Origin of the sequence: Pontibacter burrus (genome assembly GCF_010686685.1) — a bacterium.
Classification (GTDB): Bacteria; Bacteroidota; Bacteroidia; order Cytophagales; family Hymenobacteraceae; genus Pontibacter; species Pontibacter burrus.
Genome location: NZ_JAAGWD010000003.1, coordinates 57,672 through 288,357, shown reverse-complemented (window position 1 = coordinate 288,357; position 230,686 = coordinate 57,672). Strand labels below are relative to the sequence as shown.

Below are 230,686 nucleotides of genomic sequence, written 5' to 3'. Positions count from 1 at the left end.
CAGAGCATGGGCACATAACAGGTGCTGCATTAACTGTAACACGAACTATAGCTGAAGTTGTAATTGCACCTTTATCATCTGTGGCCTTAGCAGTAATATCATGTATCCCGGCCGCTACTTTAGTCCATGCAAACTCATATGGGCTAGTCAAATCCTCCCCTAGCTTGTTGGTTCCATTATAAAACTCGACTTTGCTTACCGAACCATCAGTATCTGAAGCATTAGTTTTGATTGTAATGGAAGCATCTGCGTCAAATGTAGAATTGTTGGCTGGTGAAGTTATAGTTATAACAGGTGCTTGATTTGGTGGAGCTGAAGTATTGTAAGTAGCCACATAGTTACCAGTTCTACATGGGAAGAATGCATATTCAATTCCCTTTATTACTTCAATCCTATATGTAGCAGCTGCTCCATTAACAGACAGACCTACTAATTTTCCGGTAGTTTCCGTCATAGGCAACATCCCTTCCAGATTACGTGCCCCATTCGCTACATTCACTGTAAAACTTAGCTCATTACCGTTCCAACTCATTTCGCTAAACGATGAACCGTTTCTTCCATCCAACCAGGAGAGTAATTGCTTAGATGATATTACAGGCACATTTCTGGCTTTGGCAGAAGCAATGATAGCGTCAGACCCAGAAGAAGTAGCAGCATCTGTATGCATGTTTGCACAGAAAACTCCATAGTACCCTTCTGTTCCTAAAGCTTTGTTTAAAAGCTGATCAATAGTGAATGGAAATACTTGGTCTGACTCATCAGTCATCTGTGTTGTGAGCTGGTAAACGTCAATTAAACCACCTTGAAGATCCGTAAATCGCATCGGTATACCTGAACCTGTAAACATACCAGGCCTGTTCTGAACCCAAGGGCTGGGCCAGTAATAATAGTTCGCGTCTAATCTAATCCCTTTAGGTCTCTCTACCTGAGGTTGTGTGCTCCAATCACTCCAGGCAATACAGTGTGTTCTGTTTGTGGAAGGGGCTGCAACGCTCGGAAAACGTGTTTTAAATTCGGCTAATTGTGTAGTAAAATCCTGCTCCAGGGAAGTAGGAGTATAGTTACTACAGTTAGTGTTTAAATGTAGTGCAACTTCGAAGCCTTGCTGCTCAAAAGATTTTGCCTCACTATCTGTAATTGGTGTTAGTGGATATATGTAAGACGTACCGCGAATAGCTCTCCAATCGGCAACTGCCTGTTCGCTATTGTCTTCGCTTAATTGAAGGTACTGGTTAAAACGTGCTTTTGTTCCCCCATTGCCATGATCATCACCCGTCATAACAACGGCAGCTTTAAGCCCCCTAGGTAAATACCAAAAACGTGGTACTGGTTTGCGTAAATATAAGGTAATGATATTTGCTAAGAGCCGTTGTTGCTCGTCAGCCTGTGGAATCATTACTTTGTTGAGATCTATCCAATCTGGATAAAACTGGTCATCAGACCGGATAGGGCCAGGCTGCCCATCCCTTTTTTGGCCAGCCCATTGCGGATTTCCCTGACGGGTATATACTACTGAGCGTGCAAGATCATACGTAAAGGAAACTGCTACTCCCCCATTGTTACCTACAGCACGCGCCGTTACAGCCGGATAATTGGTGGAATTACTTGCTGTCGAGTAAAGCGTAGCCAGCTTATTTGTACCATTATTCACATTATACAGGTCTGCTACCCCCTGAAACTGAATAGTTTGATTAACAATCCCCTTTCCAGGTCCTGTAGAAGTATTTACTAGAAGGTAACTGTTAGCAAGAGTGCCGCCATCAGGTGATATACCAAGTAGCGTTCCCAGCTTTGCATCAGGTTTTGAAGCAATTAAAATGCCGCCAGCGTTCACCCATGTACTAAGAACAGAAACTTGTGCATCTGTAAGAGGAATATTACCTACAATTACTATATCGTAGGTGCTTAGCACATCTAGTGTTACAGAAGAAATATCAGTTGAACTATAGCTATTTAAACCTTCAGCCAAAAGTATCTCTGTAAAGTACTGGCTGAATTTGTTAGAAGCCCCACTAACAACCAATATTGATTTACCATTGCTCACTATTGGATTATAAGCTAAGGCTTTGCTAAACTTCGTACCTGAATTATCAACTACTGATGTAAGAAGCTTGTTTTTGTTACTTCCACTACCATTTTTATAGTCACTTGATAGTAGGCTCACTACTAAGGTACTATTATGTAAAGTACCTAACTGAACTTTACTAGCTAAAAGTGGTGCTGCAAAGCCAATAAGTAGAAAGATTAATACAACCCAAAGTAAGTAGTACCTATTTATCCTCAAGAGTATAAAATTCACGCCCATAGTATATCAGAAACAATTATCACTAAAAAATCTCAACCAGCTGACTATCAATCAGGAAGCTATCAGAATAGCTTAAATTAAATGTTGTTAATAAGATAAAATCAGAGGGGTGTTTCCTCATTGTTAATAAGTGGTTAACAGTTTTATCTTATTTTAATTATTTTATATTTTATTGTACGATATCAACTAACTAATAATAGATTGAAGCTAATTATTTTGATTAAAGAGTGAAGTTTGATAGTTAATGAGTTAAAATGGTGTGTAAACATGTCGGCTAGACTCAAGCGAAGTCTAAATCATAGGTAAGTCTATAAATTATAAACTTACCTATGATTTAATATAAAATAATTAACATTTTCAATTATTACACATGTATTAATACAATTAATAATTACAACATCACAATTTATTTTTTTCCGTATGCTATTACAATATGTGTAAACTATCCATAGGCAAGAAGGCAAGAAGGATTCATTAACTGTATGCAGAGTTTGGATTTAAAACATTTGAATGTATAATAAATCAATGCACATATGTTCTATTTTATTTACCTGAGGGTAAACCTGGCATTTGAGTTCATTAACTCCTACATATAACCATACATTCTCTTCTCCAAAATTGAGAATTTCACAAGTCTCTAAGCCGCATAAAAGACTTGAGAGGTCTTTTATGCGGCTTCTCATCATATTAGGAGCAGCCAGTGCTGTTATTTTTCTGACATGGTACATCAATCCCGAAATAGTTGGCTTCACTCCGCTTTTTATTCTTCTCAGCATTTCAATAGGCTATAAGTTTTTACGTGTGTTTTTTGAGTGGTACCATTTCTGGTCGATATGTAGCACCAAAGCCCCAGCAACTTCTCTTACTTGGACTGTGGACGTCCTTACAACAGCAGTTCCGGGCGAACCATTTGAGATGATCCGAAATACATTAGTTGCTATAAAAAACATAAGGTATCCGCATAACTCTTTTTTGTGTGATGAAGGAAACGACCCTGGGTTACGGAGGTTATGTTTTGACTTAGGTATACATTACATTACCAGAAAAGATAATAAAGATGCGAAAGCAGGAAATATTAATAATGCATTATTTACTGCAGCAACTGGTGATATTTGTGTAATTCTAGATCCAGATCACCAACCATTACCCAATTTTCTGGATACTGTGTTGCCTTTCTTTGAAAATGAAAAAGTGGGGTTTGTGCAAATAGTACAGGCTTATGCAAACTCAGATGCCAGCTTTATTGCTAAAGGGGCAGCTCAACAAACGTATGGGTTCTATGGCCCCTTAATGATGGGAATGAATTGCTATGGTACGGTTCAGGCATTAGGAGCAAACTGCACCTTTAGGAGAGAAGCACTAGATTCAATTGGTGGCCATGCTCCCGGACTGGCAGAAGATATGCATACTGCCATGAGATTGCATGCTGAAGGTTGGGAATCGGTATATGTGCCCCAGATATTAACCCACGGACTTGTACCTGCTACACTACCTGCCTATTATAAACAGCAGCTTAAATGGTCAAGGGGTACTTTCGAGCTGCTGATGACTGTGTTCCCTATTCTATTCTCAAGTTTTTCCTGGAGACAAAAATTACATTATTTTTTATTACCGCTTCATTTCGCGTCGGGTATAATTACATTAATAGACCTTTCAATCCCTGTTATTGCATTACTTACAGGGTTTACCCCTATTCATATTGATTTCAGTACCTTTCTGCTTTCAGTAACTCCTTTTGCAGCATCAGTAATTCTCATCAGACAGTATTCTCAAAAATGGCATATTGAGAAACATGAAAATGGGCTCCACATAAGGGGAGGTATAACTCTTTTAGGTACTTGGTGGATTCATATCCTTGGTTTCGTTTATACCTTATTCCGTATAGAAGTCCCCTATATCGCAACCCCAAAAGACGATAAACCAACTAATAACTTGTTATTAAGTCTTCCTAATATTATAGCCTGCATAATATGTATAGGAGCTGTTTATTATGGTTTGTCCTACGATTGGACCCCCTATAGTTTATATATGGCTTTCTTTGCTGCTTCTAATGCAACTTTGTTGCTCATTTTTATATTAGCTGGGCAACATCAACTGTTTTATAGTTTAAAACGCACCTTAACTAGATTCAATTATTTAAGTGTTATCAGAACACCGATACTAAATTTTACCAATAAAATATATCCCAGCACTTATAACATTCTACAACAAGGAGCGCCTATTTTTATTCCTCTTATATTTATTTGCTGCTGTAGCGCCAATCTAGCCAGTAATCTGCCCCTCTTTAAGAATATAGAAGCAAATGAACAAAATATAAAAAACGTAGGGGGCTATTACGTCGGTCTTTATTCTCCGGATATCCAAGATTACAATTCCCTTATTCACCTTCAAACTATAGAGCAGAGCATACAATCTAAATTCAATATTGTATCAATATACGAGTTTTGGGGGCCTGAGAGTCTAGAGAACTTTCCAGACGAAATATTAACGAAAATAGCTAAAAAAGGGGCTATACCAATGATTACATGGGAACCTTATGTAAGTTCATTCCCAGAACGTGCAGACCGGCCTGAATTAAGGTATGAACAAAAAGGATTGGCAGCAATTTCTGAAGGGAAATTTGATGATTATCTGCAACAATTTGCTTTGAAGATTCGGGCTTATGACAAGCCAGTATTTATAAGATTCGCACACGAACCTGATAACCCGGCCTACCCTTGGTCTAAAACTGGCAAGAATACGCCTGAAGAATATAAAGCCGCCTGGAGAAAAGTAGTTTCAACTTTTGCAGCCCTTGGAGTGCATAATGTAACCTGGATCTGGAACCCATGGGATCCAGGTACTTTTAATGAATATTACCCAGGGGATCAATATGTAGACTGGATAGGAATTACGAGCTTAAACTATGGCAAAGCTTCTGATAATGGTAAATGGCGTTCCTTTTCTGAAATTTATGACCCTTTCAGGTCAGATATTCTTAGAATGAAAAAGCCAGTCATGCTTGCTGAGTTCGGCTCTACAGATTATGGCGGTAATAAAACAGAGTGGATAAATACCTCTTTGCAAACTATAGCGAATAAATACAAAGAAGTCAGGTCTATCGTTTTCTTCAACAGTAACAAAGATAAAAATTGGATTACCAACTGGCGTCCCGATGATTCGACTCAATTTATAGACTGGACCATCACAGATCCTAAAGCAATAGCTGCATCTGTGTCTCAGATTTCTGCAAATAATTTAGTATTCACGCTACAAAGTCTTTCAAAACAAACCTCTGCTCATAATGTGGCAATTAACCAATCTGTTATTGGAGGGCCTGGGAATTTTCAACTTGTTGTAAAGGGTAAGCCCTTCTATATAAAAGGTATAGCTTATAACCCCATGCATAGTTGGCGGGATGGCCATTATCCCCTAACCAGAAAGCAGGTTGACAGCGATTTTAAGATGATTAAAGAAATGGGTGGAAATACTATCAGACGTTATCACCCAAGCATTTATGACAAGAACATTCTTACCTCAGCTGAACAACATGACCTGAAAGTAGTATATGGATTTTGGTTTGATCCGGATGTAGACTATTACAGAGATACTTTAAAAGTACAGGAATACATAGAGCTAGTAGAGGAGAAAGTCATTAAATTCAGAGATTCTCCGGCTGTACTGGCTTGGACTTTGGGTAACGAAACAAGCGGATTGCTTAAGAAGAAGTTTAACCAACCATACTTAGGAATTGTAAGGCGGGCGTACATCAGCATGATCGAGAAACTAGCGCAACGCATACATGCACTTGACCCTAACAGACCAGTGATCACAGCCTTAGAGCATTCATGGCAATTACCAGGCGAACTGGTTTCTTATCATCAATTGGCTCCTTCTATAGATATCATAGGTATAAACTCATACTATGACGAGCAGATTAGTAAAGTAAAATCGCTAGTAACTGAATTTGACAAATCTCGCCCTTATATTATATCAGAGTTTGGCCCTAGCGGATACTGGAACCCGGAATATACTACAATAGATAAAAACAAAGAACTGGTTGAAGAAGACGATATACAGAAAGCTGAATTATATACAAAAGAATGGCATAACTATGTTCTTAACTACAAAGGGTATAACCTGGGAGGTTTTGCATTTAGCTGGAAAGACAGATATGAGGGTACGGCAACCTGGTTTGGTTTAACCGATTTCAGGGGAAGAAAAAAACCTGCCTTACTAGCGATGAAGAATGCATGGTTAAACCAGACAAAAGCTTTCCCACTTCCTAAAGTTACCATTGTGGGCCCTAACTTTAGAGTACTACCCGGTAAAGAATACAAATTTATAGCCCACTTTAAATCAAGCAGAAAGCTTAGGGTGGAATGGAAACTATACAAAGATGATTATGTACAGGAGCTAGCACATATTAAAGAAATAAAAGATTCAAGCTCAGTATATCTAACTATACCTAAAGGGGTGAATCGCTGCCGCTTATATGCATATGTATATGATGAAAACGGAAATGTAACTACAGCCAGCAAGACCATTAACATCTTCAGATATTAGCAGTTTTGGGTCTCAAAATAGAAGTAGTATGAAAATACATCCACTATTATTACTCTTTATTTTTCTGTTTCTTTTAATAAGTTATAGTTGCAAACCTAAAACTGAACCATCGGGCACATTAAATAAAAAAATTGAAGTAAAACACATTAATAACAGTTTCAAGCTCTACAGAAACAATGAACCTTATTTTATAAAAGGAGCCGGAGGATATCAGCATTATGACGCTCTAAAAGCAGCTGGAGGCAACTCTATCAGAATCTGGAGCACAGAGAATGCAAAGCAAATCTTAGATGAAGCTCATAAATTAGGATTAACAGTGATTGTCGGTTTAAAGGTAGCATATGCCAAAACCGAACTAGACTATAACGATCCACAAGCAGTTGAGCGTCAACTTAAAGAATTAAAAAAAGAGGTTTTAACTTATAAAGATCATCCTGCATTACTCATGTGGGGTATTGGGAATGAACCAACGCTACATTTAAGTCCTTACGACTTTTTGCAGCACAACAATACCTGGTCGGCTATTGATGATATTGCAAAAATGATCCATGAGCTAGATCCCCACCACCCTACTACGACCATGCTTCAGGACATCTCCCCTATAACGGTCTTTTACATCAGTAGCTTTTGTAAAAACATCGATATTCTATCAGTCAATATTTTCAGGGATGTTAAAAAAGGTTCTATTTCTAAAGAATTAAGATCCCTTGGATGGACAGGACCTTATATACTGTCAGAATATGGTGCTTTAGGTTATTGGGCTGAAGAAAAACAAACTGATTGGTATTCTCTATTTGAATTAACAAGTACCAACAAAGCAGATTTTATCCAAAGGTATTACGAACAGTATATTGAGGCTGACAGCATGAATTGCCTTGGGTCTTATATATTTTATTGGGGTCAGAAAAATGAATATACTCCGACCTGGCTTAGTCTCTTTACTGATAAAGGTGAGCGTACTGATATTATAGATAGGATGCAGTTTATATGGACTAAACAATGGCCATTAAACAGAGCCCCTTCTATTCATAAACTTACAATAAATAAGCTTGAACAACCCAGCAGTATATACCTGAATCCAAATGAGAGTCTTAAGGTAGACATTGTAACACATGATGTAGAAGCAGACTCTATAAGTATATTCTGGGAAATTATAGCTGATGATTCTGAAAGGCATTTTGATGCTACCTATAACCAAGAAAGTAATAAGGTGATCAAAAAAGGGGTATTCCATGCAGCATCACTATTTTTAACCAAAGATAATTTGAGACAAAATATAAGTCTACAAACTGTAGCACCATCAGAAACAGGGCCCTACAGGCTTTATATTTATGTTAAAGATAAAACAGAAGGGGTAGCTACAGCCAACATTCCTTTCTACGTTGTAGAAGATTGATTATAACATTAATAAAGTTGGTCACTCATCAATAATTCATTTTAAAGCTGACCACCCGAGCACCAACATAATTGCACTTTAGCGCACCATCACAAGTCTATACTTTCAATAGATTATAAATAAATCATTACATCAAAACTTAAGCCTCACCTTAAAACAATACTTTTTTATATTATAAATGAAAGTATTAACATATATAGATTAAAACAAAAACATATTACATGTCTTATCACCATATACATTTAATCCAATCCACATATAACACCCAAACACAAAACACTCACACAACTATCTTAAAACAAGCCAATTTAGCCATATAGCAAATAAAAATCGACTATACCAAAACCTACACCAATATTTAAATACAAATTCAACCAATCATCAACTTCAAAAAACCAACCCATTACGGTAACTATTCAAATAAGTTTATAGATTTTTTGACGAATTTTAAAAAAACCTATTGCGGGCAAATAAAATTGCATAGTTTTGCATTCACAACACTCCACAAACTTTGACATTTTAGATATTTCAAAGTTGCTGACACTACATCCGCACTCTCAAAGTGCCCGACCTTTTGCATCATTTGTGTTATTATCAATTCAAGTTACTTATTGGATAAACTCTACATAAAACCAAACTAATTTTTTCACTTTTAGCCAAATTTTATGAAGTTCAAAACACATTATTGGTTAGCACCAGTTTTACTAGGCTTTCTTTCAACATCTTGTGATAAGAAAGATTTAGAAGAGGTAGTACCAACAGCCTCCGCAGTACACACATCCAATGCCACATCGGCTAATGTTTTCTTCGAGCGTTTGTTTGAGACAAGCGATGGCCTTTCCGGGCTTAATCTGGAAAAAGCCTACAGCTATTCCATGCAGATCTCCAATGCCACAGCTTATGAAGGCAGCCAGTCGCTGCGCATTGAATTGCGCGAGAGCGATGCTGAAGTAGCCGGAGGCACCCGCTCTGAGTTAAACCTGGGCCATGCCCAAAACAAGGAGCAATGGTATTCCTTTGCTGTCTACTTCCCAGCTCAGTACAACACCCCGGACCGGGCAGCCGAGCAGATCATGCAGTGGCACGCCGTGCCTGATGCAGGCGAAGAATGGCGTACACCGGCCAAGTCACTACAGATTCAGAACGGGCGCTTTATCATGAAAATTGGCTACAACTCACAGCCAATCTCAAGTGCTTCAGTTCCGTTTGAAGGCGAGAAGCAGTACGACCTGGGACCGGTAACAACAGATGCCTGGCAGCAATTTGCCTTCCACGTAATTCACTCCTATGGCAGCGATGGCCTGGTGGAAGTATGGAAGAACGGCACTAAAATTCTCGAGCACCGCGGTGGCAACAGCTACAACGATACCAGGCTGCCGTACTGGAAGGTAGGTTTGTACAAGTGGCCATGGAACGGTACAGGCAAAACAGATGTAAGTACCCGTGTGCTCTACTTTGACAACATCCGCCAGGGAACTTCGGCTGCGACACTGGAAGAAATGACCGGAAAAAAAATAACTCAACCCGCTCCAACTCCTACTCCAGAGCCAGAAGTAACTCCTACTCCAGAGCCAGAAGTAACTCCTACTCCAGAGCCAGAAGTAACTCCTACTCCAGAGCCAGAAGTAACTCCTACTCCAGAGCCTACGCCAACAAAAAAATGGAACAATGGTAAAGGTCCTAACAAGGAGCATCCCAAAAAAAAAAATTAAAAAATAAGTTAAAACGCTAAGAGCTTTAAATAAGGAAAAGGTAGCTAGTTATACTAGCTACCTTTTTTTATGTCTTAAATGTAGATTTGCTACAATCAAATGAATCTAAAAATGCTTTTGTTTATTATTACTAGAATCTGCACCGCACCCGCTAGAAAATTTTAATAAAAATGTAATCTCAAAGAAAAATGTCTGTTTCTATCCGTATACGCTTATTAACCAGCTTTTACACTTTTTGATAATTAGTGTACCAGCTATTGCGACAGCTGGTATCAAACTATAGTTGAAGAATCTCAACTTTAAAGCATTTTATGAAAGCATCAATTAGCTGTGCTTTTTTATCATTTCTGTTGCAATTTAGCTCTTGTGATAGGGTTAAGCCAAAAGAAACGCACGCTTCCAATTCCGCAGTACACACATCCAATGCCACATCGGCTAATGTTTTCTTCGAGCGTTTGTTTGAGACAAGCGATGGCCTTTCCGGGCTTAATCTGGAAAAAGCCTACAGCTATTCCATGCAGATCTCCAATGCCACAGCTTATGAAGGCAGCCAGTCGCTGCGCATTGAATTGCGCGAGAGCGATGCTGAAGTAGCCGGAGGCACCCGCTCTGAGTTAAACCTGGGCCATGCCCAAAACAAGGAGCAATGGTATTCCTTTGCTGTCTACTTCCCAGCTCAGTACAACACCCCGGACCGGGCAGCCGAGCAGATCATGCAGTGGCACGCCGTGCCTGATGCAGGCGAAGAATGGCGTACACCGGCCAAGTCACTACAGATTCAGAACGGGCGCTTTATCATGAAAATTGGCTACAACTCACAGCCAATCTCAAGTGCTTCAGTTCCGTTTGAAGGCGAGAAGCAGTACGACCTGGGACCGGTAACAACAGATGCCTGGCAGCAATTTGCCTTCCACGTAATTCACTCCTATGGCAGCGATGGCCTGGTGGAAGTATGGAAGAACGGCACTAAAATTCTCGAGCACCGCGGTGGCAACAGCTACAACGATACCAGGCTGCCGTACTGGAAGGTAGGTTTGTACAAGTGGCCATGGAACGGTACAGGCAAAACAGATGTAAGTACCCGTGTGCTCTACTTTGACAACATCCGCCAGGGAACTTCGGCTGCGACACTGGAAGAAATGACCGGAAAAAAAATAACTCAACCCGCTCCAGTTTCTGGGTAAACATCTCTATAAAACCTCCTTTAATAGGTTTTTAATAGTTTGGCCTGCACTACTCCAGTTTAGTCTTTGCGTATATTCGTTGAATGATGACAGCGCTAATTCCTGATATCTGCGATTGTCTGTAAAAACCTGAAGTATGTATTCAGCATAGGCATTATCAGAAGCTTCCAAGGGAAAAAGTTTACCATTTACCTCATCTTTGATTACAGTTGGAATACCACCAACTGCTGTGGCAATAGCTGGAACGCCAAACGAATTGGCTTCACAATAAACCAACCCGTAGGCTTCCGCCCGTGATGGCACAATTAAAAAATGACTCTTAAGTAAGAGTTGATTTAAAAAAGTTCTGCCTTCGCAAGTAGCCTTACTTATAAAGCCATAATTTTTAACAAAAGTAGGTAGTTTACGCACTGGTATATTTTGTATACCCGCCACATGCAACGTAGTTTTTAAACCTAACTGATTAAGCCGCTCAGCAACGTTTATTGCTAAAGCCCCTCCTTTTCTCTCCCAATCTACGCCTATAAATAGCAGATGGCATTCAGCTTTAGACCTTTTGGTTATCGCTAGATTTATTTCGCTCAAACTATAGTTATGTTCAATGTTCGCTCCAAATGGCACCACTTTTATCTTTCCAGGGTCAACCAAGTAATGATCAGTCGCTGATTTGGCGGCCCAGTCAGATGCAAAAATTGCCAGTCTAGAAGTAGATAGAGCTTCTTGTTCAAGAAGATTACCCTGAACTATAGTTTCAGTACATAGATTTTTGAAGTCATCATAATAATTCAGCATTCCTGCAAAGGTTGCATCTGTGTAAAACACCTTTGGCTTATTAGTTTTCAGCAGAGCTAAAGGAAGTGTTCCTGGAGAAAAAAGTATATCAGAATTGGATTTTAAAGATGCTTGTACCTGACTGGCGTAGTTAGAAGCAACATACATGCTTCTTTCTGGTTGAAACCTTTTATTAATTAGTTTATATATATGCTTCTTTAATTCTAATGACGGAGACAGGCCGTATCGTAAGTTTCCTACAAAGTCCAGCTCTATGTTCTGTGCTCTAAGCGCATTTGCAATATTGTAACCAGAACCTGACCAATTTAGAACATCCATTGAGTCATATGAAGTGACGTATGTGACTCTCATCCTTAAGATACATTAAGAGAAGTATAACTATAATCTCTGTTATAGGTCAGGTAAAAGTTTTTATACCATAGCTCCAGAGACAAAAGAATAAAAAGATGTTTATGGTAGTCTTTTTTATTATTTCGGTGCTGCTCCACCATTTTTGAAATAAAACCCCTATTAAAATATGTCCTGCTAAAAGAATTTTCACTATTAATAATATCTAATAATGTGGCAGATAGTTCTGATCTCAGCCATTCATGAACTGGTGTCTCAAAACCTCTTTTTTTTCTATTTATAATTTGAGTGGGTAAAAAGTCTTGAGCTGCTTTGCGATGAATGTATTTCCCTGTGTGGCCGTTAAGTTTAAATTTTTCGGGCAATGACTCTATAAAGTTTACAAGGTCTATATCCAAATAGGGCACCCTGTTCTCGATGGAATTAGCCATTGTTAATTTATCATTAAACAACAACAGATTATCAGGTAACATACTCCGTGTATCTATAAAAAGAAGTTTTGATAAAGAAGATCCGGTAGGATCTGCATGGGCATAGTGATTGGCAAAAAACAACTTCTGATCCTGTCCAATCATATCAAGCAAATCATCCTGATATAGTTTTTTCTTTAGATCGGGAGTAAATAAAGTATAAATAGCGACAAACCTGTCTATTTCATTTTTAAAGCCAGAGGAGTAAATCCCCCTATCAATTGTGCTGCTATTGGGTAAAATTTTACTCAGATATGTTAAAGGAATTAATGATAGTAACTTATGATATTGGGAAATGAGTTTTTCGCCTTTATACCGTTTATAACCTGCCATGGGCTCATCCGCACCTTGCCCACTCAAAACTACCTTAACATGCCGTGAAGCTAACTGTGAAACGAGTAATAATGCCGGAATGGTAGGTTCAGCAATTGGCTCTTCAGTATGGTAAAACGAACTATAAAAATAGTTTAGATATTGCTCTTTATTCATCACAACTTCATAATGTTCGGATTGAATAATAGAAGCTGTTGAACGTGCATCGTCTAATTCATTATAGTTCCCTTTCCCTTCAAATCCTACTGTAAAGGATTTTACCTTATAAGTAGAGTGCTTGCTCATAAAATGACCCAGAACTGCGGAGTCTAAACCACCACTTAGCAATAACCCCAGTGGTACATCACTCATCAACTGGCGATTAACTGCTTGTTCTAACAGGTATTTATATTCAGCAATCGCATCCCGTTCGTTTATGTTATAGTTAATAACTTGCTTTTTAGGCCAATAATTATGAATATTTATTTCTCCCGAACAGTCGTACTCAAGATAAGTAGCTGCTTCGAGCTTATTAATCCCGTCAAAGAGTGTTTGCGGCGCAGGATTATACCTAAAGGTGAGAAAAGTATTAAGAGCTGGCAGGCTAATCAATTTTGAATAGCATTCATTACTAACTATAACTTTTATTTCAGAACTAAAAATAAGCTGATGAGTCGTAGCATAATAGTATAATGGTTTTACTCCGAAATAATCTCTGACTAGATAAAGCTTGTCAAGTACTGTGTCTAGGTAAGCAAAAGAGAAAATACCATTAAAGTCGCTAACTCCAGTAATGCCATACTTAATCAGGAAATAAAGTAAAGTTTCAGTATCTGAATTTCCTTTAAAAGTTACACCTCCTAATTTTTTCCTTAACTCAAGATGGTTATAAATTTCTCCGTTAAAAATCAGGTAATACCTACCACATTCTGAAACCATTGGCTGATTACCAGCTTCGGAAAGCTCTACAATAGCAAGGCGCGTATGCCCTAAAACAACAGTATTATTGCACCAATAAATTTTTGATATACCCTTAGCGTCAGGGCCCCTATGATTAATCATTTCTAAATCTGCACTGTCTAACGCACAGTTTATACTTCCAGCAATGCCGCACATAAGCTAAAATTTTAAGGATTAAGCATTTTTGAGGAAGAACAAGGGTCAGTTTCTTCGTTTGGTTGAGTTATGATAGCAGCATAATTCTGAATGCAAACCTGCTTCTTCAAATAAGTGAGTGGATGTAATGACGTACTGAGTTAATTAATTCATCTGATGCATAATTCTTTAGCTGGTGCATACTTCTTAAATTACCTTTAATCATGTGCTCTAGCTGTAGATTCAAATCTTTTACTTCGTATGCCACGCGTACATATTTTAATCTGTCAAATGCTTTTGCAGTTGCCAGCTGATGATCATTTCTGTGTTCTCCGTATCTAGATAACCGGGGCATAATCAACAAAGGTTTTTCGTTCATTAGTGCTGATATGATAGTACCCATTCCAGCATGGCCCACTATCAGTTCTGCATCCTGAAATAACCGGTTAAAATCTTCCGGTTCTAAAAAATTATATGTTTCCATATGCCGCACTTTATAAGCGGAATTGGCTACCTGTGCCACTATGTTCTTTCCTTTTAACATAGGACATAAATCATCCATCGCTTTTACCAGCCGATCAAAAGGCTCTTGTGTACCTGTTGTTAAAAATATCATCCTATCACACTTCCTTTATACTTTATTTTTGAAGTCGCTAAGTCAGGCCATTGTGTATACGTTCTATTAGCGAATAATAAAGCAATGCGGCCACTAAGCGAAAGCTTCTCAACATTCGCAATACTATCTATCCAAATTGTCTTAGCACCAAGTAGTCTACCTGCTATTACTGCCATAAGTCCGGGAGCAGCGCCAGTTGTAATTATAACATCAGGTTTAATGATATAAAGTAGCCCCAACACACAAAAGCACACCTTTAATAACTTCAGTTTATTCCATCGGTTTGCATCAGGAATCACATAGAAAGGACAGTTCTTTACAGTCTGTGAAAAACTTTTATGTGTTGAAACAAAAACTATTTCGTTTTCTTCGAAGGCTGGCAACAACCGTAGCAGTTGTACCCAATGCCCTCCAGCAGATGCTATAGCTAATACTCTCATACTATAACATGTTTACATAATTCTCCTCTTCAGTAGGCTCTTCTTCAATAATCAAATTAGAATGCCTTTCTCTATTACCAGCGATCTTGTAATATAAGCTATGTAGTTGCTCGGCTATTACAGAAAGGTCAAATTGCTCCTTAATCTTGATCTTATTATTAATCGAAATCTGATCAATAAGCTGCGGCTCCATGCGCAGATGGTTTATACACTTACATAGGCCTACTATATCACCTGGTTCAATTAAAAAGCCGTTTGCTTCGCCAACCAGATCAGTAATTCCACCAACATTACTGCTTATGATAACTTTTCCAACTGCCATCGCTTCAATTAAAGCTATTGGCAATCCTTCAGAATATGATGGCAGCAAAACTGTGCTTACTTTGCTGAAAACCTTTAATTTCTGATCCTCATTAAGCCAGCCCAACAAACTAACATTGTCCTCGAGATGATATCTTTGGATTATATTCTGAACTTCTTTTAAATCTCCGTCTCCCGCGAGATAAAACATCAGTTCGCGCTGATTTTGTTGGTTCACCAGAATATCAATAGCTTCGAGGAGGTCATATATACCCTTTCGTTTACACAGTCTGCCTAAGAACAGAAAACTATCATGGTTATATATGTTTAACTCGGCTGAGAGCAACTTACTGGTATCTACACCATTGAACAGCACCTGAACATCGATATCAGGGAACTGATGCTTAAAGAAGGTTCTCCAATAGTTTGAAAGAACCAATACTTTTGTACACTTAGAGAGTGTATATTTAATATAGCTCTTTACCTGATGATTAGCATTTTTGTAATAACTATCGAAATCAGCTCCATGAATGTGTATAACAATCGGTTTTTTTAGTAAGCGACTAATAAATACAAATACACTTTTCCTAAAAATACTAGTATCTGAGGCGACATGAATATGAACTAAATCTACCTTTTCTGCGAAAAGTAGTTTTAATACAGCACTGAGAAATATTATTACTTTGGTAATCCCTCCCCCCTCTACATGAGATACTATATGTTTGTAATGGATGGGTTTACATAAAATTCTATGATTTATTTGGCTATGTATAACTGTAGCCATACCACCCTTAGACTTAGTTATACTTGGGCCAATTACTATGACATTTAAAGGTAGCATACAGTAAATAGTAAAGGTAAAGGTCAATGCAAATTACCCCCAGGTTTATATAGAAGAATATAGTTTGAGGCTGTTCAATAAAGCTTTTGTATTTGAGCTCTTATGATGATTATATGTACTAGGCCCAGCTCAAAAAGTTTAACAATATCATGAATAATTTAGCTTAATCGCTGCCAAATTTAAACTCAGCATGGTAATTCAAAGCCATTTTATAAACATGAATTGCCAAATCTTTGAGTACTATAAGACAGTTCTAAGAAGCGTATTGCTGTATTTGTGTCTCCGGCTGTGATTTTTGGTTTATATGGGATTTCAAACTATAATAAAACCCTAAAATGAAAGCAAGTAATGTTATCGTGTGGACAGATACTATATCTATCCCAAAGAAGGAAATAAAGAGAAGATTTGTGATATACAGGACGCCTAGCATAAAGAGTGCCTGATCTTTGTTTGAATAACAAATGCGAAGGCAGGACCAATAGAAATACAAAAAAGCTGCAATACCTACTAATCCAAAATGTACAAGTAATAAAGACCAGGTAATATCTGATGTGTCTACTTGAATGATATCACCATATTCAGTAAGCAAACCTATATTAAATGACAACTGTTTTGTTAACGCTGAATCTTCAGTTAAGAAGCCGATACCAAAAAGCGATTTAAGTACATCTGCCTGAACATAGTAAAGCCTTTCCATAAAATGTAGTCGCCTGAATTCGGTAGTTGAAATGTCTGATAAGTTAGCATACTGAATAATCGTGGGAGTCACTTCATTAAAAGACTCTGATAACTTTACAATCCCTTTAAAAAACCTCCCTTCAAAAAAATAATTTATGCAAAAAAATGCCACAACAATGGCAACGCTTGAGGCAGTAACTTTAATGAGGTTCAGTTTATTCTGTATGATCAGGAAAGTGAAATAGCAAATGGGTATTGAGAGAATCAAATTCCGATGCTGCGATAGAACTATAGCAACTAAGTTAATTGTTAAAACAAGGTAGTGATATCTTAAATTTAAACTAGATTTTCCGACCAAAAGAGCTAGCGTAACAGGCACTAGAAAATACGGAAGGTTATAAAACCTAATTAGCCCCCCTCCTTCATCTGGTAGTAACTCGGGAGCACCGGCAAGTATGCCATGCCCTAATAAAGGCTGCAGGCAAAATAGAAACGAGGCTAAAGTGGTAAAATAAGTTAGTAAGCGGAATACCTTTATAAAATCAGGTGTTGGGAGATTTACAAAAGGGAACAGTAACAGAAAAAATATATAGTTCCGAAACACCCTTATGGCCACCTGGACCTCTACACCTACAAATAGCAGATTGTAAAGTAATAAAAACAATAAGACACCACTGTATAACGCAATGCCATTTCGGTCTTTCCAGATTGTTAAATTTAAAATGATCCGTGGCTCAACAACAAGTAGTAATATCAGGTAAACGAGCGCCCAATCATATGTCTTTGTTATCCCTATGGTTGACAGAACCATTAGGTCGGTGGGTACTAGTTGAAACCCACCAGTTACAATAAAAAAAACAAGAAAAACTGACAGGTATCTTTTGGAAGACTCCCAGTACAGGTAAACAGCAAGAAGCATAATACCAAATCCGATCATCTTTGTATTGCATAATTAAACCATACTTACTTTCAAAGCTGCTTAAAAAAAACCTGTTTTGATTTTTGTACAACTTCAAAAAAAGAATGCTTGTTGGCCTTAGCAAACAACATTGTCAAGGTAATCTTCTCTTTATTTAGAAAGTAAGTAAAGAGAAGTGCTATTAGAATTTCTGTCAGCAGGTAGGTAATTGAAATTCCTATGGCTCCCCAAACATAGCCTCCCAGAATGTTCATAAATAAACCGCATAATGCTCCGTATAAAATTACTTTCTGAAACAGATTGTCCAACTGTAAATTTATCATCACTTGTAATCCTAAAAACTGACTATAGATAACAACTAAAGGTATAAAGGATAGAATACGCAGCATAGCTACAGAACCTGTGAATTCTTTTCCAAACAACAAGTTAATTAACAGTGGGGCTAGCAGGCTACATAGCACACAGCAAACTGCCCCAACCAGCAGCACAACTGGAAATGTGTATTGCACCCACTTTAAACCCTCTTGTTTTGAGTATTTGAATCTTTGGCCGATAAATGGGAAAAGTGCCTGTGAAAAAGGAACACTTATACAGGCCTGAAGCAATGCCATTATTTTAAGAGCGGCAGCTAATAATCCTACACTTTTATCATTCTCAAAGAAACCGATTATGATAATATTTGCTGTAGTATAGAGATTGATAATGAATAATGAAACGAAAACCTTCTGACTGCTTCTAAGTCTGATCAGCAAGTTGTGAAATGTGGTCTTAACTAATTTTATCTGGTAAGTATAATGCGTTCTGATTAGAGCAATAATACCTATTAAAATTTGTGAGCCGCTAAGAAGAAGGGCATAAAGGATATAATCTTTTTCAGTTGTGATCAGGGTAAGCACAGCAATTGTAAAAACAACTTTGGCACCCAAACTATAAAATGCTAAAATATAGTTGTCCTGAAAGCCTTGAAACAGCCAAACAGGAGTGATGACATAGGCCAGACAAATAAGAAAGGAATAGAGGCTAAGCGTGAGTTCTGAATTGAGTTGCGGTATAAAACAGACTAGTGCCCCAAAAATGAGAAGAGTTACACAAAACAAAATTGATTTGCTATAAAACACCTCTGAACAGAGCCTATGTAGTGCTTTCTGATCATCTTTAACCAAGATTACGTCCCTTGTTGCCGTAGTATCAAATCCATAGTTTATGAGTATGACACAATACGTTACAAAAGCTCCTACAAAGTTTATCACGCCAAATCGCTCGGGGCCTACTATTCTGGTAAAATAAGGGATGCTTAGCAATGGCAGCGCATAATTAGCTACTTGAATGAGTAGTAAAGAAACCAGATTACCCGTAAGCTTTCGTACAGAACTATTTGATGTAACACTGTTAATAGATGCCACAGGCCTTCCTCCCTTTGCAATAATGTTGTATTAACGCTATCTAAGCTTACTGAACCAGAGTAAATTGTGTTCTTATACAACTTATCCTTTATCATAATCTCTTTTATGTGGCATTTGCTTTAAAATATTTGTCCTTGTAAATATCTATATTGCCGTACCCGTAGCCAAAACCATAACCTTTTACAAAGCCTCTAACACCTACTCCATTAAATACTATTGCCATGTTCTTTAATATCTTCTTATTACTTTGATTAAAGCTCTGAAGTACATTTTTTGGCGTGTGTGCATGTCGAAGAACAAGTAATGTAATATCGGAAAACTCAGAGAGCAGAAAGGCATCTGACACTAAATCTGCCGGAGAGCTATCCATCAGAATGTAATCAAATGTATTTTCAAGGCTACTAAATAACTTTTCAATGCGCCCATTAAGAAGTAGCTCAGTATTATCTCCTAAGCTTCTCCCAGCTGGCAAAACATATAGATTTCTGAAACTGGTTGGATGTATTAACTCATCCAGGCCTATTTCGTCTTTCAGGTATTCAATTACACCTGGCAATCTATAATAATTGAACTGCACTGAAGTATTTGGATTTCTTAAGTCTAAATCAATTAGCGCTACTTTTTTACCAGAAGAAGCCAGACTATAAGCCAAATTAGTGCTGACAAAACTTTTACCCTCTCCTGGTATACTGGATGTGATCAATATTTTCTTCTTGCTGAATTTGCGCCCGTAAAGACCCATTGTTGTCCTGAGTTGACGGAACTGTTCTATTACGATTACATCAGATGGCGCTACAAAAATCTTGTCTTTCCTGAGTTTAACTTTTGACAACTCACCAACTATAGGCGCTTTAGAGTAAGCTTCAATTTCGGATCTGAACATTATTTTATTATTGAACAACTCTTTGCCGGTAACAAAAGCAAATCCAAGTGCAACAGCCAGAGCCAGAGCCACAACATAGACTTTTAATGGACTGGGGCTAACAGGCCATATAGAAGACTCCGCCATATCGACCACCTTACTGTCCGCTTCAGTTGGGGCATATGATAAAGCTGCTTCTTCTCTTTTTTGAAGCAGGAAACTATAAACGCTGTTTTTAATTGCCTGCTGCCGGCTAATCTCAAGAAGTTCCTGTTCCTGTTTAGGTATCGTCTGGAGTGCAGAACTATACTTCCCCTTTGCTGAGCTTAGCCTGAGGTTCATTGCCTTTAGATTCTCACGCTGGCTTCTGATGTTCTCTAAAATGCTTGGTCTAATTTTCTCAATCTCTCCGGAAACAGATGTTAGTAGTGGATTATTCTCAGCTGTAGTTTTACTAAGTCTCTGATATTCAATTTCAGTATCATATAACTTCTTCAGGAGTTGTGTTAATACGGGGTCTTCAACGCCTAAAGTTGCTGGCACAATGCCTGTATTGGATTCTTTATTTAGAATATATCTTTCTACCTTATCCAATACTGCTAACTGTACATTAATATCTGCTATCTTCTGGTCATTATCGCTTACACTCTGCAAAAAGACCTTACCCTGTTCACTTAAGTCAACAATTCCTTCAGCAGACTTATACTTCTGTACCTGATTCTCCAACGCACCAAGCTCTTTTTCTACAAACTTTATTCTGTCTTCAATAAACGTCAGTGTGTTTGCAGCCAAAAGATTACGGTCTGTAATGGCAATTTGATGATAAGAATGGATTAACTGATTTAATATGTCCTCGCCCCGTTCACGTACATGATCTTTGATGTGTAAATTGATAACCGTTGAAACTTTACTAACAGGCGTAACATATAATTCCTTAAGCAACACATCAGTTATAATCTGAGGATGTATGAAATAGAAGTATAGAGGCCCCCGAGAACTTTTTAAATAATTTGAGTTTGGCAGGAACATTACTTCACCAAATGGTGCTCTTACCCATTCATTAAGAGGGTACTTCTTCTGGTTGACTGTAACTTCTTTTCTTAAGGAGTCATACGTAAAAAAATAAGCTGGTATATTATCGAGGTCTTGTGTAAGCTTATCGGGGTACTTTAGTTTAACTTCGATAGGTGAAGAAATGTAAGCTGAAACCGACTTAAACTTTTTCTGCTCCATTACAGGGGCATACAAGTTTAGTTCTGTTACAACTTTAGACATTAGAGCTCTGGAATGGATGACTTCTATTTCATTTTCTACAATTTTTTTAGAAGCAAACATGTTTATCGACTCCGTCATCCGAGGGTCATCTACACCTTTATTTTCGTCATTAATTATCAGAGATGCGGTAGCTTCATATAATGGTTCTGTGTACTTAAGATAAGCCCAGCCTGCTGCTAATGAAAGAGAAAGAAGAATGACAAATACAGGCCAATAAGGAAAGAACTTATACCTGATTATATGAAATAAATTCTCTTCTTTATTTAAACTATCTAAATCCATACACTCTGCGCCTATCTTGTTAAACGATCTAAAACGATGGCACCAAAGGAAAGACCACTAAAAATGATAGGAAGCCACTGATTAACTCTACCTGTGCTTTCTATCTTCGATTTATTAGGTTCAACATAAATAATGTCGTTTGACCTAAGGTAGTAGTAAGGTGATGTAAAAAGTACATCCGATGTTAGGTCAATTCTTCTAATTACTTTTTTACCATCTTCTTCTCTGATGAGCATCACATTATCTCTTTTAGCATAAATGGTCATATCACCAGCTAAACCTAATGCTTCTAGTAGAGTCACTTTTTCGTTTGGTATGGTCAGGACTGAAGGGTGAGCTACCTCGCCGAGAACGGAGACTTTATAATTGAGGTAACGAACATTAACTATAGGATCTAATAGAAGCTTTCTACGGACTAGTTCTGTGGTAATGTAATTTTTAAATTCTTTTTTAGTTAAGCCTGCGGCTTTTACATTACCTAAAAAAGGAAATTGTATGTTGCCATCCTGGTCTACTAAATACCCAGACGCTTGTGTAACGTTACCTGCTACTGTAGGAGCCTGCGTGGCCGTAAGATTGGGCATATTAAACACAAGAGAAGCTTCAGGATTTAAACTACTGATAGAGATGCTTAGCAAGTCGTTTTTCTGAATAACTGGGTCCAAGCTATTTGCAGTGCCTATGTACTCTTTATCACTCACATTATTAAAGTAAATAGCATGTCTTGAACTTCCGCATGAGCATAAAAACAGCAGAATGACAAATAGTGGAAAGCTGTGTTTGTAGAAATAAGTCATATAGATTGAACAAAAAAGCCCTATTCTTTAAATTCTTTAGAACACCCCACTTTAACTATAGCTGGCAAAGCTTAAGACTGAGTTACAATTCAAAGCAAACCAACATATTACTGTTTTTACTTTATATCTTACAAAAAGTTTAATTATTTATAAGCAATATTATATTCAATGCTGGATATGTTGAATTAGCAAATTTGTATATGGTAGGAAGTTTAAGAACTAGACTGTAGACCTTATTATATAACTTGAAGGGATAATCAATTGAAATTAAGTTGTAAGCAATTCAGTATATTCCTGAATATGACGCTCAGCGCATCTCTTGATGATATACTCTGTTTCAACAATTTGTTTCCCCTTTAGCATAAACTCATTCATTTGCCCTTCTTTATACATAGCATACATCAACTTTAATTGCTTAGCACAGTTATCCGGCTGGCCATTTTCAAAACTAAAGCCACTATAATTCCTTCTTAATATCTCATCCGGACCACCCCCACTTGATACGAGTACTGGTAAGCCCGCTGCAACTCCTTCAAGCACAGTTAAGCCAAAGCCCTCTATTCTGGATGGCTGTACAAGGACGTTAAAATCAGATAGATGTTGATATAGCCATTGTTTCTCTCTATTGCCTTGAAAGTGAACTTCCTGCTCTAGATTTAACCGTTTTGTTAGTTCCTTTAAATACTTACAAGAGGGTCCATCTCCTACAAAATCAAGCCTGACAGGTACCAATAAATCAGCTTTGAGTAAAGCTAACGCCTCTAATAATATATCCTGCCCCTTTATTTCATGGTCGAGTCGGCCAACTTGGACCAAGCTGAAAGGGTTGCCTTCACCTAATCTATAATCAGACCTGCGCTTGAAAGAGTTTATGTGAATGCCATTGTAAATGGTTTTTGAATTTCGAACCACCCGTGTTGCAATATCACTCTTCACAGCATCTGAAATAGCTATCAGTAAATCGTAACGATGTAAGTTATTAGCAGGAATTCCAATGGTATGAAAAGTAAATACAAGTTTAGCGTTAGGTAGCCTAATCAAATTGCCCATCTGCGCATCATGACAATGAATGATGTCAGGATCTATTTTATTAAGTAAGAAATTAAGGCGTAGTATAGGAAAAGGATTTCGACTACCTTCTTTCCTGTTTATGAAGTAAATTTTAGCTCGCTTGTTTATCTGCAACATTAAGCTTTCACTCCATTTGCTATTAACGATTACCAGCGACACGTCGTGTTCATCACACAGTTCATTAATAAGATCAACTATAAGCATCTCAGCACCTCCTGTATTGAAGCTGAACACACAATGCACTATTTTCATAACTATAGCTTAATGGATAACACCGATTTACACCGTTAACAAATGTGCAAAACTTGGAATTACAATAGGTACCCTACTCTACTAAAGCCCCTTTACTATTTTGATTCTTCAAATATGCTCTAACTATAGGTTTTAAGTACTTTCGGGCAAGGTGCCTTGGAAGCTTTAGTAGGGAAAAAAAGATGAGTGGAAAGTTTGCCCAATAATTCTGAGTCTGATAATTATAGATATCCGCCATAGAAGTATAATTTCCAAACCACTTATAGCTTCTGATCTTATAATTTAGGATAGCACTGAAAAAATGCGTTAGGTATATCAGATCAAAATTACCGTATCTGAGTTGCAGCACAGTATTTTCTAAATCTTGTAACTGGTAATTACTACTTAAGTTATCTGCTGTGCCCTCTAAATAAGTTCCTAACTCTTTATTAACTTTTACTAAGGGGCTAACCCTAGAAGCTCTAATTTGGAAATCTAAATCAGAAACTAATTTAAACTGTTCATCAAAATACCCGATTACTTTGTGTAAGTCTTTACGCCACAAAGGAAACGGACCTATATAGTGTTGGCGTAAAAAGTCATCAGGTTTATCGTGAAAGTCGGGTACTACCACATCTACACCTGTTGTGTTGCCATAGTAGTTTACAATCTTATAGTTTCCGTACACGATAGCGGCATCAGTTTCTTTCTCTAAAACAGCCAATTGCTGCTGTATAGAATCCGGACGCCTGATGTCATCGATGTTCCATATAGTTATGTATTCTCCTCTTGCTGCAGCTACTGCCCTATTCCAGGAACTGTACAAAGGCTCTCTACCGACTTTTAAATGCACAGTTTCGATCATTGATACTGACTCTTTAAAGTTTTCAAGAAGTATAAGTTCAGTTTCTGTTGGGTCATTATGGACAAGAATCCACTCACATTCCCATGGGTTGCTCAATTTAGACAAGTGATACAGGAAGGATTCAAGATATTTTTCGCCTCTGTATAGAGAAGTAATTATCGAAACTTTTATTGCATCCATAATACTACAGTGAGATTAAGAGACGAGAGAATCTTTTTAAATTAACAAAGTGTGAAGTCGTTGTTATGCATCAACTACTACCGGACGTTGCTTTACTTTTAATATCTCTAGCATAGAATTTAATACATAGTTGACTTCTTTCTCTGGCATAGGCACATACAATGGCAAGATGACAGAACGGTCCTGCAAGTCTTCTGAAACAGGTAGATTAATGTTCAGGTTTTTATAAGCGGTCTCACGGTGTGTTGTCATAATCCCTCTCCTGGTTGCGATACCTTTATCTAAGAGCAGTTGCATAAACTCATTCCTAGATACAGGGCTATTTTGCCCGAGATAGATACTAAAGGATTGGTAGTTACTCGTGTAGCCTTCTTGCTCAGTAGGCAAACGGATGAAGTCTATTTCTTTTAGAGCTTCGTGATACATAGCGGCTATTTTACGTCTTTCATTCACGATCCAATCTAACTTTTCAAGCTGCTTAATTCCCACGGCAGCCTGTATATCAGTCATGCGGTAGTTGTAACCTACTTCTACATGGTCTTCAAAAATGATCGTATTAGACTCATGGCGTGTGCGGTCATTCACACTCATGCCATGTTGCCTGAGCAACTTCAATCGCTCATAGTAATCTTTCCTATTGGTTGTAATCATTCCACCATCCCCCGTTGAAATCACTTTTCGTGGATGAAAGGAAAAACAAACTAATTCTGAATGGGATCCTATCTTTTTGCCTTTATAAGAAGAACCCGCAGCACAGGCTGCATCTTCAATCAGTTTTAAATTGTATCTTTTACATAGTGCTGAAAAGGCATCAATATCTGCTGGCATCCCTATCTGGTGCACTAGCAGAATGGCTTTTGTTTTATTTGTGATTTTCTTCTCTACATCAACCAGATCTAAATTGTAAGATGATGGATTAACCTCAGCAAAAACGGGTAGAGCACCAACGTAGGTAATTGAGTTTGCGGTAGCAATGTAACTCATCGATGGGCATATAACTTCATCCCCGAGGCCTATTCCAGCAACTATCATAGCCAAGTGCAGGGCTGTAGTACAATTCGACACAGCTACTGCATAATTTGCACCAGTATAGTTTGCAAATTTCTCTTCAAACTCCTGCACTCTAGGCCCTTGCGTAATCCACCCTGTCAGGATTGTATCATAAGCAGCCTGTGCTTCATCTTCTGTTAAATAAGGCTTTGCTATGGGTATCATATACTAACTGCTGTTAATTTCTTTTTCTCAAAATACCACTCACTTAATTCTTTCAGCCCTTTCTCTAAAGCTATACTAGGTTCAAACTTTAAAAGCTGTACTGCTTTCCTGTTATCAGCTAACCGTCGGCTAACAGGGTTTACTGTATTCTCATCTCTGAATTCAGGGACAAGGTCTGAATCGTTTACTGACAGCAGAATTTCCAGAAGCTCCTTTAAGCTGGTTTCCCGACCATTGCCTATATTAAAAGTCTCATCTGTTACGTCAGCTACCAAGGCGGCGATGTTTGCCTTCGCTACGTCTCTCACATACACAAAGTCCATTGTGGTGCTACCATCTCCATATATAAGTGGTGCAGTGCCATCCTTTATACAGTCTAGCCACCGGATCATTACTTCTGTATATTTGCCATCCGTATCCATACGCGGGCCATATACATTAAAGTAGCGGAGGGCTACGTAATCTAAACCATACATAAAATTATAGCTCCTGAAAAGCTGTTCTCCCCATAGTTTAGCGCTTCCATAAAATGTTTGATTATTGTATGGGTTATCTGTTTCGGGTGTAGGGAAATGCTGTGCCAATCCATAAACAGAAGCACTGGAACTATAGACCACCTTTTTAACCTTATATTTCACACATAATTCAGCTAGATTAAAGGTGGATTTCAGCATCACCTCAAAGCCTGCTGCAGGATCAGCGGCACAGGCATTAATGCGAAGAGCAGCCGTATGAAATACGTAGTCCACACCAGCCACACATTTTTCAAGTAGAGCAGCATCCCGAATATCACCTTCAACAAAATCTATAGTTGGGTTATCTTTAAAACTGCTGATGTTGTCAAGGCTTCCTCGTATTAGGTTATCAAGAATGATAATCCGAGCAGGGCTGTGTTGTAGCAATTCTTCTATTAGAAAAGAACCTATAAAGCCTGCCCCTCCAGTTACTAAAATGCTGCTATTCGTGATCTTACTATACATGCTGCGTCTGGTTATTAAAGCTAAGAACAATAATTCCGGTTATTATGAGAATGAAACCTACAAAGGATAACAGGGACAGCTTATCCTGAAACAGGTAGTAACCTACAGCAATTGTCAGAATAAAATTTATGCCTGTGGCTATGGGTATAATTAAAGAAAAACTGTTTGTAGAAAGAGCTTTAAAAAATGCCAGAGCAGACAGAACAATCAGTAAGAAAGCCAAAATAAAAGGAATGTTCAGCATTAGCTTCAGCCACTGGTCTAGGCTATCAAGACTTTTACCTTTCAATTGCCACTTTATAAGTGCTGCACCTGAAACATTAAAGGCTGCATAGATCAAAATGTAGAGTATCGTTTTAATCATAGCTTAGCATCCAACAACACCCTATTATTACTATCAACAGGCGTTAGCGCACCTTCTATGAATTCGTCTATCACGAACACAGGTCTCTTCCGGCTGGCATCCAGTGTTCGCCAGAGGTATTCTGCAATTATTCCAAGCGATATGTTAGTCACGCCAAACCCCACCATCAAAATAGATAGTAGAGCTGGCCAGCCACTTGCCAGGTCATCAAAAACAATTTTTCTAAAAATAATATAGCCAGACCACAGGACACCCAGAACGAAAAATGAAATACCTACAAATGAAACCAGCCGGATAGGTGCGAATGAAAAAGCTACAAAAGAGTCTATCAGCAACTTTACTTTTTTAGCCAAAGTCCATTTCGATTTGCCAACAAGCCTTATACGTTTATCATAAGTAATTCCTGTCTGCTTAAAGCCCAGACTTAATATCTGTATAAAAACAGAGGAGTTTGCTTCTATATTCTTATCAAGACAGCGCTTTACTTTACGGGAAAACATTACTATATCAAACCCTTTTTTAGGGAAATTAGATACTGCATACTTCCGCATTAAGGTAGCATAGGCTGCTGAAAATAATCTTTCTGAGGTGCCTGCAGTTGTTGTTTTTCTGAATGCCCAGGCTATATCTATTTCTTTTGATATAATCTCATCAAACAGTCGGCTTACTAGCGATAGTGGATCCTGCAGATCGGCATACATAAAGGTGATATAGTCTCCCTTTGCATTCAATATGCCTGCTCTCAACGCAGCATGTGATCCAAAATTTCTAGAAAAACTGATTACCTTGTAAGTATAATAAATGTGCTCAGCATGCTTTAGTTTTGATAATGTATCATCAGTTGAGCCATCATTTACGAAAATGATTTCAGTCGTGAACCTTGTCTCGTCCCGGAAGTAAGTATTCAATTCGTATACCAGGTTCTCAATCCCTTCTCCTTCGTTATAAACCGGAATAATAACAGATACTGTTGCCATACTTGAAATCGTTAAACCACCTTTTCACTAATAAGCATGTTTAAATTCCGGGCCGGGTTGCCAACCATTCTTGCATTGTCAGGTACATTTTTCAGGATATTACTACCCAGTCCTACAAGTACAGAGCGACCTATAGTTAACCCATTCGAGATATTTGCACCACTACCTATGTAGCAATTAGTATCTATAGTAGTTCCCCCTGCCACTACTACATTGCTTCCCACCAAAGTATAATCTTTTAACACCGAGTCGTGGTGTACCACAGTATTAGGTAGAATTATCACGTGATTACCTATACAAGCATTGCTAGTTAATACTACCCCTGCCATAACCAAGCAGTTGTTGCCGATCTTTACATTTCTTCCAATCTTTGCTTCCGGGTGAACTATAGTTACAAATCTGTTATAGTCTACCGCTAAAGAGTCTATGATATTAATCCGCTGAAGGTATGTAGTTGGACTACCGGGAACTGCCAGAACTTTAAGATCTTTATACTTTTCTAAAATTGACCTGTTATATAAGTCATATGCCTCAGACTTTTTAGAAGAGTCATCATCTATAAAACCTACTACTTCATACTCGTCATAGTTGATGCAATCCAGTGCTTCCACACCGTTGCCATTAAATGGGAATATGACCAGTTTTTTCTTAAGCATGCCCGTACCTGTTTAGCACCTCTATTACATAGGTTACTTGCTCGTCAGTTAATTCTGCATACATGGGTAAAGAAAGGCAATGTGCCGCCAGATATTCTGCATTCGGGCAGTCTCCTTCTTTATATCCCAAATGAGTATATGCTTTCTGAAGATGACACGGAACCGGATAATGCAGACCAGGAAAAATATTATGCTCATTCAGATGCTGCATTAGCTTACTTCTATCATCTGTTGTTATCACAAATAAATGATAGATAGACTCTGTCCAGGCAGGCTGCGTCTGCATTCTAATCTGTGGATTAATTAATTCCTGCTGGTATCGATCTGCAATTTCTCTTCTGCGCTTATTCCAGTCTGACAGGTATTTCAGTTTAATAGTTAATGATGCAGCTTCAAGCCCCCCCATTCGCATATTAAACCCAATTTCATCATGGTAGTACCTTACGACAGAACCATGATTTCTTAGACTTTGCAAGTGCTTATAATATACCAAGTCACTCGTTGTAATGCCACCGGCTTCGCCGCAGGCGCCAAGGTTTTTACCTGGGTAAAAACTGAAGCAGCCCATTTGACCAAAACCACCAACATGTTTTCCTTTATAAGTTGCGCCTTGTGCCTGAGCGGCATCTTCAATAAGAAATAGATTATATTTCTGGCAAAGTATGCTCAGCGCATCTACATCAAATGCCTGCCCATACAAGTGTACTCCGATAATCGCTTTCGTATTATTCGTAATTTTTTCTTCAATCTTTGAAGCATCTATTTGCCAGGTATCAGATGTACAATCTACAAACACAGGTGTGGCACCTGTATAGCTTACACCCCATGCAGTTGCAATAAAGGTGTTTGCCGGAACTATAACTTCATCTCCAGCCCCAATTCCCAAGGCGAGCATAGCTAAATGTAATGCAGATGTGCCGTTGTTTACCCCTACTGCAAACTCAGTATTGCAAAATGTTGCAAAACTTCTCTCAAACTCTTCAACAAAGCTTCCGCCTGAAAAAGCGGTTGTATCATACACCTTCTCAAAAGCTTCGAAAATCTCTCTTCTAAGCTGCTGGTGCTGGCCAGAAAGATCCAGACAAGGAATCTTTTCCTGAACTGCTAACACTTCCATATCAAACAAGTATTTGGTTAGTGTTCTTGATCACTTTGGCAGGGTTACCCGCTACAATAGTATCATCTGGCACATCTCTGGTTACTACCGAACCGGCTCCAACTATAGCTCTTTTACCAATGCGCACACCGCAAAGTATTGTAGCACTCGACCCTATGGAGGCACCTTCATCTACAAACGTTTCTACACACTTCCAGTCATCTTCTGTTTGCAGCGATCCATCGTTATTGGTTGCTCTCGGGAATTTATCGTTAATAAAAGTGACGTTGTGGCCTATAAATACATTATCAGCGATATGTACACCTTCGCAGATAAAAGTATGACTCGAAATCTTACAGCTTTTACCAATTGTGGCACCTTTTTGTATTTCCACAAATGTGCCTACTTTAGAGCCATCGTCTATAGAGCAGCCATAAGCATTCACAAAATCAAATATCTTTACATCCTTACCTAGCCGTACATTTTGTAAGCTCTGCTTTTGATTGTTGATTGTAACAGTATCCATAGTTTTCAAATTAGTGCCTCATAACCTTTCTTGATAACAGGAACAGAAGGTGTTTCAAGAATTATTTCTGTACCACTGTGTTTAATTGATTTGCTTGATGCTTCTAATATCCTGACAACATCTAACCCTAGATGACAAGAAGAAACAGGCTGTTTTTTTTCCTGTATACAGGTAATGAAGTCATTAGCCATGCTAAGTAGTGCTTCAGTTGTTGCGAGTTTGGGTACATGTATATCCCCAGTCCTATAATCCACTAGTACCTGCTTTTTCTCTTCGTCATTGGCGTAAGTGTATCCTGTGTCGTAAACCTTTACTTTCTCAGTTGGCTCAAGGTCATTGTAAAGAATCATTTTCTGGTCCCCACCAATCAGCATCATTCTCACTTTAACCGGACTTGTCCAAGAGCAGTTGAAGTGCGCAATAAAGCCAGAGCTATAGTTTACTGTTAGGTAGGCAATATTCTCTATGCTGTTTTTTGTGTGGGTAATACCAGTAGCATTTACACTATAAGGCCGCTCATCTACTATATAATTAAGTATAGAAATGTCGTGTGGTGCTAAATCCCAAAGTACGTTTATATCTGATTGGAAAAGACCTAGATTTATCCTGGTAGAGTCTAAGTATTTAATATTGCCCAACTCCCGTTCCTCTACAAGCTGTTTCATTTTCTGAACAGCGCCTGTATACAGGAAGGTATGATCTACCATAAGCAGCACTCCTTTCTGCTCTGCCAGATTTATTAATATCTCTGCTTCCTCCACCGATGCTGTCATTGGCTTTTCAAGCAGTACATGTTTTCTAGCTGACAAGGCCTTATGCGCCAACGTAAAATGAGTACAGACAGGGGTCGCAATAACTACTGCATCAATAGTAGGATCATTAATAATATCTACAGCGTCAGTAACTCCTAAAATTGTAGGAAACATTTTGCTTAACTGAGCTAACCGGTCGTATCTGGCATCAGCTACCGCCTTCACACAACAATCCTGCGCTAGAAAGAAATTTCTGACAAGATTTGGTCCCCAATACCCATAACCTATGATGCCGATATTTACCATAGCTTTATAATGTTTAAGTAGAAGTTATAATATCATGTAATTGCCTTATATATTTCGGTTTATAGTTTGGCGCACATATGTTCGATAGGGTCCATAAGGTTGCCGATAGATTGAGAATACTGTACGAAGTCTCCAGAGATTACCCCAATACTTTAAATCTGCTTCTGTTTTCCCATATTCCTTTTTCAAAACAGGGTCTTTATAAACATGATACCAACCCTTATCTCTGAAGCCTTGGTCATCCAGAAGCTTTACAACTTCTTCAGTAATTTCTTGATTAATTAGAATTACATAATCTACATTAGGCAGTAGCTTTTTAAGTATATCTGCAGACAATTTCTCACCAACAGCTATGTATGGTCTGTACATACTCCAGCCAAGCTCATTTCCTGCATAGTACAGCTCAAATGGAGTTAATACAGCATAATTGCCTTTGCCAACTATTTCATTTGCTGTCTTATGAAGCAGCACTCTCTCAGTTTCAGTGTACTGAGAAAACGCAAGTGCTGGTCTTGCAAGTACAGATAGAGTGAAGGCCCAGATCAATAAGACACCTAAGCAATAAGTGATTGCTTTATGGGCTCGGAATAATTTTTCAGAAGAATTCTTTTTACCGTAATAAAGTGCTGAAACTGCAGCAATGAAGTATGGGACTAAATAAAGTACACGGTGAATGTACACAACTGTAAGCACCATCAATGTAATAACTACTCCAACTGCGATTGCTAATTTTAAATCTCTTTTGATCAGTATACCTATCAATGCAAATAATGTAAGTAGCGGGGTAAACTTTAGAGAGCGTAGAAGGATAATGAATGGATTTTCAGCTTGCTCGTAACTGGTTCCGGGCCGGGTGTTCACGAGCAATCCTTTGATTATAGTATTCAGGTTCTCATATAGCTCATTCATTATAGGGAGTATTATGATAGCTGCTGTTACCAAACACCCTATACTAAAAAACCTTAGAACAGGCACAGTGCTATTAAATCTTTCTGAGCTGATTTTCCCTGTAACAAACAATAACTCTAAGAAAATTAGAGGATAAAGAAATAAAGCAGAAGGCCATACAAAAACAGCCGCAGCAGATAAGGCGCCAGCAAGTATTGTCTTTAACTTAAAACTATACTCCGAACCTATGTTACGTAAAACGCAACAGGCTGCAATACAAAAACACATTGCCCATCCATCAACCCTCCCCATTGTAAAGGCTTGTACAAACAATGGGTCAAGAAAAAAAACAAGAGCTAATATGGTGGCAACTATTGCACCTACCCCTCTGCTAATAAGCCAGTTGAGCATTAAGGTAGCAGCTGCTCCTGCCCCTATGAAAGCAGAAATTCTTGGACCTAACTCGCCTATTAGCTGATAAGATACTTCCTGTAATACCGGCCCAAGGTAAAATATAGTTATGACTGGTTTGTTTTGAGAAAGTAGCCAGGCAACTGACCAATTCGTTTCTGTATTAAGTATATTCCTTCCTAATTCAACAATCAATATTTCATCCATATGGAGAAAAGGCGCAATATCAATTGTAGCCCAAAAAACAACATTCAGAATAAACAGGATTACTATCCAACTAATCCATAGCCTGTATTTATTTGCAGAGTAACCCCTTGAGCTTAAGGTAGCTTTTTGATCGTGCACAGAAACTATATGGACAGTACTCCAACCCATAGCCTGAACTATAATTATAATAATTTTAAAAGTAAGAGAAGGGCAAAGCTATATTAAGCACTTCAACTTAAAATACTTAAAAGCAAAACAATAGACTCTTCTAATTTTATTTATAACTATACGGGCTTAAAAAAATCAAGGTGGAAATTTGATGAATAATATTTAGCTGATTTTTTAATTAAACCAATTAATAATATAACACTACTAATCTAAATACCTATATTAGAGTTCAGCGAATCTAATAAAATAGTGCATACTCCTATTCAATGTTGAATAAGATAGTTAAGCGAACTAAAATTGCTAAATTAAAAATTATTATTGGTATAATCAAAAGCCCCTCCCTACCCTTAACTTTTTCACTCTTACTAAAAAGTTGTATTATAATTATCCTGTAGTCTGCATTAGTCTGTATAACCACATAGTCTGGTAATAGTAAATGCTTAGGTACTATAAGTATAAGTACTATAGTATTACTTCATGCTACAAGTCAATACACTTGCTGCTCTATCACCCTTGATTACATTAATTTTCATATTAAACCATATGCCCTATGGTGCACAAATACGCTACATTATTTAGATGGCTTAATATTATAGTGGATTATATGCTACTAAATGGAATGTTTTACATTTCATTTTTAATAGCTGAATATCCATTAGTATGGGTTGATGTGTATGATTATAAGTTAACGCTCCTACTATTAAACTTTTGCTGGTTCTATAGTTCAAGTGTCTTCAACATTTATAGCCATATCTTAAAGCGGGATTCGGTGCCAATTATAAACAGCAACATTGCAGCTTTAACAATCTTCATAATTATAGCAGCCATTATCAAATTGGTTCTACCGGACCTTTATGTTCCACCTACTCCTTTCATATATTATTTCGCACTTTTCCCGACTCTGGTTCTTGCATGGCGCTTCATGTTCCTTCTTCTTAGAAAATACAGACGAAAGGTTTGGTTACGCTCCAGTTATATTGTAATAGTAGGAGCAGGCAGTGCAGGCACAGAATTATATAATTATGTATGCTCTAACCCACAGCTAGAATGTTATGTAGCAGGTATGTTTGACGATAACCCAAATCGGGTACCGCCCAATATTAATTACTTAGGTAGAGTTGATCAATGTATAAGCTATGCCGTAGAAAATAATGTAAATGAAATATATTGCACCTTGCCCAATAATGATTGTGAAAGAATTGAAAAGCTTTTGCTCGAGACAGATAGAAATATGATCAGGTTCAGACTTGTTCCAGATCTAAAGGGCTCCATTCACCACAATTTTATGGTCGATATGTTTGGATATGTACCTGTCTTGAAACCAAGACAAGAACCGTTAGAAAACAAGGCCAATGAAATTGTAAAGCGCATCTTTGACATCTTATTCTCCCTTATAGTAATCGTATTCGTTTTGAGTTGGCTAACTCCAATTCTCGCTGCCTTAATCAAGATTGAATCAAAAGGACCTGTTTTTTTTAAACAATTGAGATCCGGCAAAAACAACAAACCCTTTTTCTGTTTAAAATTCAGGAGTATGAAAGTAAATCCTGATCTGGAGAATGAGCAAGCAACCAAGAATGACTACCGTGTGACACGGGTAGGTAGATTTATAAGAATGACAAGCATTGATGAGCTGCCACAATTTATCAATGTTCTGTTAGGCCATATGTCAGTGGTTGGCCCAAGACCTCACATGCTTAAACAAACCCTAGATTACTCTGAGTTAATAAATAACTATATGGTTCGGCACTTCTTAACACCGGGGATAACAGGTTGGGCTCAAGTTAATGGGTATAGAGGTGAAACAAAAGAAACTTCATCTATGATAAACCGTGTGAAAGCAGATTTGTGGTACCTGGAGAACTGGTCCATCTTGTTAGATATCAAAATAATTTTCCTGACTATATGGAAGTTACTTAAATATGATAAAAATGCTTATTGAATATCTTTATAATATTCAATAACAAAACAACATATTTTACATCAATACTATATCCTACTTTAGTTAAACCTCATCTTTTCACCCATATCCATATGCAGTGTGCCTTCGGATGGTGTGAGGCCGCGTGAATTTAACCTAGAAAACATAGTTAATTTTCTGCTGGTCGTCAATCAGCATCCAGATACCGTGGTTACTTTCCGGATAGATAAGGCAACAGGGAGATTGACGCCTACAGGTTTTCAGGTTCAGGTACCGAAACCAGTCTTTGTAAAGGTATTCCACCAACTATAGAACTGCTGCCGTGACAGCTAAATCCTGGATTCCCTTCAAATACTCTGTAAACTATAGAAATATAAAGTCATTCGCTTCTGATGACTTCATCAGCTACAGTCACATCAACTATAAGTAGCGGTACCAAATCAATATTATAGGGCTTTCACAATCAACTTTATAAGCAATACGGCTACAAAAATCTCACAATCCACAGGCAAATCATATAGCCCTTGATGGTCAGTCAATATCATCTGTTCTAACTAAATTGAGCTTGTATAAATTTTCCTGCAAAAGAATGTAACGGTTCAAATTAATGCTCATCTAAGCTTAAACCTCCACAAGTAAATCTGTAAAAATTGTATTTCAATTAGAAAACGTGATGTGGCTATAATATAAGTAAAATGCGATGGGGAGAAAAAAGTGAACTGATACAGAATTAAGCGCAAGAAAAGACAACTATAGTTACAGGCCCTGGAGGCCTGTCGGCAAGCAAACAATGCATCCCCACTTCACAAGATCACAAACACTTAACTCTACATCTATGAAATACAAAAAAAGAGCGCTGATGCTGGCCTCGGTCATATTCACTGCTGTTGTAACATTTGTACAGTGCTCTAAAGACCTGGACGAAGAGGATCCTGCTTCGGCTAAGATCCTGGAGCAAAACAAGGGCAATGGGAAACACAAATCTCTGGTTGAAGAAGGAAAACATATCTTCCGGTATGACTCTTTTGGAAGTGAGGAATTCTGGAGTGGCCTTTTACATATCGATAAGGCAATAGCTGGTGCCAAAAACGGGGGCTTTGGTCCGGGTGTAAGTCCTGCTACTGCGCTGGCCGTTGGTTTAAAAGTAGATGCTGAAGTGCTGCCCTCAGCAGTAGTGGCAGGCATACAGTCTGGTGCAATCGACCTTAATGATCCAGCTACAACCCTTGAACTCATAAAGCTGGATGTTGTAGTTGGCGTTAAAGGAGTACTGGATGATGGCGGAAATATACTTTCTGTTGGCATTACCTGTGCAGTCTGTCACTCAACTGTTGATAACTCTTTTGCGCCAGGAATTGGTAAACGACTGGATGGCTGGCCTAACAGGGACCTGAATGTGGGCACCATTATCTCCCTGACCGATAATGCCCAACCAATAGCGGACATGCTGCATGTATTCGAAGGAACACTGCGATCGGTGTTAAGCATGTGGGGGCCGGGCAAGTTTGCGGCAGTGTTGTTTATGGATGGCAAAGCTCTGCGCCCAGACGGAAAAGTAGCTGCCAACTTACTTCCTGCTGCCTTCGGACTTAAAGGTATAGATTTGACAACGTACACAGGTTGGGGCGACATCACGTATTGGAATGCCTTTGTAGCCAACCTTGAAATGCACGGAAAAGGCAACTTTTCAGACCCACGCTTAAACGACCCGGTCAAATACCCGATAGCCTTCGAAAACCAGTTTTACAATGTGATAAATAGCCCTGACCTGATCACTTCAAAATTGCCTGCGCTACGTGCTTACCAGCATTCGCTTGATGCGCCCAAGCCTCCCCGTGGCAGCTTTGATCCCATGAAAGCAGGTAAAGGCAAGGCACTCTTCCTAACAAAAGCTAAATGTGCTACCTGCCATACCCCGCCGCTACTGGCCGACAACGTGCTGCACGCTGCTGATGAGATAGGCATTGATGATTTTGAAGCAATGCGCTCACCAACCGGTAAATACCGAACCACGCCTTTGGGAGGTTTATTTACAAGAGCAAAAGGAGGCTATTACCACGATGGAAGATTTGAAACTTTGAGTGATGTCATCAACCACTACGACGACCATTTAGCGCTGCGTTTAACTACCTCAGAAAAACAGAACCTGGAAGAATACTTAAAATCACTGTAGAAAGCTGTACGAAAAGTTATGCACTTTACGCATGCTATAGTTTTAGCTGTTTTGCTTCAGCCAGGCGGTTACCTCATCGCGTAAGCGTGTATTGAAATATGGTAAAAGTAAGGCTACCGTTACCGAAACATAATGCCGTATCTGTTCCTCCTGGGTAAGGTGCCCGTTCTGCGGGAGGCGCGCATACCTCAGCCAACTGTCGGATACTATAAACACCTGTTCAAACAACAACGGAAACAAGTGAGCTTCTATCCTATCTTCAAAAACACCGTTCCGTTTATATTCCTCAAAAATGGCCAGAAACAGTTCTTTTCTGTTTTGAAAAAGCATTTCATATGCCGCGTATACTTTGGGAAATGTCTCGAGTATAGCTGCTGACTCCACAAAAAAGAAGACATATCGGTACATGACTCTGTAAATACCCATCAGGGGTGCTGCCAGTGCCTGCGCATCTATCACGTTGCTGGCGGCTCCGGTTGCAAAGGCAGCAATCTCCATCTCCATTTCGGAGAAAATAGCCAGCACCAGATCTTCCTTGGTCTTATAGTAATACCGCAAATGCCCATCGCTTATTGCTAATTCACGGGCAATATCACGGAGCGTAGTCTTGCTGATGCCTTTTCTATTAAAGACTTCGACTGCCTGGCTGATAATCTTTTCTTTCATTTTAGCTCTTTGGAGCTAAATTACAAAAAAGTTCTTATCTTTGCATTAGCTCAGCTGAGCGAGGAAATTAATTTCTTCAATCCTAGTTATATACATTACTGACTTTCTCCCAAATCTCAGTAACTACTGAGGCGGAAAAGCTTTATCTGAATCTCTATGAACGCTAGTAGAAAATGTCCTAACTGTGGTCAATGGTCCCGCTGGACCCAAAACCCGGCCGATCGCTGCGAGCATTGCCAAAGTATACTTGATCCGGTAGCTCTTGCACGCCAGCAGGCGCGGGAAGAACGAAGTAAAGAAGATAGTGGGCGTTTCTCTATGGAATTCATACAGATTAATCCTGATGACCATTGGATTATCAAGTTCTTCAAACGAATAGGGCTGGGGTTTCAGGTCGCCTTTGTGTCCATTATCTCTTTTATTCTGTGGTTGATCGCTTTGCTGGCCGGCTAAGTTGGAACACCCTTAGTCCACTATTCTGGGCGCTGGCTGTGGTGTACATGGGTCATTGTGGCTGGCGTTGGCTGGCTTTACCCCGGCCCTTGTGGGTACAACACTACCTGGACGATTTACTTTGCCTGCCGCTGGTGCTCACGGCCACCTTATTTGTACTACGGTTCTTCTACGGCCAACGGGTTCGTCTCTCCTCCTATCACGTAGCTTTTACGGTGCTGTATTTTTCGCTGGCATTCGAGGTTTTCTTCCCCCAATTTATGCCCCGCTATACCGGTGACTTCCTGGATGCTGTGCTCTACGCAACAGGCGGTGTTATTTTTTACAGGTTTCTGAATAAGTAAGAGAGGCCCCAATAGCATTTACGAAACACCTATCTTTGAACCGTTTTTAAGCATCTAAGCAATTCATAATATTGTATGTAGACTGGTAATTTCAGCTATAGTTTAAGACCTTGAACTATAGTTGCTGATCAAGTTAAAGCTCACTGTAAAACTATAAACAGCTGACTTTATTATTTTAACGATACTTATACTATGAGCCGGATTCTGTAATTATAGTTGCCTGTTTTGTCTCATAAGGTTTACCGATCAGTTTTACTTCGTAGGCATTACTCACACCTTTCAGGGTAAGATAACCACAGCCCATAGAATAAGGTGGATTTTTAAGAAGTCGGTAAGCCAGATCAGAGATCACAAAACTATTATCCAGTTCTCTGGTAGCTGCCTGAAGCCTGGCTGCTACGTTTACCGGATATCCCATTACTGTCATGTTATTGCTTAAGCCAATGCCTACGTTACCAACAATTACTTTACCCACATGCACGCCTATCCCAACCTCAAAAGTGTGGTTAAAATAAGGGCGCATGTAGGTATTGTTAAAGATTCTCAGGTCAGAAAGTATTTTTAAGCCAGCCAGCACTGCCGACTCGGTAGCCTGTTTGATTTTGCTGTTAAGTCCGAATACGGCATAAAGTCCGTCGCCGGCAGTTTCTATAATTTCGCCGTTATATTGGGTAATTGCATTCCGGAAGATTGCAAAAATCCTGCGCATGATATGTATTACATCGAAAGGTAAATTTGCTTCGATAAACGGTGTAAAGTTGCGGATATCGATAAAGAAAAGTGCCAGCTTGCGCCGCTCGCCCATTACCCGCGTTGTGCTGGCTTCTGAGTCATTAATAAAAATGTAGCGGTCAGTTTCATCCCGTATCAGTCGCTGTACTTTTACCCCTTCCCCATTCACCTTAGACTGGCAGGCTAGCCGTACGTTATCCGGAAACTTCTTTACATTTTTAATAACACGCTCATAGCTGGTAGGCGGAGTTATCTGTTCCTGTCCTTGCAGTACCAATACCCGGCAAGTTGTGCATTGTCCTTTACCTCCACATGCATGATAGTGCGGAATACCGGCTGCCAGTGATGCCTGCAATATAGTCTGCCCCTCACCGACAGGAACCACTTTTTCGCCTTTAAAATCTATGTGGTAAAGCACAGTGCGTATAGTTTATACATTCTTAACAGTTCCGTCTCTTACCAGGTCATTATACTCGGGATGCTTCTTGAGATAGGCGCGCATATAAGGACATAAGGGAATTAGCGCTAACCCCTTGGCACGGATATGTTCCAGCGCAAATTTTGTCATGGTGCCGGCGATGCCGCGGCCTTCCAGTTCTTTCGGCACCTCGGTATGTAAAACAGTTATAACACCAGGCTGTAGTTTATACTCGATCATGGCGGTATGCCCATCTATAGTTGTCTCAAACCTGCTTTGGGCCGGATTATCCTTTACTTCAATATCCATGTGCTTATCCTTTATCAGCTGATGACAGAATTTTCCCGGCCAGGTCCAGCTCTTCCTGCAGGATAGTGTGTGGCCGGCCGGGATAGATCTTTTTGGTAACTATAGCGCCCAGTTTTTCCATCAACTCTGCTGTTTCATCTACTCTGCTTACGGGCACATGCGGGTCCGGGTCGCCGGTGCTGATGAGCACTGGAGTGCCTGCAAAGTCACCTTTATACCGGTCCGCAACCAACTGCTGCCCGACCAGGCCACCAGTAAAGAGCAACAGGCCACCATACTTTCTGGCATTTCGGGTAGCGTACTCTGAGGTAAGACAAGCCCCCTGCGAGAAACCGCCTAAGTATACATCTTCGCTCTTAACTCCCTGGCTCAATGTACTTTTGACTACTTCGTCTAATAAAGCTAAAGCGGAATCCAGCGCAGGCTGGTTCTGTTCTTCGGGTGCCATAAAACTATACGGATACCAGCTGTTATTAGTAGCCTGCGGAGCATATAGTGTAAAGTCCTGTACCGGCAGATAATTAGCCAGGTCAAGTATACTTTGGGCAGTAGCCCCACGGCCATGTACCAGTATTAAGGCTTTACCAGTTTCAGACAAGGGCTTGCCTTGCGTTATCACGTTATTCTTATGTGTATACATATTACTTTCATTTATAAGCTTTGGCAATGGTGCCTCACTTAAGTGTCACGAAAACGGAGCTGCGCGTTTCGGGCTTCAGGTTACGGGTTTTATGTCCTTTGCCGGTTGTATCCTCCAGCAGCAGCACCTCCCCGGTTTCAAATTGCCGCTTTTCGCCTAACGAGGTTTCAATCTCAACGCCACCATCCAACAGAAAAAGGTATTGTCTTTCCGGAGCATTATGATAATCGTAGTCGTACGTAGGCTTTACCTTCCGGAAAATAATACTTTCAACCTCTTCGGGCTCCGACAAAAAACCTATCTCACCTTCCGATTCCAGCTGCCTCGAGATATCCTCGAAGCGACTGTCACCGTTCTCGTCGGCGTATATTCTTGTGATGGCGTAAGCGTCCATAGTCCTCGTATTTAATGATGATGAAACTATAGTTTCAGGTTCAGTCAACTTTAGGTAGCACGGCTTCAATCTCGGCTCTGCGTGCCTCGTATTGTGGCGGCAACAGTAGAGCACTTCCAAGTTTATCCCATGGCTCATCAATGCCAAAGCCCGGATTATCGGTAGCGATCTCGAACAGCACGCCACCCGGCTCCCGGAAGTAAAGCGAATAGAAATAATTGCGGTCTATCTTATTGGTAATGTTATAGCCAAGGCCGGCAATCTTGTCATGGAACTGCATCAGCTCGTCTTCGTTCTTCACCCGGAAAGCGATGTGGTGATTGGTACCAGCTCCGCCAATGCCGCGCGCCTCGTTCGGCAGTTCTACCAGGTCAATGATGTTGGCTGTATCCACCGCATCCGTTGTATAGCGATAGCGATTGCCGCTCTGCTCCTCGAAACTATAGCCGAAAATATCAGTCAGAATCCTGGCTGTCTTCTCCTTATTCTGAAGTGTCAGTGTTACACCGTGGAAGCCTTTGGTAGCCACAGCTGCTTTCACTTCATCGGTTTCCCAAGGCTTGCGGTTATCAGTGTTTTTCGGAATCACCAGTTCCAGCTTCAATCCGTCCGGATCGAGGAAGGTCAGATACTTTTCGCCAAACTTTTCGGATGGTTTGTTGTAGATCACGTTGTGCTTTTCGAAACGGTCGATCCAGAAATCGAAGCTGCCTTCCGGTACGGCGTAGGCAATATTGGTAGCCGTGCCGGTGCCAGCACTGCCCCTACGTGCACCTTCGTGCGGGAAGAATGTAAGGATGGTGCCGGCGCTGCCTTTCTCATCCCCGAAATAGAAATGATAAGTGCCCGGGTCATCAAAGTTTACCGTTTTTTTGAGTAAGCGAAGCCCCAACACTTTGGTATAAAAATCCAGATTTTGCTTGGCCATTCCGGCAATAGCTGTGATGTGGTGCAGTCCTGATATCTTAGTTTCCATGATTTTCTTATGATAATGATTATTGAATTAAAGTATTTAAACAGGGCTCCTTAGCTTATAACTGCTTTACAAGCTGTACTTCAGCCTGCAACCTGATCTCGTCACTTACTACTACGCTTCCGGCTTCGGTTACGGCATTCCAGGTGAGGCCAAAATCTTTACGGCTCAGTTTGCCATCTACTGTAAAACCGGCTTTTGTCTGTCCGTAAGGGTCTACAACTATACCGCCAAGCTCTACTCCCACTGTTACCGGCCTGGTCACATCCCGTATGGTCAGGTCGCCGTGTAATAAATAGTCGTCGCCTCCTACATTCTCATAACTTTTGGCTTCGAAACGTATTTCTTTATGCTTCTCGCCATCAAAAAAGTCTGCCGACTTCAGGTGCGCATCGCGTTGCTCATTGTTTGTACTGATGGAGTTTACATCGGCGGTAAAAACAATGCGCTCAGCTCTCGTGAATGCATCATCTGATGTGACTGCTTCTATATTAAAGTTTTTAAAGTATCCTGTTACTGTCGTGATCATCAGGTGTTTTACCTTAAATTGTACTTCACTGTGCATCGGGTCTGCTACCCATTTTATAGCTTTCATGGTTATTTTCTGGTTATAGTTGTTATTATTATCTTGTTCAGCAAATCGTTTTCAAATTTACTGTACATACATTTAATGTATATACATATAATTAACGGAAATGTTTCAGCATTTGTTCAACTACCTAAAGCACTTGCTGAAATCAGCCCTCACTATTCCCTTATAATCAACTCGCTGCAAACTATTTAGCTTAAAAGCATCAACTTCAGTAATTGGCCGTTTCATTAACAGTTACTTCAACTGGCATATAATTTTAGATTGCAGAGCAGTTAATTGGTTACGACAAGCTATAGTTTAATAAGAGCTTCTGAACGTACTATAGCTGGCTTTGCTTCTTTACCGAAAGTCCCGCAACAGCTAATTCGCCAACAGATTCTATAAGTAATAGTGCTGGCGTAAACTATAAGATTGCTCATTTCATCAAATCCAGAACTATAGTTTCTTGCTTTAACAGTTCCTCCTCACTTCAGGAGAAGTTATCAGTAGTGCTATAGTTCTGAGCGGTGTGCACCTAATGCATAGCCTCTCGCTATCTTTTCAAACAGAAGTATTGGTGGTCATCACAACTATAAACTGTAGCCTTTGCCCGTTCTGCGTACTGCTACCGTATAGCTATGTAAGCAACCTTAATAATAGATATCTGATGGAAGAACAGCATACCCAGAATAAGCAAGGCCATACCAGCTTTCTTGTTTTTTCAGCTTCCCTGAGAAAGGACTCGCTCAACACGCGACTGGCCAGCCTGGCGGCAGAAGTGATCCGGAAGAATGGCGGAGCAGTAGAATTTGCCAGTATGGAAGAGTTTGATTGCCCCAGCTTTAACCAGGACCTGGAAGTAGATAACTACCATCCCGAAGGGGCTGAGGCCTTTAAGAAACGCATACTGGCAAACGATGCTTTCATCATCGCTTCACCGGAATATAACGGCTCCATGCCTGGAGTAATCAAGAACCTGATCGACTGGACTTCCCGTTTTCGTCCGCAACCATTTAACCAGCACCATGCCCTTCTAATGTCTGCATCCCCTTCTATGGCAGGCGGTAACCGTGGACTTTGGTCGTTGAGAATTCCGCTGGAGCACCTTGGTACACGAGTTTACCCGGATATGTTTTCGTTGGCATCAGCGCATCAGGCCCTCGATGAAAAAGGGAATATAAAAGATGAAACCCTGGCCAAAAGATTTGAAGACAACATAGTTGGATTCATGAACCTGGTAGAAGCATCCAAACACTATCCTTGCATCAAAAAAGCCTGGGTAGAGTTTTTGGGAGAAAAAACAGACAAAGCGACAGAACGAGTAGAATTGATCGAATAATAAATTGCCTTTTACGCTATTGTTTTAAAGCCATTTACGTTTAAGTAGTAAACAAACTTGTACGTATGGCTTCTATTCATCAAACCCAGGCCACTACTGCAAACTACCAGGGCACCGACAAGCTTATACTAGGTATTGTTTTAGCTGTTATTACCTTCTGGCTCTTTGCACAAACAACCCTGAACATTGCACCGGCAATGCAGGAAGACCTGAACATCAGTCACAACCTGAACAACCTTGCCGTTAGTATTACAGCACTTTTCTCCGGTATTTTTATAGTTGTAGCAGGTGGCTTAGCTGACCGGGTGGGTCGGGTTAAACTGACGTACGTTGGCTTGTTACTTAACATCATCGGCTCTTTTCTGATCGTAATTTCCCCTTCAGGCACTGCAGTGTTTCTTTTGGCTGGCCGCATTCTGCAGGGGCTATCGGCAGCATGCATTATGCCTGCTACGCTGGCCCTTATGAAAGCTTATTACGAAGGAAAAGCAAGGCAGCGGGCACTTAGTTTCTGGTCCATCGGCTCGTGGGGCGGCTCAGGCCTCTGCTCCTTATTCGGGGGTTTAGTAGCCTCTACTATGGGTTGGCGCTGGATTTTTGTAATGTCTATAGTTGTAGCAGTTATAAGCTATTTACTGATCAGAGGCACCCCGGAAAGCAAATCAACAGAGACAGAGCATAAGTCATTTGACTGGTCTGGACTCATCACTTTTATTATCGCTATGCTGGCCATTAACATCGTTATCGGTCAAGGTGCCAGCCTTGGCTGGGTGAGCCCTGCCGTACTTGTCGGCATTGCCATCTTTGTTATTGCTGCCATCATCTTTATAAGGATCGAAAAACGCAGTGAAAACGGATTTGTTGACCTGTCGCTTTTTAACAACCAGACATTCTCAGGTGCAACGCTTTCCAATTTCCTGCTCAACGGTGCTGCCGGAACCTTACTGGTATCGCTGGCACTCGTACAGGCTGAAGCCGGCCTGTCTTCGTTAGAATCCGGTCTGGTTACGGTTGGTTATCTGGTAGCGGTACTGAGCACCATACGTGTAGGTGAAAAACTCCTGCAGAAAATGGGCCCCAGAAAACCGATGCTGATGGGCTGTTTTATAACAGGTGTAGGTATTTTGCTCACAAGCCTTACCTTTTTGCTGGCCGGGCAATACATCATCGCTTCCTTTATAGGCTTTACCTTGTTTGGCATTGGACTTGGCTTTTATGCCACTCCTTCTACTGACGCAGCTTTAAGTAACGTTCCGGGCAATAAGGCCGGCTCTGCGTCCGGTATTTATAAAATGGCCTCGTCGTTGGGCGCTGCGTTTGGTGTTGCCATATCAGCGGCCATCTTCTACGGCCTGAGCGAGATGGAAGGCATTCCGCCTATGGCAGATCTTTTTCTGGGCAGAACGGATAACGTAACTGCACGATTCGCTGCCGGTATGGGGCTCCTTTTTAATGTATTCATGATCGTGGTCGCTATCATCGCCATTATGGCAACTATACCGAAAGGCAAGCCAAAAGAAGCAATTGAATAACACAAGTATACTCAAATCTGATTCAAGACTATAGTTATGGAGATCCCCCAAATCAAAGCCTTCAACGATAAAATGGATAGCTTTATAGATCAGCTGCTCCCGGAACTTGAGGCCATTTACAAAGACATTCATCAGAATCCGGAGCTATCAATGCAGGAATTCCGGACAGCCCAGATCGCAGCAGATTACCTGGCCAGCCATCAGTTTGAAGTTTCGACAGGTATTGGGGTAACCGGTGTGGTAGGCATTTTAAAGAATGGGAACGGTCCTGTTGTCATGCTTCGGGCAGACATGGATGCACTACCTGTTACAGAAGATACAGGCCTTCCTTATGCAAGCACCAAAATAGCCAGAGACGAAGAAGGAACTGAGGTAGGCGTATCGCACGTGTGCGGACACGACCTGCATGTAACCTGGCTTATGGGGGCTGCCAAGCTGTTTTCAGAACACAGAGAGCTATGGAAAGGTACGCTGATGGCTGTTTTCCAGCCCGGCGAAGAAGTAGGACGTGGTGCCCAAAGTATGATAGACGATGGCATGGTGGATCGTTTTCCAAGACCAGATATCATCTTAGGCCAGCACGTTATGGTAGGGGAAGCTGGTACAGTGGGGTATAAAAGCGGCATTATCTTGTCTGCAGGTAATAGTCTGAAAGTAAAGCTATTCGGGCGTGGGTCGCACGGCTCTCAGCCGCACAATTCCATTGATCCGGTAGTGATGGCGGCCGCTACCACCATGCGCCTGCAAACCATTATCTCGCGTGAGGTGGCTCCTATTGAAAATGCAGTACTAACTGTAGGCGCGCTGCAGGCCGGCACCAAAGAAAATATCATTCCGGAGGATGCCACACTTAAACTCAATATCCGCACGTTCAATGATAAAGTGAAGGATCATATTCTGTCGGCTGTTAAACGGATTTGTTGTGCGGAATGTGAAGCTTCCAATGCGCCAAGAGGGCCTGAGTTTACCGAACTGGTGAGTTACCCACTAACAGAAAATGATGCCAACGCTACCGCAAGGGTGGCTGCTGCTTTTGGCGCTCAGTTTGGCGACAGATCATTTGAAACCAAGCCTGCTTCTGCGAGCGAAGACTTCAGTATTTTCGGACGAAACTGGAAAACGCCCTATGTTTTCTGGTTTGTTGGAGGTACCGATCCTGAAATATACAGAGAAGCTAAAATAAATAACCGGGTAAACGCTATACCCAGCAATCATTCACCTAAATTTGCGCCTGTACTACACCCGACCTTAAAAACCGGTCTGCAAGCTATGATGACAGCTGCCGCAGCCTGGCTCGAATAACCTGGTCGGGTTATCAGGATGGAAGAACTACATTCGCTGTTTTATTTTCTTGAGCTGGCAGGTACGTTTGCCTTTGCCATAAGCGGTGCGACAGCCGCCAGAAGACGTAACCTCGATATATTCGGCATTTGCGCTATCGCATTTGTGGTTGCCTGCGGCGGCGGTATTATCCGTGATGTTTGTATTGGAGCCATTCCCCCCGCTGGTTTAACAAACTGGCAGTACCTGGTAGTAGCCCTGATTGCTGCAGCTTTAACCATTCACTTCTACCCGCTTGTGCAGCGGCTTAACCGCCCAGTGCTTTTCTTTGATGCCATTGGTTTGTCCTTATTTGCAGTAACAGGTGCCGAAAAAGCGTTGCATTATGGCCATAACGGAGAGGTAGCCGTGCTCTTAGGTATTACAACAGCTGTAGGCGGTGGCGTGATCCGCGATATTCTGCTCAACCGCGTTCCTGTTATACTGGAGAAAGAGATATACGCATTAGCAGCGCTTATCGGGGCAATAATAGTTGTATCAGGACATTACGTGGATTGGATATCTACAGATTGGGTAGCTATCGTGGCATTATCGGTGTGTTTTACCCTACGAATATTAGCCCTGCACTATCATTGGAACCTGCCTGTACCTGGGAATAACAAAACAGACTCAACTGAGTAAATCCCCACAAAAGCCTTCAATTTCATTTCTGATCTACCTGTCGGATATTGAAAAAACAAGTTTCAATCACATCACTTCTACTATAGCCTAGTTGAGGTATTTAAACTTTAAGCAGGCCACGGAAAGCGCGGGCGGCATAGTAGGATTGTGCCCCGTTATGATACACAAAAACGTGCCCGTACCGGAAGTCAGCGAATAAGGCACCTCCCAGCTTTCTTATGTCTGCAGGTGTTTTTATCCAACTCGACGTTTTCATATCGAAATTACCGAGTTGCTGCAATTCCCTGTACTGTTCTTCAGATAATAACTCGATGCCCATGGCTGCGGCCATATCAAGCGCACTATTTTCAGGTTTATGTTCCTTGCGTGCATCCAGCGCTTCGCGGTCGTAGCAAACGCTTCTGCGCCCTTTTGGGCTTTCTGCTGCACAATCAGAAAAGAGGTATTCGCCTGTAGTCTGGTCCAGGCCTATCACATCCGGTTCTCCGCCAGTCCTCTCCATTTCGTTCAACGACCATAGTTTACTCGGATTTGCTTCCAGCCTTGCCTGTACTTCAGACCACTCCAAACCCTGATGCCGCTTCATGTTTTTCTCAAAACGGAGCTTCAAAACGCCCAGTAATTCGGCTGCTAAATCTGCAGAAAGTTCTTTCTTATTTCCCATAGTTGTGAGGGTATAATTTAGGGTGCTTCAACTATAGTTTAAAAGAAAACTATAGTTGAAGCACCCTAAATTAATAAGCATAAATAAGACTACAAAAGCCAGCCGACCTTTAGCCAAACTGTCTCCAGCCCAAATCCTTTTTAACAGAAGAAACAAGCAATCACTACAAACAAACTATAGCGCTTAACCAACTCAACCCAAACTATAGTCTACTGCACTGCAGCTGTGTTTTGCATACTCTCCCACTCCGGTGGGTCAACACCCAGCAGGTGCTTTACAAAAAAGTCGCGGCGTTTGCGCTCACCAAAATCGCCACCTGTGCCGTGAGCCATACCAGGCACCATCAGGTAATCGAAGTTTTTATTGGCTTTTATTAGTGCATCTACCACCTGTGTTGTAGAAGCAGGGTCAACGTTATCGTCCAGTTCGCCTGCAACCAGCAGCAGCTTACCTTGTAGTTTATGCGCATTTACTACGTTTGAGCAGTCTGCATAGTGTGGTCCCAGTTTGCCCATCCATTGCTCATTCCACCATATTTTATCCATGCGGTTATCGTGGCAACCTACTGAGGATACTGCTACTTTATAAAACTCCGGATGGAATAACAGGGCACCCATGGAGCTCTGTCCGCCAGCCGACATACCGAAAATGCCCACACGCGTGGTGTCCATGTAAGTGTACTTTTCAGCAGCATGCTTTATCCAGGGAATACGATCCAGGAAACCGGCATCTTTCAAGTTTTTCCAGGCTACATCATGGAAAGCCTTAGAACGGTTCGAGGTCCCCATACCATCTATCTGCACAACTATAAAACCTAGTTCGGCAACCTCGTGCATCAGGCTTGCTGCGGGGTTATAGGTTTTCGGCACAAAAGAATTATGCGGACCAGCATAGATGTGCTCAATTACCGGGTATTTTTTGGTTGGGTCGAAGTTGGATGGCCGGATGATCACACCCCAGATATCTGTTTTGCCATCACGCCCTTTAGCCGAGAAAACTTCAGGTGCTTGCCAGCCTGTTTTCAGCAACTCGGTGACATCCCCCTTTTCCAGTTCCATCAATACACTGCCATCAGCGGTGTTTCGCAGCACAGTAACAGGCGGCAGGTCTACTCTCGAATAAGTATCTACAAAGTATTTATAGTCTGAAGAGAAAGTGCCGCGGTGGTACGCATTCTCGCTGGTAAGTGTAGTTAACCCACTGCCATCAAAATTGATGCTATAGTATTGCACCAGGTACGGGTCCTGGTCTGCCTCACGGCCATTGCCTTCAAAAATGATCTTACGCTTTGCCTCATCCACCTGCACTACACGGCGTACTACCCACTCCCCTTTTGTAATCTGGTTCTTTACCTTTCCGGTAGCACCATCGAACAGGTATAAGTGGTTCCAGCCATCACGCTCCGACATCCAGATAACTTCTTTCCCGTCAGCCACATCATAACGGAAATACTTGCCACTATAGTGAATAAAGGTCTTGCTGCTTTCTTCGATTACATTTCGCACATTACCGTTTTGTGCATCTATTTCCAGTACATTATATACCTGGTGCCCACGCTGATTATACTCTACCGTAAAAGCACGGCTATCCTTACGCCATACGGGGTTTGTCAAATGGTACTGGTCTGTAATAGTAGCAGCATCTACCTCTATCTGCTTTCTGGAATCGACTAAGAACAGCTGTGGCTTACGCTGCGGAACGGCATCGCCTGGCTTCAGATAGTTGCGCGAATGGAGTTTAGGCTGTAGTTGGTCGGCCGGGGCTGCCTCAACAAAATAGATCAGGTGCTCGCGGCCTGGCCGTACTTTGTTGGTAGCCAGTTTTTTCGAATCCGGAGACCAGGCAATATTAGCCGAGTAGTAATCTGTTTCTGTTCCGTCGTAACTTAGCTGGTACTCTTCCTTCGGATTTGTTGTACTACGGATAAAAACGTTGTAGCCTTTGGTCAGCGCCTCCCATTTCTTGTCTGGCGAGCGTACTGATTTTCCTTCGGCTTCGCTGTTAAAGCGCCAGTTCCAGGTACCTGACTCGCGTACTTCAGCAGCTCGTTTCTCCTTTAATTGATTTGAACTTAGTGTGTAGCCCCACACTTTGCCATCGAACACAAACTCCACCTCTTTTGCACCAGGCAGCACCGTAACAGTTGAGAATGGCAGATCATAAGGTGCTACCTGCTTTCCGGAGGCTGACTGCAGCAACTTCGCCAGCTTTTCCTGCTGAAAGAGCGGCTTACGGTTTTTTCTATCTGCATCAACCAGTACAAACTCTTTCCCGCGCGGCGTCTGGTGCATGTACCAGAATTTTGCTTCCTTCTCTAGCCAGTTAAAACTAGTAGGCGCATACCACATTTTGCCTTTAATTTTCTCTGGCAATGCGTAGGCTCTTTTGTAATCTTCTTTTGAGCCTTGCCCCCGTACAAAGTCCGGGATTAAGAGGAAGGCGATAAATAAAAGCAGTGCGGAACGAGTCAGGAATTTAACAGGAACTAAGCTGTTATTTGCTGGGGCAAGAGAGGACATCGAGTATCATGTTATAGTTGTACGGTCAATCTACAGCTATAAAACACGCGATACACCTGCGATATTGGCATTTACTGATACTATATTGATCTACCTGAGCATCAAATCCAGGAAAACAGGCAGCTCATTGACTAAACTATAGTTCTGATTTTCTCTGTTGATGCCTATAGTTTGTCTCAAACTATAGCTGATTAGCGAATGCTGAAATGCCTGATGCAAAATAGTTTTACGGGCACAGGTTGTGTTTGTAACTCACAGCCTGTGCCCGTAGATAAAGGAATTTTATCGACCACCGGGCGGGCAGTACTGTCTCAGGTAATTTGTGAACAGGGTAGACAGATGCTCTCCGGTTCCTTCCCCTTCCGAGATGCTGTGCGAGCGGTTCGGGTAAGGCATAAACTGAAACTGCTTGTTGTGTTTGATCAGCTCATTTACCAGCTGTTCAGCATTGTTATAATGCACATTATCGTCGCCGGTGCCGTGAATATAGAGTAGGTTGCCCTGCAGGTTTTTGGCATAAGTAATTGGTGAGCCTTTCACAAAGTCTTCACGATTCTCCTGTGGCAGCCCCATGTAGCGCTCCTGGTAAATGTTGTCGTAAGTAAGCTGGTTTGCTACAGCCGCTACCGATATACCAGTTTTATAGATGTCCGGATGCTGGAATAGCAGGTTAAGCGTGGCGGAACCGCCACCACTCCAGCCCCACACCGCTACACGCGATGCATCTACATATGGCAGCTTCAGAAGTTCACGGGCAGCAGCAGCCTGATCGGCAATGTTCAGCTGGCCTACTTTGCGGTAAATGCTCTTGCGCCAGCTTCTGCCTTTCGGAGCAGGTGTACCCCGGTTGTCTACCGACACATAGATATAGCCATCTTCAGCCATGTCGCCATTGTACAGGTAATTCATACCAGTCCCGTATGTGTCGGTCACGGTCTGACCTGCTGGCTCAGTGTACACATAAAACACAATCGGGTATTTTTTCTTCGCATCGAAGTTGGCAGGCTTAGCCATCCAGGCATCCATCTCTACGCCTTCAGCTGTTTTAATCTTGAGGAACTCTACACCGCTGTTAGCTTTGTTTGAAATTGCCAGTACTTTCTCAACCGGACTCTCCCCGTTTACAGCTTTGTGGTTTGGTAAGGTTACCCACTCGCTTACCGGCTTGGTATAGTGGTTAGAAAAACGGTGCTGTGCAAACTTTGCATTCGGTGATAAACTATAGTTGTGTGTGCCTGGCTGTGAGGCCGGTGTAAGCCGTTCTGCTTTGCCTTTTCCATTCAGGCGGGTGCGGTAAAGGTATTGCTGCGTAGCGTTGTCCGGCGAAGCCATAAAGTAAACGTAGCCTTCTTTTTCATCGATACCGGCAATCTCCATCACATCATAATTCCCTTTGGTTATCAGGTGCTCTTTCTTACCGTCGCGGCTAACGCGGTAGAGGTGCCTCCAGCCGTCTTTCTCGCTCGCCCATAAAAATTCCTTGCCACCATTCAGCCAATCCCAGCCCCCGTAACTATAAGAATTGTCCCAGCTAGGCAAGATATCGATCCAGGCATCATCCTGTTCTTTGTAAATCTGTCTGGTTTTGCCGTTGGCTGCATTGCATAAGTACAGTATGCTTTCGTTTTGCTTGCGGTTCAGCTGCTGTACGATCAGTTCGTCGGCAGAAGCAGCCCATTCCATTCGGGGCAAATAGGTATTGCGTGGGTCTCCGGGAATTTCCATCCAGCGGGTTGCCGCACCGGTTATGTCTACTACGCCAATTTTATAAGGCGATGGAGCTTCTCCGGCCACCGGGTACTCTACCGGAATTACCTTTGCGTACACACCATCCAGCATGTCGAACATGATGTAGTCTTTTACCTGTGTGGCATCCAGCTGCCAGTAGGCAATTCGTTTGCTGTCGGGGCTCCAGCGGAAGCCGTCGCGGGCAGAGAACTCTTCTTCATAAGCCCAGTCAAAAGTACCGTTAATGAGCTTGCGGGTGCCGTCTTTAGTTAGCTGTGTTTGCTTTCCGCTCTGCAGGTCATCTACAAAAATATTGTGTTCGCTAACGTATGCTACCTTACTGCCATCAGGCGAGAATTTGGCAAACATCAGCGACGACTCAGGCCTACCGGCTCCTATCTGGCTTAACTTTTTGCTCTGAAGGTCATACACCCAGTAATCGCCACGGGTATCGTAACGCCAGACTTTCTTGGTATTGGTGTAGATCAGCACTTTCTTTTCATCTGCAGATAAGGCGAAGTTGCGGATACTTAAAGGTTCGGTTTTACCGGCTGGCACCAAGGCTGCTTTCTCCAGGAAACCAGTGGAAGCCCCGTCAGGTAAACTATACTTTATAAGTTGCCCTTGTTCGGCCTGCAGGTAGGCGTTACCAGCTTTCAGCCATTGGCGGTTTCGGTTGCCCTGTGCAAATGTGGTAACTGTAAAAATGAAAAGCAGCAACAGCTGCAGCAAAAAGGTTCGTAGTTTTAGTTGGTACATACCAGAGTAGTTATAGTTAGAAGCAATTATGTTGTCTTAAAAAAATGAGATTATGTTCGCTGGCCAATTATAGTTCAGCAGCAAACTATAGCTCAATAGCTTGTCAACGCTCAGAACTAGAAATTTACACTTTAATTGGTAATTGTGCATACAATAAAGAGCCAGACTATAGCCTCCAGGAAATTCCTTCCCTGTAATCTCTTCAAACTATAGATGGTAGCTCTCATCTGAACTATGACTTTGCCCTGCACTTTTGTGTAATTGCTTGGCTATAGTTTATAATCAGTACTTGCATCGCTGCATTGCTTTTACAGAACAGAATAGCTAGTTCCTCTTGGGCCTCCAAAGTAACTAATGCTTTGTAGGGTCGTTAGCTCTAGAACTGAACTTTTTACTACACATACTATGGATTCAAACATGCAGCAAAGCGACGATAATAAGTTTATACCCATGACGTCAGTATCCAGTGGTACAGGCCATGAGGTGCGTCCCGATGTTTATTACTACACCAACCAGATAGTCAACTTTGTACTATTCGGTAACCCTGCCGGTGAAGACTGGGTGCTGATAGATGCCGGTATGCCTAAAAGCGCTTCCGAAATAAAACAGGTTTTTGAAAACCGTTTTGGCGAATTCCAGAAACCAGCCGCTATCATACTAACGCACGGGCACTTCGACCATGTCGGCAGTCTGGTTGGTCTGTTAGAAGCATGGGGCAATGTACCCGTTTACGCACACCCGCTGGAGTTCCCGTTCCTTACCGGACAACAGGCTTATCCCGAACCTGACACTACGGTAGAAGGTGGTATGCTGGCCAAAATTTCATCTATTTATCCGCACGAGCCCATTAATATTAGCGGGGCTAACTTACTGCCTTTACCAGAAGACGGCTCAGTACCACACATGCCAGGCTGGGTCTGGCTGCACACGCCGGGGCATTCGCCGGGGCACGTAGCATTCTTCCGTGAGCAGGATGGCGTTCTGATCTCAGGTGATGCCGTGATCACTGTAAAACAGGACTCCATGTACCGGGTGCTCGTTCAGAAAGAGGAAATACAGGGACCGCCCCGCTACCTTACCACCGACTGGCAAGCCGCCTGGGATTCGGTACGCAAACTGGAAGCCTTACATCCGCAGGTCATTATCCCAGGACATGGTACCTACATGGAAGGTGAAGCACTGGCTAAAGGCCTCAGCAAACTAGTCGCTGAGTTCGACACCATTGCCATACCTGACCATGGCAAGTTTGTAGACGGCAAGGAATAAAGAGCGCAACTGCCCGACTGGCAGCTGTTTAACTTATCTTAGGAAAGGAGCTACCTAAAGGCAGCTCCTTTTTTGTGTAAGGTGCTCTTTCGGACCTCCATGTCCGAAAGCCCTATGCTGGCAGGGGAGCTTCGTTCCAAGAAATTCTCCCCTTGAGGGGAGCGCAGAGGGGTGTTAACTGAAGCAGGTGAATCACAAAACAGCTGAAAATTGACATCTGAGTATCGAATTTACACCCCTATAATCCCCTCAAGGGGATAGTACTGAGAAAACAACTAGGCCCTACCTCTAATTCTGAACACGGATGTCCGGAACAGCGACAGCAACAATAGAAAAAAAGTAGCCAGCACTTCTTTTTAAACTACTCAATTATACCTGTCCGGTGAAAAGGCATCGGTTAACAGCTGAGCTTTTTTATCTAGCAGCTGTTCGGCCAGAATTTTCCCCGTTGCCGGTGCCAGGCTCACGCCCATCATGCTATGGCCTGTACCAAAGTATACGTTACTCCAACTCTGTGTCGCGCCGATATAAGGTAAGCCGTCCGGCGAGCAGGGTCGTAAACCACTCCATATTTTGTCAGGCTTTGGGAAAGTCGGGCTGAAGTTGGCATAGTAGTTTGAAATTGAATCGAAAATGCCACGCACCCGCTGCTGGTTTATAGTTTGATTGGTGCCGGTTATCTCCATGGTACCACCAAAACGAACCTGCTCGCCAAAAGGAGTTACAGCTACTTTACGCTCGCAAAGTATGGCCGGCACCTGAAGTGCAGGTTGGTTCTGCTGCATAAAACTATAGCCTTTGCCCGACAACATAGGCAGATAAATACCAAGCTTACCAGCAAGCTGACCAGACCAGGCACCAGCGCAAACTATAAGCTTATCGCAGGTAAACTCGCCTTTGTTGGTAATAACTTTTGTAATGCGTTCGCCTGTCTGGTCAAACTTTATGACCTGAGCCAGCGGTACAATCTGCACACCCTTACCTACCAGGTAATTCTTTAAATACAAATGCAATTGTGCAGGGTCCAGGTGGGCATCGCCGGTAAAATGTACTGCGCCGCGTACGTTCAGCTCTACGTCTGGCTCAAGCTGCTGTACTTCCTTTTGTGATAGCACATTTGCTTCCAGTCCATGCAAGGTTGCCAGCTGTGCCATTTCCGTTTCCTCATGCTCCATTTCCGGAGTTTTGTACAGCATCAACAGTCCCTGCTCTTTTAACCCGATCTGCGACTCAGGGTGCTGTGCTGCGAAATCCAGGTACAGACTTTTACTCAGCAGGCTGAGGTTTTTCAGGTGAGGAATGCTGTGCTCCACATGCTGTTTGGTAGATGCTTTGTAAAAGTGCAGGCACCACTGCAGCAAGCGTCTATCCAGCCGGGGATGAATGTAAAAAGGACTGGTAGCGGAAAACATCCACTTCAGTCCTTTGCTGATCATACCCGGAGAAGCCAGCGGTACAATATGGCTGGGCACGATCATACCGGCATTGCCAGTTGAGCAACCCTGCTGCATGTCGCCCTGGTCGAGCAGCGACACCTCAAAACCTTCTTCTGAGAGATAATAGGCCGTAAATAAGCCTACAATTCCCCCACCGATTATAGTTACCTTACTCATATTTAAATAACCTGGAAGCCGTGAACATAAGGATCTTCATCATCAAAAAAGATGGTATTGTGCCCCGTAACAATGGCCCAGCCTTCAATACCGGGGTAAATTGCCGGCTTGCCAGCAACGGTTGTCTCTTCTTCGATGGTGCCGGTAAAGATTGAGCCGATGATGCTTTCGTGGATGAACTTTTGTCCCGGTTTCAGCTTACCTTTAGCGTACCATTGCGCCATGCGTGCCGAGGTACCTGTGCCACAAGGCGAGCGGTCGATGGCCTTATCGCCGTAGAAAACAGCATTACGGGCCGTGGAAGTGGCAGCCAGCGGTTGTCCAGTCCAGAGAATGTGCGAAAGACCTTTGATAGCCGGGTTATCGGGGTGCACGAAACTATACTGTTCGTTCAGGCGCTGGCGCAACACACGGCTCCAGGAAATGAGTTTGTCAGCAGTATAATTTTCTATTCCTGTAAAGTTCTCCTGCGGGTCCACGATGGCGTAAAAATTACCCCCATAGGCCACATCCACTTTCAGTGTACCGAGTTCCGGGCATTCTACCGTCAGGTCTTCAGAATCAAGGTAGGCCGGTACATTTGTCAGCTTCACCGATTTCACTTTGTTTCCTTCCTGTGTGTACTGCACGCGTACCAGTCCGGCAGGAGTTTCGAGGCGCAGCTGACCGGGTGTTTTGGGTTTGATTAGACCTTCTTCCAATGCTATAGTTACGGTACCAATGGTGCCATGTCCGCACATGGGCAGGCAGCCGCTGGTTTCGATGTAAAGCACGGCCACATCGTTTTCCGGGTCATGCGGTGGGTACAGTATGCTGCCAGACATCATATCGTGGCCGCGGGGCTCAAACATCAGTCCTTTACGGATCCAGTCGTACTCCCGGAGGAAGTGCAGGCGCTTTTCGCTCATGTTATGGCCCTGCAGCACTGGGCCGCCGCTTGCCACCAGGCGCACCGGGTTGCCGCAGGTATGGGCATCGATGCAAAAGAATGTTTTTCTTGCCATAAATTTATTTATAGGCTGCTTCGGGAAAGTTTTCCGTTGATGGTGCGCCACAGTCCGCTGCGGTTCTCGTCCTGCAACGCTACTGGCAACAGTGCCTGCGGAGCCGACTGAAACGTAACCGGCCGTGCAAAACGTTTGATGGCATAAGTACCTACGGAGGTACTTCGGCTGTCGGTAGTAGCCGGGAAAGGTCCGCCGTGCGTCATAGCATGACTAACCTCCACACCAGTTGGCACGCCGGAGTATAGCAGACGTCCGCACTTATCGCGCAGCACATCGGTCAGTTTCTGCTGTAGTTCTTGTTCGTGGTCTGTACCCCAAATTGTGCAGGTGAGTTGACCTTTCAGCGCCTTGGCTGCGGCAAGTAACTCTTCTTTACTTTTGTAGGTAACCACCAGCGTAAATGGTCCGAAGATCTCTTCCTGCAAAGCCGGACTCTGGAGCCACTGCGTTACATGCGTGCTTGCAAGCGCGGCTCGTCCTTCCAACACATCCGTCTCCTGCTGAACGATAGCCTGTACCCCCTCCGCTTTCAGGAGCTTCTCGAGCCCCTTGTAGTAATTACCGGCAATGCCGTCGTGCAGCATTTTAGCGGGCGCGGCAGTGGCAAGCTCTGCTTCAAGCGTCTCTAAAAACGCATCCGTTGCATCCAACTCCGGCACAAAAAGCAAGCCCGGACAGGTACAAAATTGCCCAGATCCTAACAATACCGATGCCGCCGCCTGATGTGCCAGTTCAGTTGTATTCTCTTTCAGCTTCTCAGGAAGGATAAAGACCGGGTTGGTGCTGCCCATCTCGGCATAAACCGGAATAGGTACCTCACGCTGCATGGCCAGGTCAAAAATGGCTTTTCCGCCCTGATAGGATCCTGTGAAAGCAACCGCCTTTGTTGCCGGATGCGTCACCAGCTCCTGCCCCACTTCCACGCCGCCGCTCTCATGCTGAAACACATTCTTAGGAAGTCCATTCTTTTGAAGCGCCTCGGTGATGGCTTTATGTACAAGTTGCGAAGTTTGCGGATGGCCCGGATGCTCTTTGTAGACCACCGTACAGCCGGCAGCCAGCGCGGAAGCCGAATCGCCGCCAGCGGTGGAAAAGGCCAGCGGAAAGTTGCTCGCACCAAACACCACTACAGGCCCGAGCGGCACCAGCATGCGGCGCAGATCGGGGCGTGGCAAAGGCTGGCGGCCAGGCAGGGCAGTATCTATAGTTGCTTCTACCCAGGAGCCTTCTTCTACCAGATCGGCGAAAAGGCGAAGCTGGTTGCAGGTGCGCCCTCGCTCGCCTGTGAGACGGGCCAACGGGAGATTGCTCTCCCGGCTGGCAATTTCCAACAGTTCATCTCCCAGCGCCTCAATGGCCTCAGCTATACCTCGCAGCAGTTGCGCGCGCTGCGCTGGGGAGGTTTTCTTATATATTTCAAACGCCTGCGCAGCGTTCGTTAAGGCTTCATTATAATGCATAGGCTCCATCTTTAAAATCAGGCAGCTGCGGCCTTGTTTCAATTCCCTTCTTAATGGAAGCAATCACCATTTCACGCTCCTCGCCAATCAGCGGTAAACGCGGAGCACGCACATGCTCGCTGCCGATACCTTCCATCTGCTCGGCCATCTTAATGTACTGTACCAGTTTCGGATGAATGTCCAGTTCCAGCAATGGCATAAACCAGCGATAGATCTCCAGTGCTTCCTGTGCTCTTCCGGCTTTGGCCAGTTTAAACATCGCCATCGACTCTTTCGGGAAAGCGCACACCAGGCCAGCTACCCAACCATGCGAGCCCATGAATAAGCTCTCCAGAGCCAGGGTATCTACCCCGCAAAGAATTTTAATGCGGTCGCCATAACGGTTAAGCATGCGCGTCACGTTGGTCAGGTCGCGCGTTGATTCCTTTACTGCTTGGATGTTATCATGCACGATCAGCTCATCAAACATTTCCAGGGTAATGTTCCGCTTATAGTCTACCGGGTTGTTGTAAACCATAATAGGTAGTGAGGTGCTTTCTGCTACAGCTTTAAAGAAGGCGACCGTCTCGCGGTGGTCTGAATAGTAGCGCATGGGAGGTAACAGCATCAGGCCGTCTGCACCCATTTCTTCTGCTTCGCGGGCGCGCTGTACTGCTTCATGTGTAGCACCTTCAGCAATGTTCATCACCACCGGCACTTTGCCTGCCACATACGCGATCGCTCTGCGGGTAAGTTCCTGCTTCTCGTCTGTGCGCAATACGCTGGCCTCCCCCAGGGTACCACCCAGGATGATGCCATCCACTCCTGCTTCAAGCTGTGCGTCTACGTTCTTAAAGAAGGTATCGAAGTCAAGGCTACCGTCCGCATGGAATTTTGTGGTAAGTGCCGGGAATACGCCGTTCCAGTTAATCATAATAAAAAAGGGTTTTGGTTCTATTTCAAAGGTAAGTGCCACGAATCGCAAAATCCTGTACAGGATTAGTAAGAGCTAATACTTTATTGACTTATATTTTGCAAGTGATACAGATATTAGCTAAGATGGTACCAGCATGAAGGTGATCCCATTCAAAATACCAAAGCCAAGCAGAGAGCTTATCCGCTACCAGGTGGATTGCCAGCCTTACTTCTATGATAAACTGCACCAGCACCCCGAAGTACAGTTGAGCTGTATTCTGGAAGGCGAAGGAAAGCTGATCGTGGGTGACTATATCGGCCGCTTCGGGCCTGGCGATATTTTCCTGTTGGCCCAGAACGTACCTCATGTGTTCAGAAGCGATGATGTGTATTACCAACCGGAGGAAGGCAAGCAAAGCCATAGTATTATTGTGTTCTTTGACCTGCGCGCCTTTGGAAAAGAGTTCTGGGCATCTGAAGAGCTGCAGGAAGTAAAAGGTTTTTTTGAGCACCTGAATGGTTGCTACCGGGTGCTTGTAGAAGGCAGGAACGAGTTTATAGCACAGGTACAGCAACTACAATACAAAAACAAGCTGGAAAAAGTAGTGGGCTCATTGCACCTGGTTGATGTACTGATGCACAAGGCCACGCTGCAACGCCTAAACCTGGCCGACCAGATGCAGAACCTGAGTGAGCGTGAAGGCAAACGCATGGAGCAGGTACTACAGTTTCTGGTAGCAGAAAGTCACCGGCAGCTCAGCCTGGAAGAAGTTGCCTCGGTTGCCAATATGAGCCGCGAAGCCTTCTGCCGTTTTTTTAAAGATCGTACCCGCAAAACACTGGTTACTTTTTTGAACGAACTGCGTGTAAGCAACGCTTGCCAGGCACTGCTGCACTCTGACCAAACTATAGCCAGCATTGCTTTTACCTGCGGGTTTTCAAACCTGTCGCATTTTAACCGTGTGTTTATCAAAACCATTGGCAGTACCCCCCGCGAGTTCCGCCGACAGACAACTATAAATAAAGTATAAACCTAATCTGACACAACTCATATGTTTGATGCAACTACTTATACACAACGACGCCAGCAACTGAAGCAACAACTTGGCGGAGGACTTGTACTGCTCCTGGGCAACGAGGAGGCCGGTATGAACTATAAAGACAACTGGTATCCTTTTTACCAGGACAGTACTTTCCGTTACTATTTCGGGCTGGACCTTGCTGACCTGACGGGAGTCATAGACATAGACCGCGATGAAGTAATTCTTTTCGGGCCGGAACAAAGTATAGATGATGTGGTTTGGACAGGCCCGTTGCCTAGCCTGGCCTCTCTTGCCGAACAGGTAGGTGTACATAACGTAATGCCAAACGGGAAAATAGCTGACTACCTGGCTGGAGCAAATAACCTGCATTATCTGCCACCTTACCGACCGGAGCACCAACTTAAACTTCAGGCCTGGACCGGAAAAACTGTTTTAGAACCAAGTTTACCACTGATAGAAACTATAGTTGCGCAACGCTCTATTAAATCTGAAGCAGAAATACAGGAGATTGAAAAGGCGGTAACGTTTACCTCGCGCATGCACCGCAGCGTAATGCAGTTTGCCCGTGAAGGCATGAAAGAACATGAAGTAGCCTCCGAAGCGATTCGTTATGCGGAAGCAACAGGCAACCTCCTCTCCTTCCCGGTAATTTGCACCACGCAGGGTCAGATCCTGCATAACCACTACCGCGGCAATACCCTGAAGGCAAACGATATGCTCCTGCTCGATGCTGGTATCCAAACGGCAGCAGGCTACGCCGGCGACATGACCCGTACGTTCCCAGTTGGGCCAACATTTACGGAGCGCCAGCGCGAATTATACCAGGTAGTATTGGATACACACGAAGCGGCCATGGCTGCCCTGAAGCCAGGTATGTTGTATAAAGATGTGCATCTGCTGGCCTGCCGCAAACTAACAGACGGACTGAAACAAGTAGGACTGATGCACGGGGATACTGATGAAGCTGTGCAGGCCGGCGCGCATACCATGTTTTTCCAGTGCGGCCTGGGCCACATGATGGGCATGGACGTGCACGATATGGAAAACCTGGGCGAGCAATACGTGGGTTATACTCCGGAACTGCGTAAGAGCACCGAATTTGGGCTGAAGTCGCTGCGCCTGGGCCGAGCACTAGAACCGGGCTTTGTGCTGACGGTGGAGCCGGGCATCTACATTATTCCGGAGTTGATCGACATGCGCCGCAACGACAAAGTAGCGCAGCAATTCATCAATTTTGAAATGCTGGACACTTATCGTGATTTTGGTGGCATCCGCATTGAGGATGATCTGGTAATAACTGAGTCCGGCAGCCGAATATTAGGTGAGCCACTACCTAAAACTATAACTGAAGTGGAGGCTATAAGACAACAGGCATTGTAAACTATAACACAAACTATAGTTGCTCAGGAACTGACTATGTGCAGGAACATGAGCAACTATAGTTTGTATAGAAATGACTTCAAGAACTATAAAAGCTATAGTTTAGAGTACCCTTCTAAAGATGCATAACAACTATAGATACGCGGAAAACACAAGGGCTGAAACTCAGCTATAGTTTATAGTTCAGTGGCATTGCAACATCATAATTCCTGCCTATACTTGTGAAATCTAATTCCAATAAAGATGAGTAGTAGAACCAGATATGTTGCCCTGCTACGCGGCATAAATGTAGGCGGCAAGCATAAACTTCCAATGGCCGACCTGAAGAAAGAAATGACTGCACTTGGCTTTGCAAATATCACCACACTTCTAAATTCAGGTAACGTCATCTTCGATGCTGCTACAGGCAATGAATACGAATTGGAAGAACAGATTGGCTCTCATCTGCAACAAGTCTTCGGTTTTCCGGTGCCTGTCTTAATCCGAACGCATGAAGCGATCCTGGAATTGATCGACCTGGAACCTTTCAAAGACATTATTATAACCAACGATACCCGGCTTTATGTTTCTTTCCTGAAAGATGCCCCAGAAGTGAAACTGGATCTTCCATGGACTTCAATTGACGGTTCTTTCCGGATACTGCATGTATGCAATAAAATGATCTGTACTGTGCTGGATCTTTCTGTAACGAAAACACCAAAAGGCATGGATGCACTAGAGCAGCTCTACGGGAAAAACATGACGACCAGAAACTGGAATACAATAGTACGTATTGCGGAAACTGTTAGCAAACAATTAAGTTAAGCACGTTTTTCCTTTAGCAACCTTGTAGCCGAATCTGAAGCAACTATAAGTCCTGCAGCCAGCATAATCACATCTTTCAGCACCAGCCTACCTGCACCCGACAAATAAGGAAATCCATAGTCAGGACCACCCAGATTGGGCACATATACCTCTGGCGTTGTGATCAGGAATGACAACGTAACCAGCGACATTCCGAAGGTTAGCAAACCGCCAAACAATCCGATGCTGGCATTAAAGATACCCAGCAACGTTAAAATGCCAATGATGATAATAACGGCACCCAATGCATACGAGAAAATGTAAGTGCCATTCTCCTGGTGCCAGGCTATGTTTTTGGGCACTACCTCCCCTTCCTTGTTCTTATACTGGGCATATTCAGGAGCCTCTTTGGTATAGAAGAAACTCATGAACGGACTGTTCGCCACAAACGGCACAATGCCATCTGCCTCGTACTGAAACGCCTTCAGACCGCCGATCCAGGCCATCACTATAAAAATTGAAATCCGGATAAGATGAATGAAGTAACGCAGAGATTCTGCTAAGGTGTGAAGCAGGTTTTGGAATGTATCTTTCATAGTTACAAAACTACGGTCTGCTTAAGCCCCGCAACATGGACAGATCCGGCTATCTCATGGACAAATCAGCCACGATAGAGATGCCAACCTTCTCGCGGAAAACAGTTGGCGATACGCCGGTATGCTTTTTAAAGAAACGGCTGAAGTAGTGTTCATCGGAAAAATTAAGTACAGCAGCTACCTCTTTTACACTTTTGTGTGTAAGGTGTAATTGCTTTTTGGCTTCCAGCACCACCCGCTCCTGCAGCAATTGCAAGGGCGATTTACCAAAATACTTTTTACACTTTTTTGCAAAGGTACCCGGGGCCATTGCTAGTTCAGCAGCATAAAAGTCGGCGCTGCGGTGGGTAATAAAATGTAGTTCCAACAGCTCCCGGAATTGTTCGATTGGCTGTGGTGGCAGCGTAGTAACCAGATCCTGTTGCTGCCTTTTTATACGACTGCCGATGGCCAGAATCAATTGCAGGTACGTTCTGAGTATGGGCTCGGAATAAGGCTGATTTAAAGCGGTCTCACTTCTGATCTTGTCGAAGATCGCATCTAATTCGTTATCGAATAGCGGTATAAAGGGCTGTTTGTAGATATTGTTGAAAAGCAGGCCATTGCAGGCTACTTCCTGTTTGTGATATTCGATGCAGTAGAAATCGCCATGAAAGGCAAGCTGGCGGATAGGCAGGTCTGTATCACTGGCTATAGTTATGTACTGGTAAGGCGAAGTGAAGAGCGCAATTTTACCACTATAAGTATACTCTACAAAATCGATACTGATGGCTCCGCTGCCTTCCAGAAGAAAGATATTATAATACTCCGAAACCAGCGGTTGTTTATACGACTGACAAGACAGTTCCTGTAGTTGTAATAAAGTTTCGTTTACATGCATATCACGGGGCTTAGCAAAAGTAACAGAGCGGTATTTTGAAAAGTTTTGTATTCCTGCTCTTAGCAACTATAGTTGTAACCAGTAACTGGCGCTAATTTCGCCTTTTTAAACTATAGCTGTATTGCTTAAACTATAATATCACAAAACTCATTCCGCTGCCTGCATCAATTACATTGTCGTATCAGAGAAAATATTAATTTGCGCACTGCATTCATCTGCTTCTACCCAAATGATCTTATACAGCGACCATATCATTCAACTTGATTACATCCCTGACGACGACGTGCTTGTAACATCGTTGCAGGAAGAACGGGATTATAATGCGGATGATGTGCGCAGCGCGTTCAGGTCTATTGCTGCCTATATCAAGGAATACAATATTTCGAGGCTCTTGCTCGATTTCAGGCGAAACACATTAGACCTGGCGATTGGTGAATATAAGTTTACGGTGGCCCAACTTACGGTTGGTTTATTACAGACTTCGTTGCAGCGAGTAGCCCGCGTAGGAACTGATGATCCCAAACGAGAAAATAAAATACAGACCATGTACGAAGAAATAAAAGCAGCTGTACCTATCCCCATTGCCGTGCGTATGTTCCCTTCCTGGCAGGAAGCTTATGATTGGCTAACCGAAGAGTAATAAACTGGTGAGTAAGCTATAGTTTATAGTTTGCTGAAGAAGTTAATAAAAAAGAGACCGAATAAATCCGGTCTCTTTTGCTTTTTACTGCACTTTGGTGCTTTTTTCAGTTTCCTTTTCCCATCCATCCGGGCGTTTCCAGCGCACAGGTGGAGCAGGTTCTGGCTTCAGTTGCACCTCATTTGTCTTCAGCAGATTCAGGGCTTCCTCTACGGCACGTTCCAGCTGCGGGTCGCGCCCTGCAATTACATCGGCAGGCTTGTTCATTACCTCGATGTCAGGCGCTACGCCATCTCCTTCTACAGCCCATTCGCCCTGTGCATCCACAAAGCCGCCGCGTGGAGCTACCATACGGCCGCCATCAATGAACGCTGGTGTGTCCCAGGTCCCTACCAGTCCGCCCCAGGTTCTGGTGCCTACCAGCGGCCCGATCTCCATTTTGCGGAACAGGTATGGCAGTAAGTCGCCACCCGAGCCGGCCATTTCGTTTATGATCATCACTTTAGGCCCCCAGATACCGGACATAGGTGTAGTGAATGGACGGTGGTCGCCTACTTTGCTGTTGAAGTAACCGTGCAGATCGCGGTTCATGATGTCTACCATATAATCTGCTGCAGATCCGCCTCCGTTGTTGCGCTCATCAATTACGGCACCTTTTTTATCCTGCTGCCCAAAGTAGTAGCGGTTAAAAGAGGTATAGCCCTGCTGGCTGGTGTTCGGCACATATACATAAGCCAATTTGCCACCCGAGAGCTGATCTACCTTGCGGCGGTTGCCTTCTACCCAGGCTATTCTGCGCAGGCCGCTTTCATTATTTGTTGGCACCACTGTAACCAGGCGAGAGCCTTCCATAGTTGGCTTGCTGTTGATGCGCAACACAGTTTGCTTACCTGCCGTGGCCTCAAAGTACTTGTAGATGTTTTCCGGAGCCTTTACGTCTACTCCGTTCACTGCCAGGATATAGTCTCCCTGCTTTACATTAAGCCCTGGCGCTCGCAGCGGTGCACGTAAATCCGGGTTCCAGGCTTCGCCATCGTAAATGCGGCTGATACGGTAATAGCCATTATGCTCTTCATAGTCAGCACCTAAAAGGCCAATTGGCACTGTAGTAATATCCGGGAAATCACCACCAGAAGTGTAGGAATGCCCTACAGATACTTCGCCACCCAGGATATCGATGATGTAATGCAGTTCTGAACGGTGACGCACATGATCTACCCACGGGCTGTACCACTGGTAAATTTTATCCCATGGTGCACCGTGCACGTTGTTCACATACAGGAAATCACGCTGATAGCGCCAGCCTTCCTTAAAGATCTGTTTCCATTCAGCCATCGGCTCAACTTTCACCTTCAGGTCCGTTAATTTCAGCCTGCCATCTCCCGCTTTTGGCGCAGCACCGGTAGTGCCAACTATATGCCAGTTACTGCCGCTACGGTAAAGCATGTTTTTGCGGTCGAAAGAAACAGTGGCTTCGTTTACCTGCGTTATAAATTCGGTCGGTTTCTGGTCTTTCAGGCTGTATTTATGCAGCGTTTCTCCGGATGCATTTGGTATGCTTTCCAGGTAAAACACGTGCCCTTCGGGGCCGGTAAGCAGGGCCGTATAGTTACGGGCAGGCACATCAATCGGGATAATGCGCTGGTCCAGGCCATCCATATCGATGCGCACCTGTACGGCAGGTTTCTCTACCTTTTCATCGGCCTGCTTCTTGTTGTCATTCTTTTTGGTTGCCGGCTTTTTCTGCTGTGCTTTGCCTACCTGCTCCTCTTTCTGCTCCGTGGCACTTTCTTCGTCGCTGCGCGGCAATAAAGGAGAAGGCGTATCTTTTGCCAGTACCATCATGTACAGACTTCTTGTAACCGGTCTGTCGTAGCTGCTCATGTCCAGCCATCCTGTGTTCAGGCCAAAGTTTGTGCTGGCAAGGAAGTACAGGTATTTGCCGCTCTCATCCCAAACCGGTGAAATAGCATCTGCCATTCTATCGGTGAGTTGCAGGGTCTGGTTTGTTTCCACGTTGTGCACCTTCACAGCTTTAAACTGATTTTCCAGCAAACGGGTATAGGCAATCCACTTACTGTCCGGCGACCAAACCGGCGTCATGGTGCGGTTAGGATGCGCGTAGCCTTCCGTATCAGCTTTCCTGATCTTGCCACTGCTTACCTCCACATACCACAGATTATAGTCTGTATCGGTAAAGGCAATGTAGCGGCTGTTCGGCGACCACTCCGGTCTGAAAAAGAAAGTCGGATTCGGGATATCTATCGCGCGGGGTTTAGTCAGGCCATCCTGATCACCGATCATGAGCTTGTATTCGCCGCTGGCATCAGAGAACCAGGCAATCTTTTTACCGTCAGGTGACCAGGCCGGGTAGCGGTCTGCGGCACCGGTAGAGCGGGTAATGTTTCGCCAGTCTCCGGCTTCTTTCGGTACAGTAAATATTTCGCCACGGTGCTCAAACACAGCTCTTTTCCCGGTCGGGCTCAGCGATGCATTGGAAAGACGATTTGCAGGAACGTCCATCCAGCGTTCACGCGCCCAATGGAAATCACCTTTCACTTCTATAGTCAGCTGTTTTGTGTCGTTTGTTTTGGGGTTAAGCAGGTGCAGGTATCCGCCCTGCTCATATACCAGCATACCGGCTGCAGCATCAACACTTTTTACATCAAACTGCTTATGAAAAGTATGCTGTTTTACTTCGTTGTTCTTCGGGTTATAAGACCAGATGTTGCTGGTAAAATCACGCTCAGAGATAAAGTAAACTATACCGTCGAGCCATACCGGATCTGTGTGCCGCTCCTGGTTTGCCTGTGGTGTAAGTTTCAAAGAGTAATCTTTCATGTCCACAATCCAGATGGGCTGTGCCTGTCCGCCGCGGTAGTTTCGCCACTCTGCATCCCAGAAGTTGATCGGCTGATAGGCCATGTAGTTTCCGTCTGGCGAGAGACTGCCTTTACTTGCCTGTGGTATTTTGAGCGCCTCCGGCATACCGCCTTTTACAGATACCTTATAAAACTTAGAGTTAGCCGTAGGGAAACCTTCTCTGGAAGAGACAAAGATCACAGACTGTCCATCAGGAGCCCAGCCTGTTACCTCATCGCTGTAAGGGTGCCAGGTAAGCCGCTGCGGTTGCCCGCCTTCCGTTGGTATGAGGTAAACGTCGGTATTCCCGTCATACTGTGCCGTAAACGCGATCCATTTGCCATCCGGAGAGAAGTGCGGGTTGGTTTCGGCCCCTTCATTAGAAGTCAGGCGACGCGCCTGCCCCAGGTCGGTAGCTCCGGCTTTGCGGTCTGCTATCCAGAGGTCGTTGGCATAAACAAATGCAACATGTTTTTCGCTTAAGGTGGGTTGCCGCAGCAGGCGTGTACCCTGGGCCATACCCATCTCGGGCACTAGCAGCAGCGCACCAAAGGCTGTCAGGTGAAAGAGTTTTTTCAATCTCATTATAAAAGGATTAGTTGGGATAGCTAAATATACAAAAGATTGAATATTAAACTATAGTTGAGGTAAACAGATCGCTAAGCTTGTTTTCGAACATTAGAGGGCTGCTAGTGTAAAACTGAATTTATTCATTTATGCTTATTGAAAACATGCCCTTGCTTAAAAGAGTAGTTATAACAAGATATGATTAGCAGCTAAGCCATGAGGTACTCTTCTAACCTTCAAATAAAGCATGTATGAGCAAAACAGGTAGTACTACAAAAAAATCGCTCGGATTAGATGTAAATGGCCCCGTGTTCTGGTCTTCCATCGTGATTGTGGTAGTAAGTATTTCCCTGGTGCTTATTTTCAGGAAGGGTGCGGAAGAGTTTTTTAGCAGTTCCCAGGCCGCTATTACTGCTAACATGGGTTGGCTGTTCATACTCAGTGTAAACATCTTCGTGGCTTATTGCCTTTATATGGCCTTCAGTAAGTATGGTAAGATAAGATTGGGAGGCCGGGACGCTAAGCCTGAGTTCAGCACTCCGGCCTGGTTTGCCATGTTGTTCAGTACAGGTATGGGCATTGGCTTGCTGTTCTGGAGTATCGCTGAGCCCATAAATCACTTCCAGACACCTCCACTCGGAGAGCCCGGCACGCCAGCTGCAGCCCGCCAAGCCATGAACTTCACTTTTCTGCATTGGGGTCTGCATGCATGGGCAATTTATGGCTTGATGGCCCTGGCGCTGGCATACTTTACCTACAACCAGCAGCTGCCTCTAACGGTACGATCAGCCTTTTATCCTTTCCTGGGAGAGCGCATTCATGGTATTGCCGGGCATGTGATCGACATCCTGGCCGTAATCGCAACGCTTTTTGGGCTAGCAACCTCGCTGGGCCTGGGAGTACAACAGGTAGCAGCAGGTCTGAACCATGTGTTTCCTGCCATTGTAAATAATATCACTACCCAGATCATACTTATCATTGTGATTACGGGCATTGCGACTATTTCTGTTATAAGCGGCGTAGAAAGGGGCGTGCGTATTTTGAGTGAATGGAACATCCGCATTGCCCTGTTTATACTTCTCGCTGTGATGGTGCTGGGCCCGACCGTATTTATCCTTGGCTCCTATGTGCAGAACACCGGCTCTTACATCGGCAATTTCCTGCAACTTTCTTTCTGGAACGAAGCTTATAGTACCCGGAACTGGCAAGGCTCCTGGACCGTTTTTTACTGGGCCTGGTGGATCTCATGGGCTCCATTTGTAGGTATCTTTATTGCGAGAGTATCCAAAGGAAGAACGATAAAAGAATTTATACTGGGTGTACTCATCGCTCCTTCCCTGTTGTGCTTCCTGTGGATGACGGCTTTCGGCAGTACTGCCCTGCGCGCAACACTGGCTGGCGACCCTACTATTGCGAACGCCGTGGCATCGGATATGTCTACAGCTTTGTTTGTGTTCTTTGAGCAGATGCCATTTTCGATCGTTCTTAATGTAATTGGAATTATTCTGGTGGCCTGCTTCTTCGTTACCTCCGCTGACTCCGGCTCGTTGGTGGTGGTTAGCCTAACTTCCGGAGGCAAACGTGATCCATCTGTTGCGATCCGTTTGTTCTGGGCACTTGGTGGCGGGGCCATTGCAGCTGTGCTGTTGCTGGGCGGAGGTTTGCAGGCACTACAAGCGGCAGTTATCATTACCGGTTTACCTTTTGCCATTATCCTCCTGCTGATGTGCTATAGTTTATTCCTGGGCCTGCACGAAGAGGCTGAAGAAGAAGCTAAACTTGGCAAAGCACAGCAGCGCAAGGCTTACCAGCAATTGGTAGCCGAAATGCTGGCCCGTCGCGCCCAGAAACAAGGTGCCAAAACAACCGGAGCCAGTCAAGATAATCCTGAATTACCTAACACTGACACGCTATGATTACAATAGATGCCATGATGGTTTGCCTCGACCTGAGCGACCTCGATGAGAAACTCATTGCCTTTTCCCGGTCCGTCTGCGAGCGACTTCAGGTCCGGAAGGTGTACTTTGTGCATAATATCAAACTCTATGAGCTGGCAGATGACTTCAGGGAAATGCTAGGAGACCTGGACCTCAGCGAAGAGGTAGAAGCCAACATCGCAGACATTGTGTCTGAGCAGTTCTGCAACGCAGCTGATTACGAAATACTGGTAAGCCAGGAGCCTAACACCGAAGTAATACTGGCCGACCTGGTAAGGCGATATCGTATCAAGCTGGCGTTATTAGGTAAAACAGTTGGTCGTAAACGCTCCGGCGCACAAGGAACCAAACTTCTTCGCATACTACCCTGCAGCGTGCTTGTATGTCCTGAAACGGTCAGCTTCAACGTCCGGAAAGTACTTGTGCCTATCGACTTTTCAGATACTTCGGTATATGCACTCCGGCTTGGCAAAGCGTTATCGGACTTGTTGGGATTGCAGCTGGAAATTATGCATGTATACCGGTTGCCCTCGCAATTTTTCCCACTCATTTCAGAAGAAGAGGCTGTAAATAAAGCGGTGGAAGTAGTAAACGGGAAATTTACCGACCTGCGAAAGCGGCATCCGGAAATAGCCGATGTACCTTATACCCTGGTCCGTGCGGCTAACAAAACTATAGCAGAGCGCATTGGCATGCAGTTGGAAAAAGGCCACCACGACCTGCTTATACTTGGCCTGAGAGGCAACAATGCGTTTCCCGCATTAGGCCTGGGAAGTGTTTCAACCGAAGTGTATAATTCAGATATTAATATACCGCTGTGGCTGGTGTACTCTGAGGAAGCAATCAGGAAGTAAGCGCTACGATTTTTTAACTTAATACAAATGCCCGGTTAGGTGGTATGTTTATGACACCTATAGTTTGCTTTAACTATAGAATATTTAGAAACTATAGTTCAAACCCTTCGCGCATGCCGTTAAGGTGCTCGTAACAAACCGGGCTGTTGTATTCCCCGGAATTGTCCTCCTCAGTAAAACTATAAAAATTAAATTCAGGCGAAAGTACGTGGAATACCATCAGTAGAATATCATCAGCTGCTGTTTTGTCTTGCTGAATAGCCTGATAATAATCTTTCAGGTTGATGTAGATAAAAGGAAGGGCATCTGAAGGTAGGCTCTTAAGGTAAGGCGCTATGGATGTGTTAATGAAGTAGCTGTCACTCTCCTTTGACAAGCTACCTGTTTTCCGGTTTTTAAAATCCAGTAATAGTTGTTTGTTGCTTAAAATTAAACGTTCAAAGTCAAGAGCATCAAACACACACCACTCGTGACCAGTGGTAATGATCAGTTTCTTCAGGTGAATTTCACTGACAGACCGCTCCGCTAAAAACGCCAAAACAAGCTCGTGTAGCGCCTTACAGTTTTGGATGTTTGGTTCAGGAGTTAAACTATAGTTTGTTGGTTCTGCAACTTTCAACAGCACTGCAGTATTGCTTTCAGCATCCTTTCCGGCCTGAATTGTCAGGCAATTACCATCTCGACCATCTATAGAATACTTATCATAATAAACACACTCGAGAAAGCTGTGCAACTTGTTCTTCACATGCTCTAAACTATAGTTCGTAGTCATGTGGCTCAGCAAGGTTTGGAATGCGCGTTTAAAGTCTGCCTCCATGGCATGCGGTATCTTGCCTGTAAGGTTTGCCTCGAAGGGCGCCAGTTTAGGGTGTAGGATGATGGACGGCATGGCAGGCAGTTTAGTTCTATAGTGACTCAGGCTAAAGCACAAAACAGCATTTGTGCTGGCCTAAAACTTTATACTATAAAAGTAGCAGATAGATTTAAAAACGGATCTTTCGTCTCCGGACTTAGTCACAGGACTTCCTTATTGCAGGGCCTCTTCCCCTGCCTAAGTGCAGGACGTAGACTTCGCAGGTCACAACTTAAAACCTGGTCATCCTCAATCAAACTATAGTTAGACCAAAGAGAATAACAGTACAAATGTTACTTACGAAATCTACATCCTGCACCCGGGAAAAGTGAAGCTATAGTTGCTTTAGTAAGCCGAAGCTGTTGTCAGCAGTTCCATATCGTCCTGGCTAAGTTTTACCTGCACTGCTTCAGAGAAGGCTTTCAGGTGGCTGCTTTTGGTAGCGCTGGCAATAGGTGCTGTTACGGCCGGATTATTCACGAGCCAGGCAAGCGCTACACCAGCCTGCGAAATCTGGTATTTATCAGCCTGCTTATCCAATGCATCCAGAATACGCAGGCCTCTTTCGTCAAGGTATTTCTCTACCCCGCCACCACGTACACTTTTGCTCAGGTCTGCTTTGCTTCTGTACTTGCCGCTTAAAAAGCCGCTTGCCAAAGAGTAGTATGTAATCACGCCAAGCCCTTCAGTTTTACAGATCGGTCCTACTCCCTGCTCAAATCCTTTGCGGGCATACAGGTTGTATTCCGGCTGAAACACTTCGTAGCGCGGCAGGCCCTTCTGGCGGCTGGCATCCAGCGACGCCTGCAAACGCTCGGGCGATAAGTTGGAAGCCCCAATGTAGCGCACCTTACCCGCATCAATCAGCTTTTGATAAGCGCCCAGGGTTTCTTCAATAGGTGTCACGTCATCATCCCAATGGGTTAGGTACAGGTCTATCTGCTCTGTCTGCAGCCTTCTCAGCGAATCTTCAGCTGCTTCCAGAATATGCTTTGCCGAAATATCTTTGTGCCCCTGCCCCATATCAGAGCCCACTTTCGTGATCACGGTAATATTGTCTTTATGTCCGCGCGCCTTCATCCACTTCCCGATGATCGTTTCGGACTCACCGCCGCTGTTTCCGGGAACCCAGGTCGAATAGGCATTTGCCGTATCAATGGTATTAAAGCCCAGTTCTACAAACTCATCCAGTATTGCAAAAGACTCCTTTTCGTTCAGGGTCCAGCCTAAAACGTTGCCGCCAAAAACGATGGGTGCCGTGTATAGTTCTGTATTTCCTAATCTTCTTTTATCCATGTTGTTATTGGGTTTACTTCTGGAGTTATATTAATAGTTCACTTTAATTACAGATGTATTAACCTGCTGGTTAAAGGCTTTGTTTTAAATGGGCCAATATTACAGTGTTCCTGTATCTTATAAACTATAGTCAGCAGCTTATTTACTTAAAAATCAGGTATTGGCAACAAGCCTCGCAGGCAACCCACACCTAAATATTTTTATATTTCACATGTTTAATCACAAGCCTCTGAATAGCATCACAATCTGAATACACCGGTCAGAAATTACAGTATTAAAATATTAAAATCTGTTTAAATCAACATATTAGGTTTAAACCCCTTCACTAAATAATGTACTCTTTTGTGAACCACTCTGGTTCACCGCCGTAAACATACAGCATGACCTGAATTAGTTTAATACTATTTTAGTCAGCAAAATAATACGTTTAACTTAAATGGTTTAACTATGAAGAAGGTAATGTATTCGATCGGGCTTGTGAGTGCAATTATGTTATCAGCCTGTTCATCAGATAAAAATAGAGGTACAACAGCAGAAGTTTCTGACACTAACACAACAGAAACAACAGACACCGGCATGTCTGGTGAATTTAAGAAGTCTGAAACAGCAGAAATGGCTGGTTCGGCAAGCACAACTACAGGCACTACCGGCACTACCATGGATGATGCTACCAGAGACGCATCCTATCAGCAACACGCCCAGATGATATCAGACCAGATAGCGCGAGATCTGAAACTAGATGACAAAACCGCTGCCAAAGTAACCAAAATATACTATGAGCGAAATAGACAGATAGGCGAACTGGAACAAGGCACATCTTTAAGCGCGACACAACGGATGGGGGGCCGTACAAACGAAACGACTGGTAATACTACCGAAACAGCACGGAATAATACGAAAACCAACACAAACAAAAGCAGCACAAGTGCCCGGGATACAGATGTTACAGGTATAGGCACACAGCCTAAAACAACTACCGACAGAGCAACTATAGACAAGACCACTGAAAGTGAACTAAAAGCGGTGCTTACGCCACAACAGTATCGCCAGTATGAGCAAAACCGCAATAAGTACAATAGCATGCAGTTCAACAATACTGACATGAACCGCAATACTGACATGAACAAAATGAACCCAGGGGGCACGAACAGCAACCTGAACAATAACAATAATAATCAACTAAATAATAATCAGAATAATAACCAAAACAATAACACCAACCGGAATAAAACCGGCACTGGAACTGGTACCCAAACTGATCGCCCAACTGGCGGTAATTAATGGATTGGTATAACAGATGTAATAAAAGGCTTGTGCTTTCGGGTACAGGCCTTTTTTATTATGCAATAGTGTATAGTTACAAAACCCTGCGTTTTTCCAACATAAAATCAAGTTCTTAGTTATTACCAGTTAAACTATAGTTGCGTACTATAAACCACTGCACTTTGTAACTATGAGAAATATTAAAACGCTTGCCATCCTGAATGCCATCTCCTTTCTGTTGCATTTAACACTGTCTCAGCTCACGCAACTAAAGTTGTTTAATAACCAGACCATTGGCAGTGTTTCTGCTAAGTATCCGGCGCTCTTTACACCTGCGGGAGTCACTTTTTCGATCTGGGGACTGATTTATATTGCCTTACTTGTCTTTTGTATTTACCACCTGGTAAAAGCCTTTAAAGCAACGCCACATCACCAGGCTAACACAGACCTGCTGCAACTGGGTTACCTTTTTATCATTAATAACCTGGCCACTGCAGCCTGGACCCTTGCCTGGGTTTATGAGGGGCTGATACTCTCGGTTGTACTGATGCTGATTCAGCTGGCTACGTTACTTGCTATGCAGCTTCGGTTACAAATTTATGATGCTACCCGGCCTCCTGCATCGCGCTGGCTGACGTATGTTCCTCTTAGCTTATATTTTGGCTGGATCATTATTGCCACTGTGGCCAATATCAGTGCTGTGTTAGTGGGGCTTAACTGGGATGGGTTTGGCCTTACAGATGGTACCTGGGCCGTAATTATGGTAATTGTTGCTACGCTTATCGTAGGCTATGTGGTGCTCGTCCGGAGCAATCCGTTTGTGGGACTGGTAGGCATATGGGCACTTTATGGCATTATTCTAAAGCAACTGGATTCAGGGTTAGCTGAAAGTCAGCAGATAATAACGGTGGCCTGGCCTGGGGTAGCGCTGTTGGTACTTTTGGTACTGGCCATCTCGTACCGCAACTTAACAGGCACAAAAAAAGCCCGCATAAATGGGGCACCAGAGGCAGCAGCCAACCAACTATAGCTGCTGCACTTTATGCTTTAACCTGGCGCCTCAGCACCAGCCTGCATTTAATCTTTGAGCCAGTTCAGGGCTTCGTCCCGGGTGCTGAAAACCTTAACCTGGAACGGTGGATTCTCAGTTCGCAGCAGGTGTTCTATACTATAGTACATGCTTGTTTCTCCGGCATCATTCTCAGCTTCGAGTCGTGCCAGCTTTTCAACTCTTGTTTTCTCTATTCCTAGCAGTAACTGGGAAGATAATGCGAGGTTCTGCTCGTGGTTAACGGATAGAATGGAACTGGTCAGGTTAAGCAGTACACGCTTAATATCATAGTTATGGATAATCTCTACCATTTTATCCATATGGTCCTTAATTTCCGTGAAAAGGAAATCATAAAAATCAGGGTAGGTTGCTTCCAGAATATCAGTAACCGGGTTATAATGAAGTTTAAATAAGCTGTTTTCTAATAATATCATAAGTGTTGTAAATACCTTTAAGCTAACTAGATAAAGACACTTTAAAGAGTCAAATAGTTTATGGCTGGTGGCTATAGTTGGCCTTTTAAGAAAGAAACTTGATGCATCCAAACATATTCTTTACAGAATGCTATAAAAACCTAATATATAGATATAACGCATTGCAGATTAAACGTATAAAGAGTATTATTTCATAATGGAAAAACCTGCTGAAAGCAGAAAGGTCAGCAGCTAACTTTCACCCTTACGCCTTCTGCAAAGTACACTAAGCCTCTTTTCTACCCTTTAGTTATAGATAACCGTAAAGGCTCCTTACCCTGGGAGCCTTTATTTTTTTCGGCATACCCTGAAAACAAAAAAACGGGACATAATCCCGTTCTTTATACATACATAACCTTGTAGTAGTAGTGGCAGTTAATTTAAACCTTCGTCGGTTCGGCAACTGACTGGCCCTTTAAATTTCCGACTGCATGTGCGTTAATAATATCTACCCATTTTTGTGCAAGCACAAGCTCCAGGTCCAGCGTAAAACTCTCTCTTGAACTATAGAACTCCAGCATCTGTGCGGGGCTTTTCGCGCCTTTAAAAGCCAGTTCTATTGCGATGTGTTCAAAAATCCGGTTATTATTCGTGTCATTATACAGGCTCGATAAGGTGCTTTTCTCCACCTGGTTCAGGTCAACAACCACTTTTCTGTCCCCGTTTTCCTGTTGCTTCAGGTAGGCCAGTTTATTTTGGGTAGTGTCGATGCCAATGGCAAAACGTTGGTTCCAGTGGTCGTACTGGCTGATGTTTAATTGCTGCCCGTCAATTTCTGAAAGGCTGTTTAAGATATGATTCGATTTCCGCTTGTTGCGTAGTCTTACAATAATAAAAGGGATAGTTACCAGGCAAAGGGCAACTATAGCAATCAGGATTTCCTGTGATTTCATCTTCGTTTAATTTAAATATAAAGCAATGCAAGGCAGCCCGGTCGTGTTGCCGGGTTACCAGGATAATAAAGGATGAGCAGTATGTTTTGCCCTTATTTAAACAGGAAGATTGTTTACCAGAAATACTGGAAAGGAAAGATAATATCGCGGCTGGTTAAGCTGAGCGCAATATTTTTAGAAAATAAAATGTAGTGCGAAACCGCATGTTGCAGCCGGACTTCCAGCGTAAAAAAGCTAATGACAAAAAGGTCGGCTCGCTCTCTATACTGCCCGTATGTTGAAGGTGTGAGGCTGTTCAGGCCGGCCTCTGCATCCTGGGTTACAAACTTGGTTAGGTTGTTCTTCGCATAGCTGTTCCGGTTTGGCTCAAAGCTGCTTGTTTTCTCATGTACCGGAACTGGAATAGCACATCTATCTACTGCGCAAACAAACGGAAGCACAGTAGCCAGTAAAACAAAAAGATATTTATGGAAAGATGCCATGTAAACAAAGATACCAAATTTGGCGGATTTATTATAACGCAGTAAAGCGCCCCGGTTATTGCGGCCTGCTTAACTATAGTTCATGCATTTAACCTGCGTTAGCATAAGGCAGCCCGAAAATCTAAGCCATAGCAGTACATAACAGAGAGGCAAGGAATAGCAGATTTTTTACTGAACTATAAATCGGGCACCGACAAAGCTACATACAATAGAAGCGTGCGCGGCTAACTATAGTTCCGGATTTGTAACGCTAATAACCTGCTCTGCATCTAACAGGATAGTTGCTGGCAACTATAGCACAGACTACTTCCGGATATGATACTCAGGAATTATACATTGATCGGTAATTCGCGGGCCGCCGCCCTTGTATGCAAAAGCGGCTCAATAGACTGGTGTTGCCTGCCTGAATTTGATTCTCCCGCACTGTTTGCCGCCTTGCTTGACGAGGAGAAAGGCGGGCATTTTACCATCCGACCTATCGGAAACTATAGTTCAGAGCAACGCTACCTGCCCGACACAAATGTTTCAGAGATCGTGTTCGAGACTGAGCAGGGAACCGTAAAATTACTGGATGCATTTACCGCGCAAACAGAAGAGCAGAAAACCATAGCGCTGCAACCTGATCATGAAATTCTGCGCTGTGTGGAAGGGGTTTCCGGTTCAGTTACCATGCAACTTGAGTATGTTCCCCGCCTCTATTATGGCAAGCTGCCTCCAAAACTTAAGAACTATAGGCAGCTGGGCATACAGTGCACCTGGAAGGAAAATATCTACAGCCTGCACACCACCCTGCCCCCGGAACAGCTTATGGTTAACGAAACCAGGGTTACTGCTACTTTTACCGTACATGCCGGAAAGCGCGTACTTTTCGCGTTAGCATATTCCAGCCAGAGCCCGGCCATAATACCAGAGCTAAAACAAACGGGCTGGTACCGGATGCGGCAAACGGTAACGTTCTGGCAACACTGGATTGCGGATTGTAACTATAGCGGGCTTTACCTGGAACAGATAAAACGGAGCGCCCTCACCCTGAAACTGCTCTCACATGCGCCATCCGGGGCTATAGTTGCGGCACCAACCACATCGCTTCCAGAATCGGAAGGCGGCGGACGAAACTGGGATTACCGGTACTGCTGGCTCCGAGATGCGTCTTTTACGGTGAGGGCACTGGTAAAGCTCGGTTTCAGAAACGAGGCAAATGCTTACCTGAACTGGATTCTGCACGCCACCCGGCTTACGCAGCCAAAACTACAGGTGGTTTATTCCGTGTTTGGCCATGCTACGCTAAAAGAGAAAACCCTGGACTGGCTGCGTGGCTACCGAAATTCGAAACCTGTACGGATAGGAAATGGCGCAGACAAGCAGTTTCAGCTGGATGTGTACGGCGAAGTACTGGATGCTATTTATGTCTATGCTCCTTTTGAGGCTCCGGACAGAGCCACCCAAAAATTTGCGCTGGGACTCGGCAACATTATCTGCAAACTATGGCACCAGCCCGACAACGGCATCTGGGAAATACGCTCGTCTATAGTTCGGCATACGCACTCTTTGGTAATGGCCTGGGTCGGGCTGGACCGGCTCATAAAACTGGCAGAAAACTATAGCTGGAAAGATGTGTCATTGGAAAAGTACAGGCAGGTAAGAGCTGCCATACAGGCAACTATAGAACAGCAGGGGTACAACACTACCATCGACTCATACACCCACGAACTAAGCGGTGACATGGTAGATGCCAGCCTGCTTACGCTTTCACTGTCCGGTTACTGCAACGCTGCATCGCCGCGCATGCTTGGCACAACCCGCCTGATTATAGAACGCTTATCCGAAAACGACCTGCTTTACCGCTACCGCAGCATAACAGACGGGCTTACTGGGGATGAAGGCGCTTTTGTGATCTGTAATTTCTGGCTGGCCGAAAACCTGGCCCGGGCTGGAGAACTGGAAAAAGCTATGCATATTTTTGAAACCACCCTGCAGCACGCCAGCTATAACGGCCTATTGTCTGAAGAGATAAATCCGCACACACATGAGCTGCTGGGCAATTACCCACAGGGCTTCTCGCACATCGGGCTCATCAGTGCGGCACTGGCTATAAATGAAGTCTACAAGCAAACCACTGTAAACGCATGAACATCTCCGATCTGATATTGTGGGGCTTTGCCGCTACGCTGGTGCTTACCACGCTGATGGCGGCTTCCAGGCCACTGGGCCTCACACGCATCGACCTGCCTTTTATGCTTGGCACCGTTTTTACATCTAACCGGAATAATGCCCCCTGGATTGGTTTTATGGCTCACCTGGTGATGGGCTGGCTTTTCGCCCTGATCTATGGGGTCACTTTTGAGAACACAGGGCTGGCAACCTGGTGGTTTGGAGCAATTATAGGTCTGGTGCACGGTGCGGCGGTTTTAACCGTCGGGCTGCAGGTGCTCAATTTTATTCACCCCCGGATGGCACGCCCTTACCAGGGGCCTACTCCTACGCGGCAACTTCAGCCGGCCGGATTTATGGCACTAAACTATGGAACCGGAACCCCGCTCGTTACGCTGCTGAGTCATCTGGTGTATGGTGGCATTCTGGGCATGTTCTATAGTTAAATGGCTTGTTTTATAAAAAGCGAATAAGTTGTAACCGATCAACTATAACTTCATCTAATTACTAAAATCACTTCAAAAACTGAAACTATGAAAACATTCAAATCATTAACCGGCTGGGCTGCAAGTATCGTTTTTTGCATCAGCATGTTTCATCTGCCTGCTTTTGCGCAGGAAAAACCCACCTTATCAGATGCTGAAGTGGCGTCGGTAGCTGTAGTCGCTAACCAGATCGACATTAATTATGCAAAGCTTGCAAAAGAGAAATCTAAAAACGCCGATGTACTGAAATTTGCCGAAACTATGGCCAGCGACCACAAAGCTGTAATAGACCAGGCTGTTGCGCTTGTCACAAAACTAGGCGTTACGCCAAAAGACAATGCCGTAAGCAAACAGTTACTTTCCGATGCCGATAAAACCATGAAAACACTGCGTACAAAATCCGGCAGAGCGTTTGACAAAGCATATATTGACAATGAAGTAGCCTACCATAAAGCTGTAATTTCGGCAGTGGAAGGTTTGCTGATTCCGGAATCGGAAAATGCAGAATTAAAAGCCCTGCTCCAAAGTATAGTTCCGGCCTTGAACGCGCACCTGGAACACGCCCAGATGGTACAGAAACAATTCAGTGGTAAATGAGGACTGCAAAAACGATATTTCCCATAGTTGTATTCCTGGCCGGTATCATCCTTTACCTGCCGGTTAACTTTACTACTGCGCCCATAGCTAAACCCCAAACACATGTTGTGGAAATAAAGCAGATGAAATTTAACCCGGCAGAGCTAACCGTTAATAAAGGGGATACAGTAGTTTTTGTAAATAAAGATGTACTCAGACACGATGCGACTGAAACCACCGGCAAGTCATGGAAATCACCCGCCCTGGCTTCCGGGCAGTCCTGGAAAGTGGTGGCAACAAAAAGTGCCTCGTATTACTGCAGTTTTCACCCGGTTATGAAGGGGAAGATTATAGTTAAGTAAAAGATTCTGCCTACCGTTGTGTGGTTGAGTCGCTGTAATAATGATGAGTTTGCTGCAGGTATAGCTTGCCATTGTCTCCTCTGACCTGCATGGTTATAGTTGGGGAGTTATTAGTCCAGCTTATCTGCAGAACACCGAAATTAAGTGCTCCTACCTGTTCACCAATCCGGTGCCTGTTACCCGCTCTTTTGGCTTCGCGGTAGTGCGTCATGCCGCTGGAAGTAATCTCATAGAGCGGGTACGGGCGATCCGGAAATTCCATTTTAGATAACTCTCCTACGTGCCGGTCGCCGGAAATAATGATCGGCACAGCCGGATCGGTTTGATGAATCAGGTTAAGCAACCGCCGCCGTGCAACCGGAAAAGCGGACCAATTGGTAAAGCTGCTGCTGGTTGGTAACACCTGCAGGCCGCTGGCAATGATGTGAATATCGGCATCGCTGTTCGTTAATTCTCTTTCGAGCCATTGCCATTGCGCTTCGCCCAGCACATCGCCTTTGTTGTTTGGCAGGTACAAGCCCAGCACATCCCTCAGCGGGTCACGATGGTACACGTCGTCTAACAGCAGAATTTTAACTTTACGGCCAGCTTTTTCCAGATCAAAGCTTCGGTAAATACCTTCCTGGCTGCGTACAGGCGCATCATCTGGCACATGCATAAAATCAAGGAAAAGCTGCTGGCTTACTTTCTTGTGCGGAAAATGCTTGTCTGCATTATCGCCGGCATAGTCGTGGTCGTCCCAGGTTCCGGTTACGGGGCAGGTTTGCAGTAGTTGTTTGTAGCCAGGGTGCTGTAGTTGGTGCCGGTAGTAGCGTTGCATCTGCTGCATGTCGTCGGTATCGGCGTAAATATTATCGCCCAGCCAAACCCACAGGTCCGGCTTTGCAGCTATAACATCATCCCAGAGTGGCTGTGCTTTAAACTGGTCGTTGCAGGATCCGAAAGCAATTGTTATAGTATTTGTTGCGTGTTGTGGCCAGGCTATAGTTGTACAGCCCAGGCACAATATGCAGCAAAATAAAAATCTGTAAAAACCCATAGTTTAAGCAGTGCTGACAGGATAAACTACAAGCCTTTAGAGTATTTTATGATAACGCCCCTACCCTTTTTACTGCCCTCGCTGGCGATGTACATTTCTCCGTTGCTGCCAAAGGTAATGCCCTCTGCCTGCCTGAAAAGCTTCTTATCCAGCTCAACCATTTTCAGGAGTTCTCCCTGTTCATTTAAGGTATAAAGCCTGTTGTTCACGGCATCCAGCATGTACAGCTCACCGGTTTGCGGGTGCACTTCCAAAGACGAAGGCTGCAACACATCGTACTTGCTGTTTTTGCTTTTAACATTTTGTAACTGTTCCTGGGCAAGCGGCACTTTAATAACCGGAGAGGTCTGCATGGTTTTGCTATCCAGCGCAAATGCATAAATGCCTTTTACATCGCCCAGTTGTTCATCATATCCTTTACAGGCAATCAGCAGGCGGTTGTTGGCTTTATCTAACGCAAGGCCTTCGGTGTTTTGGGTAGCGGCAAGCGCAGAGGCATATTCGGTAGCAACAGGATTACCGCTCCTGAAGTCATTTACTTCAAAAATAGCACCATCGCTGCGCAGAATATAGGCAGTACTACCATCAACCACAATGCCTTCATAGTCGCCAGGGCCTGCAAACGGAATTTTCTCTTTTATAGCTTGCTGCTGCAGGTCATACAGGAATATAGCACCTTCTTCATCCTGCACACAGGCCATCAGGTTGTCATCCAGCAAGGCAATACCGGATACTTCGCGCAATTCGGCCGGCAGCTGCCATTGGGCGGCGGCTTTTGCCAAAACATCTGTACCGGTTTCTGTAGTAGCGGCACTGGCTTTTTCAGACGAGTAAGCCTCACAGGCGGTTAATCCGGAGGCGAGTAAAATTGTAAGAGAGAGTGCTTTTAATGTTGTTGTTTTCATAGTTGTTTCAGGATTAGGGTTATAAGATAATTTGCACCAGGCCCGGGCCCGGTACAAACTAACTATATGTGGCTTAATACAATGTTTTATTAATCCCAGTAAGAAACGTTATTTTGCTCTTTGCCGGCTGCATCCAGCACCAGTTTTTTATCTTTCAGGCGGCCGTCCAGCTCTACCTGGTAATATTGTCTGCCATCTTTTTCCAGCAGGTCTGCATCGTCCAGTTTATAGTTCTTATAGTTGGCTGCAATAGCAGATTTTACAGCTTCCGGCAGTTCAGTGTCGCCCAGGTCCTGCTTGGTTTGCAGTATCGTTCCGGTTGCGCTCAGCTGCACGGTATATTCTTTTGTGTCGATATCGAATTCAGCTTCATAAATATCTTTCACTTTTTCCCATTCCACACTGGCAGCATTCGGGTAAGCACTGCTCAAAGCATTCAGTACTACAGATGGCACTTCGCTTTGCGGAATATCCTGGTCTTGATCGATGAAAGGCAGCGTCGATAGCGAAAAGAACGAGGCTGCAAGAAAAGACATGGTCATTAACTTCATAGTGTAATCAGTTTTTTGTACTACAATTAATTTCACCACTAAACTATAGCCCGAATCTGGAAACAATTGGGAATATAACAGAAAATCAATAAAATAATTAATATTCCCCTTTTTTAGCAGGCGCCCTAAACACAATACTAAACTGCTGCATACCGGTATAGTTATATTCAACCGCATAGTTGTAAAGATCTGCGATGGCCTTAACTATAGGCAAGCCCAGACCTGAGCCGCCATCTACCTGACTGCCCTGCTGAAACCTGGAAAACAGCAGTTTTTCGTCCAGTGCTTCTTCTTTAGAGGTATTGGCAACTATAACTTTTCCTGGTTGCACTGTTACCTGCACTGCTCCGCCCTGGTAGTTATGCACGATAGCATTTTTCAGCAGGTTGGTTACAAGTACAGTTGCCAGGTCGGGGTTCATCTGTGCGCGACACTCACCATCTTCTTTCAGGGTTACGCTCACATCTTTAAAAGCAGCCTGTTCTTCAAAATCTTCGAGCAGCGTTTTCAGAAGCTGGTTTATGTCCACCTCTTCTTCCGTTATAAACTGCCTGTTCTCAATTTTAGAAAGCAGCAGCAACGATTTATTCAGCCGGGCCATACGTTCCAGGTTCCCGATCGCCCCGGACAGCAAACGCAGCTGCTCTTCGTTCAGGTTATTTTCCTCTACCAGCAACTCCAGTTTGTTCAGGCTGATAGCCAGTGGTGTTTGCAGTTCATGCGATGCGTTCTCGATAAACTGTTTCTGACTCAGGTAGGTATTGGTGCTGTTGCGGATCAGCTTTTCGACCGCTTCGTTCAGATCCCTGAATTCCTGCACATTGGTTTTTCCGTAGCGGATGGGCTCCTGTTTTTCGAGCCGGAACATTTTAAGCTGCTGAATGAGCCTGTAAAATGGCTGCCAGGTTTTGCGGAGCAGGAAATTATTGAGCACCAGTATACTTGCCAGCAAACCCAGGTATAACCAAATTATAGAAACCAGTAGGTCCGCGATCAGGTCATCGGTCTCTACCATGGTGTTGATCACGCGCAGCTCATAAAAGTTATCGCCGTTCCGGAATACTGTTTTAAGCATACGCACGGGCTCAAACTCCTGCTCGTTTTCCATAAACATCAACGTATCGGCGTATACATCGGTATAGGTATACACTTGCGGCCCGGAAATAGGCTTAATGGCGTAATTAAATTCCCCGAAATTATGGCGCTGCAGAATGGTGCTATCCTGTTCTGCCCGTTGCATGATGAGCAGTTTATAGTTGGCGAGGCCGTCATCCAGGCTGTCGTAAATCTCGTCGAGCAGGTTATAGTACAGCAATACCGCCCAACCTGTGATCAGTATGAACAGGATGCCCGCCAGGTACGAAATAGTGTGATTCAGAAGTTTCATGTGGCCTGTACCTTGTACCCGATGCCATAAATGGCCTGTATCTCGAGTTGGGCACCATGCTCTTTCAGTTTTTTGCGCAGGTTCTTGATCTGGGAGTAAATGAAATCAAAGCTATCTGCTTCGTCTATCTGGTCGCCCCAAACGTGCTCTCCCAGGGCTGTTTTGCTCACCAGCCGGTTCCGGTTTGATAGAAAATACAGCAGAATGTCGTATTCCTTCCGGTTAAGTGCCAGCTGCACGTCATTAACGCAAACGGTGCGCTCGTCGGGATCTACGGTCAGGTTATTGAGCTCCAGCAGGCGGTTACCTTCAAATTTGCGGCGGCGAAGCACCGATTTAACCCGCGCATGCAGCTCTGCCATATGGAAAGGCTTGGGCAAATAATCATCAGCACCCAGGTTCAGGCCGGCCACTTTATCGTCTACCGCGTTTTTGGCCGAAACTATAATTACGCCCAGCGTTGCATCCTGCTTTTTAAGTTCTTCCAGCAAAGTAAGGCCATTCCCGTCCGGCAACCCGATATCCAGCAAAATACAGTCGTACTTGTAAAGGTGTATCTTTTCGGTGGCGGCCTCATACGTTGCCGCAGTTTCCACTACATATTTTTCTTCTTCAAGCGACCGGACCATATTGTCCAGCATGCCGGGTTCATCTTCTACAACCAGTATTTTCATGTAGCATAAAACTATAGTTTGAATCTGTAAGCATTCTGGAATACAGTAGTCAGGCTTACGCAGTTTAGCGCAGCAGTTTGCATTTAACAGAATTTTGAGTTCATAAACCGGCTAATTTACATTAAACCGGAAACTTATACGTACCTAATACTCTGGGGCTTTCTCAGGCATCAAAAACAGACTTTATTTTTAACAAATGGAGCTAGCAGAAAAAAAATGTGTGCCCTGCGAGGGCGGCATACCGGCTATAGAAGGAGCTAACATCGAAAACTATACAAGCCAGTTAAAAACCAAGTGGGATGTGGTTGACGGCAAAATGATCCGGCGCGAATTTACTTTCCCGGACTTTAGCGCTGCCATGGATTTTGCAAACCGCGTAGCTGAAATTGCTGAAGAAGAAGGTCATCACCCGGACCTGTACATTTCGTGGGGCAAAGTAATCGTTACGCTTTATACCCATGCTATCAACGGTTTATCTGAAAACGACTTTATAGTTGCCGCAAAAATAAATGACCTCAGCTAACAAAGCCATCTGGTAACTATACCATACGCACCGGCACAAACACCGGAACCTCGGCTTAGACGGCCGGCAGCAGTTGCATAGCTTTTTCACTATGTACCAGTCCGGATTTTATAGTTGCGAGCCGTTCACTAAAAACATGGCAACTATAGCCTGGTTCAGGCACTTAAAGTTGCAATTTAGCCCCGCAATCGCGTACTTTGAAAAGTAAACCCGAAGGTTGTTTTTGATACCACGCAACTCCATATTTTTCTTTTCACTAAAGCCGCTTACAGGTTTTGTAGCAGCCTCTCATCACGTATCGTTAAGTGATGAGCTGATTGGTTACTGCCTTAACTTTTTATCATCGCCTAAAGATTTTCAGCAGCGGGCCGGAACTCCGGCCACGGCAGATGTTGTCATACTATAGATTCTGCTGCATACTGAACTTTTACAGGTAGAACACCAACACCTGCCGCATTACAGGCAGCCACTACAAAACCATCAGGAATAAAAACACAGGGCTCCCGGCTGTGGCAGGAGCACCAAAGTATACGCTAACACATGAGTTTTTTAAAATTACTTACACAAGACATTGCGATAGACATCGGGACGGCCAATTTTCTGGTGATGCAGGAAAACAATGTAATTGTGGATGAGCCATCTATCATTGCTTTTAACTATACCACCGGCGAAGTAGTAGCTATTGGTCGTGAAGCCGAGCGTATGTCCGGCAGAGAGCATGAGAATATCCGGATCGTGAAGCCACTGAAAAATGGCGTGATCGCTGATTTCCATGCGGCAGAGCACATGATCAAAAGCATGCTGAAACTAGCCAAAAAGGGCCGGTTCAGTCTGTCACCTTCATACCGGATGGTAGTTTGCGTGCCTGCCGGCATAACCGAAGTAGAGAAAAGAGCCATACGTGACTCTACAGTAATTGCCGGTGCAAAAGAAGTGTACCTGATACATGAGCCTGTTGCAGCAGCCATTGGCATTGGCCTGGACGTACAGGAACCAACCGGGCACATGATCATTGATATTGGTGGTGGCACGACTGAAATTGCGGTTATCGCTCTGAGCGGTATCGTTTGTTCGCAGTCGGTACGTGTGGCAGGTAATAACTTTGATGAGGATATTATACAGTACATCCGTAAAGAGCACAGCATGCTGATTGGTGCGCGTACTGCAGAAAAAATTAAATTGGAAGTTGGCGCAGCGATAGATGAACTGGCCGATCCGCCGGAAGACTATGCAGTGAAAGGCCGCAACCTGATGAACGGGCTGCCTAAACAGGTAAAAGTGAACTACAAGGACATTGCCGCCTGCCTGGATAAATCGCTGACCAAAATTGAGGATGCGATCCTGATGACCCTGGAACTTACACCACCGGAACTGTCTTCGGATATTCACCAGTCGGGTATTTACTTAACCGGTGGTGGCGCCTTGCTACGTGGCCTGGACCGTCGCCTGGCCAAACGCACCAGGTTGCCGATACACGTTGTAGAAACGCCGCTTCATTCGGTGGTGCAGGGTACCGCTACAGCATTGCGCAACCTCGATAACTTCAGATTCCTGATGCGATAACTATAGTTGCAGGACTATAAACTATAGTTTGCGTTGCTTCTGTTAGCGTATTAAAGTAAAAGCCGGGTAAATGCCCGGCTTTTTTATTATTTATTCAGTTTTGGAATATCGCTGCAGGGGCCTTCGTAGCGCACAAACATATAAATCCAGAGCACCCGCGATAGCCTGTAAATTACCGGCAGCAAGCCAATAACTACAACAGCCACCACGCCTATCATCATGGCCATTGTTACCTCTTCCACAAACTGGTACAGGATAAACAACGACACCAGAAAAATCGCCACGTTAATGGCAAAGCTTACATACATGGCTCCGTAATAAAAGCCCGGCTCTGGCTCGTACCATTGTCCGCAGCAGGGACATTGTTTGTGCATATCTGCAAACTTGGCCGAATACAGGGCACCTGTAAACATCTCCCCCTCACGGCACCTTGGGCACCTGGCGGCGGCAATTCCATACAATACTGAATTCTTTTTACTCATACAGGCCCTAAATTAAGGGATTATATTCGTGAAAATAAATATTTGTGATATCAGGTACACCAGTTATAAACTATAAAGGTCCTGCTATTACTTAAACCGCTTTAAAATACTTTGGTTAACAAACCTATACGCTTCTAAACTATAAGATAGTTGTTGTACTAAGTCATGTCTTACATCAGGCTATCGTTTCAAGCCTGGTTGCAGCCACAACTATAGTTTGCTGATTAATACGCTAAAAACTGAAGCTGTAATAATGGAGACTGGTTGTGCTGGCAAAGGCTTTTTCGCTAAGGGTATAGTAGCCGTTTCCGGAGGTCGAAAAACATACTGCCTCGCCCTGCGGTTCGGTTTTGTAGGGTAGTTTGGTGTACGGGTTTTGGAGGGCATCGGCTATAGTTTGCTGTGCTTCGCGGTGGTAAACAAATAAGCCACTGTAGGTTTTAATTATGATAGAACGCCCGTTTTCAGACATTGCTGCGCTTACAATGTTGCTATGGTTTAGTGTACCAACCAGCTCCGCCATTTGTAGCTTCCCATGCTGCTGGTTTTGTTGCTCCAGTTTGTAGATCTGGGCAGGTTTGTCGCTCTTTGTGATCAGGTAAATTGCTTCTGAAACGGGATCTACCAATAGCGCTTCTGTATCGTGTGGGCCATCCGGGTACCGGAACCTTATAGTTTCGATCTGCTGCACCACATCAGTATTAATTGTTGGTTCCTTAAATTTATAGATGGTGCTGGTAGCATATTTCCGGTTGTTGTCGCCTGTGTCGGCTATGTACAGGTAATTACCTGCAAGCACTATGTCTTCCCAGTCGCGGTTTACCGTACCATCAAGCTTTATCGTTTTCACAAGTTCGCCATTATGGTTCAGCAAGTAAATAGCGGCAGGGTTACCGCTGTCTTCATGCACCCACAAGTGCCCCGGATTAATTTTGCTGTCTGCTATGCCCGATACTTCGTCGATGGCAGTTGTTAGCACAATGCTTTTGGGTGTCGGTTTGAAATGGGCTGCCGTTAAAGCTTCCTCTTCTTTTTGGCACCCAGCCAGAAAAACGCCTATTACTATCAGGCCAAACACCACTCCCCTTCCTCTCATGTACAACTATAAAATTTCATCTCAAACTATAGTTTACCAACTATAGCTGCTGTATTTCTGTGGCTACAAATTCGGGATGGTTTTAGTTCTTTTGCCAGACTAACTTATAAAAGTAAAATAACTGTTTAGTATTACTCTTTGCCACCTCAATTCTTAAAAGCCTGGCAATACAATTTCACTTAACCCGCGGTATAAGTATAGTTCTATTTACTATTTTAACACCTGAAGGCCTGAAGAGATTGTTTCAGCAGATCAAACATGCTTTAATTACTATATTTTAAAGTATAGAAGCACCAAAATCCGGAAAACACAGCAAAAGGATTACCGTATGAAAGGTTGCCGGTGGTTGAGCTCATAATAAAGTAACCTACTAAAAGTGCAGTTACACCCAACAGGATTCAGGTTTAAATCTGATGAAAAAGGTACTATAACAAACTATAACTTATACCAAGCCTATGAAAACGATTGTAATGAAAAGCTGGAGATTATTGGCGCTGCTGGTATCGGTAGTAGCAGTTACTGCCTGTGAAGAGGATGACGACGATGTACCCGTCGCCCGAATGACGACAGCTGAATTTGTGCAGCAGGCGGCAGCCAGCGATGTATTTGAAATAGAAGCAGGGAAGCTAGCTACAGCTAACTCTACCACACCCGAAGTAGTGACTTTTGGCGAAAACCTGATAGATGACCACACAGAGACAAGCCAAACACTTATGACGCTTGCACATCAAAACAGTGTAAACGTGCCATTGCCTAGCCGCCAAACCCTGCCACAGGACAAGCAGGCCATCCTGACACGGCTGGAGAGCAAGGCTGGAGGAGATTTTGATCTGGATTTTGTAGCTGTGCAGCTAGAAGCACATCAGCAGGCTATTACCCTGTTCGAAAAAGCATCCAACGAGCTGGAGCACCAGGCTTTCCGAGACTTTGCAAAAAATACACTGCCTACTTTGCAGGCTCACCTGGAAATGGCCCGAAAACTCCGAACTCAGCTAAGCGAAGGATAATTCGAAATACCTGTAAACAAAAGCATCTGCCAGATAGCAGATACCTTAGTTTTAGCTAAACTTTAAATCTTAATCAGTTTACCTGCAGTTGCTGCATAAACGATGCCCCTACTGGTACCTGTCTTCCTTTAATGCTTACCTGGTGCCGCTCTATCTTCTCGATCTTGTTTTTGGCCACTACATAAGAGCGGTGTACACGCACAAACATATCGGGTGGCAGCAGTTCCAGCATCTCACTCATGGTCATCCGCGACAATAGTTTTTTATCTTCCAGCACAAAAGTCACATAGTTGCCAGCACCTTCCATGTACAGGATGTCCTCAAAATATACTTTTACCTGCTCATAACCGGTTTTCAGAAACAAATGGCCCTTAACCGGAGTCGGTGCGCCTTGGCTACGCAGTAGCAACAGTTCCTGCGCTTTGTTGCAGGCCTTAATAAAACGTGCCAGCGAAAACGGTTTCAGCAGGTAATCAAGCGCATCAAGCTCGAAACTGGTTACAGCATGTTCTGTATAGGCTGTTGTAAACACAACCATCGGCTTCTTCTGCAGGCTGGCCACAAACTCTAAGCCGGTTATATCCGGCATTTTTATATCGATAAACAGCAGATCTACAGGCTCTTTCTGCAGGTATTCCAGTGCCTCGAAAGCATTTGTAAAACAGGCCTTTAATTCCAGAAAAGGGACTTTAGCAGCATGGGAACGTACTACCTGCAAGGCTAGTGGTTCATCGTCTATCGCAATTGCTTTCATGGTTGGGGCCTGGGTTTATAGTTTATCAGCTGCTTTTTATAGTTGCACTGTAAGATGCACAAAATATTCTTCAGCTGTTTCTCTTATGATCAGTTCGTGCTTGTTCGGGTACAGCAGCCCCAGGCGCTGTTTTACATTTTGCAGCCCAACGCCTGAATGATCTTTTTCGGTATCCTGCTCCTGCTTAGGGTGTTTGCTGTTGTATACGTCAAAAAGCAGCTCGTTCTCTACGCAATGCAGGGTTATTCGTATCCAGGAGCGGTTCTTCAGGCTGATGCCATGCTTGAATGCATTTTCCACGAAAGGAATCAACAGCATCGGGGCAATCATTTTGTTATCCAGCACCTCCTCTATTTTGGTTTCGATGGAGATGACCGGAGAATCGGAAGTGCGTAGTTTTTGAAGGTCGATGTAGTTGCGCAGGTATTCGATCTCGCGGGAAAGCAGGATCTTTTGCTGCAGATTCTCGTGCAACATAAAGCGCATCATATCGCCAAGCATTTGGATGCCCTGTGCCGTACGTTCGCTGTTTTCCTGCAGGGCAGTTCCATACAGCGTATTCAGGGCGTTGAACAAAAAGTGCGGGTTGATCTGGGATCGCAGAAAATCCAGGTTGGCGTTGGTTGTACCGAGCTCTTTCTTCAGAACAAAAACCTCTTCGTTGCCTTTTTGCTGACGCTTAAACAGTAGCCAAACCGCCGGCGTAACTATAAGCACCTGGAAAAAGCTGTTGAAGGCGCTTAAGCTAAGCGCAAACTCCGCGTGCTGGGTAACTGGCATCAATATTAACCCAACAGGCACAAAAGCCAGGGCAAAAACTCCGGCCATACTGAGCAGGTAATACAGAAAAGGCTTCTTTTTAGTCAGCATTCTGGGTATCAGCACCGAAAAAGAAAGGGAGTAAACTGCAATGGCACACAAAGAGATGGCACCCCAAACTATAGGAAATTCGTCGCTGACGTTTATCACCAGCAGTAAAAACACACTGACCATCCAGATGACAAAAGCCATTAAAGTTTCCGGCGTAACCAGGCGGTAACGGGCCTGAATGCTGTTGGAATTAGCTAGCAGGTAAAGGCCCAGGTGTTTGATAACGGTATAAAACACGAGCATGAGCAGCAACCAGAAGGTATGGTGAAAGGCCTGCTGAAATATGACATTATAGGCATGCTTTTCTGTATAATAATCCGGGAAAACATACGCTTTGGTATAGGTATCGAGAATGCCGGTTATAAGCCCGACTGCCACAAAAGTTATGAGCAGCAAAAACGCATTCAGCCAGACTTTATGCCGCTGCATCAGGTCCGGGATAATAGTAGAGTTGGTGATGAGGAAAGCAAGGTAGTACACCACAAACCTGATCAGTTGCGGCCAGAAGTAGTTTTCGTAATAGTTATAGACCACCCCGTTGTGCCGGAAAAGGTACTGGTTGGGGCTGGCCCCTACCGACAGGGCGAAGAGTGCAAATACCAGGGCCGTTGTTGCGCCCCAGAACTCCACTTTTTTAAGGCTGGCCGGTTTAAGTTCGAAATTGCTTGTGAGGTACATGGTTTATCAACTAAACGTTAAAAATATCTTCTTTTCTCCGAATGTCAGCAGTAGTAGAATGCATATTTACCTGCCGACTGATACAACATTACAGTGCAGCGCCGGCAAACTAAACTAAATGTGATGAACCCTTTAAAAGATGTGACGAAAAGCGCGTGCTGTGGCTATAGTTTGCTGTAGCTATGGTTTAAAGTTTTTAGCCGCTGTTGTTGCAGGCACTTTGCTACTGGCTTACCTTTGTGGTTTCTGAAATCATATGGAACAGTTCGGCCCCGACGCTAAACTACTAACCGACCTGGTAAGTACACCAATGCCTTTTGGCAGGTATAAAGGCACACGTATCTGTGATCTTCCGGTATCGTACCTGGAGTGGTTCCAGCGGGAAGGCTTTCCGCCAGGTCGCCTGGGCATGATGCTCGCTACTTGTTACGAAATAAAACTGAACGGTCTGGAACAGTTACTCACCCCTATTAAAAGAAGGTACTCTACACGCTAAAACCGCTGGTTCACAGCTTTTTACATATTCTCCAGAACTTATAGTAACCTGAACATGGTTGTGATATAATAATTATTATATTAGTACCATGGAGTACCGGTTTATTCATTACTGGCAATATGAACCTACCGTAGTTGAAAGACAGCTGCTAGAGTAAGCTATTTCCTTATCTCCGCAGGAACGCTCCGATAATTTTCTAACCGAGGCTGCAGCTTTTATCTCTAAGCATACAGGAACCAGGTACGTTATCATTGGTACTTTGGCAAACCAGAAAGGTGAAGTTGATACCTGTGTGTTTTTAAAAGATAATCAGCCGCTCGATAATTATACCTATAGTTTAGTCGGTACTCCCTGCGATGCAGTCTTTATCCAGCGCTTTTGTTATTATCCGATTAATGTTGCGAGTACTTTTCCGGAAGACAAGGAGCTGGTAGACCTGAACAAAGAAAGCTACCTGGGCAGCATACTACTGGCAGAAAACAGTGAGCCGGTAGGCCTGATCGCGCTGATGGATGAGAAACCCCTGCAGAACCCCGCATTTGCTGAACACCTGATTCTGGTGCTTAGCCCTGCCATTGAGGAAGAACTGTGCCGCCTGAAAAATGCTGAAGCAGTGAATACCAAACTATAGCCTACCGTTTCTACTGGCAAGCTCATAATCTGATTTACCGAAAATCTTAACCCCATACCACCCGGACTGATTGTAAATGATATAGCGATAAACATATTTGTCATCAGCATAATCAGTAAAGCGATGTACATTCTCTACTCGTGGTAATGCATTTCCTTCAGCAATCACCGCACTAGATCTGCTCCTGATTTTGCGAAGCAACTTTCTGTTGATTTGCTCACCACCAAAATTATATAGTATACGGTTAGGCGTAGTATCGCTGTAATAAAGTACACACCATGCTTCGGCTCTTTCAGCGGTTACACCATATGCCCATATTGTTCTACCAAGTAGAGAAGTTTCAGGCTCATTATCTGATTGAAAACTCCAGTTCCTTTTATTCAGCTTTTTACCGATAGCGCCTTTGTCTGCAGTTGAGAAATGCATCAATTGCTTATAGGTTAGTTTCTGAGCGAGGCAAGGGCCTACGACCCAAAAGCAGATAAGAAGTATAAAGGCTGTTCTCATCGGTTTTAGTTACAGGAACAATATAGCAAACCAATCCTACATTCTGATAATCCGCCCATCTTCCATTTCTATAATCCTACCGGAACGTTCTGCAAAGCCTGGGTCGTGAGTTACAATGAGCAGCGTTTGATTATGTACTTCGGCCAGTTCTTTAAAAATCTCGAATACCATTTCGCTGTTGCGCATGTCCAGGTTGCCGGTGGGTTCGTCGCCCATAATAATGTGCGGGTCGTTGATGAGGGCACGGGCAATAGCTACGCGCTGCTTCTCTCCGCCTGATACCCGGTAGGCTGCCTTGTCGGCCAGATGATCAATGCCCAACATCTTCAGGCGCTCCATAGCGCGGTGTTCTACTTCTTGGGCACTATAGCGCGCCAGTCTCAGCCCGGGCAGCATCACGTTGCGGAGTACCGTAAACTCATTCAACAAGTAATGAAACTGGAACACGAAACCGATCTTCTCGTTGCGGATAGCGGCCAGCTCCACGTCTTTTCTGCCGGTCATCACTTCCTGGTCAATCAGCAGCTCGCCGTTATAGTCGGTATCCATTGTAGACAAAATATAAAGCAGCGTAGATTTACCACAGCCCGATTTACCGATCACTGATACGAACTCTCCCTTGTTTACAGAGAAAGTAATGTCGTGCAGCACCTGCACGGTGACCGGGTCGTGAAAGGATTTATTAATGTGCCTGGCTTCTAGTATCGTTTCTGGCATGGTTACACTTCCTAAATACTATAGTTTCGGGCTTCTAACAGCTAAACTATAGTTGGCTTATATTAAATAACTATAGCTCTCTATTTTCCTCTGATGATCTCAACAGGGTCTACCCTGCTTGCTTTGCGTGCCGGAAAATAACCAGCAAAATAAGTTGTGATCAGCGCAAAGGTGCCGCCTATCATATAAAAGATCGGGCTATAGTTGATGGGGTAAGTTTTTATAGTTGGCAGAGCCGCTGTGTTAAACGGAATGTTATCGATGATAACGGAAAAGATAAACCCGAACACCAAACCTACCGCGCCACCAAAAAAACCAATGCTCAGGGCTATCACTAAAAAGATCCGGTTCACATCGCCACCTGAAAAACCGGTAGCTTTTAAAATGGCAATCGAGTCCATTTTCTCATAGATCATCATGTTCAGGATATTGAAGATACCGAAGCCGGCAACTATAAGTAAGGTTACGCCTACGGCATACGAGATCAGCGTGCGGATGCTGCTGCCTGTATCGAACTGGGCATTGGCTGTCTGTATGTCTTCCGCATCCACATTAAATACCTTTGCGTACTCTTTGGCCACAGCTGGCGCCATGTCCAGGTCGTAGAGCTTTACCTGTATGTCAGTAACATAGTTGGCGGGTTTGCCTAGCAGCTTTTGCGTAGTGGCTATGGAGGCGTAACACTGCACCTTGTCGTATTCCTGTATGCCCGACTGGAAATACCCGACCACTTTTAAAGAAAAACGTTCGCCCTGCGCTGTAGTCACCTGCACCACATCACCAACATCCGCTACCAGAATCTCCGCCAGGCCTTTGCCCAGAATAATGCTGTTGGCTACGTTTTCAGCATCCATTGCCGAGCCGGCTGTTACATAATCTCCGAAGTTAAAGAGCCGCATCTCCTGCTCCACATCAATGCCGTTTATCAGGCCGGTAATATCTATCGTTCCTTCGTTGAAAAACACCTGTGTCGAGAGCCTTGGCGTTACGCCCAGCACACGCGGGTCGTTTTTCACAGTTTGCAGCACAGGCCCGCTGTTATAGATCTCCTGCCGGGTAATGCCTGCTTTTACAGAACTGATGAAGTTATAGGAATCCTTTAACGCTGCGTTTACAGGCTGATTTTTGTTTGGTTTGATCTCATTGTACAGACGCACATGGGGCGTACGGTTCAGGATCAGTCCGTCCAGCAGGTCGTTAAGGCCGTTCATGAAACTGAGCAGCGTAATGAACATGGCAATACTGAAGGTAACGCCCACTGCCGCCACCAACGTTTGCCGCCATCGGGCCAGCAACAGCGACTTTGCAATCCCGAAGATCAGTTTCCCTTTCATTGCGCCGGTTTTACGATCACATCGTCTTTCGTCAGTCCTCCCAGTATCTCCACTTTGCTGTAATCCATCAGGCCTGTTTTTACCTTTTTACGTTCGTCATTTTCCGTCAGCACATAGTTCTGGTCCACTAAATAGTCGCGCGGTATGGTCAGGGCGTTCTGCTTTGTCTGGATGACAATGTTAGCTTCAGTAGTGAGGTTGGGGAATAGTTCAGGCGGACTTTTAGTGAAGCGGGCTTCTACTGTAAATGACCGTGTACGCTCGTTCATGGCCGGATTTATCTTGGACACTTCGGCTTCAAATACCTGGCCTCTATAGCTGTCCATGTTCAGGAGCACGCGCTGGCCTGGTTTTACACGTACAATGTCGTACTCATCTACCTGCAGTTCTACTATAAAACTGTTGGCATCACCAACTATAGCTACCGGTGTTTGCGGTCCTACCAGCTCTCCTACTTCCTTCAGCACACTATACACTTTTCCATCGGTCTCGCTGCGCACGGTATAGTCTGCGGTCATGGTCTGGCTTATCTCCAGGTTTTTCTCCGCTTGCCGGGCATTCAGGTCCAGCTGTTTTCTAAGGTCGTTGTAGCGCAGTATAGCTGAGCGGTAGGCGGTTTCTGAGTTTTTGTAGGCCAGTTCGCGCTGCTCCAGTTCTACGCGGGTACCAATTTTGTTTTGCCACAGGTTGCGCTGCCGCACAAGTAACAGTGAATCGTTGTGCTTGCGGCTACGGGCCAGGTCTATGTTTTCGCGCAGCTCATTCAGTTTATCCTGGTTAGAGCTTACGCGGGCATAATCGGCGGCAATGCGGGCGCTTTCGGTATTAAGTTGGGCGGCCTCGTTTTCCAGTCTCAGCAGCGGAGAGCCTTTTTTTACCATATCACCTTCTGTTACAAGCAATTGCTGTATTGTGCCGCTCACCGTCGGGAACACCTGGTGCTGGTTCAGGCTTTTAATTACTCCCGATGCATATACCGATTCAGAAATGTTCTCAACAGTAGGCTGTATTTTTTCCTGTTTGCTGCCACAGGCTGTAACTATAAATAACAGGGAAACAATTGGGATGTATAGTTTCATCGGGGTGCTTGTTTGTTATTAAATCCCGCTTCGGGGCTGGTAACACACACTTTAACAGCTTTTAGGCAAGTATGTTTACGGCAATCAAGTTAAGCTTATAGTTTATGAAACGGAAAATATCCGAGGTGTAATTTATCGGTCATTTCAGTGCTCGCAGGGCTGATGCGAATGCTGAATTGTGCCGTAAGTTCGGGTGTCAGAATTTCCTTTACTTCGTGCATCTCGTCCACATCCACGCCAAATTTATCGTCGATATGGGATGGTGCGTCCGGTATGCCGGTGTGTTTGTAAAATGCGGTTCGCTTTGCCTGCCTGATGGCTTCGTTTTTATCCTGCGCCACCACCAGCATTTTGTAATGAAACTCCTCAAACGCGTCTTCTTTATAACCTCCCAGGTTCAGGAAAAACAACTGCTGTTCTTGTTTCGGTCCTGCATCTCTTGCTGGCACAACTGCTATGCTATAGTTGTCAACTATAGTTACCGCGCGCCAGGCATCTACGTGCATGGTGCCGGCACCGGGCCAGAAAGCTTTAAACTGTGGCACCAGGTCTTTTATAGCTGCTCCAATACCGAAAAACACATCGTGCTGCTCGGTGTTCCGGCCTTTGGGCCGGCAACCCAGCAATACCATAAATAACTTCATTTCTGCCATGCTACCTTGCAACGCAGAACCCGTGCTATAGTTTAATCTTTCAGGAGCCAAAAGAAGTATATATACACTATGGAAGACAACTATAAAGTACCTGCAAAAACCTGTATCGGGCATGTGCATTTAAAAGTATCGGACCTGGACCGTGCCCTGGAGTTTTACACCGGCTTACTTGGCTTTGAACTGATGCAGATGTACGGCCACGATGCAGCCTTTGTATCTGCCGGCGGCTATCACCATCATATCGGCCTGAATACCTGGTACAGCAAAGGGGGCGGTCCGGCACCACGCAACACAGCCGGACTTTTTCATGCGGCTATCCTCTACCCTACCCGAAAAGACCTGGCAGCTATCGTTAAACGCCTGATAGAAGCCAATTATCCGCTTACCGGCGCCTCAGACCACGGCGTATCGGAGGCCATTTACCTGAACGACCCGGACCAAAACGGACTGGAACTATACTGGGACCGCCCCCGCGACCAATGGCCAAGAACTGCTGATGGCGGCGTTAATATGTTTACCGAGCGCCTGGACCTGGAAGACCTGCTGAAAGAACTTGAAAAGTGACCTCTTCTATAGTTTGCTTTTATAAAATCAGTAAGTTCGTAAACCCTTACACATTACAAGCCAAAACAAATGACCTACGATCTGCTGATAACCGGTGCAACACTTTATGATGGAACCGGACACACGCCCTACCTGGCCGATGTATGGGTAAAGGATGGTGAAATTTGCCTGATCGGGAAACACAATGCGGCCTCGTATGCTGCCAAAAAGATCATTAACGGCGAAGGCCTGATACTGACACCGGGTTTTATAGATGCGCATGCCCACGGTGAGCCTTTTAAAACCCCGGCTTTCGAAAATTTCCTGTCGATGGGAGTTACAACCATATGTTTGGGTCAGGATGGCTTCAGCCCCGACCTGAGTGAAGATAGCTATAGTTCGGGCGAGCCCCTGGGCAGCTGGATGAACCGCGTGGATGCGCTTACGCCGGGCGTGAACATCGTGATGTTCGCCGGCCATAATACCATCCGGATGCAGACGGGTGCCAAATATAAAACAGAGCCCGCAGAACAGGATATGACGCAAATGGAGCAGCTGCTGCACGAAGCGCTGGACCTGGGCTGTTTTGGCATGACCACCGGACTGGAGTATAACCCCGGCTTTAACTGTAAAACGCCGGAGCTAGACAGGCTGGCCCAACTGGTAGGCGCGCGCGGCGGCATGATCATGAGCCACATGCGCAGCGAAAACGATGCAACTATAGTTCCGGCCATCGAAGAACTGCTCTCTCAGGGTAAATACTGCCCTGTTCAGATTTCGCACATAAAAGTGGTTTATGGCAAAGGCACCGATCGCGCCGAAGAGATCTGCCGCTTACTGGACGAGGCACGAGCCAATGGCATAAAGGCAACAGCAGATTTCTACCCCTACACTGCCAGCTACACTTCCATCGAAATTCTGTTTCCGGACTGGGCTAAACTGCCTCACAATTACGAGGAAGTGAAAACAACCCGTGGCGAAGAGTTAAGACAATACCTGAAAGATAAAATAGAACAGCGCAATGGTCCCGAAGCGACGCTGATAGGAACAGGTCCATTTAAAGGAAAAACTTTAGGCCAGCTGGCAACTGAGCTAAATAAACCTTTTGAGGATGTACTGATGGAGGATATTGGCCCTTACGGAGCTTTTGGTGCGTATTTTATTATGGATGAAGCCTTGCAGGATGCTTTGCTGAAATACCCGTACACCATGCTCTGCACCGATGGAAGCCCATTTATGAATCATCCGCGTAGCTTCGGCTCTTTTGCCAAAATGATTCAAACCTTTGTATTGAAAAAGCAGCTCTTTCCATTAGAAGAAGGCATCCGTAAAATGACTGGCCTGACCGCCGAAACGATCGGTATTCCAGATCGTGGCCTGATTAAGCCCGGTTACAAAGCCGACCTGCTGCTTTTTGACCCAACTGAGATAAAAGAGAACGCCACTTACGAAAACCCGATGCAGCTATCCAGCGGGTTCAGGTACGTGATCGTGAATGGCAAAATTGTTAAAGAGCGTGAAGATTTTATCGGTGAGCGGGCCGGACGTATGCTGCGAAAGCCACAACTATAAAATGCGTAACTTGCGCCTTTATAGTTCCCGATTATGCAACACCGCCATTTTATAGTTCATAAGCCTTATGGTTACCTGAGTCAGTTTGTCTGCGAGCACAAAAAGAAAAAGCTGCTGGGCGAACTACATGATTTTCCGGATGGAACTATGGCTATTGGCCGCCTGGACGAAGACAGCGAAGGCCTGCTGCTGCTCACAACAAATGGCAAGGTAAGCGAGCAGGTACGCAGCAAACATGTAGAAAAAGAATACTATGCCCAGGTAGATGGCCTGATAACCGACGAAGCCATCTTACAACTACAGCAGGGCGTTGATATAGGGATAAATGGCGTAAACTATAGAACACTGCCATGTTCCGCTTTCCGGTTGGAGCAGGCTCCTGGTTTTCCTCCGCGCAGCCGTAAGATCCGAGACGACCGCCATGGCCCTACCAGTTGGGTTTCCATTACAGTTACAGAAGGCAAAAACAGGCAGGTGCGCAAAATGACCGCCGCCGTCGGTTTTCCTACACTGCGCTTGGTACGTGTGCGTATCGGAAATTTACTCTTAGCTGATCTCCCTTCGGGTGGTGTCATTGAAGCTGAAGATCTGACAGAGGCCATGGTGCCTGAATCGCTAATTGTTGATTGTTAGTTGTTGATTATAGTTTGTTACAGATTATCAGTGAGGCTTTTTTCCGTGCTGGGACTGGGTCATTGCCTGTAGTTTGAGCTGTAGTTCTATAGTTGCCAATTAACCCACCCCTACCCCTCCCAAGAGGGGAGTTGCTGCAATTACTATAGTTGGAATTATAGTTCTATAGTTAGCGTTAGTCATCCCCCTGCCCCCTTCAAAGGGGGACTTTATGCTGCTGCTATAGTTTGCGCTATCGTACTATAGTTACTAACCACGAACAGGCAGGCGCAGCCTGCCCATGGAACAACAACCACGGAAAACCCAAGCAACTATAGCCATTCATCAAACTATAGTGGTAGCTATCGAGTGATCTCAGTCTTTGGGTTGAGCGCCTTGTAGATTTCTGGTGGCGTCAGGCATTGCGAGGAACGAGCAAAAGAAATGTACACCGCGCGATGCCCGAAGACGGGGCCCCGCGGCCGTGAGCGCACCAAAGTCAACTATAAAACTATTGGCCAGTAGAGCTCCCAGGATCAACAGCAACTATAGCACGAACTGCTTGTGTCGGGTTGCAACTATAGCTGACTATAGAACGAACTGCTTACAAACTATAGTAAACGCTTAACGCAATCTTGTCATTCCAGGCCAGTTGAGTCAGGAGACTCTACACCATAATGAGACACGAGCGGCACGCTCGCGCCAGCAAACGGCTCGCGCTAGCAAACGGCTCGCGCCAGCAATTCATGTAACAATAGAACAATAGTCTATATCTCAGGTTTTACCAGTTGCCACCACACTTCATTGCCATTATCTTTCTTAACTGTATAAGCTACCAGCAGCTCCTTGTCTTTTATAGTTGTGATAACCGGGTACACTGCATTGCCATTGGCTGCTGTAAGCTGTGCGGTTCTCAGGTGGGCTCCGTTCTCGCTGCGGATCTGTAACCCAATGTAGTTGCTTTTCTTGTCGCTGCCGCCTCGTTCGTCCCAGACTATAGCCAGTTTTCCATTATTGAACGTGCTGAGTTGTGGGTGCCGGGCTGCCGGTGCATTGCTTATAGTTTCGCGGGGAGTGAAGGTTTTGCCGGGCTCTTTTTGGCTATAGTACACGCCGCTTCCACCGCCCATCGTAAACCAGGCATAGTGCATTCCAAACTTATTCGAGGTCATAGCCGGGCCAGTATGCGGACAACCATCAATTACCCAGTTATCAGCGCTGATGCGCTCTGGTCCTGAGAATGTTTTACCTCCGTCTAATGATACCAGGTGCATCATGTCGCGGATGCTGTCGTTGAGGATGCCGCGGTACGCCACGTGCAATTGCTGTTCATTATCTACATACAGATCCGTGCGGCAGCATTGGCAGAGTTGGGTATCGATCACTTTCTCATTTGTAAAACCGTTGCGCCCGTTTGTACTGGCAAAGTATAAGCTGGAGCCTTCCTTGTCGGTTTCTTTTCTGGAGTCTAGCCAGATGGCCCCTACTTCCCCGTTTGGTAGCTCTTCCATATCAAAATAGCGTTCATCTATGCTGTTAACCGTGTCTTCAGACAGTTGCCTGGCTTCGGTCCAGGTCTTACCACCATCAAACGACTGCGTGTAAAAAACCAGTCCGGCATAACTGTTCTTCGGATTCGGATTGCTAACCGGATACATGGCAATGATATCGCCGTTGCTCCGGTACAGGATCCGGGGAAGGTTCTCGTCGTGCGGGTGTACTCCTTTGGTGGTGGCTATAGTTTGCATTTCGCCAAAGGTCTTCCCACCGTCATCAGAAACAGCATAAGCCATCAGGTAATTTTCCGTAGTATCAATAGCCTGCACCCAGCTCAGCACCACGTTGCCATTATTATCCTGGGTTAGGTACGGGCACGATGCCGACAATCCCGGCGTTGAAATTGAAACAGGCGAAGCCGGTACCTGTGCAAAATCTGCCTGGTTAGCTGGCTGGCGGTTCTGGCTGCAACTGGCAATTACCAGAAACAGCGCCAGAAACAAAGTATAAAGTATGTTGAATGAGCGTGTCATGTGTTGTGCGGATTTATAGTTTATTTTGCTCTTGCGCCCAGCGTATAGCCAATTCCCAGATGCACGGTTCTTGGTGCGCCCTGACGGTAGCTCTTGCCCCAGGCATTTTTGTCTGCGGTGGTAGCATATAGTTCGTTGGTCAGGTTCAGTACATTCGCCCATAGATCAAATCCAATCAGCACATACCCGATCCTGGCATTCAGCAGCTCGTAGCCACTGTATTTCTCAGAGTTTGCCGCATCCAAGTAATAACTGTCCATGTGTTGCCACTCCAGGCCAAGGCGCAAACCTTTTACAAGAGCAGGTTTGTAGGTTACTTCGGTGTTGCTGATAAAGCGCGGAGCTGTTGCCATTTCCTTACCTGCAAACTCAACTCCCTTCTCGTTATATTCTATGTAAGCGTGTTTTGCATTGGTGCCACTAAAGCGGAAGTTCAGCCCGTCAACCGGTGCATATTTCAGGGTATATTCCAAGCCGCGGTGGCGGGTACGTCCGGCATTCTGATTTTCGTAAGAGCCATCATCCAACCGCACGTTTACGATCTCATTTCTTCCATCCAACTGGTAAAAGCTTACATCCAGGTAGCCTTTGGTCTGCGCAAAACTGATCCAGCCGCCAAGCTCGTAGTTGTTATAGTTGGCAGGCTTAAGTATAGGCACCTGCACGCCGCGGTATAGTTCCGTAATCTGTGGCGGGGTAAATCCTACACTATAGTTGGTGTACAGCCCGATGTCGCGGCCCTGGTCATAAGTTAGGCCAAGTTTCGGGGTAAGGCTCTGGAAACCGTTCTTCTCATCCGGCGCACCGGTAAAAGCTCCAGGCTCCAGGTGGTTATCAAAATCAAAATCCAGCCTATCATAACGCAGGGCCGCAACCCCTTTCAGTTTCTCGATCGGGTTTAGCTCGAACTGGGCATAGGCTGCTGTGTTAAGTAGCTTTACATCGTAATCGGTCAGCAGCGTGCCGGTTTTGCTATAGTTCGTGTATTTCCCGGTTTCGTTTCTGTCAATGTCGATCTGCTCAGCCTCGTAAGATGCAGGGCTATAGTCGGTGCTGATACCGCTTATGAGCTGTGCATCCAGGAACGAGAACATGGTTTTATGCTGTGCAACAAAGCCAAAGCTCTGAAAGGCATCTTCGTTCAGCTCGCCCTGGGCTTTCAGTGGGTTTCCTTTTACGTTTTTGATGGCATAAAACGGATTCTGGCCGATGGCATTGTTGCGGTAAAAGCCGGTTACCTGTGTGCTGTGCTGGGCATTCCATTTGTGTTCCAGGGTGGCTCTCAAACGCAATGCATCCACTTTGCGGTAAGTAAAAGTGTGCAGACTGCTATATTCCTTGCTGTAAAAACGGGTGCTGTCCAGTCCTCCGGTCTGGTCGGTTTTATAGTCTACCAGGCTGGCAGAGGTAATCAGTTTTGTAGTGGCGCTAAAACTATAGTCAGCTCTTAGGGTGAGTGCCAGTTTATCGAAATCGCTGTGTTCTATAATACCATTGCGCTGTGCCGCATAATACCCAGCCACATACACACCCAGCTTGCCAAAAGTGTTAGACACGCTGAAATCCGTGCGACGATAACCGCGGTCACTTCCTTCGGCCTGAACTCTTGCCGTAAAAATCTGGGCAGGGGCCTGGGTTATAAAGTTGATTGCGCCTCCGATGGCTTCGCTGCCGTAAAGCGATGAAGCAGGTCCGCGAATAACTTCCACATTGCGCAGGGCGCCCATGTTTATCTCTATAAGGGCGTTGTGGTTAAAGTTACCTGTTGTGCGGATCGGAATGCCATCTTCCAGGTACAGGAACAGACTCTTGTAGCCTATTGGCTGACGAATAGCCATGGTATGCTGCTCGTTGCCCAGGTTTACCATATATACGCCGCTTACCTTATTCAGCACCTGCTCCAGCGATACAGGCTTGGTTTCGAGCAGTACTTCTTTTGAAATGGCACTGATGGCAACAGGCGTTTGCGTACGGGTAGACGCCTCGCGGCTGGCCGAAACCACAATCTGGTTCAGTTGGTTTGAGGATGGTTTCAGTTGCACCAGCAGTTCACCTTTATTTAAAGGCTTTTTCTGAAGATCGTAACCAATGTATGAGAACACCAGCGAGTCGGCAGGCGCCGGCATATTCAGGTTAAAAGTCCCGTCAATACCGCTTATAGTTCCGGCTTTGGCATCGGTGGTGCGTATGGTTACGCCATATAGGGGCTCTTTGGTTAAAGCATCTATTACCTGCCCTTTGGTTATCGTTTGGGCATAAGTTATCTGGCACAGTGCCATCAGGCACACAAAGCCGGTTACCAACCTTTTCATGTCAGTAAAATTTATAGTTTATCAGATTTAGAAGCGTGCGACAAAGCATGCAACAGGCATACACCTTTGCAATAAGAAATGGCGGCGCACACGCCCGCTGGTTAAACTATAAACTGTGGTGGGTGGTAAATGCTCTGATGTACGTCAGAACTATAGTTGCAACTATAAACTGTGGAATAAGAAACTATAGCTGGATGTATGGAGGCTGGAAGCGAGAACAGATTCTGGCAGTACAGATTTACCTGCACTTCCTGTTTCTGACCACGCTCATCGGTTTGTTTATCTGTCTCGTGCTGCTCCTTCAGCTTTTTGGTCAGTTGGCACTTGCCTTCACATTCCAGTTCGGGCTTGTCGCGGTTAATGCACAGAAACTCCATAATAAATTCTTTGTTCGCCTGGTAATCAACTACGACCACCACCTTGCTGAAAATCTGCAGCAGCATAATGGCCAGTAGCGATATAACAAAGAAATTTCTCATGGGTTGCTTTCAGCAAAATATCCGGAGAACTTAAACTATTGTACTCCTTTACCCTGCAAAAGTATATCGGAATCAGTTCACAAATGATGACTTGCATCAATAATGTTATTGACCTTTATCAATCAAAGCCAGCCTTTGCGCCTGAACCAGACATAGATCACAGCAGTGATGAGCAGCATCATGAATAACACCAACGGGTAACCATACCAAACATTCAGCTCAGGCATAAACCGGAAGTTCATGCCATAAATGCCAACTATAAACGTGAGCGGCATAAAAAACACCGAGAAAATAGTAAGCACCCGCATTACCTCGTTCGTGCGCTGCGACGAGAGCGAAATATAGGTATTGACCAAATGATTCGCACTGTCGTTGAGCTCATCAAAAAGCGTGGTCATGTGCACGTACAGATCCTTCAGGTCCTGTAGCTCCGTCGAAGATAGTTTCTGCAAATGCATGTTAACCAATATTACTTCTGATAACTTAAGTACCCTTTTAGATACAGCTACTTTGCGTTTCAGATGATAAAGCCCCTTGGTAAGCGATACCGGTTTTGCTTGCAGGAATGTTTTGGTCTCGTAATAATCCAGGTCGTCGGCCAGTTTAACGGCAGGATCGTCGAAGGTGCGAAGCGCAGAACGAACAATACGGGTAAGCAGACTGCCGGGCGTTTTAATCAGACCTGTATCAATGTATTTCTCAACAATCTCGGGTATAAGGTCGACGGGGAAGCGGTGTACCGTAATAATGAATTTTTCGTGATAAAAAATCGATAGTTTGTTGGTCAGTTCCTGTATGGTATCGGCTTCTATGTGGGCCTTTGCATCATAAATGCGGGTGATAATAAATACAATATTATTCGCAATCTCATATTTAGGAAGGTGCTCGGGCTGCAGGCAATCGCGCACCGACGAAGGGTGCAGGCCATATTTCTGGCCAAGATCCTGCAGCTCTTCTGCACTCGGGTTTTCTACATCTATCCACTCCCAACTCTGGTTTGGGGCAGTATACATTATTTTTTGCACTGGCGCTTCATTTTAGATAATACTTACCCCCTCTCTACGCAGTAGCAAATACGTAGTTAATACCGGCTCATGCTGAACTATAGTTATCAACTGGCCTTTAAACAAAAGATCCGCCCAAACTATAGTTCAGGCGGATCTTCAAATTTTTAATCTGGAATAAGCTTAGCTCTTGCCGGTGTGTGCCAATACAATCTGACGCAGCCACTTCAGCATCAGGAAAATGGCAAAGGCAGCCAGTAGCGAACCTAAGCAGTTTACCAGGAAGAAGTACGCTTTATGATCGTATTTATCCCACATACTGGCCAGCACTCCCGATAACTTGTTACCGATAGATGTAGACAGGAACCAGCCGCCCATCATCAGGGCAGTCAGGCGAGGCGGGCTTAGTTTTGAAACCAGCGATAAGCCCATCGGGCTCAGGAACAGCTCCCCTATCGTGATTACGGCATAGGAACCAACCAGCCACATGGCCGAGCTTTTTTCAGCCCCGTTCATACCGGCAAACACAGCACCCACCATTACCAGTGTGCTCAGGGCTGTAATAATAAGTCCCCACATAATTTTAGCCGGTGTTGATGGCTCTTTGCCTCGGCGGCGCAGGAACGTAAAGAACCAAACTACCAGCGGCGTAAGAAGAATTACGAAGAACGGGTTGATAGACTGGAACAGCTCCGTTGAGATCAGCGAAAGGGGCTTGCCTTCTGATGGCCAGTCTTGCTGCGGCAGGTTATTCAGGTAAGGAGAAACACCTTCTTTTGTAATTACTTTGCCATCCGCATCAGTACGGGCTCTGAAGTTACCGTCATAATCCGGAACGGTAGACAGGCTCTGGTCTACTTTCTGCACCATGCCAATGGCTCCGGCTGGCCCTTCCAGTCCCTCTACCATTTCACGGTCAGTGTAGTACTCGGCCCAGGTTGTTAACGCTGTACCATTCTGCTTGAAAATCGCCCAGAAAACGATAACTACAGCAAAGATGGAAAGCAGGGCTGCAATCGGTTTTTTATCTTCGGCAGAGGCGCGCGCCCAAAGCGAACCGTAAAACACCATGATCGGGATAGCACCAAAAATAAAGGCATCGGTAGAGTCGGAACCGAAGATGTTGCCCGGAATAAGTACCCAGCCCAGCACACCCGCAATAACTGCTGGCAGAATAACAATGCTGAAAATACGGGTCAGCGACATATCGTTCTTAGCGGCAGGCTTCAGCACATCAGCTTCTTTGTAGTGCTTGTTACCCAGCCAGAAAATAAGTACGCCCAGGAACATACCAACACCGGCAGCAGCAAAAGCATAGCCCCAGCCATAGTTGTTACGCAGGTACGACGCCACAAACGGCGCTATAAAGGCCCCCACGTTTATACCCATGTAAAAGATGTTATAGCCTGTATCTTTCTGCTCCTGATACTCAGGTTTAGAATACAGCCCGCCCAGCAACGTGGAAATATTTGGTTTAAAGAAACCGTTACCGATGATGATCAGCGCAAGAGAAGCAATCATGGCAAAATCGCCGGGCAATGCTAGTCCGATGTAACCAAGTGCCATCAAGATACCACCGATCGAGATCGAGAGCCTGTAACCCAACACGCGGTCTGCCAGCAAGCCACCTACAAAGGGGGTTAAATACACAAATGCGATAAAGGTCCCGAAAATATCAGAAGCATTCTCTTTTGAGATTCCAAGGCCGCCGTTCTGTGCATCAATCATGTACAGGAAGAAGATGGCCAGCATGAGATAGAAGCCAAAGCGCTCCCACATCTCGGAAAAGAACAGGTAATACAGTCCTTTAGGGTGTTTGGATTTTTTAGAAGACATGTAGGTGTTGATAAAATATAAAGGCTTGAAATTAAGTAGAGATAACAAGTTTGCAAAACATTGCCTTGTGGCACAGCATTATTTTTTTCTGAGCACGGCATAAATACCCGCCAGATTTGTAGGGAAGGTGCCAGAATTATGAAATTCTTTTATGCATATAGTTGTTTTACATGCTGCTGCGTTATTCCTTTGCGGGCTTAATCGGCGATGTTAGTTTTTCAGATGTTAAAACAGCAGCTTGTATTATTAGTGATGTTGTTGAGCGTGCTGGTTATGCCTCTGCATGCTGCAACTTCTATGCCTGACAGCCGGTTGCTGGCATTGCTGCAGGAAACGGAATCAGATGGACCTGTATCCAAGTTTACAACAGGAACTATAGTTGCCGAAAGCGAAGCAATTCTGAAACTGGCAAAAGACCAACTTGTGCCGGTTAACCAGCAATTACTGCAGCAAATCCCCCATTCACCTGATGTTACTGAACTGGCTATAGTTGCTTCCCCGGCATCTGCTTTAAAAGAGAATGGCCTGCATACTATCTTTACAGCCGGTCCCTAAATGCTCTGTATTTTATCCGACACACTATAGCATCCGTACCAAGGCTGTTTCAGAGGCCGACGGTATACCTTTATCTCTCATCCTTAACCTTTAACAATTATTATGTTGGAGCTCATTCAGCACCTGATCAGCTTTATTCTGCACATCGACCAGCACCTGGTAGAACTGTTAAATCAGTACGAGAACTGGATATACCTCATCCTTTTCATTATTATTTTCTGTGAGACAGGCCTGGTAGTTACGCCTTTCCTACCCGGCGACTCCTTACTTTTTGCATTAGGTGCACTTGCTGCGCTGCCATCTTCTGATTTGAATGTATGGTACCTACAGGGTTTGTTAATATTTGCGGCAATTCTTGGCGACTCTTTTAACTACTTTACAGGAAATAAATTTGGCCGCAGGTTTTATAATAAAGACTACTGGTTCCTGCGCAAATCGCACTTGCAACAGGCCGAAAAATTTTATGTAAAATACGGTGGCCGCACGATAATTTATGCCCGTTTTGTTCCTATCGTGCGCACTTTCGCGCCTTTTGTAGCGGGTATGGGAAACATGAACTATAAGCGCTTTCTGGTCTTTAACGTTGTAGGTGCTTTTGTTTGGGTAGTGTTCTTTATGATGATGGGTTATATGTTTGGAAACCTGCCTACGGTGCGCTCCAACTTCTCGCTGCTGATACTGGGTATCATTTTCATATCGTTGATGCCACCTATTTATACCATTATTAAACAGCGTATGGCAGCCAGCAAGCAGGCTTAACATGTTTGTAGCATATCAATACAAAGCGGCTATGACATCGTCGGATTTCTTGTTCATTGTAAGTAACTGCTAAGCTTAGATATCCCATAATGAGTAATTTATCTAAAACCAGCGCTGTTTCTACAGCCGGCGTTTTAATTTCTCTGGGCATTATATACGGAGACATCGGTACTTCTCCATTGTATGTGATGAAGGCCATTCTGGGTAGCGCGTCTATTACAGAAACGTTGGTATACGGTGGTATTTCCTGCGTTTTCTGGACACTTACCCTGCAGACAACTATAAAATATGTACTGCTTACCCTGCAGGCAGATAACAACGGCGAAGGCGGTATTTTTTCGCTTTACACGTTAATCCGCCGCCGTGCGCCGTGGCTTATAGTTCCGGCAATGGTTGGCGGAGCTGCGTTGCTGGCCGATGGCATGATTACGCCACCTATCTCGGTTTCATCTGCAGTAGAGGGGCTTCGTATCATACAGCCGGACATTCCAACTGTGCCTATAGTTATCGGCATTATCACCATCATCTTCCTGCTGCAGAGCTTCGGTACCGAAATTGTGGGCAAGGCCTTCGGACCGATCATGCTGCTTTGGTTTACGATGCTTGGCGTGCTGGGCGGCTTATCGCTTGCAGAACATCCTGAGATACTGCGGGCAATAAACCCCTACTATGCATACAACCTGCTTATAAATTACCCGGGAGGTTTCTGGGTGCTTGGGGCAGTATTTTTATGTACCACAGGTGCTGAAGCGCTGTATTCTGACCTGGGCCACTGCGGCAGACCCAATATCAGGCTGAGCTGGGGCTTTGTGAAGATATGCCTGCTGCTGAACTACCTGGGGCAGGGCGCCTGGCTGATGACCAAAGAAGGTAGTGTACTGAGAGAAAATCCCTTTTATGGCATTATGCCTTCGTGGTTCCTGTTGTTCGGGATTGCCATTGCAACTATAGCTGCTATCATAGCCAGTCAGGCCCTGATCACAGGTTCTTTTACGCTTATATCAGAAGCGATCCGGTTGAATTTGTGGCCTCGTGTAAAGCTGGTGTATCCTACCCTGCAAAAAGGGCAACTGTTTGTACCTAGCGTAAACCGTTTGCTCTGGGCAGGCTGTATTGGTATTGTATTGTACTTCCGCGAGTCTGCAAACATGGAGGCAGCTTACGGAATGGCTATAACGATGGCAATGCTTTCGACCACCATCCTGATGAGCTATTACCTGTACACCAGGTTTAAGTCGCTAGCTATAGTTACCTTGTTCCTTGCTGTGTATATCTCGATAGAGCTGGCTTTTATGGTTGCAAACCTGAGCAAGTTCCCGCATGGAGGCTGGGTAACAATTATGATTGGCGGCCTGCTGCTTACGGTGATGTATATCTGGATAAAAGCCTTCTACATTAAGCGTAACTTAACAGAATATGTACGGCTTAAAAATTACCTTCCGGCGCTGAAAGAGCTGAGCGACGATGACACCATCCCTAAATACAGTACGCATCTGGTGTTTATGACCAGCGCTCCGAAACCAAAGGATGTAGAATCGAAGGTGATTTATTCGATCTTCCAGAAACGCCCGAAACGTGCCGACATTTATTGGTTTGTACACGTTGAGACAACCGACAAACCGTTTACCTCGGAGTATAAAGTAAAGCAGCTAGAACCTGGCCATGTTATCCGCATTGACTTTAAGCTGGGCTTCAGGGTAGAACAGCGCATCAACCTGTTTTTCAGAAAAGTAGTAGAAGAATTGGTGGCCAACGGCGAAGTAGATATCACCAGCCGCTACGACTCCCTCAGCAAGCAGAACCGGATCGGGGATTTCCGGTTTGTGGTTCTTGAGAAGTTCCTCTCCTACGAAAACGATCTGCCCTTTAAAAATCGCCTGATAATGGAATGGTACTTCAATATTAAGAAGTTCGCTATATCGGAGAGCAGGTGGTTTGGGCTGGATACCAGTTCTGTGAAAGTGGAGCAAGTGCCACTTGTGATAAGCCCTGCAAAACTGCCGGAGCTGAAACGTGTAATGGCTTAACTATACATTATGGCTTTAACGAAGGAGCAATTCCAGAAAAAATTCTCAGCGCGCCGCATTCTGTTACCTGTGCTGCTCGGGCTGGGTGTGGTGGGCTACATGTTATACAAAAACTATGAACCCGGCCAGTTGCAAACACTGCTGCAGGCTAATCTTTTCTGGGCGGGCATGGCGTTACTGGTACTTTTCATACGCGACTTCGGCTACATGTACCGCATCCGGTACATTACCGAAAAAGCCCTGAGCTGGAAGCAAAGTTTCAACGTTATCATGTTATGGGAGTTTGCCTCCTGTGTGCTGCCTTCGGTGGTTGGTGGGTCTACCATTGCGGCTTTCATCCTCTTTAAAGAGAAAATACAGCTGGGTAAGGCCATCGCTCAGGTTATGGTTACAGCTATGCTCGATAATATGTATTTTGTGCTGGCTGTGCCTGTTGTAATCTTGCTGGCAGGCGATCAGCTGATACCGGATATTGCCGGCATCAGCGAAACATTACGCAACAGTATTGGCATTGCTTTCCTTATTTCGTATTTGCTGATTGCGCTTTATGCCTTCACCATGTTTTATGCGCTATTCATTAACCCGAAGGCCGTAAAACGCCTTATGATACGCATGGGGCAGGTAAAGCTGTTCAAACGCTGGCGTATTGCGCTGTTTACGCACGCCAACGAACTGCTTATTGCCTCGAAGCACCTGCGCACCAAAAAGACGGCTTACTGGCTGCATGCCAGCATTTCTACCTTCTTTGTCTGGACAGCGCGCTACATTATCATCGGCTGCCTGATTGCTGCTTTTACAAACCTGACCTTTGATGATCACATCATTATTTTTTCGCGAAACCTGATTTACAAGATTGTGCTGTTTGTATCGGTAACGCCTGGTGGTGCAGGCTTTGCTGAATTGGCTTTTCCGGCTTTTTTCGGTGTTTTTATTGGGAGCTTCACAACTATTATTATCTTGCTCTATCGTTTGCTAACATATTACCTGTACTTGCTCATCGGGGCGGTGGTATTACCACGCTGGGTTGTTCAGGTTTTTAGTAAAGATTCGCCTGAAAATAACACTGACTCCATAGAGAAACCTACCCATCAGCAGATGGCTTAAAGACACCCATACTACATGCGTCAATTTTTACAGAACATTACCCGCCGCAAAAGCGGAACGGCCCTCCTTGCCGATTATGAACTGGATGATTCGATACAAGGCACCAAACTGGTGCGGACACTCCGCCTGAAAGACCTGGTTTCTTTTGGGATCGCGGCTATTATCGGGGCCGGTATTTTCAGCACAATAGGCAATGCCAGTGCAGCCGGCGGACCCGGTGTTTCGCTCCTGTTTATTTTTACAGCAATTGCATGCGGTTTTTCTGCGCTTTGCTATGCCCAGTTTGCATCTTCTATTCCGGTTTCCGGCAGCGCCTATACCTATGCCTATGCTTCGTTTGGCGAGCTGGTAGCCTGGATTATCGGTTGGGACCTGCTGATGGAATATGCTATTGGTAACATTGCTGTGGCTATTTCGTGGTCTGATTATTTTACGGCTTTGCTGCAGGGCCTTGGAATGGGCATACCTGAATACCTGACCATGGATTTTCTGAGTGCATCGCGCGGCTTTGCCGAAGCAACCGAGCTCATGGCCCAGGGTCAGGCCTTAACTGATCTGCCAGCTTACCTGCAAGAGGCTTACCTGGCCTGGCTGAACGCCCCTACCCTTGGCAGCCTCAGGCTTGTAGCAGACATTCCGGCACTGGGTATCACATTCCTGATCACGTACCTGGTTTATATTGGTATCAAAGAATCGAAACGCACTGCAAATCTCCTGGTATTGCTTAAGCTTATCGTTATCCTGCTGGTTATAGTTGTAGGTGCATTTTATGTGAATCCGGATAACTGGTCTCCTTTTGCACCTAACGGTATTTCCGGTATCCTGAAAGGTGTTTCCGCAGTATTCTTTGCCTATATTGGTTTTGACGCCATCTCTACCACCGCTGAAGAATGTGAGAACCCGCAACGCGACCTGCCACGTGCCATGATCCTGGCGCTTATTATCTGTACAACGCTTTACGTGATACTGGCCCTGATCTTAACCGGAATGGTGCCTTATTACGAGCTGGCTGTTGGTGACCCGCTGGCCTTTGTATTCTCCAGAGTAGATATGGATATGATGGCTGGTATAGTGGCGGTGAGTGCCATTGTGGCCATGGCCAGCGTACTGCTGGTGTTCCAGTATGGCCAGCCACGTATCTGGATGAGCATGAGCCGCGACGGCCTTTTGCCTAAGATCTTCTCCAGCATTCACCCGAAGTATAAAACCCCGTGGTTTGCAACTATAGTTACCGGTTTTGTAGTGGCCATCCCTGCGCTGTTCATGAACCTGACCGAAGTAACCGACCTGACAAGTATCGGGACGCTCTTTGCTTTCGTATTAGTGTGTGGAGGTATATTGGTAATGGAAGAAAAACAAAAAGAGATGGCTGTTGTGCACAAGGGTTTCCGGGTACCATATATAAATGCTAAATATGCACTGCCTCCGGTTTTAGGTATAGTTGTTACACTTATCCTGGTTTACAGCCCCGAGACGTTAAGCACACTACTGAGCACAGAAGGTGGCTGGGAAGAGTTTCAGCATAAACTACCGCTGTTGGGCTTTATTATAGTTGCTGCCATTATGCTGGTGCTTTCTATACAACGCAACCTGTCGCTGATACCGGTGCTTGGTTTGCTTACCAACCTGTACCTGATGACCGAGCTCGGCATTACGAACTGGAGCCGTTTCCTGGGTTGGCTGGTGCTGGGTCTGATCTTATACTTTGCTTATGGTTACCGTAATAGTAAGCTGGGCAGACACAAACTATAGTTCATACTAAAGTAAACTACATGATGAAAAAGCAAAACATAGGAACGTCCCTGCTCCTGCTGCTGTGGGCCACTATGTTTTGCTTTTCTGTTTTCACGGCTTTTCAGAAAACAAACGCACCACAGCACAATAGTTTTGCTTCCGCATCTGCGCATAACGAAAAGCTTACACCCGAAGAGAAAAGCGATCCGGTTGCCTGGGTTGCGCCTTCCGAAACAAGCACCAGTTCCGGCGCAGAGGAGTCGGACCTACCATTTTACAACGCATTACGCTGGCTACCACATTCCCAAGCTACCATTCTTTCGCATAAGCCTCTAAAAACAATACAGGCTTTTGCTTCCGGATCTACCCGGTTCCTGATATTTCCCAACGCTCCTTAATCAGGTTGCTATAGTTCAATCACCTTTCCTGTCTTATAAACTATAAGGTGCTCCTTTGCTGCTACGCTATAGTTGGCAAAGCTTATGTTATGTATCATTTACTATAGTTTACCAATGCTTAAAAACCTTTTCGCGACAAAGTCTGTCGATAAACTGATCAAGGAATCGGAACACGGGGAACATACCCTGAAACGAACCCTGGGTGCCTCTAACTTAACCATGCTGGGTATTGGTGCCATTATCGGTGCCGGTATCTTTGTGTTAACCGGTACGGCAGCAGCAAATGCGGCCGGACCTGCCATCGTACTCTCTTTTGTAATTGCGGGCCTGGGCTGCTTGTTTGCCGGCTTATGCTATGCCGAATTTGCTTCTATGATACCCGTAGCCGGTAGTGCTTATACCTACGGCTATGCAACACTGGGCGAATTTATTGCCTGGATCATTGGCTGGGACCTTATTCTGGAATACCTGTTCAGTGCCGCTACCGTAGCAGTTGGCTGGAGCGGCAACTTCGTCAGCCTGGTACGGTCTCTCGGAATTGAGATACCAGCTATAGTTGCCAGTGCTCCGCTTGCTTATGACGGTACTAACCTAACTACCACCGGCACACTGGTAAATTTGCCGGCTGTATTCCTCATCCTGGTATTTACCGCACTGCTGATTATAGGCATGCGTGAATCCGCAAAGTTCAACAACCTGATCGTGGTGATTAAAGTTGCTATTGTGCTGCTAGTAATTGCCTTCGGTTTTCAGTATGTGAATACAGCTAACTGGAAGCCCTTTATCCCGGAACTGGAGATATTGCCAAACGGTAGCACCCGTTACGGATGGAGTGGTATTGTGCAGGGCGCCGCCATTGTGTTCTTCTCCTATATCGGTTTTGATGCTGTAAGTACAGCAGCCCAGGAAGCTAAAAACCCACAGCGCGATATGCCTGTTGGTATGCTGGCATCACTGGGAATCTGTACCCTACTATACATTTTAATGTCGCTAGTGCTGACAGGTCTTACATCTTATAAAAACCTGAACGTTCCGGATCCGGTGCTGGTAGCACTAACAGCTGCGGGCCCTTCGCTTAAATGGCTGTACTTTTTTACAGGCATTGGTGCCATAGCTGGGCTTGCTTCTGTTGTGTTGGTAATGCTGATGGGTCAGCCACGTATTTTCTATGCCATGAGCCGCGATGGATTGCTGCCTGCGTTTTTCGGCAAAGTACATCCGCGTTTCAATACGCCGTATGTGGCAACTATAGTTACCGGTGTTATTGCAGCTGCCATTGCTGGTATCTTCCCCATCGGGTTACTTGGCGAACTGGTTAGCATCGGAACCTTGCTGGCTTTCGTTATAGTATGTGCTGGCATCATCATGCTCCGCCACACAAGCCCGGAACTGAAACGCCCGTTCAAAACGCCTTTTGTTCCGCTTGTGCCAATTCTGGGCATTCTGATCTGCGGATACATGATGCTGAACCTGGGCTTTGATACTTGGATGCGATTAATCATCTGGATGGTTATCGGTATTATCGTATACTTTACATACGGACGAAAACATAGTAAACTACGCAGGCAGAACGAAGAACAGCAGGCTGGCAAAATACCAGTAAGTTAGTCTGCTTAAACTATAGTTAAACGATGGGAATAGTGGAATTAATTATTTTCCTGAGTGGCCTTACCCTGTTAACCTTTTATTTCAGGAGAGCCGCTAGAAAAAAGAAACAATAAACTGCAACAGACTCCCTTAGAACCGCTCAGCACAACTGGGCGGTTTTATTTTATAGTAACAGATACCCTAGTGCATACTTTCAGCAGGCCGCAGCAATTTTCTCATGCATAATTAAGAACTTTGCTTTATGTCTACTGCTTACAATTTTTCGGATTTACCCGATTTGCCCGTAACCGAAGCGCTCCCTCGACTTCTGAATGCATTGCAAACCCACACGCGCGTGGTACTGGAAGCCCCGCCCGGTGCCGGTAAAACTACCCTTGTACCGCTGGCTCTGTTACAAACTGAGTGGCGAAACGACGGCAAAATACTCGTGCTGGAACCGCGCAGACTTGCAACACGTGGTGCTGCACAACGCATGGCTGATCTGCTGCATGAACCAGTAGGGCAAACGATAGGCTACTGGGTACGAATGGAGCATGTGGTATCGGAAAAGACCCGTGTGGAAGTAGTAACAGAAGGCATCTTAACCCGACTGATACAGGATGACCCGGCACTGGAAGGAATCGCGGCGATTATTTTTGATGAGTACCATGAGCGCAACCTACAAGCAGATCTGGGCCTGGCGCTGGCCTTAAATGCACAGGCAGTGCTACGACCAGATCTTCGGATTCTGATCATGAGTGCAACGCTGGATGCCACAACGATAGCTACCTGGTTAGATGCGCCCGTGATTAGGAGCGAAGGAAGGCAATTTCCGATAGAAACACATTACCTGCCACAGGCTGAAGTAGCAGCTGCCGGCAACCGCCCAGCTGAACGATTAACTAACCTCGTTCCTAAAGCTATCAGGAAAGCATTAAAAGATGAGCCGGAAGGTGATATACTGGTCTTTTTGCCTGGTATGGGTGAGATGCTTAGGGTAGCGCTGCAATTGGAAGGAAAACTGGACCCAACTATTGACCTGCACATTCTGCACGGCGACCTGCAACTGTCTAAACAAATGGCCGCTATTCAGCCTGCTCCCAAAGGGTGGCGCAAAATAGTACTGGCTACCAGCATTGCCGAAACAAGCTTAACTATAGAAGGTGTAAAAATTGTAGTTGACGGTGGTTATTCCCGTGTGCCACGGTTTGTACCACGCACCGGGCTTACTACCCTGGCAACTATACCTGTTTCAAAAGCAGCCGCCGACCAGCGCCGTGGCCGTGCCGGACGTTTAGGGCCCGGTGTATGTTACCGCTTATGGTCTAATGCTGATCAGATGCAACTGGCTGAAAGGCAACTACCCGAAATCTGTGAAGCCGACCTGACCGGGCTGGCGCTAGAGCTGGCCATCTGGGGAGTAAAAGATGCGACCGAACTGAATTGGCTTGACACACCACCTGTTACCGCGCTTTCCCTCGCCCGCGACCTGTTGTTTCGCCTGCAAGCTATAGATGAGAACGGCAAGGCAACAGCACATGGAAAAGCACTTGCTTCTTTAGGCTTATCACCGAGGCTTGGCCATCTTGTCATTCGTGGCAAAGAAGCCGGATTGGGCGCAACAGCATGCGCGCTTTCCGCCTTATTATCAGAAAAAGATATACTGAAACAGGTTGATACTACCCGAGGAAATGTACTGCCGGACCTTGTGCTTCGGTTGGAAATACTGACTGGCAAAAGGCCGCCCACGCCAGGCTTTGTACTAGATGAGAATGCGCTACGAAGGGTGAAAGAACAGGCAACGCATATGATGCAGCGCACCCGCACTACCGGCGAAAAAATAAAACCCGATGCTGCCGGATTTTTAACGGCCCTCGCCTACCCAGATCGCCTGGCCCAGCGCGAAGCATCCGGTCGGGTTCGTTTGGTAACAGGCCAGCGTGCTGCTTTGCCAACCGAGCTTTTCAGCGAATCGGATTATTATAGTATCGCCCACCTGGAAACCGGGAATCAACCAAGGATTTTACTGGCTGCTCCATTGGATAAAGCAGAGCTAATGGAGATTTTTGGAGACCAGGCTGAAGAACTGGATGAAATTAGATTTGATGCAGCAACCGGGCGCATTATAGCCAGAAATATAACACGTTTAGGAGCACTGCTATTAGCAGAAACCACGCAACCAAAGCCTGACCCGGAAGAGGTGGCAGATGTACTGTTACGGGCACTAAAAGAGCAGGGACTTGAAAGACTACCCTGGCCTGAACAAGCTGTAAAAACACGGCAGCGCCTAGTCTTTTTGCACTTTTTAGCACCAGAATCCTGGCCTGATTTGTCGGATGAGGAGCTTGAGATAACGATGGAGGACTGGCTGTTGCCGCACCTGACTGGCCTGCGAACTATAGAGCAGGTCAGTAAGCTGGACTTTAATGAAATACTGCTTTCCGCGCTGGACTGGGAACAAAGGCAGGAAATGGATCGACTGGCCCCTACTCATCTGCAGGTACCAAGTAGCTCCCGTATTGCGCTGGATTATACTGACCCTGCAACACCTGTACTCGCTGTGCGCCTGCAGGAAGTTTTTGGCATGCTGGACACACCGCGAATTGGTGGTGGCAAAATCCCCTTGCTCCTGCACCTGCTCTCGCCGGCTTCCAGGCCGGTACAGGTAACTCGCGACCTGCGCAGTTTTTGGGCAAACGGATATTTTGAGGTACGGAAAGACCTGCGAGGCCGCTACCCGAAACATTACTGGCCTGAGAATCCACTAGAAGCAGAACCAACACGGGGCACAAAAAAGAGACCAATTTAACTATAAAGGCCAAAGCCGCTGGATAGCGGCTTTGGCCTTTATAGATGCTGAACACAGAATAGTACTCCGTATCAGGAGCGGGGAAAAACTATAGGAATAAATCTCCTGCCGCTTCCGGCTGATACAGTATTGATTCTACTTTATAAGACAGATTACCTTTCGGGGCTGGCCATTCAATTTCGTCTCCTACTTTGCAGCCAAGTATAGCAGTAGCAACTGGTGCAAGCACAGAGATTTTACGGCTCGCCAGATCTGCATCTTTCGGGTAAACTACTGTAATTTCCATCGTATTACCACCTTTCAGATCTTTCAGGCGAACCAGCGAGTTCATCGTAACTATATCTTTCGGAATATCTTCTGTTGGCACTACTTTAGCGCGTTTCAGTTCCTGGCATAAACCATCAACGGCAGCAGCACCACCGTTCTGGCGTTGCACCTGCACTAAACTGTGCAGACGCTCGTAATCTTTGTCGGTCAGATAAATTGTGTTCATATCAGTTCAGTATTAATTTATGGTTCGCATTCAGGACATTGCCAGCGTTCGTTTCACTGAAATAAATATCTTTGAAACTTACCGTTCTGCCTGAGTCTACTCTTCTGAAGACCTTGTCCGGCGTAATGCTGTCCAGGCTGTCGAATCCGCAGGCTTCCATCACTTCTATAGTTGACTTAATGGTATTGCCGTGGAAATTAGCCACCCTTACACGTTTATCCGCCATATCAAGCCCCTTATACAGGTTCTCATCCTGCGTAGCAATACCAACCGGACAACGTCCTGAGTCGCACTGCAATGCCTGGATGCAACCAAGAGCAAACATCATCCCACGGGCACTATAGCAAATATCAGCACCCAGCGAAACAGCTTTGATAATATCGACACCGGTAATAATCTTACCAGCCGCTATTACCTTAATCTCGTCACGCAGTTTGTACTTCTCCAGCATGGTTTGTACAAAGGCAAGCGCATCGTAAAGCGGCATTCCAAGGCTGTCAGTGAATTCAAGTGGTGCAGCACCCGTACCACCTTCAGCGCCGTCTACGGTAATAAAGTCAGGGAAAATCTGGTTATGCATCATCTCCTGGCAAAGGCGCTCGAACTCCAGTTCATTACCAATACATAACTTTATACCGATAGGTTTGCCTTTTGACAATATTCTTAGTTTTTCGATGAACAATAACATCGTAAACTGGTCTTTAAAGGCAGAGTGTCCCGGAGGCGAAGCAACTGTAGTGTGTGGCTCCACTTTACGGATAGCAGCAATTTCAGGCGTGTTCTTGGCAGCCGGTAATATACCGCCGTGCCCAGGCTTTGCACCCTGCGACAGCTTTATCTCTACCATCTTAATATTTGGGTGAGATACCTGTTCTTCGTATAGTTTCTCAGAGAAATTACCCTGGCTATCGCGGCAACCAAAATAACCTGTACCAATCTGCCAGATCAGGTCGCCGCCACCTTGTATGTGGAACGGGCTGACACCACCCTCACCAGTGTTATGGGCAAAGCCACCAAGCTTGGCACCCGCACTCAAGGCTGTAACAGCAGTCTTACTCAGCGAGCCATAGCTCATAGCCGAGATGTTATAGATGCTACAGTCGTAAGGTTGCTGACACCGGCTGCTTCCTACTTTTACACGCAGGTCATCTGACGGAATGTGCACCGGGAACATAGCATGGGCAATCCACTCAAAACCAGTGGCCTGGCTGTCGGTCTGCATTCCGAATGGTACCGTCTGGCGTACGTTTTTGGCACGCTGGTACACAATAGAACGCTGCCGGCGGTTAAACGGCTTGCCATCCAAGTCCGACTCAAAGAAATACTGGCGAAGCTCAGGGCGGATACTTTCTAACAGGTATCTGAAATAGCCCAGCAACGGGTAATTGCGGAGTATAGAATGTTTAGGCTGCCGTATGTTGTGCCAGTAAACCACCTGTAATGGTACGAGCAACACCAAAAGCCACAAATAAGCCGGTTGTTGGTAGCCTAAAAACAACACAAGCGCAAAAAGGGCGGCAAAAGCAACAGCCAGCAATTGCCTTACGCTAAGTTTGGTTAACATAACAATGATTAAATAAAAATATTAAGGTTTATAGCTGTGCAGTTGCTTCTGCAACTATAGGTACCAACACTGCACTGTTGGATTCGGGGAGCTTGCCGGATATTCTCTGCTCCGGCTTACTTGCTAAAGTCTTTCGGAACGGAGAAAAAGTGCAGGCAATATCCATTCAGCACATCACTTAGCGAAAGGTGATGCGAAGTAGTTACAAGGCCTGTTATTGGCATTTGTAAAGCAGTCAGATGTATGCTAAAAGGTAGCAAGTCTATTCTTCAATAAGTGGTTCAAAGTAAGCAGTTACTTTACTTAAAAGCAACGATTATTTGTGCCATTATACGGTGCACACTTCAAAAGTAGTTGCAGCTATAACTATGCCACATTTTTTCAACACATTGCTACTGTTTAAACATTTAATTTCAGCTTTTGTTCCACTTGGCGCTAACGAGCTCATTTCTACAAATATTTATAAGAAATCAAACCTTAAACAGCTTAATCCGTTTTTTTAAATCAATGTAAATAACGATAAACAAAATATAACTATGGAAGCACAAGACCTTAAAAACAAAGCAGAAAACTTTAACCCAAGGAAACAGGAAGGACCAGTAGCAGCTGCTATCGAAGAGTATACAGCCAGAATACCATCTGATATCTACTTATGGGCAGCATTAGGTTCTATGGCTGTATCGGCTACACTTAAAGTGTTAAGAAAAGACGAAGAAGCCTTGTTTGTCGGACAGTGGGCTCCTTCTTTCCTACTGCTTGGTGTTTATAATAAATTAGTTAAACAACTAGGCAAAGACAGCACAGATCCTAAAGGCAGATAAGTCTTTTTAAAGTCTGAAAACAAAACGCCCCAGCAGTTTGTCCTGCCGGGGCGTTTTGTTTTGTGATTACGCTGATGTTAGTCTACGTTTATGCGCTTACGGCGCTGCGCTTTGGGCACAGACTTAGGTACAGTAATATGCAGCACTCCATTCGTATATTGTGCTTTAATCTTATCTTCTGCTATAGTTTCCGGTAGCCTGAATGAACGGCTGAACGAACTATAGTTATATTCCCGGCGGGTGTAACCTTCCTTGTCTTCTTTGGTGTCTGCTTCCTGCTGGCAGCTCACCATCAGCATATTCTCGTCAACTTCTATTTCAAAGTCTTCTCCTTTCATGCCGGGTACGGCAAGTTCAATGGCATATTCTTTATCGGTTTCGCGTACGTTGGCAGCGGGCATGTTGCCGAATCTGTTCAGATGCATGGGCATCAGAAACATATCGTTTTCGAACATGCGGTCTATGTCGCTGAAAAAACCGGAGAACATATTGCGGGCAGCAGGTTTGTTTTCATCTCTTCTGGTTAGCGATCTCATGTTACCTCCTTTCCATTTGATTATACATTTATCTGATTTTGTATACGAGCGCCCTATTTACTTGTTAAAAACAGTTACTTTCTAAAAATACACGCTTACCCGTTTTACCACCAACTATAGCAGCAAGTGCCTACCCCCGATCATTAAACCTGAACCCCGTATAACTATAGCATCAGTAACCCAGCTCACTATATTAATTCCCATACTGGGTTTTGTTACTGCTTATAAAGTAATACTGCCTGCTTATGGAAACTACAACTTTAACCAAGATCAACCTGACCAGCTCTGAGTTTGAGCCCGGTGAGGAAATGCCACGACGCTTTACCTGCGACGGAGATAATATTAACCCGCCACTGAAACTGGAAAACCTGCCACTCAACACGGCAAGCGTGGCTTTGCTGCTTGAAGACCCAGATGCTCCCGGCGGCACCTGGACTCACTGGCTGGCCTGGGATCTTCCGCCGGAACCTGATATTGAAGAAGGCTTAACGGCCGGCATTATGGGGAATAATGATTTTGGTACTACGCTGTATAAAGGTCCCTGCCCTGCTATCGGTACGCACCGGTATTTTTTCAGGGTGTATGCCTTGGATGTAAAGCTGGACCTGCCAACCGGCAGCACACGCGAAGCACTGATGAAAGCCATGGAATATCATGTTTCCGGTTCGGGCGAGTTGCTGATTCTTTACGGACAGTCCGAACTATAGCTCCGCTCAAATACCACTGATAATAAAGCAGTTATATTGCTTTTACCGAATCTATTTTGTTATATTTACGCTCCTGCTAAAGGCTTTGGCCTCGTGTAGCTGCAGAACTTTCGATTTTTGTTTTAGCTTCATTGTAAATTTAAATGGGAAATCCCGCAGATTATCTGGAGTATCGGCTGGACAGCAAGAAACAACTGCTCTATTGCAGGTGGACCCGTGACGTAAACCAGGCTGAATATAAAGCAGGTCTGCAGTTTATTTACAAAAAGTTGGTGGAGCATGATACCAGGTTATGGCTGCAGGACAGCACTGTTTTACAACCCCGAACAGTTGCTGAACTGAAGTGGGTGGTAGAAGAATTCAGCTTTATGCTTACCAGTACCTCTATCAAATATGTTGCGGTTGTTACGCCTCACTCACGCACACATTATGCTGAATTACGAATGATACGCGAAAAGGCCTATCGTATTTTTGGCAAGCAGGTTTTAATGGAAGTGTTTGATACAGTTGAAGAAGCACTTAGCTGGCTTTTGCCAAATCTGCAGCACTACCGCCTGCAAGACCTGATGACCCCTGGCAGCTAAATTTAATTTAACTAATTTATAGTTGTAACCCTTCCTTTTATTACACAAAAATCACCAAAAGTGAGTATTGAATTTTGCCTGATGATTACACATATTGTAAGCACTTAGTTTACAGGCACATTTCTGATTTCAATACTGCTTTTAGGTATGGAGAGACATACACGATTATTAAGTAGGCGCGAATGCAAAATTATAGAGCTGCTGGCAGAGGGCCGCTCAGAAGCTGACATTAGCAGAGAGCTTGGGTTGCCCGATGCTATAGTTAAACGGTATCTGTACAACATGCTACAGAAGAAAGGATTTGTAAATTCTTATCAGCTCATCTGTTGGGCATATAAGGAGTCTATACTTTCCTGAACTGATAAGGAAACAGGGCACGGATCTGCTGATCAGATCAGGTCGAAAGCACGCGCATATTGGGTAAGCTCATAAAAAGAGGATGTATTGAGCTTTCTTTTGATGTTGCGGCGGTGCGTTTCTACGGTAGTTGTGGAAATGCATAGTTCATCTGCACTCTCTGCTGCCGACTTACCCAGCGCTATATGCCGCAACACTTCCTGTTCTCTCCCAGACAACTTACTGAAACGGCTATAGTTTAAGCGCAGAAAATTGTTCTCTTCCAGCAGCCGCGCCACTTTGGAGGTAACATGATGCAGCGGATCTATAGGGCAGGCCAGGCTTATAGTTAAAAGAGGTTTGCCTTCATCATCCCACATCAGGATCTTGATCGTGGTCAGGTACCAATTCCAGGGGTGCTGCTCCGAGGCCCGCACCTGCTGGAAAAGCGATATGATATAGTTGTTATCATTCTGATCCAGAAGCTCTTTTGCTTTTACCAGGTAATGCTCCACATCTTCAGAATTGAAGAAACGGTGATGGTAATTTTCACCCAGGTCACGAATTTCATCAACCGTAAAGCCCAGCAGCTCGGCTCCCCGCCTGGACATATACTCTACAGCCAACCCATCCTGTATGTTATGAATAATAACCACTGCAGGCAGTATATCAGATACGGCATCAACTTCTGCAATCTTACGCTTTATCCGTTCTTTCAGCATAACAGGCTCCGTCATGTCGCCCGACGTGTTCTGTAACTTCATAGCTTGGTGTTTACCCTTTAAATATAGTTAAATAAATATTTAATTGGAACACTCAATTTTAGTTACACTTTTAATTTAGAAATGTAATAAATACTCAGAAGTGGGTATTCTATTTATCTGCGAATCTGCAGAACTTTGAAACACTTCTCAGGGATACTTCCCATTACTATGAAATAACATAAGTTCCGGTCATCAAAGGCCTGCATCTCGCTGAGATACAAATCAATGCAACTATACACTATAGTAGTGTAACTCATATTTTAACGCCAGATATCATTGTAATACTTAACGAAAAAGTACACAGACCTTCACCCTGCTTATGAAACACATTATACTCACATTAAGCTGCTGCTTAACGGTTGGCCTTTGTGCAGCCCAAAGCAAAAACAATTCAAACCCTGTCTTGTCAGTTGATGCCGCAAACACGATACAGACTTCGCTGGAAGCTGATTCTGTTCGCCCTGCAGTGCTGCCGGACACGGAGGTATTCAGGAAAAACAGTGTGAAGATGAACCTGTCATCGCTGGCTTTCCGAAACTATAGCTTCACTTATGAGCGCACGCTGGCACGCAAAATCACCTTTGTTGCTGGCTATAGTTTTATGCCCTCCTCCCAGATCAGTTCTCTGCCTATAGTTGATAAAGCCATAGAAATAGCCGACATCTCCAGCGACGAGGAAACCGATTCTTTTGAAGAGGACCTGAAGAAAGGGAACGTAGGTACGAGTGCCATTACCGGCGAGCTGCGCTTTTATTCCGGCAAAAAAGCTGGCGCACGCGGTTTGTATGTTTCTTTATATGGCAGGTATACTACAGTAGACCTCTCTTACCTGGATACGTATGTTGGTGATTTTGATATTGAACACGACCTGCCATACAACGCAGAACTGAAAGGTTTTGGCGGTGGTATTATGTTTGGTGCCCAGTGGCTGATCGCGAAGCGTGTTACGCTGGACTGGTACATTGTAGGCGCGCATTACGGTAAATTATCCGGCAACTTATCAGCCCTTACCGACCTGAGCATGCTGACCGAGCAGGAAAGAGCTGATCTAAAGACCGAAGTGGAAGACCTCTTCACAATTGGCGATAAAAAATATGTAGATGCTACTATAAAAGACAATGGTATGTTTGGCAAGCTAAACGGTCCGTTCGGTGGCGTGAGAGCCTTTGGCTTTAACTTAGGCATTGCTTTTTAATGCTGTGATCCCCAATAACAGCAAACAGAGAGTAGTCCCGATCCCCAAACCAACCCTATACATTAAACCCTGATAAGCTAAAAGCCACCTGTATAAGGTGGCTTTTACTTTTTATTACCTGATCTTTTCAGAATTTAATAATCGCTATAGTTATCCGCTTATCTGTTTTGTAATCAGGCAAAACCTAAACTATAGCTAGACTTAAGCCATATCCGCTGGTAAACTATAAACTCTCAAAGGGCTTTAATATTTTCAATACTTCAGGCAACCCTTTGCTCCTGCTGCACATCTTTAGCCCAAACTTAAAAGTTCAATGCATTATTTGGGTTGATGCTTACCTTAAAATTTTACCTGTTTAAACTATAAGTACCGGGTGTTTACAGACAAAAAGCCAGCATTCATCTAAATAGGTGTAACATATTTCAATAGTACCTTGTATTGCAAAGTACCTTACACTATATTTGCATCATCAATTATCACACAACGCTATAAAACTATGAAAAAGATCTATCTCCTACTGACGCTCCTACTGATATGCGTATTTACTACCTCTGTAAACGCACAGTCAGAGAGTTCACTTACCGGTACCATCCATGATGAAAGTAACCAGGCTGTCGGTTTTGCAAACGTAGCAGTGGTAAACAGTGCCACTGCTGCGGTTGTAACCGGCGCCATTGCCGACATGGACGGAAAGTTCAAAATCAAGACGCCTGCTGCCGGCTCTTACTATCTCAAGATCAGTGCGCTTGGTTTCCAGCAGCTGCAAAGCCCTGTCTTTGTTATTAATGGCGCTGCATCAAAAGACTTTGGCAAACTACAGCTGAAATCTGATGCAAAAGTGCTGAAGGAAGTAACTGTGCAGGCCCTGCGCCCAACTATAGTTAACGAAGCCGATAAAATGGTTGTTAGTGTGGAAGGCACTGCCCTTGCAACCGGAAGCACGGCTTACGAAGTGCTCGAAAAGTCGCCGGGCGTTTGGGTTGATCAGGAAGGAAATATTACGCTGAACGGTAAAGGGGGTGTACAGATCCTGCTTAATGGCAAACCTTCTTACCTGAGTGGCAAAGACCTGCAAAACCTGCTGCAAGGTATGTCTGCTGAAAACCTGAAAGACCTGGAGATCATTACTAATCCATCTGCAAAGTATGATGCACAAGGCACATCAGGCATCATCAACATTAACCTGAAAAAGAACCTGCTATTTGGTTTGAATGGCGGCGTTTATGCGGGTTACCAGTACAACCGCTACCATGGTATGACAACCGGCGGTAATTTAAACCTGAAACATGGCAAGTGGAATACATCAGTAAATGCTGACCTGTCGCGCCGCCCACGCTTCCGCGACCTGGAAGGAAGCCGTATCATGAACACCGCTCAGGGCAAGAAATACATGACACAGGATGGATTGGAAGAAAGAGAAAATCTGTCGCCAACATTGCGCTTAGCAACCGATTACGACCTGGCCGAAAACCATAGCGTAGGCATGATAGCCAACCTGCAGTACGGCGACAACAAGAACACCTTCTTTACCAGATCCCTACGTACCGACAGGCTCACTCCTAACGATACTCTTATTCTGTCTAACACTGACATGGATAACACTTACAAGAACGGCACATTTAACCTGCACTATACAGGCAAACTTGGTACCTCCACCCTATCCGCCGACGTTGATTATGCCACAATTAAAAATGATACGGAAACGGATATGTACCACAGTTTTGAACGGGTTGGTGGCACAGATCCGGCACGTGTAAACGAGTTCAGAAATCTGAACCCAACCAACTATGACATTTACTCTGTCAGAACAGACTTTTCAAGAGCACTGGGTAAAACAGGAAAAATGGAACTGGGTGCCAAGTACAGTCATGTGGTGTCAGATAATGAGCTGGCTTACTATAACATAAACGATAATACTGCCGTGTTTGTACCGGAACGAAGCAATCATTTTGTTTTTACGGAAGATATTATTGCTGGCTATGCAAACTACTCTGTTAAATTCGGCGAGCAGTGGAACCTGCAGACTGGTTTACGTGCTGAGCATACAACAGGCAAAGCCCGTAACGAACAAAACGACCGTAAGTACCTGAACCTGTTCCCGAGTGTGTTTCTGCAGCAGAAAGTGAGCGATAATTACCAGGTAAGCTACAAATACAGCCGCCGCATTAACCGTCCGCATTACGAGCACCTGAACCCATTCGTGTTCTACATCGACCCTTACACCCTGGCAACTGGTAACCCGCACCTGAAGCCACAATACACAAACTCCTTTGAGGTAACCCAGATGTATAAGCAAACCTATAACCTGGTGCTTGGCTATGCTGTAACTTCCGATTTTATTGGCGAAGTACCGGTTTTCCATGCTGACAAGAACCTGACCATTTTCGAGCGTAGAAACATGGATAAGTTTACAAGTGCAAATGCTACCCTGGTTGCCCCTATTCGTGTAAAGCCGGGCAAATGGGAAATCAATAACAATATAACATTGGCTTACCAGCACTTTACAACTACGGTTAACGACTTTACTGAAACCACCGAGCAGCTCAACCTCAGTGCCATGAGCAGCCACAATATACAGTTGCCAAAAAACATCCGTCTGGAACTGAGTGGCGTTTACCAGGGGCCAGGAGTATACGGCTTATTCGAGTTTGAGCAGATGTGGTGGGTAGATGCCGGCTTTAAGCGCAGCTTCCTGAAAGATAAACTGGCTGTAACCTTAAACTTTACCGATATATTTAAATCCCGCATGGTGAAAATAGATACCGTAGTTGACGGCAACGTGAACACGATCGATCAATACCACGGCGGTCAGGCAGTAAGAGTGCACCTGCGTTACAACTTTAACAAAGGCAACGCATTCGAAACGAAGAAACGTAATGTAAACCTGGACGAACTGAACCGGACAGGCAATTAATCAGTTTGCATGTTTTAGCTTACAGACCACAACCTTAAGGTTGTGGTCTGTTTTTTATAGCATGCCACTAACTATAGTCTATCCCTTAAAGTATAAATCAAAATCAGGTTACAAAAATAAAAGTGCGATTTGAGCGAAAGAAGGCACTTTTTATCGAAATATTTTACTGTTTTAACAAAAACTTGAACATTTTATAAAGGAAGTGTGTAGTATGGGTATAATAAAAAAACATCATGAATAACGGAACAGTAAAATTCTTTAACACCGAAAAAGGTTTTGGTTTTATCAAAGAGGATGATTCAGCAAAAGAGTACTTTGTACACGTTACTGGATTAGTAGATGAGATCAAAGAGAACGACAAAGTAACTTTTGAATTGCAGGAAGGAAGAAAAGGCCTAAACGCAGTTAACGTAAGACGCGCTTAGTAATTGATATAAGATTGCAAACATCAAAAAAGCCTTACCATGTGGTAAGGCTTTTTTGTTTATGTTATCGTTACTTATCTCTAAGCCAGTCAAGCGCGGCCTCCATGTACTGAAAATTCCGAAACTCAAACTGTATGCCCAACTGAATAAGGGCAACTTCAGCAATCCCGTCCACCACGTTTTCCCGGGAAATATCAAATGTCGATATACGGGCAAGTTTTTGCAGCCTTGTGTTCATCAGTTGTTGTACAAACTCCATTAGCACCCGCTGGTATTCTGCCCTTGTAAGCTCCGACACATTACTTTGCTGCGAGTTTACCAGCAGATATTTAATATCATAATGGCGAAGTGTATCAATCAGCTTACGGATCGAATAGCTTATCTCCGGCATGGTGAATCCTGTGAGATCCGGCCAGTCCATGGAGAGAATATCATTTGCGACTTCGTAATTCAGTTCAATTAACCCGTCCTTGTGGAGCAACATCAAGTAGTTTTTATAGCTTGTTCGGGTAAAGGTACAGATATAGCGCTAAAATCTACCAAATTTTAAAAGCGACCTTCCCTTTCAAGCTAAAAACTGATATTCTATAGTTACCACCTATTATTTTACCAGCCATGGTCAGTAGCTTATAGTTTAAGCTTACATCGGATTGCGTGTAGCGATCTGGCGCAGCGAATCGCGCATTTCAGTTAGCAGCACTTCTTCTTTGGTTGGGGCAGGTGGCACTTCCGGGGCAGCTGCTTTTTTGCGCATCATGCGGTTCATCGCTTTAATAATGGCAAAAATGATCATGGCAAGAATCAGGAAATTAAGCAGCACAGTAATAAAATTACCCCAGGCAAATACCGCCCCCAGTTTACGGGCTTCTTCTAAAGCCAAGCCCGAAGGCACATCTGCAGAGAGCGGTATATACAGGTTAGAGAAATCCATATCACCTATCAGTTTGCCTACAAGCGGCATAAACAGGTCATTGATAACCGAATCAACTATACGGCTAAATGCAGCACCAATTATTACCCCGATTGCAAGGTCCATTACGTTGCCACGCATGGCAAACTCTTTAAACTCTTTTAAAAAGCCCATAAAGCATGTTTTTTAGTTTAGAAAAAGATTTCGTACTCCAGGTAATAAGCCTGATCTAATGAAAGTTAAGCAAAAAACTTTCAACCTCTTAAAGTATTACTATATAGATACGTATTGTTACTTAAAGAAGGTACAGTTATAGGATATTCAGAAGTAGTAAAACCTATGAATAGCAGTAACTATAGTTTATCTGCCGGGGAAATGAATTTGAAAAAATCCTGAGGAATGCCAGGTAGCAGCCAATCCAAGGCAGCTGGTATACTCGAAAAATGCTCCAGTTCCTGCACTGGGCCATGAGAATGATAAATCCGGTCGCGCATGATGTCAGCGACTAGAGACTCGAAAACATTACCGTTGTGCACCAACGCTGCTTTCCTTATAGTTGTCTGGTTTATCAATAGCGACAACTCTTTTATAACCCAGCCCTGATCCTGAAGCGTAAAGTTGTTACGAGAGCTATCGAGTAGCCAGTATAATGTACTATGCTCTTGAAACTGGTCCACAACATATAGTAAAGCAGCTTTAAATTCTTCGTGGTTCAGGTCTCTGTTAAATGCACTATATAATAATGACTGCTCCGGTAAAACCTGCACATCTAAAATATCCATTAACAATACCCTAGGTGGTTTAATATCCATTTCGTGTTGTATATACTCAATTAAATATTTTTAGATTCCAATTATTCCATTTCAGTTGCCTACAGGTTAGCAGATGAGTTTAAAGCGATCTCAACCAATTAAATATAGGAATTTTAAAATATAGGCATGGTTTTTGGAGCCTTTATAACTCATGAGTTAAATACAGCAAACTATAATCTGACAACATGAAAAGAAACTTCACGCTTCTTCTGTTGATTATTGGCCTTGGCTTCTCGATCAGCAATTTTGCACAGGCGCAGACTAACACACAAACTACCTCGGTAAGTCCGGTAGAATATGTAAGGGTACAGGTAAGCCCTTTTCTGCTCCGTAAAAACTATACTGCCTACCTTAACTTTGGCAGGGCAGACGGCACCAGCGACCATATAAAGGATGCATCAGGCAATAAAATTGAGTTTAGTGCACCGACCGGAGTATTGAATTATTTAGGCACCCAGGGATGGGAATTTGTAGCCTACATCCCGGATGATGACGGTAAGCTTAGCGACCGTATTTTCCTGATGTGCCGATCAGTTCAATCTCCTAACTAATATAATTCAAATCAGCTTAAACTATAGCTTAGTGCCTTCCTGCTATGAAGACAAAAAGCCCCGGAAGATCAGATCAACCGGGGCTTTTGCCTAGACTAAGGGTAGAACTTAGTACAGGTAATTCAGAGCAGTTTTGTCGTTTGCGTTAAAGTAACGGTTCACGCCAGATCCGATACAAGCCAGCATCCATGAGTTTGGATCAGCACCTGTTGGCGTACCCGGGATATGAACAGCACCTACTGTAGAAGCACCTTCGTTGTAGTAAGAGCCGCCGCATGAATAAGCACGGTTCATGTAGTCTGTGTGACGGAAGCCGATGCAGTGACCGATTTCGTGTGCCAGAATAGTAGCCAGGTAATTAGTACCAGGGTTAGAGCCCAGGTAAGCAGAGTTAACCTGAACTCTGTTGTATGGGTTACCACCAGAAGGGAAACCAGCTGATGCCAGGTAAGATGAGCCACTTGGAGCGTTTGTGATCAGGATGTTATAGCCTGAAGACACACGCTGGAAGCGCAGGCGCAGGTTCTCCGCATTAAAGCGACGGATTGCTTCATCTACAGCAGTTACATAAGAAGATGGAAGTGAAGTAGATACGGCAATGTTGATCGTGCGTGTAGTAGAACCCACAGTTACCAGGTTAGTGGTACGGTACTGCTCTACGTCCCCTACACGTAGTGCTTGTACCAATGTATTCTCATTCAGGTCTTTGTCAGTTAAAATAATGTCACCCTCTACCAGGTAACCTTCTTTAACTTTCTGCACATTGTCTGTGCTGAAACCCATTTGCTTGATACGGGTCATGCTCATTTCAGAAACAGCGTTTTGCGCTACTGCATCTTCTTCTTTCTGCTCGCACGATGTGAACAGCATGGTAGCTACCAGCGCTGGCAGCAGAAGTAAATTTTTAATTTTCATGTGTTAAGGTGTTAAAGTGAAACATATAATAAAAAAGTAAAAACAAATTCAGGTCGTCCCCACTTCCGGTCTTCGATCTCCTGCTATGCCTGCAAAGCCGGCTGCTCCAGCTCTGGGTTAATTTTACATAACATTCAATATCCCAAACCTATCTCACTTTATTACCAGAACAAAGGAATCTTCATACCTAAAAGTAACACACTGAAAATGCTGGTAAATAACTATTTATATAAATCTTGTAACCTTTTTTTAATGCTTTCCGGTCTTTTAAAAGAAATGAAGTAGCAGTACTAGCTTGCAGTTTCTGCATGTTGCAGATCATTTCCTGCAAGCTAACCAGTATGTGTGGAATGAACACTAGGTTTTGATGTTACACCATTGGTTTTCAGCAGTTTGCTTCCATCACTTAAAACTTAAGGGAATAATTATAGCGGAAAGTAACATTTCAGAAATTGCGATCATGATTCTTTTATGCCAATTGCCTCCGTCCAAAACATACCCTACAGGCATAAAAAGAATTTGCCTCGAATCAGATACTGATCAGGCTTTGTATTAAACTAGAAGACAGGGAGTTTTGGCAACCGGAAGAAGCATCCGGATTTTCGGTTTACTCTTTTACAAAGAAAGGGAAGTTAGCGGTCGCGACATTTCCGTCGCCATCGTAGAGATATACAAATAAGCGCTGCGGGCCTTTGCTTTTTGGGATAAGCGTTACCTGTTGGCCAGTAGTATCCTGAATTATACCCTCGAGTGGGGCTGGTTTTTTCTCATTCCCGGTGTTACCGTCCTCAGATTTGGTCTCAGGTAATACTTCCCAACGTAGCTGTAAGGCTTTGCCTTCCGGGTCAAAAGCATATACTTTACCTATCGCAGGTTTTCCTGCTGGCAAGTACACATTATCGATGGCATGCTGGCCGTTTATAGTTAAGTAGGCGATATAAGGTGGTTTGTTTCGGGTTGTTTTTTTCCCGGTCCATAGTTCCTCCATATCATGTACAAGCTCTGTTTCCTCGCCACCTTCCGCTATCAGGCTAAACCACGTAGGTGTGGTTTCCTGCTTGTTTCCCCACATAAAAACATAACTGCCCAGGCAGTTGCCAGTATCCGCCTCAATGGTACGCTCGTAACGCTCACGGCTAAACGCGGCTTTTTCAGAGCTTGTTTGCTCTATCGGAGCCAGCCATTCGGTGTAAAAAGCTTCCCAGTAACCTCGTGCTCCAAACTCCGATACAATAAATGGTCCCTTCCAGGCACTTTTTTCCAACTCATCGCGCAGGTTATGCATCGCCCCGAAAGAATTGATAGATAACACATCCAGGGCCGGGCAGCGCTTCGCAATCAAGTTGATGTCCTTCAGCGGCACGTTCATCACTGTGGTGGTAGTCGGGTGGTTAGGGTCGATTTCGTGAATCATCTCCGCAATTTCGTTTACAGCATCCCAAACTTTTACGTTAGCGCTTTCGGCGTATAGTTCGTTACCAATACCCCACATAAGTAATGCCGGATGGTCCTTGTATTTCATTACCACTTTGCGTAGCTCTTCTTTCTGCTGTGCTACCAGATCTTTATCGTAGTAATTAAACCCTTCGCGCTCCCTGCCCAGCCATAAACCCAATGTTACGGTTAAACCATGTTTATGTGCCTCATCTAGTATTTGGTCTGCATCTTCGGTATGCCATACCCTGATCGAGTTTCCGCCATAAGCTTTTACCCGATCAAAATACTCGTAGCCGGCTGCACCTTTAATAAAATAAGGTTCGCCGTTTCGGTACAATTTATAGTTTCCGGGAGAACCTACTATTTCAACGGTCCGGCCTTTTGCTTCAAACACTTTGCCTTTTGTACCGGTATTTTGGCAGGAAGCAACTAATAATACAAAAACAAGCCAAAATAAAACAATAATTCCGTTATAGAATTTCATTCTCACAGGATTCATATGCCAGGGTGTAGAAAAAGTAGGGTTTACAGCAAACTTACAAGCCGCAATACGAGTATAGCTACCGGAAGTTCCTTTGATCTTTTATGGTATCTGTTTACCCGATATAGCGATAACAGTGCAATTCACCCAGTACTGCATCTTATGCCTACCACAGCCTCTGCACATATTACCCCACCTGTTTTAAAACGCCCGAAACCTGGCGATGTTCGAATTGTACGGTTTATGATAGTGCTTGGGCTGCTTTGTATGGTTTCGTTTCTGTACTGGTTTATAGATGAAGATCATATTGGCTATGCTCCACTATATTGGTTACTAACAACGGCTTTAGGGTTTAAAATCCTGCGAACACTGCATGAGTGGTATCATTACTTCTCCGTAAGTGTACCTAATCGGCCAGTACTGAAAACATCTTTTACAGTGGATGTTTTTACTACAGCCTGTCCGGGCGAGCCGCATCAAATGATTATTGGTACCCTGGAAGCTATTCAGCGCATTAAATACCCCCACAACACTTACCTGTGCGACGAAGGCAACGACCCAGTGCTGAAAGCAGCATGCGAGCGTTTAGGGGTAACATATGTTACACGAACTTTAAAAGTAGATGCCAAAGCAGGTAACATCAACAATGCACTGAAGCAGGCCAGCGGCGACATCTGCCTGATCCTGGACCCGGACCATGTGCCTGAGCCTGAGTTTTTAGATGAAGTTCTGCCTTTTTTCGAGGATCCAAAGATTGGTTTTGTGCAGGTAGTACAGGCTTATAGTAACCGCAAAGAGAGTCTGGTGGCTTATGGCGCTGCCGAACAAACTTATAGTTTCTACGGCCCTTTAATGATGGGCATGAACAGCTACGGTACCGTGCAGGCAATTGGCGCCAACTGCACTTTCCGCCGCACTGCCCTGGATAGCATTGGCGGACATGCAGCTGGCCTGTCAGAAGACATGCACACGGCCATGCAACTGCACGCCAAAGGCTGGAAATCAGTTTATGTTCCTAAAATCCTGACCCGTGGGCTGGTTCCGGCTACCATGTCTGCATACTATAAGCAGCAAATAAAATGGGCACGCGGCACCTTTGAGCTACTTTTTACTACATATCCTAAGCTGTTTCGGCATTTTACCTGGCGCCAGAAGATACACTACTTCACATTACCACTTTATTATCTGTTCGGGGTATTTAACCTGGTCGATTTTGCCATACCTATACTGGCTTTGATGCTGGCAGAATTTCCGTGGTATGTGCCGCTTGGGGATTTTGTACTGATGTTTGCTCCTTTCTTCTGCATATCGATCTGTATCAGGCACTTTACGCAGCGCTGGTTTCATGAGCAAAACGAGAACGGCTTTCACATGTTTGGTGGCATTCTAAGAACGGGTACCTGGTGGGTTTTCTGCCTTGGCCTGATCTACTCGATTCTGCGCATAAAAGTACCTTACATCCCGACGCCTAAAGATGATAAACCGCAGAACAACTACCTGCTTAACCTGCCAAACCTGGCTATCTGCGGTATCAGCATTGGGGCAATATACTATAGCCAGTTGGAGTACGGGCATTTGTATAGCAACCCTTATGTGCAAATGATGGCCTTATTTGCGCTGGTGAATGTGACAATACTGGGCAGCATTGTACTGATAGGCCAGGAAAAATGGGTGCATTGGTTCAGAGTAAACTTTATACAGGCTCGTGTGCTGCAACCTGTGCTAATGCCACTGCGCATGTTTATCTGGCGTACACGACATGGCTTTTACAGCAGCATCCGCTTCTTTGCCTTAACTATAACTATGCTGGCAACTGTTATCAGCATCAGCGTGCTGTTCGGGCAATACAACGCCAATCCCTATTTCGATCTGAAAACCGAACTTACGCCAGGCCAGAACAAATCCCTGCTCAACGCCATCATCCGGAAATTCTCAAATTAAGAGGTAGCTATAGTTCAGGCTCCTCTTACAGCTCATCAAACACTTCATCCACGAGGTAGTTCTTCTTCATATCTGGATTGGCTGCCTGTGTTGCTGTGTATTGCCGGATGGTATCCGTATCGAGGTTGATGTGCCACAGGGTTGGGTAATACTCCTGTTCCGTTTCCTGTACCAGGCCAACTACAATTACTTCGCTGCCGGAGCGCCACCAGGCATCATCGAACTGGCAGGGCGTACCACAAAACATCAGGCGGGTCTTCTCCTCTTTTGCAGGGTCAACTATAGCTACTTCACTGTCCGGCGAGTCGGCTGCTACCGCTAACTTACCTCTGCGCTTTTTATCGAAAACCCGCTCGTAAGTATAGATATCAAGTACGGTAGCTTTGTCCGGAGATGGTTTAAAAAGCTTTGGATGCTCCTGATACAATTCGTGCCAGTTATCATTTACCGGAAAAGTAAGCAAACTGACTTCCCACACTTCGCGGAGTTTGAAGAGAGTATCGGCATGCGCATCCAGTTTATAGAAACGGAACCACTTTTTCAGTTCATCCCGCGTTTCCGACAACAGCCTGTTTCTAATCCGCGCTTCTTCTGATAAGGTTGTTTCGGGTGTGGTATTGGTTGCAGGCTCATCTGATGTACATGCTACCAAAGCGCCTGCCAGTAAACCTGCCATGAATAGATTTCTGAACAATTGTAAAGCTGCCCCCATATAAGACTAGTTTCCTGTAGCTAGTACGCATCATACGGGGGCAGGTATAAGTTACACATCTATAGTTACTTTTTGCTGGCTCTGGCATCCATCAGCTGCACTGTTTTTACAAGTTTCACAAATTCGCCACGGTTGCCGTCTTCGTCTTTCCCACGTGCCTGTTGCGCCAGTTCTACCACCTGGCTATAGTTGGCTGAGCCTTTGAACTTCGAATCTCTTAACAGCATTCCGTAAGCTGCCACTGCCGCAGAAAACTTATAGTTGTCGGATAGTTTTTCTGGATCTATAGTTTGCGTGGTAACTATAGTTTGCAGCAGTTTGCTAGTGTCGCCGGCTGGTTCTTTGTAGCGCAGTTTCAGGGTCAGTAGTTCGTTGGTGTTGGCTGCTTTGTTGTTGAGCTGCGTTTGCTGGTATTTCAGGTCATCAATCGTTTGCAATTCGGTTTTGTTGTTTTTAGATGTAGCCGGTACGATCTCGTAAAGCGCAGTTACAGTGTGGCCGCTGCCCATATCGCCGGCATCTTTCTGATCGTTGTTAAAGTCTTCGTTCTTCAGCGCGCGGTTCTCGTAACCGATCAGACGATAAGCCTTTACGTGTGCCGGGTTAAACTCAAGTTGCAGTTTTACGTCTTTGGCAATGGTAAACAGCGTACCGCCAAACTCGTTTACAAACACTTTCTTGGCTTCCAGAATATTATCGATGTAAGCATAATTGCCATTACCTTTATTGGCCAATTGCTCCATACGCGAGTCTTTCAGGTTACCGGTACCAAAACCCAGCACAGTTAAGAAAACACCTGTTTCGCGCTTCTTCTCTATCAGCCTTTCCAGTTCGCCTGAGCTTGATACACCCACGTTAAAATCACCGTCTGTTGCCAGTATTACCCGGTTGTTGCCGTCTTTTATAAAGTTCTTTTCAGCTTCTTTGTAGGCCAGGTTAATGCCCGCTGCACCTGCCGTGCTTCCGCCAGCTTCCAGGGCTTCAATGGCAGCCAGCATTTCGGCCTTTTTGTTGGTCGATGGCAATACTAAACCGGCCGCCCCGGCATACACAACTATAGCAACTTTATCCTGCGGGCGCAGCTGCTCCACCAGCATCTTAAACCCGGACTTTACCAATGGCAGCTTATCCTGGCTCATCATCGAACCCGACACATCGATCAGGAAAACTATGTTAGATGCAGGCAGGTTGTCGGTAGGAATTTCTTTGCCCTGCAGACCGATGTGCAGCAGCAGATTGTCTTTATTCCAGGGACTTACACCCAGCTCTGTAGTTACCGAAAACGGGTGTTCACCGGTTGGTTGCGGGTAGTCGTAATCAAAATAGTTGATCATTTCTTCAATGCGAACGGCATCGGCAGGTGGCAACTGGCCATCGTTGATAAAGCGACGCACGTTGCTGTACGAGGCATTGTCTACGTCGATAGAAAAGGTTGAAAGCGGGTTCTTTTTAGCTTCCAGGAAAATACTTTCGGGCAGGTGCTGGTATTCTTCGGTGTTGTGTACTATCGGTGGCAGGTAACCAAATGAGCTCTGATTCGACATCACGCCTACTGTTTTACCAGCCAAAGCCCTACTGAGACTTTTGCGGCTTGATCCTGTTACCACCACTTCAGTCAACTGAGCATTGTCAACTTCCAGGGCAACGTTAATAACAGAATCCTTGCCTATAGTTACGTCCTTGCTTTTGTAGCCGATATACCGGAAGGTAAGCACTTTATCTTTGGGTGAAACTATCATGCTATAGTTTCCGGCTGCATCTGTAGCTACACCTTTGCTCGTTCCTTTAATAACGATCGCTACACCGGGCAACCCCTGGGCAGTGCTGGCATCGGTTACCTTACCAGTTATCGTTCTGGTCTGTGCTATAGTTGCAGTAGAGATCATCAGGAAAACGATCAGGAGAAAGTAGATGGGCTTTTTCATGGCTTTTAGTGTTTGGTTTGTTACAGGATGCAGCCACTACCCCGATTCCATAAAAAAATATTTAAAATTTTTAATTGATCGTTTTTGTGTTTCTTTAAATCAGGATTACAACTATAGTTTTCAAAGGATAGGATACCCAATTGTAAAGCTGGGATTCACAAAAAACTATGTACTAACAAGTCTTTTGTCCTTTGTCTAAATTTCTTTTGTCCGGTAAAACATGTTTCTCAAATTCTTTAAAAAGGCCAACCCACCCGACGACCTGCAGCTGGTGCAACAGTACCGCGTTACAGGCGATATGGATTGCCTTGGCGAGCTTTTTGAGCGACATACCGAAATGGTGTATCTGGTCTGCCTGAAGTACCTGCACGATGAAGATAACAGCAAAGATGCAACGATGCAGGTTTTCGAGAGCCTGACCGAATTGCTGCTGAAACACGAGATCTCGAATTTTAAAAGCTGGCTACACGTAATTACCAAAAACCATTGCCTGATGCAGCTGCGGGCAAAAAAAGGACAAGAGCAGGTAAGGTTGGAAGATGCTTCACCGCCGTTTATGGAAAATGCAGACCTTTTTCATCTTAGTGATGCAGAACTGCAGGAACAAAGCGAACAGCAACTACGGCAAGGGCTGGAGACATTACCGCCAGAGCAACGCACATGTGTAGAGTTGTTTTACCTGCAGCAAAAGAGTTATAAAGAGATTGCAGAACAAACGAATTTCGACCTGAACAAAGTAAAAAGCTACATCCAGAACGGGAAACGCAACCTGAAACTATACCTGGAGAAACACCATGAACCACGCTAACCGCCATATACTTTTCGGTACAGACGGACACCCAACCCTGAAATTGCTGCGGCAGTACCAGGAAGGAGCGCTGTCGCCTGCCCTGAGCCACCAGCTGGAGCGACACCTGCTGGACTGTGAGCTATGCGCGGATATTGTGGAAGGCATGGCTTTATCAGATACAAACCAAACTTTAGCTGCTGTTACCGATATAAAAGAGCGCATGGCGAGCAAAAAAGAGAAAAACCGTGCCGCCGTCTGGTATGCTGACTGGCGCGCAGCAGCTGCCATAGTTGTGCTCATCTGCTCGGCTGTGATGGTGTTTTATTATCAATACTCTAACCTGCAAGCTCCATCTGAAACTATAGCTGTAGAGCAAGCCGAAGCAAAGCAACCGGAAACGATAGCTAAGTTCTCGCCTCCTTCGCCTATAGTTAACCAGGAAACAATAGAAGAACCTCAGCCTAACCAAAAACCTATCCTAACGCCAAGGCCGAACTCTTCTAAAACTATAGTTGCCGCAGACCTTCTCGATAAAGTTATTGCTGCTGAAGAAGTGATTCTGGATGAAGAAACGATAGCTGAAAACTCAGTAGCTAAAGTTACAGAATCGGTAGTTTTAGGGGACGTTACTTTTGATCTGAAACAGGATAGCACTGCAACTATAGCCGCCGCGAGACCAAAAGCCAGAACCATGGCTACAGCTCCCCAGATGAATCTTCAGCGTGCGTTGGAAGGACAAGTGGCGGGGGTTTCTGTTCAGCGAAATACCGATGGTTCACATGTAGTTCGGGGTAAAGTTACTGATGCTGCTGGCAATCCGTTGCCGGGTGTTGCCGTGCAGGTAAAGGGCACTATAGTGGGCGTTGCCACAGACAAAGATGGCAATTTCTCGCTACAGGTACCTGCAGGTAAAAAAGTACTGAGCTTCCGTTACGTGGGCTTCGAAACCAAAGAGCAACAGGTAGACAGTGCAAACAATTTATTGGCTGTAAACCTGCAGCCCGATGAAAAACAGTTATCTGAAGTAGTGGTGACCGGTTACAGCAAACGTGCCGTAGTGCCTGTCATCGAAAAGCCAAAACCAACTATAGGCCAGCGCGCTTACAAACTCTACCTGAAAAACGAGCAGCGCCCGCTAACTACAAAAGTTAAAGGCAACGTTATAGTTGGGTTTACTGTTTCTGAAAAAGGAGAGCTGCAGAATGTGCGTGCCATACGTAGCCTGAACCCCGAAGCAGACGCAGAAGCTGTAAGATTAATTCAGCAAGGGCCAGCATGGGAGCCGGCCAAGCAAAATGGTAATCCGGTGGCGCGGCAAGTGAAGGTTGTGGTTAGGTTTAGGTAGCTTAACCATTTGTCTAACCAATTGCTAGTCTCGTTTGCTGGCACATATCTGTGATCCGTGACTTCGTTATATAGTTGAGTCTGAAATCCAACTGTGCGGGACGCCCAACTATAATTTGTCACGAGCGAGGACGCTCGCACCAAGTACGAAGTGTTTCAGCAATCAACAACTAACCATCAACAATCTCCTCCCGCCGTATAGTTACAGACACAAACAAACTTAACCTTATGGAACATGAAGTAAAGCATGATCAGGACGACATGCGTTTTTATATCGTTATCGGCGACGAAGAAGCGGAACTGACCTATAGTTACACCGAAGAAGAAGATATGGACTTTGACCATACCTTTGTGCCGGAAAGTGCCCGCGGACAAGGAATAGCGCATAAACTAGCGCGTTGCGGCCTCAATTATGCCCGTGAGAACAACTGCAAAGCCATTGCCTCCTGCCCTGCCGTAGAAGCTTTCGTAAAGCGCCACCCCGAGTACAACGACATCATGCTGTGGCCATAGTTTGCCAACTGTAACTATCTCCAATAAAAGCAGTTTCTCTGTTCAAAATTTCGGATATTTGCTTATCATTAATGCAAACCTGCGCTGCACTTTTACAGGTGTATGCCGCTAAAATCATACTATGAACGAAGAAATAAGAGAACTCGAGCCGAAAGCGCTCTGGAACTACTTTACCGACCTGAATGCTGTGCCGCGTCCGTCTAAAAAAGAAGAGCGCGTCATACAGTTTATGAAAGACTTTGGCAACAGCCTTGGCCTGGAAACTATAGTGGATGAGATCGGAAACGTGATCATTAAAAAGCCAGCTACAGCCGGCATGGAAAACCGCCAGACCGTATTGCTGCAAAGCCACCTGGACATGGTGCACCAGAAAAACGCCGACACTACCTTCGATTTCGACAAGCAAGGCATAGAAATGTATGTGGATGGCGACTGGGTAAAAGCAAAAGGCACTACACTAGGCGCTGACAACGGTATTGGAGTGGCAACCATCATGGCCCTGCTAGCAGCAAACGACATTCCACACCCGCCACTGGAGGCCCTGTTTACCATTGACGAAGAAACCGGCATGACTGGTGCATTAGGTCTTAAAGGTGGAATGCTGGATGCCTCTATCATGCTGAACCTGGACACGGAAGACGATACGGAATTAACCATAGGCTGCGCTGGTGGCGTAGACGTAACGGCAACCGGAACCTATAGCTCTGAGAATGCTGCTGCCAATGCAACCGGCTATCGTTTAAGCATCAAAGGCTTAACAGGCGGCCACTCCGGCATGGATATCCACCTGGGCCGTGGCAATGCCAATAAATTGATGAACCGTGTGCTGGCGCAGGCTGCTGAACAATTTAATGTGCAGGTTGCTGAGATTGATGGTGGTAGTTTACGCAATGCAATTCCGCGTGAGTCGTTTGCTATAGTTGTGGTGGCGCAGGACAAGGCGAAAGCTTTTGAAGCGTTTGTAGCTGCACAAAAAGACATCCTGAAAAAGGAATACAACACCACCGACCCGAACCTAGAAGTAACGATAGAAACTATAGCTGCACCAACGCAGGTGTTTGCTGCAGATTTCCAGTATAAGTTACTACGCAGCATTTATGCCTGCCCGAACGGCATTTACCGCCTCAGCCCGGACATCGAGAACCTGGTGCAGACCTCAAACAACATTGCTCGCGTGCTGGTGAAGAACGGCGAATACAGCATTCAATGCTTAACCCGCAGCTCTGTTGATTCGGAGAAAATGGACCTGGCGAATGCGATCAAATCTGCATTTGAGCTAACAGGTGCTGATGTTACATTTAAAGGCCAATATCCAGGCTGGACACCGCTTCCGGGCGCTGCAATCGTTCAGGTAATGAGCGACCTGTACCGCGAACTGTTTGACGGTGAGCCACATGTAAACGCCTGCCACGCCGGTTTAGAGTGCGGTATAGTGGGTGGCAATTATCCGGGCATGGAAATGATCTCTTTCGGACCAAACATCCGAGGCGCCCACTCTCCTGACGAGAAAGTGCAGATCAGCTCGGTACAGAAATACTGGGGCTTTTTGCTGGAGACACTGGAGCGCATCCCAGTAAAGGTATAAACCTTTAAGCTGAAGATTTAGTTATGAAAGCGCCTGCAACAACAGGCGCTTTCTTTTTATCTTTGCCACCATGAAAAACTGGATCATCCGTTATAGTTTCTTTTTTGCCGGGTTGCTGCTGTTTGGTTTAGGAAATGCGATGGCCGTGAAAGTAAAATACCTGGGCCTGCACCCCTGGGAAGTGCTGAATGTGGCACTTTTTCAAAAATTTGGCTTCACGATTGGCACCTGGAGTGTGCTGGTAGGCCTTTTGGTGCTCTGCGTTGCCTGGTTTGTAAACCGCAAATACATCAACATCGGCACTTTCCTGAACACGCTGCTCATTGGCCCGTTCATGGACTTTTTCCTGTGGCTTGATTTTATTCCAGAAGCATCGCATGCCTGGCAGGACTACGCGCAGCTTTCTGCCGCGATTCTGATTACCAGCATTGCAGGTGGTTTGTACGTGGCGGGTGGTGTTGGTGCCGGGCCCCGAGATGGGTTTATGCTTTCGCTGTCGGAGCGTACCAAGTTGTCAGTTAGCCAGGCCAGGATTTTAGTGGAATGTATCGTGCTGGGTATTGGCTTTTTACTGAGCGGCCCGATTGGCGTGGTCACGTTCCTGTATACTTTCATCCAGAGCCCGATATTCCAGGTTACGCTGCGCTGGTTCCAGAAACTGCGCATGCTCCTGACCGGTGAGTTAGCAACTCAACCAGCCCCAAAACAATAAACCAGATAACTACAGTTACAAACTATAAAACAGCAGCGCCGGTGCAAAATGTACCGGCGCTGCTGTTTTATTTATTACTGATCATGTGATCTAAATCTCATAATCGCCATCATAGGTATTACGTCTGGAATTGCGTGAGCCTGAATTACGGGAGTAGCCGCTGCTATCGCCATAGTTGCCTCTGCCCATAGAACCTGAGCCGCTATAGTTTCCCGATGAGCTGCCATAGTTGCTATTGCCAAAAGATCCGCCTCTCTGACCACCTGAGTAACCGGTGCCACCGCCATAGTTGGTGCTGCCATAGGTGCTGCCTAAAGATGTGCCATAGTCATCGGCAAAACTACTGGTTCCATAGGTTGTATCAGGCACGCCGCGGTTAGAGCCTGGGAAAGATTCACCACTATTGCCGGTATAAGTGGAACCGCCATAGCTGGAGCGCTGGCCCGAACTATAGTTACGGTCATCGTCAGACCTATTTCGGTTCTGGTTTCGGCTCAGCGTGTTAAAGCGATCGGATGTACCTTCGTGGTCCGATATGCCATAGCCACGGCGTATATCGCCCTGGTTCATGTTGTTGCGGCTATAGTCCTGACTGCGGCTTCTGTCGCTGCCCTGGTAGCTTCTGTAATCGTCCTGGTAATTGCTGAAGCGGTCGCGTTCGTGGTCGAGGTTGCCAGAGAATCTTCTGAACTCGCCTGTGTCGTTTTCCGGGTTAGAATATCTTCTGGAATGACCTTCCTCCTGCATGCGGCGCTCGTACATATCGCCCAGGCTGTTGCCTTCGTGGTAACTTCTGCGTGGTCTTCTATCGTCCCGATCTCTTCCTCGATTATGCTCTCCTCTGTAATCCCGCTCAAATTCGTTGGTCAGGTTGCGGGCGCTGTGGTAATGTTCATCGTCCGGGTTATAATCTGTATTTCTGTTGCTGCTGTACCGATAGTTGTCGCTGTCGTTGTTGTACCTGTAATCGTCGCGTTCATAGTGATCTCTGTCACGTCTGTCCATAGCTTTTTGTTTAAGTTTAGTTTTAAATACATCCCTTTTAAACGACAGCGCGGCGTTGCGGTTTAAACAAGAGCGTCAATAACTATAAAGTGTCAAGTGTTTTAGGTTGCTTCTGATAAGGCTATAGTTTACTGATTTACTCCAGCTTACAGCCTTGCCAGACAGAGCTTTTCAGATATCCGAAACAAATCATTTCCACTGCTCCCAACTATAGTTTCACGGATAAAATAACATCCTTTAACGGATAAGTTTAAATTTTACAATAACTGCAGGCAACCAGCCCCCTGTCTTTTACATCTTTCGATCAGTTCCGGAACAGCACCAAGTTTACATCAATCACTAACCCAAAGGCCTTAACCTGTCTTTGGCTATAACCACTTAACCGCAAAATAAAACTATGAAGCATTTTTTTACATTACTGCTGTTAATGGCAGTTGTCAGCAGTGCATCGGCACAATCAGAAAAACCTGGAAAAATAAGCGGCACTCTAACTGACTCTCTTACAACTGAACCGGTAGCTTATGCAAACGCCGTTCTGAAAGATGGGGACAAACTGGTAGCCGGTACCGCTGCCGACGGTTCAGGAGCATTCCTGCTCAGCAACCTGCCCCTTGGCAACTATACCCTGGAGCTTACCTTTATTGGCTATAAGGCCCGAAAAATTCCGGTTAGCCTTACAACTGCCAAACCTGAATTGGCCCTGGGCACCCTGCACCTGAGCACCGACAGCAAAATGCTGGCAGCCGTAGAGGTTACCGCCATGAAGGCGCTTGTAGAAGATAAGGGTGACAAACTGGTTTACAATGCCGAAAATGATGCCTCCAACGCAGGCGGCACTGCTGCTGACGTGCTGCGCAAAGTGCCCACCTTAACCGTAGACCTGGATGGCAATGTGCAGATGCGCGGAAATGGCAACATAAAAGTGCTGGTAAACGGCAAACCATCCGGAATGATGGCGCGCAACCTTGCCGATGCCCTGCGCCAGATGCCTGCCGATGTGATCAAGTCTGTGGAAGTGATTACCAGCCCGGGCGCCCGCTACGATGCAGAAGGCTCTGCCGGAGTAATTAACATCATCACAAAAAAAGGACTGAAGGGTTTTAACGGATCTGTAAATGCAACTGCCGGCAACCTGAACAGAGCGCTTGGCACCAAGCTCAGCTACCGTAAAGATAAACTGGGTATTTCATTGGCCGCAAACGGTTACCAGTACCGCAATAAGTGGAGAAACGAGATCAGCCGCATTGCCCTGGAAGACGGGCAGATCACCTCTATACTTACGCAGCAGGGCGCCGGCAACAACCTGAGTACAGGCGGATATGGAGAGCTGAGTATTGACTACGATCCCGATTCAACAAGCCGCATTAACCTTTCCGGCAACGTATGGGGTGGCGATTACCCGAATGATGTAACGACCCATATACAGCTGCGTGATGCTAGCGGCGCACCACTTACTACTTACCGCACCGAAAGGCGCTACAAAAACCCGTATGGTAACGGGCAGTTGGACCTGGGCTACACTAAAACCTTTAAGCCGGACCAGGAATTTGCCCTGCTCACCCAGTACAGCCGCATGCCCGACAATTATTTCTATGACCTCGATACCTATACCGAAGGCAACGAACTGACTATGCGCCAGCACAGCACCAACTATAGCCGCAACCAGGAATACACGCTGCAAACCGACTATACACACCCTTTTAAACTATACGGCGCCCGCGACACAACCAGTCTTAAAATTGAAGTAGGCGCTAAAGCCATCCGCCGCGACATTGGCAGCGAGTTCAGGGTAAAACAAGCTGAGGGCAGCACCGACCCACTCGCCCCGGACCCTGATCAGTCCGACGACTTCGATTATTTTCAACGGGTTTATTCCGGCTACACCTCGTTGCACCTGAGCACAAAAAATAAGTGGAACATAACAGCCGGCCTGCGCCTGGAGCACACCGATATTGAGGGCGAATTTTTATCTACTGCCACTCCCCTGAAAAACGACTATACCAACCTGATCCCCAGCTTAACTATAGCCAAGGGCATTGGCAGCCAAACTATAAAAATGAGCTATACGCAGCGCATCCAGCGCCCTATGATCTGGTACCTGAACCCTTGGGTAGATGCCAGTGATACTATGAACCTGCGTACCGGCAACCCCTACCTGAAGCCCGAACTGAGCCACGGGCTGGAGCTTGCTCACAGCATAAACACGGAAAAAGGCATCTCACTGAACTCAGCCTTGTTCTGGCGCTATACCGATAACGCGATCGAGTATATTTCTTTTCTGGAGGATGACGGGGTTTCGCTTACGCTGCCGAAGAACATAGCAAGCCGCATGACCTATGGCCTGAACATGAACGTGTCGGGACAGCTGACCAAGATCTGGCAACTAAATGGAGGTGCAGAAGCACGCATGGTAAACATGGAAAGTAAGGCGCTGGGCTTAGAGCGGAATGCCCTGAACTGGTATTTTTATGTAAACAGTACCGTTAAATTACCTAAGGATTTCTCTGTTCAGGTAAACGGCAACTATAACAATGGCTGGATTGGCCTGCAACAGCGTAATTCTGCCTGGTACTGGCATGGCATTTCGGCTAAAAAGGAGTTTATGGATAAGAAAGCGAGCCTGACCCTGGGCATCAACAATCCATTCACAAGCCGTTTCAAGCAGGTTGCCACCCGTGCCGACAATAACTTTACCGCCGATATAGTTGACTACCGCTACAACCGCTCCGCCCGCCTAACATTTGAGTGGCGCTTCGGGCAAATGATCGCCGACAACGGCAAGCGCACCAAAAAGATCAGCAATGACAACAAAGCCGGCAGATAGGTTATTCAGTAAACAGTTATCAGTGAACAGTAAACAGTTAGATCTCAAAAGTAATCAGTAAGTAGAACTATAGTTGTCTGTTACTGATTACTGCTTATTGATTACTGTTTACTGTTTACTGATAACTGTATTGTATCTTGCAGTCTTAAGTTAACCATGATTGCATGAACCGTATTCTGCCTTATGAGAGTGCACTTCGCCTGCTTCGCTACCTGCAGGAGCACAACATAGCGCACGAATATGATCATGAAAAACACAGGTTGCTTTTGCCCGGCAATGATGCGGAAGGGCAACTATACCTGCGTCTGCCCATTACACTGGCCCCGCCAGTACATGGCAAGTTCAGAGAAGATACGCCGGTAAATTATGTGATTCTGCTGATACAATCAGGTAGTTGTGCGGTGGGGTATTTCGAGAATGGCCGCAACTATAACCACAAGGTTTTCCGCTCTTACATGGTGAGAAAAAAGCAGGGCACCAGCCAGATCAAATACCTGAAAACCAAAGGTAAATCAAGAGCCGGTTCACGTGTTCGTTTAGGCGAAACAATAGAGTTTTTTGAGAATATAAACGAGCGGTTGCAGGAGTATTTTGAAGAGTATGAAGTTCACCGTGTGGCCATCAGCTGCTCTAAAACCCTGCTGCCTTACCTGTATAGTTCTAAAGTAGAAACACCTTTTGATAAGCACGATCCGCGCCTGCTCAAAATCCCGAAGCATGTGCACACCCCCATTTACGAAGTACTACTGGACACCAACCGTTACCTGATGAGCGGCGAACTGGTATTTGATGAGACCCGACAGCAACAGGCAGATGAGCTGATTACAGCCACGGGCATTTCCGCTCAGACCTATATCCCCGGTGAAGAAGATACCTGGGAAACAGAGCCTGACGAGTGGGAACCGGAAGAAGACGAAGATGACGAGATGGAATGGTAGCCGTTCTGTGCTAATCAGACTGCCTCTCCAACAACTATAGTTTTGCTGTTTCTACAGGGTACAAAGCTTCGTTCCGGAACCTGACCAATGCCAGCACAACGGCCTGCTCGTATAGTTGCATGCGGTCTACAGCGTTATGGGTCAGCAAACCAATAGCTCCGGTCTTCTGCTTCGAATTACTTTTCTGAAAAACGAGATCGTCTGCATGGCCCAGTTCCAAGCCCTGCGCTACAAGCTCGGCTACAGCAGGCGGCAGAAAAAAGGCGCCGGAGCGGGCTTTCCCAATGGCATCTTTAGAGCGCACTACCACCCAGGCAAAAGAGGTCAGTTCGTTATCATGCACTTCCACACCACCTTCAATCCCGATCCAGTAATCAGCTTCCGGAACCTCGGCAAAGGCATTTTTTACACGATTCAGGGCTCCGGCAAGTGTCTCGGCATCACTCATCGGCTGGTCTGCAACTCCGGATGGTACCTTTACCTGTACGGTATTAAACCCTATCTCCGGAAACATCTTCTGGAAGCCTTGTAAAGCGGCCTGTGTTTTAACCGGATTAAGTGACGCAACTGCTATAGTTAAGTTTGGCTGGCTCATAAGCTGAAATTATGTTCTGGTAAGCAGAGCCTGAACTATAGTTTGGGCGGCCCGGCTCGGGCACAAAGATAAAGATTGTGCAGCCTTCAGAACAGTAAATCCTGCTTTTGATTTTTCAGGTTGATAGTAAGGAGGACCAGGTTTATAGTTCCAACTCCAGCTATAGTTGTAAGTGCATTAACTTTGGAGTGGCGCAGGGAGTTGGCAAACTATAAAAAACTCCCTTCTACCCACCTTAAAGAAAAGGAAAGATAGAAGGGAGAAATTAGTTTAATCTTCGTCGTCGTTGGAGTTGTTGCGGGTAAGCAGTACCACAGCTGTTGCCGTAACGGCGGCTAAAATGGCGAACTTACCGAAAAGGCCGAGCTTGTCGTGCTTCCATTCTGCTTTGTAGCCTTTTTCTACAAATAGGTTCGGGTAATTGCCCTTCACAAAATCATCTATAATGCCTTCTACCACATTTACGCGGTCAGCAATGATCAGTGGCAACCAGTGGCTGTACTCGTTTTCACTTCGCTTAAATGCAAGCCTTCTGATCATGCCGCTCAAACCGCTTGGCGGCACTGAAGTACCAAACACGGCTGTAACATTCGGGCGCTCGATGGAGTGCAGTATTTCCATGTTTACAGGTTGTTGCGTAGGCCGCTCCCAGGCATACCCTTTATGCTCTTCGTTTGAGCGGTTCTTCATGGGGTAAGTAGGGTCATTCTTCGGATCTGCATCTATGCCCCACCCTATAATATTCCGGTTATTTTCGGTACCCCTGTTATTTTCGAAAGGTCTGTTATCTTCCATAGTTCTGTTATTTAAATTCTGGCTGATGGTGGAATAAGAACCGGCTTAATGCAGTTATCCAGTTTGGCAGAGAAAAGACGGTAGCCATCGGCAACTTCTTCCAGTGGCAAGCGGTGAGTGATAAGCGCTTTCGGATCCAAAATACCATTCTGCACGTGCTCGATGAGTCTTGGCAGCAAGCGTTTTACAGATGCCTGGTTCGCACGGATGGTTAAGCCCTTGTTGAGCACGTTGCCAATTGGTACCAGGTTATCAGTAGGTCCGTATACCCCCACAATTGAAACAATGCCTCCTTTTTTAACACAGTTAATAGCCCAGTGCAAAGCAGTGGCCGAGCCAGCCTGCAGCAGTAGTTTACGGCCTGTTATAGTTTGCATGGCATTCCCTGTTGCTTCGGCACCTACCGCATCTATACACACATCCACGCCCAGCGAGTCGGTTTGCTTTTTAGCGAAAACGGCCAGATCGCCAATTTCCTCATAGTTGTAGGCTTCGCACTTGGCATAGTTACGGGCAAACTCCAGGCGGTAATCAATCTTATCAATGATAATAACACGGCCAGCACCAAACAACCAGGCACAGCGCGCCGCCATAATTCCTACCGGGCCTGCGCCAAACACCATCACAGTATCGCCGGTTTGTATACCAGCCATTTCTGCAGCCTGGTATCCGGTTGGCACCACGTCGGTTAGCATCACGGCATCATCCGGGTCCATGCCCTGCGGAATAACCATTGGCCCGGTGTTGGCATAAGGCACACGCACATATTCTGCCTGGCCACCATCGTAGCCGCCAGCGGTGTGCGAGTAACCGTAGATTGCACCTACCGCTGTTGCCTGCGGGTTAGATTCGTGGCAGTTGCCAAACAACCCCTGCTTACAGAAAACGCAACGCCCGCAGGCAATGTTAAACGGCACCAGCACATGGTCTCCCACTTTAACATTGGTTACTTCGGCACCTACTTCTTCTACAACACCTGTAAATTCATGTCCGAAAGTCGTGCCTACGCGTGTATCGGGTACGTTGCCGTTATAGAGGTGGAGATCAGAACCGCAGATGCAGGCGCGTGTTACACGAATAATTGCATCTTCGGGGTGCTGTATCTCAGGCATGGGTTTGTGATCGATCCGGACCCGCTTGGGTCCACGGTAGTTCATTGCCAGCATAAGTTTGTTTTTAGAGTTAGTTGATACATCAGTGAACATACAGCAGTACTGCCACGGAAAGGCACAAGGCAACTACCGGTACGGCCTGCGTATGGTTATTTAATTACTCATATTAGCTATTAGAGTTGCATAAATTGTACTAATACAATACAGTTCTATATCTATATAAAGCTATAAAAACTGGAGTTATATTTTAAGAAGACATACCGAATTGATGCAGAACCGCAGGCCTTAAGGTTCCGGCCCAACTTGGAAAACATGCCCGAGATGGCTGTCGCAACTGTTACAACAAACTTCTATACGCTGCATGTGGTGGCTGTCATCAAAACTATACTTTATGCCCCTTTACTTGCAGGTTGCTTGAAGCTGGGCCAGCCTGAGATAGCTTGATACTTAGCCGCAGCATTAAAGAGCAGACTGCCACAGCCGGCACACATGTAAGTACCGGGATCATATACTTTGCAATAAGCATTACGATAGGGAGATTCTGTTCCGCCCTTCCGCATTACCCTGTACTGCTCCGGGTTAAGGAACAGTTTCCACTCCTGCACAGTATGTTCTACTCTACGGTAAGGTTCCGGATTGCCGTATTTGGCATAATAGATCACGTCTTTCCAGCGAAGCATAGTTACTGAATTAAATCTTGGATTTACAAATTACACCTTATAGTATACTTATAGTCTGTATGATACAAACAACTGGCTGAAGCTAAACTATACAGCCACAGCACCTGCCTTTTGGACAGATGCTGTGGCTGTAGTATTAAACAACTATAGGAGTAGCTTAATAGCGCGTATCGGCAGTAACAACCCGATCCCTGTGCCGTGCCCCATCTATGCTCCAGATACCGGCCCCGCGTGCCGCGATGTAGAGGAATAGGAAGCAGTATAAAGCTGCTAGTTCGCCCTGGTTTTGTAGCGGCCACATAGCCTGGGGAGCGTGCGCCATAAAATAGGCTACAGCCATTTCGCCACTGGCAATAAAAGCAGCCCAGCTTGCAAATACCCCAAACGCGATCATCAGCCCGCCGACCAGCTCTATAATGCCGGCAAGCCCCATCAGCGATGCAAGCTCAACGGTATCACCATCGCCGGGCCACCCGAATAATTTCTGGGTACCATGCATGGCAAAAAGCAAGCCTGCCACTATGCGTAGCAACGCATAAAAATGGGGCGCGTAATTTCCTAAGAATCTGTCCATACCTGTTTTTATAGTTTATAAAAGGTGAATAAGTCTAAGCCATATTAACATAACGCTATAAACGTATATATACTATAAAAAGTTAGAATGATACCAGAATTGGCAACTTGGAAATATTCGGCACTTCAGATAAACTATTGTTTGTACCCGTAAACTATAGGTGCGCTACAGTTTGGGTTTCCGGGTGAAGCGGCCAACCTAAGTGCTGCTTTTGTTCGTACAACCTGTATCGCAGGCAGGCCTGCACATATGTAATTGATCTTAAAACCAAACGAAAACAAACGATGAGCAGCAATAACAGAAACGTATCAGAAGATCCGAATTCAAGAAAAGGCCAGGGCGTAAGCGGCTTAGGCAAAGGTACCCAAACCCAGGGTGTAGCAGGTGGCGCAGATAATACCCGCGGCGAAAATAAACCAAGCCGCGAAGGAAACAGCGGTGGCGCCAAGGCCGGTAAAAATACACCGAACAATAATAGTCCGCAGGGCTCTAACCAAAACCCAACTACAACCAGTCGTGGCGCCGACAGTACAGACAAGGAATTTCGTAATAACCAGCCAAATGCCAGCACACTGAAAGGCCACAAGAGCAACGAGAATTTAGGAAATGAAAAGGAATAGTGCCAGCATTGGTACAACCAGAGGACCCGGCCATTTGTCGGGTCTTTTGCTTTAAAGGCGTTTATAATGCTGATGCCGGAAAGTGTTTGGTTTATAGTTCTTATCTTCGCGGGCAACTATAGCAATTTTTAGTTCAGCTCCCACACAGCCATGAAACTTATAGGTAACATACAGGATATAAAACCAAAGCGCGATAACGCAAACAGCCATATTGAGCTGCATATCAGCCGCATCGAGTACATCACCCACAAAAAGGACGGAAAGTATTTTCAGCCATTTGAACTGATTGTAGAGCCCGAAAAACCGGTTGTAATTACCGGCGACTGCCTGTCACGCATCCAGAACAAACAACTGGAAGAAGGCGAGTATGAGTTTGAGGTTTATGACAAGGAAGGCGATGATTATGTGCTGAACCCCGATAAAGAACTTGCCCTGACGGTGGCTTACGATTATGATGCAGACCTGAACATCCTGACCGAACTATACTATACGGTAGTGGTAAGCAACGAAGAATTTAAGGAACTGAAAACTGCGCAGCACAAAGCCAGAAAAGGAAAAGGCCGGAAATAAAAAAGGTATGAGTCAGAGCTCATACCTTTAAAAGTGTTGCATTAGCTGCCCTGGCGCCCCAGGTAAATTGCATAACCGATAAGTCCGGCTGCGGCAGCAAATAATATATACTGTTTTTCTTTTACCGAAAGACCATTATAGAAATCCAGGCCGGTTTTGGCCGGATCCTTCATGATATCAGCAAGATGAGACGGGTTCTCCATCAGGCTTCTAAGCGATGTATTTGACAGGTTATTTTCCATTTTTCGTAGTGTTTTTATTTCATTTCATACTAGATACGTCTGCAAACGCACATTGGATATAAGCTGAACCGGCATCAACTATAGCTAACTGATACACAACTATAAACAGTAAAAAAAATCAACTAAACCAGGCTGATATTTGTTACTATGTGCTGCCGGTATATTAAACCTGATCCGGCTTACCTAATTATGAAGAAAACCACAGAGAGCCTTCGCTCTAAAAACTATAAAAAAGAATTTGTAAGCACTTTTCCCGGTGACGATAGTGGCAACCTAACGCCTCGACAGACCCCGGGTGTACTCTATAGTAAAGCCATTCCTACGCCTGTTGAGAAAGTAACCCTGCTTGCCTGGTCTGATGAACTGGCAAATGAACTGGGCATTCAGAAGCCAACAGACCAGCAGGAGATTGATATACTGGGAGGCAACCACGTAACCGACACCATGTACCCTTACGCTGCCTGTTACGCCGGGCATCAGTTTGGCAGCTGGGCCGGACAGCTAGGCGATGGTCGTGCTATCACCTTAGGAGAATGGGAAACTATAGATGGCAAAACATTCGAACTACAACTAAAAGGAGGCGGTCCAACTGCTTATTCGCGCAGGGCTGATGGGCGTGCGGTATTGCGCTCCTCGGTGCGGGAGTACCTGATGAGCGAAGCCATGCACTACCTGGGCGTGCCAACTACACGTGCGCTAAGCCTGGTAAGCACCGGCGAGCCTGTGCTGCGCGACATGTTCTACAACGGCAATGCGGCTTACGAGCCGGGAGCTATAGTTATGCGCGTGGCACCTAGCTTTTTAAGGTTTGGCAATTTCGAAATGCTGAACGCCCGCAAAGAAACCGAAAACCTGACAAACCTGTTAAACTGGACGATTGACCGCTATTATCCGCACCTGCAGGGTGAAAACAAAGTGCTTGACTGGTTTAAGGAAGTGGTTGAACGCACCGCTAGTCTGATGGTGGATTGGCAGCGTGTAGGCTTTGTGCATGGCGTAATGAACACTGATAATATGTCGGTGCTGGGGCTAACGATTGACTATGGACCTTACTCTTTTGTAGATGACTATGATCCGGACTTTACTCCGAACACCACCGACCTTCCGGGCCGACGGTACGCCTTTGGTAAACAGCCTGGTATAGCTTACTGGAACTTAGGTTGCCTTGCAGCAGCGCTGTTACCATTAATCGGGAAAGATCAGCTGATGCCTGCACTGGAGCACTATAAGGAAATTTACTGGCAGAAGTATTACCAGATGATGGGCAAAAAGCTAGGTCTTGATAAGATAACCAATGCCGACACGGAGCTGGTGACACAATTTGAGCAAACGCTTACCGCTATCAAACCCGACATGACGATCTTCTACCAGCTGCTGATTGATCTGCCACTGTACATGGCAAGTGCTGAAGAAGTGACTGAGCACTTTAAAGACAGCCTGTATAACGACCTGACACCGGAGCAAAGCGAGCAACTCTATAGTTTGATTTCCGCTTACCTGGAGCGACTTAACCGCAACACCTTTACGCGAAAGGCATCGCAGGAGCTGATGCGGAAAACCAACCCACGGTTTATACTCCGCAACTACCTGCTTCACCAGGCCATAGAAGAACTGGAACAAGGTGATAACACGCTTTTCCTGAAACTACAGGATGCCATGAAAGATCCTTACAGTAACCGGTTCGATGAATTCTTCCAGACGCGCCCGGAATGGGCCACCCAGAAAGCCGGTTGCTCTATGCTTTCGTGCAGTTCGTAAACTATAGTTTCAGTTAAAAATATAAAGTCGCTCCTGCAACCCGGGAGCGGCTTTTTTTATAGTTCATACTTTACAACCTGAGGCAACTTTAGTTAAAGTTTTGTTAAAGTATTTCAGGTGGTGCAACCTCTCTCCCATCTTTCACTCTTTTTCAGCAGGCAACAATAAGAGGTCCAACTATAAACCGGGCAGCATTGTCCATTTTCAGACGAATTGCTGTTCGTTTTCAGACACCAGGAACTTGAAACAGATGAAAGCACCAAACTATCATTAACATAAAATACTGGTAATCAAACTTCTACAAACATGGCACGAGAGTTGGAATGGCCGGATTTAAACTTTCTGAATGACCACAATACCAAGACGAAACAACTATAACCACACTTATCTAAAACTATGAAGAATTTATTACTCCCACTTTTACTGCTTGTGTTCAGCAGCCTTAGTGCGCAACAGGCAACTATAAAAGGTACCGTGCAGGACGGAGACAAGAAAGCCGTAGGCTATGCCAATGTGTTGCTGCTTCGTGCCGCAGATTCGTCGCTGGTAAAAGGTGCCTTGTCTGAAGAATCCGGTGCTTTTTTGTTTGACGGAATAGAAGCCGGAAAGTATAAGATTGCAGCCAGCATGGTAGGCTATGCCCGCATCATGAGTCCGGAGATAAACATTACCACCGCATCCGGACCAGTGCAGGTGGCACCTCTTATTTTAATGCAGAACAGCACTGCCCTGAATGAGGTGGTAGTTGAAGGCCAGCGCCCCCTTATTGAACAACACCTGGACAAGACTGTTCTGAACGTAGAAAACAGCATTGCCGCTGCCGGAAACACTGCACTGGAAGTACTGGAGAAAGCACCGGGCGTTACCATTGATCAGAATGATAACATCTCGATGCGCGGCCGTGGTGGCGTAATTGTGATGATAGACGGCAAGCAGGTACCTATGACCGGCTCAGAGCTTGCCAATGTGCTGCGCGGCTTATCAGCAAACTCTGTAGAAAAGATCGAGCTCATTACAAACCCGTCCGCTAAGTACGACGCAGCCGGTAATTCCGGTATCATCGATATCAAACTGAAACGCGACAAGAGCCTGGGCACCAACGGAAACATTTCCACTTCATTCGGGCATGGCGATAAGTTTAAAACTAACCAGGGACTGCAGCTAAACCATCGTACAAAAAAACTGAACCTGTTCGGCAACTATAACTATGTATTCCGCGACGATTATACCCAACTGGATATTTACCGCAATTTTCTGGCTGAAGATAAAAGCATTACCGGCACTTACGACCAACGTAACCGCTTCGACTTTCAATTTGAAACCCATAACGCGCGTGTCGGCGCCGATTACTTAATCACCCCGAAAACTATAGTTGGCGTAGTGGGCAGTGGCTACCTGACCGATATAAACAGGAAGAACCGCAATTATGCCGATGGCCGCGATAACATGGGCGCAATCGACTCTACATTTATTACGAACGCCACTGCCGGCCACGACCGCCGCAACTATGGCATTAACTTAAACCTTAAACATACAATTGATACTACAGGAAAAGAGTTGACTGCTGACGTAGACTACATTTCTTACGGCAACACCGATTTCCAGAACTTTGATACCAGAACCTACACGCCGGAAGGATCCTTGAAACGCAGCCCGGCACTCCTGTACGGCACCCTGGATGGCGAACTTACGATCCAATCTGCTAAAGTAGATTACGCTCAGCCACTTACAAAAATTAACGGTAGACTGGAAGCCGGGATTAAGAGCAGCCTGGTAAGTGCCGACAATAACCTGGAATTTTATAACCGCAGCAATGGTGGCAACGTGTTCGATACGGATAAGAGCAACCACTTTCTGTATGACGAGAACATTAATGCAGCTTACCTGAACGCATCGCGCACCGGCGAAAAAGTAAGCGTGCAACTGGGCCTGCGCCTGGAAAACACGATAGCCAAAGGCGAGCAACTAGCCGAAATAGTGGATGAAGACGAGCGTTCCTTTGATAACAACTATACGCAGCTTTTCCCGAGCGCCTTTGTAGGCTATACCATGAGCAAAAAGCACAACCTGGGCCTATCGCTGAGCCGCCGCATTAACAGGCCATCTTATAACCAGCTGAACCCATTCAAAAACTACCTGGACCCTAGCACTTATTCATCCGGCAACCCATATTTGAACCCAGAGACTTCTTACGCCTTTGAGTTTACCCACACGTTTGACCAGCGCATTGTTACCAAGCTGAGCTATAGTTACACTGCTGATGTAATTGTGCAAGTGCTACAGCCTGAAGTTCCTGGCAGCAAAATCGTGAAGCAGTCATTTGAGAACCTGCCGAGATTCGATTACTATGCCATGTCTGTAACGGTGCCTTTTTCAATTGGCAACTGGTTTAACAGCACGAACAATGGAACGCTGTTCTATAGTTTGTATCGTGGTAACCTGGCCAATACAGACCTGCGCAACGGACAACCGAGCTTTAACATCAACTCCAACAACACCATTCAGTTTGGTAAGGGATGGTCAGCTGAAGTGGTTGGGGTTTACCGTGCTGCCGAAGCTTATGGTTTTATGGATGTGGAGCAGATCTGGTTTGCCTCTACTGGCGTGCAGAAACAACTATGGGACAAGAAAGCCAGCCTGAAACTGAATGTAAGCGATGTTTTCTATACCAACAAAACCACTGGCACCACCTTTACCAACACCTACACCGAAACCTTTAACCAGAGCCGCGATTCGCGTGTAGCAACGCTGAGCTTTAACTATAGATTTGGTAAGCAGCAGGTAGCGCCGGCGCGCCGCAGAACCGGTGGCGCCGAAGAAGAAAAGAACCGTGCCGGAAGCTAAGAGATAGTTGTTTGTTTTAGTTTGTAATGCAGAAAAGCCGCCCCATAGTCAGGAGCGGCTTTTTTGTTGCAGGTAACAACTATAGCTCAGAGCACTAGTTGCTGAAAAAGTTTATGCAGCGTTTCATTGGCATCCACGCACAACCCTGGATGCACCGCCGATGTCTGAACAATGGTGCTTCGTGCGGCAGTCAGCCACCGGAAACGCTCGGCAATGCCTAATTCTCCTATACGTCCGCCCTGCTTACGGCCACAGCAAATGCGCTCAAAAGCCTGAAGTCGTGCAAGCAACTCATCCAGATCCAGGTCCGGCGCAAAAGCCAGCAGGCGGTTTTCGTTTAAGGTATACAATGTGTGCAGAAAGCCCTGATCGCGGCAATACAGAATAACGCCCACATTCAGGAACTCCTCGCGCTCTACCCGGGGCACCACCCGGATAACAGCATACTCAAATAAGTGTTTTCCTTGCATGTTGGGCTTCGTTGGTAAAGATTTCGGAATGAGCAATACGGGTGTTTAGGAAATGTGCATAGGCTTGTCGGTGTTCGGCTGCTGTCTCAAACGGCGACTCAACCTGCTCCAGCCACTCGTCTGGCACAAGGTCAACTATAGTCTGGATCTGTTGCGGGGTAAGTATTGCTTTGACGGCGGCATCAGCAGTTTCCAGTTCGGTAGCCTGAGGCAACAGCACGTGGTCTTTTATATTGGAAAACGGTCGTTTGGCCTGCTCTTCCCAGTTCTGCCAGGCATGGTGGAAGAACAGCGATGCACCATGGTCGATCAACCATAGTTCTTTACGCCACATCAGCATGTTGGTATTGCGCGGCGTCCGGTCCACGTTCGTGATGAGGCTATCCAGCCACACAATTTTAGATGCCTGTTCCTCATCTATCGTTGTAACCAGGGCATCGTAAGTAATGGCGCCGGAAAGGTAATGCAGGCCCAGGTTAAGGCCTTCGCTGGCGCGTAGCAGGTCCTGTATTTCTTCGTCTGGTTCGGTGCGCCCAAAGGCTTCATCCAGTTGTATAAAAACGATTTCGGGCACCCTGAAGCCAAGTAAACGGGCAATTTCCCCGGAAATAAGCTCTGCTATAAGTGCTTTAATCCCCTGCCCTGCTCCCCTGAACTTGAGCACATACATAAAGTCGTCGTCAGCTTCCACGATGGCAGGCAGCGAGCCGCCTTCTCGCAAAGGCGTAACGTAGCGCGTTACCTGCACCGTTCTGATCTGTGGTTCCATAGTTCGTTCTGTAAAATATACCTGAGCAACCTATACGCAGGTTGCCGGCAAGCGCCCGAAGTTAACCTGATTTTCTGAAATTTGCAGGTATAGTTGCGCTGCGCGATGCTAAGTTGGTTTAACTGGTAGATATCAAATATTGCAAACTATAGTTAGGAATCGGGATCAGAAAGGAGCAAAAACCAAAAGGGCTGCATCTATAGTTTAGATGCAGCCCTTTTGTATATAGAATTGATCAGCTTCTATTCCTGTAGTTCAAAGTCGCAGGTAACGGTAGGGTTAAATGGTGCGTGCATTCCTGATGGATTGTTTTGCCATACCCACGCATGCAATTGATAATTTGGAAATCCTGGGCCACCATAGTTTGTCTCCGGATCATTCCGGTGATCATCATAAACCTGCGTTCCAAGCACAGGTGGCTCATCGTTCACTGCATCCCAGGCTTCAGCAACCACCAGAAACTCAACTGCTACAAGCTTCATTTTACCGTTTTTTTGCGGTTCATAAACCAGGGCTTCCGGCTGCGATGGATCAACTAAACCATCAACTAAATTACCGTTCACATAGTGGTGCCCCATACCACCTGCCGGACTTGAGATACAAGGGCTTGACAGCACGTAGCCAGCGGCTTCGGCCACTTCTACTCTGTGGAAGCGTGCGGTGGCCCTACGTACTTCCGCTAATGTTTTATTATGCAAAGCTGAATTATTACCCTTTGCCTCGCCTATAGTTGATGCAGCAAGTGGTGAAGGTTCTTCGCCTTTATCAGCCTCGCAGCCAACTACAAACGCGGCAGCAGCCATTAGTGCAATTCCCAGTAACTGATTAAAATGTTTTCTCATAGCTTTTTGTTTTAAACACGAAATGATAACCTGACAGTCAATTCCTGCGCAATTAGCCAGATTTAAGTCATAGCTATAGCGCCCAATGGTAGCCAAAATTTACTGTGCCTCTGATGGCAGATGCATAGCTTTAGTTCAGGGTGATGAGAGGAGTAGGAGTAATTGAACTTAGTAGAGAGAGTATCTGCTTCTACGGCACTATATAAATAAAGTATAAAAATACACTGCAAGAGTCTTAATAATTATGATTAATAGTGCTCAAAAGAACAGATTATACCCTTTATTATATTTGGCACGTACAAAAACTATGATTTGTGTAAAGTATAGTTCAATTGAAGTATACTTTGCTGAGTGTAATTAAAGAATAAAAACCATGAAAAAGATAATAGCAGCAGGTGCTGTAGTCCTGGGATCATTAGGAATGATGGCCTGCGATAGAACAAACAACACAGATACCAGCCTGGAGGCAGATGACAATAAGGTGGTAGTAGACCGCGACTCAGTGCCTACCGAATATGAAGTGACTGAAACAGTAGTTGAATACGATACTACAACCCGAACCAAGAAAGTCGACACCAATATCGATAAAGATAAGGACAGGGATCGGGATAGAGATTAAGCTTTATCAACTATAAAAAAAGAGCAGCTTTAAACGGGCTGCTCTTTTTTTGGAGGCTGTAAAATAAACTGTGTCAAAGGATTAGGAGTATTACCTTTAACACAGTCAACATGGAAGACAACAACTCACTGGATCTAGAGAAGATCAAGCGCCAGTTTCTGGAAGAGTTCCGGAGTGGCAAACCCACCTTTGGCAAAGACGGCGCCCTAGGTCCCTTGTTAAAACATTTTTTAGAAGCGGCTCTTGACGCGGAAATGGAGGTGCACCTGTCAGATGAGCAACGGCAGCAAGGCAACCGGCGCAATGGTAAAGTGAGCAAGCAGGTGCGCACCTCAGACGGGGTGATCGAGGTGGAGAGCTCCCGGGACCGTTCTTCAAACTTTGAGCCCCAGATTATCCGCAAGCGGGAAACGGTGCTGGCTGAAAACCTCGAGCCACGCATTTTGAGCATGTACGGTCTGGGCATGAGCCTTCGGGACATCTCTTCACACCTAAAGCAGATGTATGACATGGACATCTCCCATGACACGCTCGCTGCCCTGACAGAGAAGATCGTGCCCCAGGTCAAGGAGTGGCAGGCAAGGCCTCTGGATCCGCTCTACTGCATCGTCTGGTTAGATGCCATGCATTATAAAGTGCGCCAGGAAGGACGCACCATTTCTAAAGCCATATACAACATCCTGGGCATTGACCGCCACGGCCACAAAGAGCTGCTGGGCGTGTATATGTCGGAAAGCGAAGGGGCTGCCTTCTGGCTCTCTGTACTGACTGATCTGCAGCAGCGGGGCCTAGCTGACATCCTTATTGCCTGCATCGATAATCTGAAAGGCTTTGCCGAAGCCATCACCAGTGTCTTTCCGCAGACCGAAGTGCAAAGCTGCATTGTCCACCAGATCCGCAATAGCATCAAGTATGTAGGCTCTAAAGACCAGAAAGAGTTTATTCGGGATCTCAAGCCCGTGTACCGGGCCGAGACGAAGGAACTGGCTGAGTTGAGGCTATTGGAGTTGGAGGAAAAGTGGGGCAAGAAGTACCCCAAGGTCATCGAGAGCTGGCAGCGCAACTGGGACAAACTGAGCACGTACTTTAGGTATACCGAGCCGATCCGGAAGCTGATCTATACCACCAACACCATTGAGGGCTTTCACCGTCAGGTCAGGAAGGTGACCAAAACGAAGGGGGCTTTTCCTACAGACATGGCACTGTTGAAGCTCATCTACCTGTCTCACCAGAACATCAGCAAAAAATGGGTCATGCCGCTAAGTAACTGGAGCCAGACGGCACAGCAGCTCTCGATCTGGTTTGGGGACAGGATGCAGCTGGATTTGAAGTGAGACACACTTCAAAAGGTTGGCCCTGTTGCTGTAAGGGTTCACACCACTACACCAACAGGGCCAGTAAATTGAAATATTGAAGTGACACAGTTTAAATTACACTCCCTTTTTTTATAGTTGATACAGGCAGATTTATTTCGCTGCCGTTCTCTCAATCTCGCGCAGGTTTTCCATTTTCTTGTTACGCAGGAAGCCGTTAATATCCTCGAAGTGCTCACGAATACGCTTGTTGCCAAATTCAAACACTTTGGTTGCCAACCCATCCAGGAAATCTCGGTCATGAGACACCAGGATTAAAGTACCGTCAAAAGCTTTCAGGGCATCTTTCAGAATATCTTTGGTTTTGATATCAAGGTGGTTGGTCGGTTCGTCCAGGATCAGCAGGTTTACAGGCTGCAACAAAAGCTTTATCATTGCAAGCCTGGTTTTCTCGCCACCCGACAATACTTTTACTTTCTTCTCAATCGTGTCACCGCTGAACATAAAAGCACCAAGTAAGTCTTTTACACGCGTGCGGGCATCTCCTACAGCAATCTCATCTATAGTTTGAAAAACAGTGAGGCTCTCATCCAACAACGAAGCCTGGTTCTGGGCAAAGTAGCCAATCATACTGTTATGCCCAAGCTGCAAATTGCCTTCAAAATCGATCTCGCCCATTATAGCTTTTACCAGCGTTGACTTCCCTTCGCCGTTCTTGCCAACAAAAGCTACTTTCTCGCCACGGTTTATAGTTAGAGATGCTTCTTTAAATACAACATGATCGCCGTACTTTTTGGTAAGACCATCAGCAATAACCGGGTAGTTACCAGAGCGCGGCGCCGGCGGAAATTTTACGTTCAGCGCCGATGTATCCACTTCATCCACTTCCACGATCTCCATCTTCTCCAGCATCTTCACGCGCGACTGCACCTGTAACGTTTTAGAATAAGTGCCTTTAAAACGTTCGATAAATGTCGTAATATCGGCAATCTCCTTCTGCTGGTCTTCGAACTGCTTTTGCTGTTGCTCCCGACGCTCTTTGCGCAACTGCAGGTAATGGCTATAGTTTACTTTGTAGTCGTAAATGCGGCCCATTGTTACCTCAATGGTACGGTTGGTAATATTGTCTACAAAGGTTTTGTCGTGCGATATCACGATCACTGCCTTCGCATTGTTCACCAGGAAATCCTCCAGCCACTGAATCGACTCGATGTCGAGGTGGTTGGTGGGTTCATCCAGCAGGATCAGATCGGGTTTCTGCAACAGAATTTTAGCCAGCTCGATACGCATGCGCCAGCCACCACTAAACTCGTTTGTCGGGCGGATAAAATCTTCACGGCTGAACCCAAGACCTTTCAGTGTCTTCTCAACTTCAGCATCGTAGTTAATCTCTTCAATCGAGTAATACTTCTCCCCTAACTCTGATACCTGCTCAATCAGCTTATAGTAGTCGTCGGAATCATAATCAGTTCGGGTTTCCAGTTGGCGGTTCAACTCATCCATCTGCGCTTTCATGTCCAGTACTTTGCCAAACGCTTTGGATGCTTCTTCAAAAACAGTACAATTGTCTTCGGTGAGCAGGTGCTGCGGCAGGTAGGCAATTACGGCATCCTTCGGAGCAGAAATTTTACCACGTGTAGGCTTGCCAACGCCTGCAATAATTTTAAGCAGCGTTGATTTTCCTGCACCGTTCTTCCCCATCAGGGCGATCCGGTCGTTTTCGTTGATGTTAAAAGATACGTTACTGAAAAGTGTAGAGCCATTAAACTCCACTGCTACCGCGTCAACTGAAATCATAAGTATAAATTTATGGCCGCAAAGATAGGTGTTATCTTTCTTTTTTTGAGGTGGAAAATATAGTTAGCACCCTTGCTTCGGAGAATAAGGAAAATGCAGCTCAAAAGGTTTCGTAAGTCAGTTCATTGGCAAAATATTAGATTGTCTGAATTAGGGTTTATGAGATTTAGTGGATTGATAGATTTAAGTTAACTTTTGGTGTAAGACAGGCACTTTAAAACTTCTGACAATATAACTCATCAACTTTCTCTCACTCCTAGCGCTCAATTTCAAAAACAGATGTAGAGATGTACTATTTTACCTCAAAGGGGTTGCATCTATATTTTCTCTTATGTCATTTCGAGTGTAGCGAGAAATCTATTACAGCCTATAGTTTACATCTATAGATTATATTTCTATAGTTGGCTATAGTTGCCACTTGCCACAAGCAGTTTATGCTATAGTTACCCCTTACCCTGGGAGCTTTACTAACCTATCGTTTCAATCCAGCTTTGGTGCGCTCACGGCCGCGGGGCCCCGTCTTCGGGCATCGCGCGGTGTACATTTCCTTTGTTCGTTCCTCACAATACCTACGGCACCAGAAATCTACAAGGCGCTCAACCCAAAGACTGAGATCTTTCGATAGCTATAGTTCTTAGTTCGATTAGCTATAGTTGCATTGCCTTTTCTTGGTAGTAGGCCCGTAGGGACAGGTCGCGACCTGTCCTTTCTTGAACTGCAACTATAGTACTATAGCTACAACTATAGTCGTAGCAGAAAAGTCCCCCTTCGAAGGAGGCAGGGGGATGACAAACCACAACTATAAAATCGTAGCTTCAACTATAGCAAATGCAGAGACTGTCCCCTTGAGGACAAGTGAGAACGGGAGTTCGAGACTTGCGAGTGTAGCTTATAGGGGTGTGTAAGCGCTAACTATAGAACTATAACTCAAACTATAGCACTAGCAGCATAGCTCCCCGCCTTAGACTACCGCAAAGTGAGTTCGAAGGTAGTGAGCCTAGCGCTGAAGGGTTAAAGGTGGACCAACCGCAACTATAGAACTAGAACCAGCACTGCTGCAATAACCCTATATGTAGGGAATTGAACAGGATTATAAAAAAATAAAAAAGGCACGAGTACGAACTCGTGCCATCTATATTAATTACCTAATAACATTTAACGAAATCAGTTCACTGCATCAAGCTCCTCGAATCTTGAATTCTTGCTGAGGAACTCCGGCACAATAGCCTTCATTTTCCTAACTGCTAACAGCTCATCACCATTCTTGCAAAGCGAAAGCAGTTCAGTAACATCGTTTACTACCTTACCATATTTGTACTCCCGCACTTTCGAGATCTTTATCTTATGGTGGTGTGTTGGTATCGTGGTCTCCTCCTCATTCAGCAATTCTTCGTAAAGCTTCTCGCCAGGACGCAGGCCTGAATACACTATATCTATGTCTACACCCGGTGTTAAACCTGCAAGCTTGATCATCTTCTTCGCCAGGTTCACGATCTTCACAGGTTCGCCCATATCAAAAATAAAGATCTCTCCGCCCTGCCCCATCGTACCGGCTTCCAGCACCAACTGTACCGCTTCGGGTATGGTCATAAAATAGCGGGTAATATCCGGATGGGTAACTGTGATCGGACCGCCTTTCTGTATCTGAGAACGGAAACGCGGAATAACCGAGCCATTAGAACCCAACACGTTTCCAAATCGGGTTGTAATAAAGCGTGTCTGCTTTTCTCCCACAACGCCATCTTTACCTGTTCCCTGGCTCACTTTATTCAGCGACTGAATATAAATTTCAGCAATACGTTTCGAGGCACCCATCACGTTAGTAGGGTTCACGGCCTTATCTGTAGAGATCATCACAAATTTCTCCACATCAAAAGTAATCGAAAGATCTGCCAGGTTTTTAGTGCCTAATACGTTGGTAAGAAGCGCCTCCGAAGGATTATTCTCCATCATCGGCACATGTTTATATGCAGCCGCATGGTACACATACTGTGGATTATACTCTTTGAACAGCGCATACATCCTATTAAAATTCTGAATGTCGGCTATGCATAGTTTCAGATCCGCCTCAGGATGTGCTTCTTCTATCTCTAATTGCAGCTCGTGAAGTGGAGATTCTGCTTGGTCGCAGATGATCACCATCTCTGGCTTATAGTTGAGTACCTGCCTCACGATCTCCGACCCAATAGAACCGGCACCTCCTGTTACCAGTACACGTTTGCCTTTAAGGTCACGGAACATCTGCTTATTTTCGATCACAATCGGCGGACGCTGCAATAAGTCTTCTATTTTCAGATCCTGGATCTGGTTCATGCGCAGCTGGCCTGACATCCATTCTGCTGTAGGTGGCACTGTGAGTACTTTTATGCCGAGCTCTACTGCTTTTTCGACCAGCTTTTTGTTAGAAGGAGCTTTCAGGTCTTCGCTCAGGATCAGTAACTTTTCTACTCCTAATGTATGGTGTAATCTACGGATATCTTTGCTACGATAAACGCGGATCTGCTGGATAGATTTATCTACTTTGCTTGGGTTATCGTCAATAAAACCTGCAATGTTAAAACGCCCCATGCCGCTCGTTTCAAGTGCCTGTTTTACCAGTAACGAGAAACCGTTCGCACCATAAATCAAAACGGTTTCTTTTACTCCGCCGGTGCTACGCTTGATATAATAGAACAGCGCCTTCGCTCCTATCCGCAGCATAATCAGCAGCGAAGAAGAGATGAAAAAGTTAACCAGCAGTACGACATAAATATTAACCGATCGCAAATGGAACATCGGACCAACAAAAATACCTACAGCCACTCCATAAATAACACTGGAAAGAAATACCGCAGAAAAGATACGGTAAATATCATCTGTGCCAGAATAGCGGATCAGGCCGGTATGAATGCGCATAGCATACGATACACCTAAATAAACCAGACAATACAATCCGACATAGATCGTAAAATGTCCGCGCAGCAGATCTGTAAATTCGAACTGACGAATGAGCAAAAAAGAAAAGACGAATGCCCAGCTGGTAATTACCTGGTCGATCAGCAGTATGATCCATTTAGGTAAAGACTTATTAAGTAAAAATGTTTTCATGTAAGGGTGAATAATGGCTTCTGCCATCAGTAATCAGATGACATGTTACGCAAGTTCTGTGCAATTGGTTAACACTAAATCAGTAAATTTAATGCAATTTCAAAAAGCGCTATCGATTCTGTCTAATCTTGTTTCTATAAGCTCCAAACACAAAATCTTGCTGCAAAAATACTAAACATCTGTAACACAAGCACTACCTTTCGTCACAATATCTTTAAATTAACGCCCTACGATCACGTATTATTATAAAAGTAAAAAAGGGCTGCAATTACTTACAGCCCTTTTACAACTCATATCACAGTTAATTAAGCTGTAACGTTTTCCAGATAGCGCTTCATGATAGTGGTTACACGCGCCAGGTCATCGGTAGTTAGATTGGAGCCAGAAGGCAGGCAGAGGCCATTGTTAAACAATTTTTCGCTGGTACCATCACCATAAAAAGGAGCACCCTCGAAAATTGGCTGTAGGTGCATTGGTTTCCATAATGGCCTGCTTTCTATGTTCTCTTTTCCCAGGGCCAACCGTATTTCTTCGCGATCTGTGCCTGAAGCTGGATCTACTAAGATTGTTGTTAGCCAGCGGTTTGAATAAAAATCGGATGAAGGCTCGTCCGGTAATATGATAGCGTTGTTACTGGCAAAAGTATCTGCATAGTAACTATAGTTCTGGCGGCGCTGCGCTACCCTCTCTTGCAGCACCTCCATTTGCCCACGGCCAATACCAGCGCAGATGTTACTCATGCGATAGTTGTAGCCAATGTGGGAGTGCTGATAGTGCGGAGCGTTATCGCGGGCCTGCGTAGCCAGGAAACGTGCTTTTCTGATCCACTCTTCGTTCGTTGAAACTAAAGCTCCACCACCAGAAGTAGTGATAATTTTATTACCATTGAACGAGAGTATGCTCATGGCACCGAAAGTACCCAACTTTCTTCCCTTATAACTGGAACCTAAGGCCTCAGCAGCATCTTCAACAACAGGAATTTCATACTTGTCAGCTATCTCCATAATACGGTCCATCTCAGCTGGCATGCCGTATAGGTGCACCACTATAATAGCCTTTGGCTTTTTACCTTTACTAACCCTATCCTGAATAGCTTGCTCCAGGTACTCTGGCGACATGTTCCAGGTGCGTTCTTCGCTATCTACGAAAACAGGCATTGCTCCCTGGTAGGCAATCGGGTTAGCAGAAGCAGAGAAGGTCATCGACTGGCAGATCACTTCATCTCCAGCCTTTACACCAAGTATGATCAGGGCCAGATGCAAGGCTGCGGTGCCTGAACTTAGCGCCGCTACATGTACCTCGTTACCTAAATAGTTTTCCAGGTCTTTCTCGAAGCCATCTACGTTAGGCCCCAGCGGGGCTATCCAGTTTGTATCGAAAGCCTCTTTTACATACTTCTCTTCCGTACCTCCCATGTGCGGGGAAGAGAGCCATATTTTGTTATTCATTTTGATTGCATTTTATGATTCTTGCCGGGTTGCCCACAGCTGTTGAAAAATCCGGAATATCCTTGGTAACGACAGAACCAGCGCCTATCTTACACCACTTTCCTATTGTCAGGTTCGGTATAACTATAGCCCCGGCACCAATGTGCGTTCCCTCACCAACTTGTACATTGCCACACAAAACTGCTCCCGGCGAAATATGAGCAAAATCACCAACGCGGCAGTCGTGGTCTACACTTGCACGTGTGTTAATGATGGCATGTTTTCCTACTAATGTACTAGCTTGTATAATTGCCCCCTGCATCACAACTGTACCCTCTTCAATTTCTGAGGTGTTTGAAACAGTAGCACTTTTAGCAATGGCTCTCCCAAACTGCACCTGCAATTTGTTAGCAACTCTCGCACGAATACCGTTATCGCCTATACTTATAATAAGTTCTGCATCTAGTTCCTGCCCCATGTATTTTCCTAACACCGAAGCACCATTTAATTCTTTAATAGCAGGATTATCATCAAACAGACCTGTAACAGGCATAGCCATACTTTGTAGTATGTCCATGATCACCTTAGCATGCCCACTTGCTCCAAATAAATACATATTAGTTGCTCCCCTGGAATTTAGGCATGGTCACGTTACCATCTGCACTAATGCCTTCTGATTTGAAGACTTTTTGAATTGTTAGAAAAATGATCTTTAAGTCGAGCAGGAATGACATATTGTCCACATACCACACATCATACTTAAATTTATCCTCCCAACTGATGGCATTTCTACCATTCACCTGTGCCCATCCTGTAATACCAGGCCTTACTTCGTGCCTTCTGCTCTGTACTTTATTGTAAAGGGGGAGGTATTCTACCAGCAATGGCCTTGGCCCTATCAGACTCATTTCACCTTTGATTACGTTCAGCAATTGAGGTATTTCGTCAAGAGAGGTCTTTCTAACAAACTTACCGATAGCTGTAAGTCTTTTCTCATCCGGAAGTAGATTTCCCCGCGCATCTTTCTGATCGTTCATTGTCTTGAACTTAGTAACACGGAAAATTTTACCATTTTTACCAGGGCGAGGCTGCAGAAAGAATGGTTTGCCTTGGTTAGCAACTGTAAGACACAAGGTAACTATTGCGAAAATAGGTAGCGCAATAATAAATGCAATTGTAGCTAATATGAAATCAATAAACCGCTTTAACTGGTTCCTGTACATAATCTTTGTCAAATCCTTTCAAATAGGCAACATACTTATCAGCTAAAGCTTTTCGATCAAAGTTCTGCTTCGCATATAGATAACCATTTACTCCTTCAGAAGCTACCCGTTCCGGATTAGTTAGATATAACCTGATCTTTGAAGCAAAATCTACTGAATCCTCCGGCTCTACATATATCCCCGCTTCTGCTTCTTCCACTAACTTTCTGGAAACACCGTCAATAGCCATTAGAATTGGTTTCTTACAGGCCATGTAATCAAATGTTTTATTTGAGTAAACAGTCTTAAAAGTATCTACTTTTTTAAGTACAGAAGTACCCATATCCGAAGCTAAAATATATTTAAATACATCCGCCTTCGATACTGGGTCTAAAAACTGAACATTATTCAACTTCATGTTTGATGCCTTTGTAACCAGCTTTGCTTTCTGCATGCCAGATCCAATTAACACAAACAATACATTTGTATCTCTGAGCAGATCTGCTGTTTCCAGAATTTGCTCCAGATGGTTAGCAACGCCATGAGCCCCAACATAGGTTATCACAAAACGGTCACTCCAACCTTTTTCATCTCTGAAATCCTCTGCATCGAAGCTTTCCAGTATATTATCTGATAAGCTGAAATCCGCAGCATTAGGGATAAAAATAATCTTCCCCGGTGCTACGCCTTTTTTCTCAATCAGGGAATCTCTAAACGCAGGAGTCAAAACATTAATAAGTTTGGCCTTTTCATAGATGAAAGCTTCAAACCAATAGGCTAACCTTATTATAGCATTATTTGTAACAACACCAGTGTCAATAGCAGATTCTGGCCAAAGATCCCTTATTTCGAATACAAAAGGGACTCTCTTAAACTTAGACAGTAAGTATGCTGTAATGCCTACAAACAGAGGCGGCGAGGTTACCAGAATAATATCGTAATTCCCTTTCACTTTGAACAAACCCGCCCACAGAGAGGAAAACACAAAAGAAAAGTACCCCCAAAGGCGACCTAGGAAACCAGAATTATAGCTTTCGGATACATGGGTTCGCCAGACATCTACCTGTCCCTGTTGCTTTCTTTTAAACCATCTCCCTTTGTATTCCTCTCGCTTCTGACTACCATTATAGTGCATCATGCCTGCTATAACAGTTATCTCATGGCCCTGATCAGACCATTGCTTCGTCATCTCGTTAAAGCGCGACCCTCCAGGATCATCTTCTTCTAAGAAGTACTGGTGTAATAGAAGTATTCTCATTATAAAATTGTGATCCTTGTTGAAATAGTATCCGCTTTGGTTGTAAAAACTATTTCCGAACAAAGTTCTTTTTTGCCATAATAATCAGAGTAATAACCCTCTCTTATAAGCGGGGCAATCTGCTCTTTATTTTGTAACTGAGCTACAAAGTTAAGCTTACTCAAGTGTTTTGTATGCCATAACTGATGCATTTCCAAAGCATCAGGTTTGTTCAGAATTCTATCCTCGATCAACCACTCTGGCTTTTTCTTACTTACAGTTATTCTCCTGTAATGCCTGATGTTCTTAGATACATGTTGGAAAGCTTTAATCGTTCCCTCAAAGATAAAGTAATCTTCATTATCTGTAGTTTGAACGCTCTCGCACTGAGACCAATGATACCAAATAAATCTTGCACCTTTCTCCATCTGGTCATAATCGCCAAGCATAATTGTATTATGGGATTGTGTGCCCATAAAATACTTTAACTGTGCATTATCAGTATTGTATTTATAACTCCCAGCGTCGTGCAGATAGTTTATTCCGTTACGCCAGATATCGAGATGCAAGTTATCTGCCTGATGTGGCCGATCCTTATGATTGCCACACCTTACAAAAGTTAGTATACCGTCTTGCCTATGGATGTAATAACCACCATCCTTAAACTGACTTAAACCTATTTTGGTCTCTACTGTACCGCCTTCAGTATTTCTATCTGTAATACCATACCAAATAGAGTCTTCGCACTTATCATACTTCCACTCAAAGCCTAAAGCCCTGCTGAGTGCTTCTAATTGTGGTCTGTAATCCCGGTAATCAGCATCATTTAGTTTAAAAAATAAGGCGCCATCGTTATTACCATAATTTGGAAGCCAGCCATCTTTCAGATTCATGCATGATAACAGGAACTCTAAACTTTTCTGAGCCCTCTCATATACAACTGCATTGAAGGATTCCTTATTTACTTCAGCAAGTCGTATGGCCCATGTTAAGAGTTGAATAACAACTCTATGGTAGTTCATTGAAAACTGAAGGAATGTTCCGTCAGCATATACCTGGTAGGCTATTTCCTCTTCAAACCATTTCTTTCCTTTTTCTTTCCAAAGGGCTGATTTCGGAAAGAAAGGATAAAGCAAGCCACCTAAGTATAAGGTTAGCGTTTCCGTAATAGCGTGGTTGTTCCGAACAGCAATTCTGGAGAAATCAATATTCTTATATACATGGTCCAGTTGCCAGTATATCGAGAATATAATTCTCTGGAAAATATCTTCTGTGAGCGAAGTGGTATCTTTATAGAAATTTAAAGCAAAAGTCCAGTTAAGTACCCTTAATGAAATCTCCTGGCTGCACTTATAGTTAGGTCCGCTATTGATAGGGTTAGCATCTATCCACGACAGGATCTCCTTCCAAACCCATTCAGAGTGATCTTCACCCGTATAAGCATCATTTCTGATTATAGTATACAGGAACGAGAACCTGGACTTCTCCCAAACAAATTTAATATCACCGGCCTCCTGGCTATAGTCGTTTATCTGCGTCCAGTGTTTCTGCGCGCCATATTTAAAGCCAGTGTCAGGATTGGTAATCCAGTCATAGTTACTGCCTAAATTATATGATAGAGATGAGAAAAAGCGAAACCACCCCTCCTTCAACTCTTCAAAACTTTTAGCCAGTTCAGCAGGTAATGCTTTTCCAGTTAGATCAACTCCATCCCGACCATTCATGAAAAAAGCAACATCCAGCTTTTTCCACTCAGCAAGCGAAATAAATTGCTGAAAGGCAGGATCTTGCGGGAAGGCTTTTTTAAATATGCCCGTCCGTACTTTTGCCTCATGCATAGCACGGAAACTGACATATCGCCAGCCCATGTTGTTTATAAGCTGTAATGCTTTACTGAGCGACGGCATTACCTTTGCTGTAATCCAACTTCAACAGAACGTCAACCATACGTTCTGCCGTTTTACCATCCCAAAGCTCCGGAATCGATCCCTTTTTCCAGTTACCACTAAACAGTACATGCAAAGCATCTTCCAATGCCTTTGGGTCTGTTCCCAGCAATTCGTTGGTGCCAATGGTACAGGTTTCAGGGCGTTCGGTTGTAGTTCTTAATGTCATGCACGGCACCCCCATTACAGTAGTCTCTTCAGTTATACCGCCAGAGTCTGTAACCACGCCTTTTGCATGCTGCACCAGGTAATTAAATTCTAAGTATCCGAGTGGATCTACCACCTTTACATTATTCAGGCTAATGCCAAATTTTTCAATGTTATTGCGGGTGCGCGGGTGCATTGGGAAAATAATCGGCAATTGCTCCGTTCCTTTTTCCAGCACGTTCAATAGTTTTCTCAACTGCTCCGGATCATCTACATTAGATGGGCGGTGTAGTGTCATTACAAGGTACTTCTGCTTTTCTAACCCGAAATCATTCCAAAAAGATGGCTGGGCAAACTTCGGCATTTGCTTCAGAAGCGTATCAATCATGGTATTACCAACGAAGAAAATATGCTCCGGCTTTACTCCTGATTTTACCAGGTTATTATTCGCAATTTCAGTTGTAGTAAAGAAGTAATTGCTGATACTGTCTGTAACCAGGCGGTTTATCTCTTCAGGCATTGTCCAGTCACCGGAGCGTATACCCGCCTCCACGTGTGCAACCGGAACATGAAGCTTTTGTGCTGCAATGGCGCAGGCCATCGTAGAGGTAACATCCCCAACAACCAAAACTAGTTCAGGTCTGTTTTCAAGCAACTCTTTCTCAAAGCGTACCATAATAGCTGCAGTTTGTTCGGCCTGCGTGCCACCTCCAGCTTCCAGGTTCGCATCCGGTTCCGGAATTCCTAACTGCTCGAAAAAGTCGCCAGACATCTTTTTGTCGTAATGCTGGCCGGTATGGATTAATCTGTAAGAAATGTAATGACCTTTGTCCTTTGCTTTCTGAATAGCATCTATAATTGGTGCTATTTTCATAAAGTTTGGACGGGCTCCTGCGATAATTGATATAAGCATGATTATACTTTCAGATTCGGATAAAATTAAGCTAAGGCTTTTTCTGTTAAACCAGAATTATGTGATTCCTGAACATAGCCCTCAAGCGCGTTAACATCCACCCACGCTCCTATTTTTAGACTCTCAATTGCGGCAAAGCTAGCTAACGTAACATTAACCAACTCATTCATTGGAATAAGTGGTTGGCCACCTTGCTTGAGTGAATCTATTAGCTTTTTAAACTGAGCAGCATGGCCCTTATCCTGGCCTGTTTTTAGTTTGCTGAAGCCTTTAAAACCGTAGCCTTCTGTTTTCCTAAAGTTATCCATTACAAGGGTCCGTCCCTGAGAATACAACTCTACTCTCTCTTTTGAGTAGCTTTTATGGCCGTTCGCAAAATAGTTAACTACACCATTGGAGCCGTTCTCAAATTTTACCAGGATACTTGCGTTATCTGTATTTTCTTCCGGATTTTTCCCAAGGGCATTCATGCAGATCGATTTAATCGGGCTACCTGTTAAGTATACCATCAGGTCCAGGTAATGACATGCCTCACCAATAATGCGGCCACCGCCTGTTTGCATATCATGCACCCATACTTTATTTGGTATAAAGCCAGCGTTCATGGTTGCTACAATATTTACAGGGTCAGGAGATGTTCCGATCAACTCCTTCATTTTCTGAATGTGCGGCGAGAACCTCCTGTTAAAACCTACTGATAATGTAAGGCCATTAGGAACAGCATGCGTATTATAGGCATTTAACACTTCGGCTAACTGAGCTGCATTAAGTGCTAACGGTTTTTCAACAAAAACATGCTTTTTGGCTCGAAGGCTTTCCTGCACCATTGCTGCGTGAAGATCATGACGTGTAGTGATCATCACCAGATCTACATCCTCATCCTGCAGTATTTCCTTATAATCTGTAGTGCTATGGGTAAAACCATACTTTTTAGCAAGCGCAGTTCCAGTAACCCCGCCGGCGCTGGCCATATATTTAAAACCTGCACCTGTACCTTTTAAGGCAGGCAGCATGGTCATTTTGGTAAAGTTACCTGCACCAACAATGCCTATAACACCTCTGGAACCTTTAAAGCTTCCTCCAGCTAATGTTACTGTTGCTTTAGTATCTACAGCCTCGCCTTCAGGATAAACAAGTATTGCTGCAATAGACTTGCTGGCACCTATATTCCCATAAATCTTTGTGTACTCGTCTAAAGGTACTCTTTCTGTAATCAGAGATTTAACATCTAAGCTGCCAGTAGAAATTGCCTGTAAAATTGTTTCAAAGTTTCGCTTTTCAGTCCAGCGTACAAAGGGCAAGGGATAATCCTGACCTCTTTGCTCGTAAAGCTCATCGTACCTTCCCGGACCGTAAGAACAGGATACCTGGAATGTTAGCTCCTTTTCATAGAACTCTGCACGGCTTAAATTCAAGCCAATAACACCAACTAACACAATTCTGCCCCGCTTGCGGCTCATCTGTGCAGCTTGTGATATTATATCATTTGTCTTGGCCGAAGCAGTAATAATTACACCATCGGCACCAATACCGTTCGTTTCGCCTTCTAAAAATTTAACAACATCGGTAGTAATAGGATTGATAGGTATAATGCCTTTGTTCTTCGCAATAGCCAGCTTCTGCTCATCCAGATCTACTCCTACTACTTTACAGCCATTAGCTTTTAATAGCTCTGCTGTAATTAAGCCAATTAAGCCTAAGCCAATAACGACGATAGTTTCTCCCAATGTTGGGTTAAGCAGGCGTATTCCCTGTAAGCCAATAGATCCAATTACAGTAAAAGCAGCTTCTTCATCTGAAATATTATCCGGGATAGCAGCAACAAGATTTTTTGGAACACTTACAATTTCTGCGTGTGGACCGTTAGAAGCTACTCGGTCACCAACCTTAAATTCACTAACTCCTTCACCTACTGCTATTACTTTACCAACATTACAGTACCCAAGCGGTAGTGGCTGCTCGAGTTTACTAAACACCGCTTCCACAGTCGGCATAAGTCCATCAGACTTTACCTTGTCAAATACTTGCTTTACTTTATCAGGCTGCTGACGCGCTTTGTCAAGTAGATTTGCTTTGCCAAATTCGACTAACATGCGCTCGGTGCCTAGGGATACCAAAGAGCGTGTAGTTTGTATTAAAACCTGCCCTCTTTTAACTTGAGGAGCAGGAATATTTTCAAGTATGGTTTCGCCAGTTTTAAATGACTGGATGAGTTGTTTCATTTCTAAATTCTTTCTTTTAAAATTTTTGCCGGATTGCCTCCAACAATTGTAAATGGCGCTACATCTTTCGTTACAACGCTACCACCTGCCACTACTGCTCCTTCGCCTATGGTTACTCCAGGCAAAATTATACAACCAGCACCTATCCAAACATCTTTACCTATCTTAACCTTCTTCTTTTCATGCCCAGAAGTGAATATCTGTTGTGGACGCGGTGGAATAACATGATTAGCAGAGAATATTTGTGTATTATAACCAATTAACGAACGGTCACCAATTTCGACACCTCCACCTGTAGTGATTAGAACACCCCAAGCTAAGTCTACATGATTTCCCAGTACAAGATTTGTTCCAGGGCTTACTTTTATTCTTGGGTAGTAAGTAATTCCTGTTCCAACTTTTGAACCCATACTCCTTAAAAAACCAGACTTAATAAAATTAAATATCTTGTGCCTAGGTAGTGCAAATATAATGGAAGCGAAAAGTTCAAATGTACAGACAATAAAGTTCTTCATCCCTTTTTGGATATCTCATAAATATGCTCTAAAAATTTCACTTGCTTTTCTACCTTTTCTTCAGGAGTATTAAAATGCAACAAACGAGTTTCTCCCAAAGAGACCAATTCATGTCTTAATGCCTTATCGCTTACTAAGTCCTTTATCTTTGAAAAGATATCATTAGGATTTTCTCTATCTACAAATAAGGCTGCTCTTTCACAAGCTGCTCTTGCCCAAGGCTCATCAGCAATGATTAAAGGTTTCTTGAAAAAGTACGACTCTACGACATTACTTGAAAAGCACTCTAATTTACTTAATAGAATCATGGCATCTGACAGTTTAACTACCTGATGAACATGTATAGCTTTTACTTTACCAATCAATTCAAAATAGTCCATCACTTGCAGTTTATGTATTACATTTAGCAAATTAGACTCCACTTCTTTGTTTGTTGGTTCTAAAGTAAGAATAAACCTAACATTTATATTTGCCTCTTTTAATAGAGAAGCTACATAGGGTAATACAGAAATATTTTTATTTAAATGCCAGGAAGACAAGTATAAGATTTTAAATCCTTCTAAGCTTTTTAATTTATTGTATTCAGCATTAATGTTCCTAACATCAAATGAACTTACACTCGGCTCTATATATTTCATCCGATTTTGTGGGTAGTTATATAAGCTACTAGCCCTATCCAACATACTATTATTTTCAAATACTAATCCGTCAGCTTTTAACGTACCCCTCAATCTAAAATAATCAATTGTTTTCTTTTTAAGCTGTGTTATGAAAGGGTATGAACTCCAAAAAGGAATTTCAGGGAAGTATAAATTGCTGTATACTGATCTTACCACTTGTGGTATTTTAGGAATCTGAAGAGTAGGAGCGTAGTTATAAATTAAGTCAATGTTGTGTGCCGTTGTAAGTTCTTTAAGTTTTTTAGATATTGTAATCCTAGCTAAATAAGAATAAGGAAATGAAAATATCTGATACTCACTTAATTCCTTCTTCGCAGAGATATGTAATTCTGAACCTTCACCAACTAATACAAACCAATTATGATTAAAATGTTCTTTAGCAATAATTTGAATAAAATTATTTGCTACTTGCTGTCCCCCCCCTGCTCTTACAGGAAAAAAATTAAGTAATATGTTCAAAGCTTATTTCAATTTTATTTTGGTTATTGCCAAAATGATAAAGTAAATCATTAAACCTCTTATTATATATATATCACCATACCAATACCACCTCAAAATAAATACAGTTACTACACCATATAATAAAGCTGAATTAAAGCTTTTTGTCATTAAGTACTTCTCCTCGGTGTTTCTCACAAAAATAGCAAAGGAGTATGGTATAAGAATCAAGCCTACTACACCAAAATTCATAAAAGCAGGTACAATAATACTTACTCCACCTTGAGTGTACTCACCTTCAAACCATCTGGCTGGATTACCTTCTCGAGTATCAATAGCCCTTTCAATTCCTAAATTTTTGCTAAAAATTTCGGGTAACATGGAGGGAATATATGATATATATGTTTCTCCATATTTTAAGCTAAAGTTCTCTTTATTATCATGATAAGAGTCTGCTAAACCTATTGTACTATATAAAGCTCCCGTCCATGTTCCTACTTTATAGAAATTGAAGTTATTTTCTTCAATATTAGCATAATCTATTTGTTGAGATGATGCATTTTCTCTTATATATGAAAGAGTAAATGCACCAAATATTACAGCAATTAATGGTAAGCTAATCTTTTTAAATCTAAGATTAAACTGATTAGGCCCCTTGAAAGAAATATATAGAAATGCTAAAGCGAAAACAAGTCCAATTGATGTCCTCTCGCCTTTAAAGAATTCTAGAAGGAATACAACTACCATAATTAAAATTAAAAGCCAAATTGACTTTTCTATCCTTTTGCTCTTATTGATTTCTGAAAAACAATCAATTGCAAGCACTAATATTAAACAGCTTATAAAAAAATCAAGTGTTGCTAAACCAGAACTATTAGCTGCTAAGCTTGTCGTTCTAATTTCTGAATATGATGCATTAAGTATACTCCCTTTAGGTGCTATTAAATATTTAACTATCATAATAAGTAGACACAGGGCTCTAAATATTAAAATATTAATATTTTTAATATTGGGCGCACCTTTTCTTACTTTTATTCTAAGAAGATATCCTTTATTTAATATACCTAATATATAACTCGAAACACTTATAACAAAAGCTAAAGATATAAAGCCAATTATATTATTACTTTGGATTGAAAATTGAAGAGCTTCTCTCTGATTTACAAGCTTAATTACTTTCAAAAACGGAAATTCGAGGAGTACAGAATAAATTATTGCAAATATAATTAGTGAAAATGAACTGAGCACATACATACTGTTATGTTTGTAAAAATATAGCAGCGTGTATACTACCTGTATAAAAGATGTTAATATTAATAAAGCAATAATTCCTTCATCATATTCTTCAAAAAAGAAAAAAATACAACTAACAAGAATATTAATTATACAAATGAACTGTATTAATCTTTTTGCCGTATTTTTCATGTTATGTTTTAAGCTCCTAATTTATACATCTTGTACTCTTATGAAAATATTATGTATTGTATTAACTCTTTTCATAAGAATATAAAACGATAAGAATGACAAAAACAAGAAGCTTATAATACTAGAATAAATTGCACCTGCAATTGAATACTGACTGATAAAATAGTAACTGAGAAATGTGTTTATCGCAATAGTACACACATATACTTTTAAATACATTACGTGTAAATCTTTAGCTGTTATTTGTAAGAAACCTAAGAAAGAAGCTATATACATGATTAACCCGTTTACCATAACAAGTATGAATAAATCTTTATACTGTGCGAAATCCTCGCTATATGCAATTCTTAATATGTCTTCACCAGCAATATAACTTATTGCTATTCCAACTAGGCCAATTGTAAAAACTACAAATGTTAACTTGTATAATAAATATTTATATTTTAAAGATTCATTCTTTTTCAAGAGGTTTGAAAACTTACCTATTGATGCTTGGCCTAAAGCACTTATAATTGTATTTCCAGCTACTGTGAAATATATTATACCTGAATAGATACCTAACTCATATAACCCTAACTTTGCCTCTAAAATATATCTAGGTATATTAATATTTAATGTACCTAATAACGATACAGATGCAATTGGGACTGCAGCTTTTATCAATGAAATATTATTATAAGTTAAGTTAGGGATTAAAGTTTTAGACTCATTCTCACTCAAATAATGTTTCACTTCTATCAATAAAAAAACAACTATATCAGAAAAGACCTGTAAAAGAAGTGCTATAATAATATTATGTGTAATAAATAATGTTAAAGCAAATAATAGTACTCCTATAATCGATCTATAAATTAAACATTTAGCTATTATATTGAATTCGCCTTTCTTCTGTTGATATCCATTGAAAATATCTATAAGAGACTCTATAATTTTACTACTTGACATAACAAGTATTATTGTAAAATACTCTCCATCTCTAATATAATAACCTATACTAACACTACTTATAAATCCAATCAAGCTGAATAAAACCCTTAATGTAAAATAATCAGAAAAGTTGTAGTTTTCATAAACATCAGCCACAAGCAAATTCCTTAATGCAAGGTTAGTTAGCATGAATATAGGTGAAACAACAGCTAAACTGAATGTATAAATACCAACTAGATTTGCACCAACTGTTTTTGCTAAAACTACTACTATTATCCACTTACTAAGTGCAACAACTATATTAGATATTAGAACTAATGAAAAATTTTTTTTCAAGTTAGGCATTAGTAAATGAGAAATATTTAATTTTAGAATGATTAAAACAAATTCTTACTATACCATTCTAAAGTAGCTACTAATCCCATATGAAGTGAGAATGCAGGTTCGTATTTTAAAAGGTGACCAGCTTTTCTAACATCAGCTAAACTATGCTTCACATCCCCCTTCCTCTCTTCGCGGTATCGAGGTGAAATATATACACCGGTTATCCCAATAACCCCACTCCACAATTGATTTAAAGTAGTACGCTCTCCAAAAGCGATATTTACTACCTCATGCTGTGTTATATTAGTAGCTAACAGAGCTTTTATATTAGCTTGTACTGCATTCTCTACAAAAGTGAAATCACGACTTGTTTCACCATCTCCATTTATGAATGGTGCTTCACCTTTAAGAGCTGCTTCAATAAATAAAGGAATTACCGCAGCATAAGGCCCTTTAGGATTTTGCTTCGGACCAAATACATTGAAGTAGCGGAGGCCAACTGTATGAAAGTCGTAAGTTTTCGAAAATACATCACCATACAGCTCATTCACATACTTGGTGATAGCATAGGGAGAAAGCGGTTTCCCAATTTTATCTTCCACTTTAGGTAAACCAGGATGATCGCCGTAGGTGCTGGAGCTGGCAGCATACACCATTCGCTTTACACTTGCATCACGTGCAGCAACCAGCATATTCAAAAAGCCGCTTACGTTTACATCGTTACTGGTAATGGGATCGTTGATAGAGCGAGGTACTGAACCGAGTGCTGCCTGGTGGCTAACATAATCAATTCCTTCTAGGGCTTTTCTGCACGTCGCGAGATCACGTATATCTCCTTCTATAAGCTCAAAAGCGGGATTAGATTTGAACTCTTCGATATTAGCATGCGAGCCAGTTGCAAAGTTGTCTAGCACTCTTACTTTGCCTGCGTTGTATTTTAATAAGTACTCTACAATATTAGAACCTATGAAGCCGGCACCACCGGTTACTAAAAAGCTGTATTGACTGAGATCTTCGGTATGGTATGGGGTTTGGTACACTTCTGAGGAGAGATATGAATGTTGAATTAGTAATTATGAATGGGGTTGTAAAAACAAACCACCCCTGCCCCTCCTTAACCAAGGAGGGGAGTTTGGGCGATGTCATCTCAAACAGTATGAGTAATATAACTTGAATTCTAGTTAGATCTCTCACGCTGTTCGAGATGACAGCTTGGTGTTATAGTCTTGCGTCCACCGATTCTTTTGGCAACACGCCTTTTACGTCGTATATCACGGCGTTCTCTTTGCAAAGTTTACCTAGATCTAAAGTCTTAAATTCGTTGTGGGAAACGGCAAGTATAACAGCATCCCAGTTGGTGGTGCCGTTCAGTTCTTTTACAGAATCCCATCCGTACTCATGTTTCACCTCTGCCGGCTCTGCCCATGGGTCATAGATCGTAATGTTGGTATCGTAATCTTTTAGTGTTTGCAGGATGTCCACTACTTTGGTATTGCGCACATCCGGACAGTTTTCTTTAAAGGTAACACCCAGCACTAAGATATTGGCACCTTTTACCGGTATATCCTTTTTCACCATCAGTTTGATAACCTCATGCGCTACATATTCGCCCATGCCATCATTTAATCTGCGACCAGCCAGGATAATCTCCGGGTGGTAGCCAACTTCCTGAGCCTTCTGTGCCAGGTAGTAAGGGTCTACACCTATACAGTGACCTCCCACCAGGCCAGGCTTAAACTTCAGGAAATTCCATTTTGTACCGGCTGCTTGTAATACCTCATCCGTGTCAATTTCCAGTCGGTTAAAGATCTTTGCCAGTTCATTTACGAAAGCAATGTTTATATCCCGCTGGGCATTCTCAATTACCTTGGCAGCCTCCGCTACTTTAATTGAAGTAGCTTTGTGGGTTCCGGCAACGATAATAGCTTTGTATAGCTGATCAACTTTCTCGGCAGCCTCAGGTGTTGAACCAGATGTGATCTTCAAAATCTTGGCAACGGTATGTTCTTTGTCACCCGGGTTAATACGCTCCGGGGAATAGCCAGCAAAGAAATCAATGTTAAATTTTAAACCCGAAATGCGCTCCAGAACCGGCACGCATTCATCTTCTGTTACACCCGGGTAAACAGTAGACTCATATACAACGATGTCGCCCGGCTTAAGCACCTTCCCTACCGTTTCACTTGCTTTATACAGCGGAGTTAGATCCGGGCGGTTGTGTTTATCTACCGGCGTAGGGACAGTAATGATATAGTAATTACAACCCTTGATCTTATCAAGATCATTTGTACAATACAAGCCTGTCGGAGATGAGCAGTCGTTTATTAAAACACCTTTCAGCTTTTCCTCTTCTACTTCCAGTGTATGATCATGGCCCTTACTGAGTCCGTTTATGCGTGCCTCATTAATATCGAAACCAAAAGTCTTAAATTTTTTAGCAAACTCTACTGCTAATGGTAAGCCAACATAACCTAACCCAATCACAGCAATTTTAGCATCTTTTACTAAACCTATTCCTGACATTTTATCTTAAGTTTATTTTATTCCAACATTTTATGTTTTAAGCCTCAACCCGCATGTTTTTTTTCAGGAGCCTTCTCATAGAGGATTTACCAAATTCGTTATAGCCATACCCGTAACCATAACCATAAGCTTCTTTCATATCTGCATCATTTAGTACGATCATTGGATGCTTCAGCTTCCTGTTCTGGTAAATATCATCCACAATAGCTACCTGAGATTTAAAGGTATAATTGTACCGCACAATGTACACACAGGCATCAATGAAAGGAGCAAGCGTAAAAGCATCTGCCACCTGCCCTGCCGGTGAAGTATCCAGCAGAATATAATCAAAGCTTTCACGCAACTCAGCCAGCAAATGGCCTACCTTTGGGCTCATCATCAGTTCAGCAGGATTTGGCGGTATAGGCCCGGAACCAATTGCATACAAACCATGCACATCAGACGCAGGTATTATTATATCCTCGACACCCAGCCTTTCATCAATTATATAATTTGAGATACCAGTCTCGTTTGATAGTCCCATGTCCTGGAGTAGGCGCGGTTTACGTAAGTCAAAATTTACCAGCACAACCCGCTTTCCTGTTAAGGCAAGGCTAGCTCCCAGGTTGATACTGAAAAAGGTTTTGCCTTCTCCGCTCATGCTGGAAGTAACCATGATCACTTTGTTATCCTTTCCTAAAGTGGCAAATTGAAGGTTTGTACGGATCAGGCGGAAGAGCTCTGCCACCGTGCTACGGCTATTTTCTGTAACTACCAGCTTCTCAAAGGTATCATTGTGGGCAATTTCGCCTAAAACGGGTGTGCTTGTAGCTCTCTTTACATCCTGCTGGTTTTGTACGCGGTCGTTAAGCAATTCTTTAATATAGATACCTGCAAATGGAATTCCTAAGCCCATTAGAAATGCCAGCAAATAGATCAGCTGTTTTTTAGGCTCTACCGGTCTATCTCCAGCTATAGCAGGATCGATGATGCGGGAATTGGCAACCGTAGCAGCTAACGAGAGAGCAGACTCTTCGCGCTTCTGAAGCAGGTATAGATACAGTCCTTCCTTAATACTTTGCTGGCGCTTGATCTCGATCAGGTCCTTTTCTATACTAGGTACTTCCTTAATCCGGGACTCAAACTGTGCGGAACTAGCTTGCAGGTTATTGCGTGTTATGATCAGGCCATTTTTTATGTTACGCAGGTTTTCCAGGATGTTCCCACGTAAGTTTGCCAATTGCTCGTTTATGTTTTGCACCAAGGGATTACCTGGCTGCGAAACACGTAACAAGCGCTTGCGCTCCAGTTGCAGTTCATTGAACTTACCGATTAAGCCAAGCAACGTGGCATCCTGAATCGTCAGGGTGCTTGGTACCAGTTCATGCTGGCTATCTTGCTTCAGCAAATACTTCTCAATCGACTCCAGCACATCGATCTGGATCGCCCATTCCGATAGCTGGCGATTATACTCACTTGCCTTTTCCAGATACAACTTCGCTTCTGAGCTAACGTCTGTTACGCGGTTATCCCGTTTATAGCTTTCCACATCCTGCTCTACCACCGATAGTTCAGATGTCAGGTATTTTAGGCGCTCGTCAATAAACTGAATGGTGCTGCCAGCGATCAGGTTCTTGTCTTCTACTGCCTCATTGTTATATACCTCAACCAGTTTATTCAGAATTGCTACTCCTTTGGCAGGTACGGGATCTACAAGGCTCAAGCTAAGTACACTGGCATTTTTGTTAACCGGCGCTACTGTCAGTTTACGATTATAACTTTCTGCAACTTTACGGATATCATGGAATTTAACAGTGATATTTTTACCGACAGCAATAACACCATTTCCGGCAACTACAGTAAAGGATGCGTAAGGTTTTTTAATTTCCTGTCCGAACTTGTGCTGGCTCACAATTCCTTCATCTTCCAGCTGAAAATTAATATTATCTACCGTTCGAATAGTAAAAACCTTATTAAAGGCAGCAGAGTCCAACCTGCTCACAATTAGATTTATAGGCATGGAGTTGCCATATATCTCAGTGCTTTTTACACGTCCATCAACATAATAGGTAGTATGGAGGGCAAGTTCCTTGAGAACCCGATTCATGAGGCTCTTCGACTTGAGAATTTCTATCTCATTATCGATGTTTTTACCCGACTGGAAAAGATCAAGGTCATTCAGCACCGCATTCTCTGTAAGGGAAGGCCCCTTTTTATCATCTTTAATAAGTAAAGTACTACTAACACGATATTGCGGGGTGGTGTAGCGTAGATATACGAAAGCAGCTATACCAGCAATTAGTACCCCAAATACAAACAGATACCAGTATCGCAGGTATTTCTGCAATACTTCCTTTATATTAATATCCTCAGTTTCAAACTGATATACTTCCTTTTCCGACATAAAACGGACTATAAATAATTAGAGTAATCTGGAAATGATGATAGTAGCCAGCGAAACAGAAGCTGTGATAATAGCTAAAAATTTAGTATTTGTACTGGCTTGTACCTGCTTCATTTTATCAGGTTCTACATAGACCACATCGTTCTGCTGTAAATAAAAATAAGGCGAATTTAACACATCCTTCTTATTTAAATTTAAACGCACCATCGTCCGGGTTCCGGCTTCCTCCCGCATTACAATCACATTTTCACGTTTCCCGAAAGGTGTCATATCACCTGCCATACCTAAGGCCTCCAGTATTGAGATTTTCTCAGCAGGAACAGTAAATGTAGATGGTCGGTTCACTTCCCCTATAACGGTTACCCTGAAATTCATATTGCGGATGCTCACCACTGGAGCTTTCAGGTACTGCTGTAAAGCAGCTGTCAGCTTTTCCTTTGCCTCTTGCTTTGTAAGCCCCGCCAACTTTATACTTCCGAGCACCGGAAAGTCAATATAGCCTGCTTCATTCACCAGGTAACCTTCCAATTTACTATCATTTGCAGCCAACATGCCCCTGTTAAACTGAGCATCAGACTCAGGGCTTTCGCTGCTTACTGTAATACTCAACAGGTCGTTTGATTGAATTTTGGAGACAGTAAGATTCTTGATTTCTTCAGAATAGGATGTCTGTTCTTCCAGATCGCTGAAGTAGGCCAGGTTACGGGTAGGGCCACAGGATGAAATGAATAATAAAAAAATGATAAAGCAGGTATTAAGTTTCATTCGGGTATAAGGGTGATAAAAACCGAAAATAAAACGTCTGTCCACACTTTCCGATTTTATGTTAGAACACAAGTACAAATGTAGAGCTTTCAGCCCGTAAAGTATATCAAATTCTGAAAAACTTATCTTATTGGCACTTCTAAAGTTGAAGAACTTGCTACCTGCCCTGGTTTGACAGGCATGTTGTAAAGCACAGAAGCCTGCCAGTTTCTATTCTGACAGGCTTCTACTATGATTGCTCTGGTTTACCTTCTAAAGCGGAATGGACTTCTTCTGTGTGCTGTGAGGTTATACATTACTTTTACCGTAGCACTCAGGTAAGCATCATTTTTGCCTGTCAATGGACTCTTGTATCCATAGCTGGTGTTGTCCAGGTAATCTGAATTTGTAAAATAAACATTCAGCTCTGGCGCTATGGATAACTGTTTGGAGTATTGTATCTTAAGACCGCCTCCTATCGGAGCAACTAACGCTATATCAGGATAACTCGTGGCATCAGGAATATCTACACCCTTATTAGATGAAGAAGCTTTGTAAGCAAATACACCAACTCCTACTTTCACAAAAGGCACGATCAGGCGAAGATTTCTGGACGTATAAAATCCTCGGCCAACATAGTCACTTGTCAAATTATAGATGATTGAACCTGATGCTTCGACACCGTTAGATGTAAAGGTAACATCAGTAATGCGCTTATCAACGGCATCTTCTTTTCCGTTAAAGTTTAGGTAAGCTAACTTTCCTTCAACAGCGAAGCGGGGTGCAAACTGGTAAATAGCCCCAACATTTAATGTTGGTCCCATTCCGTTGTTCTTTAGTATTCCATACTGATCAATATCGCTTCCGTCTCCCTCATTCTCGCTATTCATCACTACCAAGCCCGGTGATGCGAAAACGGTCAGGGACGGTCTAAACTTCCGTTTATGAGGACTTCTGAATTTCGCACTACTACTGCCTCGTTGTGCGAACACGTCGGACGCTCCTACTGATAGAATTAAAGCAAATGCTGCTAATATAAATTTGTAGTTCATGGGCTTATTTAAAGCGCTACTTATATAAGTGTAATACTTTAAGGCGCAATTATACATATATTTAGACAAATATATAATATTCCAAATTAATTTTCTGCTTTTTCCGATAAATAAATTCGAAAATACGGTGCAATTCAGGAACGGCTAGTATACGCTGAACATTATAAACGGCTGTAAGTTTATCTCTTTTATTTCCCTATCAACTTATACCAATTTTGAATACGGCTTATGAGTCCTCTTATTTATTAGTTAATTGCTGTATAACCTAATCACTAATATAAGCCCTGCACTGCATTCTCATAAAATTGATAAATTAAAGTAAACTATCCAGCCTTTTTAGAGCTTTATAGTCTTAAAATGAGCTTCGCTACTACTTTTCCAGAAATCTAAGGTACAAACTTTAAGTTCCTAATGCACTTTTAAGCGCTGCCTACGAAGCTTTTGAATGACAAAACAAGAAAAGTCGAAGAAGGAGATTGACTATTAACAACTGATCCATGGGCACAGGTTTGGAGAACTAATACCTTTCCAAAGACCTTCGACCAGCTTATTCTAACAGATTTGCACGCACTGAGGTACAGTACCATAGTTGCATCGGTTAACATGGATGCTTTGTACAAAGCCTACAAAGTGAAGGCTGGTGATAAGCTTTATAGAAAATCAGAATCTGGTAACTATAGCCAGGTTAGTTTATGCTTTAAAAGCAGCTTTAGATATAGTTGGTGCAGCTTTTTGCCTAAAAATGGATCAGCAGAGTTGGTATTTTGCCTGGGCTTCCAGTATTATTATAATTATCGATCTATAGTTGTCGTTAGTCCAACCGCCCCTTTATCCTTTCAGAGCTGCGCTCGCTACCTTCGAACTCACTTCTCGGTAGACTATAGGAGCTCTACCTCACCTCAGTCCTCTCCTAAAAACAGGAGAGGGAGCTTCTATCTAATTCTATAGTTTAATCTGTAGTTCTATAGTTATGATTTAACCCACCCCTGCCCCTCCCAAGAGGGGAATATAGTCATTACGATAGTTACGGGGACAGAACTATAGTTACAGCCCACGAGCAGGCAGGCGCAGCCTGGCCTACGGAATTACAGCCACGGAAAGGCGATGCAACTATAGCTCTTCAACAAACTATAGTTTAGCTATCGAAGGATCACAGTCTTTGGGTTGAGCGCCTTTGACTTGTTGCGGTGCCGCCAGGCAACACGAGGTACGAGGGTAGCAAGAAGGCAGCAGCGCGATGCCCGAAGACGGGGCCCCGCGGCCGTGAGCGCACCAAAGTAACTATAAAACTGTAGGCTGGTAAAGCTCCCAGGATAGGTCGTAACTATAGAAGAAAATGCCTGTGTCAATTCAGCAACTATAGTAAACAATAGAACGATAATTTCAACTATAGTATGCGATAGATTTCTCGTTACACTCGAAATGACATAAGAAGTGAGCAACTATAGAACATATAAGATGCCTCGGCTAGCGCTCGACATGATAGAGAAATAACTATATTCTAATATAGATTTCTCACTACACTCAAAATAAAAACTATAACTATAGAATACTCCTAGCTTATAATCTAAAACATTCTGTCCAGGAGGGAGTTTTAATCAACTGTAACTACAAACCCAATATTAAGATGGCTAATTTATTCTCGCCCTTAACTATAAAAAATATTACCCTTAAAAATCGGATTGCGGTATCGCCGATGTGCCAGTATTCAAGCGTGGATGGCTTTGCTAATGACTGGCATCTGGTACACTTGGGTAGTCGTGCAGTAGGCGGTGCAGGGCTTATCATAGCTGAGGCAACAGCTGTTTCGCCGGAAGGAAGAATTACACCTGATGACATTGGTTTGTGGAAAGCGGAACATATTCCGATGTGGCAACGAATCAATACTTTTCTGGAAGAACATGGTGCTGTTCCAGGTGTGCAGTTGGCACACGCTGGTAGAAAAGCTAGCCATAAAAGTCCGTGGAAAGGTGGCAAAGCGTTGACTCCTGAAGAAGGCGCATGGCAAACAGTAGCCCCAAGTGCCATTCCTTTTACAGACGTTGAACCTGCCCCGCTGGAATTAGATAAAGCGGGCATACAAAAAGTGATCAACGACTTCAAAGCTGCTGCAAAGAGATCATTAGAAGCTGGTTTTAAAGTGATTGAGATACATGCCGCTCATGGGTACCTGTTACACGAATTTTACTCCCCACTCAGCAACAAGCGCACTGACGAATACGGTGGTTCGTTCGAGAATCGCATCCGGTTGCTGCTGGAAGTTACCGAAACGGTGAAAGAAGTATGGCCTTCGGATTATCCACTTATAGTGCGCATATCTGCAACTGACTGGACTAAGGGCGGCTGGACAGGAGAAGACTCAGTTAAACTGGCAAAGATTCTGAAAGAACATGGAGTTGATATGATCGATTGCTCTACTGGCGGTAATGTGCCTGCGGCTAACATTCCGGTGGGGCCTTTGTACCAGGTGCAATTTGCAGAAACAATAAAACGGGAAACCGGCATCATGACAGGTGCAGTTGGTATGATCACAACGGCGCAGGAAGCCGAATCTATAGTTGCAACCGGACAGGCAGACCTTGTGCTGCTGGCGAGAGAGTTGTTACGCGACCCATACTTCCCGATGCATGCTGCGCTGGAACTTGGCTATGAGCACACTTGGCCTTCTCAGTACGAACGTGCGAAGCCACGCAAAGTGTAACTGTTATACTTATGCTGTTTTATGAAAGGACCGTCTAAATCCGGTTCTTCTTTGTAAAGTCATTTTATATTTTGCTAGCTTAATTTCTCCAGACACTTCTTTAGATCTATCCCTTTGCCCAGCACCCCTTTAAATAGATCACCTTTCTCTTTTAATCGAGTTGGTATATTTCTAATTGTAAAAGCTTCCGGAGACAAGCCCGGTTTTACTTCGTCCCAGCTGAGCGGTGTGGAAACAGTGGCACCTGGTTTAGGGCGAACCGTATAGGCTGAAGCTATAGTTTGCCCGATCGAGTTCTGCAAAAAATCTAAGTAGACCTGCGTTCTCCGTTCCTTTGGGCTGCGCTCAAGACTGGTGAGTTTCGGTAACTTTCTGTGCACTTGTTGTGCCACCAAATGTGCAAACTCGCGTGCCTGATCGAAACTATAGTTTGCACCCAGAGGCACAAAAATATGCATGCCCGTTGCTCCGGATGTTTTACAAAAAGCTGTTGCGCCTGCTTTGTCTAACACTTCCTTCGTAGCCAAAGCTACTTCCACCACATCATCATACGTGTTCTCCCCCGGATCTAAATCTATTACCATGTAATCCGGTCTTTCCAGGTTGGTGATGCGGGAGTTCCAGGGATTGAGCTGGATGCAGCCCAGGTTGTTCATATAGCCAAGCGTGGCTTTGTTGTCGCATACGAGGTACTCCACATCTTCGCCGGTGCTTTCAGCTTTCAGTTTTATAGTTCTCACCCAATCAGGCGCGTGTGTAACGTCTTTCTGGAAAAAGCCAGGTTTTACCACACCTTCCGGGTTGCGGAAAAGCGACTGTGGCCGGTCCTGAAGGTAAGGCAAAATGACCTCAGCTATAGTTTGATAGTAATCGATCAGGTCGCCTTTCGTAATGTGTTCGTCCGGCCAGTATAGTTTATTAAGACTGCTGAACTGTACTTCCTGTCCTTCTATAGTTTGCGTCGTCCGGTTTTTGTCTTTTGAAGCTGCCACTTTTTTTGTATCCGTCTTTTTCGCTTTAGGTTGATGTTCTGCTTCTTCTACCGCTTCGGTTGTATGGATAGCATTTTCGCGCACTACATCGGTTGCTTTTTTGTCTTCTCGCAACCCTTCGTAAATGGCCTGCCGCATAATGCCTTCTTTGGTCCATTCTGCAAATGTGATCTCGGCAACCAGTTCAGGCTTCACCCAGGTAGCAGGTGCATTTGGTTTAACTTTACCTACAAATGGCGATTCAGGCTGCACCAGTTTATCCAGCTTTGCTTTCAGGGCTTCCAACGATTTGGAGTTAAAGCCGCTGCCGCTCTGCCCCACATAAGTAAACTTGCCATCTTCGTACACGCCCAGCAGCAAAGCCCCGATGTGCTTGCGTTTGCCTTTTGGCTCTGTAAAGCCACCGATCACAGCTTCCTGGCGCATGTGTGTTTTGATCTTGAGCCACTCCGAACTGCGCTTGCCTGTGCGGTAAGGGCTATCGGCTTTTTTGGCCATGATGCCTTCTACATTATTTTTCTGGGCATGCTTAAAGAACTCTACTCCGTTACCCACCACATGGTCCGAATAACGGACCGCCGGTAATTCTTCTGCTAACAATTCTTCCAGGCGCTTTTTGCGTTCCAGCAAAGGCAGGTCGCGCAGGTCTTCGCCGTTCAGGTACAACAGATCGAACACATAAAAGTAGAGATGCTCAGATGGCGTATTCTGGTAATTCTGCAGTTGCTGAAACGTGGCATAGCCTTCATCGTTCAACACTACAATCTCGCCATCCAGGACCGCGTCCTGCCCCAGATCTTTCAAACTATCTAAAATAGGTTTGTAGGTTTCGCCGTATGACTTTCCGTTGCGCGAGTATAGTTCCACCTTGCCATCCTGCACTTCAGCCACCGCCCTGAAACCATCCCACTTTATCTCATAAATCCAGTCGTCACCGTCAAAAGGACCGTCAGTCAGTTTCGCCATCATGGGCACAATGTTGTGGGGCATCCTACCCTTTTTAGCAGCAGGTTTGACTTTAGCAGATTTTGCAACTGTACTTTTTGCAGCAGACTTTTTTGCTGTTGTTTTAGCGATCTTTCCTAAATGCTCTTCACTGTTATAAGCATCTGCAACGGCGTATTCATCTTTCTTCTTTACCAGCAGCCAGGCTCCCTCCTGGCGGCCTTTCATTTTTATGAGTGAGAAAGCTCCCTGTAGTTTATTTCCATCCAGCACAAAACTAATGCTTCCGTTCTCCAGTCCCTGCAACAACAGCTTCTCCCCTTCTTCCGGGTCGTCGGTTTCTATTGAACTATAGTAACCTTCGTCCCAGATATCGACGTGGCCCGCGCCATAGTTGCCTTCCGGAATATCGCCTTCAAAAGTGCGGTACGAATATGGGTGATCCTCAACGTGCATGGCAAGACGCTTATCTGTGGGGTTCATGGACGGGCCTTTCGGCACTGCCCAGCTCTTCAGCACGCCTTCCATCTCCAGCCTGAAATCATAATGTAAAGTGGATGCCTGGTGACGTTGCACCACAAAACGTAAAGCTCCTTTGTGTTTCTCCTGCTTCCCTTCCGGCTCAGGCGTGTCGCTGAAGTTACGTTTCTGATTATATTGCTGTAAAGCCATGGGTTTATCTCGTGTTTGGTGTGTCGTGTTTCGTGTGTCGAATTATAAGCTCGAAACACGAAACACAAAAAACGATTTACGACTTTAAGATGCCCGCATACGTGGCTGACCTGAGCTTAAACTTGCCTTCAGTTGAGCCATCAGATCTTTTGTTTTTGTCGGGATGGTTTCTACCTTTTTAGCTGCTGGTTTCTTTTTACCTTTCGCCTTCGCTTCAATGGTTTTCATCAGCTTTTCAGTGTAGGTATCGCGGTAATCGCGTATGTCGAAGTCGGTGGTAAACTGGTTGATGAGCTCTACGGCCATATCAAGTTGTGCGCCGCCAATGTCTACCTTATGAGGCAGGTCCAGGTCTTCGGTTTTGTTCACTTCTTCTACAAAGCGTAATTTCTGCAGCACCAGCGCATCGCCCAGCGGACGAATCACAGCCAGGTCTTCTTTGCCTCGCATTACCACCGTAGCGATACCAACTTTTCCGGTTTTACGGAGGGCATCGCGCAGCAAACCATAACCGGTTTTGTTTCCTTTTTCAGGTGTCAGGTAATATGGCTTTTTGAAATACATTTCGTCTATATCCTCTTCTTCTACAAAGGAGTCGAGTTGTATGATGGTGTTCTTTTCAGCTTCGGCGCGCTCCATTTCTTCATCGGTCAGCTCCACATACTTACCTTCGAATTTGTAGGCTTTCACGATCTCCTTATAAGGTACTTCTTCACCGGTTTTCTCGTTCACGCGCTTGTTGCGCACACGGGCATGGTTCCGGCGGTCGATCAGGTCAAAGTCAAGGCGGCGGTCTTTTGTGGCGCTGTACATTTTTACCGGGATGTTCACCAGGCCAAAACCCAGCGACCCCTTCCAGATTGTTCTCATAGTTTTCTTTTTGTAGTTAATGCTTAGCTGCGGGTATCAATGTCTTTGCCCAGGTCGTGCACCTGTTTCATAAATGCTTCCACTACGGTGTCTGAATACGTGCCGTACGAGTTGGAGATGGTTCCTTTGGCGCCGTTACTGGTTTCAAGCACATACAGAATAGCCATATCATCTGGGTTACTTTCACCCTCGAAACGGTAAAAATTTACGATCTGCACCTGGTCCGGGGTAAAGCTCATTTTGCCATCCATCGAGTGCATTCTTCTGTCATCGCCGACTACAAAATCTGTTTTATAGCCTGCTTTGCGTACATCAGCCAGTATTTTTATAAGCGTTGTAAGTTCTACTTTGTCCTGCATGGCTTTTACTGTTTATAGTTTTATAGACTTTAACGCTAGAAGCCGATATGAGTATAGCTTTTGCCTCATAATTGCTGCGCCACATCAAACATGATCTTTAGTTTAAAAAAGTAGTTTTGCTTACTTTCGCAGCTTTCCCGTATGCGGATTTATAATTGCCAAAACCTACGCCACCAATGCAGACCTATTTCGAGTTCAAAAAACATAACACCAGCTACCAGACCGAAGTATTTGCCGGCATTGCATCTTTCCTGGCTACGTCTTATGTAATCATAGTTAATCCGAGCATACTCAGCGAAGCGGGGCTTCCTTTTTCGGGGGTACTGACGGCTACCGTACTGGTAAGTTTTTTTAGCAGTGTTTTGATGGGAATTTACGCCCGAAACCCTGTACTGATCGCGCCGGGGATGGGGTTGAATGCCTTCTTCACATATTCAGCTGTTATCGGGATGAACATACCGTGGCAGGTGGCATTGGGCGCTGTGTTCTGGTCGGGTATTGTGTTTCTGTTGCTTTCGGTTTTTAACATCCGCACTTACATTATAAAAGCCATTCCCAAACCTTTGCGGTACGCTATTGCAGGTGGTATCGGCCTGTTTATTACACTGCTAGGCCTCTCAAACGCAAAATTCATTATACAATCGCCGGGAACGATACTGGCAGTAAACGAGCTTAGCCCGACGGTACTTACGTTTATAGTTGGGCTGTTGCTAACGGCTATACTGCTTGTAAAAAATGTGAAAGGCGGTATCCTGATTGGGATTATAGTTACTACGCTGCTAGCTTACCCGCTGGGCCGCTGGTGGGGCACTGAAACTATAGTTAACTGGCAGGGAATTTTTGCAGCTCCGGATTTCAGCCTGCTCATGCAACTGGACCTGGTTAACTCGCTGCAGTTTGCAGTGTGGCCTGTAATTTTCGCCTTTCTGTTCACCGACCTGTTCGATAGCCTTTCCACGTTTGTAGGCCTGGCTGAAGCAGCAAATATGGTTGATGAACACGGCGAGCCGCTGAATATCAATAAGTCGTTGTTTGTAGATGCGGTGGCCACTACTATTTCGGGTTTAGTGGGTACGAGTTCGGCTACAGTTTATGTTGAGTCGGCGGTTGGGATTGAGGCAGGCGGCAGAACCGGCTTAACGGCTATAGTTGGCGGCTTACTGTTTTTGCCATTTCTATTCCTGGCACCACTTCTTTCGATGGTTCCGGCCATTGCAACGGCGCCTGCTCTGGTACTGGTTGGCGCCTTCATGATCCGGCCGATTATTCGTATTAACTGGCTGCACCTGAGCGATGCTATTCCCGCTTTTCTGGCGCTGGTGCTCATTCCGTTCACCTTCTCCATTACGCAAGGAATTATCTGGGGCTTTTTGAGCTATACCTTACTTAAAGTGGTAGGTGGCGAATACCGTAAGATACCGCTCACGCTCTGGATCATCGACGTGTTCTGTATTCTGGCCTTGCTGGTGCACTAAAGCTTTTGGATAAATTCCTGCATGCGCTCATAATGCGAACCTTTCCAGTACACTCGCTGGCAGTTCTGGCATTGGTAAAACTCGTGAAAGTATAGTTTGGTTTTAGGCGGAAGCTGCTCCTTTAATTGTTCTTTCGTCACCTGAGCTATAGCTCCATTGCACACCATGCAGCGGGTAAAAATACTGAACTCCGCTGCCAGGTTATAGTAGCGGATCACTTCCTGCAACTGCTCATCAGGTTGTTGCGAGCGCAGCCAATAGCCGTAAACTATAGTTTTATGTTTCAGAATGCCCGTGCCACGGCTCAGCAGAATTCGGTTTTCGCTTACAGCTATAGCTACCAGTTCTTTTTCTGTTAGTTCAGGATCAAAGATTGTATCGAAGCCCAGCAACCGGAGCATCCGCGCCAGCTTGCCTAAGTGCACATCCAGCACAAACTTAAAAGGTGGGTTATAGTTTGGGAATAGGTTTATAGTTACAGGAGAGCCTTTCGGGTAAACTTCCACTTTATCATCCGGATGTAGTTTATAAGTAAAATCCACTGATCTGCCATTTACAACTATAGCATTCACTTCGGGATGCGGTACACCTATCGCTTCAATGGCATCTTTTATGGCCGGCACATCCCGGAAACTATAGTTGATCCAGCTTTCCTGCTCTTGTTTTTGCAGAAAATCATTCAGTGTTGTGTGGAATTTAAAACGTGCCGTGTGTCCCATCGTCAGGTTATAGTTGCCTTATAGATACGTACCACATCAACAGAATTTAAAGTTTAATTGCACAATTTTGCCGGCATTTACGTTACTAACCGGGCCCGGATATGGCGCAGTATTTGTGTGATACCTGCCGACTGCCAGAATTAAAACTATAGTTGCTGGCAGTGAATTTAACAGACTAAATGAAGCGAGCGCTTTTAAAATTAATCAGACTTATCGTTATCGGCATCCTGGAGCCACTTGCCAGATTTATGAAGGTGGAGTGGTCGGCCTTTTTCAGGAGCCAGAAACCCAAACTAACTATAGCTTACTGGAAGCAGAAATGGGCAAGACTCAGCACGTTTAACTGGCGCCGCGACCGCAGATCGATGCTTCGTATTGCATACCGGACCGGCCTGTACCTTGTGCTGCTTTTCACGTTTTTTTACCTGCTGGTATACATGGGCGCGATGGGTGCCATGCCCTCACGCAACGAACTGAAATCGGTACAGAACAACACGGCTTCGGAAGTATACTCTGCTGACGGAGTGCTGCTGGGCCGCTATTACATACAGGACCGCACTAACGTAAAATACACCGACATTGCCCCTGCTGCAATTCATGCCTTAATCGCTACAGAAGATGCCCGTTTTTATGAGCATGCCGGGGTTGATGTGCGCAGCCTGGGCCGTGTTATAGTTAAATCTATTTTAATGCAGGACCAGAGCGCCGGCGGTGGCTCAACGCTTAGTCAGCAGCTGGCTAAGAATCTGTACCCGCGTAAAAATTACTGGTTCTGGGATATGCCGGTAAACAAGCTGCGCGAGATAATTATTGCCCGCAAACTGGAAGGTATTTATAGTAAAGAAGAGCTGCTGGAACTATACCTGAATACGGTGCCAATGGGTGGAAACCTGTATGGCATTGAGCGGGCTTCGAGTCGTTTTTTCAATAAATCAGCAGCAGACCTGAAGACCGAAGAAGCAGCCGTCCTGATAGGTATGCTGAAAGCTACTACCACTTACAACCCGCGCCTGAACCCGGAAAAATCGAAAATCCGCCGCAATGTCGTGCTGAGCCAGATGGTGAAGTATGGTTACCTGGAAGCCGACAAAGCCGAAGAACTGAAGAAGAAACCGCTGAAACTAGACTATAAGGTAACGAACCATAACGACGGCATGGCACCCTATTTCCGGGAGCAGCTCCGCCTGGAATTGGTTGATTGGGCAGCATCTAAAAAGAAGAAAAACGGCGAGCCCTACAACCTGTACACCGATGGGCTAAAGATCTATACAACGATAGATGCCGGCATGCAGGCACACGCCGAAAAAGCCGTTCGCAATAAAATGGCTGCATTGCAACGCACGTTCGATGCCCACTGGAAAGGCCGCAACCCATGGGGCCGCGATGCAAACTTTCTGCAGGAAGCCATGCGCCGCACCGACCGCTACAAAAAGGCAAAAGCCAATGGCAAAACCGATGCTGAGATCATAGAAGCTTTCCGGGAGGAACGCCCAATGAGCGTATTCAGCTGGCAGGGTACCAGCCAACGCAATATGTCGCCGATGGACTCGCTGGCCTATTACCAGAAATTCCTGAATGCCGGTTTGCTCTCGATGGACCCGTACACTGGCGAGATAAAAGCCTGGGTAGGCGGCATAAACCATCATGTGTTCAAGTACGATCACGTCCGCTCGAAACGCCAGGTGGGCTCTACGTTTAAACCCATCGTTTACGCCGCTGCACTGGAACGTGGCGTAGCGCCATGCACCTGGTTCCCGAACGAGCGCATTACTTACCCAGAATACGATGACTGGTCGCCGCGAAATGCGAGTGAGCAATATGGCGGCGAGTATACGATGCGTGGCGGATTGGCCCATTCTGTAAACACGGTCTCAGCGCAGGTAATGATGAAAACTGGTGTGAACAAAGTAGTGGATTTGGCGGAGCGCATGGGTATTCAAAGTGAAATCCCGCAAGTACCTGCGCTGGCCCTTGGTGTAGCAGATCTGTCATTACTGGAGATGGTGAATGCCTATGCAACTATAGCCAACCAGGGGTACAGAGTAGAACCAGTTTACATAAGCAAAATTACCGACCGCAGCGGCAAAGTACTACGCGAGCATCGCAACGACAGCCACCTGAAACGCGCTATCTCCAAATCGAATGCGGCTATTATGCTGCACCTGATGCAGGGTGTGGTGGAAGAAGGAAGTGCTGCCAAGCTACGCACGCAGTTTGGTTTACAAATGGATATAGCCGGCAAAACCGGCACGACGCAAGACCACGCCGACGGCTGGTTTATCGGCATCACGCCTAACCTGGTGACCGGTGTTTGGGTGGGTGCAGAGAGTCCGAAAGTCAGGTTCCGTACCTTAGCATTAGGTCAGGGTTCTAATACAGCGCTGCCAATCTGGGGTGATTTCACAAAGCGTGTAGCTGTGGACCCGGCTTATGTCGGCTACTATAAAAGTCAGTTCCCGGAGTTATCGCCTTACCTGCAAACTTTGGTAGACTGTGCCTCTTTCCGGGAAGAGCCACCACACAAAGGCTTTTTCGACAGGCTGTTCGATAATGTGGGTGAAAAGGTGAAAGACACTTTTAAAGACTGGAAAGAAGAACGAAAAAAACGCCGCGAAGAACGCAAACGTGAACGGAAGGAACGACGTGGGGAGTAAGGTTTGTCTGAACCGGGATTTGCAGGATTAGAGTTTGCTATAGTTGAAGCTTCCATTCTATATTTGGCGTTGGTCCAACCACCCCTAACCCCTCCTTGTCTAAGGCGGGGAATTTTCGGCTTTTACTATAGTTTGAGCTACAGTTTTATAGTTACAGGCTACGAGCAGGCAGGCGCAGCCTGCCCCTAGGAACTACTACCACGAGAAGGCTACGAGCTATAGTTTATCAAACTATAGAAACTATAGCTATCGAAAGATTTCAGTCTTTGGGTTGAGCGCCTTGTAGATTTCTGGTGCCGTCAGGCATTGCGACGCAGGAGCAAAAGAAATGTACACCGCGCGATGCCCAAAGACGGGGTCCCGCGGCCGTGAGCGCACCAAAGCAAACTATAGCACTATAGGCCGATAGAGCTCCCAGGATAAGTAGTAACTATAGCACAAACTGCTTGTTTGCAGTTATAGTTAGCTATAGAATGATGACTTTAATTATAATTTGAGATAGATTTCTCACTGTGTTCGAAATGACAATGCAGAAAAGGACACATAAGATGTCTCGACTACACTCGACATGACAAAAATGCTCTTACTTCAACGCATCAAAACTATACTTCGCATCACTCCAGAACTCATCCAATGCAATGATCCTTGGTTTGAAGAAAGAAATCAGTTCAGACCAGTCTTCCTTGTTAAAAACGTTTACCGGAGAAATCTCTTTGTAGATGCGACTTATCGTTCTGCCTTCATCATCCATGCCATGCAACTCCCACTCCCATTCCTCGCTAAGCGTTTCGTGGAGTAGGGTTTTCAACTCCAGGAACTGCTCAAAGTAGAGCTCCTGAATTTCCGGGTCCGGGTGGGTGAGTTCGATGCTTATTGTTGCGGTTTTCTTTTCGGCGCGCATCCGGAAGTACACGTGCTTAAAACCGGTCTTATAGTTAGACCAGTTGGTGCGGTAACCTTCTGCTGACAGTTGTGGAGAAATGTATTGCCCAAAGGTAGTCCAGAAAGCCTGCCGTAGCTGAGATGCCTGTTCGCGTGTATACATAAAGCAAAATTGGCAATTACTCCTTTAAAACCGAAGCAATTGCCAATTTACCGATTACATTTTTACTCCTTCCTTGTGTGCCCGGGCTGCTACTTTGGGCTTCTTTTCTGTTTTAGAATGCAGCAATACCACCGATCTGCCTCCAACTTCCAGTGTTTTACCTGCGGCATACACCTTTCCTTCTTCGCCTACCTGCCCCGTTGTTGTATCAATCAGTTTCACCCACTTAGAGCCATACTTTTCGGGCGGAAGCTTGAATTTCAAGGGCTCATGGTACGCATTAAAGATCACGTAAAAATCATCATCCAGAATTACTTCCCCTTTGGGGCCTACACTGCGCAACCCATGTCCGTTCATGTAAACTGCCAGCGATTTTGCGAAATCGTGGTTCCAGTGCTCATCTGTCATTTCGGTTCCTTCGGGTAAAAACCAGGCAATATCCTCTACGCCCAGCCCTTTTATAGGTACTCCCTGAAACCAGCGACGACGGCAGAAAACCGGATGCTCCTTGCGGAGCTGGATCAGCTTCCGTGTAAATTCCAGCATTTCTTTGTCAGCCTTTTCCCAGTTAACCCACGAGATTTCATTGTCTTGGCAATAAGCGTTATTGTTGCCTTGCTGCGTGCGGCTAATTTCGTCGCCGGCTACCAGCATCGGCACCCCCTGCGACAAAAACAGGGTGGTCAGGAAGTTGCGTTTCTGGAGCTGGCGCAGTTCAACTATAGTTTTATCCTCAGTTGGGCCTTCTGCGCCACAGTTCCACGAACGATTGTGACTTTCGCCATCCTGGTTGTTCTCACCGTTGGCCTCGTTGTGTTTCTCGTTATAAGATACCAGGTCGTGCAGCGTAAACCCGTCGTGAGCGGTTATAAAATTAATACTAGCAGTTGGGCGTCTGTAGTCATCCTGATACAGGTCCGAGCTACCCGTAAAGCGTTCTGCAAACTCAGCCAGCATACTTTCGGCACCACGCCAGTAATCCCGCATGCAGTCGCGGTACTTGCCGTTCCACTCGGTCCAGCCGGGCGGAAAGTTACCAACCTGGTAGCCACCTTCCCCTACATCCCAGGGTTCAGCAATTAATTTAACCTGGGATATAACCGGGTCCTGGTGTATGATGTCGAAAAATGATCCCAGCCTATCTACTTCGTGCAGTTCGCGGGCAAGTGTGGAAGCCAGGTCAAAACGGAAACCGTCCACATGCATATCCAGAATCCAGTAACGCAGGCTGTCCATGATGAGTCGCAGTACACTTGGCAAACTGGAGTTCAAGGTGTTACCTGTTCCGGTATAGTCCATATAAAAGCGCTTATCTTCCTCTGTTAAGCGATAATAAGATGCATTGTCGACTCCTTTAAAGGATAGCGTTGGCCCCATATGGTTTCCTTCAGCCGTATGGTTATATACTACATCCAGTATCACCTCTATGCCTGCTTTATGGAATGCTTTTACCATGTTCTTAAACTCCACTACCTGCTCACCCAGGGTGCCACTGCTGCTATAGCGAACATCCGGCGCAAAAAAACCGATCGAATTATAGCCCCAGTAGTTGGTGAGGCCTTTTTCGGCAAGGTGGCGGTCTTTTATGAAATGGTGTACCGGCATCAGTTCTATAGCGGTAATGCCTAAGTCCTGCAGATATTTTATAGTTACAGGATGTGCCAGGCCGGCATAGGTTCCCCGTATTTCCTCGGGTATATCGGGGTGCAGGTAAGTAAAGCCCTTTACATGGGTTTCGTATATAACTGACTTAAAATAAGGTGTTTTGGGTGGTTTATCTCCCTCCCAGTCGAAATTAGGATCGATTACAACAGCTTTTGGCAGAAAGGGAGCACTGTCTGTTTCGCTAAAGCTCAGGTCTTCTTTCGGGTCACCAACTTTGTACCCAAACAGGGAGTCGTGCCACTCTACTGGCCCGGAAATAGCTTTTGCATAAGGGTCCAGGAGTAGTTTGTTGGCGTTAAACCGATGCCCGTTGGATGGGTCGTACGGTCCTTGTACCCGGTAACCATATAGTTGTCCAGGCCCCAGGTCCGGCACATAAGTATGCCAGATCTGGTGCGTACGCTCTACCATTTTTATCTTAACATATTCCTGTTCGCTTGTTATGTCATCAAACAGACAAAGCTCTACGCCGGTGGCATTATCGGCATACAGTGCAAAGTTCACACCTGCACCATCCCAGGTTGCGCCCAGCGGATAAGGTTGCCCCGGATATATAGGTAGACTCATAAATTAACTATAAGCTTTAGAAATGAAGAGAGACGCTCTCCAATTAATACAAAACACCCTTCATATACTTTATTGCTTTCAAATAGTTAGCACACTATAGTTGGCCGCTACAACAGTGTTTTATAAATCAGACAGTTACCTCTATAAATGACTTTACAAAGTGATGTTATAATAAGCGTGCAACAAAAAGTATTTAGCTTATAATTTTTTGACCTTTTTTTATTATAACCGTATACAACCCTACATATCCAAATCAATTTATTAATAGAAGGGGGAAGTATGGGAACCGTTCGATGCATTTTACAGAAGAAACAAGGCGATGTTCTTTCTGTAAGTCCGGAAACCACCGTTTACAGTGCGCTTGAAAACATGGAAGAAAACCATGTGGGTTCGCTGGTAGTGTTGGATAATGGCCGGTTTTGCGGCATTATTACCGAACGTGATTATGCCCGGAAAGTAATCCTGAAAGGCAAATCATCGAAAGAAACCCTTGTGAAGGAGATCATGAGTGAGCACCCCGTTACTGTTACCCCCGACACGACCATGGAGCAATGCATGGCTCTCATGACAAGCAAATACATCCGGCACCTGCCGGTTTTTGATAATAACAACCTGGTTGGCATCGTCTCTATCGGTGATATTGTAAAATACATGATAGAAGAGCAGAAATTCATTATAGGAGAGCTGGAACATTACATTACCGGCCACCAGGAATAAGTACCCGATTCTATAGTTGCGTGTAGTATGAAACCAGAAACGCTATGGACGCTTCAGAAGTAAATAACGTGCCGCTGTGGCCCCTGCTGGTATACGGCGCTATAGTGTTAAGCCTGGTAGGAGTTATACTTGGCCTGTCGTATGTGCTGGGTCAGCGTGGCAAAGGCCGCGCCATGACAGAGCCTTACGAAGGCGGTATAGTTAGCGAAGGCTCCGCCCGTATCCGTTTCTCCTCTCAGTTTTATATGGTGGCTATGCTCTTTGTGATATTTGACGTGGAAACCGTTTTCATACTTTCATGGGCTATCGCTTTCCGTGAGCTGGGCTGGTATGGCTATGCCGGCGTGGCCATATTTATGGTGATGCTGGTGGTAGTACTGGTTTACGAATGGCGCATGGGCGCACTGGATTTCGGCCCGGATGGAAAGAAAATACTGGCAGCTTACAAACGCATGCAGAAGCCTGCTTTTTGATTGCCTGACAAAGGACTACTTGACAAAAGACATAAAATCTATAGTTCGATTAACGAACAACGCGCAACGAATAACAACACAAACACCTCACCCTGATGCACTAACGAAACGATAAACACCAAACCTCTACGCCTATGAAATGGTGGCTTAGTAAACCGGAAGAACCTGCCAATACCGTGAAGGGCAACAGCTCTTACGAAGAAACCGTGCAGCAAAGTATCATGCTTACCACTGTGCAGGATCTGATAGCCTGGGGTCGCAAAAACTCCATGTGGCCGTTCCATTTTGGTTTGAGTTGTTGTTTTGTAGAGATGGCTACTTCCATGACGCCCAAGTATGATGTGGCCCGCTTTGGTGCAGAAGTTATCCGTGGTACTCCCCGCGAAGCAGATATCATGATCATTGCCGGTACGGTCTTCATTAAAATGGCCCCGATCATCAAGCGCTTGCATGAGCAGATGATGGAACCGAAATGGGTGATATCGATGGGCTCCTGCGCTAACTCCGGCGGTATGTACGATATCTATAGTGTGGTGCAGGGCGTGGATAAATTTTTACCTGTAGATGTGTACGTACCCGGCTGTCCTCCCCGCCCCGATGCTTTTATGGAAGGGCTGATGCTGCTGGCTGAAAGCGTAGGCAAAGAGCGTAGGCCACTTAGCTGGACCATCGGAGACCAAGGTGTAATAAAACCAGAAAAAAAAGATGTGAAAGCACGCAAACGCGAACGTTGGGACGAGATGACAGAGTTCAGGTCTCCGGATGAACTATAGGTAGTTTGAGCGTTTAGGAGTTAAAGAGTTGGGAATGTAGAGATGCACTACGCTGCGTCTCCGCTTTGAAACTATAGTTGTTTAAAGCGAATACCGACCACACAGTGTCTGTAAAACTATAAAAATATAAACCTATGCCTAAGTATGTAATTGAGCGCGCTATTCCGGGAGCAGGTAATTTATCTGCCGAAGAATTAAAAAAGATTTCTCAGACCTCGAACGGTGTGCTGCAGGACATGGGGCCGCAGATACAGTGGGTGCAAAGCTATGTAACAGGCGACAAGATTTACTGCATATATAATGCGCCCAATGAAGAAATGGTACGTGAACATGCGCGCAAAGGCGGTTTCCCGGCAGACTCAGTAAGCGAAGTGAAGACTATCATCGATCCGGTTACGGCAGAATAAGCAGGTATAACAACGAACATATTTACCATAATAAAGCAACTATAGATTTAGCATGAGTTAACAACTTACTGGTCCCCTCAATTAAAGAACCTGGCCATGGAAAACAACAGCAGCACATTATTACAGCTACAGGCGCGCTTCGGCGAAGATACCTTCACGCAGCAGACAACCAGAGATGAGATGCTCACGCTTTGGATGCCGATGGATAAAATTGTGGATGTGCTGACCTTCCTGAAAAATGAAGTGGCCGAGCCGTTTAAGCTGCTGTTTGACCTGACGGCTATTGATGAGCGGACCAAAAACCGTGGTGCTAATCATGTTCCAAAATCCAGCTTCACGCTGGTTTACCACCTGTTTTCTTTCCCTCGCAACGAGTTTATTCGCTTAAAAGTAGCCTTGGTAGGTGATTTCCCGACGGCGCCAAGTATAAGCGGCCTGTGGGCTAATGCCAACTGGTACGAGCGCGAAGTATACGACATGTTCGGCATTCGTTTTTCCGGTCATCCACACCTGTCGCGCATATTGATGCCCCGCACCTGGGTGGGCCATCCACTCCGCAAAGAGCACCCGGCCCGCGCTACTGAAATGGGTCCTTTCCAGCTGTATGACGACAAAGTAGACCTGGAGCAGGCAGCACTTAAATTCCATCCGGAAGAATGGGGACTGCAGCGCCACTCCGATGACAGTGACTTCATGTTCCTGAACATTGGTCCGCAGCACCCCGGCACGCACGGCGTCCTCCGGATTATACTTCAGTTAGATGGTGAAGATATAGTAGATGCCATTCCGGACATTGGTTTCCACCACCGTGGGGCAGAGAAAATGGGCGAACGCCAGTCATGGCACACTTATATTCCTTACACTGATAGAGTGGATTATCTGGGTGGTGTGATGAACAACCTGGCCTACCTGCAGGGAGTGGAGAAACTGGCAGGTATAGAAGTGCCGGAACGAGTAAAGTATATCCGCGTCATGCTTTGCGAACTCTTCCGGATTGCCAGCCACCTGGTGTGGTACGGTACTTTTGCACAGGACATAGGCCAACTCTCCCCTGTTTTCTACATGTTCTCAGACCGTGAAAAGATCTTTGATATCATCGAAGGTATCTGTGGCGGACGCATGCACCCTAACTGGTTCAGAATCGGCGGTGTAGCCCAAGACCTGCCAATAGGCTGGGAGAAGCTGGTACAAAGCTTTATAGATTACTTCCCGAAGCGGCTGAAAGAATACGATGCCATGGTAATGAAGAACAGCATCTTCAAAGCCCGCACAGTAGGCATAGGCATTTTTACCGCCGAAGAAGCCATAGAATGGGGTGTAACCGGACCAAACCTGCGAGCCTGCGGCATGGACTGGGACTTCCGTAAAAAGCGGCCTTACTCTGGCTACGAACTGTTTGATTTTGATATACCAGTTGGCAACAACGGCGACTGTTACGACCGCGCTGTGGTTCGTGTAGCCGAAATGCGTCAGAGCCTTCGGATAGTGGAGCAATGCCTGAAAAATATGCCGGCTGGTCCATTCAAATCAGATCATCCGCTTACCACGCCACCAGTCAAGAAAAACACCATGCATGATATTGAAACGCTCATTACGCATTTTTTAGGAGTGAGTTGGGGCCCGGTTATACCTTCCGGCGAAGCGATGAGCTGCATAGAAGCAACCAAAGGAGCCAACGGCTATTACCTGACCAGCGACGGCAACACATCGCCGTACCGGGTACGCATCCGGACTCCATCGTTCCCGCACATGCAAATGCTCCCTTACATCAGCAAAGGGTACACTGTAGCCGACCTGCTGTCTATACTCGGAGCCATGGATTACGTGCTGGCAGACATTGATCGCTGAAGCGATGATTAGAAATTAAAAATTAGGAATTAGAAATGGAAAGGAACACAAGTTAACTATAGCTAATTGCCCAGTTGCTCTTTCGGATTTGCAATCCGAAAGTATAATAACCGCGGATTTGTAATCCGCAAAAGCAAAGGCTTTAACAACTGGAAACAGGCGGATTGTAAATCCGCAGGTAACAGGTTCTGGATTACAAATCCGGAACAGCAACAAGGCTTGAATCATACCTTCATTTCTAATTTTTAATTTCTAATTCATAATTAAAAAGCCCATGCTTACCGCTGAAGAGAAACATCAGATAGACCATGAAATAAGCCTGGTGCCGGCGCCTAAAAATGCCTGCATCGAAGCGCTGAAGATCGTGCAGCAAAACCATGGCTGGGTGTCGGATGAGAGCCTGAAAGATGTGGCCGATTATGTAGGGATGTCTCCGGCGGAACTGGACAGCGTGGCTACGTTTTATAACCTGATCTTCCGCAGACCGGTTGGCCGGCACGTGATCCTGCTCTGCGACAGCATCAGCTGTTACGTGATGGGCTACGAAGGTATAAAAGAAGCCTTGCACAACAAACTGAACATACAATATGGCCAGACCACAGCAGATGGCCGCTTTACTTTACTACCAAACTGCTGCCTTGGCACCTGCGACTGTGCCCCCGCCCTGATGATTGACAACGACCTGTACCGTAACCTGACGGTGGAACAACTGGATGAGATCCTGAACAAGTATACCTAAACCCAAACAAGCGGGCCTATGGAAAAGCCGCTTACCCAACACATTGTACCCAGTCGCGCACCGCTCAGCTTAAAGGAGTATGAGAAGGTGGGCGGTTACCAGTCTGTGCGCAAAATTCTGAAGGAAATGACTCCCCAGGAAGTACAGGCACTGGTCAAGGAATCGGACCTGAAAGGCCGTGGCGGAGCTGGTTTTAACACCGGCTTAAAGTGGAGCTTCGTGCCCATGGGGCCTGATGCTGCCACTCCAAAGTACCTGGTAGCCAACGCCGACGAGATGGAGCCCGGTACCTTTAAAGACCGCGTGCTTTTAGAAGGAAATCCGCACCAGTTGATAGAAGGCATGATAGTGGCGGCCTATGCCATACAGGCAAGTATAAGTTATGTGTTTTTGAGATGGGCTTATAAAGTAGCTGCCGGAGAAATCACCAAAGCCATTCAGGAAGCTTACGATGCAGGCTATTTAGGTCAGAATATACTTGGCTCGGGCTTTAACCTAGACATGCACCTGCACACCGGTGTTGGACGCTACATGTGCGGCGAAGAAACAGCTTTACTAAACGCCCTGGAAGGTAAGCGAGCCAACCCGAGAGCCAAGCCACCTTTCCCGCAGGTAAGTGGTTTGTTTGGCAAGCCAACTATAGTTAACAACGTGGAGACACTTTGCTGCCTGCCACATATCATAAACAACGGAGCAGAGTGGTTCAAAGGTTTAGGCCTGACTGCAGATGCCGGGACCAAACTTTTTGGGGTGAGTGGCCGCGTAAAAACACCAGGCTGCTGGGAACTGCCGATGGGTACCACCATACGTGAGATTTTGGAAGACTATGCCGGCGGCATGCAGGACGGTTACCTGTTCCGGGGACTATTACCAGGCGGCGCATCCACAGACTTTTTAGTAGAAGAACACCTGGATTTGCCAATGGATTATCCTTCGATACAGGCAGCCGGAAGTCGTATGGGAACAGGCACGATGATCATTATGGACGACCAGACCTGCCCGGTTGGCTTTACGCTGAACCTGCAGCATTTCTTTGCACAGGAATCATGCGGATTCTGTACGCCTTGCCGCGAAGGATTGCCTTGGGTGGAACGAATACTACTTGCCATTGACAAAGGCGAAGGCAAACCCGAACACCTGCTGACGCTTGATTTCCATACGAAATACCTTGGCCCCGGCAACACGTTTTGCGCATTAGCACCCGGCGCTATGGAACCCCTGCAGAGCGCTCTGAAATATTTCAGAGAAGATTTTGAACGGCACATTCACGAACACCACTGTCCCTGGAGCAAAGCAAAAGCATGGCAACCATCTATATAGATAACACCCCTTTTGAAGTACCGACCGGAAAGAACCTATTGGAGACTTGCCTGACGCTGGGCCAGGACCTGCCCTATTTCTGCTGGCATCCGGCCATGGGCTCTATCGGCGCCTGCCGTCAGTGCGCTGTAAAGGTGTATAAAGATGAGAACGATACCAAGGGCAAGCTCTTTATGTCGTGTATGGAGCAGGTGCGGGATGGTATGCGCATTTCTATAGTTGACCCCGAAGCCAAAGAATTCAGGGCACACGTAATTGGTTGGCTGATGACGAACCACCCGCACGATTGCGCAGTTTGCGACGAAGGCGGCGCCTGCCACCTGCAGGACATGACCGTGATGACCGGCCACAACTATAGAAACTATACCTTCGATAAGCGCACGTACATTAACCAGTACCTGGGCCCGTTTCTGAACCACGAAATGAACCGCTGCATACAGTGCTACCGTTGTGTGCGCTATTATAAAGATTATGCCGGCGGAAAGGACCTGGACGTATTTGCAGCCCACAACCATTTATACTTTGGCCGTGCCGAAGACGGTGTACTGGAAAGTGAGTTCAGCGGAAACCTGGCAGAAGTCTGCCCGACTGGTGTATTCACCGACAAAACTTTAAAACAACACTATACCCGCAAATGGGACCTCACAATGGCGGCATCGGTGTGTCATCATTGTAGTTTGGGTTGCAACATTACAGCCGGCGAACGCTACGGTACCTTGCGTAACATTACCAACCGCTACAACGGAGAAGTAAACGGTTATTTCCTCTGCGACCGCGGTCGTTTTGGCTACGAGCATGTGAATAGCGTCAGCCGAATTCGCAAATCATTAGTCCGCAGTAACCTACCAGAAGCTACTGATAAGTATACCGCTTTGCAGGCAGCAGTACAGCTGATGCGCCAAGGCAGGGTAATTGGCATCGGCTCGCCACGGGCATCTTTAGAATCTAACTTTATGCTGAAAACCCTGGTAGGCGAAGACAATTTCCATCATGGGGTATCAGATGCAGAACATGACTTGACAGAACTCTCCCTGAAAATACTACGGGAAAGCGACGCCCGTACCCCGAGCCTGCGCGAAGTGGAGAAAGCCGATGCCGTATTTATACTTGGCGAAGATCTGACCAACACAGCTCCTATGCTGGCGCTGGCCGTAAGGCAGGCTGTGCGCCAGGAACCATTGTTAGAACAGGTTTCCGAGGCAAAGATCCCGGTTTGGCAGGATGCGGCTGTACGCGAACTGGTACAATCAGAAAAAGGCCCACTTTTCATAGCAGTCCCTACCGCAACTAAACTGGACGAACTGGCAACGCAAACCTACTTTGCCGCCCCGGATGCTATTGCGCGTTTAGGCTTTGCTGTCGCCAACATCATTTATCCGGAATCGCCCGGCGTAAGAGGTCTGAAAAATAATGACTTGCACCTGGCACAGCAAATTGCAGATGCCCTGATGAAAGCGAAAAACCCGGTTATCATTTCCGGCACATCTTCCGGCCACGAAGCTATAGTAAAGGCAGCAGCTAACATTACCAATGCCCTGGTGGCAAAAGAGAAATCCGCAGGTATAGTGTTGACCTTACCGACCAGCAACAGCATGGGATTAGCTATGTTAGGCGGCCACCGGTTACAGTCTGCTTTTGAAGCAGTAGAGAACGGCTATGCTGATACAGTTATTATAGTTGAGAATGATCTGTACCGACACGCCAGTGAAGGTGCCGTTACCAACTTCCTGAAGTCCTGCAAAAAAGTGATCGTGCTGGATTACCTGCACAGCCAGACTACTGAACATGCCGATGTGCTGCTAGCTGCCGGAGCTTTTTCTGAAGCCGATGGCACACTTATCAATAACGAAGGGCGGGCACAGCGCTTTTACCAGGTATATCCAACTATAGAAGATATACAGGAAAGCTGGCGCTGGCTGGGTGAGCTCGGAACTATAGTTGCCCACGACCAGATCAGTTGGTGGCACGGCTACGATGATATACTGAGCGCTATAGTTAAAGAACATCCTGAAATGAAAGGCATTGAAATGGTAACACCTCCATCTGATTTCAGGATTGCCGGGCAGAAGATACCACGTGAACCGCACCGTTTCAGCGGCAGAACTGCCATGCGGGCCAACATCAATGTAAGCGAACAAAAACCTGCCGAAGACCCGGATTCACCACTGTCTTATACTATGGAAGGTTACCGCGGTCAACCACCTTCTTCCATGATCCCCTTCTTCTGGGCTCCGGGCTGGAACTCAAACCAGTCTGTTAACAAATACCAGCAGGAAGTAGGAGGACATCTGAAAGGCGGCGATCCGGGAATAAGATTACTAGAACCCGACACGTCGTATGAAGTCTCCTTCTCAGCAGCAGTGCCTGAAAAGTTCATGCCGATGGACGGACACCTGTTTATTCTTCCGCTGCATCATATTTTCGGATCTGAAGAACTGAGTGCGCAATCTGCTTCTATACAGGAGCGCATACCTGAACCATACATTGCCATTAACACCGACGATGCATTGCGCATGAAGCTGTACGAAGGACAGTTGATGCCATTTGCCATTGACGGACAGCTCTATCAGTTGCCAGTAAAGTTAAGCCCAACTATAGCCAGCGGGACTGCCGGCTTACCTGTGGGCTTGCCTGGAGTTAAATTTGCCGAACTACCTGCCTGGGCCATCCTAAACCGAGAACTACAATGGAAACCGCAGCACCAAACTACTTTCTGATCATCGGCGGCGTACTCTTCGTGATGCTGAATGTGGCAGCCGCACTCATTTGGGTGGAACGCCGCATGCTCGCACTCTGGCAGGATCGTTACGGCCCTAATCGCGCTGGTCCGTTTGGCCTGCTTATAGTTGCTGCCGACTCTATTAAACTTTTCTTTAAGCAGGATTGGGTTCCGCCATTTGCTGATAAGCCCGTCTTTGTGCTGGCACCGGCTATAGTTGTGATCAGCGTATTACTCAGCTTTGTAGTGATACCGTTTGCTCCCGGAATTATAGTTGCCGACCTAAACATTGGCTTGCTGTTTTTCCTCGCGATGTCTTCGATGGGTGCTTATAGTATCATTCTCGGTGGCTGGTCATCGAACAACAAGTATAGTTTGCTGGGTGCCATGCGCGGCGCGGCGCAGATGATCTCATATGAAGTTTTTATGGGTCTGGCGCTGATGGGTGTGGTGCTGATGGCCGGCTCTTTCAACCTCCGCGAGATCGTGGAAGCACAACAGGGCCTATGGTTTTTCATTCCACAGATCCTGGGCTTTGTTATCTTCTTTATAGCTGGTATCGCCGAAACCCACCGCCTGCCTTTTGATATTCCTGAAGCGGAAAGTGAGCTGATCGCGGGCTTCCACTCGGAGTACTCAGGCATGAAGTTCGGGATGTTCTTTATCGGGGAATACATGGGCATCACGCTTATTTCCTGTATGTTGGTAACGCTATACTTCGGCGGCTGGCTAGGCCCTGATTTCCTGCCGCCCATCGTCTGGTTCATCATCAAAGTAGTCGCTTTCCTGATGATCTTCATCCTCCTACGCGCCTCTATGCCAAGACCGCGATATGACCAGTTGATGGAGTACGGCTGGAAGATATTGCTACCATTGACTTTAGTGAATTTGATGGTAACTGCTGCTGTGGTGCTGTGGCTGGAAGGGTAATAATGTTTAATGACGAATGATTAATGAATAATCTTTTAATGTCATTTCGAACAAAGTGAGAAATCTAATACAGCTTATAGTTGAGATAGATCTCTCCTATCGTCGAGATGACAAAAAGAAGTAATAGCAGAAACTGTCCCCTTGAGGGGACCATAGGGGTGTAAAAGGGACAGTTGAAACCCCAATAGCTTAAACTATAAAATAATTCAGCAGGAGTAAACACCCCTGTAGTCCCCTCAAGGGGAAAGTAAAATATAAAAGAAAGGAGCAGCTATGTTTAGTTTGTTGCGCAGTATGTGGCTTACATTTCTGCATGCATTCCATAAGCGGGACACCATACAGTACCCCGAGCAGAAGGCTATACTTCCGACACGTTGGCGCGGCCGCATCGTGCTCTCCCGCGACCCCGACGGCGGTGAACGCTGCGTAGCCTGCAATTTGTGTGCTGCTGCCTGCCCCGTAGACTGCATCTCGCTACAAGCCACCGAAGACGAGCATGGCCGACGTTACCCGGAGTTTTTCAGAATAAACTTTTCGCGTTGCATTTTCTGTGGTTACTGCGAAGATGCCTGCCCTACTTACGCCATACAGCTTGTCCCTGATTTTGAGATGGGAGAATATAACCGCCAGAACCTGGTGTATGAGAAAAAAGACCTGCTGATAAACGGTCAGGGCAAATATCACGGCTACAACTACTATAAAGTAGCGGGCATGGCTATCGGCGGAAAAGATAAAGGCGAAGCTGAAAATGAGCGTCCGCCGGTAGATGTTAAAAGCTTAATCCCTTAAGGCCATGGAACTGACATTTTACATCGCGGCAGCAGTTGCCACAATCGCTACCATCCTAACGATAACACGCTACAACATCATCCATGCGCTGCTCTACCTAGTAGTTTCTTTCCTGGCAGTGGCTGTCGTGTTTTTCACACTGGGTGCGCCGTTCATGGCTGCGCTGGAAATCATCATTTATGCTGGAGCTATAGTTGTACTCATCATTTTCGTAATCATGATGCTGAACCTGACGCATGAAGACGTTGATAAGGAAAAGGCCTGGCTTACTCCCCGGGTTTGGGTTGGTCCGGCGATACTTTCGTTGGTGTTGCTGGCAGAACTTGCTTACATCATTTTAGCCCCTGATACACAACCGACCGAAGCACTTGTGGCTGTTGATGCCAGAGTGGTGGGCATGTCGTTATACGGACCTTATATGCTGGGTGTGCAGTTGTGCGGCATACTGCTGATGGCCGGTATAGTAGGTGCATATCACCTGGGCCGCCAAAAGAAAAAAGTAGTACACCGGTTTTTACAACCAAAAGAAGGAAGGAGCGCCGCCATATGACACCCGCACACATGGAAGCCGCTTTACTGCTGGCTGGCGTACTTTTTATGCTGGGCCTGATCAGCGTGCTTATTCGCCGCAACATCATCTTCATGCTCATTTCTGTCGAGATCATGCTCAATGCAGCCGGGCTGGCTTTTATAGTTGCCGGCTCTAAATGGGTGCAACCCGACGGGCAGGTGATGTTCATTTTTATACTGACTATGGCTGCTGCCGAAGTGTCGGTAGGGCTCGCACTTATACTTCAGATCTATCACCAGCTCAAAACCCTGGACAGTGATGCCGCTAACTTAATGAAAGGATAACCAACTATGGAAAATCTACTCTGGCTTATACCTGCGCTGCCGTTTCTGGGAGCACTGTTGCTGATCCTTTTTGGCACCCGTTTGTCGCGCTCGTTAGTAGCTATACTTGGCGTGGGCAGCGTGGCGGTTTCAGCAATCATTACTATTTTGTTGGGTATAGAATTTCTGCAGAACCGGCCGGAGTTTTACCACCAGGAAGTATGGCAATGGTTTAACGTGGCGGGCTTCACTCCTTCCATTGCATTCCATATTGATGCACTGTCTATAGTTTTCGTTTTCGTGATCACGTTTGTAGGTGCGCTCATACATTTCTACGCCACCGCCTACATGGCCGACGACCAGGATTATTCCCGCTTTTTTGCGTGCATGAACCTCTTTGTAGGCTCCATGCTGATGCTGGTAATGGCTGATAACCTGCTGCTTTTATACTTAGGCTGGGAAGGTGTGGGGTTGTGCTCGTACCTGCTCATCGGGTTCTGGTACAAAGAGCCGGAAAACGGTTATGCTGCCCGAAAAGCTTTCCTAATCACCCGTGTCGGCGATACCGCCATGGCAATCGGGTTATTCATGCTGTTCCAGGCGTTTGGTACGCTGCATATCCAGACAATACTTACTGAAGCGCCGCAAGCCTGGAGTGTTGGCTCCCAAATGGCGATTATAGTTGCTTTACTGCTCTTAGGTGGTGCGGTGGGTAAATCCGGACAATTGCCGCTGCAAACCTGGCTACCCGATGCGATGGCTGGTCCTACGCCGGTTTCTGCGCTTATACACGCGGCCACTATGGTAACGGCTGGTGTTTACCTGATCGCGCGTATGTATGTGATCTTTGAGCTAGCTCCGCTGGCACAAACGATTGTGGCTATAGTTGGCGCTGTTACCTTGCTGCTGGCTGGCTTCTCAGCTCTTACCCAATACGACCTGAAACGGGTACTCGCCTACTCCACCATCAGCCAGATCGGCTACATGTTCTTAGCACTTGGTGTTGGTGCCTGGTCGGCAGGTATCTTTCATTTTATGATCCACGGCTTCTTTAAGGCGCTGCTCTTCCTGTGCGCCGGGGCAATCATCATGGCATTACACCACGAGCAGGACATGCGCAAAATGGGTGGCCTTCGCCATAAAATGCCCATCGTATACTGGACCTTCCTGATCGGAGCAGCATCACTGGCAGCCTTGCCACTTATCACCGCAGGTTTCTATAGTAAAGATCAGATTTTGTGGTATGCACTGGCTGGCGAGAATGGTAGCATCTGGTTTTACTTAGCGGGATTATTCGGCGCTTTTATCACATCCATTTATACGTTCCGGATGGTGTTCATTACCTTCTTTGGGGAGAGCAAAACGCACTTGGAGCACCCACCGGGCAAAGTCATTACCATTCCGCTTATCATCCTGGCTATACTTTCGCTGGTTGGTGGTTTTATTGAACTGCCACACAACTTCGCACATATTATTTTATTCTCTAACCTGATGGCGCCGGTGCTGCCGGGTATAGTAGCCAATGAAGTACTGGCTGCTAACGAATGGATGTTCCAGTTAATCGCAGCTATAGTTTCATTGGGTGGTGTTTTCGTAGCGTACCTGTTCTACATTAAAAGTCCAGCTTTACTGGCAAGTATAGAGCGCTCTGATTTTGCGATGACGCTGCACCGTTTCTGGCATTCGGGCTGGGGTTTCGATGCGCTGTATGATGCCCTGATCGTGCGGCCGTATGTGTTTATCTCCAGACTCAACAAACGCGACTTTATCGACAGCTTCTACACCGGACTTGCCCGTATGGCCGAAGGCTTCCATGTGATGTTCTCGGAAACGCAGAACGGGGTGCTTCGCAACTATGTAGCCGGCATTGTGGTTGGCGCGATCATGATTCTAACTATAAGCCTGTTCCTATGATACTCGTCTGGCTGATTGTGATACTGATGGCTGGCGGACTGCTGGCCTGGCTCTCTAAAAAAGTTAGCCCGGAATTGCCTCGCTGGGTGGCGTTGGGTGCCATTTTGCTCGACCTTATACTTATAGTTTATCTTTGGATCAGCACGGAAGCAACAACTGGTTCTGCATGGCTGATCCGCTACGATATACCATGGATTCCGCAATGGGGAGTGAGCTTTAGTTTGGCGCTGGATGGATTAAGTCTGCTGATGTTATTACTGACCTTCTTTCTCGGTTTGCTGTCCGTACTTATCTCCTGGAAAGAGATCAAAACCAAAGTCGGCTTCTTCCATTTTAATTTGCTCTGGGTCTTGGCTGGTATTGCAGGTGTATTCCTGACCATGGATTTGTTCCTGTTCTACTTTTTCTGGGAAGTAATGCTGATACCGATGTATTTCCTGATCGGGGTTTGGGGGCATGAGAACCGTACCTACGCAGCTTTCAAATTCTTCCTGTTTACGCAGGCAAGCGGCTTGCTCATGTTGCTGGCGATCCTTGGTCTCTACTTTATCCACGGCTCCGAAGCAGGCAACTATACTTTTAACTACTTTGAGCTCCTTAATACACCGCTTACCACTGATGCTGCACGCCTGCTGATGTTTGGTTTCCTGGCTGCTTTCCTGGTAAAGTTACCGGTGGTTCCCTTCCATTCATGGCTGCCCGATGCACACTCACAGGCTCCAACCGCGGGTAGCGTTATTTTAGCCGGGCTGTTGCTTAAAACCGGGGCTTATGGCTTGCTTAGATTCGTCGTGCCACTCTTCCCGACTGCTGCTGTGGAATTTGCGCCCTGGGCCATGCTGTTAGGTGTTATCGGCATACTATACGGAGCTATAGTTGCTTACTCGCAAACCGACCTGAAACGCCTGGTAGCTTATACTTCTGTGAGCCACATGGGCTTTGTGATTCTGGGTGTTTTTGCCTTTAACGAATGGGCACTACAAGGCGTGGTGATGCAGATGATCGCGCACGGGCTAAGTACCGGTGCGCTATTTATATTGGCCGGCTTCCTGTACGAGCGCCTGCATACCCGCGATCTGGCGCAGATGGGCGGCTTCTGGTCAAAAGCTCCGAGGATGGGCGTTGTGGCGTTAGTGTTTGTAATGGCAACACTGGGCCTTCCCGGCCTTGGCAATTTTATCGCTGAATTTCTGACTTTAGTCGGTTCCTGGCAGGCTAACAACTGGCTGACTGTTTTTGCTACGATCGGTATCGTGATGGCAACGGCTTACTCGTTACGCATTATGCAGAAAGTATTTTACGAGCCCGGCCCGCAACAGGAAACATTCCGCGACCTGAACTTCCGTGAAATGCTGATCGCTGTACCGATGGTGCTTGGCTTACTCTGGCTGGGGCTGTATCCGCAACCCATCATCGACATGGCCAGACCTTCCATTACAGAACAACTACAGGCTTACAATATGAAGGAGCCAACTATAGCTGAACCCAAAACTGCGGTTTTACAGCCGGAACCTGAAGCAACTATAAACACGAACCAACTAGCTATAAATCAGCGTGCATTTTCAAATCTCCAGATCATTCAATCTCCAAACTAAAAGACATGAGCCAGACTGATTTTTTATACCTGATGCCGCTGTTGATCCTTACATTTGCAGTACTTATCTCGATGCTGGTCATTGCCGCATGGCGCAACCATAAGATCATCTATGTCATTACGGCGCTGTCGTTTATTGCAGCTTTTGGGTCGCTGTTTGAGTTGCGCACCACCACAGCTTATGTCATTGAGCCGATGTTTGTGATTGATGGCTTCGGCGTGTTCTATATCGGAATGATCCTCCTGACGTCGTTGCTCGTGAGTATGCTCTCTTATGCCTATTTTGAGCAGCGCGAAGAACGGAAAGAAGAATACTACTTGCTACTGGTTCTGGCTACCTTAGGTGCCTGTGTGCTGGTGATCAGTACTCACTTTGCATCGCTGTTCCTGGGCCTGGAAATCCTCAGTATCTCGCTTTATGCACTTATACCTTACCTGCGCACCCGTCCCCGCTCCGACGAAGCTGGGATCAAATACCTGATTCTCGCAGCTTTCTCTTCTGCCTTCATGCTGTTCGGGATGGCGCTGGTGTACTTTAGTACGGGCACGATGGTTTTCTCAGGCCTGGCTCAAAGTATAGCCGGTATGCAGGAGTTGCCGCTGTTGCTACTCACAGGTATCGGCATGATACTGATCGGGGTTGGTTTTAAGTTGGGCATTGTACCGTTCCATATGTGGACGCCGGACGTGTATGAAGGTGCGCCTGCTCCAGTTACGGCTTTTATTGCTACCGTTTCCAAGGGAGGAGTATTAGGCTTGCTGATCCGTTTTTTCATGGAAATAGATGGTTTCCGTTACCCGGTGCTGGTTACGATTTTAACTATAGTTGCCATTGCGTCCATGTTTGCCGGAAACCTGCTGGCCCTGATGCAGAAGAACGTAAAACGTATCCTGGCTTATTCATCAATCTCGCATTTAGGTTATATTTTGGTAGCCTTTATGGCAGGTAATCAGATGGGAGTAGAAGCAATAACTTTTTACCTGGTAGCGTACTTTATTACCAGTGTTGGTGCGTTTGGTGTGGTAGCCATGCTCTCGGATAAAAACAGCGATGCCGAACTTTTGGAAGATTACAAAGGCCTGCTTTGGCGGCGTCCCTGGACGGCTGCTGTGTTCTCGGCTATGTTGCTATCGCTGGCGGGTATTCCACTCACTGCTGGTTTTGTTGGTAAATTCTACATTATCGCCGCTGGTATAAACGACCAACTATGGCTTCTGGTGGTCATGCTGGTACTCAACAGTGTGATTGGCTTATACTACTACATCAAGATCATCGCCGTCATGTTCCAGCAACCGGAAACAGAGCGCGAGCCAACTATACGGTTACGCCCTTCTATTTATGTTGCCAGTGCAGGTACGCTGGCTGTATTGGCATTACTTCTGGTGTATGTCGGTGTGTACCCAACTGGGTTGGTACAGCTGATTCAGAATGTGCTGGTGAGTGTGCCGGAGATAGTGGCTAAGTAAGATTTACCCCTTCCCAACCTTCCCCTAAAAACAGGGGAAGGAGCTTGGCTATAATTTTATAGTTGCTGTATTAACCCACCCCTGCCCCTCCCGAGAGGGGATTTTTTGCTATAGTTGTAGTTGAGATTATAGTTCTATAGTTTCTGTTTGTCATCCCCCTGCCCCCTTCAAAGGGGACTTTTCTGCTACTGCTTTTCGAACTGTCATTTCGACGAAAGGAGAAATCTGAATTAGCTATAGTTATTTAACACGAGAAGGACAGGTTTACCTGTCCCCTTGAGACTATCATCCCGATAAATCTCGAAGCTTACCGGATCAAACTATAGTTAGTGGTAGCTATTCGAAACTTCTCAGTCTTTGGGTTGAGCGCCTTTGATTTGTTGTGGTGCCTTTAGGCAATCCGAGGAACGAGGATAGCAAGAAAGCAGCAGCGCGATGCCCAAAGACGGGGCCTCCCGGCCGTGAGGGCACCAAAGCTAATTGGAAACTGTAGGCAAGTAGAGCTCCCAGGATTGAAGGAAGTTTGAAAGGAAGGCTTAGTTCAAAGAGTAATTAACTTCAACTATAAGCTGCGATAGATTTCTCACAGCTGCGCTGGCTCTTTTCGACTCGCGTCTCAAGAATGTTCGAAATGACAAAAGTCAGCAACAAAAAAGGCTCTTGAAACAAGAGCCTTTTTATCTATTCACCTATACTAAAACTTCTAAACTTTATCTTTCTCTAAACTAAACAAAGCAGCTAACCCTTCTACCAACGCTTCAGACTCACCCCGCATACAGGCGGCTTTCAGTTCCAGGGCGGGTAGCTTTACGATCTTATTGAGAATGTTCTGTGTTAATTTTTCCACTACTTCACGTTCCGCTTCGCCTAAGTTCTTCATATACCGGTTCAACTCCTGCTGACGGATTTCTTCGAGCTTGCTTTTGAACTGCTGCAGGGCCGGCGACATCGCCATTTCGCGGGTCCAGGTGCTAAACTCAACCATAGCTGCTGAGATAATCTGCTGCACCTGCGGAATGGCGGCCATGCGCATTTCCAGGGCTTCTGAAGCGCGGTTTTTAATGGTATCTACATTGTATACTTTTACACCTGCAATTTCCTCCAGTGTGCTATCGATGCTGCGTGGCATAGACAGGTCCAGGAAGAACTTCGGAGTAGTTACACCCTGCTGCGCTATCACTTCTTTACTGATGAAAAAGCAGTCGCCGGGGACAGACGAAATGACAACATCTGCCTGGGCAATCTCTTCCCACACATTCTCCCAGTACACAGCTGTAGCGTTGGTTTTCTCGGCCAGGGCCTGTGCTTTGTGATGTGTGCGGTTAGCAATAACTACATTATTAATAGTTGACTTCTGAAAGTTATCACACACATTCGCCCCAATCTCTCCTACCCCGATCATCAGCACACGCGGATTTACCAGGTCAGCTATTAGCTCTTCCACTAACTCAACAGTGGCATACGATACCGAAGCAGCGCCATCGAAAAAGGAAGTCTCGTTGAAAACCTGTTTGTTGGTAGCGAAGATTGTGTGCAGCAAACGGTGCAGGAACGGGCCGGCCATATTTGCTTCTGCAGACCATTGGTAAGCTTTCTTTACCTGGTTCAGTATCTGCATATCGCCCACCACCTGCGACTCCAGACCAAGGCCTACATAAAATAAATGCTGAACAGCCAGCTCAGGATCGGTAATGTGCTTAAAGTAGGGCGTGATCTTTTTTGTAGAAATAAAGCCACGTTCCATCGCAATCAGTTTTATAATCGCCTGGTCCAGCTCTTTTTCAGAAATATAGTATACTTCCGTACGGTTACAGGTAGAAAGTACCAGCACATCCTGGGCATCTGTAAACTCCCTGATCTTATCCAGCAAATTGCGGCAACCTATCTCGTTCAGGGCTACTGCTTCGCGCACATTTATCGGTGCATGTTTGTAAGATAAGGTAAGGGCTTTAAAGTTGTTCTGCATGGTGGTGTTTCAGATTTCAATGCAAATGTCTGAAAAGCAATTCAACAGAAACATGACTTATGTCAACTATATCCATTGATTGATGTCAACTTTATAAAAAAACGATAGCCCGGACTCCATTTCTGAAGTTCGGGCTATAGTTTAAATTTTGCACTTTAGAACTTGCCAGCTTTATGTATTACATATAAATCTTATCGCTTTGGGGCAGGTCTTTTACTTTATCTTTGCTTTGAAGAATCTCCCACAATGTATTAGTGATTAAGTTAAATCTCTCTTCTATAGTTTTATCTTTTACATCACAATATATTAAGTCATAAACTCTTTTTTCCCTAGATCCAATTTTAACTTTCACCTCCTTTGTAAATGCTGGTAACATGCATGTGTCACCACTTCTCTCAATAGTGTCAGGTAAGCTTAAAAAATCCGCCTCCTTTACTACTTCAAAAATTCTCTGTTTTTCTTCAGTAGTTAGTACTACTTTAACTTTTCTTGTTTCATCAACATAATCCCGAGTATAAATTGAATCAATTGAAGAAAAATAGTTATCTCCCCTATTCACGTCATATTCAATATCAAAGTCTGAGAATCCTTCAGGTTCAGACAAAATATATTGATTCTGTTCCCTTAAATCAGCTGGATTATTACAGGAAACAAGTGACGCCAGAAAGCAAAATATGATGTACTTCATTATGCGATCATAAATCCATGTTTACATAGAATACCTTAATTCCGCATTTTGGCCAGCTTGGCAGAATCAAGTATAAAAATGCGGCTTCCCTGGCTGTCAATCAGTTTTTCGTCTTTAAAATCGGCTAAGGTTCTGATTACAGTTTCTTTGGAAGCGCCAACTATACTAGCTAGGTCTTCGCGGGTTATGCTGATCTGGGTTTTATCGCCGGCCTGTTGCTGGTATTGTTTTTCTACTAACAGCAAGGCTTCAGCTACGCGCTTGCGCACCGAATTATAAGCCAGTTTCAACAGGCGTTCTTCGCGGTCGGCCAGGTTATCAGAAAGCAGTTTTATGAACTTGTTGGCAATGTCGCGGTTGTGGTTGAGAAGCGTAAAAAAGTCTTCTTTGGGGATGATATACACTTCAGAATCTTCCAGCGCTACAGCCGATTCGCGGTAAGGTGTTTCTTCCAGCAAGTCGAGGTAACCGATAAAGTCACCGTCTTTGTAGAGGTTGGTAATGTACTCACGGCCTTCTTCGTTCGCCTTAAAAGTCTTGATCTTGCCTTTGTTCAGGAAATATAACGCCGTGGTGCGGTAGCCTTCCATAAACAGGTGCTGCTTTTTCTTAAACACCGTCACCTTGCGCTTATCCGAAAGCAGTTTGTTCAGGTCCTCGAAGCCGCGCGCTTCCTGTATAAAGTTGTCTATGCCTTCAACACTCTTGTTAAATTCAGCCTTCAGGATCTCGTTCTTTTTCAACCGCATTTCCACGGCATCCAGCAACTCTAAGTCATCGAATGGTTTGGTCAGATAGTCATCGGCGCCTAGGTTCATGCCTTTTCGGAAGTCTTCTTTCTCCGATTTTGCAGTCAGGAAGATGAATGGAATACTTGATGTTGCCGGGTTTTTGCTGAGCATGTGCAGCACCCCGTAACCGTCCAGCTGGGGCATCATAATGTCGCAGATGATCAGGTCAGGCTGCTCATTCTTAGCCAGCTCAACGCCTACTTTCCCATTCTCGGCCTCTATAACGTTATAGTTTGCCAAAGAAAGTATCTCGGCTGTGTTTTCTCTGATCTCCTGATTATCTTCTATCAGCAATATTTTTTTCATGGTTATGCTGTTATGGGGTGAATTGGGAATGTTATACGGAAAGTAGTGCCTTCGTTCAGTTCACTTTCGTAGGTTAAAGATCCGTCCATTATATCTACGTAGCGGTTCACAATGTTTAGTCCGAGACCGGTGCCCTGTATATTGGTCACGTTTTGCGCCCGGAAAAAAGGCGTAAACAAATGTACCTTGTCAGCATCCGGAATCCCGATACCTTCATCTTTTACAGACAGGTTTATAGTACTGTTTACAGCTGTGTCAATGTAGATCTGCTTGCCTTCACCGGAATACTTGCTGGCGTTGGAAAGCAGGTTTAATATAATATTTTTTAGTAACTGTTTATCTAAGGTAACTATAGTTTCTGGCCCGCTGTGCTGGTAGTGTATCTTCTGCCCGATCTTCACAAGCCCCTGCATTTCGTCTACAATCTCGGCTGTAAAGTCTTTCAGGTCGAACGTAGTTGGTACGTTATAGATCTTGCCTTCCTCTATCCTGCTTATCGACAGGAAATCGTTTAGGATAGTTGTAAGATTGCTTACCGCCGATTTGATGCGCTCCACATGCTTCTGTCTCTTCTCATCGTCTTCAGTGGCTTTGTATTTGCCAATTAAGGATGCTGATGAAAGTACAGTGCTAAGCGGCGTACGAAACTCATGCGAGGCTATTGTTACAAACCTCGATTTTAGTTCATGCAGCTCCTTCTCTTTCTGCAGTGCCTTGCGTATCTCAACCTGTGCTTCGTAGAGGCTGCGATTTGTTTCTTCCAGCTTTTTAACGGCCTCTCCCAGCTCACGGGTACGCTCATCCACGCGTTGTTCAAGTTCAGAGTTCAGCTTATGTATTTCAGCCATGCTTTTGGCATGCTCCACACTATAGCGGATCGATCGCTCTAAACTAAACGGATCAAAAGTGCCTTTTACGAGATAATCCGAAGCCCCTACGCGCATGGCCTTTTCATCGGTTTCGCGGTCGCTCTGGCCTGTTAAAAGTATAAACGGCGCCAGACTTCCGCCTTCCACTGCCTGCGAGATCAACTCCAGCCCGTCGTGTGCTCCCAGCCTGAAATCTACCAGGTATACATCGTGTTTCTCCTGCTTTATAAGCTCCAGTGCCTCACCGAAAGATGCTGTCCATTCAAGCACATAGTTGCGCCCCGGAATTTCATCAATTGTATCCCGGGTAATGATGAAATCATCTTCATCATCATCAATCAGCAGTACACGTATCTTGTTGCTATGAGGCATGTTTTAAGGGATAAGTTTGTAAGTTAAAAAGTTAGAAAGTGTTACTCAATCTCGACATTCACTTTTCTAACTTCCAAACTTTTTAACTTTCTAACTAACTTTTGGGCAGTTCTACAATTTCGAACCAGTATTTGCTCAGGGTTTTCATTACATCAACCAAGGAGCTGAATGTTACAGGCTTTGTAATAAAAGAGCTTACGCCCAGGTCGTAGGTGCGCAGGATGTCTTCTTCGGCTTTGGAAGTGGTCAGCACCACAACCGGAATCATGCGCAGATGTTCCTGCTGCTTTATCTCTTTCAGCGCTTCACGACCATCCTTTTTAGGCATGTTCAGGTCCAGCAGAATCAGGCCCGGTGTCGGGTACTGTTCCTTGTCTGCAAACCTGCCTTTGTTGTTCAGGTAATCCAGCAGTTCTTCGCCGTTCTCCACAAACTGTATATGGTTGTTCAGGCGGCTTTCCTCCAATGCTTCTTTAACCAGCATCCGGTCTTCGGCATCGTCGTCGGCAATCAGTATGATAATTGATCTTGGATTTGGACTCATGCAACTATAGTTTATTCCTGTAAGTGTTTTTTTGCTAATGTAATAATAAATCGGGTGCCTTCGCCGGGCGTGCTTTTGGCCGTTATGTCGCCGCCGTGGCGCACTGCAATTTTACGGCAGACAGCCAGGCCAATACCAGAGCCTTCATACTTCTGCCCTTCCAGACGCTGAAAGATATTAAAAATACGATCCAGGTATTTCTCATCGAAACCAATGCCGTTATCTTCTATCGTTATTTCCACCATTTCGTCGCCGGGCGTTGAAGTGAGATGCGCGTGTAGCTGCACATTTCTGGACGAGATCCTGACAACAGGGGTAACACCCTCTTTCCGGAACTTAATAGCATTGCTGATCAGGTTCTGGAATAACTGACGCATCTGGGTTGGTTCGCCTTCTATAGTTGGCAGCGGCGATCTTTCTATTACAGCGCCGGTCTGTTCTATAGTTACTTCCAGGTCAGAGAGCACTTCCGACAGTATCTTATCGAGCTTTACTTTAACAAATGCCTTTGATTTGCTTGTCACTCTGGAGAAGTCGAGCAGGTCGTTTATCAGGTTCTGCATACGCGAGGCTGCATTCAGCATCCTGTCTACATAATCCTTGCCCTGGTCGCTGAGTTTATCGTATTCCTTGGTCTTTAAGCGGTCGCCAAAAGCTTGGATTTTGCGCAGTGGCTCCTGCAGGTCATGCGACGAAACATAGGCAAAATCCTGTAGTTCGCGGTTACTGCGTTCCAGCTCAGCAGCATAACGTCTCAGGCGCTCTTCGCTTACTTTCTGGTGTGTAATGTCGTGCACAAAACCAGTGTATACTTTTCTGTCAGCCAGCTGTACTTCACTTATACTCAGAAAGAAAGGGAAAACGGTTCCGTCTTTTCGTAGCCCGGATACTTCACGGCCAATGCCAATAATGCGTGGTTCGCGGGTGCGGTGGTAGCGTTCCATGTAAGCATCGTGCTGGCTACTATCCGGTTCCGGCATCAGCATGCTTATGTTGCGGCCAATCAGTTCATGTTCTTCGTAGCCAAAAAGCTTCTGTGCCGACGGGTTCACCATTTCGATCAGACCGCGCGTGTCTATCGTGATAATACCGTCTACAGCCGTTTGTATGATGGAGTTAAACTTGTTCTCGCTTTCTCGCAGCGCAGCTTCGGTTTTCTTTAGCTCCGTAATGTCGTGCACTATGCCGGTAAAAATCTGCTTTTCGTGCAGGCGAACTTCACTGATACTCAGCAGAAACGGAAATATAGTACCATCCTTTTTCTTGCCCAACACTTCGCGCCCAATGCCGATGATCTGCCCGATACCCGTGCGGTGGTAGTTGTCGATATATACATCGTGAAGGCTTTTATCCGGCTCAGGCATCAGAACCTTAATGTTCTGCCCGATGATCTCTTCCGGATCATATCCAAAAATGCGCGCCGCAGCCGGGTTCATAGTTTCCACTACGCCACGGTTATCAATGGTTATAATTCCGTCAATAGCCGTATCGATAATAGCCTGCAACCTGGACTCTGAATCAGTGCTATAGTTATTTTGCTTTTCTTCCACCTCTAAAGTATTTTACTCAATATAAGCGTTCTGCTTTAAACGACAAAGCTTGGGCTAACAGCCAAATTTAGCGGATTTAGCAGAAGTACACCATTCCGTTTGTCATCATAAAGCATAAACCAAACTATAATACCCTTCTCCCCGGAGAGGTGATGATCAGAAAAAAGTATCACAAACTATAGATTACATTCAGCTGCATTCAGTAACTATAGTGCTATAAAAAGCAGCGTAGAAGCTGCTATATAGTGCAGTTGCAACTTATACATGGCATAATCGTTGCAATTAAAATATAGGTTTTTAAAGATTCTGGAAGACGGAAACTATAGCCTGCATTAATATTTAAGACTATGAAAAGAATTCAGATAACTGCTTTATTAACCGGTGTGCTGCTGCTGTTCAACTCCTGCTCCACCAACCCGGTTACAGGCAAGAAAGACGTGATTTTAATGTCGGAGGGCCAGGAGCTGGCACTTGGACAGGAAGCAGACCCGCAGATTGTAGCCCAGTTCGGGCTTTATGACAACCCGGCCATGCAGCGCTTTATAAGTGAGAAAGGCCAGCAAATGGCAGCCATATCGCACCGTAGCAACATTAAGTATAATTTCAAAATACTTGACTCGCCGGTAATAAATGCTTTTGCTGTGCCCGGTGGTTATGTATACTTTACGCGGGGCATTATGGCCCACTTTAACAACGAGGCTCAGTTTGCCGGCGTGCTTGGCCACGAGATCGGGCATATTGCAGCACGCCACTCGGCACAACAGCAAAGTAAGCAGGTACTGAGCCAGGTAGGTCTGATAGCCGGTATGATCCTGGTACCAGAGCTCGCCCAATTTGGAAACGAGGCCATGCAGGGACTAGGCCTCCTGTTCCTGAAATTCGGTCGCGATGATGAGCGCCAGTCTGATGAGCTGGGTGTAGAATACTCGACCAAGATCGGGTACGATGCCAATCAAATGGCCGACTTTTTCCTGACCCTGCAGCGCGAACAGCAAAAGGCAGGCGGGCAGGCCATACCAGAGTTTATGAGCACACACCCCGACCCTGGTAACCGCTATACTACCGTGCACGAACTGGCCGCACAGTGGCAACAGAAATTGAATGCCACAAACCTGAAAGTAGGCCGTGACTCTTACCTGCGCCTGATCGACGGCATAATTTATGGCGAAGACCCGAAACAGGGCTTTGTTGAAAATTTTGTGTTTTACCACCCTGAGCTGAAATTCCAGTTCCCGATACCGAATGGCTGGAAATATCTGAACTCGCCACAAGCGTTCCAGATGGCGCACCCCGAAGGCAAAGCCATTATTAACCTGACACTGGCACCCGGCACCTCGCTGGAAGATGCCGCCCGCCAGACCCTTGAAGGTTATAAATTAACATTGGTTGAGTCGAAAAACACTACTGTAAATGGCAACAATGCCCTGGCTATAGTTGCAGACCAGAAGCAGGAACAAGGAACTATCCGCACGCTCACTTATTTTATACAATACGGTGGCAACATTTACAGCATTATGGGTATTACATCAGGCAATGATTTTAATAATTACTTCAACACCTTTTCCGGTACCATGACCAATTTCCGTCAACTAACAGACCAGAGCAAGCTGAACAAGCAGCCAGAGCGCGTGCGTATCAAAACTGTAGGCCAAAACACCACGTTGGCGCAGGCACTGCAGTCTAATGGCACTCCATCCGCCCGCCTGGAAGAGCTGGCGATTTTGAATGGTATGCAGCTGACGGATCGTGTTGAAAAAGGGATGCTGATAAAGGTTGTAACACAGTAACACTGGCTAGCACTCTATAGTATAAGGCCAGGAAATTCGTTTTCCTGGCCTTATACTTTTATGCCTGCCGCAACTTAAAGGGCATAGCAACTATAAATTGAGTACATTCGCAATCCGGAGAGAGAAGCAGAAGAGATGGAACTACAAGTACCCGAACAACAACAGATAAGCACCCACCTACGGGATAAACTCGATTATTGTCAGCAGTGCCATCTGCACAAAGCTGAATGCAGGTGCGAAGAAACGCTACTGGTTAAAGCAAACGAAGAAGTACCAGAGCAAAGTAAAGGCCTGGACATTATGCTTAGCACCTGGACCATCTCCATTAAGGGCGTTAAGAAAACTGTTGAAGGAATTGTAGTAGTAAACAAAGGCCTGGATAAGATTGCCAAAGACGAAACTTTCCGCAGACGTGTAAAGCGGGAACTACGCCTGAGCAACGACGAATTTGATGTGGTAGAAATTGCTTTCACCCTGAAACTCGGCGAAACTTTTGCCATTTAAAAACTATAGTTAAGTCGTTTAAAAACAGCAGCGCCAGGTACAAACTATACCTGGCGCTGCTGTTTTATTCATTCTATAGTTACCGGTATTAAGCCTGGCTCAGTTTACCTTCCAGTTCTTCTACTTCCAGCATCTGTTCTTCCCACTCGTTGTTAGCTTTCTGCAGCTCTTTCTGGGCTGTTTCAAACTTCTGAGAGGTTTCCTGCAGCAGGGCTACGTTGCCATACACTTTCGGGTCGGCCAGTTCAGTTTCATATTTTGCCAATTCCTGCTCCAGTTGCTGTACTTTCTTTTCCAGCTCTGACAACTTTTTGTTGGCCTGCTTCAGCTGGTTGTTCAATTGGTTAAATTCAGAATTATTGCGGGCTGGTTTTGGTTCTTCTTTTTTAGGAGCCGGAGCAGCCGCAGCCTGTAGTTTGGCCTCTTTCTCACGCTTCTCCTGAAAAGCTTCGTATTCGTGGTAAGTACCCGGATACTCCTTCAGCTGATAATCCTCGATGTACCAGATCTTGGTTGCCACATTCTCCACAAAATAGCGGTCGTGCGAGATGATCACAAAGGTACCTTCATACTGCTCCAGGGCCTGAATCAGGATATTAACCGACTGCATATCCAGGTGGTTGGTAGGCTCATCCAGCATCAGGAAGTTGGCTTCAGAAATAAGCGTTTTAGCCAAGGCTACACGGCTTTTCTCCCCTCCCGACAATACCTTGATCTTTTTGAAAACATCATCGCCGGTAAACAGGAAAGCACCAAGCAGGGTACGCAGTTCTACATCGGTCTTGCCAGAGCCTGACTGCTGTAGTTCCTGCAAAATCTCATTGTCCACGTTAAGAGACTCCAATTGATGCTGCGCGTAAAACGACATGATCACATTATGTCCGAGCTCGCGTTTGCCCTTGATAGGTTCTGTGCCTGCAATAATGCGCAACAGCGTAGATTTACCTTTACCGTTGGCACCGATCAACGCAATTTTATCGCCGCGCTCAATGTGCACATTGGTATCCCGGAAGATCACTTTCTCTCCGAAGGCTTTGCTCATGTGCTCGAGGCGCAGAATGTGGCGGCCAGGCTGAACATTGAAACGGAAACTGAAATTTACTTTAGCCGCATCAGGTGCTACTTCTTCGATGCGCTCCATTCTTTCGAGCTGCTTCATGCGGCTCTGCGCCTGCTTGGCTTTGGTAGCTTTGGCTTTGAAACGCTCAATAAAACGCTCCGCCTGCCTGATCTGGGCCTGCTGGTTTTCGTAAGCGCCTTTCTGTATCTCGTTCCGCAAGGCCTTTTCTTCTACATAAAAACTATAGTTGCCCGGGTAGTAGTTCAGCTTGGAGCCCGATACCTCTACGGTTACATTGGTTGTACGATCCAAGAACTCGCGGTCGTGTGAAACGATCACTACAGCACCTTCAAAGCGCTCCAGGTAACTTTCCAGCCACTTGATGGATGGTAAGTCCAGGTGGTTGGTAGGCTCATCGAGCAAGAGCAACGAAGGTTTCTGAAGTAGAATTTTAGCCAGCATAACACGCATGCGCCATCCACCCGAAAAAGATGCCAGTGGCTGCTGCAGTTCTTCGGTGGTAAAGCCCAGGCCTTCCAATATCGCCTCAGATTCTGCCTGCATGGTATAGCCACCAAGCGCCTCAAAACGTTCCTGCAGATTGGCCAGTTTGCCCACCAGGTCATCATGGAAGTTATTTTCAAACTCCACCAGCACCTTGTCTATCTCTGCCTGCATGTTCAGGGCTTCTCCAAAAGCCTGCATGGCCACAGAAAGAATGCTTTCGTGGGTCTGGTAGCTCAGCAGGTCCTGGTTCAGGAAACCTATAGTTGTCTCCTTGCTCATGTGTATGCTTCCGCTGTCGGGTTTGTACTCTCCAACTATAAGGCGCAACAAGGTAGATTTACCGGTACCGTTCAGCCCGATCAGACCAATTTTATCTTTTGGACGGATATGCAGGTTGGCATCGTCATACATCGGGCGACTACCGAAATGGAAGCTAAGGTTGTTTATGGAAATCATGCAGTTGTATCAAACTATAAGGTGCAAAGTTACTGA

200 protein-coding genes and 1 pseudogene (1 of these 201 running past the window's edge) are annotated in these 230,686 nt (G+C 45.0%); 84 read left to right on the top strand and 117 right to left on the bottom strand.

Going from position 1 to position 230,686, the window contains the following annotated elements; translation table 11 throughout:
* Together GXP69_RS08635 and GXP69_RS08630 are read right to left on the bottom strand one after the other, a co-directional pair.
* On the bottom strand, positions 1-2,305 hold the 5' portion of the coding sequence (locus tag GXP69_RS08635; RefSeq protein ID WP_163914416.1) for an Ig-like domain-containing protein. 2,753 nt of this gene lie to the left of the window's left edge; 2,305 of the gene's 5,058 nt are visible here — the first part of the coding sequence; its start codon is at positions 2,303-2,305; its stop codon lies off the left edge, out of view.
* 497 nt (positions 2,306-2,802) lie between these two features.
* Complete coding sequence (locus GXP69_RS08630) at positions 2,803-3,081, bottom strand: hypothetical protein (protein ID WP_163914414.1); 279 nt, start codon at positions 3,079-3,081, stop codon at positions 2,803-2,805.
* 139 nt (positions 3,082-3,220) lie between these two features.
* Between GXP69_RS08630 and GXP69_RS08625 the strand changes: the two genes are divergently transcribed.
* The 4 genes from GXP69_RS08625 to GXP69_RS08610 all read left to right on the top strand — a co-directional run bounded on the left by GXP69_RS08625 (position 3,221) and on the right by GXP69_RS08610 (position 11,142).
* Positions 3,221-6,850 carry a glycosyltransferase family 2 protein gene (locus tag GXP69_RS08625; protein WP_163914412.1) on the top strand — a complete coding sequence of 1,210 codons (3,630 nt, stop codon included), beginning with the start codon at positions 3,221-3,223 and terminating at the stop codon, positions 6,848-6,850.
* 28 nt (positions 6,851-6,878) lie between these two features.
* Positions 6,879-8,246: a glycoside hydrolase family 2 TIM barrel-domain containing protein gene (locus GXP69_RS08620; protein WP_163914410.1), complete on the top strand. Its 1,368-nt coding sequence runs from the start codon at positions 6,879-6,881 to the stop codon at positions 8,244-8,246.
* A gap of 665 nt (positions 8,247-8,911) precedes the next feature.
* The gene (locus GXP69_RS08615; RefSeq protein WP_163914409.1) at positions 8,912-9,958 is read left to right on the top strand and encodes a polysaccharide lyase; all 1,047 of its coding nucleotides are present in this window, start codon (positions 8,912-8,914) and stop codon (positions 9,956-9,958) included.
* A 311-nt stretch (positions 9,959-10,269) separates the two neighbouring features.
* Positions 10,270-11,142, top strand: a complete 873-nt coding sequence (locus GXP69_RS08610) for a polysaccharide lyase (RefSeq protein ID WP_163914407.1) — start codon at positions 10,270-10,272, stop codon at positions 11,140-11,142.
* Positions 11,143-11,148: 6 nt separating this feature from the next.
* On the opposite strand, the gene GXP69_RS08605 is transcribed toward GXP69_RS08610, so the two are convergent.
* From GXP69_RS08605 to GXP69_RS08510, 20 genes are all read right to left on the bottom strand, one after another.
* Complete coding sequence (locus GXP69_RS08605) at positions 11,149-12,252, bottom strand: glycosyltransferase family 4 protein (protein ID WP_204281965.1); 1,104 nt, start codon at positions 12,250-12,252, stop codon at positions 11,149-11,151.
* A gap of 35 nt (positions 12,253-12,287) precedes the next feature.
* A complete protein-coding gene (asnB, locus tag GXP69_RS08600) occupies positions 12,288-14,180 on the bottom strand; it encodes an asparagine synthase (glutamine-hydrolyzing) (RefSeq protein WP_163914403.1) in 1,893 nt (630 codons plus the stop codon).
* 106 nt (positions 14,181-14,286) lie between these two features.
* Positions 14,287-14,775 carry a glycosyltransferase gene (locus GXP69_RS08595; protein ID WP_163914402.1) on the bottom strand — a complete coding sequence of 163 codons (489 nt, stop codon included), beginning with the start codon at positions 14,773-14,775 and terminating at the stop codon, positions 14,287-14,289.
* Complete coding sequence (locus tag GXP69_RS08590; RefSeq protein ID WP_163914400.1) at positions 14,772-15,215, bottom strand: glycosyltransferase family protein; 444 nt, start codon at positions 15,213-15,215, stop codon at positions 14,772-14,774. Before GXP69_RS08590 ends, GXP69_RS08595 begins: the two co-directional genes overlap by 4 nt.
* A 1-nt stretch (position 15,216) precedes the next feature.
* The gene (locus GXP69_RS08585) at positions 15,217-16,356 is read right to left on the bottom strand and encodes a glycosyltransferase family 4 protein (protein ID WP_163914398.1); all 1,140 of its coding nucleotides are present in this window, start codon (positions 16,354-16,356) and stop codon (positions 15,217-15,219) included.
* Between the two features lie 253 nt (positions 16,357-16,609).
* Positions 16,610-17,971: a hypothetical protein gene (locus GXP69_RS08580; protein WP_163914396.1), complete on the bottom strand. Its 1,362-nt coding sequence runs from the start codon at positions 17,969-17,971 to the stop codon at positions 16,610-16,612.
* Between the two features lie 32 nt (positions 17,972-18,003).
* Entirely contained in the window at positions 18,004-19,356 is a 1,353-nt protein-coding gene (locus tag GXP69_RS08575; RefSeq protein ID WP_163914394.1) for an oligosaccharide flippase family protein, read from the bottom strand.
* 103 nt (positions 19,357-19,459) lie between these two features.
* The gene (locus GXP69_RS08570) at positions 19,460-21,775 is read right to left on the bottom strand and encodes a GumC family protein (protein ID WP_163914392.1); all 2,316 of its coding nucleotides are present in this window, start codon (positions 21,773-21,775) and stop codon (positions 19,460-19,462) included.
* 11 nt (positions 21,776-21,786) lie between these two features.
* Complete coding sequence (locus GXP69_RS08565; protein WP_317164576.1) at positions 21,787-22,476, bottom strand: polysaccharide biosynthesis/export family protein; 690 nt, start codon at positions 22,474-22,476, stop codon at positions 21,787-21,789.
* 363 nt (positions 22,477-22,839) lie between these two features.
* On the bottom strand, positions 22,840-23,895 hold the full coding sequence (locus GXP69_RS08560) for a glycosyltransferase family 4 protein (protein WP_163914390.1): 1,056 nt from the start codon (positions 23,893-23,895) through the stop codon (positions 22,840-22,842).
* Between the two features lie 73 nt (positions 23,896-23,968).
* Positions 23,969-24,919 (bottom strand): glycosyltransferase family 2 protein, encoded by a 951-nt coding sequence (locus GXP69_RS08555; protein ID WP_163914388.1) that lies wholly within the window; start codon positions 24,917-24,919, stop codon positions 23,969-23,971.
* Positions 24,920-24,982: 63 nt separating this feature from the next.
* Positions 24,983-26,134 carry a DegT/DnrJ/EryC1/StrS family aminotransferase gene (locus GXP69_RS08550; RefSeq protein WP_163914386.1) on the bottom strand — a complete coding sequence of 384 codons (1,152 nt, stop codon included), beginning with the start codon at positions 26,132-26,134 and terminating at the stop codon, positions 24,983-24,985.
* Positions 26,131-27,114 (bottom strand): NAD-dependent epimerase/dehydratase family protein, encoded by a 984-nt coding sequence (locus tag GXP69_RS08545; protein ID WP_204281963.1) that lies wholly within the window; start codon positions 27,112-27,114, stop codon positions 26,131-26,133. Before GXP69_RS08545 ends, GXP69_RS08550 begins: the two co-directional genes overlap by 4 nt.
* On the bottom strand, positions 27,107-27,478 hold the full coding sequence (locus GXP69_RS08540) for a hypothetical protein (protein WP_163914384.1): 372 nt from the start codon (positions 27,476-27,478) through the stop codon (positions 27,107-27,109). The genes GXP69_RS08545 and GXP69_RS08540 overlap by 8 nt, the downstream gene beginning before the upstream one ends.
* Positions 27,475-28,455: a glycosyltransferase gene (locus GXP69_RS08535; RefSeq protein ID WP_163914382.1), complete on the bottom strand. Its 981-nt coding sequence runs from the start codon at positions 28,453-28,455 to the stop codon at positions 27,475-27,477. Before GXP69_RS08535 ends, GXP69_RS08540 begins: the two co-directional genes overlap by 4 nt.
* An 11-nt stretch (positions 28,456-28,466) precedes the next feature.
* The gene (locus GXP69_RS08530; protein ID WP_163914380.1) at positions 28,467-29,111 is read right to left on the bottom strand and encodes an LbetaH domain-containing protein; all 645 of its coding nucleotides are present in this window, start codon (positions 29,109-29,111) and stop codon (positions 28,467-28,469) included.
* A complete protein-coding gene (locus GXP69_RS08525) occupies positions 29,104-30,228 on the bottom strand; it encodes a DegT/DnrJ/EryC1/StrS family aminotransferase (protein ID WP_163914379.1) in 1,125 nt (374 codons plus the stop codon). The genes GXP69_RS08530 and GXP69_RS08525 overlap by 8 nt, the downstream gene beginning before the upstream one ends.
* A 1-nt stretch (position 30,229) precedes the next feature.
* Complete coding sequence (locus tag GXP69_RS19200) at positions 30,230-30,733, bottom strand: acyltransferase (protein WP_163914377.1); 504 nt, start codon at positions 30,731-30,733, stop codon at positions 30,230-30,232.
* Between the two features lie 5 nt (positions 30,734-30,738).
* The gene (locus tag GXP69_RS08515) at positions 30,739-31,791 is read right to left on the bottom strand and encodes a Gfo/Idh/MocA family protein (RefSeq protein ID WP_163914375.1); all 1,053 of its coding nucleotides are present in this window, start codon (positions 31,789-31,791) and stop codon (positions 30,739-30,741) included.
* 45 nt (positions 31,792-31,836) lie between these two features.
* Positions 31,837-33,435 (bottom strand): hypothetical protein, encoded by a 1,599-nt coding sequence (locus tag GXP69_RS08510; RefSeq protein ID WP_163914374.1) that lies wholly within the window; start codon positions 33,433-33,435, stop codon positions 31,837-31,839.
* 580 nt (positions 33,436-34,015) lie between these two features.
* Here GXP69_RS08510 and GXP69_RS08505 point away from each other — a divergent pair.
* From GXP69_RS08505 to GXP69_RS08495, 3 genes are all read left to right on the top strand, one after another.
* Complete coding sequence (locus GXP69_RS08505; RefSeq protein WP_163914372.1) at positions 34,016-35,407, top strand: undecaprenyl-phosphate glucose phosphotransferase; 1,392 nt, start codon at positions 34,016-34,018, stop codon at positions 35,405-35,407.
* Positions 35,408-35,506: 99 nt separating this feature from the next.
* Entirely contained in the window at positions 35,507-35,698 is a 192-nt protein-coding gene (locus GXP69_RS19355; RefSeq protein WP_394367359.1) for a beta-propeller fold lactonase family protein, read from the top strand.
* 523 nt (positions 35,699-36,221) lie between these two features.
* The gene (locus GXP69_RS08495) at positions 36,222-37,559 is read left to right on the top strand and encodes a hypothetical protein (RefSeq protein ID WP_163914368.1); all 1,338 of its coding nucleotides are present in this window, start codon (positions 36,222-36,224) and stop codon (positions 37,557-37,559) included.
* 42 nt (positions 37,560-37,601) lie between these two features.
* Here GXP69_RS08495 and GXP69_RS08490 read toward each other — a convergent pair whose 3' ends face one another.
* Positions 37,602-38,225 (bottom strand): TetR/AcrR family transcriptional regulator, encoded by a 624-nt coding sequence (locus GXP69_RS08490; RefSeq protein WP_163914367.1) that lies wholly within the window; start codon positions 38,223-38,225, stop codon positions 37,602-37,604.
* Between the two features lie 156 nt (positions 38,226-38,381).
* Here GXP69_RS08490 and GXP69_RS08485 point away from each other — a divergent pair, with 156 nt between their 5' ends.
* Positions 38,382-38,678: a hypothetical protein gene (locus GXP69_RS08485; protein ID WP_163914365.1), complete on the top strand. Its 297-nt coding sequence runs from the start codon at positions 38,382-38,384 to the stop codon at positions 38,676-38,678.
* A gap of 89 nt (positions 38,679-38,767) precedes the next feature.
* A complete protein-coding gene (locus GXP69_RS08480) occupies positions 38,768-39,022 on the top strand; it encodes a magnesium citrate secondary transporter (RefSeq protein WP_163914363.1) in 255 nt (84 codons plus the stop codon).
* Positions 39,023-39,212: 190 nt separating this feature from the next.
* On the opposite strand, the gene GXP69_RS19285 is transcribed toward GXP69_RS08480, so the two are convergent.
* From GXP69_RS19285 to GXP69_RS08450, 6 genes are read right to left on the bottom strand one after another with little or no spacing between them, the layout of a single operon-like run.
* Complete coding sequence (locus GXP69_RS19285) at positions 39,213-40,172, bottom strand: adenylate/guanylate cyclase domain-containing protein (RefSeq protein WP_163914361.1); 960 nt, start codon at positions 40,170-40,172, stop codon at positions 39,213-39,215.
* A gap of 12 nt (positions 40,173-40,184) precedes the next feature.
* Positions 40,185-40,481 (bottom strand): GNAT family N-acetyltransferase, encoded by a 297-nt coding sequence (locus GXP69_RS08470; RefSeq protein ID WP_163914359.1) that lies wholly within the window; start codon positions 40,479-40,481, stop codon positions 40,185-40,187.
* A gap of 4 nt (positions 40,482-40,485) precedes the next feature.
* Positions 40,486-41,121, bottom strand: coding sequence for an alpha/beta hydrolase (locus tag GXP69_RS08465; RefSeq protein ID WP_163914358.1), 636 nt, complete (start codon positions 41,119-41,121; stop codon positions 40,486-40,488).
* Between the two features lie 34 nt (positions 41,122-41,155).
* Positions 41,156-41,515, bottom strand: coding sequence for a cupin domain-containing protein (locus GXP69_RS08460; protein WP_163914356.1), 360 nt, complete (start codon positions 41,513-41,515; stop codon positions 41,156-41,158).
* A 40-nt stretch (positions 41,516-41,555) separates the two neighbouring features.
* Complete coding sequence (locus GXP69_RS08455) at positions 41,556-42,491, bottom strand: ring-cleaving dioxygenase (protein WP_163914354.1); 936 nt, start codon at positions 42,489-42,491, stop codon at positions 41,556-41,558.
* Positions 42,492-42,546: 55 nt separating this feature from the next.
* The gene (locus GXP69_RS08450) at positions 42,547-43,083 is read right to left on the bottom strand and encodes a YceI family protein (RefSeq protein ID WP_163914352.1); all 537 of its coding nucleotides are present in this window, start codon (positions 43,081-43,083) and stop codon (positions 42,547-42,549) included.
* Positions 43,084-43,726: 643 nt separating this feature from the next.
* Here GXP69_RS08450 and GXP69_RS08445 point away from each other — a divergent pair.
* The 4 genes from GXP69_RS08445 (at position 43,727) to GXP69_RS08430 (ending at position 47,892) form a co-directional block, all read left to right on the top strand.
* Complete coding sequence (locus tag GXP69_RS08445; RefSeq protein WP_163914350.1) at positions 43,727-44,398, top strand: NADPH-dependent FMN reductase; 672 nt, start codon at positions 43,727-43,729, stop codon at positions 44,396-44,398.
* A gap of 65 nt (positions 44,399-44,463) precedes the next feature.
* Complete coding sequence (locus GXP69_RS08440; protein ID WP_163914348.1) at positions 44,464-45,930, top strand: MFS transporter; 1,467 nt, start codon at positions 44,464-44,466, stop codon at positions 45,928-45,930.
* A gap of 36 nt (positions 45,931-45,966) precedes the next feature.
* Positions 45,967-47,232 carry a M20 family metallopeptidase gene (locus tag GXP69_RS08435; protein WP_163914346.1) on the top strand — a complete coding sequence of 422 codons (1,266 nt, stop codon included), beginning with the start codon at positions 45,967-45,969 and terminating at the stop codon, positions 47,230-47,232.
* An 18-nt stretch (positions 47,233-47,250) separates the two neighbouring features.
* Positions 47,251-47,892, top strand: coding sequence for a trimeric intracellular cation channel family protein (locus GXP69_RS08430; RefSeq protein ID WP_163914344.1), 642 nt, complete (start codon positions 47,251-47,253; stop codon positions 47,890-47,892).
* A gap of 100 nt (positions 47,893-47,992) precedes the next feature.
* Here GXP69_RS08430 and GXP69_RS08425 read toward each other — a convergent pair whose 3' ends face one another.
* From GXP69_RS08425 to GXP69_RS08415, 4 genes are all read right to left on the bottom strand, one after another.
* Positions 47,993-48,556 (bottom strand): DUF4256 domain-containing protein, encoded by a 564-nt coding sequence (locus GXP69_RS08425; RefSeq protein WP_163914342.1) that lies wholly within the window; start codon positions 48,554-48,556, stop codon positions 47,993-47,995.
* Between the two features lie 209 nt (positions 48,557-48,765).
* The gene (locus GXP69_RS08420) at positions 48,766-51,075 is read right to left on the bottom strand and encodes a S9 family peptidase (protein WP_163914340.1); all 2,310 of its coding nucleotides are present in this window, start codon (positions 51,073-51,075) and stop codon (positions 48,766-48,768) included.
* Positions 51,076-51,165: 90 nt separating this feature from the next.
* Entirely contained in the window at positions 51,166-51,294 is a 129-nt protein-coding gene (locus GXP69_RS19190) for a hypothetical protein (protein ID WP_262887421.1), read from the bottom strand.
* A gap of 63 nt (positions 51,295-51,357) precedes the next feature.
* Positions 51,358-53,562: a S9 family peptidase gene (locus tag GXP69_RS08415; protein ID WP_163914338.1), complete on the bottom strand. Its 2,205-nt coding sequence runs from the start codon at positions 53,560-53,562 to the stop codon at positions 51,358-51,360.
* Positions 53,563-53,967: 405 nt separating this feature from the next.
* On the opposite strand from GXP69_RS08415, the gene GXP69_RS08410 reads away from it, so the two are divergent.
* Complete coding sequence (locus GXP69_RS08410) at positions 53,968-54,828, top strand: MBL fold metallo-hydrolase (RefSeq protein WP_163914336.1); 861 nt, start codon at positions 53,968-53,970, stop codon at positions 54,826-54,828.
* A gap of 365 nt (positions 54,829-55,193) precedes the next feature.
* On the opposite strand, the gene GXP69_RS08405 is transcribed toward GXP69_RS08410, so the two are convergent.
* Genes GXP69_RS08405 through GXP69_RS08390 form a run of 4 tightly spaced genes read right to left on the bottom strand, consistent with a single transcriptional unit; the run spans position 55,194 to position 59,818 of the window.
* On the bottom strand, positions 55,194-56,441 hold the full coding sequence (locus GXP69_RS08405) for an NAD(P)/FAD-dependent oxidoreductase (protein WP_163914334.1): 1,248 nt from the start codon (positions 56,439-56,441) through the stop codon (positions 55,194-55,196).
* A gap of 2 nt (positions 56,442-56,443) precedes the next feature.
* Positions 56,444-57,445 carry a 4-hydroxyproline epimerase gene (locus tag GXP69_RS08400; protein WP_163914332.1) on the bottom strand — a complete coding sequence of 334 codons (1,002 nt, stop codon included), beginning with the start codon at positions 57,443-57,445 and terminating at the stop codon, positions 56,444-56,446.
* 8 nt (positions 57,446-57,453) lie between these two features.
* Positions 57,454-58,908, bottom strand: coding sequence for an aldehyde dehydrogenase (NADP(+)) (locus tag GXP69_RS08395; RefSeq protein ID WP_163914330.1), 1,455 nt, complete (start codon positions 58,906-58,908; stop codon positions 57,454-57,456).
* Entirely contained in the window at positions 58,898-59,818 is a 921-nt protein-coding gene (locus GXP69_RS08390) for a dihydrodipicolinate synthase family protein (RefSeq protein ID WP_163914773.1), read from the bottom strand. The genes GXP69_RS08395 and GXP69_RS08390 overlap by 11 nt, the downstream gene beginning before the upstream one ends.
* A gap of 139 nt (positions 59,819-59,957) precedes the next feature.
* Here GXP69_RS08390 and GXP69_RS08385 point away from each other — a divergent pair, with 139 nt between their 5' ends.
* From GXP69_RS08385 to GXP69_RS08375, 3 genes are all read left to right on the top strand, one after another.
* Positions 59,958-60,833 (top strand): AraC family transcriptional regulator, encoded by an 876-nt coding sequence (locus GXP69_RS08385; protein WP_163914329.1) that lies wholly within the window; start codon positions 59,958-59,960, stop codon positions 60,831-60,833.
* Between the two features lie 21 nt (positions 60,834-60,854).
* Entirely contained in the window at positions 60,855-62,225 is a 1,371-nt protein-coding gene (locus tag GXP69_RS08380; protein ID WP_163914327.1) for an aminopeptidase P family protein, read from the top strand.
* Positions 62,226-62,468: 243 nt separating this feature from the next.
* Positions 62,469-63,029 (top strand): DUF1697 domain-containing protein, encoded by a 561-nt coding sequence (locus GXP69_RS08375; protein ID WP_163914325.1) that lies wholly within the window; start codon positions 62,469-62,471, stop codon positions 63,027-63,029.
* Here GXP69_RS08375 and rclC read toward each other — a convergent pair.
* On the bottom strand, positions 63,026-63,604 hold the full coding sequence (rclC, locus tag GXP69_RS08370) for a reactive chlorine resistance membrane protein RclC (RefSeq protein WP_163914324.1): 579 nt from the start codon (positions 63,602-63,604) through the stop codon (positions 63,026-63,028). The two genes, GXP69_RS08375 and rclC, sit on opposite strands and share 4 nt — an antisense overlap.
* A gap of 49 nt (positions 63,605-63,653) precedes the next feature.
* Positions 63,654-64,484, bottom strand: coding sequence for a helix-turn-helix domain-containing protein (locus tag GXP69_RS08365; RefSeq protein ID WP_163914322.1), 831 nt, complete (start codon positions 64,482-64,484; stop codon positions 63,654-63,656).
* A 229-nt stretch (positions 64,485-64,713) separates the two neighbouring features.
* Between GXP69_RS08365 and GXP69_RS08360 the strand changes: the two genes are divergently transcribed.
* Positions 64,714-65,124, top strand: a complete 411-nt coding sequence (locus GXP69_RS08360) for an STAS/SEC14 domain-containing protein (RefSeq protein ID WP_163914320.1) — start codon at positions 64,714-64,716, stop codon at positions 65,122-65,124.
* Positions 65,125-65,208: 84 nt separating this feature from the next.
* Here the strand turns inward: GXP69_RS08360 and GXP69_RS08355 are convergent, their stop codons facing one another.
* Positions 65,209-68,571 (bottom strand): S41 family peptidase, encoded by a 3,363-nt coding sequence (locus tag GXP69_RS08355; protein ID WP_163914318.1) that lies wholly within the window; start codon positions 68,569-68,571, stop codon positions 65,209-65,211.
* A 233-nt stretch (positions 68,572-68,804) separates the two neighbouring features.
* Between GXP69_RS08355 and GXP69_RS08350 the strand changes: the two genes are divergently transcribed.
* Both GXP69_RS08350 and GXP69_RS08345 read left to right on the top strand, forming a co-directional pair.
* Positions 68,805-70,469 carry a BCCT family transporter gene (locus tag GXP69_RS08350; RefSeq protein WP_163914316.1) on the top strand — a complete coding sequence of 555 codons (1,665 nt, stop codon included), beginning with the start codon at positions 68,805-68,807 and terminating at the stop codon, positions 70,467-70,469.
* Positions 70,466-71,344, top strand: coding sequence for a universal stress protein (locus tag GXP69_RS08345; RefSeq protein WP_163914314.1), 879 nt, complete (start codon positions 70,466-70,468; stop codon positions 71,342-71,344). The genes GXP69_RS08350 and GXP69_RS08345 overlap by 4 nt, the downstream gene beginning before the upstream one ends.
* A 91-nt stretch (positions 71,345-71,435) precedes the next feature.
* On the opposite strand, the gene GXP69_RS08340 is transcribed toward GXP69_RS08345, so the two are convergent.
* Positions 71,436-72,233 (bottom strand): DUF7149 domain-containing protein, encoded by a 798-nt coding sequence (locus tag GXP69_RS08340; RefSeq protein WP_163914312.1) that lies wholly within the window; start codon positions 72,231-72,233, stop codon positions 71,436-71,438.
* 309 nt (positions 72,234-72,542) lie between these two features.
* Positions 72,543-73,493: an aldo/keto reductase gene (locus GXP69_RS08335; RefSeq protein ID WP_163914310.1), complete on the bottom strand. Its 951-nt coding sequence runs from the start codon at positions 73,491-73,493 to the stop codon at positions 72,543-72,545.
* 447 nt (positions 73,494-73,940) lie between these two features.
* Between GXP69_RS08335 and GXP69_RS18945 the strand changes: the two genes are divergently transcribed.
* Positions 73,941-74,774: a hypothetical protein gene (locus GXP69_RS18945; protein ID WP_204281961.1), complete on the top strand. Its 834-nt coding sequence runs from the start codon at positions 73,941-73,943 to the stop codon at positions 74,772-74,774.
* A 172-nt stretch (positions 74,775-74,946) separates the two neighbouring features.
* The gene (locus tag GXP69_RS08325; RefSeq protein ID WP_204281960.1) at positions 74,947-75,786 is read left to right on the top strand and encodes a hypothetical protein; all 840 of its coding nucleotides are present in this window, start codon (positions 74,947-74,949) and stop codon (positions 75,784-75,786) included.
* Between the two features lie 47 nt (positions 75,787-75,833).
* Here the strand turns inward: GXP69_RS08325 and GXP69_RS08320 are convergent, their stop codons facing one another.
* The 3 genes from GXP69_RS08320 to GXP69_RS08310 all read right to left on the bottom strand — a co-directional run bounded on the left by GXP69_RS08320 (position 75,834) and on the right by GXP69_RS08310 (position 77,655).
* Complete coding sequence (locus tag GXP69_RS08320; protein WP_163914308.1) at positions 75,834-76,241, bottom strand: hypothetical protein; 408 nt, start codon at positions 76,239-76,241, stop codon at positions 75,834-75,836.
* 419 nt (positions 76,242-76,660) lie between these two features.
* Positions 76,661-77,173 carry a hypothetical protein gene (locus tag GXP69_RS08315; RefSeq protein ID WP_163914306.1) on the bottom strand — a complete coding sequence of 171 codons (513 nt, stop codon included), beginning with the start codon at positions 77,171-77,173 and terminating at the stop codon, positions 76,661-76,663.
* A 113-nt stretch (positions 77,174-77,286) separates the two neighbouring features.
* Positions 77,287-77,655: a hypothetical protein gene (locus GXP69_RS08310; RefSeq protein ID WP_163914304.1), complete on the bottom strand. Its 369-nt coding sequence runs from the start codon at positions 77,653-77,655 to the stop codon at positions 77,287-77,289.
* 315 nt (positions 77,656-77,970) lie between these two features.
* Between GXP69_RS08310 and GXP69_RS08305 the strand changes: the two genes are divergently transcribed.
* From GXP69_RS08305 to GXP69_RS08290, 4 genes are all read left to right on the top strand, one after another.
* Complete coding sequence (locus tag GXP69_RS08305) at positions 77,971-79,785, top strand: glycoside hydrolase family 15 protein (RefSeq protein WP_163914302.1); 1,815 nt, start codon at positions 77,971-77,973, stop codon at positions 79,783-79,785.
* Positions 79,782-80,252, top strand: a complete 471-nt coding sequence (locus GXP69_RS08300; RefSeq protein ID WP_163914300.1) for a hypothetical protein — start codon at positions 79,782-79,784, stop codon at positions 80,250-80,252. Before GXP69_RS08305 ends, GXP69_RS08300 begins: the two co-directional genes overlap by 4 nt.
* 87 nt (positions 80,253-80,339) lie before the next feature.
* The gene (locus GXP69_RS08295) at positions 80,340-80,888 is read left to right on the top strand and encodes a DUF4142 domain-containing protein (RefSeq protein ID WP_163914298.1); all 549 of its coding nucleotides are present in this window, start codon (positions 80,340-80,342) and stop codon (positions 80,886-80,888) included.
* Positions 80,885-81,229, top strand: coding sequence for a plastocyanin/azurin family copper-binding protein (locus GXP69_RS08290; RefSeq protein WP_163914296.1), 345 nt, complete (start codon positions 80,885-80,887; stop codon positions 81,227-81,229). Before GXP69_RS08295 ends, GXP69_RS08290 begins: the two co-directional genes overlap by 4 nt.
* Before the next feature lie 10 nt (positions 81,230-81,239).
* Here GXP69_RS08290 and GXP69_RS08285 read toward each other — a convergent pair whose 3' ends face one another.
* The 5 genes from GXP69_RS08285 to GXP69_RS08265 all read right to left on the bottom strand — a co-directional run bounded on the left by GXP69_RS08285 (position 81,240) and on the right by GXP69_RS08265 (position 85,785).
* Positions 81,240-82,268 (bottom strand): alkaline phosphatase D family protein, encoded by a 1,029-nt coding sequence (locus GXP69_RS08285; protein ID WP_163914294.1) that lies wholly within the window; start codon positions 82,266-82,268, stop codon positions 81,240-81,242.
* 26 nt (positions 82,269-82,294) lie between these two features.
* On the bottom strand, positions 82,295-83,173 hold the full coding sequence (locus GXP69_RS08280) for an SdiA-regulated domain-containing protein (protein WP_163914292.1): 879 nt from the start codon (positions 83,171-83,173) through the stop codon (positions 82,295-82,297).
* 89 nt (positions 83,174-83,262) lie between these two features.
* On the bottom strand, positions 83,263-83,724 hold the full coding sequence (locus GXP69_RS08275; protein ID WP_163914291.1) for a PepSY-like domain-containing protein: 462 nt from the start codon (positions 83,722-83,724) through the stop codon (positions 83,263-83,265).
* A 97-nt stretch (positions 83,725-83,821) separates the two neighbouring features.
* Positions 83,822-85,111 carry a sensor histidine kinase gene (locus GXP69_RS08270; RefSeq protein ID WP_163914289.1) on the bottom strand — a complete coding sequence of 430 codons (1,290 nt, stop codon included), beginning with the start codon at positions 85,109-85,111 and terminating at the stop codon, positions 83,822-83,824.
* Positions 85,108-85,785, bottom strand: a complete 678-nt coding sequence (locus GXP69_RS08265) for a response regulator transcription factor (protein ID WP_163914288.1) — start codon at positions 85,783-85,785, stop codon at positions 85,108-85,110. Before GXP69_RS08265 ends, GXP69_RS08270 begins: the two co-directional genes overlap by 4 nt.
* Positions 85,786-85,981: 196 nt before the next feature.
* Here GXP69_RS08265 and GXP69_RS08260 point away from each other — a divergent pair, with 196 nt between their 5' ends.
* Together GXP69_RS08260 and GXP69_RS08255 are read left to right on the top strand one after the other, a co-directional pair.
* Positions 85,982-86,308, top strand: a complete 327-nt coding sequence (locus tag GXP69_RS08260; protein WP_163914287.1) for a 4a-hydroxytetrahydrobiopterin dehydratase — start codon at positions 85,982-85,984, stop codon at positions 86,306-86,308.
* Positions 86,309-86,848: 540 nt separating this feature from the next.
* Complete coding sequence (locus GXP69_RS08255) at positions 86,849-87,871, top strand: rod shape-determining protein (protein WP_163914286.1); 1,023 nt, start codon at positions 86,849-86,851, stop codon at positions 87,869-87,871.
* Positions 87,872-87,957: 86 nt separating this feature from the next.
* Here the strand turns inward: GXP69_RS08255 and GXP69_RS08250 are convergent, their stop codons facing one another.
* Both GXP69_RS08250 and GXP69_RS08245 read right to left on the bottom strand, forming a co-directional pair.
* Positions 87,958-88,353, bottom strand: a complete 396-nt coding sequence (locus GXP69_RS08250; RefSeq protein WP_163914285.1) for a DUF983 domain-containing protein — start codon at positions 88,351-88,353, stop codon at positions 87,958-87,960.
* 232 nt (positions 88,354-88,585) lie between these two features.
* The gene (locus GXP69_RS08245) at positions 88,586-89,449 is read right to left on the bottom strand and encodes an SdiA-regulated domain-containing protein (RefSeq protein ID WP_163914284.1); all 864 of its coding nucleotides are present in this window, start codon (positions 89,447-89,449) and stop codon (positions 88,586-88,588) included.
* A gap of 455 nt (positions 89,450-89,904) precedes the next feature.
* Between GXP69_RS08245 and GXP69_RS08240 the strand changes: the two genes are divergently transcribed.
* Positions 89,905-90,456, top strand: a complete 552-nt coding sequence (locus GXP69_RS08240; RefSeq protein ID WP_163914283.1) for a DUF4142 domain-containing protein — start codon at positions 89,905-89,907, stop codon at positions 90,454-90,456.
* Positions 90,457-90,529: 73 nt separating this feature from the next.
* Here GXP69_RS08240 and GXP69_RS08235 read toward each other — a convergent pair whose 3' ends face one another.
* Together GXP69_RS08235 and GXP69_RS08230 are read right to left on the bottom strand one after the other, a co-directional pair.
* On the bottom strand, positions 90,530-91,210 hold the full coding sequence (locus GXP69_RS08235) for a LytR/AlgR family response regulator transcription factor (RefSeq protein ID WP_163914282.1): 681 nt from the start codon (positions 91,208-91,210) through the stop codon (positions 90,530-90,532).
* A gap of 36 nt (positions 91,211-91,246) precedes the next feature.
* On the bottom strand, positions 91,247-92,758 hold the full coding sequence (locus tag GXP69_RS08230; RefSeq protein ID WP_163914281.1) for a sensor histidine kinase: 1,512 nt from the start codon (positions 92,756-92,758) through the stop codon (positions 91,247-91,249).
* A 256-nt stretch (positions 92,759-93,014) separates the two neighbouring features.
* Here GXP69_RS08230 and GXP69_RS08225 point away from each other — a divergent pair, with 256 nt between their 5' ends.
* Both GXP69_RS08225 and GXP69_RS08220 read left to right on the top strand, forming a co-directional pair.
* Entirely contained in the window at positions 93,015-93,254 is a 240-nt protein-coding gene (locus GXP69_RS08225) for a DUF3820 family protein (protein ID WP_163914279.1), read from the top strand.
* 259 nt (positions 93,255-93,513) lie between these two features.
* On the top strand, positions 93,514-93,885 hold the full coding sequence (locus GXP69_RS08220) for a hypothetical protein (protein WP_163914277.1): 372 nt from the start codon (positions 93,514-93,516) through the stop codon (positions 93,883-93,885).
* On the opposite strand, the gene GXP69_RS08215 is transcribed toward GXP69_RS08220, so the two are convergent.
* From GXP69_RS08215 to GXP69_RS08195, 5 genes are all read right to left on the bottom strand, one after another.
* Positions 93,880-94,392 carry a hypothetical protein gene (locus GXP69_RS08215; protein ID WP_163914275.1) on the bottom strand — a complete coding sequence of 171 codons (513 nt, stop codon included), beginning with the start codon at positions 94,390-94,392 and terminating at the stop codon, positions 93,880-93,882. The genes GXP69_RS08220 and GXP69_RS08215 overlap by 6 nt on opposite strands.
* Positions 94,393-94,428: 36 nt before the next feature.
* Entirely contained in the window at positions 94,429-95,109 is a 681-nt protein-coding gene (locus GXP69_RS08210) for an ABC transporter ATP-binding protein (protein ID WP_163914274.1), read from the bottom strand.
* A gap of 80 nt (positions 95,110-95,189) precedes the next feature.
* Positions 95,190-96,443 (bottom strand): ABC transporter permease, encoded by a 1,254-nt coding sequence (locus GXP69_RS08205; protein WP_163914272.1) that lies wholly within the window; start codon positions 96,441-96,443, stop codon positions 95,190-95,192.
* The gene (locus tag GXP69_RS08200) at positions 96,440-97,522 is read right to left on the bottom strand and encodes an efflux RND transporter periplasmic adaptor subunit (protein ID WP_163914270.1); all 1,083 of its coding nucleotides are present in this window, start codon (positions 97,520-97,522) and stop codon (positions 96,440-96,442) included. Before GXP69_RS08200 ends, GXP69_RS08205 begins: the two co-directional genes overlap by 4 nt.
* A 95-nt stretch (positions 97,523-97,617) precedes the next feature.
* Positions 97,618-98,175 (bottom strand): DUF1543 domain-containing protein, encoded by a 558-nt coding sequence (locus GXP69_RS08195; protein ID WP_163914269.1) that lies wholly within the window; start codon positions 98,173-98,175, stop codon positions 97,618-97,620.
* Between the two features lie 69 nt (positions 98,176-98,244).
* On the opposite strand from GXP69_RS08195, the gene GXP69_RS08190 reads away from it, so the two are divergent.
* The 3 genes from GXP69_RS08190 to GXP69_RS08180 all read left to right on the top strand — a co-directional run bounded on the left by GXP69_RS08190 (position 98,245) and on the right by GXP69_RS08180 (position 100,923).
* A complete protein-coding gene (locus GXP69_RS08190; RefSeq protein WP_163914267.1) occupies positions 98,245-98,739 on the top strand; it encodes a VOC family protein in 495 nt (164 codons plus the stop codon).
* Positions 98,740-98,808: 69 nt separating this feature from the next.
* Positions 98,809-100,290 carry an N-acyl-D-amino-acid deacylase family protein gene (locus GXP69_RS08185; protein ID WP_163914265.1) on the top strand — a complete coding sequence of 494 codons (1,482 nt, stop codon included), beginning with the start codon at positions 98,809-98,811 and terminating at the stop codon, positions 100,288-100,290.
* 33 nt (positions 100,291-100,323) lie between these two features.
* A complete protein-coding gene (locus GXP69_RS08180) occupies positions 100,324-100,923 on the top strand; it encodes a pseudouridine synthase (RefSeq protein ID WP_163914263.1) in 600 nt (199 codons plus the stop codon).
* 746 nt (positions 100,924-101,669) lie between these two features.
* Here GXP69_RS08180 and GXP69_RS08175 read toward each other — a convergent pair.
* The 5 genes from GXP69_RS08175 to GXP69_RS08155 all read right to left on the bottom strand — a co-directional run bounded on the left by GXP69_RS08175 (position 101,670) and on the right by GXP69_RS08155 (position 108,563).
* Positions 101,670-102,932 carry a sialidase family protein gene (locus GXP69_RS08175; protein WP_163914261.1) on the bottom strand — a complete coding sequence of 421 codons (1,263 nt, stop codon included), beginning with the start codon at positions 102,930-102,932 and terminating at the stop codon, positions 101,670-101,672.
* 20 nt (positions 102,933-102,952) lie between these two features.
* Entirely contained in the window at positions 102,953-105,244 is a 2,292-nt protein-coding gene (locus tag GXP69_RS08170) for a TonB-dependent receptor (RefSeq protein ID WP_163914259.1), read from the bottom strand.
* Positions 105,245-105,345: 101 nt separating this feature from the next.
* Positions 105,346-105,723 (bottom strand): hypothetical protein, encoded by a 378-nt coding sequence (locus tag GXP69_RS08165; RefSeq protein ID WP_163914258.1) that lies wholly within the window; start codon positions 105,721-105,723, stop codon positions 105,346-105,348.
* A gap of 122 nt (positions 105,724-105,845) precedes the next feature.
* Positions 105,846-106,736, bottom strand: a complete 891-nt coding sequence (locus tag GXP69_RS08160; RefSeq protein ID WP_163914256.1) for a magnesium transporter CorA family protein — start codon at positions 106,734-106,736, stop codon at positions 105,846-105,848.
* 174 nt (positions 106,737-106,910) lie between these two features.
* Positions 106,911-108,563: a peptide MFS transporter gene (locus GXP69_RS08155; RefSeq protein ID WP_163914254.1), complete on the bottom strand. Its 1,653-nt coding sequence runs from the start codon at positions 108,561-108,563 to the stop codon at positions 106,911-106,913.
* A gap of 297 nt (positions 108,564-108,860) precedes the next feature.
* On the opposite strand from GXP69_RS08155, the gene GXP69_RS08150 reads away from it, so the two are divergent.
* From GXP69_RS08150 to hrpB, 8 genes are all read left to right on the top strand, one after another.
* Entirely contained in the window at positions 108,861-109,118 is a 258-nt protein-coding gene (locus GXP69_RS08150; protein ID WP_163914253.1) for a hypothetical protein, read from the top strand.
* Positions 109,119-109,220: 102 nt separating this feature from the next.
* On the top strand, positions 109,221-109,877 hold the full coding sequence (locus tag GXP69_RS08145) for a DedA family protein (RefSeq protein WP_235925630.1): 657 nt from the start codon (positions 109,221-109,223) through the stop codon (positions 109,875-109,877).
* Between the two features lie 89 nt (positions 109,878-109,966).
* Positions 109,967-111,904 carry a KUP/HAK/KT family potassium transporter gene (locus GXP69_RS08140; protein ID WP_163914251.1) on the top strand — a complete coding sequence of 646 codons (1,938 nt, stop codon included), beginning with the start codon at positions 109,967-109,969 and terminating at the stop codon, positions 111,902-111,904.
* Positions 111,905-111,913: 9 nt separating this feature from the next.
* Complete coding sequence (locus GXP69_RS08135; protein WP_163914249.1) at positions 111,914-113,008, top strand: lysylphosphatidylglycerol synthase transmembrane domain-containing protein; 1,095 nt, start codon at positions 111,914-111,916, stop codon at positions 113,006-113,008.
* Between the two features lie 15 nt (positions 113,009-113,023).
* The gene (locus tag GXP69_RS08130) at positions 113,024-114,760 is read left to right on the top strand and encodes an amino acid permease (protein ID WP_163914247.1); all 1,737 of its coding nucleotides are present in this window, start codon (positions 113,024-113,026) and stop codon (positions 114,758-114,760) included.
* 20 nt (positions 114,761-114,780) lie between these two features.
* The gene (locus GXP69_RS08125; protein ID WP_163914245.1) at positions 114,781-115,140 is read left to right on the top strand and encodes a hypothetical protein; all 360 of its coding nucleotides are present in this window, start codon (positions 114,781-114,783) and stop codon (positions 115,138-115,140) included.
* Positions 115,141-115,254: 114 nt separating this feature from the next.
* Complete coding sequence (locus GXP69_RS08120) at positions 115,255-116,748, top strand: amino acid permease (protein WP_163914243.1); 1,494 nt, start codon at positions 115,255-115,257, stop codon at positions 116,746-116,748.
* Positions 116,749-116,989: 241 nt separating this feature from the next.
* A complete protein-coding gene (gene hrpB / locus GXP69_RS08115) occupies positions 116,990-119,536 on the top strand; it encodes an ATP-dependent helicase HrpB (protein WP_163914241.1) in 2,547 nt (848 codons plus the stop codon).
* Positions 119,537-119,624: 88 nt separating this feature from the next.
* Here hrpB and rnk read toward each other — a convergent pair whose 3' ends face one another.
* Both rnk and GXP69_RS08105 read right to left on the bottom strand, forming a co-directional pair.
* Positions 119,625-120,029, bottom strand: coding sequence for a nucleoside diphosphate kinase regulator (rnk, locus tag GXP69_RS08110; RefSeq protein ID WP_163914240.1), 405 nt, complete (start codon positions 120,027-120,029; stop codon positions 119,625-119,627).
* Position 120,030: 1 nt separating this feature from the next.
* On the bottom strand, positions 120,031-121,593 hold the full coding sequence (locus GXP69_RS08105; protein WP_163914239.1) for an FMN-binding glutamate synthase family protein: 1,563 nt from the start codon (positions 121,591-121,593) through the stop codon (positions 120,031-120,033).
* A gap of 536 nt (positions 121,594-122,129) precedes the next feature.
* Here GXP69_RS08105 and GXP69_RS08100 point away from each other — a divergent pair.
* Positions 122,130-122,414, top strand: coding sequence for a hypothetical protein (locus tag GXP69_RS08100; protein ID WP_163914238.1), 285 nt, complete (start codon positions 122,130-122,132; stop codon positions 122,412-122,414).
* Between the two features lie 77 nt (positions 122,415-122,491).
* Here the strand turns inward: GXP69_RS08100 and GXP69_RS08095 are convergent, their stop codons facing one another.
* Positions 122,492-122,950 (bottom strand): Hsp20/alpha crystallin family protein, encoded by a 459-nt coding sequence (locus GXP69_RS08095; RefSeq protein WP_163914237.1) that lies wholly within the window; start codon positions 122,948-122,950, stop codon positions 122,492-122,494.
* Between the two features lie 245 nt (positions 122,951-123,195).
* Here GXP69_RS08095 and GXP69_RS08090 point away from each other — a divergent pair, with 245 nt between their 5' ends.
* The 3 genes from GXP69_RS08090 (at position 123,196) to GXP69_RS08080 (ending at position 124,598) form a co-directional block, all read left to right on the top strand.
* Positions 123,196-123,657: a YbhB/YbcL family Raf kinase inhibitor-like protein gene (locus tag GXP69_RS08090; RefSeq protein ID WP_163914236.1), complete on the top strand. Its 462-nt coding sequence runs from the start codon at positions 123,196-123,198 to the stop codon at positions 123,655-123,657.
* Between the two features lie 143 nt (positions 123,658-123,800).
* On the top strand, positions 123,801-124,241 hold the full coding sequence (locus tag GXP69_RS08085; protein WP_163914235.1) for an STAS/SEC14 domain-containing protein: 441 nt from the start codon (positions 123,801-123,803) through the stop codon (positions 124,239-124,241).
* A gap of 147 nt (positions 124,242-124,388) precedes the next feature.
* On the top strand, positions 124,389-124,598 hold the full coding sequence (locus tag GXP69_RS08080; protein WP_163914234.1) for a response regulator transcription factor: 210 nt from the start codon (positions 124,389-124,391) through the stop codon (positions 124,596-124,598).
* A 32-nt stretch (positions 124,599-124,630) separates the two neighbouring features.
* On the opposite strand, the gene GXP69_RS08075 is transcribed toward GXP69_RS08080, so the two are convergent.
* Positions 124,631-125,341: a response regulator transcription factor gene (locus GXP69_RS08075; protein WP_235925627.1), complete on the bottom strand. Its 711-nt coding sequence runs from the start codon at positions 125,339-125,341 to the stop codon at positions 124,631-124,633.
* Positions 125,342-125,660: 319 nt separating this feature from the next.
* On the opposite strand from GXP69_RS08075, the gene GXP69_RS08070 reads away from it, so the two are divergent.
* From GXP69_RS08070 to GXP69_RS08060, 3 genes are all read left to right on the top strand, one after another.
* A complete protein-coding gene (locus tag GXP69_RS08070) occupies positions 125,661-126,536 on the top strand; it encodes a DUF3575 domain-containing protein (protein ID WP_235925624.1) in 876 nt (291 codons plus the stop codon).
* 496 nt (positions 126,537-127,032) lie between these two features.
* The gene (locus GXP69_RS08065; RefSeq protein WP_163914233.1) at positions 127,033-129,450 is read left to right on the top strand and encodes an outer membrane beta-barrel family protein; all 2,418 of its coding nucleotides are present in this window, start codon (positions 127,033-127,035) and stop codon (positions 129,448-129,450) included.
* Positions 129,451-129,683: 233 nt separating this feature from the next.
* The gene (locus GXP69_RS08060; RefSeq protein WP_163914232.1) at positions 129,684-129,875 is read left to right on the top strand and encodes a cold-shock protein; all 192 of its coding nucleotides are present in this window, start codon (positions 129,684-129,686) and stop codon (positions 129,873-129,875) included.
* A 70-nt stretch (positions 129,876-129,945) separates the two neighbouring features.
* Here GXP69_RS08060 and GXP69_RS08055 read toward each other — a convergent pair whose 3' ends face one another.
* The 3 genes from GXP69_RS08055 to GXP69_RS08045 form a co-directional block, all read right to left on the bottom strand.
* The gene (locus tag GXP69_RS08055; protein ID WP_163914231.1) at positions 129,946-130,359 is read right to left on the bottom strand and encodes a hypothetical protein; all 414 of its coding nucleotides are present in this window, start codon (positions 130,357-130,359) and stop codon (positions 129,946-129,948) included.
* A gap of 156 nt (positions 130,360-130,515) precedes the next feature.
* The gene (gene mscL / locus GXP69_RS08050) at positions 130,516-130,959 is read right to left on the bottom strand and encodes a large conductance mechanosensitive channel protein MscL (protein ID WP_163914229.1); all 444 of its coding nucleotides are present in this window, start codon (positions 130,957-130,959) and stop codon (positions 130,516-130,518) included.
* Positions 130,960-131,138: 179 nt separating this feature from the next.
* Complete coding sequence (locus GXP69_RS08045; RefSeq protein WP_163914227.1) at positions 131,139-131,597, bottom strand: hypothetical protein; 459 nt, start codon at positions 131,595-131,597, stop codon at positions 131,139-131,141.
* Between the two features lie 185 nt (positions 131,598-131,782).
* Between GXP69_RS08045 and GXP69_RS08040 the strand changes: the two genes are divergently transcribed.
* Complete coding sequence (locus GXP69_RS08040; protein ID WP_163914225.1) at positions 131,783-132,148, top strand: hypothetical protein; 366 nt, start codon at positions 131,783-131,785, stop codon at positions 132,146-132,148.
* 108 nt (positions 132,149-132,256) lie between these two features.
* Here the strand turns inward: GXP69_RS08040 and GXP69_RS08035 are convergent, their stop codons facing one another.
* Positions 132,257-133,063: a M57 family metalloprotease gene (locus GXP69_RS08035; protein ID WP_163914223.1), complete on the bottom strand. Its 807-nt coding sequence runs from the start codon at positions 133,061-133,063 to the stop codon at positions 132,257-132,259.
* Between the two features lie 607 nt (positions 133,064-133,670).
* Complete coding sequence (locus tag GXP69_RS08030; RefSeq protein ID WP_163914765.1) at positions 133,671-134,984, bottom strand: glycoside hydrolase family 2 TIM barrel-domain containing protein; 1,314 nt, start codon at positions 134,982-134,984, stop codon at positions 133,671-133,673.
* 159 nt (positions 134,985-135,143) lie between these two features.
* On the opposite strand from GXP69_RS08030, the gene GXP69_RS08025 reads away from it, so the two are divergent.
* The gene (locus GXP69_RS08025; protein ID WP_163914221.1) at positions 135,144-136,922 is read left to right on the top strand and encodes a glycosyltransferase family 2 protein; all 1,779 of its coding nucleotides are present in this window, start codon (positions 135,144-135,146) and stop codon (positions 136,920-136,922) included.
* A gap of 25 nt (positions 136,923-136,947) precedes the next feature.
* Here the strand turns inward: GXP69_RS08025 and GXP69_RS08020 are convergent, their stop codons facing one another.
* Complete coding sequence (locus tag GXP69_RS08020; protein WP_163914219.1) at positions 136,948-137,634, bottom strand: hypothetical protein; 687 nt, start codon at positions 137,632-137,634, stop codon at positions 136,948-136,950.
* 65 nt (positions 137,635-137,699) lie between these two features.
* Positions 137,700-139,559 carry a vWA domain-containing protein gene (locus GXP69_RS08015; RefSeq protein WP_163914216.1) on the bottom strand — a complete coding sequence of 620 codons (1,860 nt, stop codon included), beginning with the start codon at positions 139,557-139,559 and terminating at the stop codon, positions 137,700-137,702.
* Positions 139,560-139,779: 220 nt separating this feature from the next.
* Between GXP69_RS08015 and GXP69_RS08010 the strand changes: the two genes are divergently transcribed.
* The 5 genes from GXP69_RS08010 (at position 139,780) to GXP69_RS07990 (ending at position 144,503) form a co-directional block, all read left to right on the top strand.
* Complete coding sequence (locus GXP69_RS08010; RefSeq protein WP_163914214.1) at positions 139,780-140,367, top strand: RNA polymerase sigma factor; 588 nt, start codon at positions 139,780-139,782, stop codon at positions 140,365-140,367.
* Positions 140,354-141,694 carry a TonB family protein gene (locus GXP69_RS08005; protein WP_163914211.1) on the top strand — a complete coding sequence of 447 codons (1,341 nt, stop codon included), beginning with the start codon at positions 140,354-140,356 and terminating at the stop codon, positions 141,692-141,694. The genes GXP69_RS08010 and GXP69_RS08005 overlap by 14 nt, the downstream gene beginning before the upstream one ends.
* A gap of 227 nt (positions 141,695-141,921) precedes the next feature.
* Positions 141,922-142,206 (top strand): GNAT family N-acetyltransferase, encoded by a 285-nt coding sequence (locus tag GXP69_RS08000; RefSeq protein ID WP_163914209.1) that lies wholly within the window; start codon positions 141,922-141,924, stop codon positions 142,204-142,206.
* A gap of 121 nt (positions 142,207-142,327) precedes the next feature.
* A complete protein-coding gene (locus tag GXP69_RS07995) occupies positions 142,328-143,791 on the top strand; it encodes an aminoacyl-histidine dipeptidase (RefSeq protein WP_163914207.1) in 1,464 nt (487 codons plus the stop codon).
* A gap of 70 nt (positions 143,792-143,861) precedes the next feature.
* Positions 143,862-144,503: a YczE/YyaS/YitT family protein gene (locus GXP69_RS07990; protein WP_163914205.1), complete on the top strand. Its 642-nt coding sequence runs from the start codon at positions 143,862-143,864 to the stop codon at positions 144,501-144,503.
* A gap of 90 nt (positions 144,504-144,593) precedes the next feature.
* Here the strand turns inward: GXP69_RS07990 and GXP69_RS07985 are convergent, their stop codons facing one another.
* On the bottom strand, positions 144,594-145,508 hold the full coding sequence (locus tag GXP69_RS07985) for a hypothetical protein (protein ID WP_163914203.1): 915 nt from the start codon (positions 145,506-145,508) through the stop codon (positions 144,594-144,596).
* A gap of 397 nt (positions 145,509-145,905) precedes the next feature.
* Between GXP69_RS07985 and GXP69_RS07980 the strand changes: the two genes are divergently transcribed.
* Together GXP69_RS07980 and GXP69_RS07975 are read left to right on the top strand one after the other, a co-directional pair.
* Positions 145,906-148,332, top strand: coding sequence for a TonB-dependent receptor domain-containing protein (locus tag GXP69_RS07980; RefSeq protein ID WP_163914201.1), 2,427 nt, complete (start codon positions 145,906-145,908; stop codon positions 148,330-148,332).
* A 164-nt stretch (positions 148,333-148,496) separates the two neighbouring features.
* A complete protein-coding gene (locus GXP69_RS07975; RefSeq protein WP_163914199.1) occupies positions 148,497-149,270 on the top strand; it encodes a hypothetical protein in 774 nt (257 codons plus the stop codon).
* Between the two features lie 34 nt (positions 149,271-149,304).
* Here the strand turns inward: GXP69_RS07975 and yjjX are convergent, their stop codons facing one another.
* The 6 genes from yjjX to GXP69_RS07950 all read right to left on the bottom strand — a co-directional run bounded on the left by yjjX (position 149,305) and on the right by GXP69_RS07950 (position 153,026).
* Positions 149,305-149,865, bottom strand: coding sequence for an inosine/xanthosine triphosphatase (gene yjjX, locus GXP69_RS07970; protein WP_163914197.1), 561 nt, complete (start codon positions 149,863-149,865; stop codon positions 149,305-149,307).
* Positions 149,866-150,135: 270 nt separating this feature from the next.
* A complete protein-coding gene (locus GXP69_RS07965; RefSeq protein WP_163914195.1) occupies positions 150,136-150,660 on the bottom strand; it encodes a hypothetical protein in 525 nt (174 codons plus the stop codon).
* Positions 150,661-150,671: 11 nt separating this feature from the next.
* Positions 150,672-151,826 carry a zinc-dependent alcohol dehydrogenase gene (locus GXP69_RS07960; protein WP_163914193.1) on the bottom strand — a complete coding sequence of 385 codons (1,155 nt, stop codon included), beginning with the start codon at positions 151,824-151,826 and terminating at the stop codon, positions 150,672-150,674.
* 231 nt (positions 151,827-152,057) lie between these two features.
* Complete coding sequence (locus tag GXP69_RS19185) at positions 152,058-152,135, bottom strand: peptide-methionine (R)-S-oxide reductase (RefSeq protein ID WP_262887427.1); 78 nt, start codon at positions 152,133-152,135, stop codon at positions 152,058-152,060.
* A gap of 26 nt (positions 152,136-152,161) precedes the next feature.
* A complete protein-coding gene (locus tag GXP69_RS19180; protein ID WP_262887419.1) occupies positions 152,162-152,452 on the bottom strand; it encodes a peptide-methionine (R)-S-oxide reductase in 291 nt (96 codons plus the stop codon).
* A gap of 157 nt (positions 152,453-152,609) precedes the next feature.
* Positions 152,610-153,026, bottom strand: coding sequence for a DoxX family protein (locus GXP69_RS07950; protein WP_163914191.1), 417 nt, complete (start codon positions 153,024-153,026; stop codon positions 152,610-152,612).
* A gap of 284 nt (positions 153,027-153,310) precedes the next feature.
* Between GXP69_RS07950 and GXP69_RS07945 the strand changes: the two genes are divergently transcribed.
* Positions 153,311-153,646: a hypothetical protein gene (locus tag GXP69_RS07945; RefSeq protein WP_163914189.1), complete on the top strand. Its 336-nt coding sequence runs from the start codon at positions 153,311-153,313 to the stop codon at positions 153,644-153,646.
* Between the two features lie 150 nt (positions 153,647-153,796).
* The gene (locus GXP69_RS07940; protein WP_163914188.1) at positions 153,797-154,216 is read left to right on the top strand and encodes a hypothetical protein; all 420 of its coding nucleotides are present in this window, start codon (positions 153,797-153,799) and stop codon (positions 154,214-154,216) included.
* 41 nt (positions 154,217-154,257) lie between these two features.
* Here GXP69_RS07940 and GXP69_RS07935 read toward each other — a convergent pair whose 3' ends face one another.
* Positions 154,258-154,458 (bottom strand): hypothetical protein, encoded by a 201-nt coding sequence (locus tag GXP69_RS07935; RefSeq protein WP_163914186.1) that lies wholly within the window; start codon positions 154,456-154,458, stop codon positions 154,258-154,260.
* Positions 154,459-154,647: 189 nt separating this feature from the next.
* On the opposite strand from GXP69_RS07935, the gene GXP69_RS07930 reads away from it, so the two are divergent.
* Together GXP69_RS07930 and GXP69_RS07925 are read left to right on the top strand one after the other, a co-directional pair.
* Entirely contained in the window at positions 154,648-156,216 is a 1,569-nt protein-coding gene (locus tag GXP69_RS07930; RefSeq protein ID WP_163914184.1) for a protein adenylyltransferase SelO, read from the top strand.
* A gap of 396 nt (positions 156,217-156,612) precedes the next feature.
* Positions 156,613-159,060 (top strand): outer membrane beta-barrel family protein, encoded by a 2,448-nt coding sequence (locus tag GXP69_RS07925; RefSeq protein ID WP_163914182.1) that lies wholly within the window; start codon positions 156,613-156,615, stop codon positions 159,058-159,060.
* Positions 159,061-159,146: 86 nt separating this feature from the next.
* On the opposite strand, the gene GXP69_RS07920 is transcribed toward GXP69_RS07925, so the two are convergent.
* The 3 genes from GXP69_RS07920 to GXP69_RS07910 all read right to left on the bottom strand — a co-directional run bounded on the left by GXP69_RS07920 (position 159,147) and on the right by GXP69_RS07910 (position 161,141).
* Positions 159,147-159,530, bottom strand: a complete 384-nt coding sequence (locus tag GXP69_RS07920; RefSeq protein ID WP_163914180.1) for a DUF3037 domain-containing protein — start codon at positions 159,528-159,530, stop codon at positions 159,147-159,149.
* Positions 159,508-160,299: a HipA family kinase gene (locus tag GXP69_RS07915; protein ID WP_163914178.1), complete on the bottom strand. Its 792-nt coding sequence runs from the start codon at positions 160,297-160,299 to the stop codon at positions 159,508-159,510. The genes GXP69_RS07920 and GXP69_RS07915 overlap by 23 nt, the downstream gene beginning before the upstream one ends.
* Positions 160,300-160,541: 242 nt before the next feature.
* Positions 160,542-161,141 (bottom strand): hypothetical protein, encoded by a 600-nt coding sequence (locus GXP69_RS07910; protein ID WP_163914176.1) that lies wholly within the window; start codon positions 161,139-161,141, stop codon positions 160,542-160,544.
* Between the two features lie 373 nt (positions 161,142-161,514).
* On the opposite strand from GXP69_RS07910, the gene GXP69_RS07905 reads away from it, so the two are divergent.
* Together GXP69_RS07905 and GXP69_RS07900 are read left to right on the top strand one after the other, a co-directional pair.
* Positions 161,515-161,760 carry a hypothetical protein gene (locus GXP69_RS07905; protein WP_163914174.1) on the top strand — a complete coding sequence of 82 codons (246 nt, stop codon included), beginning with the start codon at positions 161,515-161,517 and terminating at the stop codon, positions 161,758-161,760.
* A gap of 110 nt (positions 161,761-161,870) precedes the next feature.
* On the top strand, positions 161,871-163,094 hold the full coding sequence (locus tag GXP69_RS07900) for an IS256 family transposase (protein WP_163914172.1): 1,224 nt from the start codon (positions 161,871-161,873) through the stop codon (positions 163,092-163,094).
* A 132-nt stretch (positions 163,095-163,226) separates the two neighbouring features.
* On the opposite strand, the gene GXP69_RS07895 is transcribed toward GXP69_RS07900, so the two are convergent.
* From GXP69_RS07895 to GXP69_RS07810, 18 genes and pseudogenes are all read right to left on the bottom strand, one after another.
* Entirely contained in the window at positions 163,227-164,870 is a 1,644-nt protein-coding gene (locus tag GXP69_RS07895) for an ABC-F family ATP-binding cassette domain-containing protein (RefSeq protein ID WP_163914170.1), read from the bottom strand.
* A 1,164-nt stretch (positions 164,871-166,034) separates the two neighbouring features.
* Positions 166,035-167,984, bottom strand: coding sequence for a polysaccharide biosynthesis protein (locus GXP69_RS07890; RefSeq protein ID WP_235925622.1), 1,950 nt, complete (start codon positions 167,982-167,984; stop codon positions 166,035-166,037).
* Positions 167,985-168,262: 278 nt separating this feature from the next.
* Positions 168,263-169,405 carry a DegT/DnrJ/EryC1/StrS family aminotransferase gene (locus tag GXP69_RS07885; RefSeq protein WP_163914169.1) on the bottom strand — a complete coding sequence of 381 codons (1,143 nt, stop codon included), beginning with the start codon at positions 169,403-169,405 and terminating at the stop codon, positions 168,263-168,265.
* Positions 169,398-170,000, bottom strand: coding sequence for an acetyltransferase (locus tag GXP69_RS07880; RefSeq protein ID WP_163914166.1), 603 nt, complete (start codon positions 169,998-170,000; stop codon positions 169,398-169,400). Before GXP69_RS07880 ends, GXP69_RS07885 begins: the two co-directional genes overlap by 8 nt.
* Before the next feature lies 1 nt (position 170,001).
* Positions 170,002-170,607 carry a sugar transferase gene (locus tag GXP69_RS07875; protein ID WP_163914164.1) on the bottom strand — a complete coding sequence of 202 codons (606 nt, stop codon included), beginning with the start codon at positions 170,605-170,607 and terminating at the stop codon, positions 170,002-170,004.
* Complete coding sequence (locus tag GXP69_RS07870) at positions 170,576-171,844, bottom strand: glycosyltransferase family 4 protein (RefSeq protein ID WP_163914163.1); 1,269 nt, start codon at positions 171,842-171,844, stop codon at positions 170,576-170,578. Before GXP69_RS07870 ends, GXP69_RS07875 begins: the two co-directional genes overlap by 32 nt.
* On the bottom strand, positions 171,844-173,730 hold the full coding sequence (locus GXP69_RS07865; RefSeq protein WP_163914161.1) for an alginate lyase family protein: 1,887 nt from the start codon (positions 173,728-173,730) through the stop codon (positions 171,844-171,846). The genes GXP69_RS07870 and GXP69_RS07865 overlap by 1 nt, the downstream gene beginning before the upstream one ends.
* On the bottom strand, positions 173,714-174,829 hold the full coding sequence (gene wecB / locus GXP69_RS07860) for a non-hydrolyzing UDP-N-acetylglucosamine 2-epimerase (RefSeq protein WP_163914159.1): 1,116 nt from the start codon (positions 174,827-174,829) through the stop codon (positions 173,714-173,716). The genes GXP69_RS07865 and wecB overlap by 17 nt, the downstream gene beginning before the upstream one ends.
* 26 nt (positions 174,830-174,855) lie before the next feature.
* Entirely contained in the window at positions 174,856-177,051 is a 2,196-nt protein-coding gene (locus GXP69_RS07855) for a bi-domain-containing oxidoreductase (RefSeq protein WP_163914157.1), read from the bottom strand.
* Positions 177,052-177,053: 2 nt separating this feature from the next.
* Positions 177,054-177,215 (bottom strand): annotated as a pseudogene (locus GXP69_RS19345) (DapH/DapD/GlmU-related protein); the annotation flags it as partial.
* Positions 177,216-177,562: 347 nt separating this feature from the next.
* On the bottom strand, positions 177,563-178,705 hold the full coding sequence (locus GXP69_RS07845; RefSeq protein ID WP_163914153.1) for a glycosyltransferase: 1,143 nt from the start codon (positions 178,703-178,705) through the stop codon (positions 177,563-177,565).
* A gap of 3 nt (positions 178,706-178,708) precedes the next feature.
* Positions 178,709-179,866 (bottom strand): O-antigen polymerase, encoded by a 1,158-nt coding sequence (locus GXP69_RS07840; protein WP_163914152.1) that lies wholly within the window; start codon positions 179,864-179,866, stop codon positions 178,709-178,711.
* 264 nt (positions 179,867-180,130) lie between these two features.
* Positions 180,131-181,372: a lipopolysaccharide biosynthesis protein gene (locus GXP69_RS07835; protein ID WP_163914149.1), complete on the bottom strand. Its 1,242-nt coding sequence runs from the start codon at positions 181,370-181,372 to the stop codon at positions 180,131-180,133.
* A gap of 41 nt (positions 181,373-181,413) precedes the next feature.
* Positions 181,414-182,400, bottom strand: a complete 987-nt coding sequence (locus GXP69_RS07830; protein ID WP_163914147.1) for an SDR family oxidoreductase — start codon at positions 182,398-182,400, stop codon at positions 181,414-181,416.
* Positions 182,401-182,578: 178 nt separating this feature from the next.
* Positions 182,579-183,883 carry a nucleotide sugar dehydrogenase gene (locus tag GXP69_RS07825; RefSeq protein WP_163914145.1) on the bottom strand — a complete coding sequence of 435 codons (1,305 nt, stop codon included), beginning with the start codon at positions 183,881-183,883 and terminating at the stop codon, positions 182,579-182,581.
* Positions 183,884-183,920: 37 nt separating this feature from the next.
* On the bottom strand, positions 183,921-186,266 hold the full coding sequence (locus GXP69_RS07820) for a GumC family protein (protein WP_163914143.1): 2,346 nt from the start codon (positions 186,264-186,266) through the stop codon (positions 183,921-183,923).
* A gap of 18 nt (positions 186,267-186,284) precedes the next feature.
* Positions 186,285-187,031: a polysaccharide biosynthesis/export family protein gene (locus tag GXP69_RS07815; protein ID WP_163914142.1), complete on the bottom strand. Its 747-nt coding sequence runs from the start codon at positions 187,029-187,031 to the stop codon at positions 186,285-186,287.
* Between the two features lie 245 nt (positions 187,032-187,276).
* Positions 187,277-187,834: a hypothetical protein gene (locus GXP69_RS07810; protein WP_163914140.1), complete on the bottom strand. Its 558-nt coding sequence runs from the start codon at positions 187,832-187,834 to the stop codon at positions 187,277-187,279.
* A gap of 1,855 nt (positions 187,835-189,689) precedes the next feature.
* Between GXP69_RS07810 and namA the strand changes: the two genes are divergently transcribed.
* The gene (gene namA, locus GXP69_RS07805; RefSeq protein ID WP_163914138.1) at positions 189,690-190,763 is read left to right on the top strand and encodes an NADPH dehydrogenase NamA; all 1,074 of its coding nucleotides are present in this window, start codon (positions 189,690-189,692) and stop codon (positions 190,761-190,763) included.
* Positions 190,764-190,837: 74 nt separating this feature from the next.
* On the opposite strand, the gene ligD is transcribed toward namA, so the two are convergent.
* From ligD to GXP69_RS07790, 3 genes are all read right to left on the bottom strand, one after another.
* Positions 190,838-193,372 (bottom strand): DNA ligase D, encoded by a 2,535-nt coding sequence (ligD, locus tag GXP69_RS07800; RefSeq protein ID WP_163914136.1) that lies wholly within the window; start codon positions 193,370-193,372, stop codon positions 190,838-190,840.
* Between the two features lie 84 nt (positions 193,373-193,456).
* Positions 193,457-194,242 (bottom strand): non-homologous end joining protein Ku, encoded by a 786-nt coding sequence (ku, locus tag GXP69_RS07795; RefSeq protein ID WP_163914134.1) that lies wholly within the window; start codon positions 194,240-194,242, stop codon positions 193,457-193,459.
* Positions 194,243-194,265: 23 nt separating this feature from the next.
* On the bottom strand, positions 194,266-194,601 hold the full coding sequence (locus GXP69_RS07790) for a hypothetical protein (RefSeq protein ID WP_163914132.1): 336 nt from the start codon (positions 194,599-194,601) through the stop codon (positions 194,266-194,268).
* A 176-nt stretch (positions 194,602-194,777) separates the two neighbouring features.
* On the opposite strand from GXP69_RS07790, the gene GXP69_RS07785 reads away from it, so the two are divergent.
* Entirely contained in the window at positions 194,778-196,076 is a 1,299-nt protein-coding gene (locus GXP69_RS07785) for an NCS2 family permease (protein WP_163914130.1), read from the top strand.
* On the opposite strand, the gene GXP69_RS07780 is transcribed toward GXP69_RS07785, so the two are convergent.
* On the bottom strand, positions 196,073-196,795 hold the full coding sequence (locus GXP69_RS07780) for a Mut7-C ubiquitin/RNAse domain-containing protein (RefSeq protein WP_163914128.1): 723 nt from the start codon (positions 196,793-196,795) through the stop codon (positions 196,073-196,075). The genes GXP69_RS07785 and GXP69_RS07780 overlap by 4 nt on opposite strands.
* Positions 196,796-196,974: 179 nt before the next feature.
* On the opposite strand from GXP69_RS07780, the gene GXP69_RS07775 reads away from it, so the two are divergent.
* Positions 196,975-199,449, top strand: a complete 2,475-nt coding sequence (locus GXP69_RS07775) for a penicillin-binding protein 1A (protein WP_163914125.1) — start codon at positions 196,975-196,977, stop codon at positions 199,447-199,449.
* 583 nt (positions 199,450-200,032) lie between these two features.
* On the opposite strand, the gene GXP69_RS07770 is transcribed toward GXP69_RS07775, so the two are convergent.
* Positions 200,033-200,494 carry a DUF4268 domain-containing protein gene (locus GXP69_RS07770; RefSeq protein WP_163914123.1) on the bottom strand — a complete coding sequence of 154 codons (462 nt, stop codon included), beginning with the start codon at positions 200,492-200,494 and terminating at the stop codon, positions 200,033-200,035.
* A gap of 54 nt (positions 200,495-200,548) precedes the next feature.
* Entirely contained in the window at positions 200,549-202,726 is a 2,178-nt protein-coding gene (glgX, locus tag GXP69_RS07765) for a glycogen debranching protein GlgX (protein WP_163914121.1), read from the bottom strand.
* A gap of 279 nt (positions 202,727-203,005) precedes the next feature.
* Here glgX and GXP69_RS07760 point away from each other — a divergent pair, with 279 nt between their 5' ends.
* The 15 genes from GXP69_RS07760 (at position 203,006) to GXP69_RS07690 (ending at position 219,250) form a co-directional block, all read left to right on the top strand.
* Positions 203,006-203,443 carry a CBS domain-containing protein gene (locus GXP69_RS07760; RefSeq protein WP_163914119.1) on the top strand — a complete coding sequence of 146 codons (438 nt, stop codon included), beginning with the start codon at positions 203,006-203,008 and terminating at the stop codon, positions 203,441-203,443.
* Positions 203,444-203,487: 44 nt separating this feature from the next.
* Positions 203,488-203,916, top strand: a complete 429-nt coding sequence (locus tag GXP69_RS07755) for an NADH-quinone oxidoreductase subunit A (RefSeq protein ID WP_163914117.1) — start codon at positions 203,488-203,490, stop codon at positions 203,914-203,916.
* Positions 203,917-204,050: 134 nt separating this feature from the next.
* A complete protein-coding gene (locus tag GXP69_RS07750; protein WP_163914116.1) occupies positions 204,051-204,689 on the top strand; it encodes an NADH-quinone oxidoreductase subunit B in 639 nt (212 codons plus the stop codon).
* A 134-nt stretch (positions 204,690-204,823) separates the two neighbouring features.
* A complete protein-coding gene (locus GXP69_RS07745; protein ID WP_163914114.1) occupies positions 204,824-205,096 on the top strand; it encodes a DUF4242 domain-containing protein in 273 nt (90 codons plus the stop codon).
* Positions 205,097-205,192: 96 nt separating this feature from the next.
* Complete coding sequence (gene nuoC, locus GXP69_RS07740; protein WP_163914111.1) at positions 205,193-206,944, top strand: NADH-quinone oxidoreductase subunit C/D; 1,752 nt, start codon at positions 205,193-205,195, stop codon at positions 206,942-206,944.
* A 274-nt stretch (positions 206,945-207,218) separates the two neighbouring features.
* A complete protein-coding gene (gene nuoE / locus GXP69_RS07735) occupies positions 207,219-207,683 on the top strand; it encodes an NADH-quinone oxidoreductase subunit NuoE (protein ID WP_163914109.1) in 465 nt (154 codons plus the stop codon).
* Positions 207,684-207,701: 18 nt separating this feature from the next.
* Positions 207,702-209,003 (top strand): NADH-quinone oxidoreductase subunit NuoF, encoded by a 1,302-nt coding sequence (nuoF, locus tag GXP69_RS07730; RefSeq protein ID WP_163914107.1) that lies wholly within the window; start codon positions 207,702-207,704, stop codon positions 209,001-209,003.
* Entirely contained in the window at positions 208,985-211,720 is a 2,736-nt protein-coding gene (gene nuoG / locus GXP69_RS07725; RefSeq protein WP_163914105.1) for an NADH-quinone oxidoreductase subunit NuoG, read from the top strand. Before nuoF ends, nuoG begins: the two co-directional genes overlap by 19 nt.
* Entirely contained in the window at positions 211,690-212,652 is a 963-nt protein-coding gene (gene nuoH, locus GXP69_RS07720; protein ID WP_163914103.1) for an NADH-quinone oxidoreductase subunit NuoH, read from the top strand. Before nuoG ends, nuoH begins: the two co-directional genes overlap by 31 nt.
* Before the next feature lie 273 nt (positions 212,653-212,925).
* Positions 212,926-213,441: an NADH-quinone oxidoreductase subunit NuoI gene (gene nuoI / locus GXP69_RS07715; protein WP_163914101.1), complete on the top strand. Its 516-nt coding sequence runs from the start codon at positions 212,926-212,928 to the stop codon at positions 213,439-213,441.
* Positions 213,442-213,445: 4 nt separating this feature from the next.
* Complete coding sequence (gene nuoJ / locus GXP69_RS07710) at positions 213,446-213,991, top strand: NADH-quinone oxidoreductase subunit J (protein ID WP_163914099.1); 546 nt, start codon at positions 213,446-213,448, stop codon at positions 213,989-213,991.
* Between the two features lie 11 nt (positions 213,992-214,002).
* Positions 214,003-214,296, top strand: a complete 294-nt coding sequence (nuoK, locus tag GXP69_RS07705) for an NADH-quinone oxidoreductase subunit NuoK (RefSeq protein ID WP_163914097.1) — start codon at positions 214,003-214,005, stop codon at positions 214,294-214,296.
* Positions 214,297-214,302: 6 nt separating this feature from the next.
* Positions 214,303-216,189: an NADH-quinone oxidoreductase subunit L gene (nuoL, locus tag GXP69_RS07700; protein ID WP_163914095.1), complete on the top strand. Its 1,887-nt coding sequence runs from the start codon at positions 214,303-214,305 to the stop codon at positions 216,187-216,189.
* Positions 216,186-217,784 carry an NADH-quinone oxidoreductase subunit M gene (nuoM, locus tag GXP69_RS07695; protein WP_163914093.1) on the top strand — a complete coding sequence of 533 codons (1,599 nt, stop codon included), beginning with the start codon at positions 216,186-216,188 and terminating at the stop codon, positions 217,782-217,784. Before nuoL ends, nuoM begins: the two co-directional genes overlap by 4 nt.
* Positions 217,785-217,789: 5 nt before the next feature.
* Positions 217,790-219,250, top strand: coding sequence for an NADH-quinone oxidoreductase subunit N (locus GXP69_RS07690; protein ID WP_163914091.1), 1,461 nt, complete (start codon positions 217,790-217,792; stop codon positions 219,248-219,250).
* 703 nt (positions 219,251-219,953) lie between these two features.
* Here GXP69_RS07690 and hemA read toward each other — a convergent pair.
* The 6 genes from hemA to GXP69_RS19275 all read right to left on the bottom strand — a co-directional run bounded on the left by hemA (position 219,954) and on the right by GXP69_RS19275 (position 226,336).
* Positions 219,954-221,216 (bottom strand): glutamyl-tRNA reductase, encoded by a 1,263-nt coding sequence (gene hemA, locus GXP69_RS07685; protein ID WP_163914089.1) that lies wholly within the window; start codon positions 221,214-221,216, stop codon positions 219,954-219,956.
* Between the two features lie 178 nt (positions 221,217-221,394).
* A complete protein-coding gene (locus tag GXP69_RS07680; protein WP_163914087.1) occupies positions 221,395-221,904 on the bottom strand; it encodes a hypothetical protein in 510 nt (169 codons plus the stop codon).
* 35 nt (positions 221,905-221,939) lie between these two features.
* Positions 221,940-223,001, bottom strand: coding sequence for a response regulator (locus GXP69_RS07675; RefSeq protein ID WP_163914085.1), 1,062 nt, complete (start codon positions 222,999-223,001; stop codon positions 221,940-221,942).
* 2 nt (positions 223,002-223,003) lie between these two features.
* The gene (locus GXP69_RS07670; RefSeq protein ID WP_163914083.1) at positions 223,004-224,242 is read right to left on the bottom strand and encodes a hybrid sensor histidine kinase/response regulator; all 1,239 of its coding nucleotides are present in this window, start codon (positions 224,240-224,242) and stop codon (positions 223,004-223,006) included.
* Positions 224,243-224,336: 94 nt separating this feature from the next.
* Positions 224,337-224,786, bottom strand: coding sequence for a response regulator (locus tag GXP69_RS07665; protein ID WP_163914081.1), 450 nt, complete (start codon positions 224,784-224,786; stop codon positions 224,337-224,339).
* 11 nt (positions 224,787-224,797) lie between these two features.
* A complete protein-coding gene (locus GXP69_RS19275) occupies positions 224,798-226,336 on the bottom strand; it encodes a sensor histidine kinase (protein ID WP_163914079.1) in 1,539 nt (512 codons plus the stop codon).
* 347 nt (positions 226,337-226,683) lie between these two features.
* Here GXP69_RS19275 and GXP69_RS07655 point away from each other — a divergent pair, with 347 nt between their 5' ends.
* Positions 226,684-228,123 (top strand): M48 family metalloprotease, encoded by a 1,440-nt coding sequence (locus tag GXP69_RS07655; protein ID WP_163914077.1) that lies wholly within the window; start codon positions 226,684-226,686, stop codon positions 228,121-228,123.
* 135 nt (positions 228,124-228,258) lie between these two features.
* A complete protein-coding gene (locus GXP69_RS07650) occupies positions 228,259-228,627 on the top strand; it encodes a hypothetical protein (RefSeq protein ID WP_163914075.1) in 369 nt (122 codons plus the stop codon).
* A gap of 88 nt (positions 228,628-228,715) precedes the next feature.
* Here GXP69_RS07650 and GXP69_RS07645 read toward each other — a convergent pair whose 3' ends face one another.
* A complete protein-coding gene (locus GXP69_RS07645) occupies positions 228,716-230,650 on the bottom strand; it encodes an ABC-F family ATP-binding cassette domain-containing protein (RefSeq protein ID WP_163914072.1) in 1,935 nt (644 codons plus the stop codon).
* Positions 230,651-230,686: the final 36 nt, after the last annotated feature.

Bases quoted from the DNA above. Each gene is read 5' to 3' on its own strand.
- GXP69_RS08485 (WP_163914365.1), top strand. From the start codon at position 38,382: ATGAACGCTAGTAGAAAATGTCCTAACTGTGGTCAATGGTCCCGCTGG.
- GXP69_RS08015 (WP_163914216.1), bottom strand. From the start codon at position 139,559: ATGAAAAAGCCCATCTACTTTCTCCTGATCGTTTTCCTGATGATCTCT.
- GXP69_RS08010 (WP_163914214.1), top strand. From the start codon at position 139,780: ATGTTTCTCAAATTCTTTAAAAAGGCCAACCCACCCGACGACCTGCAG.
- GXP69_RS08255 (WP_163914286.1), top strand. From the start codon at position 86,849: ATGAGTTTTTTAAAATTACTTACACAAGACATTGCGATAGACATCGGG.
- GXP69_RS08265 (WP_163914288.1), bottom strand. From the start codon at position 85,785: ATGAAAATACTGGTTGTAGAAGATGAACCCGGCATGCTGGACAATATG.
- GXP69_RS08195 (WP_163914269.1), bottom strand. From the start codon at position 98,175: ATGGCAGAAATGAAGTTATTTATGGTATTGCTGGGTTGCCGGCCCAAA.
- GXP69_RS08385 (WP_163914329.1), top strand. From the start codon at position 59,958: ATGAAGGTGATCCCATTCAAAATACCAAAGCCAAGCAGAGAGCTTATC.
- GXP69_RS08295 (WP_163914298.1), top strand. From the start codon at position 80,340: ATGAAAACATTCAAATCATTAACCGGCTGGGCTGCAAGTATCGTTTTT.
- GXP69_RS07945 (WP_163914189.1), top strand. From the start codon at position 153,311: ATGAGCAGCAATAACAGAAACGTATCAGAAGATCCGAATTCAAGAAAA.
- GXP69_RS08525 (WP_163914379.1), bottom strand. From the start codon at position 30,228: ATGGAAGTGTTAGCAGTTCAGGAAAAGATTCCTTGTCTGGATCTTTCT.
- nuoJ (WP_163914099.1), top strand. From the start codon at position 213,446: ATGGAACTGACATTTTACATCGCGGCAGCAGTTGCCACAATCGCTACC.
- GXP69_RS08625 (WP_163914412.1), top strand. From the start codon at position 3,221: ATGATCCGAAATACATTAGTTGCTATAAAAAACATAAGGTATCCGCAT.
- GXP69_RS07665 (WP_163914081.1), bottom strand. From the start codon at position 224,786: ATGAGTCCAAATCCAAGATCAATTATCATACTGATTGCCGACGACGAT.
- GXP69_RS07680 (WP_163914087.1), bottom strand. From the start codon at position 221,904: ATGAAGTACATCATATTTTGCTTTCTGGCGTCACTTGTTTCCTGTAAT.
- GXP69_RS08185 (WP_163914265.1), top strand. From the start codon at position 98,809: ATGACCTACGATCTGCTGATAACCGGTGCAACACTTTATGATGGAACC.
- nuoI (WP_163914101.1), top strand. From the start codon at position 212,926: ATGTTTAGTTTGTTGCGCAGTATGTGGCTTACATTTCTGCATGCATTC.
- GXP69_RS08630 (WP_163914414.1), bottom strand. From the start codon at position 3,081: ATGCTGAGAAGAATAAAAAGCGGAGTGAAGCCAACTATTTCGGGATTG.
- GXP69_RS08490 (WP_163914367.1), bottom strand. From the start codon at position 38,225: ATGAAAGAAAAGATTATCAGCCAGGCAGTCGAAGTCTTTAATAGAAAA.
- GXP69_RS08085 (WP_163914235.1), top strand. From the start codon at position 123,801: ATGGGAAATCCCGCAGATTATCTGGAGTATCGGCTGGACAGCAAGAAA.
- GXP69_RS08080 (WP_163914234.1), top strand. From the start codon at position 124,389: ATGGAGAGACATACACGATTATTAAGTAGGCGCGAATGCAAAATTATA.
- GXP69_RS08030 (WP_163914765.1), bottom strand. From the start codon at position 134,984: ATGAAATTCTATAACGGAATTATTGTTTTATTTTGGCTTGTTTTTGTA.
- GXP69_RS08300 (WP_163914300.1), top strand. From the start codon at position 79,782: ATGAACATCTCCGATCTGATATTGTGGGGCTTTGCCGCTACGCTGGTG.
- GXP69_RS08605 (WP_204281965.1), bottom strand. From the start codon at position 12,252: ATGGATGTTCTAAATTGGTCAGGTTCTGGTTACAATATTGCAAATGCG.
- GXP69_RS08320 (WP_163914308.1), bottom strand. From the start codon at position 76,241: ATGATATTATTAGAAAACAGCTTATTTAAACTTCATTATAACCCGGTT.
- GXP69_RS08380 (WP_163914327.1), top strand. From the start codon at position 60,855: ATGTTTGATGCAACTACTTATACACAACGACGCCAGCAACTGAAGCAA.
- GXP69_RS08040 (WP_163914225.1), top strand. From the start codon at position 131,783: ATGAAAAGAAACTTCACGCTTCTTCTGTTGATTATTGGCCTTGGCTTC.
- GXP69_RS08005 (WP_163914211.1), top strand. From the start codon at position 140,354: ATGAACCACGCTAACCGCCATATACTTTTCGGTACAGACGGACACCCA.
- ligD (WP_163914136.1), bottom strand. From the start codon at position 193,372: ATGGCTTTACAGCAATATAATCAGAAACGTAACTTCAGCGACACGCCT.
- GXP69_RS07825 (WP_163914145.1), bottom strand. From the start codon at position 183,883: ATGTCAGGAATAGGTTTAGTAAAAGATGCTAAAATTGCTGTGATTGGG.
- GXP69_RS08445 (WP_163914350.1), top strand. From the start codon at position 43,727: ATGGAAGAACAGCATACCCAGAATAAGCAAGGCCATACCAGCTTTCTT.
- GXP69_RS08175 (WP_163914261.1), bottom strand. From the start codon at position 102,932: ATGACACGCTCATTCAACATACTTTATACTTTGTTTCTGGCGCTGTTT.
- GXP69_RS08075 (WP_235925627.1), bottom strand. From the start codon at position 125,341: ATGAAGTTACAGAACACGTCGGGCGACATGACGGAGCCTGTTATGCTG.
- GXP69_RS08310 (WP_163914304.1), bottom strand. From the start codon at position 77,655: ATGGCATCTTTCCATAAATATCTTTTTGTTTTACTGGCTACTGTGCTT.
- GXP69_RS08535 (WP_163914382.1), bottom strand. From the start codon at position 28,455: ATGGCAACAGTATCTGTTATTATTCCGGTTTATAACGAAGGAGAAGGG.
- GXP69_RS07785 (WP_163914130.1), top strand. From the start codon at position 194,778: ATGCAGACCTATTTCGAGTTCAAAAAACATAACACCAGCTACCAGACC.
- GXP69_RS08100 (WP_163914238.1), top strand. From the start codon at position 122,130: ATGGAAGCACAAGACCTTAAAAACAAAGCAGAAAACTTTAACCCAAGG.
- GXP69_RS08180 (WP_163914263.1), top strand. From the start codon at position 100,324: ATGCAACACCGCCATTTTATAGTTCATAAGCCTTATGGTTACCTGAGT.
- GXP69_RS07810 (WP_163914140.1), bottom strand. From the start codon at position 187,834: ATGGGACCAACATTAAATGTTGGGGCTATTTACCAGTTTGCACCCCGC.
- wecB (WP_163914159.1), bottom strand. From the start codon at position 174,829: ATGCTTATATCAATTATCGCAGGAGCCCGTCCAAACTTTATGAAAATA.
- nuoF (WP_163914107.1), top strand. From the start codon at position 207,702: ATGGAAAAGCCGCTTACCCAACACATTGTACCCAGTCGCGCACCGCTC.
- GXP69_RS07995 (WP_163914207.1), top strand. From the start codon at position 142,328: ATGAACGAAGAAATAAGAGAACTCGAGCCGAAAGCGCTCTGGAACTAC.
- GXP69_RS08505 (WP_163914372.1), top strand. From the start codon at position 34,016: ATGGTGCACAAATACGCTACATTATTTAGATGGCTTAATATTATAGTG.
- GXP69_RS19185 (WP_262887427.1), bottom strand. From the start codon at position 152,135: ATGCAGCGTATAGAAGTTTGTTGTAACAGTTGCGACAGCCATCTCGGG.
- GXP69_RS08550 (WP_163914386.1), bottom strand. From the start codon at position 26,134: ATGATACCCATAGCAAAGCCTTATTTAACAGAAGATGAAGCACAGGCT.
- GXP69_RS08135 (WP_163914249.1), top strand. From the start codon at position 111,914: ATGGCTTTAACGAAGGAGCAATTCCAGAAAAAATTCTCAGCGCGCCGC.
- GXP69_RS08285 (WP_163914294.1), bottom strand. From the start codon at position 82,268: ATGGGTTTTTACAGATTTTTATTTTGCTGCATATTGTGCCTGGGCTGT.
- GXP69_RS08560 (WP_163914390.1), bottom strand. From the start codon at position 23,895: ATGAAAATAGTGCATTGTGTGTTCAGCTTCAATACAGGAGGTGCTGAG.
- GXP69_RS07655 (WP_163914077.1), top strand. From the start codon at position 226,684: ATGAAAAGAATTCAGATAACTGCTTTATTAACCGGTGTGCTGCTGCTG.
- nuoL (WP_163914095.1), top strand. From the start codon at position 214,303: ATGGAAAATCTACTCTGGCTTATACCTGCGCTGCCGTTTCTGGGAGCA.
- GXP69_RS07775 (WP_163914125.1), top strand. From the start codon at position 196,975: ATGAAGCGAGCGCTTTTAAAATTAATCAGACTTATCGTTATCGGCATC.
- GXP69_RS07855 (WP_163914157.1), bottom strand. From the start codon at position 177,051: ATGAAACAACTCATCCAGTCATTTAAAACTGGCGAAACCATACTTGAA.
- GXP69_RS08055 (WP_163914231.1), bottom strand. From the start codon at position 130,359: ATGTTGCTCCACAAGGACGGGTTAATTGAACTGAATTACGAAGTCGCA.
- GXP69_RS08620 (WP_163914410.1), top strand. From the start codon at position 6,879: ATGAAAATACATCCACTATTATTACTCTTTATTTTTCTGTTTCTTTTA.
- GXP69_RS07875 (WP_163914164.1), bottom strand. From the start codon at position 170,607: ATGTACAGGAACCAGTTAAAGCGGTTTATTGATTTCATATTAGCTACA.
- GXP69_RS08250 (WP_163914285.1), bottom strand. From the start codon at position 88,353: ATGAGTAAAAAGAATTCAGTATTGTATGGAATTGCCGCCGCCAGGTGC.
- GXP69_RS08245 (WP_163914284.1), bottom strand. From the start codon at position 89,449: ATGAGAGGAAGGGGAGTGGTGTTTGGCCTGATAGTAATAGGCGTTTTT.
- GXP69_RS08375 (WP_163914325.1), top strand. From the start codon at position 62,469: ATGAGTAGTAGAACCAGATATGTTGCCCTGCTACGCGGCATAAATGTA.
- yjjX (WP_163914197.1), bottom strand. From the start codon at position 149,865: ATGAGCCAGCCAAACTTAACTATAGCAGTTGCGTCACTTAATCCGGTT.
- GXP69_RS08190 (WP_163914267.1), top strand. From the start codon at position 98,245: ATGGAAGACAACTATAAAGTACCTGCAAAAACCTGTATCGGGCATGTG.
- GXP69_RS08615 (WP_163914409.1), top strand. From the start codon at position 8,912: ATGAAGTTCAAAACACATTATTGGTTAGCACCAGTTTTACTAGGCTTT.
- GXP69_RS08000 (WP_163914209.1), top strand. From the start codon at position 141,922: ATGGAACATGAAGTAAAGCATGATCAGGACGACATGCGTTTTTATATC.
- GXP69_RS08140 (WP_163914251.1), top strand. From the start codon at position 109,967: ATGAGTAATTTATCTAAAACCAGCGCTGTTTCTACAGCCGGCGTTTTA.
- GXP69_RS07820 (WP_163914143.1), bottom strand. From the start codon at position 186,266: ATGTCGGAAAAGGAAGTATATCAGTTTGAAACTGAGGATATTAATATA.
- GXP69_RS08405 (WP_163914334.1), bottom strand. From the start codon at position 56,441: ATGAGTAAGGTAACTATAATCGGTGGGGGAATTGTAGGCTTATTTACG.
- GXP69_RS08145 (WP_235925630.1), top strand. From the start codon at position 109,221: ATGTTGGAGCTCATTCAGCACCTGATCAGCTTTATTCTGCACATCGAC.
- GXP69_RS08270 (WP_163914289.1), bottom strand. From the start codon at position 85,111: ATGAAACTTCTGAATCACACTATTTCGTACCTGGCGGGCATCCTGTTC.
- rclC (WP_163914324.1), bottom strand. From the start codon at position 63,604: ATGAAAGATACATTCCAAAACCTGCTTCACACCTTAGCAGAATCTCTG.
- GXP69_RS07950 (WP_163914191.1), bottom strand. From the start codon at position 153,026: ATGGACAGATTCTTAGGAAATTACGCGCCCCATTTTTATGCGTTGCTA.
- nuoH (WP_163914103.1), top strand. From the start codon at position 211,690: ATGGAAACCGCAGCACCAAACTACTTTCTGATCATCGGCGGCGTACTC.
- GXP69_RS08580 (WP_163914396.1), bottom strand. From the start codon at position 17,971: ATGATCGGATTTGGTATTATGCTTCTTGCTGTTTACCTGTACTGGGAG.
- hemA (WP_163914089.1), bottom strand. From the start codon at position 221,216: ATGCAGAACAACTTTAAAGCCCTTACCTTATCTTACAAACATGCACCG.
- nuoE (WP_163914109.1), top strand. From the start codon at position 207,219: ATGCTTACCGCTGAAGAGAAACATCAGATAGACCATGAAATAAGCCTG.
- nuoK (WP_163914097.1), top strand. From the start codon at position 214,003: ATGGAAGCCGCTTTACTGCTGGCTGGCGTACTTTTTATGCTGGGCCTG.
- GXP69_RS07880 (WP_163914166.1), bottom strand. From the start codon at position 170,000: ATGTATTTATTTGGAGCAAGTGGGCATGCTAAGGTGATCATGGACATA.
- GXP69_RS07670 (WP_163914083.1), bottom strand. From the start codon at position 224,242: ATGCCTCATAGCAACAAGATACGTGTACTGCTGATTGATGATGATGAA.
- GXP69_RS07980 (WP_163914201.1), top strand. From the start codon at position 145,906: ATGAAGCATTTTTTTACATTACTGCTGTTAATGGCAGTTGTCAGCAGT.
- GXP69_RS08450 (WP_163914352.1), bottom strand. From the start codon at position 43,083: ATGAAAGCTATAAAATGGGTAGCAGACCCGATGCACAGTGAAGTACAA.
- GXP69_RS08090 (WP_163914236.1), top strand. From the start codon at position 123,196: ATGGAAACTACAACTTTAACCAAGATCAACCTGACCAGCTCTGAGTTT.
- GXP69_RS07770 (WP_163914123.1), bottom strand. From the start codon at position 200,494: ATGTATACACGCGAACAGGCATCTCAGCTACGGCAGGCTTTCTGGACT.
- GXP69_RS07790 (WP_163914132.1), bottom strand. From the start codon at position 194,601: ATGCAGGACAAAGTAGAACTTACAACGCTTATAAAAATACTGGCTGAT.
- GXP69_RS08275 (WP_163914291.1), bottom strand. From the start codon at position 83,724: ATGAAGTTAATGACCATGTCTTTTCTTGCAGCCTCGTTCTTTTCGCTA.
- GXP69_RS07755 (WP_163914117.1), top strand. From the start codon at position 203,488: ATGGACGCTTCAGAAGTAAATAACGTGCCGCTGTGGCCCCTGCTGGTA.
- GXP69_RS18945 (WP_204281961.1), top strand. From the start codon at position 73,941: ATGAAGAAGGTAATGTATTCGATCGGGCTTGTGAGTGCAATTATGTTA.
- GXP69_RS08325 (WP_204281960.1), top strand. From the start codon at position 74,947: ATGAGAAATATTAAAACGCTTGCCATCCTGAATGCCATCTCCTTTCTG.
- GXP69_RS07900 (WP_163914172.1), top strand. From the start codon at position 161,871: ATGGAAGACAACAACTCACTGGATCTAGAGAAGATCAAGCGCCAGTTT.
- GXP69_RS08170 (WP_163914259.1), bottom strand. From the start codon at position 105,244: ATGAAAAGGTTGGTAACCGGCTTTGTGTGCCTGATGGCACTGTGCCAG.
- GXP69_RS08210 (WP_163914274.1), bottom strand. From the start codon at position 95,109: ATGCCAGAAACGATACTAGAAGCCAGGCACATTAATAAATCCTTTCAC.
- GXP69_RS08555 (WP_163914388.1), bottom strand. From the start codon at position 24,919: ATGGATGCAATAAAAGTTTCGATAATTACTTCTCTATACAGAGGCGAA.
- mscL (WP_163914229.1), bottom strand. From the start codon at position 130,959: ATGGGCTTTTTAAAAGAGTTTAAAGAGTTTGCCATGCGTGGCAACGTA.
- GXP69_RS08365 (WP_163914322.1), bottom strand. From the start codon at position 64,484: ATGCATGTAAACGAAACTTTATTACAACTACAGGAACTGTCTTGTCAG.
- GXP69_RS08415 (WP_163914338.1), bottom strand. From the start codon at position 53,562: ATGTACCAACTAAAACTACGAACCTTTTTGCTGCAGCTGTTGCTGCTT.
- GXP69_RS08335 (WP_163914310.1), bottom strand. From the start codon at position 73,493: ATGGATAAAAGAAGATTAGGAAATACAGAACTATACACGGCACCCATC.
- GXP69_RS08305 (WP_163914302.1), top strand. From the start codon at position 77,971: ATGATACTCAGGAATTATACATTGATCGGTAATTCGCGGGCCGCCGCC.
- GXP69_RS08260 (WP_163914287.1), top strand. From the start codon at position 85,982: ATGGAGCTAGCAGAAAAAAAATGTGTGCCCTGCGAGGGCGGCATACCG.
- GXP69_RS08095 (WP_163914237.1), bottom strand. From the start codon at position 122,950: ATGAGATCGCTAACCAGAAGAGATGAAAACAAACCTGCTGCCCGCAAT.
- GXP69_RS08340 (WP_163914312.1), bottom strand. From the start codon at position 72,233: ATGCCGTCCATCATCCTACACCCTAAACTGGCGCCCTTCGAGGCAAAC.
- nuoG (WP_163914105.1), top strand. From the start codon at position 208,985: ATGGCAACCATCTATATAGATAACACCCCTTTTGAAGTACCGACCGGA.
- GXP69_RS08430 (WP_163914344.1), top strand. From the start codon at position 47,251: ATGGAAGAACTACATTCGCTGTTTTATTTTCTTGAGCTGGCAGGTACG.
- GXP69_RS08570 (WP_163914392.1), bottom strand. From the start codon at position 21,775: ATGGATTTAGATAGTTTAAATAAAGAAGAGAATTTATTTCATATAATC.
- GXP69_RS08515 (WP_163914375.1), bottom strand. From the start codon at position 31,791: ATGGTAAATATCGGCATCATAGGTTATGGGTATTGGGGACCAAATCTT.
- GXP69_RS07905 (WP_163914174.1), top strand. From the start codon at position 161,515: ATGAAAAAGATAATAGCAGCAGGTGCTGTAGTCCTGGGATCATTAGGA.
- GXP69_RS08345 (WP_163914314.1), top strand. From the start codon at position 70,466: ATGATTACAATAGATGCCATGATGGTTTGCCTCGACCTGAGCGACCTC.
- GXP69_RS08460 (WP_163914356.1), bottom strand. From the start codon at position 41,515: ATGGACGCTTACGCCATCACAAGAATATACGCCGACGAGAACGGTGAC.
- GXP69_RS08130 (WP_163914247.1), top strand. From the start codon at position 113,024: ATGCGTCAATTTTTACAGAACATTACCCGCCGCAAAAGCGGAACGGCC.
- GXP69_RS08200 (WP_163914270.1), bottom strand. From the start codon at position 97,522: ATGAAACTATACATCCCAATTGTTTCCCTGTTATTTATAGTTACAGCC.
- GXP69_RS08595 (WP_163914402.1), bottom strand. From the start codon at position 14,775: ATGATATTTTTAACAACAGGTACACAAGAGCCTTTTGATCGGCTGGTA.
- GXP69_RS07650 (WP_163914075.1), top strand. From the start codon at position 228,259: ATGGAACTACAAGTACCCGAACAACAACAGATAAGCACCCACCTACGG.
- GXP69_RS07750 (WP_163914116.1), top strand. From the start codon at position 204,051: ATGAAATGGTGGCTTAGTAAACCGGAAGAACCTGCCAATACCGTGAAG.
- ku (WP_163914134.1), bottom strand. From the start codon at position 194,242: ATGAGAACAATCTGGAAGGGGTCGCTGGGTTTTGGCCTGGTGAACATC.
- GXP69_RS08020 (WP_163914219.1), bottom strand. From the start codon at position 137,634: ATGGGGGCAGCTTTACAATTGTTCAGAAATCTATTCATGGCAGGTTTA.
- GXP69_RS08060 (WP_163914232.1), top strand. From the start codon at position 129,684: ATGAATAACGGAACAGTAAAATTCTTTAACACCGAAAAAGGTTTTGGT.
- GXP69_RS08235 (WP_163914282.1), bottom strand. From the start codon at position 91,210: ATGAAAGCAATTGCGATAGACGATGAACCACTAGCCTTGCAGGTAGTA.
- GXP69_RS08070 (WP_235925624.1), top strand. From the start codon at position 125,661: ATGAAACACATTATACTCACATTAAGCTGCTGCTTAACGGTTGGCCTT.
- GXP69_RS08545 (WP_204281963.1), bottom strand. From the start codon at position 27,114: ATGTATAGTAAGATCACGAATAGCAGCATTTTAGTAACTGGAGGGGCA.
- GXP69_RS08290 (WP_163914296.1), top strand. From the start codon at position 80,885: ATGAGGACTGCAAAAACGATATTTCCCATAGTTGTATTCCTGGCCGGT.
- GXP69_RS08155 (WP_163914254.1), bottom strand. From the start codon at position 108,563: ATGTCTTCTAAAAAATCCAAACACCCTAAAGGACTGTATTACCTGTTC.
- GXP69_RS08315 (WP_163914306.1), bottom strand. From the start codon at position 77,173: ATGAAATCACAGGAAATCCTGATTGCTATAGTTGCCCTTTGCCTGGTA.
- GXP69_RS08360 (WP_163914320.1), top strand. From the start codon at position 64,714: ATGATCTTATACAGCGACCATATCATTCAACTTGATTACATCCCTGAC.
- GXP69_RS08205 (WP_163914272.1), bottom strand. From the start codon at position 96,443: ATGAAAGGGAAACTGATCTTCGGGATTGCAAAGTCGCTGTTGCTGGCC.
- asnB (WP_163914403.1), bottom strand. From the start codon at position 14,180: ATGTGCGGCATTGCTGGAAGTATAAACTGTGCGTTAGACAGTGCAGAT.
- rnk (WP_163914240.1), bottom strand. From the start codon at position 120,029: ATGAACACAATTTATCTGACCGACAAAGATTACGAGCGTCTGCACAGT.
- GXP69_RS07920 (WP_163914180.1), bottom strand. From the start codon at position 159,530: ATGCAAGGAAAACACTTATTTGAGTATGCTGTTATCCGGGTGGTGCCC.
- GXP69_RS08230 (WP_163914281.1), bottom strand. From the start codon at position 92,758: ATGTACCTCACAAGCAATTTCGAACTTAAACCGGCCAGCCTTAAAAAA.
- GXP69_RS07760 (WP_163914119.1), top strand. From the start codon at position 203,006: ATGGGAACCGTTCGATGCATTTTACAGAAGAAACAAGGCGATGTTCTT.
- GXP69_RS07975 (WP_163914199.1), top strand. From the start codon at position 148,497: ATGAACCGTATTCTGCCTTATGAGAGTGCACTTCGCCTGCTTCGCTAC.
- GXP69_RS07885 (WP_163914169.1), bottom strand. From the start codon at position 169,405: ATGAATAACAAAATATGGCTCTCTTCCCCGCACATGGGAGGTACGGAA.
- GXP69_RS08395 (WP_163914330.1), bottom strand. From the start codon at position 58,908: ATGCATTATAATGAAGCCTTAACGAACGCTGCGCAGGCGTTTGAAATA.
- GXP69_RS07935 (WP_163914186.1), bottom strand. From the start codon at position 154,458: ATGGAAAATAACCTGTCAAATACATCGCTTAGAAGCCTGATGGAGAAC.
- GXP69_RS08590 (WP_163914400.1), bottom strand. From the start codon at position 15,215: ATGAGAGTATTAGCTATAGCATCTGCTGGAGGGCATTGGGTACAACTG.
- GXP69_RS08585 (WP_163914398.1), bottom strand. From the start codon at position 16,356: ATGCTACCTTTAAATGTCATAGTAATTGGCCCAAGTATAACTAAGTCT.
- GXP69_RS08160 (WP_163914256.1), bottom strand. From the start codon at position 106,736: ATGTATACTGCCCCAAACCAGAGTTGGGAGTGGATAGATGTAGAAAAC.
- GXP69_RS08420 (WP_163914340.1), bottom strand. From the start codon at position 51,075: ATGTCCTCTCTTGCCCCAGCAAATAACAGCTTAGTTCCTGTTAAATTC.
- GXP69_RS08410 (WP_163914336.1), top strand. From the start codon at position 53,968: ATGGATTCAAACATGCAGCAAAGCGACGATAATAAGTTTATACCCATG.
- GXP69_RS08105 (WP_163914239.1), bottom strand. From the start codon at position 121,593: ATGTTAACCAAACTTAGCGTAAGGCAATTGCTGGCTGTTGCTTTTGCC.
- GXP69_RS08540 (WP_163914384.1), bottom strand. From the start codon at position 27,478: ATGATTAAAACGATACTCTACATTTTGATCTATGCAGCCTTTAATGTT.
- GXP69_RS07645 (WP_163914072.1), bottom strand. From the start codon at position 230,650: ATGATTTCCATAAACAACCTTAGCTTCCATTTCGGTAGTCGCCCGATG.
- namA (WP_163914138.1), top strand. From the start codon at position 189,690: ATGGCTAATTTATTCTCGCCCTTAACTATAAAAAATATTACCCTTAAA.
- GXP69_RS07915 (WP_163914178.1), bottom strand. From the start codon at position 160,299: ATGGAACCACAGATCAGAACGGTGCAGGTAACGCGCTACGTTACGCCT.
- GXP69_RS07985 (WP_163914203.1), bottom strand. From the start codon at position 145,508: ATGGACAGACGTGACAGAGATCACTATGAACGCGACGATTACAGGTAC.
- hrpB (WP_163914241.1), top strand. From the start codon at position 116,990: ATGTCTACTGCTTACAATTTTTCGGATTTACCCGATTTGCCCGTAACC.
- GXP69_RS07965 (WP_163914195.1), bottom strand. From the start codon at position 150,660: ATGGAAGATAACAGACCTTTCGAAAATAACAGGGGTACCGAAAATAAC.
- GXP69_RS08400 (WP_163914332.1), bottom strand. From the start codon at position 57,445: ATGGCAAGAAAAACATTCTTTTGCATCGATGCCCATACCTGCGGCAAC.
- GXP69_RS08470 (WP_163914359.1), bottom strand. From the start codon at position 40,481: ATGGATATTGAAGTAAAGGATAATCCGGCCCAAAGCAGGTTTGAGACA.
- GXP69_RS08120 (WP_163914243.1), top strand. From the start codon at position 115,255: ATGCTTAAAAACCTTTTCGCGACAAAGTCTGTCGATAAACTGATCAAG.
- GXP69_RS08440 (WP_163914348.1), top strand. From the start codon at position 44,464: ATGGCTTCTATTCATCAAACCCAGGCCACTACTGCAAACTACCAGGGC.
- GXP69_RS07895 (WP_163914170.1), bottom strand. From the start codon at position 164,870: ATGATTTCAGTTGACGCGGTAGCAGTGGAGTTTAATGGCTCTACACTT.
- GXP69_RS08215 (WP_163914275.1), bottom strand. From the start codon at position 94,392: ATGAGAACAGCCTTTATACTTCTTATCTGCTTTTGGGTCGTAGGCCCT.
- nuoM (WP_163914093.1), top strand. From the start codon at position 216,186: ATGATACTCGTCTGGCTGATTGTGATACTGATGGCTGGCGGACTGCTG.
- GXP69_RS19180 (WP_262887419.1), bottom strand. From the start codon at position 152,452: ATGCTTCGCTGGAAAGACGTGATCTATTATGCCAAATACGGCAATCCG.
- GXP69_RS07960 (WP_163914193.1), bottom strand. From the start codon at position 151,826: ATGCTGGCAATGAACTACCGTGGACCCAAGCGGGTCCGGATCGATCAC.
- GXP69_RS07940 (WP_163914188.1), top strand. From the start codon at position 153,797: ATGAAACTTATAGGTAACATACAGGATATAAAACCAAAGCGCGATAAC.
- GXP69_RS07815 (WP_163914142.1), bottom strand. From the start codon at position 187,031: ATGAAACTTAATACCTGCTTTATCATTTTTTTATTATTCATTTCATCC.
- nuoC (WP_163914111.1), top strand. From the start codon at position 205,193: ATGGAAAACAACAGCAGCACATTATTACAGCTACAGGCGCGCTTCGGC.
- GXP69_RS07675 (WP_163914085.1), bottom strand. From the start codon at position 223,001: ATGAAAAAAATATTGCTGATAGAAGATAATCAGGAGATCAGAGAAAAC.
- GXP69_RS08495 (WP_163914368.1), top strand. From the start codon at position 36,222: ATGAAATACAAAAAAAGAGCGCTGATGCTGGCCTCGGTCATATTCACT.
- GXP69_RS19200 (WP_163914377.1), bottom strand. From the start codon at position 30,733: ATGGATACTGTTACAATCAACAATCAAAAGCAGAGCTTACAAAATGTA.
- GXP69_RS08240 (WP_163914283.1), top strand. From the start codon at position 89,905: ATGAAAACGATTGTAATGAAAAGCTGGAGATTATTGGCGCTGCTGGTA.
- GXP69_RS08045 (WP_163914227.1), bottom strand. From the start codon at position 131,597: ATGGATATTAAACCACCTAGGGTATTGTTAATGGATATTTTAGATGTG.
- GXP69_RS07745 (WP_163914114.1), top strand. From the start codon at position 204,824: ATGCCTAAGTATGTAATTGAGCGCGCTATTCCGGGAGCAGGTAATTTA.
- GXP69_RS08165 (WP_163914258.1), bottom strand. From the start codon at position 105,723: ATGAGAAATTTCTTTGTTATATCGCTACTGGCCATTATGCTGCTGCAG.
- GXP69_RS07690 (WP_163914091.1), top strand. From the start codon at position 217,790: ATGAGCCAGACTGATTTTTTATACCTGATGCCGCTGTTGATCCTTACA.
- GXP69_RS07780 (WP_163914128.1), bottom strand. From the start codon at position 196,795: ATGGGACACACGGCACGTTTTAAATTCCACACAACACTGAATGATTTT.
- GXP69_RS08025 (WP_163914221.1), top strand. From the start codon at position 135,144: ATGCCTACCACAGCCTCTGCACATATTACCCCACCTGTTTTAAAACGC.
- GXP69_RS07910 (WP_163914176.1), bottom strand. From the start codon at position 161,141: ATGAGAAAACATTTTAATCAGTTACTGGGAATTGCACTAATGGCTGCT.
- GXP69_RS08610 (WP_163914407.1), top strand. From the start codon at position 10,270: ATGAAAGCATCAATTAGCTGTGCTTTTTTATCATTTCTGTTGCAATTT.
- GXP69_RS08465 (WP_163914358.1), bottom strand. From the start codon at position 41,121: ATGTATACACATAAGAATAACGTGATAACGCAAGGCAAGCCCTTGTCT.
- GXP69_RS08455 (WP_163914354.1), bottom strand. From the start codon at position 42,491: ATGGAAACTAAGATATCAGGACTGCACCACATCACAGCTATTGCCGGA.
- GXP69_RS08065 (WP_163914233.1), top strand. From the start codon at position 127,033: ATGAAAAAGATCTATCTCCTACTGACGCTCCTACTGATATGCGTATTT.
- GXP69_RS08035 (WP_163914223.1), bottom strand. From the start codon at position 133,063: ATGAAAATTAAAAATTTACTTCTGCTGCCAGCGCTGGTAGCTACCATG.
- GXP69_RS08435 (WP_163914346.1), top strand. From the start codon at position 45,967: ATGGAGATCCCCCAAATCAAAGCCTTCAACGATAAAATGGATAGCTTT.
- GXP69_RS07865 (WP_163914161.1), bottom strand. From the start codon at position 173,730: ATGCCGTCGCTCAGTAAAGCATTACAGCTTATAAACAACATGGGCTGG.
- GXP69_RS08150 (WP_163914253.1), top strand. From the start codon at position 108,861: ATGCCTGACAGCCGGTTGCTGGCATTGCTGCAGGAAACGGAATCAGAT.
- GXP69_RS07870 (WP_163914163.1), bottom strand. From the start codon at position 171,844: ATGAGAATACTTCTATTACACCAGTACTTCTTAGAAGAAGATGATCCT.
- GXP69_RS07990 (WP_163914205.1), top strand. From the start codon at position 143,862: ATGAAAAACTGGATCATCCGTTATAGTTTCTTTTTTGCCGGGTTGCTG.
- GXP69_RS08125 (WP_163914245.1), top strand. From the start codon at position 114,781: ATGATGAAAAAGCAAAACATAGGAACGTCCCTGCTCCTGCTGCTGTGG.
- GXP69_RS07890 (WP_235925622.1), bottom strand. From the start codon at position 167,984: ATGGCAGAAGCCATTATTCACCCTTACATGAAAACATTTTTACTTAAT.
- GXP69_RS07930 (WP_163914184.1), top strand. From the start codon at position 154,648: ATGAAGAAAACCACAGAGAGCCTTCGCTCTAAAAACTATAAAAAAGAA.
- GXP69_RS08355 (WP_163914318.1), bottom strand. From the start codon at position 68,571: ATGAGATTGAAAAAACTCTTTCACCTGACAGCCTTTGGTGCGCTGCTG.
- GXP69_RS08350 (WP_163914316.1), top strand. From the start codon at position 68,805: ATGAGCAAAACAGGTAGTACTACAAAAAAATCGCTCGGATTAGATGTA.
- GXP69_RS08425 (WP_163914342.1), bottom strand. From the start codon at position 48,556: ATGGGAAATAAGAAAGAACTTTCTGCAGATTTAGCAGCCGAATTACTG.
- GXP69_RS08280 (WP_163914292.1), bottom strand. From the start codon at position 83,173: ATGAAAACAACAACATTAAAAGCACTCTCTCTTACAATTTTACTCGCC.
- GXP69_RS08530 (WP_163914380.1), bottom strand. From the start codon at position 29,111: ATGCTTAAGAAAAAACTGGTCATATTCCCATTTAATGGCAACGGTGTG.
- GXP69_RS08225 (WP_163914279.1), top strand. From the start codon at position 93,015: ATGGAACAGTTCGGCCCCGACGCTAAACTACTAACCGACCTGGTAAGT.
- GXP69_RS07925 (WP_163914182.1), top strand. From the start codon at position 156,613: ATGAAGAATTTATTACTCCCACTTTTACTGCTTGTGTTCAGCAGCCTT.
- glgX (WP_163914121.1), bottom strand. From the start codon at position 202,726: ATGAGTCTACCTATATATCCGGGGCAACCTTATCCGCTGGGCGCAACC.